Here is a 228415-nt window from a genome sequence, read left to right as displayed (position 1 = left end):
GTCCCCGCTCCCGCGCCCAGACAATCGCTTCGCTGCGGCTGTGTACATCGAGCTTGGAATACACCGCCGCCACATGGTTGCGCACGGTGTTCGGCGCGAGTTTCAGGCGCGCAGCGATTTCCTTGTCGGCCCGGCCATCGCATATCAGGCCCAGCACATCGCGCTCACGGGCGGTCAGGTCGGTGAAGGACACACTGGACAACTTCGGTGAATTGATGTTCTTCACGTTGGTCAGTTTTTCGATCAGCGTGCGGCTGAACCATGAGGCGTCCTTCATTGCTTCCTCAATGGCCGACACCAGCTCCAGCTCGGTGCGCCTGCGCTCGGTGATGTCCATCAGCACCAGCAGATAGCAGGGGTTGCCTTGAATGTTCACGATGTCCGCCGACACGGTGCAATCGATCAGCCCGGCGTCTTTTCGGCGCAAGCGCACATCGATGCGGTCCAGGCTGCCGGTTTTCTCCAGCGCGGCGAACAGCCAGATGCGCGCGTTTTTGTCATCGATGAAATCGATCTGCGCAATGTTGATGCCAAGCACGTCCTCACGGGGATAACCCAAGGTATCGAGGAACGCTTCGTTAACGTCCAGCACCCGTTGATCACCCGCGCCGCACAGCAGAATCGGCACCGGCGACAGGCGAAACGCTGTGGCGAAGCGCTGCTCGGCGCAGGCCCGGTCGGTGACATCGTCCATGATCAACACCAGCGACTCCGGCTCGCCACGGCTATCGGCCAATACCAGGCTGCGCACGCGATGGACCCAGGTACGCTCTTCGTCCGCCGTCGACGTCACGTCCACCAGCACATCGCTGAACGTTTCGCCCCGCGCCACCCGGTTGATCGGGTAGCTGTCGGCAGGCACGACCTGATTGTTGCGATCACGCAGGGCAAAGCGTTTGGCATACGCCTTGGCGCTGGTACCCAGGTCGCTGATCTGCGAGGCACCGTGCATGGCCAGCGCCGCCTCGTTGGCCCACAGGATGCTCTGGTCGGGATCGAGCAGAATCACCCCATCGGACAAGCCGGCGATGATTTGCTGCAACTGGCGGCGATTGGCTTGCGTGGTCAAGACGTCCTGGCTCATTTCGACTCCACAAGTAGAGTGACCCTGTGAAGACTACGACCGCCGGAGTTCTGGTTAGTGCAATGAACCTTGTGGGATCTCCATCATTTTCTGTCGGCGAAAAGCTTGAAGGGCCGGTGGTCCTTTGACTAGTGCACGTTAAAGGACGCACCCAGCCCTGCCAGCTTGTCCGGATTACGCATGATGAAAACCCGATTCACCCGCCCCATTTCATCGAAACCAAACGTCATCGACGCGGTGATGACACCGTCGGCTTTGATGATGACGCCTTGGGCACCATTGATTTCAATGGGCAGCCATTCATATGTTTGCCAATAGGCGTGCAACGACAGGCCAATGAAATCCAGTACGCTTTCGATGCCAAACAGCGTTTCACGGATCGCCGAAGCCTTGCCGCCGCTGTCGGCGCAGAGTTCGACGTCTTCGCTCAGCATCGCGCTCAAGTTCGCCGTGGAGCCACTGGCAATGGCGTTGTGGAAGGCGCTCAGCAACTGGTTTTGCCGCACAGGTTCCGGTTGATAGCGGGTTTGGGCACTGCCAAGACTCGCCTTGGCCCGAGACACCAGTTTGCGGCAAGCGGCCTCCTGCACCCCGACCGCATCAGCGACCTGCGGGTAATCCATGTCGAAGATTTCGTACAGCAGGTACGCGGCACGCTCCTTGGGTGTCAGCCGCTCCAGCAACAACACGAATGCGGTGGACAGCGACGAAGCCAGTTCATGCATCTGCTCGGGTGAGTCCTGATGGGCCGTGTGAATCGGCTCCGGCAGCCAGGTACCGATGTAATCCACCCGCGACTTGTGCGCCGACCGTAGCAGGTCAATACAATGGCGGGTGCATGCGGTGGTGAGCCAGGCGGCTGGCGTGGCGATGGAGGCCCGGTCGGCCTCCAGCCACTTGATGAACAACTCTTGCACCGCATCCTCGGCTTCGGCGCGCGAGCCAAGAATGCGATAGGCCAGACCGAGCAAAAAGGGCCGGCGCTGCTCGAACACAGTGGCGGCGTTTTCAGCGCAGTTCATCAATCAGTGCCTCGACACCTGTAAGCGGTTCCACAGGTTGATCATGCCGATCTCGGCCGTCAAGGCGCCGATCTGTTGGTCATTGAAATGCGCCCTCAGCTCACCGCGCAGGCTGGCGTAATCGGTTTTTTCATCCAGTACGGTCAAGGCTTCGGTCCACGCCAGCGCGGCGCGCTCCGCAGGGCTGAAGTCACTGACGTGACGCCAGACGATCAGGCGATCCAGACGCTCGTTGGTTTCATTGGCTTCCCGGGCTTCGCGGGTGTGCATCTTTACGCAGAACCCGCATTGGTTGATCTGCGAGGCGCGCAGGTGGATCAAGTGCTTGAGGGCGGGATCGAGATCATGCTGATCGAGCGCAACATGGACCTGGGTCAGGCTTTCGAAAACCTGCGGGATCGATTGCAGCAGGTTGACCGCTTGGGTGTTGGACGACATCGTGTTGCTCCACTGATTGAGGGATTCAACAGGATGACGATTGAGGATTGCGCGTTGTGACGTGCGCTGAAAATTTCAGCGCACGTCACTCGGCTCAGGCTGCCAGCTCGCCCTTCGCCACCGCCGCCGAAGCCGCCAGCATCGCTCGCAACAGCACCGCACAGCCGGCCGCCAGGTCATCCGGCGCGGCGTTTTCGATTTCGTTGTGGCTGATGCCGCCTTCGCATGGCACGAAGATCATTCCGGCCGGGCCGAGTTCGGCGAGGAAGATCGCGTCGTGGCCTGCGCCACTGACGATGTCCATGTGCGACAGGCCCAGGCTTTGGGCGGCGCCGCGCACAGCTTCGACGCAGCCTTTGTCGAAGTACAGCGGCGGGAAGTCGGCCGTTGGCGTCAGCTCGAAGGTCAGGCCGTGTTCGTCGCAGGTGGTTTCGATGACTTCGCGCACTTCGGCGATCATCGAGTCCAGGCGCGCCGGTTCCAGGTGCCGGAAGTCCAGGGTCATGCGCACTTCGCCGGGGATGACGTTGCGCGAGCCGGGATAGGCTTGCAGGCAACCGACGGTGCCGCAGGCATGGGGTTGATGGCTGAGGGCCGCGCGGTTGAGCGCACCGACGACCACCGCGGCGCCGACCAGGGCATCCTTGCGCAGGTGCATCGGGGTCGGGCCGGCGTGGGCTTCGACGCCGCGCAGTTTGAGGTCAAACCATTTCTGCCCCAGGGCGCCCATGACCACGCCTATGGTCTTGCGCTCGTCTTCCAGGATCGGGCCTTGCTCGATGTGGGCTTCGAAATAAGCGCCCACGGCATGGCCGGTGACCTGACGCGGGCCCGCGTAACCGATGGCGTTCAACGCTTGCCCCACGGTGACGCCCTCGGCATCGACCTTGGCCAGGGTTTCCTCGAGGGTGAATTTTTCCGCGAACACGCCGGAACCCATCATGCACGGAGCAAAGCGCGAACCTTCTTCGTTGGTCCAGACCACCACTTCCAGCGGCGCTTCGGTTTCGATGTTGAGGTCATTGAGGGTGCGCAACACTTCGACGCCCGCCAGCACACCGAAGCAACCATCGAACTTGCCGCCGGTGGGCTGGGTGTCGATGTGGCTGCCGGTCATCACCGGTGGCAGGTCGGGATTGCGCCCGGGACGACGGGCGAAGATATTGCCGACGGCGTCGATGCTGACGGTGCAGCCGGCATCGATACACCATTTGACGAAGATGTCCCGGGCCTGGCGGTCGAGATCGGTCAGGGCCAGGCGACACACGCCGCCCTTGACCGTGGCGCCGAGCCTGGCCAGTTCCATGAGCGATTGCCACAGGCGGTCGCGGTTGATGTGCTGATGGCTGGACTGCAGAACGTCTATGGCCGCGTTCATGATGATCTCCTCAGGCTGTTCTTGTGTGTTTCTTCAGGCAATTTGTTGGTGAACTTGAGGCCGCCATCGCGGGCAAGCCCGCGATGAGGCCCTCCCTTACACCGCAGATTTCGCGACAGATGGGCTAGGTCTCATCACACTCAACCCATAATAAATAACCCCACCCAGCGCCGAGCCGGTAAACCAGCCATAGCTGTAGAACCAGCTAAACGCATCGCTGCCCAGGGACAACAGGGTCAACACCACCGGCACGCCGAAAGCAATGAAGCCGCTCCAGTTCCACGCCGGGTACACGTCATCCCTGTACAAACCCGCGAGGTCCAGTTGCTGTTTCTTGATCAGGAAATAGTCCACCACCATGATCCCGGCGATCGGCCCCAGCAAGCTGGAATAACCGAGCAACCAGTTGGAATAGACGGTTTCGAGACTGACGTCCGAGATGATCAGGCCGAGTTTTTTCAGCAGCTCATGGGCCATCAATGCCAACCCGACAAACCCGGTGAGCAATACTGCCTTGGTGCGGTTGATCGCCTTGGGCGCGATGTTCTGGAAGTCATTGGTCGGCGACACGATGTTGGCCGCCGTGTTGGTCGACAGCGTGGCGATGATGATCAGCGCCATAGCCAGTGCGACCCAAACCGGGCTCTGGATATGACCGATCAGGGTCACCGGATCGGAAACCGTCACCCCCACCAGTTTCACCGAGGCCGCGGTCATCACCACGCCGAGGGATGCGAACAGGAACATGGTCAACGGCAGGCCGATGATCTGCCCGACGATCTGATCCTTCTGGCTTTTTGCGTAGCGACTGAAGTCCGGAATGTTCAGTGACAGTGTGGCCCAAAAGCCGACCATCGCCGTCAGCCCGGCGGCGAAGTAGCTGGCCACGCCGGCGCCTTCGGGACGCTTGGCCGGAATTGCCAGCAATTCGCTCATCGACACGTTGGGCATGGCCCAGACCAGCAGGCCTACGCCCACCAGCACCAACAACGGCGCCGACAGGGTTTCCAGCCATTTGATCGACTCGGCGCCGCGAATCACCACCCACAGGTTCAGCGCCCAGAACACCATGAAGCCGATGACTTCGCCGGTGCCGCCCAGGGATTTCCAGCCCTCGAACACCGAGCCGAGGAACAGGTGAATCGCCAGCCCGCCGAACATGGTCTGGATGCCGAACCAGCCACACGCCACCAGAGCGCGGATCAGGCACGGAATGTTGGAACCGAGCACGCCGAAGGACGAGCGCAGCAACACCGGAAAGGGAATCCCGTACTTGGTGCCGGGAAAGGCGTTCAGGGTCAGGGGAATCAGCACGATGATGTTGGCGAACAGAATCGCCAGCAGCGCTTCACCGACGGTCAGGCCGAAGTACGCGGTCAGCACGCCGCCGAGGGTGTAGGTCGGCACGCAGATCGCCATACCCACCCACAGCGCGGTGATGTGCCATTTGTTCCAGGTGCGTTCGCGCACCTTGGTCGGTGCAATGTCGTGGTTGTAACGGGGACTGTCGAGGACATCGCTGCCGGCTTCGAGCTCGAACAAGCCGTCGCGCTCGGTCACTTGCGATCTGATCTGTTGCATGGCCGCTCCACTGTTCTTTTGATTATTGTTGCTCATCAGGGGCTGGCGGCATCAATAAACGTGCCGTGTGCCCCGATCAAGCATCGGGCAGTTCCATAAACACATTGCAACCAACTGATGTTTATCAGTTTTATTCGCTGACTCGACTATTTGTCAGGCCACTCAGGCCGAATGCCAGGCAAGTTGTCCGGACAGTCAGGACTCAAACTGGTGCGTTGATCTTTTTTTCAATGGCTGCACATCAACCATAGACCATACTCAAACAGCTGATTTCACATAGGAAATCTTGACTATTTTTCGATCCTGTCAAGTGCGTCAAAATGGTGAGCGGCCTCACCATTTTGGTGACTCTTGAATTTAATCGTTAAATATCAATTAGTTAACAACATAATAAGCTTATAAAAAATATTCTTGCCGATTCGGATAACTGCAGCTAGCGTTTAATCCTGACAGCACTGACAGGAATCGATCTGTCTTGACTGTTTTTGTATAGAACATCTAGAACCGGCATAAACCGGTCATTGCCTGCGAGGAACTCGGAATGTCTCTGTTGATCCGTGGCGCCACCGTTATTACCCATGATGAAAGTTATCGCGCCGATGTGTATTGCGCAGACGGCGTAATCAAGGCCATCGGCGAAAATCTCGATGTTCCGGCCGGCGCCGAAGTGCTCGATGGCAGCGGCCAATACCTGATGCCCGGCGGCATCGACCCGCACACCCACATGCAACTGCCCTTCATGGGCACCGTGGCCAGCGAAGACTTCTACAGCGGCACGGCGGCAGGACTGGCCGGCGGCACCACCTCGATCATCGACTTCGTGATTCCCAACCCTCAGCAATCCTTGCTCGAAGCCTTCCATCAGTGGCGCGGCTGGGCCGAGAAGTCGGCGTCGGACTACGGTTTTCACGTCGCCATCACCTGGTGGAGCGAGCAGGTCCGCGAGGAAATGGCCGAGTTGGTCAGCCAGCACGGCGTCAACAGCTTCAAGCATTTCATGGCCTACAAGAACGCAATCATGGCCGCCGATGACACCCTGGTGGCGAGTTTCGAACGCTGCCTGGAACTGGGCGCGGTGCCCACCGTTCACGCGGAAAACGGTGAACTGGTGTATCACCTGCAACGCAAGCTGATGGCCCAGGGCATCACCGGGCCGGAAGCGCATCCCCTGTCGCGCCCTTCCCAGGTTGAAGGCGAGGCCGCAAGCCGGGCTATCCGCATCGCCGAAACCCTGGGTACGCCGCTGTACCTGGTTCACGTCTCTACCAAGGAAGCGCTGGACGAAATCACCTACGCACGGGGCAAGGGCCAGCCGGTCTACGGCGAAGTGCTGGCCGGGCACCTGCTGCTGGACGACAGCGTCTATCGCGATCCGGACTGGCAAACCGCCGCCGGTTACGTGATGAGCCCGCCGTTCCGTCCTCGCGGCCATCAAGAGGCGCTCTGGCATGGCCTGCAATCGGGCAACCTGCACACCACCGCCACTGACCACTGCTGCTTCTGCGCCGAGCAGAAAGCCGCTGGCCGCGACGACTTCAGCAAGATCCCCAACGGCACCGCCGGCATCGAAGACCGCATGGCGGTGTTGTGGGATGAAGGGGTGAACAGCGGACGCTTTTCGATGCAGCAATTCGTCGCGCTGACGTCCACCAACACGGCGAAGATCTTCAACCTCTACCCACGTAAAGGCGCGATTCGCGTGGGCGCCGATGCCGACCTGGTGCTGTGGGACCCGCAAGGCACGCGGACCATTTCCGCCAAGACCCACCATCAGCAGGTGGACTTCAACATCTTCGAAGGCAAGACCGTGCGCGGCGTGCCCAGCCACACCATCAGCCAGGGCCGCGTAGTCTGGGCCGACGGCGACCTGCGGGCCGAACGCGGGGCCGGGCGCTACATCGAACGGCCGGCGTACCCGGCGGTGTTTGATTTGCTGAGCAAGCGGGCTGAGTTGCACAAGCCGACGGCAGTGAAACGCTGACCTGATTCTCTGTGGCGAGGGAGCTTGCTCCCGCTGGACTGCGCAGCAGGCCCAGAACCAAACCACCCGGTGTATCAGAACAAACCGGTTGAGCGGATTTGGGGCGGCTTCGCCACCCAACGGGAGCAAGCTCCCTCGCCACAGGGTGAAGCAAAAACATGCCCATAAGAGGCAGCACCTCAAATAACCGTGAGGCCAAAACCGTGATCAAGACCCTGGACCACCTCCCGCATCCCCAAGAGAATGCGGCCGCCCTCGCCGGCCACTTCACCGACCTGGCGCCGCCGCTCAACGAGCGCCAGGCGCAACTGGAAGCCTCGCGCTGCCTGTATTGCTACGATGCGCCCTGCGTCAATGCCTGTCCGAGCGAGATCGACATCCCCTCGTTCATCCGCAACATTGCGCAGGACAACGTGCAAGGCGCCGCGCAGAAAATCCTCTCGGCCAACATCCTCGGCGGCAGTTGCGCCCGGGTGTGTCCGACGGAAATTCTTTGCCAGCAAGCCTGTGTACGTAACAAACCCCACGAATGTGCGCCGGTCATGATCGGCCTGTTACAACGCTACGCCGTGGACAATGCCCACTTCAGCACACACCCCTTCCAGCGCGCTGCCGCCACCGGCAAACGCATCGCCGTGGTGGGTGCCGGTCCGGCCGGTTTGTCCTGCGCCCACCGCAGCGCCATGCACGGGCATGACGTGGTGATCTTCGAGGCGAGGGAAAAGGCTGGCGGCCTCAATGAATACGGGATCGCCAAATACAAACTGGTGGATGACTACGCGCAAAAGGAGCTTGAGTTCCTCTTGGAAATTGGCGGCATCGAAATCCGCCACGGGCAGAAACTCGGGGACAACCTGACCCTCAGCGAACTGCACCAACAGTTCGATGCGGTGTTCCTCGGCCTCGGGCTCAATGCCAGCAAACAGCTGGGTCTGGCCCACGAAGACGCGCCCGGCCTGCTCGCCGCCACCGACTACATCCGCGAACTGCGCCAGGCCGATGACCTGAGCCAGTTGCCCCTGGCCGACCACTGCATTGTCCTCGGCGCGGGCAACACCGCCATCGACATGGCGGTGCAAATGGCCCGCCTCGGCGCCCACGACGTGAATCTGGTGTACCGCCGTGGTGTCAAGGACATGGGTGCCACCCATCACGAACGGGAGATTGCCAAGGCCAATCAGGTGCGGCTGATGACCTGGGCACAACCGGAAGAAGTGCTGCTCGATGACCAGGGCCGCGTGCGCGGAATGCGTTTCGCCCGCACCTGTCTGGTGGAAGGTCGCCTGCAAACCACCGGTGAAACCTTCGAACTGGCTGCCGACGCGATCTTCAAGGCCATCGGCCAGGCCTTCGACGGCAGTGCCCTCAGCGATCCGCTGGCCCGTGAGCTCAAGCGCCAGGGCGAGCGGATCGAAGTCGATGAAAACCTGCGCACCAGCATCCCCGGCGTGTATGCCGGCGGCGACTGCACCAGCCTCGATCAAGACCTCACCGTGCAAGCCGTGCAGCATGGCAAGCGCGCCGCCGAGGCGATCAATGCTCAACTGATGCTCAACGTGGAGGCTGCGTAAATGGCCGATCTGTCGATTGTGTTCGCCGGCATCAAAGCACCCAATCCATTCTGGCTGGCCTCCGCGCCGCCGACCGACAAGGCCTACAACGTGGTCCGCGCCTTCGAGGCCGGCTGGGGCGGCGTGGTCTGGAAAACCCTGGGGGAGGACCCGGCGGCGGTGAACGTGTCGTCGCGCTACTCGGCGCACTTCGGGGCGAACCGGGAGGTACTGGGCTTTAACAACATCGAGCTGATTACTGACCGCTCGCTGGAGATCAACCTGCGGGAAATCACCCAGGTCAAAAAGGACTGGCCGGACCGTGCGCTGATCGTGTCCTTGATGGTGCCTTGCGTCGAAGAGTCCTGGAAAAACATCCTGCCGCTGGTGGAGGCCACCGGCGCCGATGGCATCGAGCTGAACTTCGGTTGCCCCCACGGCATGCCGGAACGGGGCATGGGTGCGGCGGTCGGCCAGGTGCCGGAGTACGTGGAACAGGTCACCCGCTGGTGCAAGACGTATTGCTCGTTGCCGGTGATCGTCAAGCTCACGCCGAACATCACCGACATCCGCGTCGCCGCCCGTGCCGCCCACCGTGGCGGGGCCGATGCGGTGTCGTTGATCAACACCATCAACTCGATCACCAGCGTCAACCTCGAACGCATGGTCGCCAACCCCATGGTCGGCAGCCAAAGCACCCACGGCGGTTACTGTGGCTCGGCGGTCAAGCCGATTGCCTTGAACATGGTCGCCGAAATCGCCCGCGACCCGCAGACCCAGGGCCTGCCGATCAGCGGGATCGGCGGCATTGGCAACTGGCGCGATGCTGCGGAATTCATCGCGCTCGGCAGTGGCTCGGTGCAGGTATGCACGGCGGCGATGCTGCATGGCTTCCGGATTGTCGAAGACATGAAGGACGGTTTGTCACGCTGGATGGACAGTCAGGGCTACGCCAGCATTTCGGCGTTTTCCGGCCGCGCGGTGGGCAACACCACGGACTGGAAGTACCTGGACATCAACTACCAGGTGATCGCGAAGATTGATCAGGAGGCGTGTATTGGTTGCGGTCGTTGCCATATCGCGTGTGAGGACACCTCGCACCAGGCGGTGGCCAGCCTCAAGCAAGCGGATGGCACTCACAAGTATCAAGTGATCGATGAGGAGTGCGTAGGCTGCAACCTGTGCCAGATCACCTGCCCGGTGCAGGACTGCATCGAGATGGTGCCGGTGGAAACTGGCAAGCCGTTCCTGGACTGGAATCATGATCCGAGGAATCCGTATCATGTCAGCCCTTGAGGTCAGCGGCGTTTGAGCTGACGCCATCGTCGGAGCACCGCCCGGAGCAGGCTCGCTCCCACATTGGATTGCATTTCAATGTGGGAGCGAGCCTGCTCGCGATGAGGCCCGCAGCAACAACAAAAATCTCAAGGCTCCAGCCCAATCCCCCGCAATATCACACTGGTCACCGTCTGCACCGCTCTCTCGAACTGCATGTCCGACAACGGCTGATGATCGTTGAGAATATTCACCTGATGATCGAAGTCGGCATAGTGCTGGGTCGAAGCCCAGATCATGTACAGCAAGCTCGATGGCTCCACCGGCAGGATGCGTTTGTCGTCCACCCACTGGCGGATTTTCGCTTCCTTCATCTTGGCCCAGTCGTACAGGCTCGCATCCAGCGCTTCGCCGAGGGTCGGCGCGCCATGGATGATTTCGTTGGCCCAGACTTTCGAGCCATATGGCCGGCTGCGGGAATGGTTCATCTTGGCGCGGATGTAGCTGCTGAGTACCACACGCGGGTCATCGAACATCTCGAAGCACAGCGCGTCCTGCTTCCAGACTTCCAGCAAGTCGAAGAGCACGGCGCTGTACAACTCGGTCTTGGTGCTGAAGTAGTAATGCAGGTTGGAGCGCGGCAGTTGCACTTCAGCGGCGATGTCGGCCATGGCGGTGCTGCCGAAGCCCTTTTCGGCGAAGACCTTTTCCGCCCCCAGCAGGATTTTTTCGACGTTACTGCGACGAATCTCGATCTTGTGATTGCCCATGCGGATCCCCGACAACAACGTTGAGCAAGACTAGCATCCGCTCTGGACTGCGGCGACAGGGGAAAACGAAACTTCGTACAGCCGCTGTCGTAAAGCTAAACTCTGCGCACTTGGAAACTGCCTGAGGTCCCCACGATGCTGCTCAAGAAAACCCTGACCGTCACTGCCCTGCTCGGCTCGCTGTTCGCCGCTTCTTCGGTGTTTGCCCACGCCCACCTGAAAAGCCAGACACCGGCCGCCGACAGCACCGTGGCCGCGCCGGCGCAATTGCGCCTGGAGTTCTCCGAGGGTATCGAGGCCAGTTTCACCAAAGTCACGCTGACCCGGGATGGCGCACCGGTGTCGGTCAAAGCGCTGACCACCGAAGGCAGCGACACAAAGACCCTGATCGTCACCCCGGCCGCGCCGTTGACCGCCGGCACCTACAAAGTCGAATGGCACGCCGTGTCCGTCGACACCCACAAAAGCGAAGGTGCCTACGCCTTCAAGGTTGGCCAGTAATTCATGGCGAGCGCGTTGGTGCTTTGCCGCTTCCTGCATTTCATCGTGGTGCTGATGCTGTTCGGGGGCTGGTTGTTCAGGCCCTTGCTGGCAAATGGCGAAACCGCACTGGATCAGCGCCTGGCACGGACCTGCCGTTGGCTGGCCGTGGTGGCGCTGGCCAGCGGGGTCTGCTGGTTGTTGCTGATTACCGCGAGCATGGCCGGCGCCTGGGACGCGGCCTTCGATCCGCCGACCCTGGGCCTGGTGCTGGGCAATACCTTTTTCGGTCAGGTCTGGCGCTGGCATCTGCTGGTCAACCTGCTGTTGCTGGTGGTGTTGCTGACACCACTGCGCGCCAGCCTTGCGCTGCGCCTGATCCTCAGCGGCCTGCTGCTGGCCACCCTGGCCCCGGTCGGCCACGGCGCCATGCTCGATGGCACCGCAGGCCAGTTGCTGATCCTCAATCAACTCATCCACTTGATCTGCGTGGGTGCCTGGCTCGGCGGATTGATGCTGCTGGTGATGATTCTGCGTCAACCCGATGGGCATTCGATCCGCAGGATGTTGCAGCGCTTCAGTGGCATCGGTTACGGCCTGGTCGCGGGGTTGCTGATCACCGGGCTGATCAATGTGCGGGTGCTCACCGGGGCGTTCTGGCCGACGCCATTGTTCACCGGGTTCGCCTTGATCCTCTTGATCAAGGCGTTGTTGGTGGCCTCGATGCTGGGCCTGGCGCTGTTCAATCGGTTGCGGATCAATGATTGCGAGCAGCGTCTGCAGACATTGCGCGCCAGCGTGATGCTGGAGTGGATGCTGGGGCTTGGCGCAGTGGCGGCAGTCTCGCTACTGGGCACCCTGCCCCCGATGATTTCCAGCTGACAATCCGCTCCCACAGGTTCCTCGGATATCCCGAAATCTGCGCCAGGTCATCGTATAACTTCCGATTGACAACCCACAAAAATCCCGCAAATATCGCCTCCCAATGTTGTACGACGACGTATAACAATAATAAAAACAAGAAACAAGGGAGCGTCACAGTGAGCAAGCTCGTCCGCAATTCCTCCGCCCGTTCTTCGCGTCCAGACTTAAACCGTCGTCACACCCTGAGCCTGATCGGCTGCAGCGGCCTGGCCCTCGTCCTGCCCATCACCTGCCAGGCCGAAGGTTTCACCGACGACGCCAAGGCCACGCTGAACCTGCGCAACGCCTACATCAACCGCAACTACACCAACCCGGCCTACCCCCAGGGCAAGGCGGAAGAGTGGACGCAAAACTTCATTCTCGATGCCCGGTCCGGGTTCACCCAGGGCATCGTGGGCTTCGGTGTCGATGTGCTGGGCCTGTACTCGCAGAAGCTCGATGGCGGCAAAGGCACCGGTGGCACGCAGTTGTTGCCGATCCACGATGACGGCCGCCCCGCCGACAATTTCGGCCGGCTCGGCGTGGCGCTCAAAGGCAAGGTCTCGAAAACCGAATTGAAGGTCGGCGAATGGGTGCCGGTGCTGCCGATCCTGCGTTCCGACGATGGCCGCTCGCTGCCGCAGACCTTCCAGGGCGCTCAGGTGACCTCCAGCGAAATCAGCGGCCTGACGCTCTATGGCGGTCAATTCCAGAAAAACAGCCCACGTAACGACGCGAGCATGGAAGACATGTTCATGAACGGCAAAGCGGCGCTCACTTCGGACCGTTTCAACTTCGGCGGCGGTGAATATGCGTTCAATGAAAAGCACACGCAGGTCGGCGTCTGGTACTCGGAACTCAGTGACATCTACCAGCAGCAATACATCAACCTGATCCACAGCCAGCCCGCCGGCGACTGGACCCTGGGCGCCAACCTCGGCTACTTCATCGGCAAGGAAGACGGCAGCGCCAAGGCCGGTGATCTCGACAACAAGACCGCGTTCGCCCTGCTCTCGGCCAAGTATGGCGGCAACACCTTCTACGTTGGCCTGCAAAAACTCACCGGTGACGACGTCTGGATGCGGGTCAACGGCACCAGCGGCGGCACCCTGGCCAACGACAGCTACAACTCCAGCTATGACAACGCCCGGGAAAAGTCCTGGCAAGTACGTCACGACTACAACTTCGTCGCCCTCGGCATTCCCGGCCTGACCCTGATGAACCGCTACATCAGCGGTGACAATGTGCACACCGGGAAAATTACCGACGGCGAGGAATGGGGTCGCGAATCGGAGCTGGCCTACACCGTACAGAGTGGTGCGCTGAAAAACCTCAACGTGAAATGGCGTAATGCAACTATTCGCAAGAGCTTCAGCACCAACGAATTCGATGAGAACCGGGTGTTCATTAGCTATCCGATTTCGTTGTTGTAAGGCTGAAGTCTTGGCCGACGACTTAAACCTTGTGGCGAGGGGGCTCGTCGGATCGCCGCACCGCCCCGTTGGGTTGCGAAGCAGCCCCAAAAAATGAGCCCCGGTTTTGGCAGGATCATCGAGTTCACCGGGTTTACGACTGCTTCGCAGTCGAACGGGGGCAAGCCCCCTCACCACAGGTACAGCGTTCGCAACTGAGAGACGACCCTCCGTCAATTTCCACCAATGTCGCGTTGACAAGAGCCGGAAACCCTAACGATACTCCCGCACAGTCATACGACAACCTACAACAAATCAATAACAACAACCGCGTGTCCAGGATTCCCATGACGACCACTGCAACCGCCCGCCCCCCTTTCAATCGCCTGCTGCTGACCGGCGCCGCCGGTGGCCTCGGGAAAGTCCTGCGCGAAAGCCTGCGCCCCTACGCCAATGTGATTCGCCTGTCGGACATCGCCGACATCGCGCCGGCCATCGATGATCGCGAAGAAGTGATGCCGTGCGACCTCGCCGACAAACAGGCGGTGCATCAACTGGTCGAAGGCGTGGACGCGATCCTGCACTTCGGCGGCGTATCGACCGAGCGCTCGTTCGAAGAGATCCTCGGCGCCAACATCTGCGGCGTGTTCCACATCTACGAAGCCGCGCGCCGCCACGGTGTGAAGCGGGTGATCTTCGCCAGTTCCAACCATGTGATCGGCTTCTACAGGCAGGACGAAGTGATCGACGCCCACTCTCCTCGCCGCCCGGACAGTTACTACGGCTTGTCCAAGTCCTACGGCGAAGACATGGCCACCTTCTACTTCGACCGCTATGGCATCGAGACCGTCAGCGTGCGCATCGGCTCGTCGTTCCCGGAGCCGCACAACCGCCGGATGATGAGTACCTGGCTGAGCTTCGGCGACCTGACCCAACTGCTCGAGCGCGCCTTGTATACCCCGAATGTCGGCCACACCGTGGTCTATGGCATGTCCGACAACAAGGACATCTGGTGGGACAACCGTTATGCCACGGCCCTGGGTTTTTCCCCCCAGGACAGCTCCGAAGTGTTCCGCGAAAAAGTCGAAGCCCAGCCGATGCCCGCCGCCGATGATCCGGCGCGGCTCTATCAGGGCGGCGCCTTCTGCGCAGCCGGGCCGTTCGGTGACTGAGCCTTCGCGCGTTGCTTGATCCCCACAACAAAAACCAAGGGAATGAGTTGCCATGCAAGCTGAATTGATTGTCGACGCCCGCAACGCGGTCGGTGAAAGCCCGGTCTGGGTGCCTGAGGAAAACGCCCTGTACTGGGTCGATATTCCCGCTGGCGGTTTACAGCGCTGGAGTGCCGACACCGGTCAGGTGAATGCCTGGAAAACCCTGGAGATGCTCGCTTGCATCGCACGTCATCGTGATGGCGGCTGGGTCGCCGGTATGGAGAGCGGGTTCTTCCGCCTGCATCCGCGCACCGACGGCAGCCTCGACAGTGAACGGCTGGCCCAGGTCGAGCATGCCCGCGCCGACATGCGATTGAACGATGGTCGCTGCGACCGTCAGGGGCGTTTCTGGGCCGGCAGCATGGTGTTGAACATGAGCGCCAACGCCGCCGATGGTACGTTGTATCGCTACAGCGTCGGACAACGCGGACCGCTCGATTCCAGACTGAGCGGGTTCATCGTGCCCAATGGCCTGGGCTTCAGCCCGGACGGACGCACGATGTACCTGTCCGACTCTCATCCGCAGGTCCAGCAGATCTGGGCCTTCGACTACGACATCGAAACCGGCACACCGTCGAATCGCCACGTGTTCGTGGACATGAACCAGTACGACGGTCGCCCTGACGGCGCGGCGATCGACGCCGATGGCTGCTACTGGACCTGCGCCAACGACGCCGGGTTGATCCACCGTTTCACACCCGACGGCCGACTCGACCGTTCCCTCGTCGTACCGGTGAAAAAACCCACCATGTGCGCCTTCGGTGGCCCTCGACTGGACACGCTGTTCGTGACCTCGATCCGCCCCGGCGACGACCATGACCCGCAATCACTGGCCGGTGGCGTGTTCGCCCTCGACCCCGGCGTCAAAGGTTTACCCGAACCCCGTTTCAACGACTGAGCAACCTCAAAAGAAAAGCGCCCCTGCTGCATCGCTGTGCCTTGAATAAAAAAAAACAATAAAACTGGAGACACCCCCCATGGACTTCAAACGCACCTTGCTCGCCGCTGCACTTCCATTCGCCTTCTCCCTCAGCAGTGCCACCCAGGCACTGGAAATCAAATTCGCCGACATCCACCCCGCCGGTTATCCGACCGTGGTGGCTGAAGAGCAACTGGGCAAAACCCTGGTGGCCGACAGCAATGGCGCGCTGACCTTCAAGATGTTCGCCGGTGGCGTGCTCGGCTCGGAAAAAGAAGTGGTCGAACAGGCCCAGGTCGGTGCCGTGCAGATGGCCCGGGTCAGCCTCGGCATCGTCGGGCCGGTGGTGCCGGACGTGAACGTGTTCAACATGCCCTTCGTGTTCCGTGACCAGGCGCATATGCGCAAGGTCATCGACGGTGCGGTCGGCGACGAAATCCTCGACAAGATCACCAATTCCGAATTCAACCTGGTCGCCCTGGCCTGGATGGACGGCGGCACGCGCAACCTCTACACCAAGAAACCGGTACGCAGCCTGGAAGACCTCAAGGGCATGAAGATCCGCGTGCAAGGCAACCCGATGTTCATCGAGACCATCAACGCCATGGGCGGCAACGGCATCGCGATGGACACCGGCGAAATCTTCAGCGCCTTGCAGACCGGCGTGATCGACGGCGCGGAAAACAACCCGCCGACCATGCTTGAACACAACCACTTCCAGAACGCCAAGTACTACAGCCTGACCGGTCACCTGATCCTGCCCGAGCCGATCGTGATGTCGAAAATCACCTGGGAAAAGCTCACCCCGGAACAGCAAGCCCTGGTGAAGAAAACCGCCAAGGCGGCCCAGGCCCAGGAACGCACCCTGTGGGATGCGAAATCGGCCAGCAGTGAAGAAAAACTCAAGGCCGCCGGCGTCGAGTTCATCACTGTCGACAAGAAACCTTTCTACGAAGCAACCGCCTCGATCCGCGAGAAATACGGCGCGCCCTACGCCGACCTGATCAAGCGCATCGAAGCCGTTCAGTAACCCTCCCTGCATTCAAGAAAGGCCCGGCGCCGCTGACGTTGGTGTACGTCAGTGCGCGCCCGGTTACGGTGGAACCCGATGAAGAATCTGCTGCTAGGCATCAATGACAAGCTCTACATGACCTGTATCTGGGTCGCCGGGCTCTCCGTCCTGGCCATAGCGTTAATCATTCCCTGGGGCGTGTTCGCCCGTTACGTACTCGGCACCGGCTCCAGCTGGCCGGAGCCCACGGCGATTCTGCTGATGATGGTGTTCACCTTCATCGGCGCCGCCGCCAGCTACCGCTCCGGCTCGCACATGGCGGTGGCCATGCTCACCGACCGCATGCCCCCGCACCTGCGCAAGGCCGCGTCGGTTCTGGCGCAACTGTTGATGGCGACCATCTGCCTGTTCATGGCCATCTGGGGCAGCAAGCTGTGCCTGTCGACCTGGAACCAGTTCATGAGCGCCCTGCCGACCCTGCGCGTGGGCATCACGTACATGCCGATTCCGGTGGGCGGCGTGCTGACGCTGGTGTTTGTCCTGGAAAAACTCTTGCTCGGTGACCAGAGCAACCGTCGGGTCGTGCGCTTCGACCTCGTTGAAGAAAACGAAGGTGCCGCTTAATGGACGCTCTGATACTGCTCGGCAGTTTTATCGCTTTGATCCTGATCGGCATGCCGGTCGCCTACGCCCTGGGGTTTACCGCACTGATCGGCGCGTGGTGGATCGATATCCCGTTCCAGGCGCTGATGATTCAGGTGGCCGGGGGCGTGAACAAGTTCTCCCTGTTGGCCATCCCGTTCTTCGTACTGGCCGGCGCGATCATGGCCGAGGGCGGCATGTCCCGGCGCCTGGTGGCGTTCGCCGGGGTGCTGGTGGGCTTCGTGCGTGGTGGCTTGTCGCTGGTCAACATCATGGCCTCGACCTTCTTTGGCGCGATCTCTGGCTCCTCGGTGGCGGACACCGCCTCGGTCGGTTCGGTGCTGATTCCGGAAATGGAGCGTCGCGGCTATCCTCGGGAATTCGCCACGGCGGTGACCGTCAGCGGTTCGGTGCAAGCGCTGCTGACACCACCCAGCCACAACTCGGTGCTCTACTCGCTGGCCGCCGGCGGCACGGTGTCGATTGCCTCGCTGTTCATGGCCGGCGTGGTGCCGGGCCTGTTGATGAGCGCGTGTCTGATGGTGCTGTGCCTGATCTTCGCCAAGAAGCGTGACTACCCGAAAGGCGAAGTCATTCCGATGCGCGAGGCGCTAAAGATCTGCGGCGAAGCGCTGTGGGGCCTGATGGCGATGGTGATCATCCTCGGCGGCATTCTGTCGGGCATTTTCACCGCGACCGAATCGGCGGCGATTGCCGTGCTGTGGTCGTTCTTCGTGACCATGTTCATCTACCGCGACTACAAGTGGAGCGAACTGCCCAAACTGATGCACCGCACGGTGCGGACGATCTCGATCGTGATGATCCTGATCGGCTTCGCCGCCAGCTTCGGCTACATCATGACCCTGATGCAGATCCCGGCGAAGATCACCACGCTGTTCCTGACCCTGTCGGACAACCGCTACGTGATCCTGATGTGCATCAACGTCATGCTGCTTTTGCTCGGCACCGTGATGGACATGGCGCCGCTGATCCTGATCCTCACGCCGATCCTGATGCCGGTGATCCTCGGCATAGGCGTGGACCCGGTGCAGTTCGGCATGATCATGCTGGTGAACCTGGGTATCGGTTTGATCACACCGCCGGTGGGCGCGGTACTCTTTGTGGGGTCAGCCGTGGGTAAAGTCAGCATTGAATCCACCGTGAAAGCCCTGCTGCCGTTCTATGGCGTGTTGTTCCTGGTGCTGTTGGCCGTGACCTACATTCCGGCACTGTCGCTGTGGTTGCCGCATTTGGTGTTGTAAAAATCGCTGGTGAGCAAGCCCAAGGGGCTTTTGTGGCGAGGGGGCGTGCCCCCGTTGGGTCGCGCAGCGGCCCTAAAACCTGCATTCGCGGTGTGTCAGTTACACCGAGTGCAAAGTTTTACGACTGCTTCGCAGCCGAACGGGGGCAAGCCCCCTCGCCACAGGGAACGGTACAAGCCTCAAAAATCACATGGCAGGTCAATATGTCGCTAACACTGATCGAACTCGAAGACGAACTCACCCGCCTCACCCTCGCCCCGGAACTCGGTGCCAGCATCGTCAACTGGACCGTGCGCAGCACTGCCCAACCCTTGTTGCGCCACGCCGATGCTCATGCCCTCAACACCGGCCTGCCCGGCAAACTCGGCTGCTTTCCCTTGATCCCTTGGTCCAACCGCATCGCCGATGGCGGTTTCGACTGCCCCGATGGCTGGCTGGCATTGACGCCCAACAGCCTCACCGATCCCCTGCCGATTCACGGCAGCGCCTGGCAGCAGCCGTGGGAAGTGGTTTCCCGGTCGCAAAATGAAGTGGTGCTGCAACTCGACAGCACAACCCCCTTCGCTTATCGCGCCCGGCAACGTTTCCATTTGAGCGCGGGCAAGCTGAGCATCGAACTGCTCGTCACGCACCTGGCTGAACACGCTGCATGGCATGGCTTGGGACTGCATCCTTATCTGCCGCGCACCGCGAACACCCGACTACAGGCACCCGCCCGGCACGTGTGGATGTGCGACGGGGCAAAACTGCCGGCCGGACTCAGCGCATTGCCGGTCGAGTGGGATTTCCAGCAACTGAAGTCATTGCCCGAATCGCTGGTGGACAACGGTTTCTGCGAATGGAACGGCCACTGCCTGATCGAGCAAGCGGATCTTGGGTACACGCTCGACTGCCAGGCCACCGGCAGCGATTACTACCTGCTCTACTGCCCCGTGGGCCTCGGGTTTTTCTGCATCGAACCGGTGAGCCACCCGGTCAACGCGCACCACCTGCCCGGTCGGCCGGGGTTGCGATTGCTGGAGCAGGGTCAAGCCACCGAACTGGGCTTCACCCTGCAGTATCGGCCGCTTCAGGCAGATGCCCCCAACAGTTGACTCAACACCGCTCGCAACTTACCGGGCTTCACCGGTTTGTTCAGCAAGGGTGCGTTGAGCCGCTGCAACGCACGCCGACAATGATCGGTGCGGTCGGCGGTAATGATCACCGCGGGAATGTCCTGGTGGAAATGCTCGCGCAAATGTCGCACCACATCACAGCCGACCACCCCGTGATCGAGGTGATAGTCGGCGAGAATCAGTTCCGGCGCCTGCCCGCGTAGCGCCGCCAGCGCAGCCGCTTCATCGGTGGCGACCAGAACCTCGCAGCCCCACTGCCCGAGCAACGCGCTCATGCTTTCGAGAATGCTCACTTCGTTGTCGATCACCAGTAAACGGCGGCCCGGCAGCGGGTTGCCGGTGCCCGGTTGTGGCACCACCTGGCTCACGGGTAACGGAACCTCGTCGGATATCGGCACCTCGATGCTGAACATCGAACCCCGCCCCGGCAACGAGTACACGCCGATCTTATAACCAAGGATCTTGGCGATGCGCTCGACAATCGCCAGCCCCAGACCCACGCCCTTGCGGTCGGCGGCGCGGCCGACGTCCAGTTGGTTGAACTCGAGGAAGATCGAATCGAGCCGGTCGGCGGCGATGCCACGCCCGGTGTCCCAGACCTCCAGGCGCAACATCTCGCCCCGACGCCTTGCCCCCAGCAGGATGCTGCCTTCATCGGTGTAGCGGCAGGCATTGCTGAGGAAGTTGCGCAGGATCCGCGTCATCAGGCGCAAGTCGGTGCTGATGGCGCAATCGGCCATGCGCACCCGCAGGTTCAAGCCGGCCGCCTGGGCGACGGACTGGAACTCCGACACCAGCGGCCCGAGCAGTTCGTCGAGGCGGTACGAGGCGATGTCCGGCTTGACCGCGGCCTGATCGAGCCGGGAAATGTCGAGCAGATCCGTCAGCAGGTCTTCGGCCCCTTCCAGGGCCTGGTGAGTGCGTTCCACCAGCAGCTGTTCGGCTTCCGGCAGTTTGCGTTCGCGCAAGGTCGAAATCAGCAGCCGCGCGGCGTTCAGCGGTTGCAGCAGGTCGTGGCTGGCGGCGGCGAGGTATTTGTCCTTGCTGTGATTGGCGGCCTCGGCAGCATCGCGGGCGTCGCGCAAGGCCCGGGCGATCTGTTTACGCTGGGTGATCTGCTGCTGAAGGTTACGGTTGGCCTCGAGCAACTCATCGGTGCGCGCGACGACGCGCTGCTCCAGTTCGTCATTGAGTTGCTGCAGGCGCCGCTGGGCCAGTTTGCGCTCGGTGATATCGGAGACGAACCCTTCCACCAGGCCTTCCTGGCCGGGCTTGAGCAGCAGGTTCATCAATACATCCAGGTGACTGCCGTCCTTGCGCCGCAAGCGGGTTTCATAGCCGTGCAGGCTGCGCTGGTGCCGGAGGATTTCGCCGATGGTTTCCAGCTCCTGCGCGCCGTCGACGAACAGGGTGCTGGCCAGGTCAGTCAGGGAGAACAGCACCTCCTGCGGGTCCTGATACCCGAGCATGCGTGCCAGCGCCGGGTTGGCGGCGCGCATGCCATCGTGCAGGCTGGCCTGGAAGATCCCGTGCACCGCGTTCTCGAACAACCACTTGTAGCGGTTACGCTCGGCTTCCAGATCATCCAGGCGCGCGGCCAGCTCCGGGTAATGACTCTTGCGCGCCGAATGGCTGCCCAGCCCCAGCAGCCCGGCCAGGGCCCGTTGTTGCTCGTCAGAGGGCTTCGCCATAGACGACCTCGACATCACGCTGGCTGGATTCGCGCGGGTTGGTCAGGATGCAAGGATCGTGCATCGCATGCTGCGACAGGAACGGAATGTCCGAGGTCCTGACGCCATGCAAACCGAGGGTTTCGTGAAAGCCGATGGCGTGCTTGAGGGCGATCAGGTGTTCGACCAGCCGCCCGCAGATCTGCCGGTGATTCAGGCCTCGGCAATCGATGCCGAAAGTCTCGGCGATCACCTTGAAGCGCTCCGGTGCCGAGTTGTAATTGAAGGCCACCACGTGTTCGACGAGTACCGCGTTGCACAGGCCGTGGGGCAGATCGAGAAAGCCGCCGAGGCTGTGGGACATGGCATGCACCGCACCGAGGATGGCGTTGGAAAACGCCAGCCCGGCCTGCATGCTGCCCAGCATGATTTTTTCGCGCAGGGCGATGTCGGTCGGGTTGGCGATCATTTGCACCAGGTTGCCATTGATCAGGCGCATCGCCTCCAGCGCATGGGGATCGGTCAGCGGCCCGTGGCCGGTGGACACGAAGGCTTCGATGGCATGCACCAACGCGTCGATGCCGGTACAGGCCGACAGGAACGGGTCCATGCTCAAGGTGGTTTCCGGGTCGATCAGCGAAACGTCCGGCACCACCGCCTTGCTGACGATGGAGAACTTCATGCGTTCCTGCTGGTTGGAAATGATCACGAATTGCGAGACGTCGGCCGAGGTGCCGGCGGTGGTCGGAATCAGGATCAGCGGCGGGCTGGGCACGCGGATGGTGTCCACGCCCTCGAAATCGAGAATGCTGCGGCCATGGGCGACGACGATGCCGATGCCTTTGCCGCAGTCCATCGGACTGCCGCCACCGACGGCGACGATCACGTCGCAGTGGTTTTCCCGGTACAGCTCGGCGCCGAGCATCACCTCTTCGACCCGCGGGTTTGGTGAGACATCGGAGTACAGGCAATACTGGATGCCCAGCGCTTGCAGGCTGGCCTCGACATCGGCGACCCAGCCGGCGGCGATCACACCGGGGTCACTGACCACCAGGACCTTGCGTGCGCCAAAGGTCTTGGCGTAATTGCCGACACTGTGCCGGCTACCGGCACCGAAGATGATTTCAGGTGAAACGAATTTACGCAGCTGGTTGAGACTCTGGCTCATTGGAAAGCCTGTTTTTATTGTTTTGGAAGGTAGAAACCACACTAAACCATCCAGCTGTGAATGCAATCAGACCAAGGTCATTGGCCCAGACATTGAATTCAGCACAGATCACTGTAGGAGCGAGCTTGCTCGCGAAGGTGCGTCGGCAAAGCAGGTGTCAACTGACACACCATCGCGAGCAAGCTCGCTCCTACAGGGGGATTTGTATCGCTAGGGCTAGCCGCGATAGATCAGCTGCGAAGCCTTCGCGTTACGCAGCGTCAGATGCTCCATCCCCAACCCCGGCGCCTCCGCTTCCTCGCGGGCCTTGAGGATCACGCCGTGGTGGGGCGACTTGCTGCACACCGGATCGGCATTGCTAGCATCGCCGGTCAGCATGAAAGCCTGACAGCGGCAGCCGCCCAGGTCCTTGTGTTTTTCATCGCAGGAGCGGCATGGCTCCTTCATCCAGTCATCGCCGCGAAAACGATTGAAGCCGAACGAGTCGTTCCAAATGTGCGAGAGGCTGTGCTCGCGCACGTTGGGAAACTGCACCGGCAATTGCCGGGCGCTGTGGCAAGGCAAGGCCGTGCCGTCGGGAGTGATGTCGAGAAACAGGTTGGCCCAGCCGTTCATGCAGGTCTTGGGACGCTCCTCGTAGTAGTCCGGGGTGACGAAGATCAGCTTGCACGGGTGGCCCTGGGCTTCAAGGCGTTCGCGGTATTCATTGGTGATGCGCTCGGCACGCTGCAATTGCTCGCGGGTGGGCAACAGGCCGACGCGGTTGAGTTCGGCCCAGCCATAGAACTGGCAGGTGGCCAATTCGACGAAATCCGCTTCCAGCTCCAGGCACAACTCGATGATCTGCGCGATCCGGTCGATATTGTGCCGATGGGTGACGAAGTTCAGCACCATCGGATAGCCCTGGGCTTTCACCGCCCGGGCCATGGCGAGTTTCTGCGCAAAGGCCTTGCGCGAACCGGCGAGCATGTTGTTCACCGCTTCGTCGGCGGCCTGGAAGCTGATCTGGATATGGTCCAGCCCGGCCACCTTGAAGTCGCGCACCTTCTGCTCGGTCAGGCCGATGCCGGAGGTGATCAGGTTGGTGTAGTAGCCCATGTCCCGGGCGGCCTTGATCAGTTCGGCGAGGTCCTGGCGCACCAATGGCTCGCCGCCGGAAAACCCCAGTTGTGCCGCGCCCATGTCCCGCGCTTCGCGGAATACGCGAATCCATTCTTCCGTGCTCAGTTCCTCGCCGTGCCGGGCAAAGTCCAATGGATTGGAGCAATAGGGGCATTGCAGCGGGCAGCGGTAGGTCAACTCGGCGAGCAGCCACAACGGCGGTCCGGGCAGCGTCTCACTCAATCCAGAATTGCGCATGGGCCACCTCCAGAAACGCCAGCACGTCTTCGTCGATCCCCGGTACCCCGGGGAAATTCGCGCTCAATCGCTCAATGATCGCCGCCACGCTGCGCTGGCCATCCACCAGGTCGAGAATCTGTCCGGCACTGGCGTTGAGCTTGATCATGCCTTCGGGGTACAGCAGCACATGGCAGTCCTGACGGGGCTCCCATTGCAGACGAAAACCGCGACGCAAGGCCGGTGACTGCTGGCGATTGATCAGGCTCACAGGGCGATCCCCCGGTGCCAGACGTTGTCACCGGTGACCGTGTGATACGGCGGGCGCGCAAGCTCGTAGGCCATGCTCATGGCATCGAGCATGCTCCACAGCACGTCGAGCTTGAACTGCAGGATCTCCAGCATGCGTTGTTGCCCCTCGGCGGTCACGTAGTGTGCCAGGGTGATGCGCAAGCCATGCTCGACATCGCGCCGAGCCTGGCTCAGGCGCGTGCGGAAGTAGTCGTAGCCAGCAGCGTCGATCCACGGGTAATGGGTCGGCCAGGCATCGAGTCGCGACTGATGGATCTGTGGGGCAAAGAGTTCGGTCAGCGAACTGCTGGCCGCTTCCTGCCAGCAGGCGCGACGGGCGAAATTGACGTAGGCGTCCACGGCAAATCGCACGCCGGGCAGCACCAGTTCCTGGGACAGGATCTGCTCGCGATCCAGCCCCACGGCTTCGCCCAGGCGCAGCCAGGCTTCGATGCCGCCCTCGCTGCCGGGGACGCCGTCGTGGTCGAGAATCCGTTGCAGCCACTCCCGGCGCACGTCGCGGTCCGGGCAGTTGGCGAGAATCGCGGCGTCTTTCAGGGGGATGTTGACCTGATAATAGAAGCGATTGGCGACCCAGCCCTGGATCTGTTCGCGGCTGGCGCGGCCGGCGTACATGGCTTGGTGGTAAGGGTGGTGGATGTGGTAGTAGGCACCCTTGGCGCGCAGGGCGGCTTCGAATTCGCTGGGGGACATGGGGGTGTCAGTCATTTTATTCTCCGGGAATTTTTGCGGTGCCCGCGCTGGCCCTATCGCGAGCAGGCTCGCTCCTACATTGAATCGGCGGTGTCCCCTGCTCGCGATAGGGCCATCGGCTACAGCTCAATACTCATGCCGTCATAAGCCACTTCGATCCCCCGCCGTTCCAGCAGCGCCCGCTCGGCCGAGTCTTCATCGAGGATCGGGTTGGTGTTGTTGATGTGGATCAGCACCTTGCGCTGGCGGTTGAAACCCTCCAGCACTTCAAGCATCCCGCCGGGGCCGCTTTGTGGGAGGTGCCCCATTTCGCTGCCCAGGCTCTGGCCGACTTCGCAGATACGCATCTCGTCGTCGCGCCACAGGGTGCCGTCCAGCAGCAGGCAATCGGCACGCTGCATCCAGCCCAGCACTTCTTCGTCGATTCGGCCAAGGCCCGGGGCATAGAACAGCGAGCCGCCGTTGCGCAGGTCTTCAATGAACAAGCCAATGGTGTCGCCCGGTTGCGGTTTGCCGCGATTGGGCGAATACGGCGGCGCGTTGCTCACCAGGGGAATCGCGCGAAATTGCAAATGCCCGCAGGCCGGGATGCTGAATGGCTGGCGATCTAGGCCGACCGGTTGCCAGTGCAATCCGCCGTTCCAGTGTCCGAGCATGTTGAACAAAGGGAAACCGCTGCTCAGGTCCTGATGCACGCGCTCGGTGCACCACACGTCATGCGGGCAACCTTCACGCAGGCTGAGCAAACCGGTGCAATGGTCGATCTGGCTGTCCAGCAGCACGATGCCGGCGATGGCGCTGTCACGCAGGCGCCGCGCCGGTTGCAGTGGCGCAAAACTCTCGAGTTGCGCGCGAATGTCCGGTGAAGCATTGCATAGCACCCACTCCACACCCTCGTCACTCAGGGCAATCGACGACTGCGTACGGCGCTGTGCCCGCACGCTGCCATTGCGCACACCGGCGCACTGGCGGCAATTGCAGTTCCACTGCGGGAAACCACCGCCAGCGGCGGAACCGAGAACGCGGATGTGCATGGCGGATGCTCCAGAAGGCAGGCCCGGCCAACGCAGCGGCTGGCCGGGTGGTCAATCAACGGTTGGCGAAATACATCGTCACTTCGAAGCCAATGCGCAGATCGGTAAACGCGGGTTTAGTCCACATGGGTCATTCCTCTTCTTGTGCCCGGGTGATTCCGGTAGTGCCATTAATGCACGGGGCGATGAGTGCCCGAATGCTACTTTCGAAGGAGTTGGCGGGGTGATTTGGTAGGGGGTGTGCGATCGTCATGCACACACAAATACTGTAGGAGCGAGCTTGCTCGCGATGATCCCGAGAACGCCACGGGGCACCAGGCTTCCCGCGTTATCGTTGACGACCATCGCGAGCAAGCTCGCTCCTACAGGGTGGTTGTCATCAGTGCGAAGTCAGAAGAACCCCAGCGGATTGATGTCGTAGCTCACCAGCAGGTTTTTGGTCTGCTGGTAGTGATCGAGCATCATCTTGTGGTTTTCCCGGCCGACGCCGGACTTCTTGTAACCACCGAACGCGGCGTGTGCCGGGTACAGGTGGTAGCAGTTGGTCCACACGCGCCCGGCCTTGATCGCCCGGCCCATGCGGTAGGCGCGGTTGATGTCGCGGGTCCACAGGCCGGCACCGAGGCCGAACTCGCTGTCGTTGGCAATCGCCAGGGCTTCGGCTTCGTCCTTGAAGGTGGTGATACCCACCACCGGGCCGAAGATTTCTTCCTGGAACACACGCATCTTGTTGTGGCCCTTGAGCAGGGTCGGCTGAATGTAATAGCCGCTGGACAGGTCACCCTCCAGACGCTCGGCCGCGCCGCCGGTGAGCAGCTCGGCGCCCTCCTCCTGGGCAATGGTCAGGTACGAGAGGATCTTGTCGTATTGCTGCTCGGACGCCTGGGCACCGACCATGGTCTCGGTGTCCAGCGGGTTGCCGCGCTTGATCTTGACGATCTTCTTCATCACCTCGGCCATGAACGGCTCGTAGATCGACTCCTGCACCAGCGCCCGGGACGGGCAGGTGCAGACTTCGCCCTGGTTGAAGAACGCCAGCACCAGGCCTTCGGCGGCTTTTTCGATGAATGCCGGTTCAGCGTTCATGATGTCTTCGAAGAAGATGTTCGGCGACTTGCCGCCCAGCTCGACGGTGCTCGGGATGATGTTCTCGGCGGCGCAATGCATGATGTGCGCGCCCACCGGGGTCGAGCCGGTGAAGGCGATCTTGGCGATGCGCTTGCTGGTGGCCAGGGCCTCGCCGGCTTCGCGACCGAAGCCCTGGACGATGTTCAGCACGCCCACCGGCAGCAGGTCGGCGATGAGCTCGGCGAAGACCATGATCGACAGCGGCGTTTGCTCGGCAGGCTTGAGTACGATGCAGTTGCCTGCAGCGAGGGCCGGGGCGAGTTTCCAGGCGGCCATCAGCAGTGGGAAGTTCCACGGAATGATCTGCCCGACCACGCCCAGGGGCTCATGGAAGTGATAGGCCGTGGTCAGCTCGTTGATCTCGGCTGCCCCGCCTTCCTGGGCGCGGATGCAACCAGCGAAGTAACGGAAGTGGTCGGCGGCCAGCGGCACGTCGGCGTTCAGGGTTTCGCGCACGGCCTTGCCATTGTCCCAGGTTTCGGTGACGGCCAGGACTTCAAGGTTCTGCTCGATGCGATCGGCGATTTTCAGCAGCACCAGGGAGCGGTCCTGGGCCGAGGTCTTGCCCCAGGCGTCGGCGGCGGCATGGGCGGCGTCGAGGGCCTTGTCAATGTCGGCGGCGCTGGAGCGCGGGAATTCGGCGATCACTTCACCGTTGACCGGCGAGGTGTTGGTGAAGTACTCGCCATTGATCGGAGCGACAAACTCGCCACCGATGAAGTTGCCATAGCGCGGCTTGAAGGTAATGACGGCGCCTGGGGTTCCGGGTTGTGCGTAGATCATGGTGGGCCTCTGTCTGGGTCGATGCCTGTCGTACTGACAGGCGATGAGCCGATACTAGAGAGCCCCGCGTGCCAGACGAATGCATCGTTGGCAGGAGGGGCTCTCGTTATTTGGTCGTAGATTTCACACAGATCACTGTAGGAGCGAGCCTGCTCGCGATGAACCCGAGAACGCCGCGGGGTATCAGGTTTCAAGCGTTATCGTTGACGACCATCGTCGGAACGCCGCCCGGAGCAGGCTCGCTCCTACAGGGGTTATGCGGTGGATTCGGAATCAGTGCTTGGCGACGAGGTCCTTGGGCAGCTTGAAGGTCCAGAGCATGCCGCCCTGGTTGAAGTCCTTGATGCGCTTGGCCACTTCGCCGCCCCACAAAGGCACAGCGCCGCCCCACCCGGAGAGCACCGAGACGTACTGTTCGCCGTCCATTTCCCAGGTGATGGGCGAGCCGAGCACGCCGGAACCGGTCTGGAATTCCCAGACCTTTTCGCCGGTCTTGGCGTTGAAAGCCTGCAGGAAGCCTTCAGGCGTGCCGGTGAACACCAGGTTGCCCTTGGTGGTCAGCACCCCGCCCCACAGCGGCGCGTAGTTCTTGTGGCGCCACACTTCCTTGCCGGTTTTCGGATCGATGGCCCGCAGCACGCCGATGTAGTCTTCGTTCAACGGCTTGATGGTGAAGCCGGCGCCGAGGAATGCCGCGCCTTTCTTGTAGGCAATGCCTTCGTTCCAGATGTCCATGCCCCATTCGTTGGACGGCACATAGAACAGCCCGGTGTCCTGGTTGTAAGCCATCGGCATCCAGTTTTTCGCGCCGAGGAACGCCGGTGCTACGAAGACCGAACTGCCCTTGACTTCCGAGCCCGGGGCGCCGGGACGGCTGGCTTCGTTGTAGATCGGCCGGCCGTTCTTATCCAGGCCGGTGGCCCAGGTGATCTTGTCCACGAACGGGAAGCCACGGATGAATTTGCCGTTGGTACGATCCAGCACGTAGAAGAAACCGTTACGGTCGGCAGTGGCCGCCGCCTTGATCTCCTTGCCGCCTTCGCTGTAGTTGAACGAGACCAGTTCGTTCACGCCGTCGTAGTCCCAACCGTCGTGGGGCGTGCTCTGGAAGTGCCACTTGATGGTGCCGTCGTCCGGGTTGAGCGCCAGGCGCGATGAGGAGTAGAGGTTGTCGCCAGGGCGCAGGTGCGAGTTCCACGGTGCCGGGTTGCCGGTACCGAACAGCAGCAGGTTGGTTTCCGGGTCGTAATAGCCGCCAAGCCAAGGGGCCGCGCCGCCGGTTTTCCAGAGATCGCCCGGCCAGGTCTTGCCCGCCTCGCCGCCGGAGATGCCGTTTTCCACCGCTTTGCCATCCTTGTAGACGTAGCCCATATGGCCTTCGACCGTCGGCCGGGTCCACAACAGATCACCGTTTTTCGGGTCGTAGGCCTCGATCTTGCCCACCACGCCGAACTCGCCGCCGGCCACGCCGGTAATCAGCTTGCCGTTGATCACCAGCGGCGCGGCGCTGATCGAGTATCCTTCCTTGTGGTCGGCGACTTTCTTGCTCCACACCACCTTGCCGGTGTCCTTGTTCAGCGCCACTAGCTTGGCGTCGAGGGTGCCGAAAATCACCAGGTCGCCATACAGCGCCACGCCACGGTTGATCACGTCGCAGCAAGGGCGGATGTCATCGGGCAGGCGCGCATCGTACTGCCAGAGTTTCTTGCCGGTGCGCGCATCCACGGCGAACACCCGGGAGTAGGAACCGGTCATGTACATCACGCCGTCCTTGACCATCGGCTGCGCTTGCTGGCCCCGCTGTTTTTCACCGCCGAAGGAAAACGCCCAGGCCGGGCGCAGTTCCTTGACGTTGTCGACGTTGAGAATATCCAGCGGGCTGTAGCGCTGCCCCTGAACGCCGAGGCCGTTGGTCACGACCTGTTCCGGGTTCTTCGGGTCCTGGAGAATGTCCTGGTCGGAAACCCCGGCCAATGCCTGGCCGGACAACAGCATGGCACTGAGCAGCAGGCTCAAGACGAAGGGCTGGCGACGTGCGGGTTGGGTCATGACGGCTTCCTCTGCGGATTTTTGTTATGCCCGGGAAATTTTCCCGGTCTGGTGCAGATTCTTGGGCGCCGCCGCCCTGGCAACAATTGCCCGCAATGAGGAGATTGCTAGTTCCTTGGTAGCGGGTCGGATGAGATGGACACGAGATTATGTGAACGGCACCGGCCCCCTGTAGGAGCGAGCCTGCTCGCGAAAAACGTCAGACCACCGCGTTCATCCAGGCAGCTTGCGTTATCGTTAACGTCCATCGCGAGCAGGCTCGCTCCTACAGGGGATTCAGGTCGACTATTTGCTGGCAGAATCCACCCGCGTCATCTGCCCGCGCTCGTATCGCGGGTACAAATGACTGACGCTGCGGATCAGTTCATAACGGCTCAGGTTGATCCCGGCGAAGCGTTCGGGGATGGGGCTGCGGATCATCTCGGCCATGTCGCTGCCATTGGCGGCGCCGTCGCGCATCAGCTGATCGAGCCAGGTCAGGTAATCGCGCATTTGCTCGAAGGGTTGTGGATCGCTCGACACCGGCCCATGGCCCGGCACGACCTGCGTCCAGGGCAAGCCTTGCAGGATCGCGATGTCCGCCAGCCACACTGACAGCCCCGGACTGTTGGGCGTGGTCAGCGCCCGCTGATAAAACACCAGGTCCCCGGCAAACAGCACGCCGGTTTGCTGGTCGAGAATAGCCAGATCCGCGCCCGTATGCCCACCCAGGCTCAGCAAGCGCAGATCGTGATTCCCAAAACTTTTCACGCCGGGTGCCAGCGTCTGAGTCGGCAGCACCACTTCGGTGCCACGCATCCAGTCGCCGACCATCCGGTACATATTCTCGGCCATGGCATCGCCTTGCTGATGCAGCAGCTCGGTGGTGCCGGCCAAGGCGCCGATCGGCACGTCGCTGAAGGCTTGATTGCCCAGCACATGGTCCGGGTGGTGATGGGTCAGCAAGACCTCGATCACCGGCTTGTCGGTAGTGGCGGCAATGGCCTTGCGCATCGCTTCGCCGTAACGCTTCGACGGGCCGGTGTCGATCACCACCACACCGCGTTCAGTGACGATGAACGCGGTGTTGACGATGTTGCCGCCGTTGGCCTTGGCGAAATTATCGGTGCTGCCTTCCAGCAGCCAGGTGTCCTGGGCAATCTGCCGGGGCTTGAGCGAGTATTCGAGATCGGCCAGGACCGGCACACTGACGCTTAACACCATCAACAGGATCCAGCGCATGCCACGCTCCTTGGGGTCAGGGGATCGACGCATCGAACTCATTGCCGCTGTTGTCCCGTAGCAGCAGTCGCGTTTGCCCTGCCCCTTCGATATCGAAGGCCAGGTTGGGGTTTTCGCTGACCGCGGGAAAAAGCTCTAGCCGGGCCAGCACTTGCTCGTTGTGGTCGCGCAACTCGGCATGGTTGATGAAGAATTCCGGAATGCCGCTGACCATGCCGTTGTCCATTGGATGGGCCACCTGCATACGCAAGCGGCTGAACTCTCCCCGGGGATAACGACCGCCCAGCACTTCGCCAATGTGTTCTTCCCAGCCCGGTTGCGTGCGCACCACGCTCGGCGCGGTGCAACCGCCACCCGCGGCGTCGATCAGGGTCGAGCCGACATGCCACACGCCGTCACGGGTCAACACCGCTGCGCGCAAGGGCGTGGCCTGTTCGATGCGAATGCGCAACGACAGCCACGGCAAAACCGAATTCAGCGGCTGGAAGTCGACGATTTTCGGCAACGGGTTCAGCTCTGCCCAGGCGAGGATTTTCACCACCTCGCCCTTGAACGCCCGGGCGTCGATTTCCAGCGGCACCTGCCGGGCATCTTCGGCAAACGGCGGCGCCAGCAGCTTGACCCGCTCATCGAAAACGAACGGCGCATTGCCCAGAAACTGCTGCTGATAGAAGGCCCACATCACCGATGGCACCGGGTCCTTGCCAGGATCGATAGCGCCAGCCTGTGCCGCCAGGCTCAACCAGCAGGCCAACAGACAACTCCCTCGCCATTTCATCGCCTGCTCCTTATTGATACATCTCGGGCACGTCGTATTGCAGGCCGTAATGGCCGTAGATAGTCTTCACCGAACCCTCGCGGATCAGCGCTTCCAGTGCTTCTTCCACGGCATAGGCCAGCTGACGGTTGCTTTCGTGCACCGCCATGCCGATTTCCCACAGCTGCTTGCCCATGTTCGGGTAGGCGTTCTCAGCCAGAGCCACCTGCGGGTCGGCCGCTTCGTGCACTTGCCAGTCGATTTCGCCGCGCATGGCCATCACCGCGTCGACCTCACCGGCCTTCATCGCGGCAAACGCCTGAGGCACGCCGGGATAGTGATGGGTCTTGCCGGCGAGCATGCCGTTGAACACCGAGGTCAGGTAGAAGGACGGCACGCTGTCGACTTCGACACCAATCGGGTGTTGCTCGAACACCGCGACGCTGGCGACCTTGTCCAGCCGCCGACGGTCATAGGCCACCTGCCATTGTTCGTTCTGGTACGGACCGAACATCACCACATGGCCATTTTCCAGCTCGCCGAGTTCGTTACGCTTCTGCGCGTAGTCACGGTCGTACGGCACGCGCATCATCAGGTCGGCCAGTTGCTGGTTGTGCAAGGCACTGGCACGCCAGATGTAATCGCGCAGGTCGTCGTCGAGCTTTTCCCCGGCCGGTGCCCAGATCAGTGTCAGGCGCACGCCGAGCGCCTTGGCCAGGGCCTCGGCGAGTTCGACATCGACACCCTGGGGCTTTCCGGTGCGTTCAAAGCTGTAGGGGGCGAAGTCCTTGTAGACCGCCACCTTCAGCTCCCCGGCGGCGATCATTTCGTCGTAGTTGCGAACCTGCGCCTGCGCCGCCTGGCAGCACAGCCACAGAGCGCTGATCAACACCGCGAGCAGGCGCATGGGTCACTCCTCGACGTGCACAGTGTCCAGATAAGTGCGCACCGCCCACAGGGCCTCCTGGCTCAGGTAGTCGGCCATCTTCGGCATGTACACCCGACCGTCGCGCACCGCGCCATGGCGCACCCGTTCGGCGAACCACTCATCGCCTGCCTCACCGACATCGAGCATGCGCAAGTCAGGGGCGATACCGCCGGACTTGGCTTCCAGGCCATGACAGGCCGCGCAGTTCTGGGTGTAGGCCGAGGCACCGATTTCCACTGCCTTGTCATGTTCCGGGGCGGTGCGATACGGGTTCACCGCGGCCCAGCCGTCGGCATCGAGTTGCACGCCGGCCTCCTTGATCGGGGTCAGCCCCGGGGTGGCCACGGCCTGTGGCACCACGTTGCCGTGGGCCCAGACGGAACCTGCGCTGATCAAACTGGCCAATAGCCCGGTCACGAGCAAGGCGTTGCGTTTTGTTGTCATTGTTATGCCCTCTGGATTGCACGCAAAACCTCTTGGCAGAGGCTATGGCAGCCATCTTAGAAAGCCCTGCGCACAGACCCCATGCTGCTTTGGTGGTCGCCACCTACTCCCTTGGTCGTAAGGCGATCGGTGGACACGGGACACAGGCCGTGGTTGCCCATGCCAGAACCGCGCCGTGCGTGGCGGGCTACTACCTTGGTACTGGCCCTTCGGTACTTTCTGCATATTTTCACTGCACCACAGGCTTCCTATGCTGGCGCTACCTGTAATGGAGTGCCCTATGCGCCAGCTCATCCCTTACGCCCTGATCTACCTGCTGGCGATTGCCTGCGCCGCCGGCCTGGCCACCCAGAGCCAGGCCGCCGATGCGCCCTTGCAGGTGCGGATCGGTTACCTGGGTTATCGCCCAGACCCCGGCCCGTTACTGTCGAACGTCATCCCCGAGCCCACCGATGCCGGGCTGCGCGGCGCCGAACTGGCAATCACCGACAGCAACAGCACCGGGCGTTTTCTCAACCACGGCTACAGCCTGGTCAGCACCAGTGTCGACAGCCCCGAGGCCTTGCTCGACGCGGCAAAGGTGCAGCATGAGCAAGGCCTGCGCCTGTTCGTGGTGAATGCCCCCGCGACCAGCCTGCGCCAATTGAGTGCGGCACTGCCCGACAGTTTGCTGTTCAACGCCGGTAGCCCCGATGACAGCCTGCGCACCACCGATTGCCTGCCGAACGTACTGCACACCTTGCCGAGCCGCGCGATGCTCGCCGATGCACTGGCGCAGTTTCTGGTGCTGCGCAAATGGCAGCGGGCGCTGCTGATTGTCGGCCCGACGCCGGACGATCAAGCCTATGCCGCCGCCCTGCGCCGCGGGGCCAAGCGCTTTGGCTTGCAACTGGTGGCGGACAAACCCTGGAGCTTCGATAACGACCAACGCCGCAGCGCCCAGGCGGATATGCCGCTGTTCACCCAGACCGCCGAGTACGACGTGGTACTGGTGGCCGATGAACGCGGCGACTTCGGTGAATACGTGCCCTACCAGACCTGGTACCCGCGCCCGGTCGCCGGCACCCAGGGCCTGACCCCGGTGGGCTGGCACAAGACCGTGGAAACCTACGGCGCCGCGCAGCTGCAAAAACGCTTCGAAGCCCTGACCGGGCGCTGGATGAATGACCGCGATTTCGCCGCCTGGATGGCCGTGCGCAGTATTGCCAGCGCCGTGAGCAAACTGCGCCAGGCCGAGCCGATGGCGATCCGTACGCTTGAAATCAGCGACCAATTGCCGCTCGACGGCTTCAAGGGCCGCAAGCTCAGCTACCGACCGTGGAACGGCCAGTTGCGCCAGCCGATTCCCATCGTCCAGCCCCGGGCGCTGGTCAGTACGTCACCCCAGGATGGCTTTCTGCACCCGTTCAACGAGATGGACAGCCTGGGCTACGACAAACCCGAGGTCAGCTGCCGTTTTCCCTGATCCGATAATCACAACAACAAGGAACCCGCCATGCGCCGCACCCTGCTCTCTTGCACCTTGCTGCTCGCCGCTGGCCATGCCGTTGCCAGCACTGCCTGGGTCTCCAACGAAAAGGACAACAGCCTGAGCCTGATCGACCTGCAGACCCTGCAAGTCACCGACACCCTGCCCGTCGGCCAGCGCCCCCGCGGCCTGCTGCTGTCCCATGACAATAAGCTGCTGTACATCTGCGCCAGTGACTCGGACCGGGTCCAGGTGATGGACGTGGCCACGCGCAAGATCATCAAGGAACTGCCCTCGGGCAAAGACCCCGAGCAATTCGCCCTGCACCCGAACAATCGCTGGTTGTACGTCTCCAACGAAGACGATGCGCTGGTCACGGTGATCGACACCGAGACCTCCAAGGTGCTCGGCCAGATCAACGTCGGTGTCGAACCCGAAGGCATGGCCGTCAGCCCTGACGGCAAGTGGGCGGTCAACACCAGCGAGACCACCAACATGCTGCACTGGATCGACACAAGCACCCAGACCCTGGCCGACAGCACCCTGGTGGACCAGCGCCCGCGCTTCGTCGAGTTCTCCCCCGATGGCGCCCGGCTCTGGGCCTCGGCGGAAATCGGCGGCACGGTGACCATTCTCGATGTGGCCAGCCGCACCGTGCTCAAGACCCTGAACTTCCAGATCAAGGGCGTGCACCCGGACAAGGTCCAGCCCGTCGGCATCAAGCTCAGCGCCGATGGCAAGTACGGCTTCGTCGCCCTCGGCCCGGCCAACCATGTGGCCGTGATCGATGCCAAGACCTTCGAGATTCTCGATTACCTGCTGGTGGGTCGACGGGTCTGGCAGATGGCATTCACCCCGGATCAGAAGCAATTGCTGGCCACCAACGGCGTCAGCGGCGATGTCTCGGTGATCGATGTCGACAGCCTCAAGGTCAGTAAATCGGTGAAGGTCGGGCGCTATCCCTGGGGCGTGGTGGTGACGCCATGAACGCCCTTGAAGTCAGTGACCTGAGCTTTGCCTACGGCGCCCGAGAGGCCTTGCGCAAAGTGAGTTTCAGCCTGGAGCCCGGGCGCTTCGCCGCGCTGCTGGGACCCAACGGTGCGGGCAAGTCGACCCTGATTGCCCTGCTGACCCGGCTCTATGATCTGCAGCAAGGCGAGATCCGCGTCGGTGGCTGTTCATTGCGTAGCGCGGCACGCCCGGCACTCAGGCAATTGGGCGTGGTGTTCCAGCAAAGCACCCTGGACCTGGACCTCAGCGTCGAACAGAACCTGCGTTATCACGCTGCATTGCATGGTCTGTCCCGGCATCAGACCGACCTTCGGGTCGACGCCGAACTGGCCCGCCAGGCCCTGACCGACCGCCGCCGCGAACGGGTGCGCGAACTCAATGGCGGCCATCGTCGCCGGGTGGAAATTGCCCGCGCCCTGTTGCATGAGCCGCGCCTGTTGCTGCTCGATGAAGCCAGTGTCGGCCTCGACCCGGCGAGTCGCCTGGCGCTCAACCAGCACATCCGCAGCCTGTGTCGCGAGGAGCGCATCAGCGTGCTCTGGACCACTCACCTGCTCGACGAAGTACAGCCCAGGGATGACCTGTTGATCCTGCATCAAGGCCGGCTGGTGGCCAGCGGACAGGCCGATGCCCTGAGCCTGGAACACGGCGGCGATCTCGGCTCGGCATTCACCCGCCTGACAACCACAGGAGCCATGCAATGACAGCTTACTGGCAATGCTTTAGCGGTATCGTGCTGCGTGAATGGCTGCGCTTTGTGCTGCAACGCACGCGGTTTCTCAGCGCCCTGGTGCGGCCGCTGCTGTGGCTGCTGGTGTTTGCCGCCGGTTTTCGCGCAGCGCTGGGGATCGCGATCATCGAGCCCTACGACACCTACATTCCCTATGAGGTCTACATCATTCCCGGGCTGGCCTGCATGATCCTGCTGTTCAACGGCATGCAGGGCTCACTGTCGATGGTCTACGACCGCGAGATGGGTAGCATGCGTGTGCTGCTGACCAGCCCCCTGCCCCGAACTTTTCTGCTGTGCAGCAAACTGTTGGCCACTTCGATCATTTCGCTGTTGCAGGTGTATGCGTTCCTGGCGATTGCCTGGGTTTACGGCGTGCAGCCACCGGCCATGGGCCTGTTGATGGCATTACCGGCCCTGCTGCTGGTGGCGTTGATGCTCAGCGCGCTGGGCCTGCTGCTGTCGAACGCGATCCGCCAGCTGGAGAACTTTGCCGGGGTGATGAATTTCGTGATCTTCCCGCTGTTTTTCCTGTCATCAGCGCTGTATCCGCTGTGGAAGATGCGCGAGGCCAGCGAGTGGCTGTACTGGCTGTGCGCGGTGAATCCGTTTACCCACGCCGTGGAGCTGGTGCGTTTTGCTCTGTATGAACGCTTCAATCCCCTGGCTCTGGCGGTGTGCACGGGGCTGACGCTGTTGTTTGCGCTGCTCGCCGTGCTGACCTTCAACCCGCAGCATGCGGCCTTGCGCAAATCCAGCTGATTACCCCCTCAGGGGATCTTCATTGAACAGGGTGAAATTACTACTTTAGTACTGGTTTCCCTGTCTATCGTCGCATTCCCAACGCCCCCCGACTGGCATGTAATAGGTCCATAACTATAAGGACTTAACCCATGCCACGTGCCCGACGTTGCCTGTTGCGCCCTGCTCTCGCCGCCCTGTCCCTGGGTCTGCTGCTGAGCACCGCGCAGGCTGACACAGCGCTGTTCTCCACCGACGGCTATCGCATCGGCCTGTACCGCAGCCCGACGCCCGACCAGCTGCAAGGCGCAACCATCGTCGACACCCCCGCCCTGCAAACCCTGCTCAACCAAACCCCGCGCCCGGTGCTGATCGACGTCTACCGCCGTCAGTGGCTGCAAGGGCAATTCATCGAAGACCAGCCCCATGAAAACCTGCCCGGCAGCCATTGGCTGGCCAATACCGGGGACGGCGACCTGACGCCGCAATGGCAGGACTACTTCGCCGGCAACCTGAAAAAGCTGACCGCCGGCGACCCGACGCAACCGCTGGTCTTCTACTGCCGCTCCGACTGCTGGTTGAGCTGGAATGCGGTCAAGCGCGCAGCCACCATGGGCTATAAGACTCTGTATTGGTATCGCGATGGCCTGGACGCCTGGCAAGCGGCCAATCTGCCGGTTTCGCCAGCCCGGCCAGACCCCTTTCCCTGAGCTTTACGCGTGCGTGTTGTTGCCACACCATAATCAAAATAATGAGGTGAAAGGCCATGTACAAAATCCTGATTGCCGACGATCACCCGCTGTTTCGCGAAGCCATCCACAACGTCATCAGCGACGGTTTTGCCGGCAGCGAAGTGATGGAAACCGCCGACCTAGACAGCGCCCTGGCCCTGACCCAGGAACACGACGACCTGGACCTGATCCTGCTCGACCTGAACATGCCCGGCATGCACGGGCTCAATGGCCTGATCAACCTGCGTAACGAAGCGCCGACCATTCCGGTGGTGATTGTCTCCGCCGAGCAAGACAAACAGATCGTGCTGCAAGCCATCACCTACGGTGCCGTGGGTTTCATCACCAAGTCCTCACCCCGCGCCCAGATGACCGATGCCATCCAGCAGATTCTCAATGGCAATGTCTACCTGCCCCCGGACATCATCCGCACCGGCAAAAGCAGTACCCACCGGCGGATGAACGACACCCCGAGCTTCCCGCCCGAACTGCTCCAGGCCCTGACCCGCAAGCAACTGCAGGTGCTGGAACGCATGACCAAGGGCGAATCGAACAAGCAGATCGCCTACACCCTGGAAATCGCCGAGACCACGGTCAAGGCCCACGTCTCGGCGATCCTGCGCAAGCTCAACGTGCACAACCGGGTGCAAGCGATCCTGAGTGCCGGGGATATTGATTTCGGGTCTTATCTGCGGCGTTGACTGCCTCAATCCCTGTCTGAAAGACGAACCTGTGACGAGGGAGCTTGCTCCCGCTCGGCCGGTCCGCGTTCGGGCGAAGCAGTCGTAAATCCAGGCGACCCGGTGTATTGGAGTGTTTGCAGGGGGCCGCTTCGCGACCCAGCGGGAGCAAGCTCCCTCGCCACAGGTTCGGTGTTATCTGGATGGGCCAAGCAAATGACTCATCGCCGTCTTCAGCTTCATCGGCCGCACCGGCTTGTGCATCAGGGTGTGGCCCTGTTCGCGGATCTGCTGCTTGAGTTCATTGCTGTAGTTGGCGGTGATCATCATCGCCGGAATCGGTGAGGCACGACGGGCATTGATTCTTGCCACCGCATCGACACCGTTCTGATCGTTATCCAGGTGGTAGTCGGCGATCAGCAGGTCCGCCTCGGCGTGGTAGTTGTCCACTTGCCGCGCCAGGTCCTCCTCCGACAGCGCCGTCACCACCCGACACCCCCACCCCTCGAGCAAGGTGCGCATGCCGGCACAAATGGTCGCGTCATTGTCCAGCACCCATATCCGGGCACCGCGCAGGCGCTCAAGCATCGGCTCGCTCATCTGCAACGCGGGCTGAGGTTTCGGCGCGGTGGCGCTCAACGGTACTTCGACCGAGAACATCGAGCCCCGGCCCGGCCACGAGCGCACATGAATGGGATGCCCGAGGATGCCGGCAATTTTTTCGACAATCGCCAGGCCAAGACCCAGGCCGCGATCCTGATCGGGTCGCTGCACATCACCACGCTTGAACTCCTGGAAGATCTCCTCCAGGCGATGCTCGGCAATGCCCATGCCGCTGTCCCAGACTTCGATCGTCAGGCACTGATGATGCCGCCGGCAACCGAGCACCACGCGGCCACTGTAGGTATAGCGAATCGCATTGCTCAGCAGGTTGCGCAGAATCCGCGCGAGCAACTGGATGTCGCTGCGCACCAGCGCCGAGCAGCCGATGAAGTGCAGTTGCAGGCCTTCACTGCGCGCCACCTGGGTGTATTCGGCGGCCAGGTTGTCCAGCAGTTCACTGAGGGCGAATGGCGCAATGTCGGCCTTGATCACCCCCGCATCGAGCTTGGAAATATCCACCAGGGTGCCAAGCAGGTTCTCCACGTCTTCCAGGGAGTTGCTCACGTTGCGCACCAGAACCTCGCTGGACATCGGCTCGCGCCGTTCAAGCAAGGCACTGGTAAACAGGCGCGCGGCATTCAACGGTTGCAGCAGGTCGTGGCTGACGGCGGCGAGGAATTTGGTTTTCGACAGGTTGGCCTGCTCGGCTTCCTGCTTGGCCTCGCGCAAGCGTGACTCGACCAGGCGACGCTCATCGATCTCGCGCAGCAGCTGGTCGTTGAGGGTGGTCAATTCCGCCGTGCGCTCGCGTACCCGCAGCTCCAGGTTCTGATAAGCCTGATGCAGCGCCTCGGCGGTGCGGCGGCGTTCGGTGATGTCGCGGATCAGCACGAAAATCCCCACCACCTCGCCACTGGCCAGACGGTTGGGCACATAGGAGCGCAGCATGTAGCGCTCCTGGTTGTTGACGTTGGTTTCGGCGAACTCGAAGGTCACGCTCTCTCCGGCCAGGGCCCTGGCCACATAAGATTCCAGCCGCTGGTAATGCTGTTCGCTGTGCACTTCGCGCAGGCTCTGGCCGAGCATCACGCCTCGCGGCCAGCAGTACCATTCTTCGTAGACCTTGTTGGTGAATTCGTAGACCAGATCGGCATTGAGGTAGGCAATCAATGCCGGTACGTGATCGGTGATCAGGCGAATCCAGTGTTCACTTTCACTCAGCGCCTCGGCGTGCTGGTAGCGTTCGGTAATGTCGGTGAAGGTGTTGACGAAACCGCCGGTGGGCAACGGATGGGTGCGGATTTCCAGGACCCGGCCATCGTACAGGCGCTGCTCGCATTCCCTTACCGGTCGTCCGTTGCCATCGCGACTGGCCGGGGTCAGCAGGTTCAGCTCGCTGTCGGCGATCACTTCAGCAAACGGGCGATGGGCCGCCACCGGCGCCAGGCCACTCAACTCCAGGAAGCGCCGGTTCCACAACTCCAGGATGCCCTCGGCGCTGACCATCGCCACCCCTTGGGACAGGTTGTCGACCGCCCGTTGCAACAGATGCGACTTCTGCGCCACCGCCTGCTCACGGCGTACGGTTTCGCTGAGTTTGACGTCGGTAATGTCGGTGAACAGAATCACCCGCCCGCCTTCCTGCGTCGGCCGCTCGCTGACTTGCAGCCAGCGCCCGTTCTGCAGGCGGTACAGCAGGTTTTCGTCGGCATGCCCCCGAGGCTCTTCGGTGAACAGGCCGTTGTTCATCATCAACCGCTTGACCTCGGTCAGACGCATGCCAGCGTTGATCCGCACCCGGCTATTACTCCAGAACGCCCTGAAGCGACTGTTGAACAGCACGATGCGCTGGTCGGCGTCGAACAGCACGAAGGCGTCGGAAATGCTTTCGATGGCATCGATCAGGTGTTGATGCGCCGTTTCCGCGCGCAGGCGGGCTTCGCTGAGCAGATGATTACCGGCCTTGAGTTCGGCCATGGCCTGGTTCAGGGCATCGGTGCGTTCGCGCACTTGCTCGGCCAGCACCACCGAATGCTGGAATGCCGCGTACGGATCGTTGCCGCGGGTTCCCCCGGACTCGACCCGCTCGATCAGCGCGCCATTGATGCGCTGCAGTTTGTGGTTTTCCAGACGCAGCCCGGCCAGTTCGGCCTGCAGCTCAGCGATGTCCTGGGGCACGGCCACGGGCAATGGCAACGCCGGTGAAGGTCTGGTTGATGTGCATGCCATTGAACTGTTCTCCGTAGGTGTTGAAACCCATCACCCGTTGCTCACGCAAAAACCTGCCGATCTGTTCAAGACTGCCGTCGTCTTCGAGTTCCAGACGCCGCAGGAAACAGTCACAACCGATGGTCAGCAGCAAATCGCCCAGGCGTTCCTGCAACCCCTCGAACAGGCTCTGCAGGTTCGGCAGCATCGGCCCCGGGGTCATGGCGGTGAGGACGATGCCGTTTTCCACGGCGCAGTAGAAACTCAGGCTCAGGTCCGGATGCACCTGCTGGATGGCCCGCACGTAGTACTGCTGGTTGATCCGCACCGCCAACGGGTGCGCGGCGAAGACCCGGTGATCGAGCTGCGCCACCGGCACGCCGATGTGCCGGGCGTACTCGGCGGCGGCCGGCTCGGCATTGAGTTCGAAGACCCGGCGCAAGGTGCTGTCGGCCCCGGTGACCACCAGTTTCTCGGCGCGGGGCAGCACGTGGTGGGTGGTGAACACTTCGAAGTCCAGCCAGGTATTGACCAGCACCACCACGGCCGCGCCGCTGTGGAACTCGCCATCGAAGTACACATGGGTATGGGTCAGGTAGTTATCGTCGCCGGCCGAGCCGCCGAAATGCGGAATGTCGCCCAATGCCGCGCTCAAGGCCGCCAGGACCATTTCTTCGCGGCTGGACAGGCCATCGAGCAGGGTCAGGGCAAAGCTGTTGCCCTTGATCGGGGCCAGGGTGTTGCTGCGACAGCCACTGACCAGACGCTCGACCATTTGCTGGGCGTCGATCAGGCTGAAGTGCTCCATCTGGTCGATCAGCTCGATCGCAATGGAAAAGTGCCGGTGATCGAAACCCACCGCTGTCACGCAATTGCGTCCGTAGCCCAGCGGGGTGATTTCCCCGGCGCTGGTGCAGCCCACCAGGCGAATGCCGCCGAAGCTTTGCTGCAAGGCCTGGCCCAGCGCCTGCAAGTCGTACTCGGCGGAACAGAAGAACAGCACGAACCCAAGGTGCGGATGCAACAACTGTCGTGCCAGTTCCTGCGCGACCTGCCGGGCATCGGTGGCCTGGGACATTGCACTGACGACGCCATTGCTCTGCTGCATCCTTACCTCCCGCAGGTGCGTGTGTATGAGGCACGAGTGTACGAAGTCTGTGGGGTGCGACGAATGCTACTTGGGTAGCGGGTAGCCGCTTCGATGGGATGAGACCGGTGGCGGCCCTCGCCGCGATGCGCACGGACAGGGCCACCTCCCGGGGTTACCAGGTCAGCACCGCGCCCACGGCAAAGGTGTCGGTATTTTCGTTCTGCTCGTTGGTGTCGTGGCCGTTGATTTCGAACTGGTTGTACTCGGCCACCAGCTTGAGGTTGTCGTTGACGTCATGGAACAACGCGATGCCGCGGGTCTCGTAGTCCGCGCCGCTGCCGACCACGCCGTTGCCATCGTCATTGGTCTTGCCATAGGACAAGGCCAGGCGGTTCTTGCCCAGTTTGTAGGAGCCCTGCAAAAGGTAGCCGTCGCTGTCGACGTTGCGCAGGGTCGGCTCGCCGGCGTTGTTAGTGAAAAACGGGTTGATGCCCTTGGCCTGGAAACCGGACCCGGTGAGGGACAAGCCGCCCATCTTCGCCTGCACGCCATAACCGACACCCTTGGAGGTGACCGTCTCGACCGTGGAATCAGTGTTGTCCGAGGTCTGGTAGCTGCCGTTGACCCAGCTGTAGATCTTTGCCCCGGCCAGGTCGAACTGATAGGTGACTTCGCTCTCGGTACGCGGGTTTTCCTGATAGGCCTTGCCCGTCGGGCTGCTGTCGTTGGTGTCCACCGGGTCCATGATGCCGACCGCCACGCGCAGACCGTCCATCACCGGGGTGCGATAGGTTATCTGCGAGGTCGGGAACGGATACGGGTAACCGGTGCCAATGTTGCCGAACGACACCCCGCCACCATCCACCAGCCCCAACGTATCGCTGACCTGGCCGTAACCGGCGAGCATTTCGTCGAGCAGGATGTTGGAACGGGCGAACAGCCCGAAGTCTTTGCCGATCAGCACTTCGCCCCACTCCGGGTTGGCCACGGTGCCGAAGAACTGCCGCACATCGATGGCGGTGTCGGTGCCGTTGGTTTGGCTGTCGTTGATGGTGACCCAGAACGAGGCGCGGGCACCGAGCTTGAGATCGTCTACCTGCTTACCCATGTTGAACCCCAGGTAGTTGGGCAAAAAGCCCATCTTCACCCGTGACTGTCGACGGTCGAACTGATCGCCGGCGCGGTCGACATCGCTGTTCACGTAGAAGGCGTTGATGTAGCCGTCGGTGGAGAACGTGGTCTGGTCCTTGTCGTACAGCATGATATCCGCCTCGGCCACCTGGCTCAGGCCAAGGGCAGACAGGCTGGCGATGAAGGCAGGCAGAAAACGATGCGTGACGTTCTTATTGTTGTGCATGGCGCGCTCCGAAACGGGGGACTAAGTGTCGGAGGCGATTATCGAAACCTGACCGGCGGCGCCATACACTGCCTTGGGGGTGGTTTTCAGGTGCTTTGGATGAGCCGGCGGTGCGTGACAACTATGGCGTAAGACCGCGTGTCGGCAGGGCTTGGAACTTAGGGTGTAGGTCTATAGAGCTGATCAGGCGTGGCTTTTCGTAGGAGCCAGGCTTGCCGGCGAAGGCGTGTTTGAGAACGCTTTCGCCGGCAAGCCTGGCTCCTACAGACGCATTCGTCGACGTGCCAGGCGCCCGCAGTTCAGAAGGCCGCTTTCAACAGCATGTAAGCGGCGACCACGACGCAGATGCTGGCGAACCCGACCTGCAACGCCCGCGCCGGCACCCGGGCGCAGAGCTTGCGGCCGATGATCATGCCGACGATGCTGGAGACGATGAAGGCAATGCCCGAATCGTCGATGCGCACCCCGGCATGGAAGGCGCCGATCACGCCGATGGCCGAAATCAGGCTGATCACCATCAGCGAGGTGGCGATGATCCCGCGCATCTGCACATCAGTCAGTTGCTTGAAGGCCGGGACAATCAGAAAACCGCCACCCACCCCCAGCAATCCCGAGACCACGCCGGTTACTGCGCCGAGCGCGGCGAGGGTCGCGGTGCATTTGGCGGTCCAGGAAAAGCGCCCGGTCTGTTGATCGAGCATGCAGTTCTTCTGGCCCCAGTTGGCCTGACCATGATCGCTGGGGCCCTCATCCTTGCGCTCGCGGCGCAACATTCGCCCGGCCACCACGACCATCAGCAGGCTGAACAGGATCATCAGGATTTTTTCCGGCAATTGATGGGCAAAGTAGATGCCCACCGGCGAAAACACCGCGCCTAATGCCGCGATCAGCAGCGCCGCGCGATAACGCACCAGGCCATGGCGCAAACCGTCGATGGCGCCGACCGCTGCCGCACTGCCCACCGCGAACAACGCCACCGGAGCGGCCTGGGTCATGCTCCAGCCCAACCCCAACACCAGCGCCGGGACCGCCAGGATACCGCCGCCGGCGCCCGTCAAGCCGAGCACCAACCCCATCACTACGCCAAACAGACTTGCCAGCAACATAGGAAGTTCTCAGTCCACCCTGGACACACGTGTCAGCCACTCGCGGCCCTTGAGCATACCGTTCCAGTAGAACCACGGTAGCAGTGTCGCCTTCAGCCACCACGCCGAGCGGCGCGGGGTCGTCGGGTCAAGGGGAAAGGTCGGCAGCAACTTGCCCGCATAACCGAACTCGGCAAGGATCACTTTGCCCTTCTCCACCGTCAGCGGACAGGAGCCATAGCCGTCGTACTTCAGCGGCAGCGGCTGTTGCTTGCGCAAGGCCAGCAGGTTTTCGGCCACCACCACGATCTGCTTGCGCACCGCCGCGGCGGTTTTTGCATTGGTGGTGCCGCAGATATCACCCCGCGCGAAGACGCCGGGATAACGCGGATGCTGCAGGCTGTGGGGGTCGACCTCGCACCAGCCGGCGGCGTCGGCCAACGGGCTGCGGGCAACGAAATCCGGGGCCACCTGAGGCGGAACGACATGCAGCAGGTCAAAGGTCTTTGCCTGGCGGGTGACATTGCCATCGGCATCCTTGACGTCGAACCACGCGGTTTTCGCCGGGCCGTCGACCTTGACCAGGTTCGAGTTGAAGGCCAACCGGGCTTTGTACTTCTCGATGTACTTCATCAGCGGCGGGACAAAGGTCGCCACACCGAACAGCGCCGCGCCCGCAAGATTGAACTCGACGTCGATGTTGTTCAGCACACCGGTCTTGCGCCAGTGATCGCAGGACAGGTACAGCGCCTTTTGTGGCGCTCCGGCACATTTGATCGGCATGCCCGGCTGGGTGAACAGCACCTTGCCGCCGCGCAGTTTCTGCACCTGATCCCAGGTGTAGGTCGCGTGCCGATAGCTGTAATTTGAGGTCACGCCGTGCTGGCCGAGGGTGTCCTCCAGGCCTTCGATCTTCTCCCAGGCCAGGCGCAGGCCGGGGCAGACCACCAGGTTTTGATAGCCGACCGTGCGCCCGTCACCGAGGGTGAGTTGGCGCTTGTCGGGATCGATGCCCGTCACGGCAGCCTGCAGCCAATGGGCCCCACGCGGCATCACCGACGCCATCGGCCGCACGGTGTTTTCCACGTTGTAGGCACCACCGCCGACCAGCGTCCAGGCCGGTTGATAGTAGTGCCGGGAGTCGGGTTCGATCACGGTGATGTTCAGATGCGGGCTACGCTTGAGCAGGCTGGCGACAAGGCCGATACCCGCCGTGCCGCCGCCGATGACCACGATATCTGCACTGATGGATGGGCCCCAGTGTTGATCGTTCATTGCTTGTTCCTTTTGCTGCACGCAAGTTTTCTTCCAGCCGCAATACAAAACGACTGTAGGAGCGAGCTTGCTCGCGATGGTCGCTAACGATTACGCGTGTTATCTGTATAAACGCGGTGCCATTACGTCCATCGCGAGCAAGCTCGCTCCTACAGGTTCTGTGTGTTTGCTGGCATTTAAGGTTGAACCCAGCTTTTAAGCACCGCCCCGCAATAAAGCCCGGAGAGGGTTTTCATCACCTGGATCACTTCGTGACTGGCGAGACCGTAAAAAATGTACTTGCCTTCACGACGGGTGGCGACCAGTCCTTCATCGCGCAGGATCCCCAATTGCTGGGACAGGGTCGGTTGGCGCACGCCGGTCATTTTTTCCAGCTCGCCTACGTTGCGCTCGCCCTGGGTCAGCTGGCACAGGATCAACAGGCGATCCTCATTGGCCAGGGCCTTGAGCAGCGCACAGGCCTTGGAGGCCGAGGCGCGCAGTTGAGCGACTTCACATTCGGTCAGACTGGATTGCATTTGCAGGATGCCTTCAACGTCACTTAAGCTGCGAACATTATGTCTTTACATAAAGTGTTGCAACCCATGGCTGACTTTTCGTCGTCCGACTTTTCTACCCTTGCACAGGTTCGTGTCCATGCCCGCACTGATTGAAGCTTTCCTCGACCCCGCCTCCTCGACCTACAGCTACGTGGTCTACGAGGCTGATGGCGGGCAGTGTGCGATTGTCGATCCAGTGCTCGACTACGACGCAGCCGCCGGGCGTACCGCGACCACCCAGGCCGACAGGATCATCGCCTTCGTCCGTGCACATACACTGCAAGTGCAATGGTTGCTGGAAACCCACGCCCATGCCGATCACCTGTCCGCCGCGCCGTATCTGCGCGGGGAGTTGGGCGGCAAGATCGCCATTGGCGAGTCGATCAGCAAGGTCCAGGACGTGTTCAAGGCACTGTTCAATCTGGAGCCATCCTTTCGCATCGACGGTTCCCAGTTCGACCACCTGTTCGCCCCCAACGAATCGTTCATGATCGGCAACCTCAAGGCGACCGCCCTGCACGTGCCCGGCCATACCCCGGCGGACATGGCCTACCTGATCGGCAACGATGTGATCCTGGTCGGCGATACACTGTTCATGCCGGACGTGGGCACCGCGCGCTGCGACTTTCCCGGCGGCGATGCCAACCAGATGTACGCCTCGATCCACAAGCTGCTGGCCTTCCCCGCCGACGTGCGACTCTACATCTGCCACGATTACCCGCCCGAGGGCCGCGCGCCCCAATGCATGACCACGGTGGGCGAACAGCGCAAAAGCAACATCCACGTGCGCGACGGCATCGACGAAGCCGCCTTCGTCGACATGCGCACCCGGCGTGATGCCGGGCTGGGCATGCCGACGCTGCTATTGCCGGCGATTCAGGTCAATGTGCGGGCGGGGGAACTGCCGCCGGCAGAGGACAATGGCGTGACTTACCTGAAGATTCCGCTTAACAAATTTTAAGATCGACGTTTAATTCCCCAGGGTCAGCCCATTCGCCGGCAATGGCAGCGCCGTTTTATAGCGCACCTGCTTGAGCGCAAAGCTCGAACGGATGTTCGCCACCCCCGGCACCTTGGTCAGAAAGTCCATCATGAAACGCTCCAGCGACTGGATGGTCGGCACCAGCACCCGGATCAGATAGTCCGGGTCGCCAGCCATCAGGTAGCACTCCATCACTTCGGGGCGATCGGAAATCGCCTCTTCGAAATGCTGCAACGCCTCCTCCACCTGCTTCTCCAGGCTGACGTGAATGAACACGTTCACATGCAGCCCCAGCAGGTCGGCATCCAGCAGCGTCACTTGCTCGCGAATCACCCCCAGTTCTTCCATGGCCTTGACCCGGTTGAAACACGGGGTCGGCGACAGGTTCACCGAACGCGCCAGGTCGGCGTTGGTGATGCGCGCGTTCTCCTGAAGACTGTTGAGAATGCCGATATCGGTACGGTCCAGTTTGCGCATAAGATAAAACCACCTGTTTTTTGTGTTTATGCAGGTTTTTTATCTGCAAATGATCTTTAGCGCAACGAAACAGAGAGAAATATTCTTCTTGGCCGGGCCTATGATTGTTGTAGGACAAGATTTCTTCTACCGAACGAAATCTGTCAGCTCACTACAAAAAATTCACAAGATCGAGCGTAGAAGCCATGACCCAAGCGTATGAACCGCTGCGCCTGCACGTCCCCGAACCCTCGGGCCGTCCCGGCTGTAAAACCGACTTCTCCTACCTGCATCTGACCGATGCCGGTACGGTGCGCAAACCCCCTATCGACGTTGAACCGGCTGACACGGCTGACCTGGCCCGTGGCCTGATTCGCGTGCTCGACGACCAGGGCAATGCCCTCGGGCCGTGGGCCGAAAACGTGCCGGTGGAGATCCTGCGCAAGGGCATGCGCGCCATGCTCAAGACCCGCATCTACGACAACCGCATGGTGGTCGCCCAGCGTCAGAAAAAGATGTCGTTCTACATGCAGAGCCTTGGCGAAGAAGCCATCGGCAGCGCCCAGGCCCTGGCCCTGAACATCGACGACATGTGTTTCCCGACCTACCGCCAGCAAAGCATCCTGATGGCCCGCGAGGTACCGTTGGTAGACCTGATTTGCCAACTGCTGTCCAACGAGCGCGATCCGCTCAAGGGCCGTCAGTTGCCAATCATGTACTCGGTCAAGGAGTCCGGTTTTTTCACCATCTCCGGCAACCTCGCCACCCAGTTCGTGCAAGCCGTGGGCTGGGGCATGGCCTCGGCGATCAAGGGCGACACCAAAATCGCTTCGGCGTGGATCGGCGACGGCGCCACCGCTGAATCGGACTTCCACACCGCCCTGACGTTCGCCCACGTGTACCGCGCGCCGGTGATCCTCAACGTGGTCAACAACCAGTGGGCGATTTCCACCTTCCAGGCGATTGCCGGTGGTGAAGCGACCACCTTCGCCGGTCGCGGCGTCGGTTGCGGCATTGCCTCCCTGCGGGTCGATGGCAACGATTTCTACGCGGTCTACGCCGCCTCTGCCTGGGCTGCCGAACGTGCCCGCCGCAACCTCGGCCCGACCATGATCGAATGGGTCACCTACCGCGCCGGCCCGCACTCGACCTCCGATGATCCGTCGAAATACCGTCCCGCCGATGACTGGAGCCACTTCCCGCTGGGTGATCCGATTGCGCGCCTCAAGCAGCACCTGATCAAGGTCGGTCAGTGGTCCGAAGAGGAACACACCGCCGTCAGCGCCGAGCTGGAAGCCGAAGTGATCGCCGCACAGAAAGAAGCCGAACAGTACGGCACCCTCGCCGGCGGCCAGATTCCGAGCGCCGCGACCATGTTCGAAGACGTCTACAAAGAGATGCCGGAGCACTTGAAGCGCCAGCGTCAAGAGTTGGGGATCTGACATGAACGATCACAACAACAATATCGAGCTGGAAACCGCCATGACCACGACCACCATGACCATGATCCAGGCCCTGCGCTCGGCCATGGATGTGATGCTTGAACGTGACGACAACGTCGTGGTCTTCGGCCAGGACGTGGGCTATTTCGGCGGCGTGTTCCGCTGCACCGAAGGCCTGCAGAACAAGTACGGCACCTCCCGGGTGTTCGACGCGCCGATCTCCGAAAGCGGCATCGTCGGCGTCGCCGTGGGCATGGGAGCCTACGGCCTGCGTCCGGTGGCCGAGATCCAGTTCGCCGACTACGTGTACCCGGCCTCCGACCAGATCATTTCCGAAGCCGCCCGCCTGCGTTATCGCTCGGCCGGCGAGTTCACCGCACCGATGACCCTGCGCATGCCTTGCGGCGGCGGCATCTACGGCGGACAGACCCACAGCCAGAGCATCGAGGCGATGTTCACCCAGGTCTGCGGCTTGCGCACGGTGATGCCGTCCAACCCGTACGACGCCAAGGGCCTGTTGATTGCCTCCATCGAAAACGATGACCCGGTGATCTTCCTCGAGCCAAAACGCCTGTACAACGGCCCGTTCGACGGCCACCACGACCGCCCGGTAACCCCGTGGTCGAAGCACCCCGCCGCACAAGTGCCGGACGGTTACTACACCGTGCCGCTGGATGTCGCCGCCATCACCCGTCCGGGCAAGGACGTCACCGTGCTGACCTACGGCACCACCGTGTACGTCTCGCAAGTCGCTGCTGAAGAAAGCGGCGTTGACGCCGAAGTCATCGACCTGCGCAGCCTGTGGCCGCTGGACCTGGAAACCATCGTCAAATCGGTGAAAAAGACCGGCCGTTGCGTGGTGGTGCACGAAGCCACCCGTACCTGCGGCTTTGGTGCCGAACTGGTGTCGCTGGTGCAAGAACATTGCTTCCACCACCTGGAAGCGCCGATCGAACGCGTCACCGGTTGGGACACCCCTTACCCGCACGCGCAAGAGTGGGCGTATTTCCCAGGCCCGTCCCGAGTGGGCGCGGCGTTGAAACGGGTCATGGAGGTCTGAATGGGCACGCACGTCATTAAAATGCCGGACATTGGTGAAGGCATTGCAGAAGTTGAATTGTCGGTTTGGCACGTCAAGGTTGGCGACATGGTCGTCGAAGATCAGGTGCTGGCCGATGTGATGACCGACAAGGCGATGGTCGATATCCCGTCGCCGGTGCATGGCAAGGTCATTGCCCTCGGTGGCCAGCCGGGCGAAGTCATGGCGGTTGGCAGTGTGCTGATCAGCATTGAAGTCGAAGGCGCGGGCAACGTTAAGGAGTCAGCGCAACCGGTACCTGTTAAAGAAGCGCCGGTGGCCGCACCTAAAGTTGAAGCCGTGGTTGAAAGCAAACCGGTCGCTGCCCCAGCGCCGAAAGCTGCCGTATGCCAGGGCCCGATGGTTGCTCGCCAGGCCGATGAGCGGCCGCTGGCCTCCCCGGCCGTGCGCAAGCATGCGCTGGACCTCGGCATTCAATTGCGCCTGGTGCGTGGCAGCGGCCCCGCCGGCCGTGTACTGCATGAAGACCTCGACGCCTACCTGGCCCAGGGTCAGTCGAACGCTTCGGCACCGGTGGCGGCGGCTTACGCCCAACGTACCGATGAACAGCAGATCCCGGTCATCGGCATGCGCCGCAAGATCGCCCAGCGCATGCAGGACGCCACCCAGCGTGCCGCCCACTTCAGTTATGTCGAAGAAATCGATGTCACCGCCGTGGAAGAGCTGCGCGCGCACCTCAACGAAAAACACGGCGCCACCCGCGGCAAGCTGACTTTGCTGCCATTCCTGGTCCGCGCCATGGTCGTCGCCTTGCGCGACTTCCCGCAGATGAACGCCCGCTACGACGACGAAGCCCAGGTCATCACCCGCCTCGGCGCGGTGCATGTGGGCGTCGCCACCCAGAGCGACGTTGGCCTGATGGTGCCGGTGGTGCGTCACGCCGAAGCCCGCAGCCTGTGGGACAGCGCAGCGGAAATCGCTCGCCTGGCCACTGCCGCACGCAACGGCAAGGCCAGCCGCGACGAGTTGTCCGGTTCGACCATCACCCTGACCAGCCTCGGTGCTTTGGGCGGCATCGTCAGCACGCCGGTGCTGAACCTGCCGGAAGTGGCGATTGTCGGCGTGAACAAGATCGTCGAACGGCCAATGGTGATCAAAGGCCAGATTGTGATCCGCAAGATGATGAACCTCTCCAGCTCATTCGATCACCGCGTGGTCGACGGCATGGACGCGGCGCTATTCATCCAGGCCATCCGTGGCTTGCTCGAACAACCTGCGACCTTGTTTGTGGAGTAAGCAATGCAAACTTTGAACACCACGTTGCTGATCATCGGCGGCGGCCCCGGCGGTTATGTGACGGCGATCCGTGCCGGTCAGCTGGGCATCCCGACCATTCTGGTGGAAGGTCAATCCCTGGGCGGCACCTGCCTGAACATTGGCTGCATTCCGTCGAAGGCACTGATTCACGTCGCCGAGCAGTTTCACCAGACGCAGCACCACCATCAGCTTTCGGCCCTGGGCATAAGCGTTTCAGCGCCTTCCCTCGATATCACCAAGAGCGTTGAGTGGAAGGACGGCATTGTCGATCGCCTGACCACCGGCGTCGCGGCGCTGCTGAAAAAGAACAAGGTCCAGGTCGTTCAAGGCTGGGCCAAGGTGGTTGACGGTAAAACCATCGATGTTGGCGACACGCGCATCCAGTGCGAGCACCTGGTGCTGGCCACCGGTTCGATAAGTGTGAACCTGCCGATATTGCCGATTGGCGGGCCGATCATCTCGTCCACCGAAGCCCTGGCGCCGACATCGGTACCCAAGCGCTTGATTGTGGTCGGCGGTGGTTACATCGGTCTGGAGCTGGGCATTGCCTATCGCAAGCTCGGCGCCGAGGTCAGCGTGGTGGAAGCGCAGGAGCGCATCCTGCCGGCCTACGACGCCGAACTGACCCAGCCGGTGCACGACGAACTGAGAAAGCTCGGCGTGAAGCTTTACTTGAAGCACAGCGTGCAAGGCTTTGATTCAAAAGCAAATACATTGCAAGTACTGGCCCCGAACGGCGCGACCCTGAACCTGGAGACCGATCAGGTGCTGGTGGCCGTCGGTCGCAAGCCGAACACCCAGGGCTGGAACCTCGAAGCGCTGAACCTGGACATGAACGGTTCGTCGATCAAGATCGACCACCGCTGCCAGACCAGCATGCGCAACGTGTATGCCATCGGTGACCTGAGCGGCGAACCGATGCTCGCCCACCGGGCCATGGCCCAGGGCGAGATGGTCGCCGAGCTGATCAGCGGTAAATCCCGCGAGTTCAACCCGACCGCCATCGCCGCCGTGTGCTTCACCGACCCGGAACTGGTGGTGGTCGGCAAGACCCCGGACGAAGCCAACGCCGCAGGTCTGGACTGCATCGTGTCGAGCTTCCCGTTCGCCGCCAATGGCCGGGCGATGACCCTGGAGTCGAAAAGCGGCTTCGTGCGGGTGGTCGCCCGTCGGGACAATCATGTGATTGTCGGCTGGCAGGCGGTGGGCGTTGGGGTGTCGGAGTTGTCCACGGCGTTTGCCCAGAGCCTGGAGATGGGCGCGCGGCTGGAAGACATCGGCGGCACCATCCATGCGCATCCGACGCTGGGTGAGGCCGTGCAGGAAGCGGCGTTGCGGGCCCTTGGCCACGCATTGCACCTGTAGGAGCGAGCTCGCTCGCGAAAAACGTCAGGACAACGCGGTCATTCAGACGAGACGCGTTATCGTTGACGTCCATCGCGAGCAAGCTCGCTCCTACAAGGAATGCAATCCGGGCTGCGAAATGGGCCCGGAATGAAGTATTGTTGTCCCCATCCAAAAAACGTCAGAAGCCTTGAACCGTTTCGACGGTTGTTAAGTGATAGAGGGTGTCATGGGTAACGAAAGCATCAATTGGGACAAGCTGGGTTTTGACTACATCAAGACCGACAAGCGCTATCTGTCGTACTTTCGCAATGGCGAGTGGGACAAAGGCACCCTGACCGAAGACAACGTGCTGCACATCAGCGAAGGCTCCACTGCCCTTCACTATGGCCAGCAATGCTTCGAAGGGATGAAGGCCTATCGTTGCAAGGACGGCTCGATCAACCTGTTCCGCCCGGACCAGAATGCCCTGCGCATGCAGCGCAGCTGCGCCCGTCTGCTGATGCCGCAGGTGGAAACCGAGCAGTTCATCGAAGCCTGCAAGGAAGTGGTCCGTGCCAACGAGCGTTTCATTCCGCCGTACGGCACCGGCGGCGCGCTGTACCTGCGCCCGTTCGTGATCGGCGTGGGTGACAACATCGGCGTGCGTACCGCCCCCGAGTTCATCTTCTCGATCTTCTGCATTCCGGTTGGCGCCTACTTCAAGGGCGGCCTGACCCCGCACAACTTCCTGATCTCCAGCTACGACCGCGCCGCGCCACAAGGCACCGGTGCCGCCAAGGTCGGTGGCAACTACGCCGCCAGCCTGATGCCGGGCTCCCAGGCCAAGAAGGCGCATTTCGCCGACTGCATCTACCTGGACCCACTGACCCACACCAAGATCGAGGAAGTCGGTTCGGCCAACTTCTTCGGGATCACCCACGACAACAAGTTCGTGACCCCGAACTCGCCATCGGTACTGCCGGGCATCACCCGCCTGTCGCTGATCGAGCTGGCCAGGTCCCGCCTGGGTCTGGATGTGGTCGAAGGCGACGTGTTCATCGACAAGCTCTCCGACTTCAAGGAAGCCGGCGCTTGCGGTACCGCTGCGGTGATCACGCCGATTGGCGGCATCAACTACAACGACCACCTGCACGTGTTCCACAGCGAAACCGAAGTCGGCCCGATCACCCAGAAGCTCTACAAAGAGCTGACCGGAGTGCAAACCGGCGACATCGAAGCGCCAGCGGGCTGGATCGTCAAGGTTTGACCTGACGCCAGACGCACAAAAGCCCCCCATCGGGTGACCGATGGGGGGCTTTTTCATGGTTGCGATTCAGCGACTGAACGCTGCCCCCGCAGGAGCGGCCACAGGCTGCGATCGTTTGCTGTCACGTTCGAGCGGCAACTCAACCCCAAACCGCCCCGCTACCTCCTTGCGCCCCAACGCCGTCAACGCCAACGCCCGACTGTCCAGATCCTGGGTCACCCACTTGCGCTTGAGCGCCGTTTGCAGCAACGCCGCGCCCAGCGACCCGCCCAGATGTGGCCGGCGCATGCTCCAGTCCAGGCACGGGCAGGCAAAGCGGCGGCGCAAGGTGCTCAAGTCCTTTACCTCGATCCCGAGCCCTTGAAACATTGCCGTACCACTGTCGCTCAAGCGATAGGCCTGTTCGTCGGTTTCCTCAAGCCAGCCCGCTTCAAGCATCCGGTCATGCAACAGCACGGCCAGGGTTCCCGCCATGTGGTCGTAGCAGGTGCGGGCAAATTGCAGGCGATCCGGGGTCCGCGCCCGGAAGCCCGGCGCGGTGTTCTGGCCGATCACCATCAGTGCCTCCAGGGCCTGGGCCACGCGTTTGTCCGCCAGGCTGTAATAGCGGTGACGCCCCTGGACGTGCAGCCGCACCAGCGCTAGCTCTTTGAGTTTGGCCAGGTGGGCACTGGCGGTCGACGCGCTGACTTCGGCCACCGCCGCCAGTTCGGTGCTGGTGCGGGCGTGGCCGTCCATCAGCGAACAGAGGATTTTCGTCCGCGCAGGTTCAGCGATGGCTGCCGCCACCTGCGAGACGCCGACGTCGTGTTGTTCTGCGCTCATATTTCGCTCCCGGACGAATCAATGCCCTTTCGGACTGGAGATAGTAGCAACACTTTCCAACAACAAAAGGCTGTGACCCATGGACCCGATCATCGCTGCGACCCATGCCGATCCTTATCCCTACTACGCACAACTGCGTGCCGAAGGTGGGCTGGCTTTTCATCCGGAGCTGAACATGTGGGTGGCCAGCAGCGCCCGGGCGGTGGCCGCCGTACTGGCACATCCCGATTGCCACGTTCGACCGGCGCAGGAGCCAGTCCCCAAGGCGATCGCCGACGGCATGGCCGGCCAGGTGTTCGGCCAATTGATGCGCATGAATGAAGGTGAACGCCAGCGTTGCCCACGGTCGGCGATTGCGCCGGGGCTGGAGTTGATCGATGCGCAGGAAGTGGAGGCCCTGGTCAGCGCCCGGTTGATCACCGCCGATGCCACTGGCCTGTACAACGCCATGTTCCGTGGGCCGGTGTGCGTGGTGGCGGCGTTGCTGGGGTTCACCCCGGCCCAGGGCCGCGCCATCAGCGAGTTGACGGCGGACTTCGTCGCCTGCCTGTCGCCCTTGAGTGACGCGGCACAATTGACCGCCGCCCACGCTGCCGCCGAACAGTTGAGCGGTTACTTCATCGAATTGCTCGACGATCCGCACAACCACAGCCCTTTGCTTGCAGGCATCCGCCAACGTTTCGCAACCGGCGCGCCGCAAACCCTGATCGCCAACCTGATCGGCCTGTTCTCCCAGACCTTCGAGGCCACTGCCGGGTTGATCGGCAACGCCGTGCTGGCATTGATTCAACACCCGTCGTTGCGCAGCGAATCAACCCCTGTCGAAGACCTGCTGGCCGAAGTGCAGCGCTTCGACCCGCCGGTACAGAACACCCGCCGCTTCGTCGCCGCCCCCTGCGAGATTGACGGCGTGAGGCTGAACGCCGCCGACGTGATCCTGGTGCTGCTGGCCTCGGCCAATCGCGACCCGCTGCTCAACGACAACCCCGACACCTTCCTGCTCGACCGCTCGAATCGGCATAGCTTCACCTTTGGTGCGGGGCGCCATCAATGTCCGGGGCAACAACTGGCGTTGAGCATTGCAGGCGCCACGCTCAAGCAGTTCCTGGCGATGAGGCCGGCACTGGAGCAACTGAAACGGCAATACCGCCCATCCACGAATGGACGGATTCCGTTATTCAGTGATTGAGCGAAAGCCGTTCAAGCCGTGCGGTATTCGACGGTCAGGTGAGACAGTTCATGGACCGGCGCCAGGCGTTCGCGAATGGTGTCGGCACTGACATTGGCCGCGGCGACAACGCTGACAATCGCGGCCCGCGCCTGGGGGCCGACCTGCCAGACATGCAGATCGCTGATGCGCACATCGTCCGATGACTCCAGCAGCTCACGGATTTCATCGGCAACGTGCTCATCCGTGACATCGAGCAACACCGCAGCGCTGTCACGCATCAATCCAATGGCCCATTTCGCGATCACGATGGCGCCTACGATGCCCATCACCGGGTCCAGCCACACCCACCCCAGATAGCGCCCGGCCAGTAATGCGGCAATCGCCAGCACCGAGGTCAGGGCGTCGGCCAACACATGGACATAGGCCGAGCGCAGGTTGTTGTCGTGATGGTGATGATGGCCATGGCTGTAATCGTGGCCATGATCGTGACCATGATCGCCCGCCAGCAAAAAGGCACTGGCGATGTTCACCGCCAGCCCCACCACCGCAATCACCGTCGCTTCGGTGAATGCCACGGTCGTTGGCTGAAACAGGCGATACACGGATTCACCGGCAATGCCGATCGCCACCAGCCCCAGCACCATGGCCGAGGCAAAACCGGCGAGATCCCCGACCTTGCCGGTGCCGAAGCTGTAACGCGCGTTATTGGCATTGCGCCGTGCGAATCCATAGGCCGCCGCCGCGATGCCCAAGGCCCCGGCATGGGTGGCCATGTGAAAACCATCGGCCAGCAGCGCCATGGAACCGGTGATGTAACCGGCGGCAATTTCGCCAATCATCATCACAAACGTCAGCGCCACCACCCATAAGGTGCGTCGGGCGTTTTCATCATGGGAGGCGCCGAGAAACACATGGTCGTGAGAAAAGCGCGAAGCCTGGGGTGTCTGTGTCATGTGATTCAGGCCTCTATTTGGCATAACGACGGATGGCCAGCAACAAGTCTTCCACGCCCTGGGCGCGCTCTTCATCGCTCAGGTCCGGATGGGCCACGTGCTCGCGGGCATGGGCGTCGATGAACTGCTCCAGCAGACCATTGACCGCACCCCGGATCGCGGCGACCAGATGCAGGGTCTTGGCGCAATCGGCGTCGGACTCCAGCGCTCGCTCCACGGCCTCCACTTGCCCGGCAATCCGCCTCACCCGCTTGATCAAGTCATCTTTATGTTCGTGAATGTGTGACATACCTATACCCCCTACCCCTATATAGCGCGTATGTTCGCCGATAGAGCGGAGCCTGGCAAGGCACAACCCGATGACAGGTCGGCCTGACATCGATTTTCGTCAGCCAGCCGGCCGCTAAAGGTTTTGGCTCAACCCTCTAACTGCCCGACCCGCTCTGCATCCGGCCAGAACAACGCCGCCTGCCCCACCCGCAAACCGTGTTGATCGATGAGCGTCCACACCTTGCCTTCATGAATCATGAAGGCATTACCCAGCCGATCCACCCGATAGCCACTGTAGCCGTGGGCAATGCCATGGGTCGTGACCTGCTCCAGCAGGGTCTGGCGCACGGCGCGGTCCAGTGGCGAGGCGCTGAACCGTGACGGCATGCCCAGAAACTCCGGGCGCGGGTACTTGAAGCAGGCCAGCGCCTGTTCATTGGCGTAAAAGAACAGAGGGTCGTCTTCAGTGCCGTGGGCCAGCAGACTGTAAGGCGCGTGGGCGTGCAGCCAGTGCAGGCGCTCAGGCCCGGTCAGCGACCTCGGTGCTGGCAGGTGTTCACCGGTCCAGTGCCGATAAGACTCGTCCAGCAGTTCGATGGCCGTGGTGTATTCGTTGATTGGCAACCCGCCTTCTCCTCTTCAGATCGTGGTTTCAAGCCCGGCCCAGCCTATCCAAAGCGGCCCGGAAAGTCCTGCTGCCCGGCCGATTAGTTACACCGGGTTAAAACAGTCATGACGGGCAGTGCGTTTATCCCGCAGGCGTTTCTCCATAGAGTCACCTTTACCATGCTGAACAACGAGGCTCGATTGATGCAGACCCAACTGGACAAGTCCCTGAGTGTTTTTGCGCGGGCAGACCTGCTGCAAGGTCCCACCCCCATCCAGCGGGCTGCGCGACTCGAACAGCTGCTGGGCCTGGACAAGCAGGGCATCGTCCTGTTTCTCAAACGCGACGACCATATGTTGATCGGCGCCGGTGGCAACAAGCTGCGTAAACTTGAATTCCATATCGGCGCGGCGCTGCAAGCCGGGGTCGATACGATCATTACCGTGGGCGGCATCCAGTCCAATCATGCGCGCCTGACCGCCGCGGTGTGCGCCCGGCTGGACATCGCCTGCGAGCTGTTCCTGACCCGGGCCGTGGCCAAAGCCGAGGTGGATTACGAACTCAACGGCAACGTGCTGCTCGACCAGTTGTTCGGCGCACAGATGCAGGTGTTTGCCGGCGGTACCGACTCACTGGCCAAGGCCGAGACCAGGGCCACGCAGCTTCGGGATTCCGGGCGCAAGGTCATGGTGCTGCCGACCGGTGGCTCGACCCCCTTGGGCAGCCTCGGCTATGCCCGCTGTGCAGCGGAAATCGCCCGGCAAGAGGCGGAGCTGGATCTGACGTTCAATCAGGTGGTGGTACCCAACGGCAGCGCCGGGACCCATGCCGGGCTCGCGGCGGGGTTCCATTTGCTGGGCCGGGGTACCTCTCTGGTCAAGTCGTTCTCGGTGTTGTCCGACCAGGACTCATCAGCGGCAAGAACCCTGCAATTGACCCGCGAGACTTTGGCGCTACTGGGCAGTAACGCCGAGGTGCAAGCTGCCGGGATTGCGATTGACGGCAGCCAGTTGGGTGCCGGCTACGGTCTGCCAACCGTCGCCATGCAAGACGCGGTACGCCTGATGGCGCGTGCCGAAGGCCTGCTGGTCGACCCGGTGTACTCCGGCAAAGCCTTTGCGGGTTTGCTGGCCGACTTGCAGCAAGGGCGCTTCGCCCCCAGGGACAACGTGCTGTTCGTCATGACCGGCGGCACACCCGGCCTGTATGCCTATCGGGAAACCTTTCAGGCCTGAGGGTCAATCATCCCGCGTCAGCACTTCCAGCAATTCAATTTCGAAGATCAGGTTCGAATTCGGCGTGATCTTGCCCATGGTGCGCTCGCCATAGGCCAGGTGCGCCGGCACCAGCAACTTGCGCTTGCCACCGACCTGCATGCCCATGATGCCCTGGTCCCAGCCCTTGATAACCCGCCCGGTGCCGATCACGCACTGGAAGGGTTTGCCACGGCTGTAGGAAGAATCGAATTCGGTGCCATCCTCCAGCCAGCCACGGTACTGAGTGGTGATCAGTGCGCCTTTGATGGCGGCTTTTCCGTCACCCACCTGTAGATCGATTACCTGAAGCTCGTCATTCATTGATTTCACTCGTATGCTCTCTCGCCCTCAAGGGCCTGATGGGCGCCGTTTTCCCAGATTTGCCCTCGATTGGCAACCATTGCCACCTCCCGCGCGACGTTTAAAGCTGTTTGCTGAACTAAAATAATCAACAATTACCCGTACGGTTCACCGCCCTGATGGCCATCCCCGAATGATCCTGCTCTGGACCAGCGTCATCCTTGGTTCAACGACGCTCACCCTGATCGTCGCGCTGGTCTGGCGCGAACGTTCGCTGCAAAAGCAACTGGCGGAATATCGCGCGATCATCAACAACCTGCCCGAAAGCCAGAGCATCCACCAGGATGGCGACGCCGAACGCTTCAAACGCAGCCAGTACTTTGCCCGCATCGGCACCTGGGATTGGGATGTCGACACCGACCGGTTGTACTGGTCAGATGCAATTTTCGGCATGTTCGGCTTCAAGATCGGCGAAGTGACGCCCTCTTACGCCCTGTTCTGCTCCTGCGTGCATCCGGACGATCGGCCCAGGGTTCGGGCCGGCGAACTGCGTTGCCTGGAAACCGGTGAAAACCATGACGAGGAATACCGCGTGGTCTGGCCCGACGGAACAATCCGCTGGCTGCGCGAAACCGGCAACGTAGTCAAGAATGACCACGACGAAACGGTCAAAATGATGGGCGTGGTACGCGACATCACCGAAGAAAAGGCCTCGGCCAACTACCTCAAGCACCTGGCCCATTACGACCCATTGACCGGCCTGCCCAATCGCCTGGTGCTCGAAGAGCGCCTGTCCGAAGCCCTGGAACAGGCGCGCACCAGTGCCACGCGGGTGGCACTGGTGTTTGTCGACCTCAATGGTTTCAAGGCCATCAACGACCGCTATGGTCATGCGGCCGGCGACCGCGTGCTGGTCACGACCGCCACGCGGCTCAAGCGCATCCTGCGCGGCACCGACACTGTCGCGCGGATCGGTGGCGACGAATTCGTGGTCATCCTCCAGGGCCTGCCCCAGGGCAAAAGCCTGCAAGACGAAGCACGCACCATCTGCCAGAAAATCTTCGTCGAACTCTCCCCGCCCGTCACCATCGGCAACGACCAGCGCCACATTGGCACCAGCCTCGGCGTCGCCGTGTTTCCCGATCATGCGCCGAGCATCGACCGCCTGCTGCACATTGCCGACCTGGCGATGTATGAGGCCAAGCGCAGTGGGAACAATCAGTATCGGTTGGGCACCGAGAGCGTGGTGCGGGCGCATAGCGAATAGCGAATAGCGAATAGCGCTTCGTCGACGGGTGCCGGGGCGCGTTACATGACTGTTATCATAATAATGTTTCGAACTGTACCGGCACCATCGAGTTGCACCCGGGTAGGCTGCTCAAAAACCCCACCGGAATTCGCCATGCACATCGCCATTCTGACCTTTGACGGTTTCAACGAACTGGACTCGCTGATCGCCTACGGCATGCTCAGCAGGGTTTCCCTGCTCGGGGACAAGGACTGGCGCGTGAGCATCGCGTCGCCGACGCTGCGGGTCACTTCGATGAATGGTTTGACCATCGATGCCCATATCGACCTCGCCGAGGCCTGTCAGGCGGATGCAGTGCTGGTGGGCAGTGGCCGCAAGACCCGCGAAGTCGCCGCGACCCCAGAGATCATGAGCCAACTGCAATTCGATCCCGCACGCCAACTGCTGGCGGCCCAGTGTTCCGGCACTTACCTGCTGGCCAGACTCGGCCTGCTCGGCGATGCCCCGGCCTGCACCGATGCCATCAGCAAGCCCTGGGTGGTGGAAGCCGGGGTCAATGTCATCAACCAGGCCTTCTACGCCAACGGCAACATTGCCACCGCGGGTGGCTGCCTGGCGTCGCCGTACCTCGCGGCCTGGCTACTGGCCCGGTTGAAAGGCCGCGAAACCGCCCGGGAAGTGCTGAACAATTTTGCCCCGGTGGGTGAGAAGGATGAGTATGTGGCCCGGGGGATGGCTCACATCGAGGCGTTTATCTGACACCCAGGTTACCGACGCTGCCACCATCGCGAGCAGGCTCGCTCCCACAATGTTTCTTGGTCGTATGCATCTCGGTGTATGGCACAAATCACTGTGGGAGCGAGCCTGCTCGCGAAGGCGGCGGCCCAACTGTAAAGATCTAACTGACAACCCACGGTGGATCTTCGGCGAGCCCAGCCTTTATCCTTGACGCCCCCGCTGTGTCGAGTTCTGGAGTTTCGCCCATGCCCCATGAAGGCAACCTGCTACAAGCCGCTGTCGTATTTCTGATGGCGGCCGTGCTCATCGTTCCCTTGGCCAAGCGCCTGCAACTGGGGGCGGTTCTGGGCTATCTGTTTGCCGGGGTGATCATCGGCCCGTCGGTGCTGGGCCTGATCGACAATCCGCAAAGCGTTGCGAACATTTCCGAACTCGGCGTGGTGTTGCTGCTGTTCATCATCGGCCTGGAACTGTCGCCGCGACGTTTGTGGGTGATGCGCAAATCAGTTTTCGGCGTGGGTCTGGCGCAAGTGTTGCTCACTGGCACGGTGATTGGCGTGGTGGCACTGTGGCTGTTTGGCCAGCCATTGAACACCGCGATCGTCCTGGGCCTGGGCCTGGCGCTGTCGTCCACGGCGTTCGGCCTGCAAAGCCTGGCTGAACGCAAGGAACTGACCAGCCCCCACGGGCGGCTGGCGTTCGCGATCCTGTTGTTTCAGGACATCGCCGCAATCCCCTTGATCGCCATGGTGCCGTTGCTTGCCGGTGGCGATCACAGCACCACCGCCAGCGAAAACCTGAACCACGGCCTGCAAGTGCTGGCCAGCATCGCCGTGGTGGTGATCGGCGGGCGTTATCTGCTGCGACCGGTGTTTCGCGTGGTGACCAAAACCGCGCTGCCAGAAGTCTCCACCGCCACGGCGTTGCTGGTGGTGATCGGCACGGCATGGCTGATGGAACTGGTCGGAATTTCCATGGCCCTGGGCGCTTTCCTCGCCGGCCTGCTGCTGGCGGACTCCGAGTATCGCCATGAACTGGAAGCCCAGATCGAACCTTTCAAGGGCCTGTTGCTGGGGCTGTTTTTCATCAGCGTCGGCATGGGCGCGAACCTGAGCCTGTTACTGAGCATGCCGGTGGCGGTGCTGGGCCTGACCCTGCTGCTGATCGCGATCAAACTGCCGCTGCTGTTTATTGTCGGTCGCCTGGCCGGGGGCTTGAAAAAGGTCAGTGCGATCCGCCTGGGAATCGTGTTGGCGGCCGGTGGTGAATTTGCCTTTGTGGTGTTCAAAATCGGTCGCGACCACGGGCTGTTCGCCGCAGAACTGTATGACTTGCTGGTGCTGACCATCACCCTGTCCATGGCCGTGACACCGCTGTTGCTGCTGCTTTGCGCACGGTTGGTCAGCCCGAAAGTGCAACCGGTGGAAGTGCCGGAGAAGTTCCGCGAAATCGACGCCGACGCGCCACGGGTGGTGATCGCCGGCATGGGGCGCATGGGCCAGATCGTTGCGCGGATATTGCGTGCGCAGAACATCAAGTTCGTGGCCCTCGACACCTCGGTGGAAACCATCGAACTGTCCCGCAGCTTTGGTGGCGTACCGGTGTTCTACGGCGACCCGATGCGCCCGGAAATCCTCAGCGCGGCCAAGGTCGGGGAAGCCGAGTATTTCGTGATCGCCACCGACGACCCGGACACCAACATCAAGACCGCCGAACTGGTGCGCAAACTCTACCCGCACATGAAAATCATCGCCCGTGCCCGTAACCGCCAGCATGTGCACCGGCTGATGGACGTCGGCGCTCACGCCGTGCGCGAAACCTTCCATTCAAGTCTGGAAATGAGCCGGCAAACCCTGATCGGCCTGGGATTGACCCAAGCCCAGGCGGATGCGCGGATCAAACGTTTCAAACAGCACGACGAAGAGGTGCTTGAAGCCCAGCATGCGGTGTATGACGACGCCGTGAAAGTGATGCAGACGGCGCAGGAAGCGCGGGTCGAACTGGGCAGGTTATTCGAGTCGGATCAACTGCAGGAGCAAGCGGGCACCAAATGAGGTGGATTTGAGGGCCCCTTCGTCGGAACGATAACGCGGTGTGATGGAACAACCACAACTTCAAAGGAACCACCATGACTGACCGCCCTGCTCCCGCCCTCAAGGAAATCTTCAACACCGAGCGCCTCCAGCACATCGCCAGCGAAATGACCGCAGTCTATCCGCCATTCGAGGCCAGGCGCTTCCTGAAGCTGGCCCAATCCGGCCTGGCAGAGCTCAGCGTCATGCAGCGCATGGCCCGGGTCAGCGAATGCCTGCACGCAGTGCTACCCCTGGACTACGAGGCATCGCTGCAAGTGCTGCGTGCCCTCGCCCCGCGCCTGAACAGCGGCTTCGTCAGCATGTGCCTGCCGCACTATGTCGCCAGCTACGGCGCCCATGCGTTCGATCAGTCGATGGACGCGCTGAAGTACTTCACCGCTTTTGGCTCTTCGGAATTCGCAATCCGTCACTTTCTGCGCAGTGACCTCGAACGCTCGCTCAAGCTTATGCACGACTGGTCCCTGGACGACAACGAGCATGTGCGGCGCCTGGCCAGCGAAGGATGCCGGCCACGCCTGCCCTGGTCATTCCGGCTGGAGCCCATTCAGGCCGATCCGCAGCTCGCTGCGAAAATCCTCGACAACCTCAAGGCCGACACGAGCCTGTACGTGCGCAAGTCCGTGGCCAACCACCTCAACGACATCACCAAGGAGCATCCCGACTGGGTGCTGGATCTGATCGAAGGCTGGTCGCTGGACAACCGGCACACCGCATGGATCGCCAAACACGCCCTGCGCAGCCTGATCAAACAGGGCAACCAGCGAGCACTGGCGATCATCGGCGCGGGCGGCAAGCCCGAAGTCGAGATCGTTGATGTGAAAGTCGAACCACCGGTGATTGGCCTGGGAGAAAGGATCACCCTGTCGTTTGCCGTCAAATCCACGGTAGAAAGCAGCCAGCGCCTGGTGATCGACTATGCCATCGATTACGTCAAGGCCAACGGCAGCACCTCGGCGAAGGTGTTCAAGCTCAAGGCACTGACGCTGCCCGGTAATGCCGTCGAAGCCGTCAGCCGCGGTCAGCAGATCAAGGAACTCACCACCCGCCGGCATTATGCGGGGCGCCATGCGGTGCATATCATGGTCAATGGCGAAAGGCTGGCCAGCACGGCGTTCGAGATTGTTGCTTGAACCTCAAGTTGGATATTGGATGTGCCGCCGCCATCGCGAGCAGGCTCGCGAAGGCGCCAGTTCAGGTACCGCCCAACAACAACCCCTGCTCCCGCTCACACAACTCCACCACATAATCCCACAACACCCGCAACCGCACCGATTTGTGCAACTCCCGGCGGGTGCTGATCCAGTAGCTGCGCTGGATGCTTTCGTCCGGCAACAATGGCACCAGACCGGGATCGGCACTGGCCATGTAGCACGGCAGCACGGCAATCCCCAGGCCTGAGCGCGCCGCCTGTTGCTGGGCGATCACGCTGGTGCTGTGAAACACCACCTGCGGGTTGCGGCAGAAGCTGTTGAGGAACATCAGTTCCTGACTGAACAGCAAATCATCGACGTAACCAATCCACGCATGGCGCCCGAGGTCCTCACGACTGCGCAACGGCGGTGAGCGGGCGAGGTAGTCCTGGCTGGCATAGAGCGCCAGGCGATAGTCGGTGAGTTTGCGCGTGACCAGCATGTCCGCGGCCGGACGTTCGAGGTGGATGCTGATTTCCGCCTCGCGGTTGAGGATGCTGACAAAACGCGGCACCGCCACCAGTTCCACCTCCAGCCCCGGATAGCGCTCGAACAAGCCGTTCATGCGACTGGCCAGGAACATGATGCCCAGCCCTTCCGTCACCCCGACGCGGATCTTGCCCAGCGGCGCGGTGGACTGGGTGATTTCCTCCTGGGCCAGCAGCGCCACGTTCTCCATCGCCTCGGCGTGTTTAAGCAACGCCTCGCCTGCCGGGGTCATCTCGTAACCCTGGGCATGCTGGACGAACAATGCCGTACCGAGGCTCTTTTCGATGGCCTCGATGTGCCGCGCCACGGTGGCGTGGGTGGTGTTCAAGCGACGGGCAGCGGTGAGCAGACGCCCACTGCGCTGCAATTCGAGAAAAAACCGCAGGTCATTCCAGTCGAACATGAATCGTCCTTGTTCTTTGCCGTTCGGGATGCTGTTTAAAAACGCACAGCGGCTGCGCAAAAACTAACATTCTTTTGACGAAAGCGAACAACTAGGATGACAGACAACAAGAACAACAACGCGAGGTCAGGGATGCAGACTTCCCTGGATGAATACGATTACATCGTGGTCGGGGCCGGGCCGGCCGGGTGTCTGCTGGCCAATCGTTTGTCGGCCAATGCGCAACATCGCGTGCTGCTGCTCGAGGCCGGCGGCCGCGATAACTATGCGTGGATTCACATCCCCGTGGGTTACCTCTACTGCATCGGCAACCCGCGCACCGACTGGTGCTTCAAGACCGAAGCGCAACCCGGCCTGCAAGGCCGCGCCCTGAACTACCCCCGCGGCAAGGTGCTGGGCGGCTGTTCCTCGATCAACGGCATGATCTACATGCGCGGCCAGGCCGGCGACTACGACCGCTGGGCCGCCGACGGCAACCCTGGCTGGAGCTGGCAAGACGTGTTGCCGTTGTTCAAGCAGAGTGAAAACCATTTTGCTGGCGCCGCCGAATTTCACGGCGCCGCGGGCGAATGGCGAGTCGAGCGCCAGCGCCTGTCATGGCCAATTCTCGATGCCTTCCGCAGTGCCGCCGAACAAAGCGGCATCGCCAGCATCGATGACTTCAACCAGGGCGACAACGAAGGTTGCGGCTATTTCCAGGTCAATCAGAAGGCCGGCATCCGCTGGAACGCGTCCAAGGCCTTTCTCAAACCCATTCGCCAGCGTCCCAATCTCACCGTGCTGACCGGTGTCGAAGTCGACCGCGTGTTGCTGGACAATGGCCGTGCATCGGCGGTCAGCGCCCGCTGGCAAAGCCAGGCGAAAACCTTCAAGGCGCGCAAGGAGATCGTCCTGTGTGCCGGCTCCGTCGGTTCGCCCAGCATCCTGCAACGCTCCGGCATCGGCCCGCGTCCGCTGCTGGAACGGCTGGGCATTGGCGTCGTCCATGAGCTACCCGGCGTCGGTGGCAACCTGCAGGATCACCTGCAACTGCGGCTGATCTACAAGCTGGAAAATGCCCGCACCCTGAACCAGATTGCCGGCAGCCTGTGGGGCAAGATGGGCATGGGCCTGCGCTACCTGTATGACCGCAGCGGCCCGCTGTCCATGGCGCCGAGCCAGTTGGGCGCCTTTGCCCGCTCGGGGCCGGAGCAGACTTCCGCCAACCTCGAATACCACGTGCAACCGCTGTCGCTGGAGCGCTTTGGCGAACCACTGCATGCGTTCCCGGCGTTCACCGCATCGGTCTGCGATCTGCGTCCGCAAAGCCGTGGCCGGGTGGAAATCCGCTCCGCCGATCCGCAGGAAGCCCCGCTGATCCAACCCAATTACCTGAGCCATCCGGAGGACCTGCGGGTCGCCGCCGACGCCATTCGCCTGACCCGCCGCATCGTGGCCGCCCCGGCCCTGCACGCCTTCAATCCGGTGGAATACCTGCCCGGCGACAGCCTGCAAAGCGAAGAACAACTGCACGAAGCCGCCGCGCGGATCGGCACCACGATTTTCCATCCGGTGGGCACCTGCCGCATGGGCAATGACGCCGAGGCCGTGGTCGATGCGCAACTCAAGGTCCATGGCATCCCCGGCCTGCGCATTGCCGATGCCTCGATCATGCCGCGCATCACCTCGGGCAACACCTGCTCGCCGACGCTGATGATTGCCGAGAAGGCTGCGCAGATGATCCTCAACTCCGCTGCAAACACAATCCCTGTAGGAGCGAGCCTGCTCGCGAAAGCGGTGGATCATTCACATTGATGTTGAATGACACGACGCCTTCGTCGGAACGCCGCCCGGAGCAAGCTCGCTCCTACAGCATTACCCCTGAAATGGAACACGCAACACCAGTGGAACAACAAAAACAATCACTGTGAGGGATACCGGTATGTCAGAGAACGTTCAAACCCTGGAAGCCGTGCGCAGCGCGGGCACCAGCCAGGAAACCCAGAAAGTCATCTTCGCCTCGTCCCTCGGGACGGTCTTCGAGTGGTACGACTTTTTCCTCTATGGCGCCCTCGCGGCGGTGATCAGCAAGCAGTTCTTCGCCGGGGTCAACGACACCACGGCGTTTATCTTTGCGTTGATGGCCTTCGCCGCCGGCTTCATCGTCCGGCCGTTCGGCGCGCTGGTGTTCGGGCGGTTGGGGGACATGATCGGGCGCAAGTACACCTTCCTCGCCACCATCGTCCTCATGGGCCTGGCGACGTTCTGCGTCGGGTTGCTGCCGACCTACGCCAGCATCGGCATCGCCGCGCCGATCATCCTGGTGGTACTGCGCATGCTCCAGGGCCTGGCCCTGGGCGGTGAGTACGGCGGCGCCGCGACCTATGTCGCCGAGCACGCGCCCGTCGGCAAGCGGGGCTTCCACACCAGCTGGATTCAGTCCACCGCGACTCTGGGCCTGCTGCTGTCGCTGCTGGTGGTGTTGGGCTGCCGCTACTTCACCGGCGATCAGTTCGAAGTCTGGGGCTGGCGCATTCCGTTCCTGTTTTCCATCGTGCTGCTGGGCATCTCGACCTGGATTCGTATGAGCCTGCACGAGTCGCCAGCCTTCGTGAAAATGAAAGAAGAAGGCAAGCTGTGCAAACAGCCGATTCGCGACTCCTTCGGCAAATGGGAAAACCTCAAGGTGGTGTTGATCGCGCTGTTCAGCATCAATGCCGGGCAAGCGGTGACCTTCTACGCCGCGCAATTCTATGTGCTGTTCTTCCTCACCCAGTTCCTGAAAATGGACCCGGCAGTGGCCAACGGGTTGCTGATTGTCAGCGTGACCATTGGCGCCCCTTTCTTCATCTTCTTTGGCTGGCTGTCGGACAAGGTCGGGCGTAAGCCGGTGCTGATGATCGGCCTGCTGCTGGCCACCGCGCTGTACTTCCCGATCTTCAAGACCCTGGCCCACTACGCCAACCCGGCCATCGACCAGGCCAGTCGCCAGGCACCGATCACCGTAATGGCCGACCCGGCCACCTGCACCTTCCAGTTCGACCCGGTGGGCAAGGCGAAATTCGACAGCCCGTGCGACAAGGTCAAGACCTTCCTGGTCAAGCAGGGCCTGCCGTACCAGAGCGCAGCGGCCCCGGCCGGCAGCGGCGTGCAGGTGAGCGTCGGTGACGTGAAGATCGATGGTTTCGACGAAGCCGCCCTGCGCGGTGCCGTAACCCTCGCCGGCTACCCGCAACAGGCGGACATGCAGCAGATCAACAAACCGATGATCGTGGCGCTGATCGTCGCGCTGATCATCATCTCCGCGATGTGCTACGGCCCGCTGGCGGCGTTGATGGTCGAACTGTTCCCGACCCGCATCCGCTACACCTCGATGTCACTGCCCTACCACATCGGCAACGGCTGGTTCGGCGGTTTCCTGCCGACCGTGTCGTTCGCGTTGGTGGTGTACACCGGGGACATCTTCTACGGGCTGTGGTACCCGGTGGTGATCACCGGGGTGAGCCTGGTGGTGGGGATGATTTGCCTGCGTGAGACGCGCAACGTAGATCTCGACAAGAACTGAGGTCATTGCTCGCGACGAGGGAGCGGCTCCCTCGTCGCGACGATCAACCTCGATCAGACCTCGGCATCAAGCAACTCGAACTTCACTTGATCCGGATAGAACGCCAGATACCCGCGGATTTGCTCCACCGACACCTTGGGGTCTTCGTAACTCCACACCGCGTTTGCGCTTTCATGCCCCGGCACCTGCAGGCTGAAATAGCTGGCATCGCCCTTGTACGGGCAATAGCTGGTGTGGTCGGTGCGGGCGAAATACTTCTCGTCGATATCCTCTCGCGGCACGTAGTACACCGGCGGGTAGTTGGCCTCCAGCAACACCAGGGCTCGCGCCGAGGCCGCCACTTGAATGCCGTGAAATCTCACCAGCAGACAGCCAGGCTGCTCGGCGATGGTGATGACAGGACTAGGACCGGAGCTTTTCATGGAAAACGTTCCTCATGACGGTGATGGACCTGCAAATCGATTGTGGGAGCGTGGCTTGCCCGCGATGGGCTGCGCAGCAGCCCCAAAACCTGGACCACGATTTATCAGGTATAACCCAAGTTTTACCCTCGCGACGGCTTCGCAGCCGAACGGGAGCGACACACCAAGCTGTACATCCATACAGATAAAGATTGCTCCATCGTCCATCAAGCGCCATTCTGTGCACCCTTGGCACATTGATCGACGATGGTGGTTATGCGGCTGTACCTCTGTGAAAAACCTTCCCAGGCCAAAGACATTGCGGCAGTCCTCGGCGCCCGGCGCCGGGGCGATGGCTGCTGGCTGGGAACGGACGTCACGGTGACCTGGTGCATCGGCCACCTGCTGGAAACCGCACCGCCGGATGCCTACGACGCGCGCTACAAGCGCTGGGTGCTGGCCGACCTGCCGATCATTCCCGAAAAATGGAAAATGACCGTCAAGCCGCGCACCGCCAGCCAGTACAAGGCGGTCAAGCGCCTGCTCGGTGAAGCGTCCGAACTGATCATTGCCACGGACGCCGACCGCGAGGGCGAGATGATCGCCCGGGAACTGGTGGAGCATTGCCGCTATCGCGGGCCGATCCGCCGCCTCTGGTTGTCGGCACTGGACGATGCGTCCATCCGCAAGGCCCTCGCGGCGCTTAAACCGGGGAACGAGACCTTCAGCCTCTATCACTCGGCCCTGGGGCGTTCCCGGGCCGACTGGCTGATCGGCATGAACATGAGCCGGCTGTTCACCCTGCTGGGGCGCCAATCCGGCTATCAAGGCGTGTTGCCGGTCGGCCGGGTGCAAACACCGACCTTGCGCCTGGTGGTGGATCGCGATCGCAGCATCGCCGACTTTGTGCCCGTCCCCTATTGGGCCATCGACGTGCAACTGCTGCACAACGGCACCGCGTTCACTGCACAATGGCGCGCGCCATCGGAGCTTTGCGACGATCAGGACCGCTGCCTGAACCAGGCGCTGGCGCAACAGGCGGCGGCCGCCATGAGCGGCGCAGCCAGTGCGCGGGTGATCAAGCTGCGCACCGAGCGGATGCGCGAAGTGGCCCCGCTGCCGTTCGACCTGGGCACCCTGCAGGAGGTCTGCTCAAAGAAACTCGGCCTCGGCGCCCAGGAAACCCTCGACATCGCCCAGGCGCTGTACGAAACCCACAAGGTCATCACCTATCCGCGCAGTGATTGCGGCTACTTGCCTCTCAGTCAGCACAGCGAGGCACCGGCCATTCTGGCGGCGTTGCGCCAGGCCGATCCGGCGTTGAACGCCTTGCACGACCACCTCGATCCGCAACGGCGCTCACGGGCCTGGAACGATGCCAAGGTCAGCGCTCACCACGGCATCATCCCCACGGCTGCCGCGAAGAATCTCGACCGCCTGGCGGGCAAACAGCGTGCGGTCTACACCCTGATCCGCGCGCGATACCTGGCGCAGTTCCTGCCCAATCACGAATACGATCGCACCCAGGCCGACTTCGACTGCGCCGGTGAAGCCCTGCGCGCTGTCGGCAAGCAGATCATCGAGCCGGGCTGGAAACGCGCCCTGCCCGAAGCACTGGCTCCGGCCAAGGGGCGCGAAGCCCCGGTGCCGCAGACACTGCCCAACCTGGCCGAAGGCATCGATTGCGCGGTGGCCGGCGTGCAACTCAAGGACCTGTGGACGCAACCGCCAAAGCCGTTCACGGAAGGCGATCTGATCAAGGCCATGAAGAATGTCGCCAAACTGGTGCAAGACCCGTTGCTCAAGCAAAAGCTCAAGGACACTACCGGCATCGGCACCGAAGCGACCCGTGCGTCGATCATCCAGGGCCTGCTCGACCGTGGTTACCTGGTCAAGAACGGCAAGGCCCTGGCCGCCACGCCGGCCGCGTTCAGCCTGATCGACGCCGTACCACGGGCCATCGCCGATCCGGGCACCACGGCGATCTGGGAACAGGCCCTGGACATGGTGCAAAGCGGGGAAATGAGCCTGGAAGAGTTCGTCACCAAACAGGCGGCGTGGATGAGCAAACAGGTCAGTCGCTGTGCCGGGCTGAGCCTGACCATCAGCGGTCCACCGCCCGGCGGCTCCGCCGCAGCCCCCTGGAAGAAAAAACGTAAAGGCACCCCGCGCAAAGCTGCGAACGGCACCAAGCGCAGGGCAAAACCCGCAAGCAACACGTAAACCTGACACCGAACCCTGTGGCGAGGGAGCAAGCTCCCTCGCCACGGATCGTGCGACGCCGGCCATAATCAATGGTGTCCCTTGGCCGATCAGGAGCCACTTCGAATGTCTTCGATTGAACTGCACGCCGCCCAACGCGATGAACTGGAAACCATCGAGAACCTGATGCAGTTCTACACCTACGACTTCAGCGAATGGTTGCCGCTGAAACTGGGCGAATACGGTTTGTTCAACATCCTGCCCATGCCCGATTACTGGCGAAACCCGGCCACCCGGCCATTCCTGATCAAGGTCGACGGTGAACTGGCCGGCTTCGTGACCGTGGATAACCAGGTCCATCTACCCGGTGCCGACTACAACATCGGCTATCTGTTTGTCAGCCGACGCTTCCGTGGCCGGGGTGTCGCGCGATTTGTCGTTTCCACCCTCTTGAGTCAATTCCCCGGTCAATGGCAGATTTTCCACATCGAGGCGAATCAGCCGGCACGCCTGTTCTGGGCCGCCGTAATGCCGGGGCTCAACGTTGGCGGGTTCACCTTGCATCAGCAGCTGGTAGACGGTCATCCCTGCACTTTTTACCGCTTTGAGTGTCCGCCTTTGTCGTCCTAAACGACACGACCTCGCCCCCCGCACTAATTCCCAACAGCTTTGTCCGACAATATGTAGTGACTGAAAATATTCACTACAAAACCGTTGACGCCTCCGATTTGCCCTTGCATGATGCAGACGTCTCCCCGATCGGGAGTACAGGCAACACGTTTGAGCAAGCTCGTCTGACCGCCGAGCTGTTTTTCCCGGATACACGCTGCCCACAAGGCAGATTGAAGAAGCTGACCTGGCCTGAACGTCCAGTACAAGGGCGAGAAGACTTGGCGAGCAATCCTCATGAAGCTTGTGGCCGACCCTGAAAACGTCGGCAGTGGCCTTAAGGTTTTCGCCGCTTCTCTTCGTTGTGACGCTATTGCGTAGCAGTTATTCAACACGACTACATGCAACAGACGCAGGACCCCGCCCGATAAGGCGGTCGAACGCTGACGTCCTGGTTTCGGTGCCAGGGATCAACTAACCGATGGGCTACCTGTATTAGCGAACCAACTTTGAAAGATCACCAATTGGTCAAGGGGCTTTATGATGAATCTGAACAATCAACCAACTATCGATGAACTGGCTCGTATTTTCGCTGCAAAGAAAGACAGCCACGACAACCATATTCTCTGGATCAGCAAGTGTGGCCAGGTTCATATCGACTGCCTGTCGCCGCACGCCCATGAAGCAGAGTTCGACCAGAACAACCAGAACCTGCTGGCCCGACTGAAGATGTACCGTCGCGGCCAGGGCTATGTCGGCAAGAAAGCCGCAGCCGACAAGGACTTCATCGGTAATGTTCTGCAAACCCTGAAGCAGGCCTGGGCCTCGATGCAGAATCAGAACGAAGTTCGGGTGATTGACCGGTTCTACTAATTGAATGAGTCATTACTGACTTATTGATAAACAAGGCCTGCTCCCGATAAGGAGCAGGCTTTTTTTATGCTGGAACGAAAACCAAATGTGGGAGCGGGCTTGCTCCCACAGGGTTCAGCGTTTGACGCCCAGATCGACTTGGGTCATGCGGCTGCGAATGGTGAACACACCATCACCGGAGAGAATCGCACTGCGAGCAAACAGGCGACCGCTCTCCCAGTTCGAAAGTCCCAGTTCCGGCTTGTTCAACGCGTACTGGCCGTCGACCCAACGGGTGATGCCATTGCCGACAAAAGGTGCGTTGACCGCGTTGTAGAAACGCTCCTGGGCCTCGGCATTTTCACTGATCAATGACACGGTGAATTGCGGGCTGTAGCGATTGAACAAGGCAATGGCATCGTCCAGGTCGTCGACGATTTTCAGGCTGACTTCCGGGGTTTCTTCCCACTCCCATTCACGGCCCAATTGATCTTCGGGCAACGGCTCGGCCTGCGCCTCGGTCTGATAGCCTTCGGCGCGGTACACCTCGACCGTTGCCGTCAGCCAATCTTGTGGCAGATGCGACTCGCTGCCTTCGACGATGTGCAGCTTGCAACCCTGGCCCCGTGCGGTGCCGGCCTGCTTGAGTGCGTCGAGGAACAGCGGCACCAGTTCAGCGGCGCGGTCGTGGTGAATCAGGCAGACGTTCAGGGTGTTGCAGACCTTGCGGTCCAGGGAGTTGCGCACCACGGCGGCAAAACGCTTGGCGTCGGCATCGGCATTGGCGATCAGCCACGCACCACCGGTGCCGTGCAGGCTGACCGCCGTGCCGGCCTGCTGCGCAATGCTGCCCAACTGGCTGACGGCGCGACCCGAACCACGGGCCACCGCCAATGACAGGCGCCGGTCGGCGAACATCGCCCAACCGGCGGCGTGGTTGACACTTTCCACCAGCGACACGGCACCGGCCGGTAAGCCGGCGTCGCTCAGCGCAGGGTTCAGTGCATGGGTGACGATCGCCTGGGCCGTGCCCAACGCATCACTGCCGATGCGCAGCACGGCGGTGTTGCCGGTGCGCAACACACCGGCTGCGTCGGCAAACACATTCGGCCGGCCTTCGAAGACGAACGCGACGATGCCCAGCGGCGAGACCACTTGCTCGACTTTCCAGCCATCGTGCTCGACGCAACTGATCACCTTGCCACGACTGGCCGAGGCATCACGCCAGGCGCGCAGGCCGGCAATCATGTCGCGACGCATGCGTTCATCGGCCAGCAACCGGGTGGTCGAGCGACCGCGCGCCTTGGCCCGTTCGATGTCGGCCAGGTTGGCGGCTTCGATCAAGGTCCAGCATTCCGGGGTTTCCAGGCGTTGGGCGAACAGGTCGAAGAAGGCGCTGATGGCTTGATCAGACACCGCCGACAGCGCGGTAAATGCCGCCTGGGCACGCTCGATCGCGACGTTGGCCGCTTGCTGGTCCGCCACGGGGATCAGCAGCAACTCACCACTGACCTGCTCCACCAGCAGGTGGTCACCGGGCTGGAAGCGTTGCGCCAGTTCGGGGCTGACGACAGTGACACGATTACCGGCGAAAGGGATTGGCGTGCCAGCGACTAGACGTTCGAGCGCGAGAGACATGAAGCGGTTTCACCATGCAGGGGGCGGCCGGAAAATGTATAGCAATTTCCCTGTGGGAGCGAGCCTGCTCGCGAAGAGGCCATTCCATCCAACATCAATAGCGCCTGACACTCCGCCATCGTCGGATCGCCGCCCGGAGCAGGCTCGCTCCCACAGGGGTGCCAGGTTACGTATCTCAATGTATACAGCCCCGCCCCAGACACACCCCGCACGCAAAACCCCGCCGCAACGACACACCGCAGATACACCCCATTGATGAAATGCGCCTGTCGATTGGCCACGCCGATCAAAGCGCTCAACTCACGGGGCATGCCGTTGCCCCGCCGCCCTGACCTGAAAGAGAGCAACGTCCATGAGCACCTCCATTTCTTCGGCCGTCAAAGGCCTGCACCTGAACCTCGACCGTGCCAGCGACTGGGTTGCCCCCCTGGCGCTGCGAGTGTTCCTCGCCTGGGAATTCCTCGAGTCCGGCCTGGAAAAATTCAACGGCCAGAACTGGTTCGCCGATATCCAGGCGCGCTTCCCGTTTCCGTTCGACCATATTCCAGCGACACTGAACTGGGAACTGTCGATGTGGGCCGAACTGATCTTTTCCATGACCTTGCTGCTGGGCCTGGGCACGCGTTTTTCGGCATTGAGTCTGATGGTGGTTACCCTCGTCGCAACCGCCGCCATCCATTGGCCTGCCGACTGGCACACCCTGAGTGAACTTGCCCAGGGTTATGCCATCAGCAACAAGGGTTACGGCAACTTCAAGCTGCCTTTGATCTACCTTGTGGCCTTTACACCGCTGTTGCTGTCAGGTGGCGGCAAGCTCAGCATCGATGCGCTGCTGGCTCGTTTGTTCTGGCGTCGCTGAAACGCAATCTGCAACGCGGACAAACAAAAGGGGACTTCCATGAAGTCCCCTGTTTTTTTGCCCGGAACTAACCCATCACTTCTTCCAGACCGGACTGCTCGGCCAGTTTCGGATGCGCACTGCGCTCATGCACATGGGATTGCGGGGTGCGGTCGATCAGCAGGCTCAGCAGTTCCGGGCGGCTGTAGTGGCCGCGGGAATCCATCATGCGTTTGCGCTTGTCGATCTGGCTCATGTCGAGATCAACAATCACCTCGCCCTCACCTTCCTGCAACGAACCCAGCACCACACCGTCCGGGCCGACGATCGCCGTGTAACAGCCACCCGAGATCGGGCCGATAGCACAACCGGTGTCGGCCATGATCTGCGCTTGTTGTTCGGGGTACAGCCACGCCGTGGAGTTGACCACAAAGCACGCGGCCTCCAGGGCATGCTGGCGAATGCTGACTTCCATTTGCGAGGCGAACAACGGACCTGCAAACGACCCCGGGTACATCGCCGCATGGATCTGTTCGCCATCGGCCATCAAGGCATAACGGGCCAGCGGGTTGAAATGCTCCCAGCAGGCCAGTTGCCCGATGCGCCCGACCGCGCTGTCGACGGCCCGCAGGCCGGAGCCGTCGCCCATACCCCAGATCATGCGCTCGTGGTAGGTCGGGGAAATCTTGCGGCGACGCTGGATCAGCGAGCTGTCGGCATCGAACAGCAACTGCGTGTTGTACAGCGTGCCGCCATCGCGCTCGTTGACGCCGATGGACACGACCATGCCCGCTTGCCTGGCCGCAGCGCCGATGGCATCGGTGGCGTCAGAAGGCACGGTGACCGCCTGGTCCAGCAGCTTGAGGTGTTCGGCGGCCATTTCGAACGGCGACTGCACGTAGGAAAAGTACGGGTAGTACGGCACGACGGTTTCCGGGAACACGGCGAATTGCACACCCTGTTCGCCGAGTTCGAGAATCTTCTGCACCACTTTATCGACGGTGCCTTCACGGCTGTAAAGAACAGGGCTGATTTGTACGGCGGCGGCTTTGACGAGGGTCATGGCGGTGATCTCATTGAGGGAAAAGTTTCAACGAGACAAAGATTACACCTATAATATAAAGACCTGAATGTCGTATACACCACCTTTCAGGACATCATGATTCAGCCCCGACTGGCACGCTGGATCACCTGCGGCGGCTGCCCGAAAGCCCGAATAAATGCGCGGCGCATACGCTCCCGATCCCCAAAACCAGTGTCCGTCGCCACCACATCGATGGAGTGCCGTCCGGTTTCCATCATCAGCCGGGCCGACTCGACCCGCAGGTTTTCGATGGCCTTGGCCGGAGACTGGCCGGTTTCGGCATGAAACACCCGGCTGAATTGCCGAGGGCTGAGATTGGCCGCGCTGGCCAGTTCCTCGACCGACAGCGCGGACTTGAGATTCTGCTTGGCGTAGTTCAGCGCGGCCTGTATGCGATCGGTCTTGGGGGCCAGTTCCAACATCACCGAAAACTGCGACTGTCCGCCGGAACGCCGGTGGTACACCACCAATTGCCGCGCTACCTTGCGCGCAACGTCGACGCCCAGATCGTTCTCCACCAGCGCCAAAGCCAGGTCCACACACGCGCTCATGCCGGCAGCCGTCCACAGGTGGCCGTCGTTGATGAAGATCCGGTCTTCCTCGACCTTCACCTTCGGGTACGCCTTGCGAAAGGCCGGCACATGCGCCCAGTGGGTGGTCGCCCGCCGCCCATCGAGCAAACCGGCCTCCGCCAAGGCAATCGCCCCCGTGCAAATCGAGCCCAGACGCCGGGTGCCCTGACTGGCGCGACGCAAAAACGCCAGCATGCCCGGCGTGGTCGGGCGGATCAGGTTGTCGCCCAGGACCAGCAGCGTATCGAACCCACGCTGGTCGAATGCTTCGGTCTGCACAGCAAAACCGGCGGACGTTTGCACCAGACCACCCGGCTCGGACAGCAAGGCAATGCGGTACAACGGCTCGTCACCGGCGCTGTTGGCCAACTCGAAGGCGGCACACATGGCCAGGCCCAGAACCTGGAAACCGGGGTAAACAATGAGTCCGATCTGGTGCATGGCGATATGACCCTAAACGTGGCATGCCTGAAGTTCAGGCCAGAAGACCTGTACTCTAACCCGAACAGCAGGCGCCGGACATCAGGCTGGAGCGCCTCGCGTATTGGCGGATGGCGACGGATAATCAAGCGGTTTCCATCTCACCGAGGAATTGAAGGATGTCACTGACTCTTTATTTCCATCCACTCTCGTCGTTCTGCCACAAAGCGCTGATCGCTCTCTATGAACTGGAAATCGAGTTTGAAAAAAGGATCATTGATCTGAGCAGCGAGGCTGAACGGGCTGAGCTTCAAGCGCTGTGGCCGATCGGCAAGTTTCCGGTGCTGCGCGATCACGCCCGGCAAAAGGATGTGCCGGAGTCGAGTGTGATCATTGAGTACCTGGACCGGCTCCATCCCCGCCAGGCACGCCTGATTCCGGACGATTGGCAAGCCGCGCTGGAAGTCCGCCTGTGGGACCGTTTTTTCGACCTGCATGTCCAGGTGCCCATGCAGAAGATCGTCGCTGACCGAATCAATGCCGCCAACAGCGACCTGACCCGCGAACGCGCCGCGTTGATGACGGCGTACGGCATGCTTGAACGTCAGCTGACGGCAAGAACCTGGGCAGCCAGCCCCGCATTCAGCATGGCCGATTGCGCCGCCGCTCCGGCGCTGTTCTACGCCAGCACCCTCGTAGCCTTTCCCGACGATCATCGCCACTTGAGTGCTTATTTCGACAGGTTGACCCAAAGGCCCTCGGTCAAGCGGGTGATCGACGAGGCAAGGCCGTATTTTTCCTGGTATCCGTTTGCCGAGGCCATCCCGGAGCGCTTTCGGTAATGATGATCGAAAGGCCAAAACGAAAAATCCCCGTGAACCATCAGGACATGGATCACGGGGATCAATAAAGAATGCTTGCGTCTGATCAGGCCGGAACGCCCAGGATGATATGGGAAGCCTTGATCACTGCGGTGGCGCTGACGCCGGTTGCCAGCCCCAGCTCTGCCACGGCATCGCGGGTCACGATCGAATAGACCTTCGAACCGCCTGCCAGCTCGATGACCACTTCTGCGTTGACTGCGCCATCGATAACGCTCAGTACCTTGCCCTCAAGGCAGTTACGCGCCGACAGGCGAATGTCGCTCGATTCGGTCATCAACATCACCCAAGGCGCCTTGATCAGCGCGACGGCTTCTTTGCCGACGGCAATGCCCAGGTTCTTGATGCTTTCCATGGTGACGACGGCAACCAGTTGTTCGCCGCCCGTCAGGGTCAGAACCACTTCAGCGTTGACCGCACCGGCCTGGACCTGGCTGACTTTGCCTTTGAATACGTTACGTGCACTGACTTTCATGTGAGGCGTCCTTTTCTTGACTTTAAAGTTAGGAAACGGCGGGCATCATCAGTGTAAGCGCTATGTAGAAACAACTACAGCGCTGCTCTGGATCAGTGACGGACGGCCAGATCAACTCAGAAAATCTTTATCAAGCGCGCCAAAAAACGCCCGCGAGCCTTGGCTGGAGTCTGGTTGGCAAGGGAACATCCGGGATAGGGATAACGAACGAAAAACATCAACGAATCGACGAATAATAACCGCAGGTCGAGTGTTATCTGATTACGCAGGAATAAAAAAATGGCAGGGGCGGCTGGATTCGAACCAACGCATGGCAGGATCAAAACCTGCTGCCTTACCGCTTGGCGACGCCCCTGTATCTGTTGCGATGAGTGCCTGGCACTCGCTTTCTTGAGTGGCAACAGGACCTGTTGCCTGCTCTCGCGACTGGTTCCCTGAGGGCCGGTGCAAGAGTGGGCGCAAATTTACCAACCTTTTCCTCATATGGGAAGCCCAAACAAAAAAAATTGTTCATTAAAACAGGCGCTTAGTGTCGAGCCGAATCTCGGGTGAGTGTCGGCACACATTCACCCCGAACAGCTCTGCTACGCTTTTCCTAACTCGAATTGAATCGGGAATCGTTTGCGCAACACCCTTCCCTTGCCATTTGAGGGCGCCAAAAATGAAAGCCAAATTAACGGGGGCCGCTGCAACCCTTCTGGTACTCGGGACCGCGATTTATGGGTTGAACACCTGGGAACACATCCAGGACCAGCGACAGGAAGCGGTCTGCAAGGCCGCCCGGGAGCATCTCAATGGCCTGGAAACCCAGGCGCGAGCCTTGGCCTCCGGGTTGACGGTCGAAGCCTATGCCGAAGCCGAAAAAGCCGAGGCCGGCCAGTTGGTTTTAGCGCTCGATACGGCCAAAAATGAAGCCGAGGTCGATGCCGTCATCGACAAGCACGCTGCTGCCATCGAGGCGCAGATAACGGCCGAGAACGCTGAGGTCCAGTCCCGAGGCGAACAACCCTTCCTCGGTCAGGAACTGAAAAAGCAACGCATCCCCACCGACGTCAAACAGGAATTCAAACGCGCTGAAAAGGCCGTTGCCGACACCTGTGGATAGTGTCGACCGCCAGCTCCAGGTTTGTCGCCAGCGTCCAGACTTCAGCAAAAGCAGGTTTCAAGCCGGAACAGGTGAGCGCGCCGTTGCGACGCACTCACCGGTTACTCAGTGCGGCGCGCGCGGGATGGTCTTGAGCAGGTCTTCGGGGCTGATGTGACCGACCACGCTGCCCGGTTGCGGCAGGTTGAGGATGTGGCCTTTCATCTTGCCGATGATGTGCATTTCACAAGGCTTGCAATCGAACTTCAACGTCAGCACTTCATCGCCGTGGATCAGCTGCATCGGCGCGACCTTGGTGCGCACGCCAGTCACGCCCTTGGCCTGTTTCGGGCACAGGTTGAAGGAGAAACGCAGGCAGTGCTTGGTGATCATCACCGGTACTTCACCCGTTTCCTCGTGGGCCTCGTAGGCCGCATCGATCAGCTTGACGCCATGGCGGTGATAGAAGTCCCGGGCCTTCTGGTTGTAAACGTTGGCCAGGAACGACAGGTGCGAATCCGGGTACACCGGCGGCGGCGTGGTTTCGGCCTTGCGGCTGCCACGCGGGTGGGCGGCGATCCGCGCTTCGGTCAAGGCTTCAATCACTTCACGGCGCAAGGCCTTGAGCTGCGAGTTAGGGATGAAGTACGCCTGTGGCGCGTCCAGCTTGATGTCGATAGCGTGGTACTGCGTTGTACCCAGTTGACCGAGCAGATCCTGCAATTGCTCCAGCGCCTGTTCCGGCTTGTTGGCGGCACCGAACGGGCCAGCCAGGGTGACGCTGGCGCTGATGCCCTCTTCGCTGGTAGCGGTCAGTTCCAGCTGCTCTTCACGCAGGCGAGCGACCCAGTTCAGGGCGATGCGACGCTCGGCAGAGGTCTTTTGCAGCGCCTGTTGCCAGTTGTGATCGAGATTGCGATTCAGCGGGTGGTTGGGGCGCAGCTTGTACATCCCCTCCGGCATCTCGTTGGGCTCGACGCGATAGCGATAACGCTTCTCGCCGTCCTCCTCGAACTCGCCTTTGGGTTCGGCGATGTTGGCGCGGAAACCCACCACTTCACGCTTGACCAGCACGTTGAGGCCGTCGCCGTTGGACAGCGGCTCGTGCGTCACGACCTGCATGTCACGCTTGGCGACTTTCTCGACCACACCCACCGGCAGACCGGTGAAGGTCGGCGAGTCAAAGGCGCCGATATCGATCTTGCGGTCAGTGACGAAGTAATCGGTGCTGCCACGGTGGAAGGTTTTTTCCGGGTCGGGCAGGAAGAAGTGCGCGGTGCGGCCGCTGGAGGCACGGGCCAGGTCCGGGCGGTCTTCGAGCACGGCGTCGAGGCGCTGACGGTAGTAGGCGGTGATGTTTTTCACATAGCCCATGTCCTTGTAGCGGCCCTCGATCTTGAACGAACGCACGCCGGCCTCGACCAGGGCGCGGATGTTGGCGCTCTGGTTGTTGTCCTTCATCGACAGCAGGTGCTTTTCGTAAGCGATCACCCCACCCTTCTCGTCCTTGAGGGTGTACGGCAGACGGCAGGCCTGGGAGCAGTCGCCACGGTTGGCGCTGCGCCCGGTTTGCGCGTGGGAAATGTTGCACTGACCGGAAAACGCCACGCACAACGCACCATGGATAAAGAACTCGATGGCCGCGTCGGTTTCGTCGGCGATGGCGCGGATCTCCTGGAGATTCAGCTCGCGGGCCAGCACCAGTTGTGAGAAACCGGCCTGATCGAGGAACTTCGCCCGCTCCAGGGTGCGGATGTCAGTCTGGGTACTGGCGTGCAGTTCAATCGGCGGAATGTCCAGTTCCATCACCCCCAGGTCCTGGACGATCAGCGCATCGACGCCGGCGTCGTACAACTGGTGGATCAGCTTGCGCGCCGGCTCCAGTTCGTTGTCGTGCAGGATGGTATTGATGGTGGTGAACACCCGGGCGTGGTAGCGACGGGCGAATTCCACCAATTGGGCGATATCGCTCACTTCGTTGCAGGCATTGTGGCGGGCGCCGAAGCTCGGGCCACCGATGTAGATAGCATCGGCGCCATGCAGGATGGCCTCGCGGGCGATGGCGACATCGCGGGCAGGGCTGAGCAATTCCAGGTGATGTTTGGGCAAAGACATAATTTTTTTAGTCAGGCTTGTCACGGTCGAGGCGTGCATTGTAGCGGCGAAACGCCTGACCGGCACCCGTATGCTGTCGGGTGGTGGCCTTGGGCAGATCTGCCCTGCCTGGATCCTTGTAGGAGCGAGCTTGCTCGCGATGGACGTTAACGATGACGCGGGCATTCTGTATGCACGCATCGCCCTTATGTTCATCGTCGGAACGCCGCCCGGAGCAAGCTCGCTCCTACAGTATTGAGTGTGTTGCTTCGATCAGGCCTTGGCCGCCATCGCAGTCACTTCCACGCGCATGCCTTCAACCGCCAACGAGGCAACCCCGACAGCGGCGCGCACCGGCCATGGCTTGGCGAAGTAGCGCTTGTAGACCTCGTTGAACGCGGCGCGGTCGGCCATGTCGGTGAGGTAGATAGTCAGGTGCATCACGCGGTCCATGGAACTGCCGGCACGCTCCAGCGCGACCTTTAGCGCTTGCAGGGTGCATTCGCTTTGCAGGGTGATGTCGCCCAGTTCCAGGCTGCCGTCGGCGCGGGTGGGGATCTGGGTGGAGACCAGCACACCGCCGAAACCGACGACGTCGGAGGAAATCGAATCCGCATCGGGATCGGGGGTAAAGGTCAGGTCGTGGTTTGCCATGAGGACTCTCTTGCTTGAAGTGATGAGGCTGGCGCCTTTTGCGCGGCCAGTTTACAGGGCCATTGACGGCCCGTCGCTAATCCAGGCCGGATGGCTGCCCGTGACCGGTGGCCTGGCGGTACTGGCGTGGGGTGAATCCGGTCAATGCCTTGAACTGCCGGGTGAACGCACTGTGGTCGGTATAGCCGCATTGCAGGGCGACCTCGGTGATCGGCAGATCGGTGTGGAGCAGTCGATGGGCGTGCTCCAGACGCACTTTCTGGATCATTTGCCGTGGCGTCAGGTGGAACACGCGCTTGCAGTAGCGTTCGAGCTGCGCCACGGAAATGCCGGCGATGCGCGTCAACTCGCCCAGGGTAACGCGCTGGTTGAAATGCGCGCGAATGTGTTCGTCCACCGCCGCCAGGCGCTGGTACGCCGGGTGCGTGTCACTGGCCGATTGCAGGTCGACCGAGATACCCACCAAGCCGATGATTTCATTGCGGCGGTTATACAAGGGTCGCTTATGGGTCAGGCACCAGCCAGGTTCGCGGCTGCTGTACAGATGCAGTTCCAGCTGGTCTTCCAGCACCAGACCTTGCTCCAGCACACACCGGTCCTGCTCGGTGTAACCGGGCCCCAATTGCTCTGGAAATACCTCGGCGCTGGTTTTCCCCAGCAGCGGCTTTAGCTGCTTCAAACCACAGCGCTGCACCAGCGTGCGGTTGGCCATGACATAGCGCGCCTGCACATCCTTGATGAAGATCGCCGCATTCGGAATGACATCCAGCATGGGCAATAACAGCGCAACGCCTGCCAGCAATTGCTCGATGGATTCGGGGCAATTCGAGTCGTCGCCCTGGCACAACAGCGCAAACGCATCCTGAGTCATCTACCTGTCTCTCCCAATGATCGGCATCTGCCCATTGTGCTGATTTCGTCATCGACACCCAAGCAAAACATCAATCGCGAGCAAGCCGCCAAGTTCACTCTATGGCCACCGCCCTCCTCGGCAAAACCGACCGGGGCGTCTTGAAGTGCACACCTGCCTATCCAATAACTCACAAGAAGGCGATGCCATGTCAGGCCAAGGCAAGTTCAAAAAACAACTTTCGTTGATAGACCTTACGTTTATCGGACTGGGGGCCATCTTCGGTTCCGGCTGGTTGTTCGCAGCCAGTCACGTGTCCGCCATCGCGGGGCCGGCGGGGATCTTTTCCTGGCTGCTGGGCGGTTTTGCGGTGCTGCTTTTGGGCATCGTCTACTGTGAACTCGGCGCGGCGCTGCCCCGAGCCGGCGGTGTGATTCGCTACCCGGTTTACTCCCACGGCCCGCTGCTGGGTTACCTGATGGGCTTCATCACGCTGATCGCGTTTTCCAGCCTGGTGGCCATCGAGGTGGTCGCCGCGCGCCAGTATGCCGCGGCGTGGTTTCCCGCATTGACCCAGGCCGGTTCCAGCAATCCAACGGCGCTTGGCTGGCTGCTTCAGTTCGGCCTGTTGTGCCTGTTCTTCATGCTCAATTACTACAGCGTGAAAACGTTCGCCAAGGCCAACAACCTGATCAGCCTGTTCAAGTTCATCGTGCCGTTGCTGGTGATCGGCGTACTGTTCACCTTCTTCAAACCGGAGAACTTCCAGTCCCAGGGTTTCATGCCGTTCGGGCTGTCAGGTGTCGAGATGGCGGTGTCCGCCGGCGGCATTATCTTCGCCTACCTGGGGCTGACACCGATCATCTCGGTGGCCAGCGAAGTGAAGAATCCGCAACGTACCATCCCGATTGCACTGATCCTCTCCGTACTGCTCTCCACCGCCATCTATGTGCTGTTGCAAGTGGCGTTCCTCGGAGGTGTGCCCACCGAAATGCTCGCCAACGGTTGGGCCGGCGTCGCCAAGGAACTGGCCCTGCCATACCGCGACATCGCCCTGGCATTGGGTGTGGGCTGGTTGGCTTATCTGGTGGTGGCCGACGCGGTGATCTCCCCCAGCGGTTGCGGCAACATCTACATGAACGCGACCCCGCGGGTGATCTACGGCTGGGCGCAGACCGGCACCTTCTTCAAGGTCTTCACCCGTATCGATGAAAAGTCCGGCATCCCGCGTCCGGCGCTATGGCTAACCTTTGCCCTGTCGGTGTTCTGGACCCTGCCCTTCCCTTCGTGGGAAGCCCTGATCAACGTGGTCTCCGCCGCGCTGGTACTGAGCTACGCCGTGGCCCCGGTGTCGGTGGCCGCACTGCGTCGCAATGCGCCGGACATGCCGCGCCCGTTCAAGGTCAAGCGCATGGGTGTCCTGGGCCCGGTGTCGTTCATCATCGCCGCGCTGATCGTCTACTGGTCCGGCTGGAGCACCGTGTCCTGGCTGCTCGGCCTGCAGATCCTGATGTTCGTGGTGTACCTGCTGTGCGGACGTTTCGTGCCGACCCAACACCTGAGCCTGGCCCAGCAAGTGCGCTCTTCGGCATGGCTGATCGGCTTCTATGCCGTGACCATCGTGCTGTCCTGGCTCGGCAGCTTCGGCGGCATGGGCGTACTCACCCATCCTTTCGACACCCTGGTCGTAGCGGCCTGCGCAATGGGCATCTACTACTGGGGCGCGGCCACCGGCGTGCCGGCGCATCTGGTTCGCCTGGAAGACGAGGACGGTGAAGACGAAGCCGATCCCGTTTACAGCGGCCGGCGCCCGATTGGTGCCTCTGTCCAGACTTCACGCTGAGATTCAGGCCAGCAAAACCTCTGAGTTTTTCCAATGGAAAGGTTTATGAAAAAAGTACATGTCATCGATTCCCACACCGGCGGCGAACCGACTCGCCTGGTGATGTCGGGCCTGCCCCAGTTGTCCGGCCGGACCATGGCCGAGAAGCGCGATGTCCTGCGCGAGCAGCATGACCAATGGCGTCGCGCCTGCCTGCTGGAGCCCCGTGGCAACGATGTGCTGGTGGGTGCGCTGTACTGCGAACCGGTGTCGCCGGATGCCACCTGCGGCGTGATTTTCTTCAACAACGCCGGCTACCTCGGCATGTGCGGTCACGGCACCATCGGCCTGGTCAACTCGCTGCATCACCTGGGGCATATCCAGCCCGGCGAGCACAAGATCGATACGCCGGTCGGCCCGGTCAGCGCCACGCTGCATGAGGACGGCAACGTCACCCTGCGCAACGTGCCCGCCTACCGCTACCGCCAACAGGTGCCAGTCGAAGTGCCGGGACATGGCCGCGTGTACGGCGACATCGCCTGGGGCGGCAACTGGTTTTTCCTGGTGTCTGATCACGGTCAGGCGTTGCAGATGGACAACGTCGAGTTCCTCACCGAGTACACCTGGGCAATGCTCAAGGCCCTTGAAGCCCAGGGCATCCACGGTGAAGACGGCGCCCTGATCGATCACATCGAACTGTTTGCCGACGACGATCACGCCGACAGCCGCAACTTCGTCATGTGCCCCGGCAAGGCCTACGACCGCTCGCCCTGCGGGACCGGCACCAGCGCAAAACTGGCGTGCCTGGCAGCCGACGGAAAACTGGCCGCGGGTGAACGCTGGGTCCAGGCCAGCATCACCGCCAGCCAATTCGTCGGCAGCTATGAATGGGAAGGCGAACGCATCATCCCTTTCATCACCGGCCGTGCCTACATGACCGCCGACAGCACCTTGCTGATCGACGAACAGGACCCCTTTGCGTGGGGCATCTGAGCCCCACGCCTCTTCCCTCACTAAATCTGAATGAATGCTTCAAGGAGTGACAACAAAATGAGCGACAACATCTTCACTGGCTGCATCCCTGCACTGATGACCCCATGCACCGCCGAGCGCAAGCCGGACTTCGACGCACTGGTGGCCAAGGGGCGCGAACTGATCGACATCGGCATGAGCGCGGTGGTGTATTGCGGTTCCATGGGTGACTGGCCGCTGCTGACCGAAGCCGAGCGTCAGGAAGGCGTGGCGCGCCTGGTGGCCGCCGGCGTTCCGACCATCGTCGGCACCGGTGCCGTCAACAGCCGCGAAGCGGTGTCCCATGCGGCACACGCGGCCAAAGTCGGCGCCCAAGGCTTGATGGTCATCCCTCGCGTGCTGTCTCGCGGCGCTTCGGCCACCGCGCAAAAAGCCCACTTCGCCGCGATCCTCCAGGCCGCTCCAGGCCTGCCGGCGGTGATCTACAACAGCCCTTACTACGGCTTCGCCACCCGCGCCGACCTGTTCTTCGAACTGCGCCGCGAGTACCCGAACCTCATCGGCTTCAAGGAGTTCGGCGGTGCCGCCGACCTGCGCTACGCCGCCGAACACATCACCTCCAAGGACGATGACGTGACCCTGATGGTCGGTGTCGACACCCAGGTGGTCCACGGTTTCGTCAACTGCAACGCCACCGGCGCCATCACCGGCATCGGCAACGCACTGCCGCGTGAAGTGTTGCGCCTGGTGGCCCTGAGCAAACAAGCGGCCAAGGGCGATGCCAAGGCGCGTCGTCAGGCGCGGGAGCTGGAATCGGCAATGGCGGTGCTGTCGTCCTTCGATGAGGGCTGCGACCTGGTGCTCTATTACAAGCACCTGATGGTGCTCAATGGCGACAAGGAATACACCCTGCACTTCAACGAGACCGATGCGCTCAGCGATGCCCAGCGTCGATATGCCGAGAACCAGTACGCGCTGTTCCGCCAGTGGTACGAGCAGTGGTCGGCCGAGCAGAACTTCGCCTGACATTCAGCCTGTACAGCGGCGTGCCAATGCGCGCCGCTTTTATTTTCGCCCACGGCGGTACGGCGTTTTTTTCGCAAACGCCCCCCCTCTTTTTTTCAGGAACGACCATGACTCTGACAGGCAACATGTTGATCGGCCAGCAGGCCATCGCCGGCAACCGCGAAACGATCCGCGGCATCGATCCCGCCACTGATCTACCCCTTGAGCCGGCCTATCGCGGTGGCAGCGGCGAACACGTCGAACAGGCCTGCGCCCTGGCCTGGAGTGCCCTGGACAGCTACCGCGCAACGTCCCTGGAGGCCCGCGCCGAATTCCTCGAAACCATCGCCAGCGAAATCGAAGCCCTCGGCGATGAATTGATCGACCGCGCCGTGGCCGAGACCAGCCTGCCACGCCCGCGTATCCAGGGTGAACGGGGCCGCACTTGCCAGCAGCTGCGCACCTTTGCCCGCACCGTGCGTGCTGGTGAGTGGCTGGATGTACGGGTCGACTCCGCGCAACCGGAACGCCAGCCCCTGCCCCGCCCGGACCTGCGTCAGCGTCAGGTGCCGCTCGGCCCGGTGGCGGTGTTCGGTGCCAGCAACTTTCCCCTGGCCTTCTCGGTTGCTGGCGGTGACACCGCGTCGGCACTCGCCGCTGGTTGCCCGGTGATCGTCAAGGCCCATGGCGCGCACCCCGGCACCAGTGAACTGGTGGGCCGAGCCGTGGCCCGTGCGGTCAAACTTCGCGGGTTGCACGAAGGCGTGTTTTCGCTGTTGTTCGGCTCCGGCCGCGAAGTGGGCATCGCCCTGGTCACCGATCCGCGCATCAAGGCCGTGGGTTTCACCGGCTCGCGCAGCGGCGGCATCGCCTTGTGCAACGCGGCCCAGGCGCGGCCCGAGCCGATCCCAGTGTATGCGGAAATGAGTTCGATCAATCCAGTATTGCTGTTCCCGGCAGCCCTGCAATCGCGAGCCGAAGCCCTGGCGCAAGGCTTCGTCGCGTCCCTCACCCAAGGCGCTGGCCAGTTCTGCACCAATCCAGGTCTGGTGATTGCCCGCCAAGGCCCGGCCCTTGAGTGCTTCATCCAGTCAGCTGCGCAACTGCTACAGCGCAGCCCGGCGCAGACCATGCTCACCCCCGGCATTTTCAAGGCCTACGAGGCCGGCGTCGGCGCGCTGGCCGAGCATGCCCACGCTGACACTGTGGCCGTCGGCCTGAAGGGCGAAACCCCGAACCAGTGCCAGGCCCACCTGTTCGTCACCCAGGCCAGTGAGTTTCTCGCCGACCCGGCATTGCAGGCAGAAATGTTCGGCGCCGCGTCGCTGGTCGTGCAATGCGCCAGCGACGAGCAAATCCGCCAGGTCATCGAACACCTGGAAGGCCAGTTGACCGCCACCCTGCACCTGGACGATGCCGACGTGGAGAGCGCCAGGGCCTTGCTGCCAACCCTGGAGCGCAAGGCCGGGCGCCTGCTGGTCAATGGCTGGCCGACCGGGGTCGAGGTGTGCGACGCCATGGTCCATGGCGGCCCGTTCCCGGCGACGTCCGATGCGCGCACCACCTCGGTCGGCACCGCCGCCATCCTGCGTTTCCTGCGCCCGGTCTGCTATCAGGACTTCCCCGACGCCCTGTTGCCGGCCGCGCTCAAGCACAGCAACCCGTTGCAGTTGCGTCGCCTGCTCGACGGCCAGAGAGAAGCCTAGGCCATGTCCAACGACTCCCTTTTCAACAGACCCAACGCAGTGGCGGACGTTGCCGTGATCGGCGCCGGGATCATCGGCGTCGCCTGCGCCCTGCGCCTGGCACGCCAGGGCCGGCGGGTGGTGGTCATCGATCAACAGGAGCCCGGCCGTGGCGCCTCGTTCGGCAATGCCGGGCACCTGGCCACCGAGCAGGTGTTCCCGATCGCCGACCTGTCGATCCTCAAACGCCTGCCCGCCATGCTCATGGACCCGATGGGCCCGCTGCGCCTGGACTGGAAATACATGCCCCGGGCCCTGCCCTGGTTCGCACGCCTGTTGCTCAACCTGCGCCCGGCGCCGTTCCAGCGCACCGTGGCTGGTATCCGCGCGCTCAATGAAGGCAGCCTGGGTGCCTGGCACCGGTTGCTGGAGACCATCGAGCGCCCCGGGTTGCTCAAGGAAGACGGCTCGTTGCTGGTGTTCGAGCGCGCCGACTCACAACAGGCCATCGAAGCGCTACAGGCGCGCATGCGCCAGCAGCAAGTGCCGGTGGATTTCTGGCAGGCCAAGGCGGTACGCGATGCGGCACCGCAACTCAGCGAGCAGATCCAGGGCGGCTTGTTCTTCCCACGCACCGGGCATTTTCTCGATCCCTTCCGGGTGGTCGGCGAACTGGTCCACGCCGCCAAAAGCAGCGGCGTGCAGTTCCTCAAGCAGCGGGTCGAGGGTGGGCAGTTGAATGAAAGCGGCGTGTCGTTGATCACCGATCAAGGCCGCGTCAGCAGTCGACAAGTGCTGATTGCCTGTGGCGCCCATTCCGCCAGGCTCACCGCCGCGCTGACCGGCAAGAAGGTGCCGCTGGACACCGAGCGTGGCTATCACCTGATGCTGCCTCACGAGCACGAACGCTTGCCGTTTGCCGTCACCTCGCTCGAACGCAAGTTCATCATGACGCCGATGGCAGACGGGCTGCGCCTGGCTGGCACCGTCGAATTCGCCGGTCTCGACTGCCCACCGACCATGGAGCGCGCCTGGCAGTTGCACCGCCTGAGCAAAGGCCTGTTCAAACGCGACCTGAGCGCCGAAGCCGCCACGCCGTGGATGGGTTTCCGGCCGTCCCTGCCCGACTCCCTGCCGATTATCGACCGGGTGTGCGACGGCAAGGTGCTGCTCGCCTTCGGCCATCAGCATCTGGGATTGACCCAGGCGGCGGTCACGGCGGAAATGATTGCGCAAATGGCCTCGCCTTTGACCGACGCCCAGCCTCACGGCTTGCCGACGACCGCGCCGTACCGGCTGGATCGTTTCTGAGGTCCCGGTCGAGCCGAGCCCTCGTCATTGCAAGGGCGAGAACTTCGCGGGCAGGTAGATGGTCGAGCGCATGTCGCGCAGTTGCGGGCCGGAGTTTTCCGGCGGCCAGACGCCGTCGGCGACCGCTTGGGTGCGCACTTGCAGGCGCTGTTCCAGGGTGGTCCATGGCCAGATGTGCAGATAGCGTGGCAGCGCGCCGTCGGTGGCGTAGAACGCCGCGTACACCGGCGAATACTGTTCAGCGGTTCGCGCTTCGATGGCTTTGCTCCAGCCGTCGAGGGTGGGCTGCAACCCGCTGCTGAACAGGTCATAGACGCGCAGTTCGTAGAATGGACCGTGCGGCCCCGTGCTCATGGGTTCGAGGAAGGGAAACAGCGTGTAGTTTTCGATGCGCAGATCGGTGATCAATTCGTTGATGCCAAACGCCCCGCCCCCCAGCAGGAAACGCTCGCGCTCCACTTGTCGAAGGCTTTCGTCGTCAAAGCCGCGCAGCACGGTGATCTGGTTCAACTGGCCGATTTCCGAGGCCCAGCAGCCCATCAACACCCCGCCGACTTCCGGCTTCGCCAACTCGGCCTCGATGCGTACCAGCGCATCGGCCACCGTGCGCACGCGCACGGTAAAAGTGATCAGTTCAAAAAAACGCATAGCGACTCCGCCCACCGGTTTACCAAAAGCACACAGCCTAGGGCAGCCCCCGCCGGCGGGATATTGAGACAAACCCCATCGGCAACGGCATTTTCCGCAGTGTTGTAGGTAGTTTCTTTATTGGGATTAAAGCGAAGCATCAGCCACCGGCCGTTATCGGCCCAGCCGATTCAAACCTGCGAATTATCGATTTGTGCAGTAGTCCGTGGACCGCGAGCATGGCGTCACTTCCAACAACAAAAACCAAGGACCCGCCATGACCGCCCGATTTCACAATCCAGTGGATACCCGCTTCGGCTGGGGCAGCCTGCAAGAGCTTGCCGCCATCACCGAACACCAGACCGTTGCCGTCGTGACCTTTCCCGAAGCCCGTGGCCTGGGGCTGGTGGATCGCCTTCAAGCGTTGCTGGGCAAACGCTTGGTCTACGTGATCGAAGATGTCCAGCCCAATCCCGATGTCGCGCAACTTCGCGCGACCTATGAACGCTTCTGGCAACAGGCCGGCGATTGCCATGCGGTGATTGCCGTCGGTGGCGGCAGTGCGATCGACACCGCCAAGGCGCTGATTGTCGGCACTGAGTCAGGCCGCTTCGATGAGCTGCTGGCCTTGCTGGCAAGCGGTAAACCCTTCGTTCCGGCACGCAGTAAACAGCTGATAGCAGCACCGACCACGGCGGGCACCGGCAGTGAAGTCACGCCCTGGGCGACGATCTGGGATGCTGCCAACCACAAGAAGTACTCGCTGCACCTGGACTGCACCTGGCCAAGTGTCGCCATCATCGATCCGCAATTGATGCTCACGGTGCCGGCCAGCGTAACCGTTTCCACCGGGCTGGATGCACTGTCCCACGCGCTGGAGTCGATCTGGAACATCAACGCCAACCCGCTTTCCGATACGTTCGCCATCTCTGCCATCGAGGACATCCTCGAATGCCTGCCCTTGCTGCGGCGTGACCTGTCCAGCCAGGAACTGCGTTCACGGATGGCCCTCGCCGCACTCAAGGCCGGCATGGCGTTCTCCAACACCAAGACCGCGCTGGCCCACTCCATTTCCTATGAGATGACCTTGCACTACGGCTTGCCCCATGGCATTGCCTGTTCCTTCACCCTGCCACTGGTTCTGGGCCTTGCCTGGGGCCACGACGCGACGCGCGACAAGACCCTGCAACGGGTTTTCGGGCCAGACCTGGATAAAGCCCAGGCCCGATTGCGCGCATTCCTGCACAGCCTGGATGTGAAAACCGAGTTCGCCGACTACGGCGTGACGGCCGAAGAGGCCCAAACCATGATCGATTTCGCCCTGCAGGGTGCACGCGGCAAGAACTTCATCGGCTCACGAGCGGCCTAGGGCTCGCCGGCCCCCCAAAGACACTACACTGCCAGCGGCGTAACGAGCCGCGACGATTTCCTGCTGCACCTGAAAAAGAGTGCACCCTGCGATGCAACTCGCAGGGAACGAACAAGAATAAGGAAAAGATCATGAATCGTGCCCAAACCATGCCAGGTCTCGCCGTACACAACGCATCGTTTCGCGTCGCCCAGTGGCGCATGCTGCTGGCAGCCATGTTTTGCTATCTGTTTTTCTACACCGGCCGCCAGACCTTCGGTTTCGCCATCCCGGGTATCCAGGCCGAATTCGGCCTGACCAAGGAAACCCTCGGCTGGGCCTCGGCTGCCATGCTCTGGGCCTACGCCATTGGCCAGGCCATCAACGGCAACCTCGCCGACAAATTCGGTGGCCGACGCATCATGACCATGGGCGCCGTGCTGTCCTGTGGCGCCAACTGGGTGACCAGTTTCGCCAGCGGTTTCGCCGGGCTGATCCTGCCCTGGGGCATCAATGGCTACTTCCAGGCATTGGGCTGGGCACCGGGCAGTCGGCTGATCTCCAACTGGTGGAGCGCGGGCGAACGCGGCAAGGTCTACGGCTTCTATGTGTTCGCGGCCGGCTGCGCGTCGGTGCTTTCCTACGTGACCTCAATCGTCGTGCTTGAGGTGATGCATCTGGAGTGGCGCTGGATCTTCCGCCTGCCCGTGTTGCTCATGCTGGCGGGCGGCATCATCTTCTACCTGGTGGCCCGCGAGCGTCCGCAAGACCTGGGTTTCGAACCGCCTGCCGACACCGGTGTGGCCAACGCCGAGGACAAAAGCCATGAAGTGGCCCATGGCGAAGTCGAAACTTCCACGCAGCGCTACAAAGCTGTTCTGAAAAACTTTCGCCTGATCATCGCCGCCGTGTCCCTGGGTTTCCAGAACGCCGCCCGCTACGGTTTGATCGTCTGGGTGCCGGTGCACTTCCTGGGCGCCAACTGGAAGACCGGCGACAGCATGATCGATCCGAAGTGGATCACCGTGGCCCTACCGGTCGGCATGGCCATCGGCGCGCTGAGTAACGGCTGGATCTCGGACAAGCTGTTCGGCTCCAAACGCTACCTGGCGATCATGCTCTACATGTTCCTCGGTGCGGCGACCAGTTTGTGGATGTGGACCCTTGCACCCCACAGCGCGACCGGCCTTGTGGCGTTGTTCCTCTGCGGTTTCTTCGTGTACGGCCCCGCTTCCAGCTTCTGGGCGCTGTGCCCGGACCTGGTGGGCGCCAAGCGCGCTGGCACCGCAACCGGGGTGATGAACTTCTCGTCCTACCTGTTCGCCGGCCTGGCGGAACCGCTGATCGGCAGTATGCTCGACAGTACCGGCAACACCTCGCTGATCTTCATCGTGGTCACCAGCGCCTGCCTGTGCAGTGCCTCGGTTGCGTTGTTCATCAGGCGTTGATCGCCCAACCCGGCAGGTTGAATCGAAGGCAGCGGCTCAGGAACAGGATCGTCTATGTACCAGTATCACAAGTGGCTACGTTCGTTTCATGCGGTGGCCAAGACCGGCAGCTTCACCCTTGCCGCCGAGTACCTGAGCGTTGGCCAGCCCACGGTCAGTGAGCAGGTCAATGCCCTGGAGAAGAAGTTTTCCGTGGAGCTGTTCCATCGCCGCGGTCGCTTTATCGAAATGAGTGCCGCCGGGCACCAGCTCTATGCGATTACCCAGGGCCTGTTCGGCCAGGAGGATGAAGCCGTGCAACTGCTGCAGAGTTTCAAGCAACGCAAGTCCGGTATGTTGCGCCTGGGCGCAGTGTCCCCACCCATTGCGATGAACCTGACCTACGAACTGATGCAGCGGCACCCGGACATCGAACTGGAAACCTCGTTCTCTGCGGAAAAAGAGACCCTGGATCGCCTGTTCAACTTCGATATCGATGTGGCGATCCTGGCCCTGTCCGAGTTCGACCAGCGTTTTGACACGCAGCTTTACCGGCGTTACCCGATTATTGCCGTGGTGCGTGACGACCATCCATGGGCCCGGCAGCAAGAAGTGCATGTCGAGCAGATCAGCGAAGAGAAATGGGTGCTGCGGGAAAAAAGCTCCCGTACTCGTCAACTGGTGGAGGAAAGCTGCAAGCACCTGGGCGTCGCGCTGAACTGCGTCATGCAGTTGAACAGCCGCGAGGCCATCGTGCATGCCATCGCCAAGGGCATCGGCATCGGTTTCGTCTCGGCCGTCGAGTACGCCGAAACCCCGGGCACCAAACCGATCACCTTCGTCAATCACCCGTTTTCCATCGACTACCACCTGTGCTGCCTGGGCATTCGCCGAAATCGGCCAATGATCGCGGAGCTGTTCGACTCGAGCCCAACGCCGGCCACCTGATTTCGTCTCACCCTTGAGCAATCCATAGGCCTACTTCCTGGCGACAGGAGGGACGGCCTGCCCACAACAAAAAATGGAGAAATACCATGAACTACCAACAACCGACCCAACTGCAAGCCGTGGTCCTGGACTGGGCCGGCACCGTCGTCGATTTCGGCTCCTTTGCCCCCACGCAGATTTTCGTCGAAGCCTTCGCCGAATTCGGCGTCGCCGTTTCGCTGGAAGAAGCGCGGGGCCCGATGGGCATGGGCAAGTGGGATCACATCCGCACCCTGTGCAATCAACCGCAGATCGCCGAACGCTACCGTGCGGCGTTTGATCGCCTGCCGACCGATGACGATGTCACCGCATTGTACGAACGGTTCATGCCACTGCAGATCGAGAAAATCGCCCTGCACTCGGCCCTGATTCCCGGAGCACTGAACACCATCGATGCCTTGCGCGACAAGGGCCTGAAAATCGGTTCCTGCTCCGGTTACCCGGCCGTGGTCATGGAAAAAGTGGTCGAGCTGGCGCGGCACAATGGCTACGTCGCCGACCATGTGGTCGCCACCGACGAGGTGCCGAACGGCCGCCCCTACCCGGCCCAGGCCTTGGCCAACGTGATTGCCCTGGGGATCAGCGACGTCGCCGCCTGCGTCAAGGTCGACGACACCTGGCCCGGCATTCTCGAAGGCCGGGCCGCCGGGATGTGGACGGTGGCGCTGACCTGCTCCGGCAATGCCCTGGGCTTGACCTACGAACAATACAAGGCCCTGCCCTCCGACAGGCTGGACAGTGAGCGGGCGCGCATCGTCAGGATGTTCGAAGGCTCCCGTCCGCACTACCTGATCGACACCATCGTCGATCTGCCGGCGGTCATCGAAGACATCAATGCCCGACTGGCGCGAGGTGAAACACCGCAAGGATCCTGACCTGATTCAGGCGTCAAGCGGCCGTCCCACGGGCGGCCGCCTCACTTGAAAAAATCACTCGGCGTCTTGCCGAACTGCTTTTTGAACATGGTCGTGAACGCGCTCGGGCTGTCGTATCCCAGCTCCCCGGCGATGTCGATGATCTTCTCCCCGACGGCTATTCGTTCCAGCGCCAGCAGCAGTCGCGCTTGCTGGCGCCATTGGCCGAAGGTCATGCCGGTTTCCTTGCGGAACCTGCGCTGGATGGTTTTGGCGTCGAGGCTCAACCGGGCGCTCCAGTCCGACAAGGTCGAGCCATCCCCGGGATCAAGCTGCAACGCACTACAGATCAGGTTGATACGTTGATCGGCGGGCTGCGGCAGGTTCAACGGCAAGGTCGGCAGGATCGTCAGTTCATCCAGGATCAGCCGCAGCACCCGGGCTTCCCGCGAGTCCGGTTCACAGGCAAAGTCGAAATCGACCGAGACCTTGATCAGCTCGCTCAACAACGCGGAAACACTCACCGCCCGGGTTTCGGCGGGCAGATCCAGGCTCGGGTCAGGGCGCACGAATACGCTGCGCATCTTGATCGCCCCCACACAGCGAATCGAGTGCACCTCACCACTAGGCATCCAGATGCCACGGCTCGGCGGCACCATCCATTGGCTGGTGGCGGTGTGCACCACCATCACGCCTTCGATGGCATAGATCAGTTGATGCTTTTCATGGGAGTGCGGCGCGATGAACCAGTTTTCCGGGTAGTCGGTCGCACTGCTGCGTACGCTCCAGCCGCCCTGGTCGATTTCCGCAAGAAATGCCTGCAATGGTTTGATCATGACGCCCTTTTTGCGATGGTCAACGCCCGAATTGCGCGAGACGGGCGCCTTTGAGGCCCCTAGGATAACGCCGAACCCTGAAATTGGCTGCGCCTTGCGTTCGCAGTTCGCGTTATTTATCCGGAAGATCGCCCATGTCGACCACCACCCTCAGTTCACCCTCACCCACCGCTTCGGTGGCCGGCCAGGCCAGCCCCCTTGTCATGCGCGTCATCGGCGCCTGTGCGCTGGCGCACCTGATCAACGACCTGATCCAGGCCGTGCTGCCGTCGATCTACCCGATGCTCAAGGCCAGCTATGGCCTGAGCTTCACCCAGGTCGGGCTGATAACCCTGACCTTCCAGCTCACGGCTTCATTGCTGCAACCGTGGATCGGTTTCTACACCGACCGGAATCCCAAGCCCTGGCTGTTGCCGGCCGGCATGGTCTGCACCCTGATCGGTATTCTCATGCTGTCGATGGTCGGCACCTTCCCGGCGATTCTCGTGGCCTCGGCGCTGGTGGGTGTAGGCTCGTCGACCTTTCACCCGGAGACCTCGCGGGTTGCGCGCCTGGCCTCGGGCGGTCGCTACGGCCTGGCGCAGTCGACCTTTCAGGTCGGTGGCAACGCCGGTAGCGCCTTCGGCCCATTGCTGGCCGCCGCGATCATCATTCCCTATGGCCAGGGTAACGTCGCCTGGTTCGGCCTGTTCGCGGTGTTTGCCATCCTCGTGCAGTACGGCCTGAGCCGCTGGTACCGCAATCACCTGAACCTGTTCAAGCTCAAGCAAGGCAGCAAGGCCACCCACGGCCTGTCGAAACGGCGGGTGACCTTCGCCCTGGTGGTGCTGGCGTTGCTGGTGTTCTCCAAATACTTCTACATGGCCAGCTTCACCAGCTACTTCACCTTCTACCTGATCGAGAAATTCGACCTGTCGGTGGCCAGTTCGCAGCTGTACCTGTTCCTGTTTCTTGGCGCCGTCGCCGCGGGCACGTTCTTTGGGGGCCCGATCGGCGACCGGATCGGCCGCAAGCAGGTGATCTGGTTCTCGATTCTCGGCGCCGCGCCCTTCACCCTCGCCCTGCCCTACGTCGACCTGTTCTGGACGGGCGTGTTGAGCATGATCATCGGCTTCATCCTCGCCTCGGCGTTCTCCGCCATCGTGGTCTTCGCCCAGGAACTGGTGCCCGGCAACGTCGGCATGATCGCCGGGGTGTTCTTCGGCCTGATGTTCGGTTTCGGCGGGATCGGTGCCGCGCTGCTCGGGCACCTGGCGGATATTCATGGCATCGAATATGTCTACACGTTGTGTTCGTTCCTGCCGTTGCTGGGAGTTCTGACCATACTGTTGCCGTCTACTGGACAACGCTCGTCGGGAGCGTGAATAGCCATCAGGAGGACCCCCCCATGAAAATCGTAGTCACCAGCGTGCTCGTCGATGATCAGGCCAAGGCGCTTGCCTTCTACCGGGATGTGCTCGGTTTTGAACTCAAGCACGATATCCCCATGGGCGAACACCGCTGGCTGACGCTGACATCCCCCGGCGATCCCGATGGCGTCGAGCTGCTGCTGGAGCCCAATGCCCACAGCGCGGCAAAGACGTTCCAGAGCGCGATCAAGCAGGACGGCATTCCCTGTACGTTTTTCGGCGTCGACGACGTGCAAGCCGAATATGCCCGGCTCAGCGCCGCCGGCGTGCAATTCACCCGCCCGCCGACAGTGATGGGACCAGTCACCCTCGCGGTACTGGACGACACCTGCGGCAATCTCATCCAGATCGTCCAGCACAACTCAACCGCCGTCGGTGCCTGAGCGCTGATTGCGGTTGCGACAATGAAAGGCGCCCCCGAAGGTGCGCCAGCCACAGCTACCCCGCCAGAAACTCACCGATCACTGCGAGCACCGCATCCGGTTGCTCGCGGTGAGGCACATGCCCGCAGTTCTCGAAAATATGCAGGTTCACCGGGCAGCGCGCCCGTTCGGCAAGGTACCGAGGGTGATGCAACGAACCGTATTCGTCCTGATCACCGTGCAAGACCAGCAACGGACAGTGAACCCGCAGTAGCCGGGCATCCAGATTCCATTGGCTGAAGGCCTCGGACAACCAGGTATCCACCCACGCCCGCAAAACCCAATGAGCCTTCTCACCGTGGTACTTCTGCAAGCGCTCTAACTGGTCAGGTTCGGCGAACTGCCGATCAGCCGTACGAATCGACTCCAGCGTCACCCCATCGACAAAGGCCTGTGCAGACTCGGTAATCAGCCCCTGGCAAGCCTGGGAGTGCGCCGCGGCACAGGCAACGGCCATGCCCCCACCCACGCTGTGACCCAGCACCACGAAATCACTCAGGTCGAGCTGCTCGCACAGGGCCTGAAAACCGCCTGTGGCTTCGTCCTCGACAAACCCGGGCGCCAGTGCGCCTGGGTGAGCCGCAGAACGCCCGAAGCCGAGCCGGTCATAGGCGATGACCCGACGCCCGCTTGCCTGGGCCAGAAGTTCGGGAAAATCGCGCCACAAGGCCACGCAGCCCAACGAATCGTGCAGCAGCACAATGGGTGCGCCGTGAACTTCGACCGGGTTCCAGCACTGCGCGTACAGGTCGCCGTGCGGGGTCGAAATCCAGTGTTGCCGGGTAGAAATCGGCTGCATAGGCTGGCGGTGCTCCATGTCCATGATCAATGCTCGTCAACTGCCACCGGGGCAACGAGCAACACCTTAACATTGCTCGTCGAAACCCGTGCCGCGGCTGACGGGAAACAGCAGGCAAGACAACATTCCCTAGACGACCACCCGATCAATTTTGCTACCAACCCTGTAGCACTCGGTAACACCCGGCCCCAATGCAGTGCGTCTTTTAAACGCCTTGCCGTGCGCCACCCCACTCCACACGGGGCCACCCGCCATGGCGTACTTTGTGCATCCAATGGCCATCCTCTTCTGCCTGTAGCCGCCATGCGCCCCAAGGAACTGAAACTCTGGACCACCGGTGTCGCCCACCTGCTCGACCTGCCTGCCGGGCATGGGCGGCTGTCGGGGTTGAGTCATTGGCTTCGGCAAATCTGCCCGGTCGATCATTTCGTGTTGTTTGTCTACGAAGGCAATCACCGGCCATTGGCGTTGTTCGATACGTTCTCGGCGGACAAGCGTGCGGTGTATGTCGACGACTATCAGTGCGGGCCTTACCTGCTCGATCCGTTCTACCTGGCTTGTACTCGCGGGCAGGCACCGGGGCTGTGGCGTCTGCGCCAGTTCGCCCCCGACCACTTCTACCTCGGCGAGTACTTCCTGACCTATTACCAGCAAACCGGACTGGCTGAGGAAGTGGCGTTTTTCGTCGACCTCGGTGGTGGTGCCACGGCGGTGTTGTCGCTGATGCGATCCAGCGCCAGCTGTGCGTTCAGCCGAGACGAAATGCAACTGGTCGAGTGCGCGCAAGCGGTGGTCGAGCAGGTCATCAATGAAGCCTGGCGCTTGCGTCAGGCTCAGGAACCGCGACCGGCGCAGGACCTGGACTTCAAGATCCGCGAAGCCTTCGACCAGTTCGGCGCGCACATCCTCACCGGGCGCGAGCAAGAAATCGTTCAACTGTTGCTACGCGGTCACTCAAGTGCCTCGGTGGCTGAGCAACTGAACATCAGCCCCGGCACGGTGAAGATTCACCGCAAGAACATCTACGCCAAGCTGGGCATTGGCAGCCAGTCGGAATTGCTGGGGTTGTTTATTCGGGAGTTGACGGAAGATCCGTTGCAGGCCCCCGGCCTCAAGCTGCAAGCCTGATACCTGTCGGTAAGCAGAAAACCCTGTGGGAGCGGGCTTGCCCGCGATAGCGGCAGCACATTCAACATTGATGTGTCTGACATACCGCCATCGCGGGCAAGCCCACTCCCACAGGTCTACTGGTGATCTGAAGATTGTGGTCAGGGCGGATCAAGCTGATCCAGTGCCCGGTTCACCGCCAGTTCACCCAGCATGATCACCTGCGCAATCCCCAACAGCGCATTGCGGCTCGTCCCTTCCAGATGATCCACCAGATCGGTCGCCATGACATTGGCCGAGGCCAGCGACTCACAGGCGTGCACCAGCAAGGTTTCGGCACTGAGTTCGGGATTGACGATGAACATCGTGCTGGGTGCGCGCGGGGTGGCCATGATCGCAGGGCCGGGGTTGAGGTAATGATCGAGGGCGCGCTCGGCGGCTTCGTGGAGTTTGTTTGAATCGAGGCTTTCGTACGGGGATGCCGGATCGGTGTCCGGCGGGTTGGGTGTGACTTTGAACATAGTGAAACTCCTAGTTAGAAAGAGGAGCCTTCACCTCGCTACCAAACGAGGGGGTGGCGACCATACGCGGGTTGGTAGACCGGTAACTAGGCCCCGGCGCTCCCGAAGGAGCCCTGCGCATGGCCACCATAAAACAGACGCCTGAAAAGGCCTGTAGACGGCAAAACCAATACGCCTAGTTACCGGGCTACCAAACCCGATCACTGTTGTTATTCAGCGACCGGCAAACGATAAAACCCAGCCCCAAGGCGCACAAGCCGGCGGATTCTGGCGTACCTGTAGGCAACGACGCAAGGTGGTGTAGCCTTCGCGAAGTAACTCCGGGTGTCTTTAAACACGCATCTGCATTTTGTAGGAGCGAGCTTGCTCGCGATGGTCGTTAACGAATACGCGTGATGACTGGCTGAACGCAGTGCTCTTGAGCCCATCGCGAGCAAGCTCGCTCCTACAACAAGCCGCTCCTATCCCCCAAGGGATATATACACCGCAAAACCCCGATTGCTAGTTTGGCCCCCGACGCACTGATTCATCACTGCAAGGGAGCCCACCTCGTGAACAACACCCCGCCAAGCGATATCGAATTCTGCAATGTGGTCAAACGCTATGGCGAGGTGCAGGCCGTCAGTGGTCTGGATTTCGCGGTGCGGCGTGGCTCGTTTCATTCCTTTCTCGGCGGCTCGGGCTGTGGCAAGACCACCACCCTGCGCATGATCGCCGGCTTCGAACAGCCCACCAGCGGCGAGGTTCGTCTGGCCGGCAAGAGCGTGGCCGGTGTGCCGGCCTTCGAGCGGCCGGTGAACATGGTGTTCCAGCATTACGCGTTGTTCCCGCATCTGACCGTGGCGCAGAACATTGCCTACGGCCTGCGTTATCGCAATCCACGCCCGGACAAAAAACAGCAACTGCGCATGGCCGATGAGGCGCTGGAGATGGTGCGCCTGAGCGGCTTCGGCCAGCGCAAGCCGAGTGAACTGTCCGGCGGCCAGCAACAGCGTGTCGCCCTCGCCCGTGCCTTGGTCAACAAGCCGACCGTGTTGCTGCTCGACGAACCGCTGGCCGCGCTGGACCGCAAGCTGCGCAAGGAGATGCAATCGGAACTGCTGCGTTTGCAGCGCGAGGTCGGTATCACTTTCGTGCTGGTCACCCACGACCAGGAAGAAGCCCTGTCGATGAGCGACAGCATCAGCGTGATGCACAACGGTTCGATCATCCAGACCGCCACCCCGGAACAACTCTACGAAGCCCCGGCCAGCCGTTACGTGGCTGACTTTATCGGCGAGTCCAACCTGTTCGACGGCACCGTGCGCCAGCTCAACGGCAACTCGGTGGTGCTGCGTACCGAACAGGGTCTGGAGCTGACCAGTCCCCTCACCCCCACTGGCAAAGGCCTGAGCGCCAACACCGCCGGTTGCATTGCGGTGCGCCCGGAGCTGATCAGCATCGCCAGCGCCAACGCCGAAATGACCCGTGAAGTGAAGCTGCAAGGCTGCGTCGAGGACCGTATCTACCTGGGCAATTCCACCGAATACCGCGTGCGCACCCAGGCCTTCGGCGTGGTCTGCGTGCGGGTGCCGCGCCAGCAGGATCACGGCGCCAATGCATTCGAACACGGCGCGCCAGTGCGCGTCGGCTGGGATCACGCCAATGGCCTGGCCATGGCGTTGTAAATCATCGATTCGTTTCATCAACCGGATGTGGAGCGTGCTATGGACCAGAAGACTTTTATAAAAAATCTGCGCAGCTGGCAGAACGGCTCGATCAGTCGCCGCGAGTTCCTTGGCCGCACGGGCCTTGGGATCGCCGCCGCCGTGGTCGCGACCAACATGCCCGGCCTGCTGACCTCCACCGCCGAGGCCGCCGAGCAAGCCAAGCTGGGTGATCGCCTGTCGCTGGCGACCTGGCCGAACTACCACAGCCAGGAAAACCTCGACACCTTCGGCAAGACCACCGGCGCCCGGGTGTCGATGAGCGTGTTTGGTTCCAACGAAGAAATGCTCGCCAAACTGCAGGCCGGCGGCAGTGGCTGGGACGTATTGGTGCCAACCAACTACACCATCAGCACCTACGTCGGGCTGGGGCTGATCGAGCCGCTGGACCTGTCGCGCATTCCCAACTTCGATGCCTCGGCGTTCCAGCAGAAGTTCATGGCCCAGGGCACGGTGGACGGCAAGGTCTACGCAGTGCCGAAAAACTGGGGCACCACCGGCATGCTCTACGACGCCGGCAAGCTGAAAAACGGCCCCGCCAGCTGGAAGGAATTCTGGGCCGCCGCCCAAGGCCCGGCCAGTGGTCGGACGATGGTCCACGACTACCAGTTGACCGCCATCGGCAACGCGCTGAAAAGCTTCGGCTACAGCTTCAACTCCCTGGACCCGAAAGAACTGGCCGACGCGGAAAAGCTGCTGATCGAGGTCAAGCCGCACCTGTTCGCGATCAACTCCGACATTCAGCCATCGATGCGCAGCGGCGATGCCTGGCTGGCGATGTCCTGGACCGGCGACGCCTCGCAACTGCACCGCGACAACGCGCAAATGCAGTTCGAACTGGGCAAGGAAGGTGGCGAGCTGTGGAGCGACTTTTTCGCAATTCCGAAAAGCTCAGAGCACAAGGACGCCGCCTACGCCTTCATCAACTACCTGCTCGATCCGCAGCACAACAAGCTCGAAGTGCTGAGCCACGGCTACCCGAGCGGTGACAAGCGTGTCGACGCGCTGCTGCCGGTGGCGATGCTCGACGATCCGATCATGTACCCGGCCGCCGAGGCCCTGAGCCCGCTGGAGTTCGGTGCTGCCGCGACGCTGACCAGCCCGGCGCGCGCCGAACTGATGGCGCGTTTCAAGTCCGCCTGATCGCTTGACCATGGCCAATGAGGAGTCACCCATGAATGCCGCCGCCCACCCGCAAACGGTGCAGCCGGGCCATGCCCTGTCGGTCGAGGTTCGCCAACGGCGCAGCCTCGGCCGGCGCATCACCCTGCTGATGCTCTTGCCTTCGACCCTGTGGTTCCTGCTGCTGTTGTTGATGCCGCTGGTGATCATCCTGGTCTTCAGTTTCGGCGAGCGCAGCGCCGTGGGCGGTTACGCCGGTGGCTTCACCCTGGCCAACTACCTGAACCTCGGTTCTCGCGGCGCGGCGTTCAGCAATACGCTGATGCTGGCGCCGCTGGGCACCCTGGTGTGCCTGGTGGCGGCGTATCCATTGGCGTACTTCCTCGCGGTCAAGGTCACCAGGAACCGCTCGCTGTTGCTGACCCTGGTGATCGTGCCGTTCTGGACCAGTTTCCTGATCCGCACCTACGCCTGGATTTTCATCCTCAGCGGTAAGGGCATCCCGGCGCTGCTGGCCAGCCTGGGGCTTGAGGATGTGCGGCTGATCAACACGCCGTGGGCGGTGCTGATCGGCATCGTCTACGGCTACCTGCCGCTGATGGTGTTCCCGATCTACGTCAGCCTGGAAAAACTCGACAAGCGCCTGCTCGAAGCCTCGGCGGACCTGGGCGCCAGCGCCTTCGAAAGCTTCCGCCGGATCACCCTGCCACTGTCCGCGCCGGGGATCATCACCGGGGTGATGCTGGTGTTCATCCTGCTGATGGGCGAGTTCCTGATCCCGGCCATTCTCGGCGGCGGCAAGGTGTTCTTTGTCGGCAACGCGCTGGTCGACCTGTTCCTGCAATCGCGCAACTGGCCGTTCGGCAGTGCGCTGGCCATGACGCTGGTGGCGATGATGCTGTTGATCATCGGCGTGTACTTGAAACTGGTGGCGCGCTACGGCGGACGCCCTGCCGACGGAGGCCTGTGACATGTGGCTGCGCAGCTATTCCACTTCGCTGTACCTGTTCCTCTACGCGCCGATTGCCCTGATCGTGCTGTTCAGCTTCAACGCCGGGCGCAGTGGCCTGGCGTTCCAGTGCTGCTCGGTGCAATGGTTCGGCACCGCGTTCGGCAACCCGTTCATCATGGAAGCCCTGGGCAACAGCGCGCTGATCGCCTTCAGTTCAGCGGTGATCGCCACGCTGTTCGGCACCCTGGCGGTGTTCGGCTTGCAGCGCTGCGGCGCCAAAGTGCGCATGCTGTTCGATGCGCTGACCTACTGCGCGATCATCGTGCCAGGCATCGTCATCGGCATCTCGACGCTGATTGCGTTCATCAGCCTGTTCGACCTGATCAACCCGCTGCTGGCGAGCTGGCTGCCGACTGTGCCGAAGCTGAACATGGGGTTCTTCACCGTGATCGCCGCGCATTCGCTGTTCACCATGGCCCTGGTGATGGTGATCGTGCGCAGCCGCGTCGACTCGCTGGACAAGGCCTTGCTGGAAGCCTCGGCGGATCTGTACGCGCCACCGATGGACACCTTCTGGCGGGTGACCCTGCCGCAGATCAGCCCGGCGATCATGGCCGGGTTCCTGCTGGCGTTCACCTTCAGCTTCGACGATTTCATCATCGCGTTCTTCGTTGCGGGCTCGGAAACGACGCTGCCGATCTACATCTTTTCCTCCATCCGCCGCGGCGTGACGCCGGAGATCAACGCGATTTCCACGGTGATCATCTGCGTGTCGCTGGCCCTGCTGTTCACTTCCCGCCATCTGCAAAACCGCCGTACCGGCGTCCAGGAGTCACACCATGCGTGATCAGCTCTACATCAACGGCGAATGGGTCAGCCCGGATCTGGGCGGCTATCTGGACGTGATTGATCCGGCCACCGAGCAAGTCTTCCACCGCGTGGCGGCGGGCACTGAAGAGGATGTCGACCATGCCGTGCGTGCGGCCCGTCGCTCCTTCGACAATGGCTGGGGACAAACCAGCGGCGCCGAGCGCGGGCAATGGCTGGAGGCGCTGGCCGATGAACTGGAAAGTGGCCAGCAGGCGCTGGCGGAACTGGAAGTTCGCGACAACGGCAAACCCTTGCCCGAAGCGCAGTGGGATATTGGTGACGCCATCGCCTGCTTCCGTTACTACGCCGGTTTGGCCCGTGAACTGGATCAGCAACAGGACCAACCGCTGGCCCTACCGGATGAGCGCTTTCGCTGCCGCATCCGCTATGAGCCGATTGGCGTCGCCGGGCAAATCACTCCCTGGAACTACCCGCTGCTGATGGCCGCGTGGAAAGTCGCTCCAGCCTTGGCTGCCGGGGCCACGGTGGTGTTGAAACCGTCCGAACTGACGCCACTGACCGCCCTGGAACTCGCGGCCGCCGCCGACCGTATCGGCTTGCCCGCCGGGGTGTTGAACCTGGTCACCGGCCTCGGCGCCGACGCCGGCAGCCCGCTCACCGAGCATCCGGGGGTGGACAAACTGGCCTTCACCGGCAGCGTGCCCACCGGCGCGAAAATCATGTCGGCGGCGGCGCGGGACATCAAGAACATCAGCCTGGAACTGGGGGGCAAGTCTGCGTTCATCGTGTTCGACGACGCCGATGTCGAGGCGGCGGTGGAGTGGATTCTGTTCGGGATTTTCTGGAACCAGGGTCAGGTGTGCAGCGCCACGTCACGCCTGCTGGTGCAGGAAACCATCGCCCCGCGCCTGATCGAACGGCTGGTGGAAGAAACCCGCAAGATCACCATCGGCCCGGGAATGCAGTCAGGCGTGCTGCTCGGGCCGCTGGTCAGCCAGGGCCAGTACGACAAGGTGCTTGGTTTCATCGACCAGGGCCTGGCCAGTGGCGCCCGCTTGCTCACCGGCGGACGGCGACCGGCGCATCTGGCCGAAGGGTATTTCATTGAGCCGGCGATCTTCGACGAGCCGGGGCACAGCAGCATCTTGTGGCGCGAAGAAGTGTTCGGCCCGGTGCTGTGCATCAAGCGCTTCAAGACCGAAGAGCAAGCGCTGCAAATGGCCAACGCCAGCCGCTTCGGCCTGGCCGCTGCCGTGATGAGCGCCGACTTGCAGCGTACCGCCCGGGTCGCCAACCAACTGCGCGCCGGGATCGTCTGGGTCAACTGCTCGCAACCGACCTTCGTCGAAGCGCCCTGGGGCGGCATGAAACACAGCGGCATCGGCCGGGAACTGGGGCAATGGGGGCTGCACAATTATCTTGAGGTCAAGCAGGTGACCGAGTACGTAAGCGACCAGCCGTGGGGGTGGTACTTGAAGTAAACGGGTCGACCTCTTCACGAGCAGGCCGCCTCGCTTTTGCTTTTGCGGTGTACGCCCCCTCGTGAGGCCGAGCGCAGGTTCTGCGCAGTGGGCAACCCGGCATGGATGGCCGATGGCGGCGGGCCCACGGAGCAGGACCGGAGCGAGGGCACCCTGAGCCTAAGCGAAGGGCCGAACGTCAAGGGCAAAGCGTTTTGGTTACTTTGGCGCTCTTCCAAAGTGACCCGCTGTAAGAGCCAGCCCTTTCAAGGTGTTTTCCCTTTATGGGCCTTAAGCACCCGATCCGTCGACACATGAGCGTGCGCAGCTTTGCCGTCCAGCCACTCCTTGGGTTTGGCGATTTTGGGACCACGTATGCTTTTGGCCACTTGCTTGGGCTTGATATTCCTGGCGAGCGCCAACAGTCGCGTTGCCAGCGTTTCTAAGGTCGTTTGAAGTGTCAGGTAATCTGAGGGCAGTGCGATCTGCATGCCCTCGTATCCGCTACGCACTTGTACCGTCAGGTGGAAGATCGAAGCTTCCCAGCCTTCGGGCAATGTCTCGCGATGAGCCTGTTCCACGCTGCGCTTGAGCACTGCCAGGACGTTGTAGGCCAGGATCGCCGAGGCAAAACCCAGCAACGCCGCCCGCGGAGCGCCAAGGCTTTCGATTTCACTGTCCAGCACCGATTCCAGGCGCTGGAACATCCCTTCGATACTCCAGCGACGACGGTATAACTCGGCGATCTGCCCGGCGCTGACGGTGTCTGGCAAGTTGCTCCAGAACCACATCACAGTGTCGCCTGAGTCAGTAGGTGTCTGTAGGTTCAGTTCAACTCGACGCCAGCGGTGACCACCTTTGAGTTCGATGATTTGCTCGCGCACCGTTCCGGATTCGATGGCCACAGATTCTTGCCAGCCGCCTTCCTCAATCAACCGTGGATGTTTGCTTTGCTGGCGAATAATGAACGAAGCCCCCGCTTCCTCGCAGGCTTGCATGACGGGCAGCGTGCAGTACAGCCGATCGGCCATCCATAGCTGGCCCTTAGTGGCGTGGGCCAACAGCGGCAGCACGCTGACGCGCTCACTGGCGTAGGCATCCTCGCATGGCTGCAAGTCGACGATCTGATCGAGGTCCGGGTCGTAGACCACTACTGAAAACCCTGGTCGCGCCGCACCTCGCTCACGCCGCAAAGCCCCCAAGCGTTTTTCAGTAGAAGGCAGGTGGTTGCCGTCGACAATGCGCAGCTGCCAGCCGGGCAAAATGGCTGAGCAGCCCAACTCTTTTATCGTCGGAGCCAGGCGCTCGGCGCTTCCTGTAACCAACGCCCGCAGCAACGCGGGCTCTGTGCGGCTGACCTTGTCATAGAGCGCCGCCAACGTAACCGGCAGCCCCTCCATTTGCCGGGCAGCGGCATGCAAAGAAGGGCGCAAACCTAATGAAACAAGGGACATCAGCTCAACGATGGTCGAAAACAAAAGCTCACGCGGGTACTGGCGTTGACGGTGTTCTTCAAACACCTGATCAACCCATTCGGCAGGAACAGCCTGCTCCAGTATCAATTTCGTCATGACACTGGCCGGTGTCTTTTTTTCAAACCGCGCTAGAACTTCTGCCCACATCGTTTTCGTCACCCTGACTGGTTTTTAGGGGATTCTAAACGAAGATCTTGAAAGGGCTGGCTGTAAGAGCGGAACCAATAACCGCCGTTACCGAAGAAACGGATATGTACCGGCTGTGAGCACCGCATTGGCGTACACCCGCTCCCTCATTTGTTTTGCTGACCAGAAGGCTTGTGGCATCGGGTTATCAACGCGTAACTTGAATGACCTGCCCTTCAAGACACGCCGGAGTTGATCCATGCGCATCGCCTTGCTGTCCGACATGCACCTGTCCGTCAACGCGATCCCTTTTCCCGCCGTGGATGCCGATATTGTCGTGCTCGCCGGGGACATCGCCCGACCGGCCAAGGCCATCGAGTGGGCCAGAGTGTGCCCGGTTCCACTGTTGTATGTGGCGGGCAATCACGAGTTCTATGGCAGTGACCTGGCCTCCACCTACGAGCAATTGAACAGCTTGTCGCAAGGTACACAGATCCACGTACTGGAACGTTCGGAGTACGTCCACGACGGCGTGCGTTTTCTCGGTTGCACGCTGTGGTCTGACTATCGCCTGCTCGACAGCCCCGAGGATCGGGCGCTGGGCATCGATCTGGCAACCCAGCTGATCCGTGACTTCAGCCACATCAAAATTGCCCCCGACTTTCCAGACCTGTTCACGCCGGCCATTTCCCAGTTGGTTTTTCTGCAGACCGTCGCCTGGCTGGAAGACTGCTTCACCCGCGACAACAGCACGCCCACGGTGGTGGTTTCGCATTTCGCCCCGACCCGGTCGAGCATCAGCCCGACCTTTGCCAGTTCGCCAATCAACTCAAGCTTTGTCTCGGACCTTGAAGCACGGATCAAACACTGGCAGCCGGCACTGTGGCTGCATGGCCATACCCATGGCAGCTTTGATTATCGGGTGGGCAACACCCGCGTGGTCTGCAACCCACGGGGCTATGCCAAGAATGGCATCAATGAAAATCCTGATTTCGATGAGGCTTTCGTGATCGATCTGCAGATCTGAGGTAACGCTGAAATCAATAGTCTCCAGGGTCGCGCCCGATGGAACGCCGGCAACCCGCTACACTTTCCTCGCTCCGCCGCGGCACCGAAGCGGCCAAGACCCCTGACTTCTGATCTGGAGGTATCCCATGAGCGACAGCAGCGAACTCACCACCTTTACCGGCTGGGCCGCCACCGCAGCCGGAGCGCCACTGGAACGCTACAGCTACGATCCCGGTCCGTTGGGCAACGATGAGGTGGAAGTCGCCGTGGAATATTGCGGCGTCTGCCACTCCGACCAGTCATTGATCGACAACGATTGGGGCATCAGCCACTACCCGTTCATTCCCGGCCATGAGGTGGTCGGCCGCATCGTGCGGCTGGGCGACCAGGTGCGCGGCCTGGAAATGGGGCAACGGGTGGGCATCGGTTGGTACAAGGGCAGTTGCATGCATTGCACGTCGTGCATCGAAGGCTCGCATAACCTGTGTCGCACCGTGCAACCGACCATCATCGGCAGCAACGGTGGCTTTGCCGACCGCATTCGTTCGCACTGGGCCTGGGCCCTGCCGATCCCGGCCGGGCTCGATCCGGCGATGGCCGGGCCACTGTTCTGTGCCGGTTCGACCGTGTTCAACCCGCTAGTGGAATTCGGCATCAAGCCCACCGACCGGGTCGGCGTGGTGGGCATCGGCGGCCTCGGCCACCTGGCGCTGCGCTTCCTCAACGCCTGGGGCTGCGAAGTCACGGCGTTCACCTCATCGCTGGGCAAGCAGGACGAAGCCAAGCGCCTGGGTGCGCACAAGGTGGTCGCCTCGACCGACACCGATGCGCTCAATGCCATTGCCGGAACCCTGGATTTTCTCCTGGTCACCGCCAACGCCAACCTCGACTGGACGGCCATGCTCGCCACCCTGCGCGGCAAGGGTCGCCTGCACTTTGTCGGTGTCGTGCCCGATGCCATACCGGTGCACGTGTTCAACCTGATTCCCCAGCAAAAAGTCTTGTCCGCCTCACCGGTCGGCTCACCGGCCAACACAGCGACCATGCTGGAGTTCTGCGCCCGCCATCAGATCCTGCCGCAGGTCGAGATGTTTCCCATGAGCCGGATCAATGAAGCCATCGATCATTTGCGCAGCGGCAAGGCACGCTACCGCGTGGTGCTGGATGCCAGTCAGTGACAGGCGACAAACGAAGAGAAAGGGCCGCTTATTCAAGCGGCCCTTTTTTTGCCCTCAGGGATTAGCCACCTGCGCAGGCAACGCTGGCATATGCGGGTCATTCCAGGTGAACCGATAGGCTTTGCCAGCCTCTTGCGGCAGGCATTTGCCGTTATCGGCATCCACGCCCACGATCGACCAGTTCGCCCGGGAGTTTTCCCCCAGTTCACGGGCCGCTTCGGGCTTGAAGCACTGGTTCAGTACGTCATCCGGCACCAAAGCGTAGGCCTTGGGGTGTTCGCGCAGATACTGCGCAGCCTTCTCGATGGAGGAGTAATCCATGCCGAAATGCACGATCGGTTGACGGGCAAACAACCAGTGCCCTTCCTCCCAGTTGACCAGCACCAGATCTGCGCCTTGGGTCATGGTCGCAGCCTGCGCCATGAGCACCTGATCAATATTGGTGCCTTCCTTGAGCGGTTCGATGAAACCACGGGCGAACCACAACGCGAACCAGGTTGCCACCAGTACCGGGAACACCCGACGCAAACGCGGGTGCCGTTTGAACCAGCGCTTGAGCAGCCACGGGATCAACGGCGCGGCGACCAGCACCAGCCCAGGCAGCGCCGGGTAGATGTACAACTTGCGCTTGCCAGTGCTGATGCAGAAAAACAGCACAACCAGCACCACCCAACCGAGCAATACCAACACCCGGCCATCGCGTTTTTGCAACTGACGACGCCAGGCCGGCACCAGCCATGGCAGCACCAGCACCAACGGCAGCCAGTACTGCGGAATCACGTTGGTGAAGAAATACCAGAACGGTTCGCGGTGATGCCACGCAGCGGCATAGCGGCCTGCGGTCTGGTGCAGGAGGATCTCCCGCGCATAGGCAATTTCGTCGGCGCTGCCATTGACGATGATGGACAAGGCCAGGGGCAACAGCCAGATCGCGATGGCGCCAAGCATCAGCGCAAACCCGAGCAACCACTTGCGCGCATCGCCGGGCATGGCCACCACGCCGGGCCAGCCTTTGCGCACCCCATAGGCGTAAGGAATCAGCAACAACGCCGGCAGGAAACCCACGCCTTTGGTGATCACGCCAATGCCCATGGCCGCGCAGCCCACGTAAAACCAGCGCCACGCAGGTCCCAGCAGCAGGTGTCGCGCCAGACCGTACAGGCCCAGGGAGGTGAACAGAATCAAAAGGCTGTCGATCTGCCCGGTGCGCAGGATGCTGTAGGTCTGGTACGTCGCCAGGTACAACAGCGCGGCGTTGCGCCCGGTACGCTGGGTCCAAAGGCGACGGCCCAGGTCATAGACCATCGCCGTGACCGTCACCGCCGAAAACAGCCCCGGGATATAAAGCGCGATGTTGGGTTTGCCGGTCAGCCAGGTGAAGAACGCCACCGTCCACATGAAAATCGGCGGCTTGTCGCCATAGATTTCCGCGGCCCGGTGCGGGATCAGCCACGAGCCGTTTTGCAGCATCTCCAGTGCGACGCCGAGGAAACGCTCTTCGTCCACATTCTGTGCCTGGCGCAGCCCCATTCCCGCGCCGATCAGCAACAGGGCAAGCAGCATCAGGCCCAGGCATTCGACCCTGGGCGACAACGATCTACGCATGGTTTATTCCTTCACGCTTCTGCTTTTGGCAATCAATTGCAGGTTGCGGAAATAGACGATGGAGCCAAACGCCTGACCAGCGATGAACACCGGGTCCTGGCGGTAGATGGCGTAGGCGAGCAACAAGGTACTGCCGACGATGCTCAGGTACCAGAAGTTGGTCGGGATCACGCTGCGTTTCTTGTACTCGCTGTACAACCACTGCAGGACAAACCGTCCGGTAAAGGCCACCTGCCCCGCAAAGCCGACGATCAGCCACAGGGTTTCACGAGACAACATCATCCTTCGATCTCCTGGGCAATGGTGTTCAGCCGCGTGCGCTTGATCAGCCACCAGACACCGAACAAATCGAGAATGCCGACCAGCGCGCGGTCGATGTTGCCGTATTTCGACACCCCGGCCGTGCGCGGCCGGTGGTTGACCGGATGGACGATCATGCGGCCGTTATGGCGCTGGATCAGCGCTGGAATATAGCGATGCATGTGATCGAAGTACGGCAGGCGCAAGAACGCCGCGCGCTCGATCAGCTTCAGGCCGCAACCGGTGTCCGGGGTGGCGTCCTTGAGCAAGCGACGGCGCAGGTTGTTGGCGAAACGCGAGGCGTAACGTTTGCTCGCCGTGTCGCGGCGATTGACCCGATGCCCGGCGACCAGTTGCACGTCAACTTTGCCCGGTTCGCCGCGCACCAGCGCCAGCATGCCGGGGATGTCCGCCGGGTCGTTCTGCCCGTCGCCATCGAGGGTCGCCAGCCACTGCCCGCGGGCCTCACGGGCGGCGTGGTACAGCGAGGTGCTCTGCCCCAGCGAACGTTCGTGATGCAGGATGCGCAGGGTGTTCAGGCCGTTCTGGCGGATCTGCCGCAATTCCTGCAGGGTCGCATCGGTGCTGCCATCGTCGACGACGATGATTTCGTACGATTCATCGGCCAATGCGACGCGGATTTCCTCAAGCAGCGGCTTGAGGTTGTTCGCTTCGTTCTTGGCGGGAATCAGTACGGATACAAAAATGTCTTGGCTCATGGGGTCTCTCTCGCCCTTTTGATTTTTTCGAGATCAGAGGCGAACGCTTCAAATCTGATAGAACTGCCGATACCACTTCACAAACTCGCCGACGCCGGTTTCGAGCGTCATCTGCGGGCTGAAGCCCACCCACTCGGCCAGTGCCGAGATATCGGCCCAGGTCTTGACCACATCACCGGCCTGCATCGGCATATAGTTGCGCCGGGCCTGCAGGCCCAGGGCGGATTCCAGGCAGTCGACGAAATCCAGCAACGCCACCGGCATGCCACGCCCGATGTTGAAGAGCCTGTTTACCCCGGCGGCGGAGCCTTCCGGCACCGGTGGCTTGGGGCGTAGTCGGGCGATACCTTCGACAATGTCGTCGACGTAGGTAAAGTCGCGCGACATCTGCCCCTCGTTGTAAATGTCGATGGGCAGGTCTTTGAGGATGGCTTCGGTAAACTTGAACAGCGCCATGTCCGGGCGGCCCCACGGACCGTAGACGGTAAAAAAGCGCAGGCCACTGGCTTTCAAGCCATACAAATGGCAATAACTTTCGGCCAGCAGTTCATTGGCGCGCTTGGTGGCGGCGTACAACGAAACGGGATGTTCGACAGGATCCTCGACACTGAACGGCATTTTGCTGTTGGTGCCGTACACCGAACTGCTCGAGGCGTAGATCAGATGCTCGGGGCGATGGTGCCGACAGGCTTCCAGCACATTGAGGAAACCCACCAGGTTCGATTGCGCATAGATATCCGGGTTGTCCAGCGAGTAGCGTACCCCGGCTTGAGCAGCCAGATGCACCACTTCGGTAAAACGGTGTTCTTGAAACAGGCTCATCAGGGCCGGTTTATCGACGATGTCCATTTTCCGGAAACGAAAACCCGGCAAAGTCTCCAGCACCTTGAGGCGTGCGTGCTTGAGTTCCACGTCGTAGTAGTCGTTGAGGTTGTCGATTCCGACAACTTCCTGACCCTCGCGGCACAAGCGCTGGACCGTATGAAAACCGATGAAACCGGCCGCACCGGTGACCAGAACGGTCATTGGACGCATCCCTGCGACTGCGCCGCGATCGGCGCGAGATTACTGATCCAGACCCTCGTCAGCTTCATATGTAGCTCCTGCTTATGGCGTCATTCGCGCACGGTTTCGTTATGAAGCTTATAAAACAGAAACATTTCAGTTTCGATAACGCCGTGCGCAACCTCAGCAAAAAAAACAATATCTGGCCGAAACAGCCGCTATTATTTGGCCGAATCGTCATGTGGCTTGTAAAACCGGAACAAACCGATATCCACGGTCTTGATGTATTGCGTGGCCCAATCCGGTTTGACGGTACGATCATGGAAATACAGGGCACCCTGGGTGCGATCCGGCAGTTCCTTGTTCAGGGCCTTGCGCGCGATTTCCTTGGCCATCGCGTAAGGCACCTCTTCCTGCACCGAATCGGATTTGCCGTCACACCACCAGGAAAACTGGCAGCTCTTGGTCTCTGAACCCTGTTTGACCACTTTGCACACCGTGTCCGGAAAGCCCTCATGCCCCAGACGATTCATGACCACGTTGGCCACTGCCTCCATGTCGGCGATGTCCTTGCCCCTGGCTTCCCAGTAAATGGACCGGGCCAGGCACGTGATCGCGTCGTCCAGCGGCGCGACACCCGCCGGGTCGACGGCCTGGACTTCGGACGGGGTAATGGCTTCAGCCTTGGGCACCGGTGCGGGGTTGTTGTTCTCGGCGGCTTTGTGTTCCAGCACCTCGGCCTTGTTCTCGGCCGCTTGCTGTTTTTGCGCTTGATCCGCAGCGGACACCGGGCCGGCAAGCAACGTGAAGGCGAGGCAAGTGGCGATCCAGTCGAGGCGCATGGTCGGTGTCACTCGGTGAGCGATTCGATTCAGTCTAGTAGTGAAATGATTTCGCCCACCCCACTACACTCTGGATAAATCCGTTGTCCTGGATGGACCAACTTCGCGCATCATGGGCGCAATCTGCTCAAGGGGATATTCATGGGTTTCATCTCATCCGCAATGCGTTTGACCGGTTTGTCTCTGGGCCTGGTATTCGCCGCCCACGCCGTGGCGGCGGACGAAGCGCAATTGGTCGAATCGATCAACGTCTACCGCAGCCAACTGCAGCGCTGTGCGGGCCAGGTTTCATCGGAGCTTCCGCCGTTGTCGGCCGACCCACGCCTGGTGCTGACCGCCTCGAGCATCGGTAATCTGCAGCAGGCCATGGCCACTGCGGGTTATCCCATGAAGAATGTGCAGGCCATCAGCCTGTCCGGGCCTCGCGATGCGGCCTCGGCGATGAAGGCGATTCAGGAGAGTTTTTGCCAGATCGTCCTCGACCCGCAATTCGTCGATGTCGGCGTCAGCCGCCAGGACAATCAGTGGCGCATCGTCGTGGCGCGGCCACTGCTCAGTTCACGCTTGGGCGACTCGCAGACCGAGGGCCAGAAGCTGCTCATCGAACTCAACGCCGCACGGGCCAAGCAGCGTCAATGCGGCACCCAGTCTTTCAATGCGACCGCGCCGCTGGCCTGGAACGCCACGCTGGCCACCGCCGCCGAAGGCAACTCGCGCTCCATGGCCAACAACAACTACTTCGATCACAAGGACCGCGATGGCCGCACCCCGGGTGACCGCGCAGAACTGGCCGGCTACGACTTCCAGCAGATCGGCGAAAACATCGCCGCCGGGCAGGACAGCGTCCGCAAGGTGGTCGAAGGCTGGCTAGTCAGCCCTGGCCACTGCGCCAACCTGATGAACCCGCAGTTCCGCGAACTTGGCGCGGCGTATGCGACCGATCCGAAGAGCGATGCGGGGATTTACTGGACGGCGATGTTTGGGGCTCAGTGAGTGCCATAGCCCCCGAAGCGATTGCATTGGGGGCTATTTGTGGTCGACGAACACGTCGAAGAGCGGAGTAACTTTACAAAAAGAAAGATCCTTCTGAAGGAAATTTCTGAAATATGAAAAACCACACATGAAGTCTTGAAATTTCAAAGCTCAATAAATATACCTACCCCTTACGACACCATTTCGAATAACAATTTCGACTTCAAAGAAAGGGCCCTATGAAAAACGCAATATCACCTACAAGAAATGAAAACTTTTCTGACTGGTATCAACAAGTGATTACCCAGTCGGAAATGGCTGAGAACTCTCCAGTTCGAGGCTGCATGGTTATCCGTCCTTGGGGGTATGGCATATGGGAGCAGATTCAACGAGAACTTGATAAGAAAATCAAAGACACAGGACACTCAAACGCATATTTTCCACTTTTGATACCGTTATCCTTTCTTCAAAAAGAAGCCGAGCATGTTGAAGGCTTTGCCAAAGAGTGCGCAGTTGTAACCCATCACCGTCTCGAAAAATCAACGGATGGAGCGCTTACTCCCGCAGGAACACTAGAAGAACCGTTGATCATCAGGCCCACCAGTGAAACGGTCATCGGTGCATCCTTTTCACGATGGGTACAAAGCCATCGGGATCTGCCTCTACTTATCAATCAATGGGCGAACGTACTGCGCTGGGAAATGCGTCCCCGGATTTTCCTGCGCTCATCGGAGTTCCTATGGCAGGAAGGTCACACCGTTCACGCAACTCATGATGAGGCCTTGGTCGAAACGCTAAAGATGTTGGATATCTATGAGCGCTTTACTACCGAGCACCTGGCCATACCAGTAATCAAGGGCGAAAAGTGCTCTTGGGAACGTTTTCCGGGCGCCGTCAGCACCTACACCATTGAAGCGATGATGCAAGACGGCAAGGCCCTGCAAGCAGGTACTTCTCATTTTTTAGGCCAGAACTTCGCACAGAGTTCAGACATCCGCTTCGTGAACAAAGAAGGGATAAAAGAACTGGCATGGACCACGTCTTGGGGAGTATCCACGCGACTGATCGGCGCGATGATAATGGCCCATGGTGACGATGATGGACTAGTACTCCCGCCCCTCGTGGCACCGACGCAGGTCGTCATTATCCCGATCGTGCGCAACGAACAGAATGCAGATGCCATTCATGACTACTGCAAAAAACTGCAAAAGCAGATTTGTCGGAAAAAACTGAAGGGGCAAAACCTTCGGGCCAGTGTTGATTGGCGGGACATGAACAGTGGCGAAAAAAAGTGGTACCACATCAAGCGTGGCGTCCCTGTCCGGGTCGAGATTGGCATAAAGGAACTGGAGCAAAATGGGGTGTCCTATTCCTGTCGAAACAACTGCAAAAACCTTCTGAAACTTGACACTGAAGATTTCGTTAATAACATCTCGAAAACACTGGCCACCCTTCAAAAAGACATGTTAGTGGTGGCACAGAAGAAATTGTCCGATAACACCAAAACGGTCACTACCCTGGACGAATTCAAAAAACACTTCAAACAGAACGCAAAACTTAACGCCTTTGTTCTCGCCCCCTTCAGCGAGGACAAGAAAGTTGAAAAAGCTATCGGAGAGCTTGGAGTAACCGTTCGCTGTATTCCGCTAAAACAACCTGGAATCTCCGCGACCTGTTTATTCACCGGCCGAAAAACGAACATGTGGGCACTTTATGCAAAGTCATATTGATCCCTGATCACCTACAGCCCCGCTATTGCGGGGCTGTATTGTTTCCAGAGAAGCCAACTTTCCGCCTGCGTTGTAGAAAATCACACCGCCTACAATCAGCAATACCAATAGATACAACAAAAAATACAAGGGACTTAAGTCAACGAGGATATAACCGCAGACCACCGGCGTGGATGCCGCTCCAAGATAGGTAAGGTTTTGAGAACTGTAGTACGCCCCTGCCATTCGGGCAGGAGCAATACGCGTGATGTAAAGAAACTCAAGAGGCTGAATGATGATCTCCCCCACCGTAAACAAGGCAGTGAAGACAGCCCAGGTAAATACCGTGCTGGAGAATGCAAATCCCAACAGCCCGCCGGCGAAGGCCAAAACACACCCGCACGTCCAAAGCCTGAAGCGTTCAGCCGTTACTTTGCGACCGATCAGGTACTGCAACAGAATTGATGTCAGCGCGTTGGTGACGAATACCACATTGATGATTTCGTACATTTGCTCAGTGGAGTACGTCGTGAGCAAGTATTGGCCTACATACAGGTGAAACTGCCCGAATACGCCGGCCAACAGGACACTGGCCACTGTGAACTTCAGCAACTTGTGATCCTTGGCCATGTTCACCAGAGAGCCAAGTACTCCTTCACTGTTGTCACGTGTGTGTTCGCGCTCCTGCGTATCTGCGAAAGGACGGAACGCAGCCAAGGCAAATGCAATCGCGGCTGCGCTGCAAAATAACATTGGCGAAACACCATGTTTGTTCAACCAGAGGCCGGCCAATGGGCCTATTGCATAAGCTGTATTGGTAAGGGTGTATTTAATCGAGAGCACGGATGCGGTTTCTGCTGAGGAAAACCAACGAGCGATACACATGCGTATGGCCGTTTCGAGTAACAGGTACGCCAGGTTGAGTACCAGGCATAGGATGAACACGAGCACCAGCGAATCGGACCACAACAGGCCGGCGTACACAGCAGACTGCAGGACCGACGAACTGAGCATCAATGTTCTGATACTCATTCTGTCGAGCAACGCGCCAGACACCAGACTACCGACAGAACTCAGGAGGATGAATCCTCCTACAAAAAGACCGATCCGATCCACTGATAGCACAAACCGCTCACTCAGGAAAATCAGGAAATAGGAAAGAAATGCAGCCCGCGCTAACGTAGGGAAAAATGATAGTGGCACCACCCAAGCGGCTCCGCGCAACAGCTGACTCTCGTTCAACCGTTCAAAGACGTCCATAGACCACTCGCGTTTTATAGATCATGGAAACAACATCATTTTGCCGGTATTGCTGATGCAGAGCGTTCAAGGCGCGACTGGCCGAATCATGTTCTGGTGTTCCGACCAGCATGGCATAAGAACAGGACATGGTTCTTTCTAGCAGTCCCGATGCGCTCAACTGCTGGCTATTGACGAACGTGCGCTCCTCATACGGCCCCTCAAAAAACTGGCGGAGACGATCTTCCAGACACTGATCAATTTGTAGCGTTTCCTCATAACGTTCGAACTGGTTCAGCAGCAGTTGCTCGTAATCACGGTGAAATCCGTCGCAATCGGGACTACGAATATTCCAGACAAGAAATACCGGGTTTTCTGTGGCCAGTACACGTCTGAACTCAGCCTGGGTCTTACCCGGATCAAACCAGTGGAAAGACTGACCACATACCACGGCCGACACGGAGCCGGAGGCAAATCCCGTTTGCTCGGCGGTGGCATTTCGAAAACTTGCATTGGGCGCCTCGGTGCCCGCTCGGGCCTTCGCGAGCATCTGCACATCAGGTTCCACGCCAACAACTGGCATGCCGGTCAGCGCCAGTTGCCGGGTAAGTATTCCGGTACCCGCACCGACGTCCAACACCGGTAAGCCCGAGGACAAATCGAGCTGATTGTGGATGAACTCGATTGCCGGCAGCGGATAGGACGGTCTAGCGCTGTCATAAATAGCGGATTTGTTCTGGTAGCTCTCAGCCAGTGAACAGACCATATCAAGAATCCTTCGAAGGTGACTGGAGCTTGCTGAAGTCGTCCAGCAAGCGAAAGAACAGGGCAATGAAATCCCTGGCGTGAGCAAAGGCCGGTCGCGGCTCCTCCATCCGGTGCAGGTCATCGACAATGAACGAAAAGACCATCCGCACCGAGCCATCACGAACCAAATAGCCGACGTTGTTGTAATTGCGATAGCCAACGCCCTGCTTGTCGCCTATGTGACCCACTTCATCCATCCAGCTCCTCACTGCAGTGGTGTCCTGTTGGGCAAGCATTGCGTCAAGGCCGAACCGGCAAAGTCGCTGGCCAATGAAGGCACCGCCCTGCGGTAGTCGACCTTCTGCGCCATCGACCAAAAATGACAGCGCTGTTGCCAGATCCCACGCCGTCGTGGTGTTGACGGCGTCCAAGGAGTGATCCGCAGTCAACGCTTGACTTGGCACCGACGACAGATGCCGGGTTTGGCGCAGTCCAAGATCCGTTGAAAGTGCATTCAGACGTTGCAGTCCAATCCGCTCAACCAGATAAAACGTTGCGACATTGTCACTCAGCCCCATCATCAACTTGAGTAGTTCGCCGATGGTGAATGTTCGAGGACTGTCCAACAACCAGAGGCCACCACAGGTCTGGTTCCCTGCCCTGGAGTTATCCACCACTAGGGTTTCCTCTAGGGCAAGCTCTGCGCGCTCAACCAACAGCAGCGTAGTCACAAGGATGTACAGCTTGCGGGTGCTCGAAGCAGGACCTGCCATGTGTTCATTGAACACATGGCGGGTACCCTGCCTCACATCACGAACACACCAACGGTAGGCACAAGAAGGCTCTTGTTTGGCGAGCTCGATCATTCGTTGACCGATGGTGTGCAAGGGCCAGCCGCCACCGCCCAACCAATCCTGTATCTGCAGTTCATTCCTCACGCGGCACAACCTCCTGCAACTGTTCCCTGACGAGCATGGCAACCGGGTTCGTCTGGGAACGGACAAAAAAATGGTCCCCTTCGAAAAGGGATACCTGACACCCTCGGGAGGTATGACGCCGCCAACCGGGATAGTCTTCAAACAGACAAGTGACTTTGTCCTGATTGCCCAGTAACAGATGGATGGGTGATGCAACGGACATGGCGGCACTTTTGGAGAGGTCGATCGCCAACTCAAAATCAGCTCGGATAATTGGCAGTGCTGTCTGCATCAAGAACGGGTTGTCAAGCAGCTCCGGCGGTGTACCGCCCATTCCGGCCAGTACCCGCAATAATGCCGAATCGCTCAGATCCCGCTCGTGAACAGCCACGGCACGAGTAAAGCGCTCCGGCGACAGACAACCACTGATAAACAGCCGCGAGGCTTGCAACCCAAAGTCACACTGCAGCACCGACTGCAACTCAAACGCGATGCGCGCTCCAAGGCTATGCCCGAACAATGCGAATGGCGGTACACACCGACGCAGGTAATGTTCGAGCAGGTAGTCAATGACATCGTTTCGGGTCACCAACGTCTCTAGGTCCCGAGCAGTGCCCCGCCCCGGCATGTCGACTGGGATGACCTTGATATGGGGCAATACACTGCGCCAACGTGCGTAGAATCCGGCACTGCCACCGGCATAAGAAAAGCAAAGCAGTGTCGCTGGATCACGATTCATTTAATGCCCTCGCCAGGTCCAGCAGCTCATTGACGTTACGCACCATGAGATCGCCCCAACCTTTCACCTCGGTGTTGGTAAAACGCTGGGTGTGGAACCAGAAATTGAAGCGCAAGTCATCACCGTTGATTTCAACCACCAGATGCAGTCCGGGCACCCTTCGCATGTCTTCGACGTTGGCCCCCGACAGAACCCCCTCGCCGACAGGACCAAGTATTTCTACCCCTTCGATCCATACCTTGCCCGGACTTGCAGTGGTGTGACGGTAGTTGAGGAAATTAATACCGAGATCGGAAAAGTAGGTGTCATGGGCCATCCCCGAAAATGCCGATACTTCATCGATCAACATCGTCGGGTGCATCAACGGATAGGCGTGCATGGCCTCCAGTGTGCGCGCAACCATTGCGATTCCGGTCAACCATTCGTGATGCACAATAATCGGTACCGGTAACGGAGACGTGAACGGGCCGATCACATCGTTGAACTCACTCAATCCGCGGCCGCTGTTGATGGCACTGATAATCAGCTGACCACAGTCAATCACCTCGGCCATGGTCGAGGCGTAGGCATACAAAATGGCGTTGAACACACTAAATCCGTTCTGCGCGGCCATTTCGCTCAATGTGCAGTGCGCACCGGCAACGTCAACACTGTGTCGCGACGACGAACACACCGTGGTGGAGTGGAACCCTGGATGTCCAGGAAGCACCGTAGGTCTTTCGAATGCGTTGTACAGCCCTTTGAAAAAACCTTTATCTCTAAGCCAGTCGCCACTGAGGTACTGCTGTTGACGGCGTGCGTAGTCGATATAGTCGATGGCATGTTCAATCCTGGTCAGCGGCTGTTCCCTGGCCATTCGATCAAGGCACTCACCAAAACGGTCGAACATTAAGGTCAGTGACTTGCCATCGAATTCCAGGTGCTGGACACCCAGTAGGGCAATGAACCAAGGGCCTGCGATGTCGATAAAGTGAATGGCCCACGTCACATTATCCTCGGGCTTTGGCAACCCCTGCGTCATTGAACGTACAAGAGTCGTGATCTGACGTGTCTGCTGCGCTTCGGATTGCCCACCGAGTTTGGTGAACAAAGTCCCGAAGCCTTCGACCACCTGTGCCGCCGTCTTGACCACGGGCTGCCCCTGTGGAAAAAACGTGCGTAACAATCGATGCTCGTCGATTACCTGCAGCAGCGCCTTGCGACAATGCTCGGCATCGAAGGAGCAGTAAATCCGATACGGAATGATGCGCAGACCGTAATCCTGCCCGATAAGCGAAATCCATCGAGCCTGTTGCAAGGAAACAACCATGTCCTGCACGTTGTTTTCCACGGTGTCTTTGTTCGGTTGATTCGCTGCACGCCAGGCCGGCTGACTGACATGAACAAGCATTTCAGCGTGCAACTCGCTCAGTGCCTCGATGGCGTGGAAACGTTTGAGGCTCCACTGCAACCCCAACTGTGAGCCCAAGGCGTTCTTCAGCTGTACTAACGCCAGAGAGTCGAACCCCAACGACTGGAAACCGCACGACTTGATGGCGTCATAATTTCCCTGGCTTGCCGCCTCCAGCCCGACGAGCGCATCGGTGGTCGATACCAGCCAGCTCTCTAGCAGTTGGCCGATTTCCCGCTCATCTGTACATCCGAGCAGACGCGTCGACACACTGTCCGGGTGCTTGCTTTCGCGAGGACGGGGCTCGGCTGTCAAACGTTCGAGAAACCTTTGACTGACTCGGGATCTGTCCGCCAGTATCTGAGCGTCGATGTTCATGTAGGCAACGTGGCGGGACGGACCGCCCAAGAGCCTGCGGAGGAATAGGTATCCCTGCTCGCTGTTGTGGCTGTTCAAGCCGCCGGCCTTGAGTACCTGCAAGCGCTGACGTGCATCACGCAACTTTCCAGCATCACCCCACACGCCCCAATTGACCGTCAGCACTTGGCCCGCCTCAGGAAACAGGAAGGCGTGGGCCGCATCGAGGAAAGCACTGGCGGCCCCGTAAGCCAACTGTCCGCCGTTGCCCAGAATCGAAGTGGCGGAAGAAAAATTAAAAACACATTCGATCACCGTGCCCTGCTCACGAAGCAAGTGATACAGGCTCAGGACACTACTGCATTTGGCGTCGAAAGATTGCTGCAGGTCCGCAATCCCTATCTCGCTCCATAATTTATCGTTGAGATCGACAGCCAGATTGAAGATTGTTGCCCGATGCACGACGGTCTGCCGCAAATGCTTCGCACAATCGTCCCGCCCTTGATCGGTCGACAAGTCGAAACCCAGATAGCGGACGGTCGGATGAAGCGTCATCAGCCTGCGTAATGCGTCACTCGGCTGAGGTGCGCGGCCGATGACGGAAATGGAGCCGCACTGATCGGCACAAAGGCGTTCGATCAGTTGTTGGCCGATGCCGCCCCCACCCCCGAGAAGGAGATAGTGCGAGTCGCGATCCACTTCACCCTCCAGCAAGTCGTCAACCAACACCCGCTCCAGGCGCGGAACTTTGACCAGTCCTTGTTCTATTGTGACGACGAGCTCTTCAGTGAACGGCAACAGTACGATCGGCCCTGCCTCTTCGGCACAATGAAACTGCGGGCTTCTGAGAAAGTTGAGGACGGTCACCTGTCGGTCAGGTTCCTCAAGCAACAAAGAACGCAGCATGCCCACGACACTATTGGCCACCGGCCCAGGTGCCTCGTCACCATCGCTGCAAACCTGTACGGCAAACAACAAGCAGATCTGCGGGTAAGTGCTCGTCATGCTACGCATCAGGTCCAAGGTCTGAGCACAGGCACTGACTGCTGTAGAGACATGTGCGTCCGATAGGTGCCGAAGGTCGAGATAAACCCGGTCAACACCGTCGCCATACTCTCGCCACAATTCGTCGAACGATGGCTTAGCAGTTTCCGTTCCGGCGCCTGCACCGCGATCAAGAGCAATACAGTGAAACTGTTTGAAAGCATCTGCCAAATAACGGATCTCATCCTGTGCAGGTGTTTCGTCAGCAGTAAAAAACAGCACCTTCATGTTCGCTGCCACTTGCACGTCCATTGACGCTGTCGTCAGCGGTTGCCAGACCGTCTGATATACCGGTTCGGTCAGGACAGACTCCAGTGGCGAAGCTTCGACCCAACAACGAACTCGCTGAAAAGGATAAGTCGGCAATCCCGAAAGTATCGGAGCCCGTACCGGCAGTTCCGGGAAACGGACATCTATGCCAACCCGTAACAACTCGCCCAAGACGGTCAAATATTGCCGGTGATCTTTTCTACCCCCCTTGACCAACGGCAACACGCTCAGTTGATCGCCCCAGTCACCCAGAACCAAGCCCGAGAGTGTTGCTTTCGGCCCAATCTCGACAAGGTGAGTGCAGCCGTATTCGCAAGCCGACGCCACACTCGCACTGAAGCTCACTGTTTCACGCAATTGCCGACGCCAGTATTGCGAGGTGGCCACTTCACTTCCTGCCAGTTCACCCCTCAACGTGGAAATGAAGGGGCCGACCGGGGAGCGCATTTCGACAGTATCCAGGTAGGCTTCGAAGCTCTCCAGCAATGGGTCGAGCAAGCTGGAATGCCCGGGGCGTGAAATCTTCAGTCGCGTCGCGTTGACGCCAGCGTCTTGCGCGTTGGACAGGAGTTGTTCAATTGCCTCCCGTGTTCCGGAAACCACCGTATTGCTCCTACCGTTCAATGCGGCAATAGACAAGTCACCGAATTCTGTGTCCATCAGTCTCGATGCACACGCGTGATCGCCTTCCAGCACGGCCATCGCTCCGATATCACCGAGCGAATCCAGCAGTCGACCACGCTGCACAAGTATTCTGAATCCTTGCTCCGGGCTGAACACACCTGCGATGCAGGCGGCGGCATATTCCCCAAGACTATGTCCGAACAGAGCGACGGGGGTTATCCCATGACTTAGAAGCAGTCGCGCCATTGCCACTTGCAACGCAAACGTTAGTGGCTGCGACAGTGCAATATCCTGCTCGATCTGTACGTCGGACAATAGGTCGACAGCGCGCGCGCCAAAGGCTTCCTGACAAACCGGATCAAACGCATCCAGCTCAGTCTTGAACAACGCTTCCTGAGCATACAGCCCGAGTCCCATCTCCCTATGCTCTGCGCCCTGACCGCTGAACATCACCCCCACCGCTGGGGTACGTCCGTTCGATGAGCGATTGTCGAAGGACAGCGCAGTCAGGGCTTCAATAGCTTCCGTACGCCGGCTGGCAATGATGTAAGCGCGGTACCCGAACAGCGATCTGGAAAATCTCAAGTTGGAGACAAATGCTGGGAAACAGCTATCCGTCTGAGTTTCTAGAAACTTCCGATAGGCAATGCAGAGGTCACGCAGTCCGTTGGGGTCTTTGGCCGAAACGGGGATCAGGGAGGCCTGGTCATGACCGATGGAAAAGTGAGTCATCAATACTTTCGGTGCGGTCTCGAGTATCAAGTGCGAATTGTTGCCACCCAGCCCGAAACTGCTGACGCCAACGATGACATGAGGCTGGTTGATTACAACCGATTCACGGTTGATCTCAAAAGGTGTTTCTTCGATGTTCAAGTACGGGTTGTAATGCTGGAAGTTAAGGGTCGGAGGTATCACTTTGTGCTTGGCGATCAGGACAGCTTTGATCAATCCAGCCATGCCCGCGGCCCACCCCAGATGCCCGATGTTGCCTTTGACGCTCCCTAGATAGCAGGTGTCTGCGCAATCACGACCGGCAAAGGCATTGGCCAGCGCCTTTATCTCGATCGGGTCACCGATGGGGGTGGCAGTGCCATGAGCTTCGACATAGCTGATATCTGCTGGAGCGACACCTGCCAGCTCAAGTGCTTCACAGATAACTCGAGCCTGACCGGCAACCGATGGCGCCGACATACCTGCCCGGTGCGCACCGTCATTGTTGGTTGCCACCGAACGAATCACAGCATGAATCTGATCGCCGTCAGCAAGCGCATCACTTAGCCTCCTCAACCCGACCACTGCCGCTCCGGAACCGAAAACCGTTCCACTCGCCAGAGCATCAAACGGACGACAATGACCATCGGCGCTAAATGGCATCCCTGGTTCAAAATAGTAGGGAATCGATTGCGGAACAGAGATGGCAGCCGCGCCCACCAATGCGGCCCCACATTCGCCCAGTAACAGGGCATGAATCGCCGCATGAATGCCGAACATCGACGTCGCACATGCAGCTTGAACATTGACCGCTGGGCCACAGCAATTGAGTTTGTAGGCGATCCGACTGGCTAGAAACTCTTTGTCAGTCGCCATGAACTGCGCCAGTGACTCAGAGGACTGATACAAACCACAAGCAGTTTCGTGTGCTTGCAGACCATAGACATTGTTGATGAAGTAGGAACTGGGCCCGGCACCGCAGAACACTCCGATGGAGCCGCCTCGCTCATTCAGCGATGCGTCCTCCAACACCTCCCATGCACATTCGAGCAACACTCTTTGTTGGGGGTCAAGTAGCTGGGCTTCCTTGAAGCTGAATCCAAAAAAATCGTAATCAAAATCTTCAATGCCCGACAGTTCAGCGCGGGCACGCACCCGCCCGTCCACGTCCGATTTCACCTGAATGCTTTCGAGGCTGGCCAATAGGTTTTGCCAGTATTGATCCACAGAATCCGCCCCCGGAAACCGACAAGACATCCCGACGATGGCAATGCTGTTCTCATCCAGTACGGCGCAGTTGTCCTCATGGGTGCGCATGTCAGCTTCTCCTTTTTTCATGAACACTGTGAATGGCAGCCGATCTCAGTTTCCGCTGGGTTACAGAGACAACCGGGACTTTCGGCTCAGGCACTTGCATCGAGCTCTGAACGATCCCGCACAGCAATCTGGGTGTCGGGTACTCGAACAGATCGGTCTGCCGAAAGCTGTGGCCCAATACATGGCGCAACTCGGCTAACAAGGACATCAGTGTGAAAGAGTTCGCTCCCGCCGCCATGAAGTTGTCATCAACGCCGAGTCGATCGATCCCGAAACATTCCGCTGCCAATTCACAAACCAGTGTTTGAAGCGGCCCCTTCGGCGCTACATAACTAGACGACAACTGCGATCTCAGCCCGCTGATAGGTGGCAGCTTCGCAGTGTCGGCTTTGCCGTTAAGGGTCAACGGAATGGCTGCAATTTTTTTATAGAAGGACGGCAGCATATATTCCGGTAATGTTGCAGCAAGATGCGCATGCAAACTCAAACTTAGATCTTGATCGGACTCATGTGCTGCAAAATAGAGGACCAGCGAGGTGATCAAATTCGTTTGCAACGCTACGACAAGGCAATCATCTACCAATCCGGAATTCGTAACTGCCGCCTCGATTTCTTTCAACTCGACTCGATACCCACGAACCTTGTACTGCCGGTCACGCCGTCCCTTGTATTCGTATTGAGCCTGCTCGTTGAGAACACACATATCGCCTGTGTTGTACATCCGCTCTAGAGTGAGGGGATGGATGATGAATTTCTCCTCTGTTTGCTCCGGCATACGGTAATAACCTAACGCCAATGAGCGACCCGAAATGTGCAGTTGACCGCAGTCCCCTTGTGCCACCGGTTGTAACTGCTCATCAAACAGCCAGGCGTCACTACCTGGCGTGACCTGACCGATCGGCGGCAGATCCGGCCATCCATCCGGTTCATCTTCGAGTTGGCAGGTCATCACCACATGTGTTTCTGATGGTCCGTAATGATTGATCAATCGACAATGAGGATGAGCCTTGAACCACTGCCTGACGGCCGGCGTGACCTTCAGCTGCTCTCCTGCCACAATCACCTGTTTCAAATCGACCAGTGTCCTCCCTTCTTGAAGAGCGAATTTCACCAGTGGGATCAGCATCGAGGTTGGCAGGAATAAACGTGTCACCTTTCCCGCAGATAAATGTTCGATCAAGGCACGCAAATCTTTCTTATGCGCATCCGTGGCAATCAGTAAGCGGTCCCCACAGCACAACGTTGCGTAGATCTCTTGAAATGAAACATCAAACCCCTGTGCCGCGTACAACAATGTGGTGCCTTGCGACCCTGATGTTTTAGCCATCCAGTCGATCAAGGTGCTAAGTGATCGATAAGGCACTAGAACCGGTTTTGGCACACCGGTGGTGCCAGACGTGAACACGACATACGCCGGTGTATCATCCCCTACAGTGACCACGAGTTCAGTTTCCTCAGTCGCACTCCCTATTGAGCCTTCGATATGTAAAAGGTGCGTGCATTCCTGCAACATGCCAGTCAATTCAATCCCATGCTGATGGCTGACTAAGCAAAAAGACAAATCAAGAGACGTAATCATCTGCTTCAATCGGCTAACTGGGTAATTACCGTCCAGCGGGACAACCGTTCGACCCAATAAATGTATTGCAAGTACCGTAACGATGTACTCGACACTCTTACTCACTACAACACCAATCATCCTTGCCGAACTTTCCCCAGCAAGTATCCCAGCCAATCGACGCGCTCGACAATACAACTCCTTATATGAAACCTCCGACATTTCACAAGCGACAGCCGGAATCTGAGGAGTTTCATGGACTTGATTAACATACCTATTAATAAACAACATAAACTAGCACTCCCAACGACTACCAATCCGCACTACGAAGTTTCCCACGGGCTCACGATTCTCAAACATAATCTGATGAGCCTCAGGTAAATCCTCAAGAAGAAAAGTTCGGGTCAGGCATGGCTGCACATGGCCTTCATCAATCAGTCTATTAAATTCACGACATTGGTTTAGATTGGCAAAATGTGAACCTTGCAATCTTTTTTGGCGCATCCACAGATATCGGACATCGAACGTTCCCTTATAACCAGTGGTGCCTGCACAAATGACTACCATCCCACCAGGAGCACAGACGAAAGATGAAGTCGGAAAGGTATCTTCACCTGGATGTTCAATCACAATTCGAGGGCATTTTCTCTCCCCAACCAGACGCCAGATCTCCTGCTGGAACCGCTTGGCCTCACCTAACCAACGGGCGTACTTAGTTGGATCTTCAATATCTTCAAGCCCCCCCCAATGCCCATAATTCTGTCGATTGATCGTGCCTTTTGCGCCAATTTCGCGACAATACGCGGCTTTTTCTTCGCTACTGACCACGGCTATAGGTATCGCCCCCGCAGCGTTAACCAATTGGATTGCCATAGATCCCATTCCACCACTGCCGCCCCATATCAGTACTACGTCCCCCTGTTTCACCGTATGAGGTGCAAAGCCGTGCAGCATTCGGTACGCCGTTGCCCCGCAAAGCATGTAGGACGCCGCTTGCTCCCAACTCAATCGCGCGGGCTTAGGCAGAATTGCCTGGCGCTTGACCCGGGTGTACTCAGCGAAGGCTCCAAAATTGATTTCATAACCCCAGATCTTTGCCGACTTGTCCATGATTTCGTCGGACAACGCATCGCAATCCCACCAACCGCAGTGCAGTACCACTTCATCGCCAATAGCGATATCGTCAACATCCTTCCCCACGGCAACAACTATTCCAGAAGCATCAGATCCTGCTATATGAAACTCACATTTTTCGCCGCGACTTCTTTGGAGTTCAATGACATCTATTGGAAATCCGCGTGCAGCCCAAACGCCATTATGATTTATACCAGCGGCCATGACCTTGACTAAGCATTCATCGGATTGAATGTCTGGTACAGGGACGGTTTCAAGAGCAAATGCGGTTGAAGGTGGGCCGTACCTTTCAGACCTAATAGTTTGTGCCAACATTTTCTCAGGAACACCGATTTTTTTGAACCAAGCATCACGCCTACTTCATCCATATCTTGAACTCCTTGAGCTTGAAACCCTGAAATTTAATTAAAACTCTCTTTCTTCCCCCGCGACCTCACAGAACCAACATCAAGAAGCTGTAAAAATAAAAACTAGCCACCAGACAAACCAACCTCGACCAACCAGCAACTAAAACTTAATACAACCTGGAAGCCCGCGTAAAGAGAAAACCATAATTTCAGACACTACCTACAACTAGCGAACTACCAATCCCATTTTAACAACAGAAGCATCCCAAAATAATGCCATCTTCCTCCTACAAGCTTTTAAACATATAAAACACACCATATTGATACCTTGTAAAATGCACGGGAACGATCTGAATTTTTCCATTAAAAATCAACTTCTTATTAAAGCCCGGCATTTCAAGGGGCATTTTCCAAAGGTAATGCCCTCAACTTACAGTTTCGCAACCCAATAAAAAAACCCGGAGCCCTGTCATGGGCTCCGGGTTTCATTTTTCGCAGTGAACCTCAGTGGCTACTCATCCCCGCCGCATGCATCAACATCCGCAATGCCCCCGCCACCACACCCAAGGCAACCACGCTGCCCAGCCAGATCACCACCAGCCATCCCAGGCGCTTGTACCAGCGCGCGGGTGCCGTTTGATTCGTATCAATGGTAGCCATCGCCAATCCTCACTTTGCCGCGGAATACGTAGTAGCTCCAGACCGTGTACATCAGGATGATCGGCAGGATGAACAGCGCGCCGATCAGGATGAACAACTGGCTGGTCGGCGGTGACGCCGCCGCCCACAGGCTGATCGACGGCGGCACGATGTTCGGCCAGATGCTGAACGCCAGGCCGATGTAACCGAGGAACACCAGCATCAGGGTGAAGGCGAACGGCCAATGGGTGTGGCGTTGGCGCAGGGTCTTGAGCAAGCCGAACATCGCCAGCAGGGCCAGCACCGCCAGGCCACCGAACACCGCCAGGTGCGCATGGGCAAACCAGCGGGTGGCGATTTCCGGATGCAGGATTGGCGTCCACACACAGATCACCCCGATCACCGCCAACAGCAGCCAGGCCAGGGGCCGGGTGAACAGGCGCATCCGCGATTCGAGCATGCCTTCGGTCTTGACCAGCAACCAGGTGCTGCCGAGCAGCGCATAAGCGACGATCAGGCCGACTCCGCAGAACAGCGGAAACGGTGCCAGCCAGTCCAGCGAACCACCGGCGAACTGGCGGTCGATCACCGGGATGCCGGCAATGTAAGTGCCAATCACCACACCCTGGGAGAAGGTCGCCAGCAGCGAACCGCCGATGAATGCCATGTCCCAGACATGACGCTTTTCGGGGCTGGCCTTGAAACGGAACTCGAACGCCACACCGCGGAAGATCAAGCCGCACAACATCAGGATCAGCGGCAGGTACAACGCTTCCAGAATCACCGAATAGGCCAGCGGGAACGCGCCATACAGCGCCGCACCGCCCAGCACCAGCCAGGTCTCGTTGCCGTCCCAGACCGGTGCCACGGTGTTCATCATCACATCGCGCTCCTTCGCATCCGGGATCAGCGGAAACAGAATGCCCAGCCCCAGGTCGAAGCCGTCCATGATCACGTACATCATCACGCCGAAGGCGATGATCACGCCCCAGATCAGCGATAAATCGATACCTTGAATACCCATGACTCAACTCCCTTCCTTCAATTGACGCGGGCGTCGGTTTCGAGGATTTCAGCGTCGGCGGACAGCGGCCGGCGCGGTGTGATGACCTGATCGGCATGCCCGTCGACGGGATTCCCGTGATGCGGCTGCGGCCCTTTGCCGACCAGTTTCATCATGTAGCCGATGCCCACCGTGAACACCGAGAAATAGATCACCACGAACAGCGCCAGCGAGATGCTCAACTGCGCGACACTGTGATTGGACGCGGCATCGGCGGTACGCAGCAGGCCATACACCACCCACGGCTGACGCCCGACTTCGGTGGTGATCCACCCGGCCAGCATGGCGATCAGGCCACTTGGCCCCATCCACAACATCAGGCGCAGGAACCAGCGATTGCGGTAAATGGCACCACTGCGACGCAGCGCCAGGCCGAGCACACCGGCCAGCACCATCAACATGCCCAGCCCGGCCATGACGCGGAAGCTCCAGAAGATGACCGTTGCATTTGGGCGATCCTCTTTCGGGAAGCTCTTGAGCGCGGGGATCTGCTTGTCGAGGCTGTGGGTCAGGATCAGGCTGCCCAGATACGGAATCTCGATGGCATATTTGGTCTTCTCGGCCTGCATATCGGGAATGCCGAACAGCACCAGCGGCGTGGCTTCGCTGCCGTTGTTTTCCCAGTGCCCTTCGATGGCCGCGATCTTCGCCGGTTGATGTTCCAGGGTATTCAAGCCGTGGGCGTCACCGACCACCGCCTGGATCGGCGCGACGATCAAGGCCATCCACAACGCCATCGACAGCATCTTGCGCACTTGTTTGGTGTCGTTGCCGCGCAGCAGGTGCCACGCCGCCGATGAGCCGACAAAGAACGCCGTGGCCACGAACGCGGCGATCGCCATGTGCGCCAGGCGGTACGGGAACGACGGGTTGAACACGATGGCCAGCCAGTCCAGCGGCATCACCCGACCGTCGACGATCTCGAAGCCCTGGGGCGTTTGCATCCAGCTGTTGGAGGCGAGAATCCAGAAGGTCGAAATCAGGGTGCCGATGGCGACCATGACCGTCGAGAAGAAGTGCAGACCGCGCCCTACCCGGTTCCAGCCGAACAGCATGACCCCGAGGAAACCGGCCTCGAGGAAGAACGCCGTGAGCACTTCATAGGTCAGCAAGGGCCCGGTGATGCTGCCGGCGAAATCGGAAAAGCGGCTCCAGTTGGTGCCGAACTCGTAGGCCATGACCAGCCCCGAGACCACGCCCATGCCGAAATTGACGGCGAAGATCTTCGACCAGAAATGGTAGAGATCGCGGTAGGTATCGTTGTGGGTCTTCAGCCAAAGCCCTTCGAGCACCGCCAGGAAACTGGCCAGCCCGATGGTGATGGCGGGAAAGATGATGTGGAACGAAACCGTGAACGCGAATTGCATGCGCGCCAGGTCCAGTGCCTCCAGGTTAAACATGTCGATATCCTCATCGCGGCTGAAAAACGGCGGCACACGGCCGGGCCACCGTCAGGCCTGGGAGCCTGCAGCCAATACAAGTCGAAAGGGTCAGGTGAGCGGCATCGGGCCGCCCCCGGTGCTAAGCGGCGGAAGTCGAAATCAGGTTGCTGGCCTTGGCCTGCTCCAGCCGGATGGCGACGAACTTGGAAGTCGGGGTGAAGGTGCGGTCACCATAACTTTCCAGCGGCACCAGCGGGTTGGTCTCGGGGTAGTAGGCCGCTGCCTGACCGGCCGGAATGTCGTAGGCGATCAGGGTGAAACCGCTGACCCGACGCTCGCGTTCGTCGTCCCACAGCGCCACCAGGTCGACCTTCTGCCCCGGTTCAAAACCCAGCCGGCGAATGTCCTGCTCGTTGGCGAACACCACGTCGCGCATGCCGTACACCCCGCGATAACGGTCATCCAGGCCGTACAGCGTGGTGTTGTACTGATCGTGGGAGCGCATGGTCTGCAGAATCAGGTGCGGCTTGACCGCCAGGTTGCGCACGCCCTCGCTGATCAGGTGCTCCGGCAGCACGCTCGGGGTGAACTGAGCCTTGCCGCTGGCGGTTTTCCAGATGCGCTTGGCCGCATCATTCGGCATGTGAAAACCGCCCGGATGCAGCAAGCGCCGGTTGAAATCCTCGAAGCCGGGAATGGTGTCGGCAATCATGTTACGGATGCGGCCGTAGTCGCCGATGGCCCAGTTCCAGTCGATCGGGTGCTTGCCCAGGGTCGCGGCGGCGATGCCGGCAATGATCGCAGGCTCGGAGCGCAGGTGTTTCGACTTCGGTTTCAGTTGACCGTGGGAGATGTGGATCATGCTGAAGGTGTCTTCCACCGTGACGCCTTGCGGGCCTTCGGCCTGGATGTCGATGTCGGTGCGGCCCAGGCACGGCAGGATCAGCGCTTCTCGACCGGTGACCAGATGGCTGCGGTTAAGCTTGGTGGCGATGTGCACGGTGAGGTCGCATTTGCGCAACGCGGCGTGGGTGCGCGGCGTGTCGGGGGTGGCCTGGGCGAAGTTGCCGCCCAGGGCGATAAACACTTTCGAACGCCCCTGCTCCATCGCGCCAATCGCCATCACAGTGTTGTGACCGTGCTCGCGCGGCGGCTTGAAGGAGAAGCGTTTTTCCAGGGCATCGAGCAAATCCGCAGGCGCCAACTCGTTGATGCCCATGGTGCGGTCGCCCTGCACATTACTGTGACCACGCACCGGCGACAGCCCCGCGCCCGGACGGCCGACGTTGCCGCGCAGCAGCATCAGGTTGATGACTTCCTGCAGCGTCGGCACCGAGTGCGTGTGCTGGGTCAGGCCCATCGCCCAGCACATGATCACGCGCTTGGACCGGGCGTAAATGCGGGCGGCGAGTTCGATATCAGCCAAAGTCATGCCCGACTGCTGCTCGATGTGCTCCCAGCTGGTTGCGTCGACTTCCCCCAGGTAAACGCCCATTCCCGAGGTGTGTTCGGCGATGAACTCATGGTCGAACACCGGCTCGCCACCGCTGACCTGTGCTTCGCGCTCCCACTGCAGCAGGAACTTGACCATGCCGCGCATGACCGCCATGTCGCCGCCCAGTGCCGGGCGGAAGTACGCGGTGTTGGTGGGCTCGGAGCCGTTCAGCAACATTTCGATCGGGTGCTGTGGATGCTGGAAGCGCTCCAATCCGCGCTCCTTGAGTGGATTGATGCAGATCACCTGTGCGCCGCGCTTGACCGCTTCGCGCAACGGCTCGAGCATCCGCGGGTGGTTGGTGCCGGGGTTCTGGCCAATGACGAAGATCGCATCGGCATGCTCCAGGTCGTCAAACACCACGGTGCCTTTGCCCACGCCGAGGCTTTCGATCATGCTCACCGCGCTGGCTTCGTGGCACATGTTCGAGCAGTCCGGAAAGTTGTTGGTGCCGTAGGCCCGGACAAACAGTTGATAGAGATAGGCGGCCTCGTTGCTGGCCCGGCCCGAGGTGTAGAACTCGGCCTGATCCGGCGACTCCAGCGCATTGAGGTGCCGGGCGATCGTCGCGAACGCTTCGTCCCAGGTGGTTTCCACGTAACGGTCGGTGGCCGCGTCATAACGCATCGGGTGGGTCAGGCGGCCCTGATACTCCAGCCAGTAATCGCTCTGCTCAGCCAGCGCCGAAACGCTGTATTTGTTGAAGAAGGCCGGGTCGACCAAACGGCCCGTGGCTTCCCAGTTAACCGCCTTGGCGCCGTTTTCGCAGAACTTGACCATGCCGTTTTCCGGCGACTCGCCCCAGGCGCAACCGGGGCAGTCGAACCCGCCGTTCTGGTTGGTCTTGAGCATGGCGCGAATGTTCTTCAGCGCGTTTTCACTGCCCAGCCAGTTCTTGGTAACAGCGATCAGCGCGCCCCAACCAGCGGCGGCACCTTTATAGGGTTTGTATCGGTCGACTTGAGACATGGTACTTCTCCGTGACAATGCACACAGGCTTCGACCTGATTCAGGTCATTGTTCGATTTGCGGAGAAAGCATATGAATGGCGTTTAAATATTGTCTAATCGCTATTTATGACCACATTATCGAAACGCTCTATCACTGATTTTTATCCTTTATTTTCAACGACCTGAAATCACTTAAAGCTCTTTTAATCACAAAATAAAGTTCATCATAGAGCCGGTCGATCACCCGGTCATCAATAGTGATTGGACGCCCGTTGAAGTTGCTCTTAGCCTGCGCTCAACAAATCCGTTATTAACGGAATTCGTAACTGTAGGAGCGAGCTCGCTCGCGATGGACCCAAGAGCACCGCGTGTAACCAGAAAGCACGCGTAATCGTTAACGACCATCGCGAGCAGAGCTCGCTCCTACAAGTTTTTCGGTGCCAGGAGAGGAAGTCATGTCAGAACGAGTCCTGATCGATGGGTTCGCAAGGCGCGTGGACTATCTGCGGATGTCGGTCACCGACCGCTGCGATTTCCGTTGCGTGTATTGCATGGCCGAGGACATGCAGTTTCTGCCGCGCCAACGGGTGCTGACCCTGGAAGAGATTTATCAACTGGCTGAAAGCTTCGTGGCGCTGGGCACCCGCAAGATCCGCCTGACCGGAGGCGAGCCGCTGATCCGCCCGGGGGTGGTGCAACTGTGCGAGAAGATCGCCGCCCTGCCCGGCCTGCGTGAACTGTGCATGACCACCAACGGTTCGCAGCTGGCCAAACTGGCCGGACCGTTGTTCGACGCCGGGGTCAAACGCCTCAACATCAGCCTCGATTGCCTGGACCCGCAACGTTTTCGCGAACTGACCCGCACCGGTGACCTGGCGCAGGTGATCAAGGGCATCGACGCGGCCAACAAGGCCGGATTTCGCAACACCAAGCTCAATTGCGTGGTGATGAAGGGCCGCAACGACCATGAGATCAATGATCTGGTGAGCTTTGCCATCGACCGTAACCTCGACATCTCTTTCATCGAGGAAATGCCGTTGGGCACCATCGATGAACACAGCCGCGCCGAATCGTTTTTCGCAAGCAGCCAGGTCCGCGAACGCATCGCCGAACGCTACACTTTGATTGATTCCGCCGAGTCGACCCAGGGTCCGTCGCGCTACTGGCGCCTGGCCGAGGCGCCACAGATTCGACTGGGGTTCATCTCACCCCACAGCCACAACTTTTGCGGCACCTGCAATCGGGTGCGGCTGACCGTGGAAGGACGTCTGCTGCTGTGCCTGGGCAATGAGCACTCAGTGGATCTCAAGGCTGTCTTGCGCAGCCACCCTGGACAGCCCGAGCGCCTGGAAAAGGCCATTATCGAGGCGATGAAACTCAAGCCTTATCGACACAACTTCGAAGTGAACGACGACGTTCAGGTTGTTCGCTTCATGAACATGACGGGCGGCTGAAACCCATGATCGTGAGACCCAAACCCAACCTGATCGGCGTGCTGACGTCGCTCAAGGGTTCGATTGCCAAGCGCATCGCCTGGCGCAGCCTGATGGTGACGCTGCTCGCCTCGGCCATCGTACTCATCGAAACCTTGCACCCCAGCTACTTTTCCAAGGTCAGCGCCACGCCCTTCACGCTGCTGGGTTTGTCGCTGTCGATCTTCATGAGTTTTCGCAACAACGCTTGCTACGACCGCTGGTATGAAGCGCGCAAGGCCTGGGGCGATGTGATCGTGGAGATCCGCTCGATGATTCGTGAAACCCTGGTGATCAAGGACACGGCAGAGCGACACATGATCCTCAGCAACCTTTGCGGCTTCGCCCATGCCCTCAACGCGCGTCTGCGCCAGGAAAACGAAATGGCCGCCAGTGGCGACTGGCTGCACCCGATGCCCAAGGGCAACTCCACAGACATCAGCGGGCAGATACTGATGCAGGTCGGTCAACAGTGCTCGACACTCAACGAGTCCGGGGCGATCAACGATTGGCGCTACACGCTCATGGCCAACCACCTGGCCAGCCTGACCCATGCCCAGGCCGTCTGTGAACGAATCAAGAACACCCCACTGCCGTTCCCCTACACCCTGCTGTTGCACCGCACCATCTACCTGTTCTGCATCCTCCTGCCGTTTGCCATGGCCGAACCCCTGGGCTGGCTGACACCGATCTTCACCGCGATTGTCAGCTACACCTTTTTCGGCCTGGATGCGATTGCCGACGAACTGGAAGACCCCTTCGGCCGCGATGAAAACGACCTGCCCACCGACGCCATCGTGCGCAACATCGAACGCGATGTGCTGGCGGCCCTGGGGGTGACGGAACTGCCGCCACAGCTGGAGCCGGTGGATTTTGTGTTGAACTGATATTCAGGACAAACGCAAAACCTGTGGGAGCGGGCTTGCTCCGGGCGGCGATCCGACGATAGCGGTCTGTCTGCGAACATCTCTGTTGGATTTGCCGGCCTCTTCGCGGGCAAGCCCGCTCCCACAGTATGTTTGCGGTATTCAGAACAACTCGCTGAAGGGTATGAACCGTGCCGTGTCACCCATTTCCAGCGTGCAGCCTTCCGGCACTTCCACCAGTCCATCCGCCCAGGAGGCGCCGAGCAATACGCCTGAGCTCTGGTTCGGATACAGCACCGCGCGACCGGCTTCGAGTTTCGCCCGCAGGTACTCGCGGCGGCTGCCGGGTTTGGGCCAGGCAAAGCCGACACTCACCAGGAAGCTCAAAGGCTCGACGTCTTCGACGCCCTGAATCCGCAACAGATAAGCCCGGGCCAACAGGCCGAAAGTGACCAGCGCCGATGTCGGATTGCCCGGCAGGCCAATCACCGGCACGCGGCCGAAGTGGCCCACGGTCAATGGCTTGCCGGGTTTGATCGAGAGTTTCCACAGCAACGGCTTGCCGCACTCGCGCAGCACCTGGCCGAGGCAGTCGGCGTCACCGGCGGACACGCCGCCCGTGCTGAGCATCAGGTCCGCCGTGTGTTGTAGCTGTTCGAGCTTGAGCCGCGTCTGGCGTGGCTCGTCGGGGAGAATGCCGGCATCGATGACCTCGCAACCCAACGCACTCAACCAATGGCTCAACAACGTGCGGTTGCTGTTGTAGATGCTGCCGGGCTTGAGTGGCGTGCCCGGGTCGACCAGTTCATCGCCGGTGGACAACAACGCCACCCGTGGTCGCCGCACGACCTGCACATGGGTGCAACCCTGCGCCGCCGCGACCGCCAGTTCGAACGGACCGAGGCGTTTGCCGGCGCGCAGCAGCACATCGCCGGCGCGGTTCTCCTGGCCTTGCGGGCGAATGTTGCTGCCGGCGCTCAAGGGCTGCTTGAAGCGGATACGCCCGTCATCCAGTACCTCGGTGTTCTCCTGCATCTCCACGCAGTTGGCACCCGGCGGAACCGGGGCGCCGGTGAAGATGCGCGCGCAGGTTCCCGGTGCCAGGGCTTCGGAGGCGTGACCGGCAAACACCTGCTGCGACACGCTCAGCGGTTCGCCGCCCCAACCGTCGACATTCAGGGCATAGCCGTCCATGGCACTGTTCGGCCACGGCGGCAGATCAAGGGTCGCCATCAGGTCACTGGCCAACACCCGTTGCCTGGCGCCACTCAGCGGTACCGCTTCACTGTCTTCAATCCACTGCGCCTCGGCCATTGTCAGCAGCCGGTCGATGGCTTGCTCCACCGACATCAGCGGTGAAGTGCTCATCCCCGCGTCCCGCAGGCTTGTACCGGCTTGAGGTGCGGAACGAAATTGCACGGCCGGTGGCGCGCGTCGAGTTGCTCGGCGAGGATGCCTTCCCAGGCGGTGCGGCAGGCGCCCGTGGAGCCCGGCAGGCAGCAGACCAGCGTGCCATTGGCCAGCCCGGCCAGGGCCCGGCTCTGCACCGTGGAGGTGCCGATGTCGAGGATCGAAATCGCCCGGAACAGCTCACCGAAGCCATCGATCTGCTTATCCAGCAAGCAGGCCACGGCCTCGGGAGTGCTGTCGCGACCGGTGAACCCGGTGCCGCCCGTGATCAGCACCACCTGGATGCCGTCGTCGGCAATCCAGTTCGCCACCTGCGCGCGGATCTTGTACAGGTCATCCTTGAGCAGGTTGCGCTCGCTGAGGGTGTGGCCGGCTTCCAGCAAGCGACTGACGAGTAACTGGCCGGAGGTGTCATTGGCATATTCACGGGTATCGCTAACGGTCAGCACGGCAATATTCAGGGGTATAAACAATGCATCCGGTTTGACGCTCATGGAGTTCTCCGGCAGATAAAAGTTAAATGACTTCCGGAGACTAATTCGATCAATCAAGCCGTGTCTAATCACTCTAACCAACCAGACTATCGAGCCGATCTATCAATATAAAAAGACCAGAAACAACATCAATGATAGAGCCCGTCGATAACCCCTTAGATAGCAGTGATTGGACGCACACTAAAGACAATGAGATCGTCCGCACCTCACGATTTCTGCCTCGCCTTGTGTCTTGCACACCTGAGTCAATACTTACCCCTTCACTCCCCCGCCAGCAGGTGCCGTCATGGACATCAAACAACTCAAGTTCCTGATCGCCCTGGAGCAGACCCGCCACTTCGGCCAGGCGGCCGCGCGCTGCCACATCACCCAGCCGACGCTGTCGATGCGCCTGCGCAACCTGGAGGATGAACTGGACCTGGTGCTGGTCACCCGGGGCCAGCGCTTCGAAGGTTTTACCGAGGCCGGCGAACGCGTGCTGGCGTGGGCCAGGACCCTGCTTGCCGCCCACGACGGGCTCTTCGCCGAGGCCGCCGCGTGCCGGGGCCAGCTCGTCGGCAACTTGCGCCTGGGGCTGGTGCCGCTGAGCAGCTTCAACCCGGTCACCTACATTCAGGGCCTGTCCCGCAGCTTTCCCGAGCTCAAGTACAGCCTGTCGTCCTTGAGTTCCGACCAGATCATCGAGGGCCTCGGCAACAATCAGCTGGACCTTGGCGTGTGCTACCTCGATCACGTCAACCCGAGCTATTTCGAGTTTTTCGAGATCGGCGAGACCCGCGTCGGCCTGCTGTACGACAACCGTCACTTCCATTTCGACGGCACGCAAATGAGCTGGGAGGACGCCGCCGAACTGCCGCTGGGGATGCTCAGCAACGGCATGCACTACCGCAAATCCATCGACCTGAGTTTTCGCAGCCGCGGACTGGACCCGCAGCCGATCCTGGAAAGCGACTCGACCTACCAGTTGCTGCAGGCGATTCACGAAGGTTTCTGCTGCGCGATCATGCCGCTGGACAGTGGCCTGGAAGAGCCCATCGAACACCTGTCGTTCATCGAATTGCCGGATGCCAGCGTGCTCGCGCCCCTGGGCCTGGTGATGCGCAAGACTGAACCGCGCTCGGCGATTGCCGAGAAGTGTTTCGCCGAAGCACGAACGTTATTCAGCCGGACCAACTGATCAAGTTACGGCTTTATATAAAACCGAACCGGACATGTTTGCCCAGCTTGATAGACATCACCAATCGGCGCATCGGAACAAGCGATTGGACGCGTTGAAAAGTTACCCGTAGCCTGAACTTAATTCAGCGCTTCGAGGTTCTTTTCATGTTGTGCCAAGTTGAACAAGCCGATGTTCGAAGCGACACTAACGCCCCCGCACCAAAACCGCTGAATGTGAACTTTCGCGAGTACGACAATGCCGCATCAGTTTGTCAGGCGGCGCTGGCATCAGAGATTGCCCTGGCAATCACCTACAACGGTTTGAGTCAGGCCGTGATGATGGTGTCGCCGGGCAACCTCGAAGATTTCATCCGTGGTTTCAGCGTCAGCAACGACATCGTTGCGCACCAGAGCGAAATCTACGACTTGCGCCTCACCCACTTCGACCAGGCCGTTCAAGCAGACGTACAGATCTCCAGCCGCGCGTTCTGGGCGTTGAAAAACCATCGCCGGCAAATGGCCGGCACCAGTGGCTGCGGGCTGTGCGGTGTGGAAGCCTTGGAGCAGGCCCTGCCGAAAATGGACATTCTCGACCCGGTGCCCCTGCCGCCCGCCGCGCATTTCATCGACATCCGCAACCGCATCGAACAGGCACAACAAATGGCCCGCAGCAGCGGCGCACTGCACGCGGCGCTGTACTTCGACAGCGAAGGCAACGCTCTGATCTGCCGCGAAGACATCGGCCGCCACAACGCCCTGGACAAGTTGATCGGAGCCCTGCAACACGCCGGTATCGACAGCCGTAGCGGCTTCACCGTGGTCACCAGCCGTTGCAGCCTGGAACTGATCCACAAGGCCGTCAGGGCCAGGCTCGGCACGCTGGTCAGCCTGTCGGCGCCCACCGCCCTGACCGTGCAATGGGCGATCAAACATCGCCTCAACCTGATTCACGTCCCCCACCGCAACGCACCACGCATTTACAGCCCGGCATGATGCCTTCACCTGATCACCGCGCTGGCAAGCGCAGGAACCTCCCATGACAGACATTGCAGATGCAGCGCCCGATGGCCTGACCCACCTCGACCGCCAGGGTCGCGCCAACATGGTCGATGTCAGCGAAAAAGCCCCGACACAGCGCGAAGCCCAGGCCCAGGCCTGGGTGCGGATGCGCCCGGAAACCTTGAAGCTGATTCAAAGCGACGGCCACCCCAAGGGCGATGTATTTGCCGTGGCGCGGATCGCCGGAATCATGGCAGCGAAGAAAACCCATGAGCTGATCCCGCTGTGCCACACCCTGCTGCTCAGTTCGATCCACGTCGAACTCAAGGCCTGCACACCGGACAGCGTGAAAATCCTCGGCACCTGCCGCGTCGAGGGCCAGACCGGGGTCGAACTCGAAGCCCTCACCGCCGTGAGCGTGGCGGCGTTGACCCTCTACGACATGTGCAAGGCAGTGGACCGAGGCATGGTCATCGATAACATCCGACTGCTCAGTAAACAAGGTGGCCGCTCCGGTCATTTCAAGTTCGAGGACGCACAATGATCCTGATCAACTACTTCGCCCGTTACCGCGAGCAGCTCAACCTGGGCGGCGAAAAACTGCCCCTGACCGACAGCCTCAAGACCATCGAAGACGTGCGCCGACTGCTGATGGCTCGCGGTGAACTGTGGAGCCATGTGCTGGGTGAGAACAACCTGATGTGTGCGCTGAACCAGGAGCTGTGCCATCCGCACCGGGTGATCGAGGACTATGACGAGATCGCCTTTTTTCCACCGGTCACCGGGGGTTGAGGCATGACGGTACGGGTCCAGCGTGAAGTGTTCGACGTCGGCCGCTTGATCGACAGCCTGCAGGCGAACGATCCGGGGGTGGGTGCAGTGGTCAACTTCGTCGGCTACGTGCGCGACATCAATCAGGGTGAGGCGGTCACAGGGTTGTTTCTGGAGCACTACCCGGGCATGACCGAACGCTCGCTGCAAAAAATCATCGACAACGCCAGGGCCCGATGGCCACTGAGGGCCGTGGAGATCGTGCATCGGATCGGCCCCTTGTCGATCAGCGAGCCGATCGTGTTTGTCGGCGTCAGCAGCCCCCATCGTCAAGCCGCTTTCGAAGCCTGTGTGTTCATCATGGACTACCTGAAAACTGATGCACCGTTCTGGAAACGCGAAGACGTGGCGAGCGGCGCGCGCTGGGTCGATGCCCGTGACAGCGACCGCTCAGCCGTCGAGCGCTGGGCAGAAACGCAACATCAGGCGGCTATGCAACGCGCGCCGGCGTAGCTACAGTCATTGGCTCAAAGCTTTTCTGCACAAGGAATTTTCGCTTGAGCCCCACGCCCTCCCCGAACACGCAACAGGATGTGCCGCAGCCCCGGTCCATCAGCCTGCGCGAAGCCTTCCTGTTCTGGCTCAAGCTTGGCTTCATCAGTTTCGGCGGGCCGGCGGGGCAGATTTCGATCATGCACCAGGAGCTGGTCGAGCGCCGGCGCTGGATCTCCGAGCGGCGCTTTCTGCATGCCCTCAACTATTGCATGTTGCTGCCCGGGCCCGAGGCTCAGCAGTTGGCAACCTACATCGGCTGGCTGATGCACCGGACCTGGGGCGGTGTGATCGCTGGCGTGCTGTTTGTGTTGCCGTCGCTGTTCATCCTGATTGCGCTGTCCTGGGTGTACATCGCCTTTGGCGAAGTGCCCGTGGTCGCCGGATTGTTCTATGGGATCAAGCCTGCGGTCACGGCAATCGTGGTGCAGGCGGCTCACCGGATCGGCTCGCGGGCGCTGAAGAACGGCTGGTTATGGGGCATTGCCGCCGCGTCCTTCGTGGCCATCTTCGTGCTCAATATGCCGTTTCCGCTGATCGTGCTCGGCGCGGCGGTCATCGGCTTTTTCGGCGGGCGTCTGGCACCGGAAAAATTCAGGACCGGTGGCCACAGTGCGGCGAAAAAGTCCTTCGGCCAGGCCGTGATCGACGATGACACCCCAACCCCTGAACACGCCCGCTTCAGTGCCTGGAAACTGGCGCGCCTCGCCGTGATCGGTGCAATCTTGTGGACGTTGCCCATGGCCATGCTCACCGCACTGTTCGGCTGGGAAGGCACGCTGACGCAGATGGCCTGGTTCTTCACCAAGGCCGCGCTGCTGACCTTTGGCGGCGCCTACGCGGTGCTGCCGTATGTCTACCAGGGCGCGGTCGGTCACTACGCATGGCTGACGCCGACGCAGATGATCGACGGCCTGGCGCTCGGTGAAACCACTCCAGGTCCGCTGATCATGGTCGTCGCCTTCGTCGGGTTCATCGGCGCCTACGTGCATCAGGTCTTCGGGCCGGATCAAGCGTTTGTCGCTGGTGCCGTGGCCGCCACGCTGGTGACCTGGTTCACCTTCCTGCCTTCGTTCCTGTTCATCCTCGCCGGCGGGCCGCTGGTGGAGTCGACGCACAACGAACTCAAGTTCACCGCGCCGCTGACGGCCATTACGGCCGCCGTGGTGGGCGTGATTCTCAATCTGGCCTGTTTCTTTGGCTACCACGTGCTGTGGCCCAAAGGCTTCGAAGGACCACTGGACTGGCCTTCGCTGCTGATCGCGATGGTGGCGGGCATTGCATTGCTTCGGTTCAAGCGCGGGGTGATCGAGGTGCTGATCGGTTGCGGGTTGATCGGCCTCGGTGTGCACCTGATGTCCTGAATCAAACATTTACACGCGCCCCAATCCTCCCTAGTATCCAGCCATCCCCGGATGGCTTGTCCTGCTCGCCACCGACGATTTCCGCCGCCGGAAACCTGCGCCATGCGTACTTTGCCGTCAGAACAGCACCTGCTGAACCTCTCGAACCTGGCCACCTCGCTGCTGGCCGTGGACGGCATTGCATGAAGCGCATCGTCAACCTGCCCATGGCCCTGCGCCGCTCCAAACTGCGTCACTCCGCACGTCCGCCGGATAGCGCCCTGCTCGCCTGATCGGCGAGCCCCCTCCTTCGCTATCCCTGCGTTTGCTCAGCGTATGCAATCCCTGTGGGAGCGAGCCTGCTCGCCCCCACAGGTTGCGCACTTCGACTGGCTGGCATTGGGTTCTCCCAAATTTGCTAGGACACCGACATGACTCAACGTTGCAATTCCTACTACACCGCCACCCTCAACCAGGACACCGATTACCCGACTCTGCAAGGCCGGCACCGGGTTGACGTGCTGATCATCGGCGGCGGTTTCACCGGCGTGGCCACCGCCGTCGAGCTGGCGGAAAAAGGCCTGAAGGTCGCCATCGTCGAAAGCCACAAGATCGGCTGGGGCGCCACCGGGCGCAACGGTGGCCAGGTCACCGGCAGCCTGTCGGGCGACGAGGCCATGCGCAAACAGATGCGCCGTACCATCGGTGATGAAGTCGACGATTTCATCTGGAACCTGCGCTGGCGCGGGCACCAGATCATCCAGCAGCGCGTGGAAAAGTACGGCATCGCCTGCGACCTCAAGCAAGGCCACCTGCACGCTGCGTACAAACCCGCGCACATGCTCGGCTTGCGCAAGGATTACGACGAGGCGGTGCACCGTGGCATGGGCGACGAGGTCAGCCTGCTCGACCGCAGCCAGGTGCGCGACCTGCTGCAAAGCGACCTCTACCACGGCGCGATCAAGAACACCCGCAACCTGCACCTGCATCCGCTCAATCTGTGCATCGGCGAGGCTCGCGCAGCCGAGAGCCTGGGTGCGTTGATCTTCGAGAACAGCGAAGTGCTGGAGATCATCCACGGCGATGGCCTTCACAAGAGCCCGGGCGTACGCACCGCCCACGGGCAGATCGACGCCAACCAGGTACTGCTGGCCGGCGACGTCTACCACAAGCTGGAACCTGGCAAGCTCAAGGGCAAGATTTTCCCGGCCATGGGCGGCATCGTCACCACCGCGCCGCTGGGCGATCTGGCCAGGCAGATCAACCCCGAAGACCTGGCGGTCTACGACTGCCGTTTCGTGCTCGACTACTACCGCCTCACCGCCGACGGTCGCCTGTTGTTCGGTGGCGGCGCCAACTACAGCGGCAAGGATTCGCGGGACATCGCCGCCGAACTGCGCCCGTGCATCGAACAGACCTTCCCGGCGCTTAAAGGCGTGGCCATCGACTACCAGTGGAGCTGCGCGATGGGCATCGTGATCAACCGCATCCCGCAACTGGGCAAGCTGTCGGACAACGTCTGGTATTGCCAGGGCTACTCCGGCCACGGCATCGCCACCACCCACATCATGGGAGAAATCATGGGCCGGGCGATCACAGGAAAACTGGAACAGTTCGACACCTTCGCCGCCTGCCAGCACATCCGCGTGCCCATGGGCGACCTGCTCGGCAACCCGATGCTCGCCGCCGGCATGTGGTACTACCAGATGCTTGAGCGATTGCGCTGAGGTTGTTGGCCGGCACATTCAGCATGGATGCTGCCTGAGCGGGCCTCTTCGCGAGCAGGCTCGCTCCCACAGAGACCCACTCAAGCCTGCACCACCTCTATCCCCAGCGCCCGGTAGTCCTCGACATTGCCAGACGCCACATGCCGTTCGGTGATCAGCGTGTGCACGCGGTTGCAGGGCGCGACGACAAAGGGTTCCACCGCGCCGAGTTTGTCCGCCGTGGTGACGGCAATCACATGGGAGGCGCAGTCGAGCATCGCCTGTTTCACCGGCACTTCATCAAAATGCAGTGAGCTCAAGCCCACCTGCGGGTGAATCGCGCAGACTCCGGTAAACAGCAGATCGGCCTTGATGCCCGCCAGCAGCCGCAGGGTTTCGTGGCCGCTGGCCGACATCGTCGCCGGGTTGAGCTGGCCGCCCGCCAGGATCACCTTGATGCCTTTGTATTCGGACAAGGTGATGGCCGTCATCGGCGACGCGGTGATCGCGGTAATGGCGATCTGCGCTGGTAGCGAACGCGCGATCTGCAAGGTGGTGGTGCCGGAATCGAACACCACGATCTGACCGTCCTGCACCCGTAGCGCAGCCAATTGCGCCAGATGGGTTTTCACCTCGTCGGTTTCGCTGATCCGGGTGAAATAGTCCTTGCCAGTGTCTTTGGGCCGCGGCAACGCCCCGCCATGCACCCGCTGCACCAGGCCGGCACTGGCCAGCTCCGCCAGATCGCGGCGGATGGTGTCTTCGGACACCGCGAAATGCTGGCTCAACTCCGAGGCCATGACCTTGCCATCACGTTCGAGGATCAACAGGATTTTTTGCCGGCGTACTGAAGGAAGTTCGGCAGCAGAATGGTTGTCGTGCATGTTTTTGCTCGTTTATGCGTGTAACTGCGCGTTTCAGCGAGATTAGCCAAAACACGGGACAAACACAAACGGGCGGCCGGGCAAACACCTCCAGGTATCATTTTTTTCGATCTTTCAAATCATTACGCCGAATTTTTCATTTTCCTGTGACCTGTTCAAGATGGCGCCGTCACTCATGCTTTGGATGAAAACTTCATGAATATCAATTTTGCTTTTGCGTGCATGATCGTGGTCTCGTTCACCATTGCGCTGGTTCACGCCTGACCGACAGGTCGTGAGGCGTCAAGATGTGCAAGGTCGCGGTAAAAGCCTGACAGATCAGGAATATGCTCTATAAACAGTGGTGACACGATTTCCGATCAGGGGGAACTGGAAGGCTCCCCCGGAAGTTGATCTCTAAAAAAGCTGCGGACAATTGAGTGCCCGCCAGGAGACACCACCGATGAAAGCCCTGAAAATCGCCGCCAGTGAAGGCGCATCCGCATGTTTCCTGAACGCCCGGGAGGTGGTCCCGCTCGGTCACACAGACTTCACCGACGTCGCCGTGGCCGTGGTGTCGGTCAATGACGTGTTGGCCGGATCCCTCGACGCCATTCAGCGCACCGGTTTTGATATCCCGATTTTCCTGGTGGCGTCCCCCGGCACCAGCACCCACCCCCGGGAAGTCTACAAACACCTCAATGACGTGCTGCTGCAAGTGAACGGCATCTTCGACCTGGCCCCCAGCAACGTCGAATACCATGGCAACCAACTGGAAACAGCGGCTAAGGCCTACGAAGAAAGCCTGCTGCCACCCTTCTTCGACTCGCTCAAACACTACACCGAAGCGGCCAACGCCACCTTTGCCTGCCCCGGTCACCAGGGCGGCCAGTTCTTTCGCAAGCACCCGGCCGGTCGGCAGTTTTTCGACTTCTTCGGCGAGACGCTGTTTCGCGCCGACATGTGCAACGCCGACGTCAAGCTCGGCGACCTGCTGATCCACGAAGGCCCGGCGCTGCTGGCGCAGAAACACGCCGCGCAAGTGTTCAATGCGGACAAGACCTACTTCGTGCTCAACGGCACCTCGGCCTCGAACAAGGTGGTGACCAACGCCCTGTTGACCCCCGGCGACCTGGTGCTGTTCGACCGCAACAACCACAAGTCCAATCACCAGGGCGCGTTGCTGCAGGCCGGTGCCACGCCGGTCTATCTGGAAACCGCGCGCAACCCGTACGGCTTTATCGGCGGTATCGACGCCCACTGTTTCGAAGAAGACTACCTGCGCGAACTGATTGCCGAGGTCGCCCCGGACAAGGCGCAACAGCCGCGGCCATTCCGCCTGGCGATCATTCAACTGGGCACCTACGACGGCACCATCTACAACGCCCGCCAGGTGGTCGACCGCATCGGCAAGCTGTGTGACTACATCCTGTTCGACTCGGCGTGGGTCGGCTACGAACAGTTCATTCCGATGATGAAAGACTGCTCGCCGCTGTTGCTCGACCTCAACGAGAACGACCCGGGCATCTTCGTCACCCAGTCGGTGCACAAACAGCAGGCCGGTTTTTCCCAGGCCTCCCAGGTGCACAAGAAGGACCGCCACATCAAAGGCCAGGCGCGCTATTGCAATCATCACCGGCTCAACAACGCGTTCATGGCCCAGGCGTCCACCAGCCCGTTCTACCCGTTGTTCGCCTCGCTGGATGTGAATGCGCGCATTCACTCAGGCCGCAGCGGCCTGCGCCTGTGGGAAGACTGCGTGAAGTTCGGCATCGAAGCGCGCAAGTTGATCCTCGAAGCCTGCACCATGGTCCGCCCATTCGTGCCCCACACCATTGAAGGGCGTGCGTGGGAAGACTATCCGACGGAAGAAATCGCCAACGACATCCGCTTCTTCGAGTTCCATCCCAAGGACCGCTGGCACGCCTTTGCCGGCTACGCCGAGAAGCAGTACTTCATCGACCCGTGCAAATTGCTGTTCACCACGCCGGGCATCGACCCGGTGGACGGCAGCTACACCGACTTCGGCATTCACGCCGGCATCCTGGCCAACTTCCTGCGCGAGAACGGCATCGTCCCGGAAAAGTGCGACCTCAACTCGATCCTGTTCCTGCTCACGCCGGCCGAAGACTGGGCGAAGATGACCCACCTGGCCGCGCAAATCGCCCGCTTCGAACGCTTCATCAGCGATGACGCACCGATGAGCCGGGTGCTGCCGGCCATCTACGCGCAGCATCAGGAACGCTATCGCAACTACACCATTCGCCAGCTCTGCCAGGAAATGCACGACCTGTATCGCAGCCACAATGTGCAGCAGTTGCAGAGGGACATGTTCCGCAAGGAACACTTCCCGAAAAAGGCCATGAACCCGCAGCAAGCGCAAATCGAGTACATCCGCGGCAACGTCGAACTGGTGGCCCTGGCGGAGGCCGACGGGCGCATTGCCGCCGAGGGTGCGTTGCCTTATCCGCCGGGGGTGCTGTGCGTGGTACCGGGGGAGATCTGGGGTGGCGCGGTGCTCAAGTACTTCCTGGCCCTGGAAGAAGGCATCAACCGCTTGCCCGGTTTCACGCCGGAGTTGCAAGGGGTGTACCTGAAGCAGGAAGGCGGTCGTACCCGGGCGTATGGGTACGTGATCAAGGCCTGATGGCATGTGGCAGGAGCCAGGAGCCAGGAGCCAGGAGCCAGGAGCCAGCGTGGGCCGGCTCCTGCCCAATGCATCGTTCTAGAATTTCTCCGCGATGAACTTGAACGGATAGTTCGGATCCCGATAGTTACCAGGACTTTGGCGCTTGGGCAGCTTCACTTTCGCCCGCGGTACTTCTTCATAAGGAATACTGTTCAGCACATCGCTGATGATGTTCAGTCGCGCCCGTCGCTTGTCATTGGAGTTGGCGACCCGCCACGGGGCGAATTCGGTGTCGGTGGCCTCGAACATGTCGTCCCGGGCACGGGAGTAGTCGTACCAGCGGTTATAGGACTTGAGGTCCATGGGTGACAGCTTCCAAATCTTGCGCCCGTCGGTGATACGCTCCTTGAGGCGTCGGGTCTGTTCTTCCTGGCTCACTTCAAGCCAGTACTTGATCAGGATGATTCCCGACTCGACCAGTGCATGCTCGACGCGCGGCACCACGCTGAGAAAATTGCGCACCTGTTCTTCGCTGCAAAACCCCATGACCCGCTCAACACCGGCGCGGTTGTACCAGCTGCGATCGAAGATCACCACTTCACCAGCCGCCGGCAGGTGCGGCAGATAACGCTGCACATACATCTGGCTTTTTTCCCGCTCGGTCGGCGCCGGCAGCGCCATTACCCGGAACACCCGCGGACTGACCCGTTCGGTGAGCGCCTTGATGGTCCCGCCCTTGCCGGCGCCGTCACGGCCCTCGAAGATGATGCAGATCTTCGCGCCCGTGTGCTGCACCCACTCCTGCAGCTTGACCATCTCGACATGTAGCTGTGCCAGCTCCTCGAGATACACCTTGTTCTTGAGCTTGTCGCTTTCAACAGGTTTGCTTTTGGTTGCCGCCTTCTTCTTCGCCATGCCCGTTAACTCCTTCAATGCGTCACATAGCGTCCGGAGTGCCCCCGGCCGCGTTCATTCAGCGTCGAATGCGCTGGTAATGTTCAACCGCCAGTTCCAGGTTCAGGAACATGCGCGCCTCGCCCAGCGCCTGGCCCAGGGGTGCCTTGATGACCATGTCCCATACGCCCGGGCTCATGCCCACCAGCCACAATGAAATGCCTTTTTCCTGCAGTCGCTGTTCCGCCCCGGTGAGCATTTTCAGGGCGGTGTACTCCAGGTCGAACACGCTGCGCAGGTCGAGAATCACCACGGCGGGCCTTGCTTCTTCGATCAGGGATCGCATCTTCATGCCAATGCGCTGGGCGTTGGCGAAAAAAATCCGGCCTTCAGGCCGAAGCAACAGCAGCCCGTCAAAGTGTTCGTCATCGATGTGCTCGGCGGACTGCGGCCGGTACACATTGGTTCCAGGCTTGCGCCCGAGGATGTGCACGGGCGGGTCCGAAACTTGATAGGCCAGGGCCAGCAACGAGACGATAATCGCCACGACGATCCCTTGCAGCGTGCCCAGCAGCATCACGCCGATCATGGCCACCACGGCCCAGCCAAATTCGGTACGGCGAACCGACAGGATCTCGCGAAACTCCGCCGGTTCGATCAGGCCCACCGAATACACGATCACCACGGCGGCGAGCGTGGCGTTGGGCATCAGGCCAATCAGCGGTGCCAACAACACGCAAGTGCCCAGTGCCAGTGCTGCGGTGACCAGTGCGGCCAGTTGCGAACGGGCGCCGGCCAGGCGGTTCACCGCCGTCTGGGTGGTCCCGCCACCGGCGACCATGGCCCCGAGAAACGCGCCACCGATGTTGGCAACGCCCGTGGCCAGCAGCTCCCGATTCGGTTGTGGCGCGGGCTCGTCACTGCGGGCGAAAGCGCGCCCCGCCGCAATGGTTTCGGTGAAACTCATCAGCGCGATACCCATCGCCGAAGGCCACAGAGCTTCGGCCAACGACCATACTGGCAGGGTCGGCGCGGGCAATCCGATTGGCACCACGCCCACGGCGGACACACCAAAGCGCTCCAGGCCAAACAGGCTCATGCCGATGATGCCAAGCGCCACCGCAATCAACGGTGCGGGCAGCCGCGGGGTAAATCGTTTCATGCCCACCAGCAGCAGGACCATGAACACACCGACCGCCACGGTCGGCAGCGAGGCATGACCGATGCTCTGAACCGTGGCCAGCAGATTGTGCAGGAAGCCGCCTTTGTCGATGTGCGTGCCCAGCAGTTTGGGCAGCTGGTCGAGCACGATGACCACGCCGATGCCGGCCTTGAAACCTACCAGCACCGGTTCGGAAATGAAATTGGCGACGAAGCCCAGGCGCAACAGCCCGGCGACGATCAGGATCGCGCCCACCATCAGGGCCAGCGTGGCGGAAGCCGCGAGCAAAGTCGCCGCATCGCCACCGGGGCTGATCTGGCCCAACGCGGAGCCGGCGAGAATGGCCAGGGTGGTCGTGGTACTGACGCTAAGCGGGCGCGACGTGCCGAGCACGGCATAGATCACCATCGGCACCAGCACCGTGTACAGCCCGACCTGCACCGGCAGGCCGGCAATGGTGGCGTACGCCAGCGCCTTGGGAATGACCACGGCCGCTGCCGTCAGCCCGGCGACCACATCGCCTCGCAGCCAGTCTGGCCGGTAGCTGCCGAGCCACTCAGGGATCAACAGGCTGCGCAAGGTTCCCCGCTGTGGAGTGCCTGGAATCCGCTCTTGCGGATGGCTGCCTTGTTGATTCATCAGTCACTCCAGTGGCAAATCGTCCCGTGCGGATGATGAGTGGGCTCAGCTGACCGCACAATCCTTTAACTGCACGCGTAACCATTGCAAACCTTCATCGGCATCGAAGCGCGTGTGCCGGCAGGCAATCCACGCAGATTCGACCAGTTACAAATGTAGCCGGTTTGCACGGCTACGCCGCCACATGGCTGGCGAAGGAGACAGACGCCCCATCATCACCACTAAAAAAATGGAAAGCCTTATATGGATGGCGTCATGAAAGCGATAAATGAGCTATACCCGCTAATTCTCCCCATTGCAGTTCTTCAACTCAGGAGTTTGGCAATGAAGCTCAAAACCTCACTGGCAGCACTCATGGTTGCGGCAAGCCTTTTCGGCTGCACCACTTCATCGACCCACGGCGTGAACGTTAACCTGGTCGCCACCCGGCAAAACGCCGGTCAGATCGGCACCGTCACGCTGACGGACTGGGACAAGAAAACCGGGCTCAGTTTCTTCGTCAGCGGTGTTCCAACCGGGGTTGTCCTGCCCTTGCGTCTTTACTCTTTCATCAATAACGGCAGCTGCCAGCAACCCGGGTCAGTCGCCTACGCGATGAACGACACCGTCAACACCGAACGCCAACCCGTACGCGGCTGGACTTTTTCCAGAACCGCACCTGTGCCATTGCAAACCCTGGTTGACGGCAAGTATTCGGTGGTCGTGCGAACGGCTTCGACCGATGGCAACGTCGATATCTTTTGCGGGGATATCAAGGCAACAGAGCCGGTGAAATAGCCGCTGCCGATTCAGGTCGGCCCACGCCCCGGTACCGCTCGTGCCACCCGTTGTCCAGTGCGAGCGGTGGCGTCGGGAGAACGGAAACGGGGTCGGCGACAACAGCGGCAACAACCGGTCACAAACCTGTCATTACTCACTGATAACGTCCAAGCGCTTTCCCGAACCGCATCCGCTCGATCTCCGATCGCCAGCTCCCTGCACCAGGGCTTTGCCCATCCGCTCAAGGTGACACTTCCGGTGTACGCAAGCACGACGCGCAAGCAAATCATCATCAGGTCCAACGACATGAGCTGCGACGACTTTGGCGCGTTGTTCTCGAACCTGTTCGGCAACCTCTATGCTGACTCTGCGCCGCCGCCGAAAAACATCATCATCGGCGGGGTCTACGGCCGGCACGAAGGTGTCAGTTTTCGTCGCATGCACTATCGCGGTGACTTCACGGTGGCTTTTCCCGCCCCCCTTGATGAAATCACCTTCGTCATTCCCACCGCCGGCAAGATCATCTTCAACCACGTCACCGAGTCGGTCGGCTTCGCCCGGATCGGCCTGGCGATCGACAAGGCCGAGGTCCGCTCGGCGCGCTTTGTCGATAACCACGCACAGCACGGGATTTCGATCAGCCGGGCGCTGATCACCGAGCGCCTGTCGACGCTGCTGGGCAAACCTATCCTGCAAAAGGTCCATTTCGAGCCGGTGGTGGATCTGAATGTATCGGCCTTGCAGGGCATCCGGGCATTGATTGAACTGGCCACGGGCACCGAGTTCGACCTGCTGATCAACACCGGTTCGCTGATGCCTTCGCGCCTTCGCGAAATGCTGGTCGATGCGGTGCTGGAAGCCTGGCCGCACAACTTCACCGAAGCCCTCCGGCGCCCTTCCCCACTGATAGCGCCGCGGCATGTGAAGCTGGCCGTCGAGTACATTCAGGAGCACCCCGACCACCTGGCCAGCGGCACCGAGCTGGCGCAATTGACCAATGTCAGCCTGCGCGCATTACAGGAAGGTTTTCAGCGTTTCATGGGCACCTCGATCGTTGCCTATCAACGCCAGGTACGCCTGGAGCGCGCCTTTGCCGCGCTGTCCCAGGGGGTGTCGCCGTCGGTGACAGACGTGGCCTTGCAACACGGCTTCAGCAATGTCGGGCGGTTTTGCCAGTATTTCCAGAGTGCCTACGGCATCAGTCCCGCAGACGTGAGAAAGGGCCGGAGAACCCGGCCAATGGCGTCCAATTGAGAAATTGTGGGAGCGGGTGGAAGATTCACCATCAACATTGCCTGTCAGATCACTATCGCGAGCCAGCTCCCACAGATTGCCTTTACTGATCGTCAGAACAGATAACTGGCCTTCAGCCCGCCATTGAAGCCGTGGCTGTCGCCGCCACCGCTGGCGCCGACTTCTGCCCCTACGCTCCACGGCCCAAGGTTGGCCATGACGTTGACGCCACCGGTGAACTGGTCACGGTTGTCGAAGGCGGCTTGCTGTTCAATGTCCAGGCCCAGCAGTTGCCCTTCGCTGTCGACTTCATGGTCGCCCAATACATGCTCGTAGCCCACTTGCACACCCGGCACCACTTGCCAGGCACCGAGGCCGACAGGTGCAAAGGATGCGTTGAGGTTGGCCACCGCGCTCTTGCGGGTCTGGTGGATGCCGTCGACGTCCAGGGCCAGTTCGCTGCCTTTTTCCTGGAAGCCCGACAGGTTGACGTGGCTGATCCGCACGCCGAGGCTCGGCTCGAGGGTCACGCCGTTCACCGGCACACGGTAACCCAGGGCCAGGGTCGCACCGGAGAGGTTGCCATGGCTGTCGCCCTTGGCCGTGCCCAGACCGCCGCCGAGTTCGCGCTTGCTCTCGTAATCGAGATAGCCGGCGCTGGCATCGGCATCCACAAACAGGCCGCGCTCCAGACCGTTCGGTGCAAAGCGAGTACCCACGCTGAAGAAGGTCAGGTCGGTATCGGCCTCGCCACCTGCGCCACCGACATTGCCGCTGCTGTAGCCGAAGCCGGCATGGGCGCTGAGCTGTTCGGAAAAACGCTGGGTCAGGCCAATCATCATGCCCTGGCTATGCTCGTTGCTGCTGGAGGCCTGGGACGAACCATCGGTGCCCAGATACCCCGCCAGGGCGGTGCTCCACAGGCGATATTGCCCGGCCTTGAGGTCGATGCCGCTGGTGAACGGCGCGCTGGCCTGTTCGATCATCGCGCCCTGGCGCAGCAAGTAGCTCGCGGCGTCGGCATGCACCTGACCGCCGACGGTGGACTCCACGCCTCCGAGGCTGCGGGCATCGATGGCCGACTGCAGGTAGTAGTTATAGGCGCTGTAGGTGCCCGACAGGTTGCTGTTCTGCAGTTGTTGCAACAACCGCGCACCGGCCGCAGCGTTGCCAGCCAGGTCTGCGGCGCCAGGCAGGCTGTTGTAGATCACCATCTTGCCGCGCAGCACGTAGATGGTTTCCTGGGACAGGCCCAGGCCTTGCTTGAGGTAGTTGTCCATCGTGCCGTATTGCGCGGTCACCTGGTCCAGGCCGGCTTGCAGGTAACCGGCCTCCACACCGATCAGCGGCCCATAGATGGTCGCCAGGCTCGGTGGCAACGCCGCCAGGGTCGCCTTGATGCGCGCGGCGGTGTAGTCGTTGGTCGCCAGGTAGTTGCTCATGATGGTGGCATCGTCGACCCCGGCGATGCTTTGCAGCACAGCGGCGGTCCAGCCCGTGCGGTCCTTGCCGGCGGTGCAATGGAACAGCGCCGCGCCGTCGACCGCGGCCAGCTCATTGAACAGCTGGTTGAACTCGCTGCGCATCCCCGGGTTCCTGACGAAATCACGGTTGGTGTCCTGCATCATGGCGGTGGCTTCAGCGGCGCTGTGGAACGCGATGTTGGTGACGTTCGCGCCCGACGTGGAGCCGCCGATGATGTCGATGTTGGTGTACGTCGCGCCCGTGGGCATCTTGTCAGGCGTGGCGGCGATTTCGCTGGGCGTGCGCAGGTCGTAGACAGCCTTGATGCCCAGGCCGTTGAGGGTCGCCAGATCCGCCGCCGACGGCGTCAGCGCGTTGGAGCGGTAAAACACCCCGCCACGCATGGTGCCGTCATTGGCGGTGGTGTACGCGGTGGTGAGACCGGCGACATCACGGAAGTTATCGATGCTCTTCAAGCGAGGAGTGTTGAGGGGAACAGTCTCGGCAGCCTGGGCGGCAGCGATGGACAGGCTCAAAACAGACAGCGAACACACAAGTCGTTGGAACACAGTGCAGCCTCATTGGAATACCGTTGGGCTGACTAATATCTACATTGAAATGGCGCTGAACATGACAAATCGCCCGCGAACGCAAATCACTGCGCGATGTGTCCAGGCGGCTCGTTTTCTGTCCGTGTAATGCCCGGCGATCAAATTCCAATTGCAAAAAACCCGCCTTTCCAGGCTGTGTGAAAACCTAGCAATCTGCGCGGCACTCAAAGAAAATGCTTCGTATCGAAAGATACGGAGCATTTTTCGTTATGGCCTACATCCAGGGACAGTCCCGCAGTCAGACCAGCCTATTTCCGGTCTCGCTGGAAGAGTTGATCCCCGAGGATCACCTCGTTCGCGTTATCGACCTTTACGTCGCCAAGCTGGATCTGGCGCGACTGGGCTTTGATAAAGCACTTCCTAAAAGTACCGGCCGGCCCTCTTACGATCCAGCCGATCAGCTAAAACTCTACCTCTACGGTTATTTCCAGCGGATCCGTTCATCACGGCGCCTCGAAGCCGAGTGTCAGCGCAATATCGAAGTGATGTGGCTGATCAATCGACTCAAGCCCGATTTCAAGACCATCGCCGACTTTCGTAAAGACAACAAACCCGCTTTCATCGCGACGTGCCGGGCCTTCGTCCAGTTTTGCCGCACGGCGGGTTTGATAACCGGCGAGTTGGTGGCCATTGATGGCAGCAAGTTTCAGGCGGTCGCCTCTTCACGGCGTCATACGAATTTGAAGCGGCTCCAACATCAAGAGCAGAAGCTGGAGAAGCGCATCGCCCAATATTTGGCAGAGCTGGACGAGGCAGATAAAACCGAAGCCGGCGAAAAGATTAACCGTAGTGCGATCAGAACGACTTTGACGCAACTTGAAGTCAGGCATTCCAATAACTTGACGTGCCAGGCGCTGATGAAATCGATGGAGCTTGAGCAATTCAATACCCACGAAAGCGATGCGCGAATGCTGCGAACGCACAAAGGGCCTCGGGTCGGGTACAACGTACAGACAGCCGTGGACGCTGAGAACTGCATGATCGTGCACCATGAAGTGACTCAGGACAGCGATGATCGCAAGCAACTTGAACCGATGGCCAAGGCCGCCAAGGAACAACTTTCGCAAGATGAACTGACGGTCACTGCAGATGCGGGCTACTCCAATGGCAAGCAGTTCCAGGCATGTGAGGATGAGAACATCACCGCTTATGTGCCTGTGGCGCGATCACTCAACTCCTGCGGCAAGGAACAGGCACTTTTCGATCGAACAGCATTTGCCTACGATGCGTCGCAAGATCGATATCAATGCCCTGCCGGAAAATGGCTGATCTTTAAACAGATCAGCAACAAAGGCCGGATCTACCAGTCGGCGCTCAGCGACTGTGCAAGCTGCCCGTTAAAAGCGCAATGCACCGAAGCCCAGCGCCGATACCTCTCACGCCATCTGCACGAAAAGGCATTCGAGCGAATGGAGCAGCGAATGCAGGCGCATCCCGACATGATGGTCAACCGCAGATCCATCGTCGAACATCCCTTCGGCAACCTTAAACAGTGGTTATTTGGTAATGCTCGCTTCTTGCTGCGACAGCTTGAAGGCGCGAGAGCTGAAATGGCCTTGGCAGTGAACGCCTACAACCTGAAAAGAGCGATTAACGTGTTAGGCGTGCGCCAGATGATGGCGTTGATGGGCTGAAAGGCCTTTTTTCGTCTGCTGTGAGCACAAAAGCAAACGCCCCGAACAAGTCGGGGCGTTTGTTGGAACCGTCATCAGCGTGTTTTCACACAGCCTGTTTCAGCGGGTTTTTGGCTTTTCAGAAACTGATGTCTACAACCGCGAACTCAATGGGTTTTTTTCGAGGTCGACAGCCCGGCTTTACTCAAGCCTTTGGTGTTGTGCTCACCCGGCGTCGAGGCCGAAATGGCCCTGGCCTTGGAGATGCCGCGAGTATCCTTGGAATGGGCGATGCCTGAGGTCGTGGTGCCATGACCGTTATCATCATTGCGCTCACTACCGTAGTGGTTCCCGCTCAGGCCATGGTCGCGAACGGATTTGCCAGCATGGTCGCTGTCCAGCCCGTTGCCGCGGCCGTTACTGCCGGAGTGGCCTGTGCCGGCGTGTCCGCCACCCATACCACCGCCGTGGCCTGCGCCGTTTCCACCACCGTTTCCGCCGCCGTTCCCACCGCCATTTCCACCGCCGCCACCGCCACCGCCACCGCCGCCGCCACCGCCGTCTTTCGCGTATGCGGAACCCATGATCGACAGGCCATCAGGGAGTAACGGGGCGGCTGCAAGCATCATGGCGCATGACATTACAGCAACGAGACTCTTGTTTTTAAAAAGCATGATTGCTTCCGTAGGAGGTTGATATCGCGTGACGTATGACGCGATATCCCTCAGACAGTTCACGCACCACGACAAACGGCTGGAAGGCTGCCATTCACACGTCAATCAAACGCACCGTCGAGAATTTCATAGACAAGCCCGGTGGCCAGCGCAACCAGGATCAGATCCGTGCCGACTTGCTGCCATTCGTAGCCATCATAGTGGGGCAGCCTGCCAACCAGTCGGCCATCGAGTTTTTTGGCGATACCGGGTGGAAGCGGCTTGCCTCGGGCAAGGTTCTTTTGGATACCCGGTGGCAAATCAGGCCCGGGGCTCCAGTAGCCCGTATTCACGCCAATGATCTCGAGCACGCTGCCACGGTTGATGCTCGGGCCATTGCTCCAGTCCCCGCCACCGGAGTTTTTGTTCTTGTTGCCATGACCGCCCTGGTTGCCATGGTTGACCTTCCCGTTGCCCTGGCCGTTACCGGGATCGGCCAGCGCCGTCACCGAGCCGCTGATCAGGGTCAAACAGGTGATTGCTGCAATCAATGATCGAGACTTGTACATGAGTCGTTCCTTCGTGGTGGGGAAGATTCTCTGAAATTTAGACGCTATTGACGGTGTTGGTTCCATCGAGTCACCAACCGCCAAACCGTCTACGCTCATCCGATCGAAGCCTTGCAGGCGTTTGCCGAAGGATGGGGCTTAGGGAGCTTGCTCCCGCCGGGCTGCGAAGCGGCCCTTGAGACCCGGCCGGTCCTCACCATTCCCACTCGAAACGCTCCACCAGACCCCGCTGGCCAGTACCAGCGTGGCCGCCACTGCACTCATCACTTCTTCGATGTGAATCCACGCTTGATACGTCGCAGATACTTCAATGCGTGGCGCTGTTTCCCGATTGTTACCTCAGCGCCGCAGTTGTCACTTCTGCGCCGCCGAACTGGCCAATAGAGTATGGCCGTCGGTGTGGAACAGGGTCGTCGACTTGTCGGCCCGCGTTGGCACCCATCCCCCCATCACGGAAGAGGTGAGTCATGAGTTTCGTCAAAGTGGAAAAAAACCAGAGCAGCGCCCCGTCGGATGTCGACATGAAAAAAGCCATGGTCGAGTCGGGCGGCAAGCCGGGCGAGGTCACCGGGACCAATGCCGCCCGCACCCTGACCTACACCGGCGTGGTCAATCACACGGTGTACGAGAACAAGCTGATCGAGATCGCCAAGGGCAAACGCACCAGCTGGAACTTCGTCTGGGCCGATGCCCGGGCCGCCTGAGATCAAGGCGGGGCGGCCGATTGGCTGCCCCGCTGACTCAGCCCCTGATACAACCCCGATACCCGCTTGTAACACCAAGACACTTAGCCGCCCTGCCCCTCGACCCTAGAGTGAAGCCGTCAATGGACTGCAGCGCCAAGCGCCAGCAGCCCACTGTTTGCCCAACACACCACCAAGGAAGAGGGAAACCATGAGCAAATCAATCGCTGTCAGCCAACAGAGCCAGCAGCTTCACAATGATGTGCAAGAAGCCGTCAAGTCGATCATGGGTGCAACGCAACTGAAGGCGTCAGATTACGGCCGGGTACTGAGGTCGGCCCTGGCGGCTTCGCAAAAAACCGTCACCATCGAAATCGCCGCCGGCGACCTGACGCTGCTGAAGAAGTCCGGCTACAAGCTGTGCTTTGCCAAGAAGGTGGGTGACGCCGACTACAACGTGGTCTGGCAGTCCTATGACGCTTACCTGAGCAACAACGAGTTCAGCTGGACGCCGCAGTATCAGCTGTTCGCCTCCAACGTGTTCAAGGACAACGTGCAAGTCAAAGTCTCGACCAACGTCGTCAACATTGGCCTGGGGCAAACCTCGACACTTGATGAAAGCGGCCTGCTGAGCCCGGCGGTAACCGGTGGCCCGGACATTTCCCTGACTTTCGTGAACGACTACGCGCCGATTCATCCGGGGGTCAACCAGTTGTCCACCGGCATCAATGGCAATCAGGTCAGTACGCCAATCTACGTGGCCGTAAACCAGGTCGTCACCGGCAATACCGTGCTGACGCCGGTGGAAACCATCCTCGTGTGGTTCGAACAGAACGTACAGACCAGCACCATGTTCAGTACCTCACGCTCCAAGGCGATCGAAATCGACCTGACGTTCGATAACACCGCAGATCGCCTTTACGAAGGCGGTCAGTGGAAAACCGTGTAACCGTCATGCCGGGGCAACCTTGCGGTTGCCCTTTCACTCATCTTTGCCCGCCGTGGCGAAGTAGCCCGTCAGCGAGCGACAGATCGACTGCGCGAGGTCCTCCTGGGTGGCGATGCCATAGGGTCGATCACGATCGAACTGCGCCGACCAGCGAATCCGCCCCTGCGCCACATCCACCAGGCGCAATGACGCTCTCACCCGCGAAGGCTCGACCCGCACGCTGCCCTCCAGGCAATAGCTGTAACGCCCGCCACGCTTGAAGTCCGGTACCGGCGCGCTGTTGCGTGCCACCCGCATCAACACATGATTGGTCCCGGTCTGCGCCTGCTCGAACGACTCGAACAGTCGGCAGCTCAACTCCTCGCACAAGCCCCGGGTAAAGTCATTGCCATCGCGGGTGAGGCAGGTAAACGGCTGGATCTGGACCACAGGATGGCGAGTGCCGACGCCCTTGGGCCGCAGCCGCTGATAGGTCAAGCGATAACACCCGGGTGGAATGCACAAACGCACCGGGTCCTGCTGGCCGTTGCCGGCGTAATGCGCTGCGAGCTTGCGCCGCAAGCGCCCCACCTGCACTCGCACCACCGGATCGTCGCCCGTGCAATACACTGCCGGGTCACGACGAAACACCGCTATGCCGATGGCGTGTTCGGTCAGCGGCGTTTTGCAAGCCTGAAGGTCGTACTCGACCAGAAAGCGCAACAGACTGCCCATGCGCCTGGACTTGGCAAACAACGGGCTGACCAGCAACAGCGCCAGCACCCGCTCGATTTCTTCCCGATCGAGCGGCTCGGGAACCCCCGCCGCAGTCGAATCGGCCATGCTTTTGATCACCATCGCCTGCCTCCGTGCAGGTTGCCGACAGGAATGGATGTCGCACTCCGTGATAACCCTTGCAGCGTGAGCAGGAATGGGGCTCGGGCACTGCAACGACCAAGCGTAGCAGCCGTGTTGATATCGGCAGGCAATTGCGATGGTAGCAACCCGCCATCCGACGAACGTTCAATCTTGACGTCTGAAAAATTTGTAGGACTTGTTCCTTTGTGGCGAGGATGCTTGTCGGATCGCCGCACCGTCCCGCTGGGCTGCGAAACGGCCCCTCTCCCTTGCGACCCATTTCCTCAGACACACCGCAAGGCCCGGTTCTACGGCGGCAGAGCCGCCGAACGGGAGCAAGCTCCCTCGCCACAGAGAGCATCTGGCGTCCTACAGGCCGGTTGCAGCACTGGTAATCGATGCCTAATGTTCGCCCGTCGCTGACTTGAATTGGTGACAGGGTTTCGCAGCCCTATAGGTACGAGTAGCTCTTCTTACAGATACGAGGAAGTTTTACCTATGACTGCTAATAATCCGCATCGCCGCTTCACCCCCATGAGACAAATCGCCACCAGCTACCCCGTCCTCATCATCGACAGCGACGCCCCGCTGCGCGAACTCCACAACTGCGCCGCCGAACGCCTCAACGCCGTCCTCCAATACCTCAACCTCATGGCCTGCACCAGCCTCCCCGACTACGCCGAAAACGACATCAACACCGTCACCAACATTTCGCGGATTCTGCTGCAGGATGTGCGGGATGTGTTTGGGGTGATTGAGCAGCGGGGGTTTGAGGTGTCCAAAGGGTAGTAAGGACTCTCAACCATGAAAACCGCTTCGGCGGTTTTTTCCTACTCAGGCTCGTATTTTCGAAGCGGCTACCGATAGATTTACTGAAGAGACCTAAGCTCGAAAATTAAAATAAAACACACTTCGACCCGGGATCCCGAAAAGTTAATCGTGGCTGGCCGATTTCGGTTAGGAGCGGAGCTTCCAATTTGTCTATAGAATCAGGGTCCATTGAGCGGAACACGTTATGAAAACTGATTTCATGCACCTGACCTCAAAGTTTTCTGGGCGGGGATACAGTGACTGAGGAAAGCTGAGGATTGGCGATGAAAATTGAATACCTCGAGATCAAAGGCTTCAAGAGCGCGGCAAACGTTATCCTGAGGGATGTGCCAGCCTTTACAGCTCTAGCCGGCTCCAATGGTGCAGGTAAAAGCAATATCACTGATGCGCTCGCTTTTCTGGGAGCAGTAGTAAAACGTGGGGCTGCACAAGCGATCCGCGACTTTGGAGGGTTCCAGCAGATTCACTGCTTCAAGCACCGAAAGGAAAGCCGCACGACAATCTCGTTTGCCATCAGAATCAATCTCAATGGAGAAGTATTCGACTACAACCTGAAAATATCCGGAATAGATCGGGTACCTCAGGTACTTGAAAGTCTAAAAATCAATGGCAATCAGATCATAGATCGCAAGAGCAGTGATGAGACACGGATTACCTTAAGTGATACGCATGGCTTGCAGCTCCTACCTGAGTATGCGCAAGACATGACCGCGCTAATGCTACTCAGCCATTCGCCACTGTATCGAATGCTTACCAATATCCAAGTATTTCGAATCGACCCGCTAGAAGCTAAGGAGCCTGACAGCTCAACAGCAGACGCTACGACGCTAGATAGTCATGGCAGGAACGTGGCAACGATGTTGTCAATTTTGGAGAGAAATGAGCGCTTTCGTGATCAGGTTCTGGAATGGATAGAACTGATCGTACCTGGCATGGAAAGCGTGTCCACCGAAAAACAGAGGCTAGATGGCTCTACGGTGATCACGTTCAAGGAAGAAGGAACAAAAGCTCGTTTCCCAGCACGTTTGATTTCCGATGGGACAATTTATGCGCTCTGCATTATGACTGCGGTGTTCAGTCGGGCAGGGAAATCAGGCATGACAATCATAGAGGAGCCTGAGCGCGGCATTCATCCGAAGGCGATCGGCGAACTGGTACAGCTGATGCGTGAAAATGCTTCGGTAGAGCACCCCATTTTCATAACTACCCATAGCGAATCTGTCGTACGTAACCTCGACCTTGAAGAACTTTGGTTGGTAAATAAAGAGGATGGCAAAACCAAGGTCAAGTGTGCTTTAGAATCGGCAGTAAATAAAAAGGAAATACCGCTGGATACAGCGTGGCTGACCAATCTTTTTGATGGGGGTCTGCCATGGTAAAAGTTGGATTCATTGTTGAGGGTGATAGCGAAAAAATCGTTATCGAATCTTCCGACTTCAAAGCTTTTTTGCAGGAAAACGATTTTGAGTTGGTCAATCCCGTAGTCAATGCCAAAGGTGGCGGTAACCTATTGCCGCAAAATATCGATGCCTATCTGGGACGTCTAGATCAGCAAGCGGTAGACATCATCGTTGTGTTGACTGATCTTGAGGACGAAGTCTCTGTTGACTTTGTCAGAGAACGCATCGAAAACGCACGAATAAATAGCATTTTCGTCGCTGTAAAAGCATTAGAGGGGTGGTTCCTAGCTGATTCAGTTGCCATGAACAAATGGCTCGGAATTGACGACTTCAATGAGCAACAGCCCGAGCAGACGCAGAACAAACCATGGGATCGTTTAAAAGAAATATCCAATTCATTGGGCAAACGTGGGCCGGGCAACAAAACTGCATTTGCAAAGAAGATGACGAAACACTTTGGTTTCAGCATTCGCCAAGCAGCCTTGCACCCACAGTGTCCAAGTGCGCTAGAGCTTGTTCGCTATTTTGCTGAGCAGAACCGACCTAATAATGGTTGATGGAGGAGCTGATTAGGGTAGCCTCGCGTTGTGACTGAGCAATTGTATAGAAAAAGGCCCTGATCATTCAGGGCCTTGTCGTTTCTGGCATATTCAACTTCCCTTTTTCCTTTAGAAGTTCGCCGGCGTATTCGCGCTGATAATCTCCGCCTCATCCGCCCCGATATTGCGAAACCGGTGCGGCAAGGTCGTCGGGAAGTAGTAGCCATCCCCGGCGTTCAGCACACTCACCTGGCCATCCACGGTCAATTCCACGGTACCCCGAGTCACCAACCCACACTCCTCGCCTTCGGAATGCACGATCGGCTCTTCACCAGAACTGGCGCCCGGCGCGTATTGCTCGCGCAGCAAGCGCATCTGCCGGCTTGGCACGGAGGCACCGATCAGCAGCAGGCGCAGGCCGTGGCGGCCGAGGTCGGGCTGTTCGTTGGCGCGGAAGACGTATTGGTGTTCGCGCGGTGGCTGATCGAAGGTGAAGAAGTCGGCCAGGGACATGGGGATGCCCTCCAGCAATTTCTTCAGGGAGCTGACGGAAGGACTGACCCGATTCTGTTCGATCAGGGAGATGGTTGCATTGGTGACGCCGCTACGCCGGGCCAGCTCGCGCTGGGACATTTTGTAGCTTTCGCGTACTAATTTGAGTCGTGAGCCCGTGTCCATGACAGCCTTATGTGCCAACCCGTAGGAGCGAGCTTGCTCGCGATTGCGATTTTAGCCGCAACATTGATGTTGATTGAATCGGCGCTATCGCGAGCAAGCTCGCTCCTACGGGGATAATGGAGGGGTGGAGTACAGGCGCGGATCACGCCGTTTTCCGGTCCCGGAAACGTGAAAGGCGGCTATTAAATCACGTTTGTTCGTAATGCTCAGCAGGTTCGATAAACGGCTGGAAAAAACGACCTGTGGGAGCGAGCCTGCTCGCGAAAGCGGTGTGTCAGGCGACATCGATTTTGGCTGATATGGCCTCTTCGCGAGCAGGCTCGCTCCTACAGGGGACAGTGGTGGTTCAGGTGTTAAAAAGCCGGCGGTACCCTTTGGGGAGATGCCGCCGGCGAGGTAAAGCTTAGATGCCGAAACGGTCGCGCAGCGAGTAGTACACGGCGCCGAGGGCGGTCAATGGGGCCGAGAAGGTGCGCCCGCCGATCATTGGCATGTGCGGCAGCGAGGCAAACGCGTCGAAGCGCTCGGCGTCGCCACGGATCATTTCCGAGATCAGTTTGCCGGCCAGGTGTGAACAGGTAACGCCGTGGCCACTGTAGCCCTGCATGTAGTAGGCGTTTTTCTCGATACGGCCGAATTGCGGCATGCGCGACATGGTCAGCAGGAAGTTGCCGGTCCAGCGGTAATCGATCTTCACGTCCTTCAATTGCGGGAAGGTCTTGAGGATCTTCGGGCGGATCAGTTGTTCGATGTCGTCCGGCTCGCGTGCACCGTAGACCACGCCACCGCCGTACAGCAGGCGGTTGTCGGCGGTCAGGCGGTAGTAGTCGAGCAGGTAGTTGCAGTCTTCGACGCAGTAGTTGTTCTTGATCAGGCTGCGGGCCTGCTTCTCCGACAACGGCTCGGTGACGACGATCTGCGAACCGCACGGCATGCTCTTGCTGGTCACGCGGTTGTCCAGACCCTGCGGCAGGTAGGCATTACCGGCGATCAGCAGGTACTTGGCCTTCACCACGCCTTTTGCAGTGCGCACGGTGATCGGTTCGCCGTAGGTGATTTCCACCGCCGCCGATTGCTCGTAGATCTTGCCGCCCAGGCCGATGATGGCCGAAGCCTCGCCGAGTGCCAGGTTCAGCGGGTGAATGTGGCCGCCCTGCATGTCCAGCAGGCCGCCGACGTAGGCATCGGAACCCACTTCGCGTTTGATGTCGGCCGCGTCGAGCATTTTCAGGTTCTTGTTGCCGTAGCGTTCCCAGCTCTTCTTCTGCTCGGCCAGGCCATTGAGTTGTTTCTTGTTCATCGCCGCGAAGATGCCGCCGGGGCGGTAATCGCACTGGATGTCGTAGTGCTGTATGCGCTGACGAATGATGTCGGCGCCTTCGAAAATCATGCTGCCGAGGATTTCGGCGGTCTTGTCGCCGTAGCGCTCTTCGATGACATCGACGTCGCGGCTATAGGAGTTGACCAGTTGGCCGCCGTTGCGACCGCTGGCGCCGAAGCCGACTTTGGCCGCTTCGAGCACGGTCACGCTGTAGCCCGCTTCGGCGAGGAACAGGGCCGAGGACAGGCCGGTGTAGCCGGCGCCGATCACGCAGACGTCGCAGTCCACCGCCCCTTCCAGCACCGGGAAATCGCCGGTGAAGTTGCGGGTGGCGGCGTAGTAGCTGTTTACATGCTGTTGGTTAAAAGAGTCTTGTTTCATACATTTCTCCGAGGGTCGCCGACAGCGTGTCGGCGGCCGTCGCTTTAAAGGTGTTAGAGCTTGATCCAGGTCGCCTTGAGTTCGGTGTACTTGTCGAACGCATGCAGCGATTTGTCCCGACCGTTACCCGACTGCTTGAACCCGCCGAACGGCGCGGTCATGTCGCCGCCGTCGTACTGGTTGACCCAGACGCTGCCGGCACGCAGGCCACGGGCGAAGGTGTGGGCCTTGCTCAGGTTGCTGGTCCATACGCCGGCGGCCAGGCCGAAGATGCTGTCGTTGGCAATCGCCAGGGCTTCATCGAAGGTGTCGAAGGTGATGACCGACAGCACCGGGCCGAAGATTTCTTCCTGGGCGATGGTCATGGCGTTGGTCACGCCGTCGAAAATCGTCGGTTCCACGTACTGGCCACCGGTGTCTTCGAGGGTGCGGCTGCCGCCCGCGATCAGTTGGGCGCCCTGCTCTTTGCCGATGCCGATGTAGCGCAGCACGTTGTCCAATTGACGCTGGTCGACGACTGCGCCGACGGTGGTTGCAGGATCGAGGGCGTGGCCTGGTTTCCAGGCTTGCAGGGCTTGCACCAACAATGGAATGAACTGCTCGCGAATCGAACGCTCCACCAGCAGACGCGAACCGGCGGTGCAGACTTCGCCCTGGTTGAAGGCGATGCCACTGGCCGCCGCCTGTGCTGCCGCGCGCAGATCCGGCGCGTCGGCGAACACCACGTTCGGGCTCTTGCCACCGGCTTCGGCCCAAACGCGCTTCATGTTGCTCTGCCCGGCGTAGATCATCAGTTGCTTGGCAATCGCCGTGGAGCCGGTGAAGGCCAGCACGTCGACGTCCATGTGCAACGCCAGCGCCTTGCCAACGGTGTGGCCGTAGCCCGGGAGGACGTTGAACACGCCTTTCGGGATACCGGCATCCAGCGCCAGCTGCGCGATGCGGATCGCGGTCAGCGGGGATTTTTCCGAAGGCTTGAGGATGAACGAGTTGCCCATCGCCAGGGCCGGGGCGAATTTCCAGCTGGCCATGATCAGCGGGAAGTTCCACGGCACGATGGCGGCGACAACGCCGACCGCTTCGCGCGTCACCAGACCAAGCTGATCGTGGGGTGTGGCGGCGACTTCGTCGTAGATCTTGTCGATGGCTTCGGCGGTCCAGCGGATCGCGTTGGCGGTCGCCGGAATGTCGATGCTCATGGAGTCGCTGATCGGCTTGCCCATGTCGAGGGTTTCGAGCAGGGCCAGTTCTTCCTGGTTCGCCAGGATCAGGTCGGCGAAGCGGATCAGGATACGCTTGCGCTCGGCCGGGGCCAGGTTGGCCCAAACGCCGGATTCGAAGGTACGGCGCGCCACGGCGACCGCTGCATTGGCGTCGGCTTCGTCGGTGCTGGCGACGTTCGCCAGGAAACGACCGTCCACGGGGCTGATGCATTCGAACGTCGCACCGCTGGCGGCTGCGCAGTACTGGCCGTCAATGAATGCGCGACCTTCGATGGTTAGGGACTGGAAGCGCTGCTCCCAATCGCTGCGAGTATTTGTCATGGTTGTGACTCGACGCAGTGGAATAGGTGATCGTGTAAATCAGACGGAGCTTTTAGTGAGTAACTTGTGGCGAGGGAGCTTGCTCCCGCTGGACTGCGCAGCAGTCCCTTTTTTGGGGCCGCTGCGCGACCCAGCGGGAGCAAGCTCCCTCGCCACAGGTTAGGTGTCAGCCCAATCAGACGGTATGCAAGTACCAGTTGTACTCAAGGTCGGAGATGGAGTTCTCGAACTCGGCCAGCTCGCTTTCCTTGCACGCCACGAACACGTCGATGTACATCGGGTCGATGTAGCGCGCCATGACTTCGCTGTCGTCCAGCTCGCGCAGTGCGTCACGCAGGTTGTTCGGCAGGCTCTGCTCGTTCTGCTCGTAGCTGTTGCCTTCCACCGGGGCGCCCGGTTCGATCTGGTTGGTCAAGCCGTGGTGAATACCGGCCAACACCGATGCCATCAGCAGGTACGGGTTGGCGTCGGCGCCGGCTACACGATGCTCGATGCGCACCGAATCCGGCGAACCGGTCGGTACACGCACGGCCACGGTGCGGTTGTCGATGCCCCAGCTCGGCGAGTTCGGTACATAGAACTGCGCGCCGAAACGACGGTACGAGTTGACGTTCGGGCAGAGGAACGCCATCTGCGCCGGCAGGGTCTCGAGCACACCGCCGATCGCGTGACGCAGCGCGGCGTTCTGCTCGGGATCCTCGCTGGCAAAGATGTTGTTGCCTTCTTTGTCGAGAATCGAAATGTGCACGTGCAGACCGTTACCTGCCTGGCCCGGATACGGCTTGGCCATGAAGGTGGTGTCCATCTCGTGGTCGTAGGCGATGTTCTTCACCAGACGCTTGAGCAGGACGGCGTAGTCGCACGCCTTGATCGGGTCAGCCACGTGATGCAGGTTGACTTCGAATTGCGCCGGGGCGCTTTCCTTGACGATGGCGTCAGCCGGGATACCCTGCTCTTTCGCGCCTTCGAGGATGTCTTGCAGGCAGTCGACGTATTCGTCGAGGTCGTCGATCAGGTACACCTGGGTCGACATCGGACGCTTGCCGGACACCGGCGAACGTGGCGATTGCGGACGACCGTTCACGTTGTCCTGGTCGATCAGGTAGAACTCCAGTTCGAACGCGGCGCAGATGGTCAGGCCCATGTCGTCGAACTTGCGCACGATATTGGCCAGCACTTCACGCGGGTCGGCGAAGAATGGTTCGCCTTCGATTTCGTGCATGGTCATCAACAGTTGCGCGGTCGGGCGCTTCTGCCAAGGCTCGATGCTGAGGGTTCCGGGGATCGGGTAGCAGATCCGGTCGGCATCGCCGATGTCCAGACCCAGGCCGGTGCTTTCCACCGTGGAACCATTGATGTCCAGAGCAAACAGAGAGGCCGGCAGGTTAATGCCTTTCTCGTAAACCTTATGAAGACTGGTGCGTTCGATGCGCTTACCGCGCACCACACCGTTCATATCCGCAATCAGAAGGTCGACGTACAAAACCTCAGGATATTTCTTAAGGAATGCGTTTGCTTCGTTGAGTTGAACGGTACGCAGAGGGACCGACATGATGCACCTATTTTTTACTGTTAATTATTATGTTCACCGCCCTTTCACGAGCCCAGTCAATCCGAAAGGCAAAGTGAAGTCAATAGCGAACACCTGGCCTTTCAACCTTTATTTTCTGGCCTTTCAGAAGGACCAGAGTGCCATATACGCCCTCAAACACGCGTAAATCCTGAAGATCGGACGTGCGGCGTTTAGAATTTTTTACATGAGAGTTGTTAATTAAAATCAACAAGGCTAAGCTCCAGAAAAGCTCGTTCAAGTGTGAAACTTCGAGGTGATAAAAATGGCATTCAAGCCATTGATCGGCGTTACTGCGTGCGTCAAACAGATTGGCCTGCACCCCTACCACATCAGCGGTGACAAGTACTTGCGTGCTGTCAGCGTTGCCGCGCTGGGGCTGCCTGTCGTTATTCCTTCCTTAGGCGACCTGACCGAAATCGAGGACCTGCTGCCGCAGCTCGACGGTCTGTTGCTGACCGGCTCACCTTCGAACGTGGAACCCTTCCACTATCAAGGCCCCGACAGCGCCCCCGGCACGGATCATGATCCGGCGCGGGATGCCACCACCCTTCCCCTGATCCGCGCCGCTATTGCAGCGGGCGTTCCGGTGCTCGGCATCTGCCGTGGCTTCCAGGAGATGAACGTGGCGTTCGGTGGCAGCCTGCATCAGAAGGTCCATGAACTGCCTGGTTTCCTCGACCATCGCGAGGCCGACCATCCGGACCTGGCCGTGCAATACGCTCCCGCTCACGGGGTGAATGTGCAGCCCGGTGGTGTGTTCGAAGCGCTGAACCTGCCTGCGGTGTTCCAGGTCAACTCGATTCACAGCCAGGGCATCGACCGCCTCGCGCCCGGCCTGCGCGCCGAAGCCGTCGCGCCCGATGGCCTGATCGAGGCGATCTCGGTCGAACACAGCCAGGCCTTCGCCCTCGGCGTGCAATGGCACCCGGAATGGCGAGTGCTGAACAACCCTCCTTATTTGAGTATTTTCCAGGCGTTCGGCGAAGCCTGCCGGCAACGGGCGGCGCTACGTCACTCGAGCTGACGAACTGATACCCACATTCAACGATTGACTGCCCAACGCGAGCGGGCAGGCGCTTTTGCGTGCCCCGCTCGCGAAAACAACACACTGCGATAACAACAAGTACGACCAGGCAGCCAGGATGGCGACGCCGAATAAACCCGCCGATACGGGTTTGCAATCCACTATTAAGCCGGGCCGTGTTGGCCTGGCGACTGAAACCTGTTGGGAGTTTCACATGGCAAACGCCTCCAGCATCTACAGGAAGGCTCTTGAGGGTCACCAGGCACCGAAAAAGGTGTTGGTGAAAATCGATCGCGTCACCAAGAAGTTCGACGAAACCACCGCCGTGGACGATGTGTCCCTGGAAATCCACCAGGGTGAAATCTTTGCCCTGCTTGGTGGTTCCGGTTCCGGCAAATCGACCCTGCTGCGCATGCTCGCCGGTTTCGAGCGCCCGACCGAAGGCCGGATTCTGCTCGACGGCGTCGACATCACCGACATGCCGCCGTACGAACGACCGATCAACATGATGTTCCAGTCCTACGCACTGTTCCCGCACATGACGGTGGCGCAGAACATCGCCTTCGGCCTCAAGCAGGACCGTTTGCCAGCGGCCGAAATCGAAGCCCGGGTGCAGGAGATGCTGCGCCTGGTGCACATGACCCAGTACGCCAAGCGCAAGCCGCACCAACTGTCCGGCGGCCAGCGTCAGCGCGTGGCCCTGGCCCGTTCCCTGGCCAAGCGTCCGAAGCTGCTGTTGCTCGACGAACCGATGGGCGCACTGGATAAAAAGCTGCGCTCGCAAATGCAGCTTGAACTTGTCGAGATCATCGAGCGCGTCGGCGTGACCTGCGTGATGGTGACCCACGACCAGGAAGAGGCCATGACCATGGCCCAGCGCATCGCGATCATGCACCTGGGCTGGATCGCCCAGATCGGCAGCCCGGTGGACATCTATGAAGCACCGGTCAGCCGCATGGTCTGTGAATTCATCGGCAACGTGAACGCCTTCGACGGCACCGTGGTCGAGGACCTGGAAGGTCACGCGATCATCCACAGCCCGGATCTTGCGCAGAAGATCTACGTCGGTCACGGCGTCAGCACTTCGGTGCAGGACAAGTCGATCACCTACGCGATCCGCCCGGAAAAACTGCTGGTCAGCACCGTCAAGCCGGAGAACCGCTACAACTGGTCCGCCGGCAAGGTGCATGACATCGCCTACCTCGGTGGCCACTCGGTGTTCTACGTCGAGCTGCCTGGGGGCAAGATCGTCCAGTCGTTCATGGCCAACGCCGAACGCCGTGGTGCGCGTCCGACCTGGGACGATCAGGTCTACGTGTGGTGGGAAGACGACAGCGGCGTGGTACTGCGCGCATGAAAACCTTCAATCAGCAATTCCTGAGGTGGGTCCCCAGCGGGCGCAAGTTCGTCATCGGGATTCCGTTCATCTGGCTGTTCCTGTTCTTCATGCTGCCGTTCTTTTTGGTGATGAAGATCAGTTTCTCGGAAGCGGCCCTGGCCATTCCGCCCTACTCGGAGATCTACACCTTCGCCGAGCAGAAATTCCAGCTGATGCTCAACATCGGCAACTACTCCCTGCTGGGCCAGGATGAGCTGTACCTGTCCGCCTACCTGGGTTCGTTGAAGGTGGCGTTTTTCAGCACCGTGATGTGCCTGGTGACCGGTTTCCCGATGGCCTACGCGATCACCAAGGCCAGCAAAGAAGCGCAGAACGTCCTGATGCTGCTGATCATGATGCCGACCTGGACCGCGATCCTGATCCGCGTTTACGCGTGGATGGGCATCCTCAGCAACAACGGCCTGCTCAACGCGTTCCTGATGTGGACCGGGCTGACGTCGCAGCCGATCGAGATCCTCAACACCAACATCGCCGTCTACATCGGCGTGGTGTATGCGTATCTGCCGTTCATGGTGCTGCCGCTGTACGCCAACCTGGTCAAGCATGACCAAAGCCTGCTGGAGGCCGCATCGGACCTGGGTTCGAGTACCTTCAACAGCTTCTGGAAAATCACTGTGCCTTTGGCCAAGAACGGCATCATCGCAGGCTGCATGCTGGTGTTCATTCCGGTGGTCGGTGAGTTCGTGATTCCGGAACTGCTGGGCGGCCCGGAAACCCTGATGATCGGCCGTGTGTTGTGGCAAGAGTTCTTCAACAACCGCGACTGGCCGGTGGCGTCTGCCCTGGCGGTGGTGATGCTGTTGATCCTGATTGTGCCGATTCTGCTGTTCAACCGCAGCCAGGCCAAAGAGATGGAGGCACGGGGATGAAACGCTTCGGATTTTCAAAGTTCATGCTGATTTTCGGCCTGTCGTTTATCTACCTGCCGATGCTGATCCTGGTGATCTACTCGTTCAACGCCTCCAAGCTGGTGACGGTGTGGGGCGGCTGGTCGATCAAGTGGTACGCCGGTTTGCTCGACAACAGCCAGCTGATGGGTTCGGTGTTGCGCTCGCTGGAAATCGCCTGCTACACCGCCATCGCGGCAGTCGCACTAGGGACGTTAGCCGCGTTCGTGCTGACGCGCGTTACGCGCTTCAAGGGTCGCACGCTGTTCGGTGGCCTGGTCACCGCGCCGCTGGTAATGCCTGAAGTGATCACCGGTCTGTCGCTGTTGCTGCTGTTCGTGGCCATGGCGCAGTTGATCGGCTGGCCGATGGAGCGTGGCATCGTCACCATCTGGATCGCCCACACCACGTTTTGTGCCGCTTATGTTGCGGTGGTAGTCTCCGCCCGCCTTCGCGAGCTGGACCTGTCCATCGAAGAAGCGGCCATGGACCTGGGTGCGAAACCGTTCAAGGTGTTTTTCCTGATCACCATTCCGATGATCGCGCCATCACTGGCGGCTGGCGGCATGATGTCGTTCGCCCTGTCGCTGGATGACCTGGTGTTGGCGAGCTTTGTGTCCGGCCCGGGTTCCACGACCCTGCCGATGGAAGTGTTCTCGGCGGTGCGCCTTGGGGTCAAGCCCGAGATCAACGCCGTGGCCAGCCTGATCCTGTTGGCCGTGTCGATCGTGACCTTCATGGTCTGGTACTTCAGCCGTCGTGCCGAAGCCACCCGCAAGCGCGCGATCCAGGAAGCCATGGACCAGACCGCCAGCGAATCCTGGCAGCAACCTGAAAAGCAAATGGCGGGAGCCACCGCCTAATGCCGCCCCCTGTAGGAGCGAGCTTGCTCCGGGCGGCGATCCGACGATGGACGTAAACGATGACGTGGGCTGTCTGAAATAACGCGCCGTCCTTATGTTTTTCGTCGGAACGCCGCCCGGAGCAAGCTCGCTCCTACAAAGGAGCGCTCTCGCCACAAATGTTTGCTATGTGATTTTGAATAAAAAAGAAATGGAGTTGTACCGATGAAAATGTTTGGCAGGACTCTGCTGACACTGTCCTTATTGGGCGCAATCGCCACTGGCGCCCAGGCCAATGACAAGGTTCTGCGCGTCTATAACTGGTCGGATTACATTGGCCCGGATACCGTCAAGAAGTTCGAGGACGAGACTGGCATCCAGGTGACCTACGATGTCTTCGACAGCAACGAAACCCTTGAGGCACGCCTGCTGGCGGGCAAATCCGGCTACGACATCGTCGTGCCGTCCAACAGCTTCCTGGCCAAGCAGATCAAGGCCGGCGTCTATCAGGAACTGGACAAGTCGAAGCTGTCGAACTGGAAAAACCTCAACCCGGTGCTGTTGAAAAACGCCTCCGCGAGCGATCCCGATAACGCCCACGCCATCCCGTACATGTGGGGCTCGATCGGCATCGGCTTCAACCCGCAGAAGGTCAAGGAAGTGCTCGGCGCCAATGCCCCGACCAACTCCTGGGACCTGCTGTTCAAACCGGAAAACGCCGAGAAGCTCAAAGCCTGCGGCATCAGTTTCCTCGACTCGCCGACTGAAATGATCCCGACCGCCCTGCACTACCTGGGCTACCCGGTGAACGATCAGAACAAACAGCACATCGCCGAAGCCGAGGCGCTGTTCATGAAGATTCGCCCGAACGTGGCGTACTTCCATTCGTCGAAATACATCTCGGACCTGGCCAACGGCAACATCTGCGTGGCCGTCGGTTACTCCGGCGACGTGCTGCAGGCCAAGGCCCGCGCCCAGGAAGCCGGGGACAAGGTGAAGATCGACTACAGCATCCCGAAAGAAGGCGCCGCCAGTTTCTACGACATGCTCGCCATCCCCCGCGATGCCGCCAACGTCGAGAACGCGTACCTGTTCATGAACTTCCTGATGCGCCCCGACGTGATTGCCGACATCACCAACAACATCGGCTACAGCAACGCCAACGCGGCGGCCACGCCACTGGTCGATGAGGCAATCCGCAACGATCCGGGCTCCTACCCGCCGGAAGCGGTGATGGCCACGCTCTATGCCGTGCCGGACCAGCCGATTGCCGTCCAAAGGATCATGACCCGTGGCTGGACCAAGGTGAAACTCGGCCAGTAATTCACTCGCAAATGCCTTCGCGAGCAGGCTCGCTCCCACATTGGTCCGTGTTGAACCAGTGATGTGCGAACGACGCTACCCCCTGTGGGAGCGAGCCTGCTCGCGATGAGGCCCTGACATCCAGCACAAATTTCAGTTTTACCCTTTTCCGTTCACGCAGCGCCTTACCACCGCTGCCTCTCCTGCAAGTAGAACGGCCTCACCTGGCTTCCTCGGTTCAGGTGAATTTTGGCGCCTTCGGGCGCCTTTTTTATCGGCGGTCAAAATCATGCAGCGGCCATTCGGCCAGCGCCCGATAGCGGCCCTTGTGGGATTCGAACAGGGTGAACCGGTCGGCACGCAGGAAGAATTCCGGTGCCGTTGCGGACTCCGGCACCTGCGCCCGATACTGCCGTGCCAGGGTCAGGTGCGGACGGTATTCCCTTGGTGCTTCCTCCAGCCCGAAGGGCAACATCGCCTGTTCCAAGGCATACACCAGGCGCAGCAATGCCGGGGAGGCCTGCTGCGGCGCGAGCACCAACGCCCCTGCCCTGCGCCACACGTCCAGCCGGTCCAGCACCACCGTCAAGCCCTCGCCCGGTGTACGGATCGACGCCGCAGCAGTGCAGATCTCGGCAATCTGCGCCACGCCCACCGCCCCCAAAAACTTCAGCGTCAGGTGAAGGTTTTCCGCCGGCACCGGCCGTCCGTTGCGCAGTTGCAACGCACTGCGCCACTGCGCTATCTCCCGGCGCAGGGCCGGGGCGCAGTTCAGCGCAAAGAACAGACGCTTGAACGGATCGCGGGATTCGTCGTTCATGCCGGACACCTCCAGGGGAAGACTGCCTGAGTGTACTCAACACCCGCGTTCCGGCCAGCGCATGTGTGGCGCCGTGGGGCAGGCGCGTTATAGTTCCAGGGGGCGTTCTCAATTAGTTTTCCCGCCGCGCCGGGTCTGCTGTTGTGCAGGGCAAGGCGCGAGAAGCGTGGTTTGGTCATTCCAAATAAGCTTCGAGCAACGCAGCCCTGCACAACAGCAGGCCCGGCCCTTCGGGTTGTGCCTTAAAGCGGGCCAGGCTGCGTTGCAGGCCTTGGAAAGGGAACAACCATTCCCAGCGGCCTGCGCCTTGCCTGGCCCGTTTTAAGGCGACAACGCGACGGGAAAACTAATTGAGAACGCCCCCTAGCATCCCGAAAAACCGGAGGGGGCCATGCGACAGATCATCAGCAAAGAGCCATGGTGGGCCAGCCCACCCGAGCCCGGCCAGGATGAACTCAAGCTGGAATGGGGCTGGCTGGTGCATTACAGCGAAGGCGAGCCGCGCTTCGAGTTCATCCGCGAGCGACCGACAGACGACGAGATCCGCCAGCGCAAGAGTTGCAGGATCACCCCGACGCCGGAGTGATCCCGCGTTCGGCGTCAGGCCTGGAGGAGTACTTCGAACCCGCCGTACACCATGCGCTGGCCGTCGAAGGGCATCGGATTGACGTCCGGCTTCATGCGCGGGTCCTGCATCATCCTGTCCATTCCGGCATTGCGGGTGGCCTTGTCCGGCCAGATGATCCAGCCAAAGGCAACGGTTTCGCCGTCCTTGAGCTTCACCGACATCGGAAACGAGGTGACCTTGCCTTCGGGGACATCCTCGCCCCAGCATTCGACCACGCTCAAGGCACCGTTTTCCTTGAAGACCGAGGCGGCGATTTTGGCGTGCTTGATGTATTGCTCACGGTTGGCGGTGGGTACGGCAGCGATAAAACCATCGACATAAGACATGAGTGTTTCTCCTTGGGTCATGGGGTGTGCTGCAGGTTAGTCGGTTGCGCTGGCGTCCGATCGACAGTGCCGGCGCCCAAACCGACCGGCGGTGCAGTGCGTTCCGCCAGGCTGCCTTCGATCTGCGCCGCCATGTAAAGCGTGCAGGCCATGACGCCGCTGGTCGGGTTCTGCACCAATTTGGTCCAGGCCTTGTCGAAGGTATTGCCCAGGCTACGGCGAATCAGCGCCTCGCTATCGGGCCGGTCAAAGGCCTGGATGAATGCGCGAATGCCAGCCACCCCTAGCGTGATCAAGCCACCGGCCAGTTTCCCGGTCGCTGCGGCCACGGCGCTGGCGGCCCCGCGCGGGGCCATCTCGGCTTCCATCCGCCGGCTGGCGCGCCTGGCCACCGGCGCCATCGCGGTGTCGGTCGAGCCCACCCCCTTGTCGCCACCGGCCTTATGGACTTTGTCGATCAGCGCGGCGAAGGCCGGCAAGGAGTTCAGCGGTTCGGTGTGCACGACTTGGTACAACGAGGCGTCCCTCGTCGGCGGAGGCCCGAGGGCGATGGCCGGGACTTTCTGGATGCGCCCGTTGAGTTGGGCCATCGGCACGCCGTGGCGGTTGGAGATTTTCTGCAGCTCTTCCTTGAGGATGTCGACATAGAACGCCGCTGCCAGGCTGAGAATCGCATCGGGATCGACTTCCACGGCCGCCGGGGCCAGGACCTTCTCCTGATAGGCTTCGAGCAGGTACGCCGCCAGGCGTTTTTCCACGGCGTCCTGCTCACCCTTGGCGCTGAGGGTGTACCAGCTGACCTTCATCGACAGCCATTCCTGGGTCCAGTAACTGCTGAACCACGGAATGAAATTCTGTTCGGTCAATTCATAGACCCGTGTGCGCCAGTAATCCATGGCGCCGCGGGCGTAGATTTTGGCCTGCTCGGTGGCAGCCTGCGACGCGGTGACGATCTCCCGGTCCACTTGTTGCCAGGTGCTGGCAGGAACGGTGACCGGTGCCACTTCCACCGGTGCGCGCACAGGCGTGACACACCCCGCCAACACCACCAGCACGGCAATGATCAGCGAACGCAGGTTCAAGATAGCGGTTTCCTGCAGTTGGTACCGGGCGAAATGCCTGACACACGAAACTTTCGGTTTAAGTATAGGTGGCAGTCTCCCGGAGCCCGCGAAAGGGCCCGCATCAACAGCGAAAAAACCACCATCACTTGCGTCGATATTCACCATCGCCGCGATTGCCTTCCGCTTGAACGCCGTCAGCGTAGGATCGATCCCAAGCCAACACGAAACCCCGAATCGGAGGGGAACCTCATGCTGATCCATCTGCTGACCTGCCTGGCCCTGACGGCGTTCACATTGGGTGTGTTTGCCTGGTACGTCCTGAGCGAGGAGCAAACATCATGATTCACATCGTCACCCTCGCCGTGGGCTTCCCGGTGTTCGGCAACAATTTCTACGCTCAGAAATTCGAGTCACGTAAAGAGTTGACTCTGCTGTTCGACGAGAAGTTCGAGGCGTTGCTGATCCCGGCAGCCGATCATCACTTCAGCAACGAAGTGGTCGGGCTCAATGATCAGTTCCGTTTTTTGAATGACGTGCTGGTCGAGCATCTGCTGGATGTCGAACTGGCAAAAGGCGCGGCCCGTTCGTTCGGGTTCTGACAGCGACCGCCGGTCGCCCGGGTTCGGACAGCAACCGCTCACAACGTTCGCTGGCTATTGCCAATCCCCTTGGCAATATCAATCCCCCAATCCATTGCCGCCTCCATGTCCAGCATGTGCGGCCGTGGATCGTGGTTTTCATCGATGGCTGTGCCGTCCGGCCAATAGACACCGATGAACATACCCAACGAACCGTCCTTCAATATCTCGGCTTTGACTTTGATGCTGCATCCGTTCGATAGCGTTTCCTTGTGCTCCAGGTGGCGCTCGGTCATGACTGCATTCCTCCCCTGACTGAATTCAAACCCTACTGGCCATGCTAGCTCAGCCCCCGGAACTGCGCCGACCCGCTGGACCGGAGGGCCTGCCCTGACAGCGGCGCAATGCCACCTATACTGAAAACGACCTCCCCCACAAGGGGTCTGCACGTCCAACAATAAAAAGCAGAGGTGGAACATGGTCTGGCAGCAAGTCTACGATCCGTTCGGTAACCCGGTGCTTTCAACGCTCATGGCCGCCGTACCGGTGGTGGTGATGCTGGCGTCCCTCGCGTTTTTCCATGTCAAGGCGCACCTGGCGGCGTTGCTCGCCCTGACCTCGGCCCTGTTGATCGCGATCTTCGCCTTCGGCATGCCGGCGAACATGGCCGGTTCCGCGGCGCTGTTCGGTGCGGCCAACGGTCTGCTGCCGATTGGCTGGATTGTGTTGAACATCATTTTCCTGCACCGCCTGACCACCGAGAACGGCTCGTTCAAGGTGCTGCAAGATTCCCTGGCGCGCATCACCGATGACCGGCGCCTGCAATTGCTGCTGATCGCCTTCTGCTTCGGTGCGTTTTTCGAAGGCGCGGCCGGTTTCGGTACGCCGGTGGCGGTGACCGGGGCGATTCTGATCGGACTGGGCTTCTCGCCTCTCGCCGCTTCAGGGCTGGCGCTGATCGCCAACACTGCCCCCGTGGCGTTCGGCGCCCTCGGCACGCCGATCATCACCCTGGCCAAGGTCACCGGGCTGGATGAAATGGAGCTGTCGATGATGGTCGGCCGACAGTTGCCCTTCTTCTCGGTGCTGGTGCCGTTCTGGCTGATCTGGGCCTTTGCCGGCTGGCGCAAGATGCTGGAAATCTGGCCGGCGATCCTGGTGGCCGGGGTCAGTTTTGCCGTGCCGCAGTTCCTGGTGTCCAACTATCACGGGCCGATGCTGGTGGACGTGATCGCTGCACTGATTTCCATGGCCTGCCTGACCGGCTTCCTCAAGGTGTGGAAACCGGCCACCGTGCACACGTCCGCCGCCCTGTCCGGCCGGGTCGACAACTCGAAGATCGACGTCGAGCACGACGAAAAGCCTGTACCTACTGCGACCTTTGCCAATGAGGCAAAACCGGCAGTGATGCGGGCGTGGATGCCGTGGATCATCCTCACGGTCTTCGTGTTCATCTGGGGCACCCAGGGCTTCAAGAACACCTTCGACACCCGCCCTGCCATTGACCCGCAAACCAGTGCCGCCAAGCTCGATCCGCAGGGCAAGCCGATGCGCGAGGCGAACCCGCTGTTTGCTCCGATCGTGACCTTCACCACCCTGCACTTGCAGGTCGAGAAAGTCCCGCCCGTGGTGGCCGCACCGAAAACCGAAGAAGCGGTGTACAAGTTCACCTGGTTCACCGCCACCGGCAGCGGCATTCTGCTGGCGGCGATTGTCGGCGGCTTGCTGATGGGTTACTCGATCCCGCAACTGATTCGCCAATACCTGCGCACCCTGTGGGTGGTGCGTTATTCGCTGATCACCATTGCGGCGATGCTCGCGCTGGGCTTCCTCACACGCTACTCGGGCCTGGATGCGACCATGGGCCTGGCCTTCGCCGCGACGGGCATTTTCTATCCGATGTTCGGCACCCTGCTCGGCTGGCTTGGCGTGGCGTTGACCGGCTCGGACACGGCGTCCAACGTGCTGTTCGGCGGCTTGCAACGGGTAACGTCCGAGCAGTTGGGCATCAGCCCGGTGTTGATGGCCGCCGCCAACAGTTCCGGCGGGGTCATGGGCAAGATGGTCGATGCCCAGTCGATCGTGGTCGCCTCCACCGCCACCCGCTGGTACGGCCATGAAGGGGAAATCCTGCGCTACGTGTTCTTCCACTCGATTGTGCTGGCGATTCTGGTCGGCGGGCTGGTGTCGTTGCAGGCCTACGTCGCGCCGTTCAGCCATATGGTGGTGGGCGGGCATTGAGTCTGCGCACCCTGCTCCCAACGCTTGCAACGCCCGGGTTCCTTCACCCGGGCGTTGGCATTTTCTGCGCAAACTTATTGAATGAGTGCCCACTTCAGGCTGACAAACAACCCATGGACAGTCGGCCGTTGCAGGCCAATGATGTACATCAGTGGCCTCCAGCGGGAGTCATGAACCGATGAACATTCTCTACGATGAACGCGTTGACGGCGCCCTGCCCGACGTCGACAAACAGGCGCTGTTGCAGGCCCTGCAAACCCGCTTGCCGAATCTGGAAATCCTGCATCAGCAGGAGGAACTCAAGCCCTACGAATGCGACGGACTGTCGGCCTATCGCACCACGCCGATGCTGGTGGTGCTGCCCCGATACATCGACGAAGTCCAGGGGGTGCTTCAGGTCTGCCATGAGCTGCACGTCCCCGTCGTGGCCCGAGGCGCGGGCACCGGTTTGTCCGGTGGTGCGTTGCCCCTGGAGAAAGGCGTGCTGCTGGTGATGGCGCGCTTCAACAACATCCTGCACATCGATCCCGCCGCCCGCACTGCACGGGTTCAGCCCGGCGTACGCAATCTGGCGATCTCCCAGGCGGCGGCACCCTTCGGCCTGTATTACGCGCCGGACCCATCCTCGCAAATCGCCTGCTCCATCGGCGGCAACGTCGCGGAAAATGCCGGTGGCGTGCACTGCCTGAAGTACGGCCTGACCGTGCACAACGTGCTCAAGGTCGACATCCTCACCGTCGACGGCGAGCACCTGAGCCTGGGCTCCAACGCCCTCGACGCCCCCGGTTTCGACCTGCTGGCGCTGTTCACCGGGTCCGAAGGCCTGCTCGGGGTGATCACCGAGGTCACGGTCAAGCTGCTGCCCAAGCCGCAGACCGCCAAAGTGCTGCTGGCGGCGTTCGATTCCGTGGAAAAAGCCGGGCGCGCCGTCGGCGACATCATTGCCGCCGGCATCATCCCCGGTGGCCTGGAAATGATGGACAACCTGGCCATCCGCGCCGCCGAGGACTTCATCCACGCCGGTTATCCGGTGGATGCCCAGGCCATTCTGCTGTGCGAACTCGATGGTGTTGAAGCCGATGTCTGCGATGACTGCGACCGGGTGCGCCAGGTGCTGCAACAGGCCGGCGCCATCGAGGTGCGCCAGGCCAGGGACGAAGCCGAGCGCGTGCGTTTCTGGGCCGGGCGCAAGAATGCCTTCCCGGCGGTGGGCCGCCTCTCGCCGGACTACTACTGCATGGACGGCACCATTCCCCGTCGCGAACTGCCCGGTGTGCTGCGCGCCATCGCCGAGCTCTCGACCGAATACGGCCTGCGGGTGGCCAACGTGTTCCATGCCGGCGACGGCAACATGCATCCGTTGATCCTGTTCGATGCCAATCAACCCGGTGAGCTTGATCGAGCCGAAGCCCTTGGTGGCAGGATTCTGGAGTTGTGCGTGAAAGTCGGCGGCAGCATCACCGGTGAACACGGCGTGGGCCGCGAGAAGATCAACCAGATGTGCGCACAGTTCAACAGCGATGAACTGACCCTGTTCCATGCCATCAAGGCCGCCTTCGACCCGAGCGGCCTGCTCAACCCCGGCAAGAACGTTCCGACCCTGCATCGCTGCGCCGAATTCGGTGCCATGCACATACATGGCGGTCAATTGCCCTTCCCTGAGCTGGAGCGTTTCTGATGCGCGGCCCTGAAGATTTCGATGACAGCCAGTCACTGCTGGAACAGGTCAATCAGGCGCTGGAAAACGCCACGCCATTGCGCATCCAGGGTTCCAACAGCAAGGGCTTCCTCGGGCGTACCACGGCCGGGGAAATTCTCGATACCCGCTCGCACCGGGGCATCGTCAGTTACGACCCGACTGAACTTGTGATCACCGCCCGTTGCGGCACACCGTTGTCGCAGCTGGCGCAGGTACTGGACGCTGCGCAACAGATGCTGCCCTGCGAGCCACCGTCCTTTGGCGACGACGCCACCGTCGGCGGCATGATCGCCTGCGGGCTGTCCGGACCACGGCGCCCGTGGGTCGGTTCGGTGCGGGACTTCATTCTTGGCACGCGGGTCATCACCGGCCAGGGCAAGCTGTTGCGCTTCGGTGGCGAGGTGATGAAAAACGTCGCCGGCTACGACCTGTCGCGCCTGATGGCCGGCAGTTATGGCAGCCTCGGGCTGATCACCGAAGTTTCCCTCAAAGTGCTGCCAAAACCCCGGCAGTGCCTCAGCATCAGCCTGGAAATCGACGCCGAACGGGCCTTGTTGCGCCTGGCGGAATGGGGCCAGCAGCCGTTGCCGATCAGCGCGGCCTGTCACGACGGTTCACGCCTGCACCTGCGGCTGGAGGGCGGTGAAGGTTCGGTGGCGGCGGCCCATGAGCGCCTCGGGGGCGAGCGGCTGGAGGCTTGCTGGTGGGACGATCTCAACGAGCAGCGCTTGAGTTTCTTCGATGAAGACCAGCCGCTTTGGCGCCTGTCACTGCCACACAACACGCCGCTTCTGTCGCTGCCGGGGGGCCAGTTGATCGACTGGGGCGGCGCCCAACGCTGGCTGAAATCCGATGCCGAAGCGGCGTTCATCCGCCAGGTCGTCGACGAGGTCGGTGGCCATGCCACCTGCTTCAGTCACGGCCTGACCGACAGCCCCTTCCATCCCCTGCCCCCGGCGCTGATGCGTTATCACCGCAACCTGAAACAACAGCTCGATCCACGGGGCATCTTCAACCCCGGACGCCTGTACGCGGAGCTTTGAACCATGCAGACGACCTTGAGTGAACGCGCCAGCCATTTGCCCCGCGCCGCAGAAGCCGAAAGCATCCTGCGCACCTGCGTGCACTGCGGCTTCTGCAATGCCACCTGCCCGACCTATCAATTGCTCGGCGATGAACTGGACGGACCACGGGGTCGTATCTACCTGATCAAGCAAGTGCTGGAAGGCAACGACGTCACGCAAAAGACCCAGCAGCACCTGGATCGCTGCCTGTCGTGCCGCAATTGCGAAACCACCTGCCCGTCGGGGGTCGATTACCACAACCTGCTGGACATCGGGCGGGCGGTGGTCGATGCGGCGGTACCGCGCCCGCTCGGTCAGCGCCTGTTGCGCGAGGGGTTGCGGCAGACCGTGCCCCATCCAGAGCTGTTCAAGAGTCTGGTCAATAGCGGTCAGGTGTTCCGCGCGCTGCTGCCCGGCACCCTGCAAAGCAAGTTGCCGCGCAATGTCTACCCAGCCAAGCCGCGGCCCACGACCCTGCGTGAGCGTCAGGTGCTGATGCTCGAAGGTTGCGTGCAGCCCAGCCTGTCGCCCAACACCAATGCCGCGGCGGCGCGGGTGCTGGACCGGTTGGGGATCAGTGTCATCGCGAGCCGCGAAGCCGGTTGCTGCGGCGCCGTGGACTATCACCTGGACGCCCAGGCCGCGGGCCTCGATCGTGCCCGGCGCAACATCGACGCGTGGTGGCCGAGCCTGGAAAAAGGCGCCGAGGCGATTGTGCAGACGGCCAGCGGTTGCGGCGCCTTCATCAAGGACTACGGCCATCTGCTCGCCAGTGACCCGGCCTATGCCGACAAGGCGAAAAAGGTCAGTGCGCTGGCCCGGGACCTGGTAGAGGTGTTACGCGACGAACCGCTGGAAAAACTCGGCATCCACGCCTCGCAACGCCTGGCCTTCCATTGCCCCTGCACCTTGCAGCACGGGCAGAAACTCGGCGGTGCCGTGGAGGCGCTGCTGACCGGACTCGGTTTCAACTTGACCTCCGTCCCCGACGGACACCTGTGCTGCGGCTCGGCGGGCACCTATTCGCTGACCCAGCCCGAACTGTCGCGACAACTGCGCGACAACAAGCTCAACGCCCTGGAAAGCGGCCATCCCGAGGTGATTGTCACGGCCAACATCGGCTGCCAGACGCACCTCGACGGCGCGGGCCGAACCCCGGTGCGGCACTGGATCGAACTGGTCGAAGCCGCCTTGCCTTAACCGAACCCTGGAGATGCCCATGAACAGCAAAGCCGTCCTGAGCCAGACCGAAGTCGGCCAGATCATCAAAGCCGCCCGCGCCCAAGCACAGGCCAATCAATGGGCCGTGACCATAGTGGTGGTCGATGACGGTGGCCACCCGCTGGCCCTCGAACGCCTCGACGGCTGCGCGCCGAGCAGCGCGTATATCGCCACCGAAAAGGCCCGGACCTCGGCCCTCGGGCGGCGTGAATCGAAAAGCTATGAGGAAATGGTCAACGGTGGGCGTTACGCTTTTCTGTCAGCACCGCTGCTGACTTCGCTGGAGGGTGGCGTGCCGATTGTCTTCGATGGTCAGGTGATTGGTGCTGTCGGGGTGTCGGGCGTCAAACCCGAACAGGATGCGCAAGTGGCCAAGGCCGGGGCGCAGTGCCTGAAATGAAATTGTGGCATCACCATTTCCACCCTGTAGGAGCGAGCCTGCTCGCGATCGCGTAGTGTCATTCAACGTAGGTTTCGCCTGATATGGCGCTATCGCGAGCAGGCTCGTTCCTACAGGGGTCCGTGTTAGACCAGCCGAGAGGAACCGCACCGATGACCCGACTCACTGCCAAAGACTTCGCCCCGGAACTACTTGAGTTATACGACTACTACGCCCACGGCAAGATCAACCGCCGGGAGTTTCTTGACCGCGCGGCGTTGTTTACCTTCGGTGGTTTGACCGCGGGTGCCCTGCTCGCCGCGCTAAGCCCCGACTATGCGCTGGCCGAGCAGGTCGAGTTCACCGATCCGGACATTGTTGCCGAGTACATCACCTACCCGTCACCCAAGGGCCACGGCCAGGTTCGCGGATATCTGGTGCGTCCGGCCAAGGCCAGCGGCAAGGTGCCGGCGGTGGTGGTCGTGCACGAAAACCGCGGGCTCAACCCGTATATCGAAGACGTGGCCCGGCGTCTGGCCAAGGCCGGTTTCATCGCCCTGGCCCCGGATGGCCTGAGTTCGGTCGGCGGTTATCCCGGCAATGACGACAAGGGCCGCGAGCTTCAGGCCACGGTCAACCCGGAAAAGCTCATGAACGACTTTTTCGCCGCCGTCGAGTGGATGATGAAACACCCTGCCGCTACGGGAAAAGTCGGCATCACCGGGTTCTGCTACGGCGGTGGCGTGACCAACGCCGCCGCCGTGGCCTATCCGGAACTGGGGGCCGCCGTGTCGTTTTATGGCCGTCAGCCAACGGCCGAGGAAGTACCCCGGATCAAGGCCCCGGTGATGCTGCACTACGGCGAACTGGATACGCGGATCAACGAAGGCTGGCCCGCCTATGAGAAAGCGTTGAAGGCCGGGGGCAAGACCTATGAGGCCTACATTTATCCGGGCTGCAATCATGGTTTCCACAACGACTCCACGCCGCGCTACGACGAAGCGGCGGCCAAGCTGGCGTGGGAGCGGACGTTGGGGTGGTTTAAAAAGTATCTGGTTTGACCAGAGGTTGAGGGCAGCAGGGCTGGCCCCTTCGCGAGCAGGCTCGCTCCTACATTGGGCTTCTGTCGAACACAGATTTTGTGTTCACTGAAGTTCCCTGTAGGAGCGAGCCTGCTCGCGATGGCGGTATCACTGCAGGTGACTACTTCGGCTGAGCCACAGTCCGCAGATACGGCTTCAAGGTCTTGAAGCCATCCGGGTATTTCTTCTTCGCGTCTTCATCAGACACCGACGTCGGGATGATCACGTCTTCACCCGGCCGCCAGTTCACTGGCGTGGCAACGGTGTGCTTGGCATTCAATTGCAGGGAATCGAGCAGGCGCAGCACTTCATCGAAGTTGCGCCCGGCGCTCATCGGGTAGATCAGCATGGCCTTGACCTTCTTGTCCGGGCCGACGATGAACACCGAACGCACCGTGGCGTTGTCCACCGCCGTGCGCGCGCCGCCGCTGGCATTGGGGTGGATCATGTCGTAGAGCTTGGCCACCACCAGGTTTTCGTCGCCGATCAGTGGATAGTTGACCGCCGTGCCCTGGGTCTCGGCGATGTCGCCGACCCAGCGGTTATGGTCGCTGACCGGGTCGACGCTGAGGCCGAGGACCTTGGTGTTGCGCTTGTCGAATTCCGGCTTGAGTTTGGCCAGGTAACCCAGTTCGGTGGTACACACCGGAGTGAAATCCTTGGGGTGGGAAAACAGGATGGCCCAGCCATCGCCGATCCATTGGTGAAAACTGAGGGTGCCTTCGGTGGTGTCGGCGGTGAAATCCGGTGCTTCGTCGCCAATACGGATAGCCATGTTCGATCTCCTTGCAGTGATGGACAGGGACGCCGTCAGGGCAACGAATGCGCTTTAAACGGCATGGACGCGAGACAGTATAGGAGAGGTTCGACGACTCGCCGCAACGCTTGGAGCAAGTCGCTAGCCCACCAGCGCAATCAGTTGCTGACGCTGGGCATCGGTCAGCATCGGGCCGAAACCGGCCCGGGCATTTTCCGCCATGTAGCGCGGATTGCCTGTGCCGGGAATCACGCAGGTCACCGCCGAATGCGACAGCAAGAACTTCAGCGCCAATTGCGGCCAGCTCTTGACCCCGACTTGCGCCGCCCAGCCTGGCAGCGGCTTATCCTTGAGTTTGGCCAGTAAGCCGCCACCGCCAAACGGCCGGTTGCAGATCACCGCCACCCCCCGCTCGCGGCACAACGGCAGCAGGCGTTTCTCTGCGCCGCGATCATCCAGGGCGTAGTTGATCTGCAAGAAATCCAGGGGCTCGGCCTTGAGTACCGCTTCCACTTCTTCATAGGCCGACGCCGTGTAATGGGTGATGCCGATATAGCGGATGCGCCCTGCTTCCTTCCAGTGGCGCAGGGTCGGCAGGTGCGTCTGCCAGTCCAGCAGGTTGTGGATCTGCATCAGGTCGATCCGGTCGGTTTGCAACAGGGCGAAGGATTGTTCCATCTGCGCGATGCCTTCTTCGCGGCCCCGGGTCCACACCTTGGTGGCCAGGAAGGCCGGCGAGCTCGGCTCATGGATCGACAGCAGTTCGCCGATGGTCTGTTCGGCGCGACCGTACATCGGTGAGCTGTCGATCAGCTTGCCACCCTTGTCGAACAACGCATCCAGCACCGCGGGCAAGTCCTTGTAGGCCGGTTGCGAAGGCTCGACATCGAATCCGCGATAAGTGCCCAACCCTACGATCGGCAAGGACTCGTTGCTGGAAGGAATGGCGCGGGTCTGCATGGTCTTGCCTCCTGTTCCCGTCGACGGCTCGGGTTGTGCACCCACCGGACCGAACGTGAAGACCGCCGAAGCACCGGCAGCCAGCGTGAGTACTTCTCTACGGGTGTAACCCTCAGGATGGCTCATAAAACGCTTCTCACCAGTCGCTCGGGTTCGGCCCGTTGCGCCGACAACCCGGATAACCCGCGTCAAAGGTCGATTGACTACACTCAGGAAGCCTTGCGCTAGCCACTTTCAAACCCCGAGCAGTCAATGCCGCCCACTAACGTTAGTCGAATGTCGCGCACCCTGGTGTTACTCGTCGTCATCGCCGCTGCGTTGTACCTGGCGCTGTGCGTGGCGCTGTTCGTGTTCCAGCGGGCGCTGATCTACTACCCGCAACCGCGCGCCGTCGGGACCGCCGGGACGCTGCTCACCCTGCCGGTCGCCGACGCACAGGTGCTGGTGTCCGTCCGGCCTCACGAGGGTCCCAACGCGCTGATTTATTTCGGCGGCAATGCCGAAGACGTCTCGCGCAACCTGCCCGAGTTCACCCAAGCGTTCCCTGACTACGCCCTGTACCTGCTGCATTACCGTGGTTATGGCGGCAGTTCCGGCTCGCCTTCCGAAGAGGCCATTGCCCGCGACGCCATCACCTTATTCGACCAGGTGTATGCCTGCCATCCGCATGTAGCGGTGGTCGGCCGCAGCCTGGGCTCCGGGGTTGCCGTGCGCCTGGCCAGCGAACGCCCGGCCGCGCGACTGGTGCTGATCACGCCCTATAACAGCCTCGAAGGGCTCGCCGCCCGTCAGTTCCGCTGGTTTCCGGTGCGCTGGTTGTTGAAGGACAAATACCCGTCCTGGCAGTACGCCGCCCGCATCACGGTGCCGACATTGTTGATCGCGGCCGAGCATGACGAAGTGATTCCGCGCCCAAGCACAGAACGTTTGTATACACACTTCGCCAAAGGCGTGGCGTCGCTGCAGGTGATACCGGGGACGGGGCACAACTCGATCAGCGAAAGCCCTGAATACCTCAAGGCGCTGGGGGGTGGGTTGTAGCAAGCGAGGGCTGGGTTGGCGGAAAAAACGGTCCGGGCAAGCGCGACCTCGCTTGCCCGGACCAAAGGACCCTACACGCAATCAAAAACGCGGTTTGACCGCCTTCCACTCCGGTTTGTATCGCTGCATCTGCTTCACGTCATCGCGTTGGCGAATGCCGCACGTCAGGTATTGGTCATGCAGCTTGCCCAACTGGTCGTGGTCAAGTTCCAGCCCCAGGCCCGGGGCGCGGGTGATTTTCACGCAGCCATCGACAATCGGCAGCTTGCCGCCCTTGATCACCTCTTCGTCAGGCTCCTGCCAGGGGTAATGGGTGTCGCAGGCGAAATCCAGATTCGGCACCGCAGCGGCGACATGCGCCATGGCCATCAGGCTGATGCCAAGGTGTGAATTGGAATGCATCGACACCCCAAGACCAAAGGTTTCGCACATTTTCGCCAACGCCTGCGTGTCACGCAGGCCACCCCAATAATGGTGGTCGGCGAGGACAATCTGCACACTGTTCTGCGCCACGCTGCGGCGAAACTCGTCGAAATCGGTGACCACCATATTGGTCGCCAGGGGCAAACCGGTGCGCTTGTGCAGTTCGGCCATGCCCTCCAGGCCCGGCGTTGGGTCTTCGTAATACTGCAGGTCATCACCGAGCAATTCGGCCATGCGGATCGAGGTTTCCAGCGACCAGTTGCCGTTCGGATCGATGCGCAGCGGGTAACCGGGGAAGGCCTTTTTCAGCGCCTTGATACACGACACCTCATGCTCCGGCGGCAAGGTGCCGGCCTTGAGCTTGATGCTCTTGAAGCCGTAGGCCTCGATCATCCGCCGTGCCTGGGCAACGATCTGCTCTTCGTTCAGGGCCTCGCCCCAGTTGTCGGGCTTGTAGGGTGAATCGACGTGCTGCGCGTACTTGAAAAACAGGTAGGCGCTGAACGGAATCTCCTCGCGGATGGCCCCGCCCAGCAAGTCCACCAAGGGCACATTCAACGAGTGTGCCTGCAAATCCAGGAAGGCGACTTCGAAAGCCGAATAAGCATTGCTGACGGCTTTGCTGGCATGGGAGCCCGGTGCCAGTTCGGCACCGGCAATACTCGCCGGTTTGTTCGCCGCCACCGTGGCCTGGACGATGGCTCGCAACTGATTGAGATTGAACGGATCAAGACCAATCAATTGCGTTTGCAGTTGCTGCTGGATCGCCAGCGCCGGAGCGTCGCCATAACTTTCACCCAGGCCGATGTAGCCGTTGTCGCTCTCGATCTCGATTATCGAGCGCAACGCGAAGGGTTCGTGGATGCCGCTGGCGTTGAGCAAGGGCGGATCACGGAAGGCGATGGGCGTGACAGTGACTCGTTTGATTTTCAAGAGGCGGCTCCCGTTGGATCAGTTTTCAGGGCTGGATGACTGCTGGGCTTTTTTGCTGGCGTGCCTTCGGCCGGTTCGCCGGCCAGCGCACGGAGGGCATCGCCACGCGGGGCGGTGCGGGCGAAAAAGATCACGATGGCGGCGACCAGCGAGGTAGCGGCCAGGCCGTAGAGCCCGCCTTCGATGGAGCCGGTGGTCTGCTCCAGGAAACCGAAGGTGGTCGGCGCGACGAAGCCGCCGAGGTTACCGATGGAGTTGATCAGGGCTATCACCGCCGCGGCGATCCGGGCATCGAGATAGCCTTGGGGAATCGGCCAGAACAATGCCGAGGCTGCCTTGAAACCAATCGCGGCAAAACAGATGGCGACGAAGGCAAAGACCGGACCGCCGGTGGTGGACATGAACATGCCGAAGGCGGCGATCACCAGCGTCACCGCTACCCAGGCCTGCTGGTACTTCCATTTACTGGCCATGGCCGCAAAGCCATACATCGCGATGATGGAAATGATCCACGGAATCGAGTTGAACAGGCCGACCTGGAAATCGCCGAGGTTGCCCATCTTCTTGATCATGCTCGGCAGCCAGAACGTGGCGCCGTAGATGGTCAGGGCGATGGAAAAGTAGATGAAGCAGAACAGCAGGATCTGCCGATCGGCCAACAGTTTGAAGATCGAGGGTTTGACGCTCTGCGAAGCTTCGCGAGCCTGTTGTTCCTCGGCGATAGCGCCAACCAGCGCAGTTTTTTCTTCGTCACTCAGCCACTTGGCTTCCCGCGGGTGGGACTGCAGCCAGAACCAGACGAACCCGCAGAGCACGATGGACGCAAAGCCTTCGATCAGGAACATCCACTGCCAACCGTGCAGGCTCAAGCCGCTGACGTTGAGCAGTGCACCGGACACCGGACCGGAGATCACCGAGGCAATGGCCGAACCACTGAGGAAAATCGCCATCGCCTTGCCGCGTTCGGTCGACGGTAGCCATTGGGTGAAGTAGTAGATGATGCCGGGGAAAAAACCCGCTTCGGCGGCGCCGAGTATGAAGCGCAGAACGTAGAAACTGGTTTCGCCACGGACAAACGCCATGGCCATCGCGGCGGCGCCCCAGGTAAACATGATCCGCGTCAGCCAGGCGCGGGCACCGTAGCGTTGCAACAGCATGTTGGACGGCACTTCGAAGATCGCGTAGCCGATGAAGAACAGCCCTGCACCCAGGCCATAGGCGGCGGCGCCAATGCCCAGGTCGGTTTCCAGGTGGCTGCGCACGAAGCCGATATTGACCCGGTCGATGTAGTTGACGATGAACATCACCACGAACAGCGGCAGTACATGGCGCTTGACCTTGGCGGCGGCGCGGGCGAGCACATTCGGGTCTGGCGGACTCTGGAGGGTTTTCAAGGGGCGACTCCCGATCATTGTTTTTTTAGGGGGATTGCTTGAGGCGTGGCTCGATCATGGACGCGAGCATTGATCCCGTCTAATCTAACTTGGCATTCGATTGATACCTGGATTAGATCAATGTTCGAACTGACTCAACTGCGATGTTTCACCACCGTGGCAACCGAACTGAATTTTCGCCGCGCCGCCGAACGGCTGAACATGACCCAACCGCCTCTCAGCCGACAGATTCAGCTGCTGGAACATCACTTGGGCGTCGAACTGTTTACCCGCAGTACCCGCAGCGTCGCGCTCACCGCCGCCGGCCGGGCTTTCTTTATCGAAGCCCAGAACCTGCTGGAGCGCGCCCAGCAAGCGGCAGTGACGGCCCGGCGATTCGCCGAGGGCGACATCGGCTCGGTCAACATCAGTTTCGTTGGCAGCGCGGTGTACGAGTTCCTGCCCAAGGTCATCGCCGAAGCGCGACTCAAACAGCCCCACGTCAAAATCGACCTGTCGGAGATGAACACCTACCAGCAACACGAGGCCCTGCGCGCACGCCGCATCGACCTCGGCATTGCCCGTGCGCCGTTGCTGGAACCGGGCTACTCCACCGAATGTCTGGTGCGCGAGCCGTTCGTGCTGGCGGTGCCGAGTACGCACCGCCTGGCCAGTGCCGAATCGGTATCCGTCCAGGACCTCGATGGGCAACCGTTCCTGATGTACTCCCACGCGGCTTACCCGCCGTTCAATGAACTGCTGACCGGCATGCTGCGCTCGGCCCGCGTCGCCCCGGATTACGTGCAATGGCTCGGTTCGTCATTGACCATCCTGGCACTGGTCAACGCCGCCATGGGCCTGGCCCTGGTGCCGCGTTGCGCGACCAGCGTGGTGTTCAAGAACGTGGTGTTCCGCGATATCGATTTGGGCGAAGGCGTGCAGAGCGAGTTGCACCTGATCTGGCGCGAGAACAATGACAACCCGGCGTTTGCGATGTTGCTGGAGGGGATTCGGCGGGCGGTGCGGCAGGGATGGGGGGTGTAACCAAAATTGGTTTGATCATCCGCCTATGGCCCCTCCCCTACGCTGCGACTATTCGACCGAGACGGCGGCTCACCAGACACGCCGAACTGAATCAGAAGCGTTGGCGGTAGTAACTGATCGAGGTTACTTAAAAAGCAAAGAAGCACTGGCTGTCACGATGCAGACATCACCACCTAAGAGCACCTGACGTTTATGCAGAGTTTTAAGTTATATGCCTGGTTTTATTTTTCAGTGAAAGCAGGCACTGGACTCAAGCAACACTTCTAAATTTTACTTTCCGCAGTTGTGTAATCTGCTCGTTTAAAGCGATCGACTTGCAGCAACAGCAACAACAAGCCCATGCCGGAGACAATCGCAGCTGCCACTCCTGTGTAGGAAATTCCTACGGTACTGATGGTGACCCCTCCGAGCAACGAGCCGAGTGCAATGCCCGAGTTGAACCCGGCGATGTTCAACCCGGCTGCTACGCTGTGCGCACCCGGAGCATGAACTTCGGCGATGCCAAGTAGACGGGCTTGTAACGCCGGTACAGCGGCGAAACTCAACAGACCCAGTAGTGCGACCAGAATAGCCATGCTGATGGGTGACCCAACCAGCAGCCATATCGCCAACAGTACAATCACAATTGCGGCGACTATTATCTGACTCGCTTGATCCACGCCGAGTCGATCAGCCATTTTTCCGCCGAGGATGTTGCCAATCGCCGCGGCCACACCGTAGATCATCATGAAGATACTAACTGTATACAGGCTGACTTCAGTCAGCTGGAGCAGGATCGGAGTGATATAGGTGTACAGGATGAAGGTGCCTCCGTAAGCCATGACCGTGACCAGGGTACCGGCCAGCAACTTTGCATTGAACAGGGCGCGCAACCCCTGCTGCGCACTATTGGCAGGATATTGATCAGGCTCTCGGGGCGGCTCTTTCATGCCCAATAGAAGGCCGAAAAAACCGAGCGTACCAAACGCTGCGATAGACATGAAAAGGGGCCGCCAGGAAACAAAACTCCCCAAGTAAGTACTGATAGGGACACCGATAGCCATCGCCAGGGTGAAACCACCAAAAACCAGAGCGACCGCGCTGCCCGCCCGATGTGCACCGGCCAACCGCGCAGCGGTACTCGATGCGACAGCGAGAAACAAACCGTGTCCAATTCCCGCAATGAAACGAGCACCGAGCAATGTCGTAATATCGCTCGATAGCGCAGCGGCCAGGCTACCCAGGCTGAAGATGACGCCCGTCACCAACATGACATTCTTGCGCGACCAACTTGCGGTCAGCGCACTCAAAATCGGGGCAGAGAAAGTGGCGCCCAGGGCATAAGCCGTAACCGCCTTACCCACCTGCCCCACGTCAACATTCAAACTGCCCGCCATGACGTCGGTCAGACCAATCGGTACAAACTCGGCAAGCCCAAGCGCGAACGCACTAAGGGCGAATATGTAGATGACAAAAGGCAATTCGGAAACTCCTTATTCGATGCCGGGCAACGTGCTCGGCAATGGATAAGGTCGAATCCTATTCACTCTTCAAGCATCAAAAAAATCAACAAAACAGCCATCATGCATAAATAATTTTATACATGATGCTATCCCTCCCCCTCAAACAGCCGTCCCAAGCCACAGTTTTGTGTTGTACAAAGCTTTACTAATCGGGATTCGAGGCAAACACACCTTGCTCAACGAGCTCAGCTAAATAATCACGAATAAAACCAATACGGGGATTACGAAGCGCTCCTTTGCTCCACGCCAGGTAAAAAGAGTTCTCAGGTGGTGGCAATGGAAAAGTGACCGGTACTAACGTCCCGGCGGCCAGGCTGGCGTGACAAAGATACTCCGGGATAACCGACCAACCGTGCCCTGCGCGCACGAGTGATTCGACGATACGCATATCAGGGACCGTGATTGCTGCCTGTAAGGATGGCTGCGTTTTGAAAGCGCCCAGCCAAAAGCTTCGAATCAATGGAAGCTGTTCGTCATAAGCAATCAGTGGAAAGCTTTCAAGGGCCTGAGCAGTGACACATTGTGCTTCGATCTGCTGAGCAACCGCTGGGGCGGCAACCAATAGCAAACGCTCGGTTGCCAAATGGATGTACCCATGACTGACATCATCGGGAATTGATGCCGTCACTGCCAAGTCCGCCGTGCCGTCATTGAGCAAGGCATAAATACGCTCGCGGTTTCCCGTATGGAAGCGCAACTGCACGCCTTGCGTGATCAAGGGCGCGAGCGCCAAAGCCATATGCGTATACAAAAAATCGGACGGTCCAACGATGTGGATAGTCCAGCCTAGAGGCTTCGACTGGTTTCTCAAAGAGGTGACTTTTGCCTCCAGGCCATCCAGGTGCGGCGCGATCGAGCGAGCCAAATCATCTGCAGCAGGTGTTGCCACAACGCCCCGTGCACGTCGAACGAATAGCGGTTTTCCAACCAGCGACTCCAGTGCCTGGATGTGCATTGAAGCAGCAGGCTGGGTGATACCCAGATGATCGGCTGCTTTGGAAAAAGACCCGGTTCTGTAGGCCTCCAAAAAGGTGCGCAAGTAGTTTAGATGACTCATGGTCACTATCGCCTATAGGAGCTCATGCCCAAGGAGCCGAACACCTGGATTCATTTAATGCCGCCATTGGCTTCAGCAAAGTATGGGGGCGAAATGTGCATTGCTCCAGGCATCTCGAGCCCCCTAAACGGCAACCCGAGGCTTGGAACTTCAGTATCGTGGCAGACCACAACGAACGATTGCGTACCTATTGGCACATCGCTCCATGCAAGGTGAGGGTTGCGGTTTGACGATAACGCGATGTGCGAAGCTGACTACAGCGATGTGCCCGCTGCGGCGCGCGACATCGCAGCTGTGAATGCCCTGCCAGGAATTTCCTCAGTGAAGCCCCATCCCACGCGATGCAGCGGCGGCGGCACGAACGGCCATCCCACGCGGGATGATACGGGTCAGCCATGAGGTGATGCGCACGCTGGACCGCCCCGGATACACGACCGGCAGCTGACGATCAAAAGCTTCCAGAGTCCTTTTGACGACGACCTCTGCGGTGTCCATTTTTATACCGGGCTGGCTAGCCGATGTTGCATCGAAGAATTTGGTTGCGGTGGGGCCGGGACAGGTCGCCATCACATGTACATTGCTCTGGGACAGCTCATAACCCAGCGCTTCAGTGAAATGCAGAACAAAGGCCTTGCTCGCGGCGTATGTCGCCATGTATGGAATGGGTTGGAAAGATGCGTTGGAGGCCACGTTGATGATGCCGCCCTTTTTCCGCGCCGCCATTGCCGTTCCAAACTTGTGAGAAAGGCTTATCAAGGCCTGGATGTTTACCTGGATCAGGTCCTCCTCCTTGGTCAGCGGGTTCGATAGAAAGTCGCCGGTGAGCCCAAACCCCGCATTGTTGATGAGCAGGTCCACCGCGATATTCTGCCGTTCAAGCTCTTCGCTGATACGCATTGCGGCATCGCGCTCGGCCAGGTCGGTCGCCAAAACGATGGCCTGAACGCCGTACTGATCCTTCAGTCGTTTCGCCAGGGCATTCAACGCATCGAATGAACGCGCCACGAGAACGAGGTTGGTGCCGCGTGCAGCGAGCGCTTCGGCGAACGCTTCACCAAGTCCCATGGACGCTCCCGTGACGAGAGCAAACGCATTGCGATAAGTAAACATGATGTGCACCTTGATAATGGAAATGCGTTGAATGGGTTGGCCAACTCCCGGTGAGCTGGCCAAACTTCAGTGCATCGTCCAGCCTCGAGTCAAGGCCAGCGATACACGCGGACTACCGTGTATTACGCGAGAGTGGCATTCATTGATTTAGCGGTCGGCCATGCCGGATAGTCCGAATAACCCTGCTCATCCCCGCCAAACAGCGTGTCACCGGCAAACTCGGCCAGAGGCAGATCTTCTGCCAAACGCTTTGGCAGATCGGGGTTGGCGACGAAGGGACGTCCAAACGCGACCAAGTCGGCATAGCCCTTATCAATCACCCAGTTGGCACGATCCAGATCGTACTTGCCGGCAACGATGATAGGCCGTTGGAAGCGTGCTCGAATGTCGGCCCGGAACGCCTCCGTGAACTGCGGGGCGTCGTCCCAATCAGCTTCGACCAGATGCAGATACGCAATGCCAAGCGTTTGCAGGAATGAGGTAGCCTCGAGAATCGTCGGCAAAATATCGGGGCAGGCCATACCGCGGGCGGTCAGAAACGGTGCCAGGCGAATGGCTGTGCGCTTGGCACCCACTTCATCGGCGACAGCACCGACCACTTCCTTGAGGAACCTCAAGCGATTTTCACGCGAGCCGCCGTATTCATCGGTACGAGTGTTCGCGGTAGAACGCAGAAACTGATCCACAAGGTAGCCGTTCGCACCGTGGATTTCGACACCGTCGAATCCTGCCTCTATTGCGTTGCGCGCCCCCATCCGGAAATCGTTAACGATGCTGTGGATTTCCGATTTACCCAGTGCGCGCGGCGTCGGGCAATCCACCATCTCACCTTGACCGGTCGCTGGGTTCACTTTCCAGATTTGTGCTTCGAATGGAACCGCCGAAGGCGCGACCGGCAACTCCCCGTTGTGGAAGTCAGGATGAGACATCCGACCGACATGCCACAGCTGAAGAAAGATGCGCCCACCGGCGGCGTGCACCGCATCGGTAATGAGTCGCCACCCTGCGATTTGCTCATCGCTATGAATACCCGGGGTAAAGGAGTATCCCTTGCCCTGCGGTGAAATTTGCGTCGCCTCCGAAACGATCAGAGCAGCCGAAGCACGTTGCGCATAGTAATGGGCGTTCATCGAGTTGGGCACATCACCGGGCTGGGTGCTACGAGCGCGAGTCATCGGCGCCATTACCACACGGTGAGGAACGTTTTGTTCGGCAACAATGGTCGATGTGAACAGGGGGGAAGAGGCTGTCATGGCAAGACTCCAGAAGCTGACTGTAGTCGAACAGAAGTTTCTGATCGGGTACGGACAGTGTTATCTCTTGCCTTGCGCATTAGAATACGGCTATCAGTAGATAGATTATTGAACAAGGGTTGATAATATGCTGGACGATCTCACCGAGCTTCGTACCTTCCAGCGAATCCTGGTTTGCGGCAGCCTTTCAGCGGCCGCGCGCGATTTAGGCGTGGGACTTGCCGTGGTCAGCAAACGACTCATGTCACTGGAGCGGCGAGCCGGACAGCGGCTGATCAATCGGACCACTCGCACACTGTCAGCCACCGACGAGGGTCTGGCCCTGATCGCTTATGTCGAGCGGATACTTGAAGAACTGGACGCTGCGGAGTCCCGAATGGCCGTAGGCGGTGAAGAGCCGTTCGGCCTATTGCGGGTCAGTTCGCCCGTTTCGTTTGGACGCATTCACCTGGTGCCGTTGGTGGCTGAACTGGTCGAGCGCCATCCAAAGCTTGATATCGAACTCAGACTTGACGACCGACTGGTCGATCTAACGCATGAGCGGATCGATGTCGCGGTGCGAATTGGCCAACCTCGGGACAGCAGTGCCATCCTGCGCAAGCTTGCTGACAATCACCGAATCCTCGTTGCCGCACCCGCTTATCTGGAACTTCACGGTGAGCCCGAATGCATACACGACCTTGATCGTCATTGGTGTCTTCGCTACGACGATCCCTCACTGCCTTGGCGCCTGGAGGGACCTCAAAACGAGGCTATCGAATTTCAACCACGCTCCCGGCTTCAGGCCAATAGCGGCGATGCCGTGCGGGATTGGGCGATCGGTGGCCACGGGGTAATGCTCAAATCCAAAGTCGACGTGGCGACCGATCTTGCCACCGGCCGCCTGAAACATATCCTGCCTGACTGGCACAGTGCGTACGCGCCTATCTATGCATTGCTGCCATCAAGACGGCACATTCCGACAAAGACAAGCACGTTTCTCGAAGCCATCAGTTCCCGACTTGCAGACCTTTAATTGCGCACTGCGCCGACATTACGTCTTGGCTCTATCGCTGCGTAAGGATGTCCAGGAATGCAGTGATCACTCGCCCGGGCGCGTTTGGCGCATCCGGACTCCCGGCTGGCTGCTGGAGGGTCAGGCCATGGGCCATCGCCGTCATCGTGGCCGCCAGAGTGAGTGCGTCGATGGGTAAAGCAACTGACAATGCATCGAAATAGGCCTGCAAAATGCGGGCGAGCGCTTGGGTCTGCTGTTCCTGATAAACGGAGTACTGCGATGCAAACTCTGGACTCCTGCACGCATGTAGTTGCAGCTCGGTCGCCAGGAACGGGCAGTCACTGTCGACAAATGCTGTATTGAGCCAATCGCTCACAGCCCCCTGCATTTCGTCTGGTTTGAGACTGAGTATTTTTTCAAGCTCGGCCATGTCGCGCTCCATATTGAGGCGCAACAACTCCAGAAGAATTGCTTCCTTGTTCGGAAAATTGGAATAGATCGCGCCTTTGGAGTAGCCAGCCTCAGCGGCTATCAAATCAACCGAAGCTCCCCCATATCCCTGCCGGGAAAATACCTCTTGGGCGGCCGCAAGCAACCGCTCGCGGGTGATCGCTTGCTGCTGGGTGCGAGATAAACGAGTACGTGTCAAAGATACCTCTTGCGATTGCCGGACGATCTGGATTCCGGATTGATCCTATGGGAGCTCAGGTTACGTGTCTAGCGCTGCACCGCCGACCTGAAACGATGGAATATCGCCAATAAAATACCATCTATACTTCGAATACCGATTGGTATCTAATAGGTTTCCAGCTGCACGAGACGAACCTCACCAGCCCCTGAACGGGTAGCCATCGACATTGGCCTCCCAACAATGCGGAGTTTATGCCCCATGCCTATTGAACCCGTCCGGACTGCCGCCAATGCGACACCTGATGCTGCAGATATTTTGAATACTCCGCTGACGCTGCCCTGCGGCGTCACGCTCCCAAACCGTTTAGCCAAAGGTGCAATGTCGGAGCTACTCGCCGACTCAAGCAACCGAGCGACGGAAAAACACAAAATCTTGTACCGCACCTTCGCCCAGGAAGGTCCTGGAATGTTGCTAACCGGCAATGTCCAGATAGATCGCCTCCATCTGGAGCACGGTGGAAACGTGGTCATCCAGGGTCCACAATCACCGGCACAATTGAGCGCGTTAAAGGCTTGGTCCAGTGCAGCCAAAATCGCCGGTGGACATATATGGATGCAACTCTCGCATTCTGGCCGCCAGACCCAGAAATCCATCAATCCCACACCTAAGGCTCCGTCAGGCGTTCAAGTCACCCTCCCTGGCAACAAGTTCGGCACCCCGGTCGCCCTGTCACACACGGAGATACTCGACCTGATCGAGCGGTTTGCCTTTGCTGCGAGTATCGCGCGCCAGACCGGTTTTGACGGCGTCCAGTTGCACGCCGCACACGGCTACCTGATTTCACAGTTCCTGTCGCCACGAACGAATCAACGGGAGGATGCGTGGGGCGGCGATCTACCCAATCGGGCGCGCTTCCTGTTGTCTGCAGTCGCCGCCATTCGCGAAAAGGTCGGGCCTGACTACCCGATTGCAGTGAAGCTGAACTCTGCTGATTTCCAGCGAGGTGGCTTTAGCTTCGAAGATAGCCAGACCGTCGCGGGTTGGCTTGACGAGGCAGGCATCGACCTTATTGAAATCTCGGGCGGCACCTACGAGCAGCCGAAAATGGCCAATATTGAAGGGCTTGAACCGGTTTTCGACCCCACCATCAGCAAATCGACTCGCGAACGCGAAGCTTTTTTTGCCCGCTTCGCTCCGGAAATCCGTCGCCACGTCAAACGCGCAAAGTTGATGGTAACCGGTGGCTTCCGCACCGCTACGGGCATGGCCGATGCGATTACCAATGACGGCGTCGATCTGATTGGCATTGGCCGGCCGCTTTGCGTATATCCGGGCGCACCCGCGGCGCTGCTAAATGGCAAGCTGTCAGGCTTTGAATCCCTGGAACACCGTCTGCGCCTGGGGCCTGGCCTGCTCGGCCCACAATCCTCTATCAGCCTCATCAAGGCGATCAACGGGTTTGGATCAGTGACCTGGTACAACGAACAACTGCTTCGCATGGCAGATGGTTTGGCGCCCGATCCGAAGATGAACTTCTTTATGGCGGTCGTGCGTGGCATATCACGCGAAAGCCGGGTGGCGCGTGAATTGGTCCGTGACTGATTGTCCCTGAAAAGCCCTGCCACGCCGCTTCGCAGAATATTTCCGCTGGCGGCGTTCTCGTGACAGGAAATAAGGAAAAGCAGTTGGTTATGACTTGATCACGTCTTGCGATTTGAACAAAGAGGGATAACTCATCATGCTCCATACGGGTAACAACGTCTCACCTTTGCGCACTACCGTACGTATCCCCACAGCCTCTGGCGATGAATTGGAAGCCTGGATTTATCACCCGGAAGGTGAAGGCCCGCACCCGGCAGTCGTACTGGCTCATGGGCTAGGCGCCGTCAAAACGGGCGGGCTCGCGCCATTCGCTAATCGGTTTTGCCGCGAAGGCTTCGTCGCGATCGTATTCGATTACAGGCAATGGGGCGGCTCTAGCGGACTGCCACGTGACGTACTCTCAGTCCCACGTCAACGCGAGGATTACGGCACTGTCATTGGCTGGGCCGCCGCGCACCCCGGCATCGACAAAAATCGGATCTTTGCGTGGGGCACGTCGTTCGCCGGCATGCACATCGTATCGCTCGCCGCATCGGATACCCGACTTGCCGGTGCGATTGCCCAATGCCCCCTCGTCGATGGGCTTGCCGGAGCAGCAATGGTTCCGCTGGTACAATCGCTGCGACTAATGGGCGCGGCCCTCCTGGACGGTATTGGCTCGTTCTTTGGGCTTTCCCCACGATATCTACCCATCAGCGTAGCGCCAGGGAAGTTTGGTATATCGGCAACCGAAGACGCCCTCTACGGAAAATCGCTCATCCAGCCCAACGATTCGACTACATGGCATAACCGCCTCGCCGCCCGCTCACTCCTCAGCATATCCACACACCGGCCGGTACGAAAAGCTGCCGCCATTCGCTGCCCTATTTTGCTCATCGTCGCCGAACACGACACGATGGCGCCGGTGGGCCCAGCGCTACGCGTCGCTGATCGAGCCCCCCGAGCGGAACTCCATCGCAGTCGCGGCGGCCACTATGATGTCTACAAGGGTGGAATGGATTACGAGAACACGTTGGACCTTGAGGTAGAGTTCCTCCGCCGACATGCTGGATTGCCAGTGTGAAGTGATCAGCAAGGGGCCTGCAGATTTGGCGATCCAGATCACTATCGACAGTGCTCATGACATATTGGTATCGCTGATCTGCTGGACCGCCAGTTCGCTATATCTCAGTCAGCAGCTAGCCGTTCTGACAGCCAAAACCACGCATTTGAAAGTGTTGAGCGATGCCCTTCAAGCGCTAGTCCTGATACTCAATCCCGATAGAGTTTTCGTCTCGGTATGAGTCTTCCCCGAAGAGGATGCAGGGAACAGGCGTGCCTGTTCACGCCTTTTTAGTCATGTCGGCCACTGCCTGCGGATGCGCCGTTATTGGTTCAGGCAGGGCTTGCCTCTTGCGCCTCACAAGCAGGGAAATTCAGCTCGATGATCACGCCAGATGGGTCCTCTATGAATACCTGATGCAGTCCGAGGCCAGGGACAGTGCGATCGCGCCAGGCAATCCCTTCAGCCTTTAGAAGGTTCCAAAAATCAACCAATCCGGTAACCAGAAAAGCGATATGGTCAACCGTGCCGGTGCCAGTCAGCAGCATGTCTTTATCCCCCAAATATTGCTTCAGGCCCTCTGGGTTGGAGGGGTCAACGCCAATGATGTGTACTGTGCCAAAATCGGCTTCATCCCCACCCATGTACAACCAGGCTCCGGGAAAATCGAAGGGGGGACGGTAACCACGCACGAAGCCGAGCACTCGCTCGTAGAAATGGCAGGACTTTTCGAGGTCCAGTGAGCGAATAGAATAATGCGCGAGTTTCTTGACGTGCATAGTGCCTCCAGGTTGCTTTCATAGGTACGGGCGATGGCCGTTGCAGTTGTTCATCGCTCTCTCGAAAAGATGGCCAGCCTCTGCTGAACATCCACCTCATTGTGCAAAACCGCAGTCGTCGAAGTTCGAACCTGTGACAATGGTCGTTGTAGTACCATGCCCATCTTCACACCATGGCAGCCGACCGCAGGAACGAAATGAAACAGTGGAGCGCAGACAACCCCAAAGCCTCGCTGATGGAGCGTAAACGCGCCCTCATCGTGGATGCTGCACAGCAGGCGTTTCTAGACAAAGGCTACGCGGAGTCGTCCATGGGCCGCATCGCCGAGGCGGCTGGCGTTTCGATCAAGACCGTCTATCGCCACTTTGAGAACAAGGACGATTTGTTCAGTGCCGTCATGCATGCGGCGTGCAATCCAAACAGCCTGAACGAAACTGACGAACAAACCCCACCGGTCCTCGAACGCCCCTGGTTTTCCAAAGAACCTGAACAAGCCCTCCCCCTTGCCGGTATCGATTACCTCACCGATGTTCTCGGTACCCAGCAATTGGCGCTCTATCGGGTCGTCACACGCGATGCTTATCGATTTCCCGAGTTAGGTCAGCGATACCGAGCCGAAGTGACTGATCGTCGTACTGCACTTTTCGCTGATTACTTGCGCCACTGGGCACCATTAGTGCAATGGAAAATCAAGGATCTCGAAGAAGCATCACGGACATTTCTGGCGTTACTGCGAGTCGATCTGATCGACAATGTCCTCTTTGGCACCCATCAGCCAAACGCCGAGGAAATAAGCAGTAGAGCCCATAGCGCAGCGGACAACATGCTGCACTTGCTACAGGCCTCCCGCTTCTAAGCTCTACTGGATGGCGCTACCGGGACCGTAGCGTCATCAAACACTGCGGGCGCCGAGGAAGTCTTCCACCAGCGATGGGCGGCTCGGTGACCAGCCCAGTCGACGTGCGTTGACTGCACTCACGAGACTGTTGGACGCTGCTCCATAACGCGCCGCCTCACCCAGATTGCTCGTGACGTACTCCACATCCAGGCTCTGGGTTTTTCCGCCAAACCCCAGCGAATCACTGATCAATCGAGCGATTTCAAGAAACGACGCGTGACCGTTTTCGGCAAAGTAAAACGAGCCACCAGGAGCCTTCTCCAGAACCAGCAGATACAGATCAACCAGATCGTCGATGTGAACATTCGAGTAGTGGTTCAGTCCCTTGCCCACATAAATACCCGCGCCCACCTGTGCCGAAATGGCGGTCATTCGCGGAATCTGTTCACTCTCTTGCTTGAGCCCGGCACCTACGCCATAGATCATCGAAGGACAGATCACGACACCCCGAACACCTTTGTCGATGGCAGCCTCGCGCACGTGTCGATTCATCTCGACGCGCTGGCGACGAAACGGGACCGGTTCAAAGTAATCATCGTCGCTGAAAACTTTCTCACCGGCATACTCACCACAGGCATCGTCGGCCACGATGGCGGAGCCACTGGTGTGAATCAGCAGCTTACCGCTGCGTTCAAGTGCAGCTACCAGGGTATGAACGGATGGTTCGTGATCGGCACTGGCAGCATGTATCACTGCATCAGCTTCCTGAGCGGCCTTGGTCAATACCGCCGCATCATCGAGCGTACCAATGATGGGTTCGATACCGCGCTGACGCAGCAACTGTGCAGTGGCCTCAGTGCGTGTCAGGCCGGTTACACTGTGCCCCAATTGCAGCAACCGATGAGCAACGGCGCCGCCTATGTAACCAGACGCGCCTGTAACAAAAATATTCATGCACAATTCCTCGATGGGAAAACGATAGGGGGATCAGGACTCAACCGCTGCTCGATACTCGAGCAGCTTGCGCATTGCGCGCTCTTCAATAGCCATGAATTCGGCGACTGCAACCTCCCCCGCCAGCGTCAGATCCGGCTCGGCACCGTCAGCCAAACGCTCAATCTGAACGTTGAACCATGGCAACAAGTGGAATGGGTTGATTGCCGCTTCTGGCGTCAAAGAAGTGGTCCATTCGCCAGCCAGCAACCGTGCAGGGGTAACCGGATCAGAGATCAATGGACGGCCCAGGCCAACCATATCGACATCACCACGTTCGAACGCTGAAAGCATGCCTTCAACGCTTCGGAAGTTCCCCGTCACCATCACCGGCATGTTCGCCACGTTGCGAACTGCTCCGGCAAATTCGACAAAATAAGCTTCACGTTGAATCGTGCTCGCGCGCGGCGCATCCTCGCCCTCATCTTTGACTACCAGCCCTACCACTTTCGGCTGCTCCAGCGAACCACCCGATAGCTCCAGCAGGTCCAGACTGGTGTTGTTGAGTAACCCAACCAGCTCAACGCATTCGGCATTAGTGAATCCGCCCTTCTGGAAGTCAGATGAGTTCAGCTTGATGCCAATCGGGAAGTCGTCGCCAACCTCAGCTCGTACGGCAGCGATGACCTCAATCAATAGGCGCGCACGATTTTCCAGCGATCCCCCCCAACGATCTGTGCGCTGGTTGGACAACGGGCTAAGGAACTGAGACAGCAGGTAGCCATGAGCAGCATGCAGTTGCACGCCAGTGAAACCCGCAGCCCGTGCCTGAGTTGCAGCGAAAGCGAATTGATCGATGACGGTGGCAATCTCATCCTCGGTCATGGCCCGTGCCAACCCAAACTCCAGACCCAATCCCGGTGGAACCTGAATCGCTACCGGCGAAGGTGCCAGGGGTTGCGGATTGATCACCTGAAGTACCTGACGCCCGGTATGGCTCAACTGCACCCAGAATTCGGAGCCACCCGCGGTTCCGGCAGCAGCCATCGCCCGCAAGGTACTCAAGTCTGTTTCGGCATCAAGCACGATGTTCCCGGGGCGCTCCAAATGCTGACGGTCCACTTGCATGTTCCCGGATAACAGCAAACCTGCGCCGGACGAAGCCCAACGCCGGTAAAGGTTGACATGACGCTCAGTGGCGTCATTTTTTTGGTCCGCCAGGCCTTCACTCATGGCCGCCTTGCACAGCCGATTTGCCAAAACAGCACCGCAAGGTAATGGCAACGGACTAGAAATCTGATCAGTCATAAACACTCTCAGCTACATGACAGGGCTGCTTGTGCGGCTCAGTTGAGCCGCGTGCAGAACGCCGGGAAAGAAAGTACAACGATCATTGTCGTACGTGCGACAATGATAATTGTTGTTTGATGAGTGTCAAGCTAAACCTCAGGTACGAAGGGCGCCGTTTCATGCCTTCCCCAACACCACCTGCACCTCCTGCGCGCCCTCCTTTTGCCGCGCAGGTAAAAGCAGACAAGCGAGCGCCGGCATCATCAACAGGGCGCCAACCATGTTCCAAAGGAACATGAACAGCAGCAGTAGTCCCATGTCGCCCTGAAACTTGATGGATGAAAACATCCAGGTAGAGACCCCCAACGCCAGCGTAATCCCGGTGAGGATGACAGCGGTGCCGGTGGTTTTCAGGGTTTCGTAGTACGCATGCTTGAAGCTCAAACCGCGCTTCATGAAATGTTCGATCCGGTTGTAGATATAGATGCCGTAATCGACTCCGATACCAACGCCCAGCGCGATGACGGGCAATGTGGCGACTTTCACCCCCATACCCAGTTGGGCCATGAGCGCCTCACAAATCACCGAAGTGATATAAAGCGGAATCATGATGCTGATCGCCACTCGCCAGGATTTAAACTCCCACCACACCAACAGCGCGACGATGCTGTAAACCAGCATTAGAATCCTGGGTTCGGATTGCTTGATCACTATGTTGGTGGCAGCCTCGATACCGGCATTACCGGCGGCCAGCAAAAAGGTCGTGTGCTCATCGTTGTTCGCCTTCGCGAACGTCTCTGCCGCAGCGACCACCTTGGCCAGGGTTTCAGCCTTGTGATCGGTCAGATACACCATGACCGGTGCCATTGAGCAGTCGCTGTTGTAAAGCTCGTTGGGAATTGTCTTGAACGCCGCATTGGCGATGTAGCGATTGCGAGTGATGACATACCAGCGCAAGTCGCCACCGTTTGAACCCGCGGAGAACTTCTTCAGTTCGTCCACCAGGGAGTGGGTCGACTCCACTCCCGGCACGCCCTCCATCATCCACTTCAAACGTTCGATCGCACTGCTGACCGGGTACGAACCGCACTCTCCTGCCTGGGTTTTGACCATCACCACGAACACGTCCGGGCTGCTGGTGTAATGGTGGGCGAGAAAATCATTATCCTGGTTGTAACGACTGTCCGGGCGCAGTTCTGGCGCACCGCGATCCAGGTCACCGATCTTCAGATCCTGCTTCAAATACCAGGCGCCGCCGAACAGCATTGCAGAGAGCAACAAGCCGATCAGCGCCGGCTTCGGTTCGGCAGCCTGCGATAACCAACGCGCCAGGCGATGCTCGCTGTTAGCCTTACGGGCCTGATAGCGCACGGCAGCGGGTGCTACCCCGCACCAGGACATCAGCACCGGCAGCAAGAACATTTTGCTGAAAATGATCACCGCCACCCCCACGCTAGCGCTGATAGCCAGTTCGCGGATCATGTCGATATCGATCATCATGGTCGAAAAACCGACCGCGTCGCACAGCAGCGCAATCGACCCCGGAATGAACAGCATGCGAAAGGTTCGCCGTGCTGCCTGCATGGGGCTGTAACCGGCAGCGCAGTCGGCACTCATGGTGTTGATATTCTGCACCGCATGGCTGACGCCGATGGCGAACGTCAGGAATGGCACCAGGATCGAATACGGGTTAAGCCCGAAACCCAGCAAGTTGACGATACCCAACTGCCACAGCACCGCGAGAGAGCAACACAACAGTGTGACGCAAGTACTTCGCCAGCAACGCGAATACGCCAGAAGCAGCAGCGCTGTCAGGACGAAAGTAATCGCAAAGAACTCGAGAATATCGTGCGCCCCTTCAATCAGGTCACCGGCAATTTTGGCAAAGCCCGTGATATGAATGGTGTATCGATCGCTGTTGTACTTGTCGCGTACAAGTGTTTCCAAACGCTGGGAGAACTGACCGTAATCAAGCTTTTCGCCAGTGAGCGGGTCGCGCTCAAGCAATGGCACAAGCACCACCGAGGACTTCTGATCCGCCGCCACCAGACTTCCGATACGCCCGGAACGCTGAACGTTGAGTTGCACTTGGGCCAGAGTATTGGCTGAGCCGTCGAAGCCATCGGGAATGATGCGGCCGACGGCAAAACCGTCTTCGGTGACCTCTTGCCACAAGACGTTGGGGGTCCACAGTGATTTCAAATTCCCGCGATCAACGCCCGGGATGAAGAACACCTCGTCCGTGACGTTCTTCAGTGTTTCGAGATAGTCCTTGTCATAGATGTTGCCCTGCCGTGCTTCAAGTGCAATACGCACCACATTGCCCAGCGGACGCAGTTCGCTTTCATACTGTTGGTAGTTGACGATATACGGATGATGGCCGGGCACCATTTTCTGCAGGCTGACATCGAGCCCAAGCTTACCGGCCTGATTGGCCAGAAACACCGATACCATCAAGAACAGCAGGACCACCGCGATGCGATGGTTGAACAGCAGCGGCTCTATCCGAGTCTGCAAAAAACCCGGCTTAACCGGAGCGGCGGTTAGATTGTCTTGTTTCGCGCTCATGGGGTGAGTCTCCGTGAGATTCATTTAGCGTCTAGTGCGATCAGATGTGCACCCGCAATACCAGCGGTCAGCACCACCCCTTCGGGTAGTTCAACCATCGAGGCAACCCGCAAGCCGGGACTGGCTTCGGTCATCTGAAAATGCTGACCACCATCGACGCTGTGCAACAGGCTGGCGTCCTGACCCAACAGAAGGATCTCCCCGTTATCACGCACAATGCCGGCCACCAGAGTCGGTGCCTTGGCGTCCGCGCCAACCTGCTCCCAAGAAATACCCTGATCAATCGAGCGAAAAATATGCCCGCCGAAGCCATAGGCCAGCAGTACGTCCTCGTTGGCCTGACGCACCCGTAGCACACCATAGAGAGCACCTTTGTATCCGACATCGAGTGTCGCCCAAATGCCGCCCCCAGCGCTGACGTATACCTTGCCCGCCTCGCCGGCGATGACTTGCCGCCCAGACTTGTCGCCGACAATCGAGTTGTAATGCAGCGCGTCAGGATTGCTGAGCAAGCGCGACTGGGATGTCCAATGGACTCCGCCGTCGGCGGTGCCAAATATCTGACCATTCGAGCCCACCACGTATCCTGTGGTATCGCTGGTGAACCAGACACCAAGCAACGGGCGGGAGGGCCCGAACTGAGCACCCGCGTTAACATCATCGAGCTCAAACTGCGTCTGCTCGACCTCGCTTTGTAACGCTGGGTCATCAGGTGCGCCCTGCAGAGCCGTCTTAGCGTGCTCCAGCCGTGCTTCGGCTTCGATCCTCAGCAATTCGTTAAGCCGATTGCCGTCGGCCTGTTTGATCCAGGTCGCACCACCATCGAAGCTGTGAAGGATCACACCATCATGACCGACCGCCCAGCCACTGGAGGAGTTGACGAAGTACAGCGCTGTCAATGTGACCGACACCGGCACTGCGCTCTGGTGCCATAGTCGTCCACCATCGTCCGAATACAGGATGATGCCGCGCTCCCCCACCAACACCACGCGATTACCCGCAAGTGCAGTGGCCATCATGGTCGCTGTGGCGGCGTTTGCTGACTGCATCGCTGGCATGTCCAGAAGATCGGGCGCAGCCAAAGCCAGCGGCGGCATCAAAACCGCCGCGCCCGCCAGAATCAGAACGACACCCACACTGCTACGGCGCCGTATGTTGCGATAGGTCTTCACCATGTCTTCACCACGAGAAAAAACTGACGACAGCCGTAGGCACAACCTTCTCCGGGAGGGCTATGCCAACGGTGATTTACACGATCAGTTGCTGGATCGTCGCAAGTTGTCCACCGAGTAATAGGCGGCATTTCTCTTGACGTTGTACTCAGCAGGTTTTTCTTCGTTCGACAGGAACATCACGAAAGCACGACGCGATTGCAGGTCGTAATCGACCTGGCCTGCCGTGGTGGCGGTCAGGACGTCGTAAAGGTTGACCGAGTGGCTTTCCTGAACTCGCCAAAGATTGTCACGAGTGTCATACAAGTCGCCGTGCAGGATTTCCCAGCTGTCCTCGTCAACGTAAAGCATGCGTCGGCCATAGATGCTGCGAACGCCAGGTTTGACTTGCGCTTCTACCACCCATACCCGGTGTTTCTCGTAGCGAGGCAGATCCTGATTCAAGTGATTCTGCTGCACGATGTCGCGGTACTTGAGTGCCTTCGAAGTAAGGTCGTAGTTGTTGTACGACACGAGCATTTCTTTCTTGCCAACCAACTTCCAGTCGTAGCGATCCTGACCGCCACCGAACATGTCGTAACTGTCGATTGTGCCCAGGCCATCGCTGTTGAATTGTGGTGTGTCGTACGCCACGTCTGGCGCGCGCAACACGCGGCGCTGACCCGGGTTGTAGGTCCAGGTCTTGCGCGCACCAACCGTACGGTCCGAGACGTCGACCAGCAGAACAGCCTCGCCGGCAACGTTGGATGGGCTCAACGTGCGCTGCATGTAATAGGTGATCTGGTTAGCAGGGCTATCAGGAATTGCCTTGCCCGTGGTTCGTGATTCGGCCCATTTGATGGGGGTGAAATTGCCATTGCTCTGTACCGGAAAAATGACGAAATCACGCTCCGTACTCAAGCCGTAGTACCGATATTCATGGTTGTAGATCACCTCTGAACCGTCTTTCGGTACAGGGAAAGGTACGGATGAGGCGAAGACATTGGTTACCCCCATACCGCCTGCAACCGTCTTGGCCTTCGCGGCCTCGGTCTTGATATCGCTGTATTCCTGTGGAGGTAATGCGGCCGTCCGGTGGGTGGGATAGACCTTCATTTTGTAGTCCGGGTAACGCTTGAGCATTTCGATCTGCCCCGGCGCCAGCAGGTTCTGGTATTGCCCCAGATTGGCGGCGGTGACCGTGTAAAGCGGTTTCTCCGCCGCGTAGGGGTTGGCATACCCCTTGGTTTTATCGAATCCCGCCACAGGCTGGGTCAAACCGCCATCCCAAGGTGGAATCGAACCATCCGCATTACCTGCTTTTTGCGCACCGACAGGCGTCAGGTCCTTGCCCAGTCGGGCAAGGTCTTGCGCTGAAGTTTCGGCTTGCGCGCCAAGGGTCACCCCGACAAGCGCGCCCGCCGCCAAGATACCCAGCACGCCTTTTATTCTTTTGTTGTCCATGCTTTTGCCTGCTTTGGTTAAAAGTTGATGCCCGCGACCAGAGAGAAGAAGTCACGATCGTGGAATTCGTCATACTTCGCGTCGTGGTTGAAACGCGAATAGCTGAAGTCGACGTAATACTTGCCGCTGTAGTCCAGGCGCACTCCCGGCGCTACCACCAGTCGCCCCTCACTGAACAAACCATCTCCGGAGTAGCCGCTGATGTCGTCCGACACGAAGACGCGCGGCTTGACATTCACCCCGGCGAATACGTCCGGGTAGCTGACCTCAAGTTGGGCACGTACGCCCCAGACGTTGGAGGTGGCAAAGCCTTTGTTTTGGCAATACTTCGGATCGGGGTTGAGTGCCGCGCATGGCACGCCTGCGACCGGGCCTGATCCGAACACAAAGGCACGTCCGTAACGTGTCGAGTCATCTGGATCGCCGATTCCATCCCAGTGCTGATAAACCGCTTCCGCCGCCAGAGTGGCGGCCTCGGCACCGAGGATCCGTGGCAACACCTGGATGGTCGACAACTGAGCCTGGGTTTTGGATTTGCGGTCATAGCCGCTCACGAAGGAACCATTCGCAATGGATGCCAGGTTGGCCTGCGGGCCAATGCCATTGGTAAGCCCGTTGATCAGGTCGACGCCATTGATCTGCACGGGCAGGCCAGATGTATGGCTGATTTCACCAAACACTGACCAACCACCGATGACGGTAGAAGCACTCAGGCCAACAACATGGATACCGTCCGCGCTGTAGTCGAGGGTCTGCTGCGCGGGGCGTACGCCTAGTGGTGGGTCGGCAGACCAGATCGAACCAGGCACAGTGGTGGGTACCAACGTCGCACTGACGTTAGGAACGCGGGTGTGATAACGCGCGTAGTAGAGCCCGAAATCAGTGTCCAGCGACTCGACCCGGTGACGCAGCGCGATGCCGTACTGACCGCTGTCTGGCGGCTCTCGATCATGCGTCAACTGCATCTGGAAGTTGGCTCCGCCCAGCGCAGGAATTCCGGCAAAGGCTTCGCGATCGGAAAACGGCCCCGCCGCCACCAGAGTTCCACTGTTCGAACAGTTGGCGACACTGGACGGAGACCAGTAGGTGCCACAGCCATCCAGAACGGTTTTTTCCCAACGCAACTGGTAGAACGCTTCCACACTGGTACCGTCTACTATGCCAAGGCTGGCGAACAACTGTGGCAACGGGAGAAGGATTTCTTTGACCTGAGCGCCGGGCCGATGAGCTGCGGTGATATCGAACGCACCGTATTCGTTGATACCGGGTACAAACAGACTTTCCCCCCAGTTCACAACCTGGTTGCCAAACTTGACGGTCAGAGGATGATCGCCACTCAGCTGAAATGTGTCGTAAACATAGGCGTCGAGTAGTGCGACACCGGAGAACTTGGACAAGTGATCGAAATCGGAGTCGTTCAGCCGCGCACCAGGCTCATAACCGTTGGCGAAGCTGCCATGGGGCACGCCACTGTTGTTGAGTGTGAAGTCGTCCCAGGCCTTGGCGCGTACAAACACGCCAAGATCGTCCTTACTGACATCGATGTCCCCCAGGATATTCACCACGGTCGAGTAGCGGTCACCCTTACCAAAGTTCAGATCGCCGTTATCGTTGCCACTACTGGCTTTACCACCGTTCCCTACGGAAATCAGATGTGGATCGGCGCTACTCGCTCGCCAACTGGTACCCAGTGATGTACCGAGCGACCAGCGAACATTGGCCCCCTCATCAGTGGTAAACGAACCAGCTTCAGCGCTGCTCGCGGCCAGACCTGCAAGACACAAAGCGACACTCAGCCTGCCGGCGCCCATGGCGCCGGAATGGTCTTTGTTCTTCATAGTTTCACTCGTATTTTTGTTTTTGGAAGTTGCGAGGAAATTCGTAGATCAGTGCCAGACTCCGCAGCTGGCAACTGATTGTTTCTCAGGACACTGGGGCGCTTACTTTGGTACCTCGGGCTTGCGGACAGGGCCGGCTGTCACACCACCATCGATCACCAGCTCGGCGCCATTGACGTACTCGGAATCATCGGATGCCAGATAGACCACAGCGTTGGCGACGTCACTGGGCAAACCCAAGCGCCCTGAAGGGATCAGCGCGCTGAACATCTCCTCAACACCCAGCCCGGCACCAAAACCGTAATGGCTCTGCGTCATCGGCGTATGGATCACACCCGGCAGTAAGGAGTTGCAGCGAATTGCCAGCCCCTCACTGGCAGCTTCAATTGCGGCGCATCGGGTCAATGCCCTGACGGCGCTCTTGGAAGCGCAATAGGCCATCTGGTTGGTTGCACCTATCAACCCACCGATCGAGGACATGTTGATGATCGAACCGCCGTGCCCTGCCATGGCGACAAAGGCCGCCTTGATCCCCAGGAACACGCCGTCGATATTGATCGAGGTGACTTGCCGGAATTGTTCGAGGCTCGTGTCGGAAATCGGCTGTACCGCCAGCACTCCGGCGTTGTTGACCAATACATCAAGCTTGCCGAAGCGTTGCTGAACCTGGACCATCACCGCATCCCAACTCACGGAATCGCTGACATCATGACGAAAGGCTTCTGCGGTCAAGCCCCGATCACGCAAACCTGCTGCCACCTTTTCAGCGGTGGCCAGATCGATATCGGTCAAGGCCACGTGGGCGTAATGACTTGCCAATGTCGCAGCGATTTCCGCACCAATGCCGCGAGCGGCGCCCGTAATCAGTACTACTTTGCCATCCAGTCTTTTCATTGCATCGCCCTGAATAATGCCGAGTGCACCAGATCGCCATGAGGTTTTGGCAATTCTGAATTCTTATTGGTATTTGGATTCCGCAAAGAATTTCTACACCTTTATTGGTGTATCAGCCAGATTTTTTTTATTTTTTTTCGAGGTGCTCTGTCTTTGGTAAAAAGGAATTTCCAGCGAGCCAGTCATAGTGGCTTGAGAGAGAACCAGGGCGGACTCAAAGCGAAGGTTGGATGGGCGAAATCGCAGGCTTGCTGCTATATTCCCGCGTTAACTACAGGAGAGCCCAATTCGCCCATGCGCCCTACCCGCCTAACTCGCCCTCAACAGCAGGCCCAGACACGTGAATATCTCCTGACAGCAGCTGAGAACGTCTTCTCTCGTCTCGGTTATGGTGGCGCCTCACTAGAGCTGATAGCCGCCGAGGCAGGCTTTTCCAAGGGCGCGATCTACTCCAACTTTCCGAACAAGGAAACGCTCCTGCTGACCTTGCTGGATAGGTACATGGAGCGCGACATGGCTGGACTGGCAGAGCTCGCGGCTCAAGATCCGGACAGAATGTTCGAGGGGGTGACCGAGTGGCTGATGAGCATGAATTCCGATAGCGAATGCCCGCTGTTGGCGGTCGAGTTACAACTTCATGCAAGCCGCAATCCTGAGTTCGCAGAAGTATACGATGCGCGGCATAAGCGTCAGACTGAAGGGGTGGCTAATCTCCTCGACCTGTATTTCAAAGCCACCGGCACGAAAAGCCCTCTACCTACGACTGATCTTGCCGTGGCGCTGACAGCCATGGTGCATGGCATCAGTCTCCAGCGACGCAACACCCAGGATACAGACCCCGTTGAAGCGGGTCGTATCGTCAACCAGATATTGACTAGCCTGGTCTTCCGACAGAAAGAGGCGTAGGCCTCTCTGCGTTCGGGCTTTTCGCCGACGCCCTTCCAGTCACTGATTACACATCTGGATACGCCATTACCCAGTCCTGGCAAGAAGTGGAGATGCCCTCCCACCAGCGCCCACTCCAGGCACAGAAACCGGCAGCTGGTATGTTCACTGATGGTTGGGCTGGCCGTTAGAGTCGCAATCCACCGTCGACCAAAATCTCGGCGCCATTGACATAACTGGCCGCATCGGATGCCAGGAACGCGACGACCTCGGCTACCTCCTTCGGATCAGCAATCCGGTTGAGCGGTATCATGGCCTGATACTTCGCATTTGCTTCCGGCGGATTGCCTGCGATCATCGGCGTCTGGATCATGCCTGGATAGACCGAGTTGACACGAATACCGACACGTCCCAATTCGGCGGCAGCACAACCGCTCATCCCGCGTACCGCCCACTTGGACGCGGCATAGGCGAACTGCCCCGGAATATTGCGAATAGCCGAAAGCGAGGAGATGTTAATGATTGAGCCACTGCCCGTACTTTGCATCGCCTCGGTCACTGCCTGCATGCCCAGCATCACACCCAATACATTGACCTGGAAATACCGCTCCAACTCAGCCGGCGTGGTCCCCTGCATATAATTGGGGCTGTAGATTCCCGCGTTGTTGACGAGGATGTCGATCCGGCCGAACCGTTCCAGTGTCTCGGCGACCACCACAGCCCAACCCTCGGCACTCGAAACATCATGCTTGATGAAGAATGCAGCCTCTCCGATTTCTGCCGCGACCTGTTCACCATTGTCTTGAACATCAGTCAAAACAACTTTGGCGCCTTCGGCGGCGAAGAGCCGGGCCTCTGACTCACCCTGCCCGCTTGCCGCACCTGTGATGATTGCAACCTTGCCACTTAACCGTCCCATGCCATTTCCTCTTTATTGGATTTATTGGATGTAGCGCTGCGCCTTGACGTTCGGAGGCACCTCCGAAAGCAGATGGTTTTCTGGCGCAGATCAGATTAAATACTTATTAGTATCTGAAAATCAATCGGTATTTAATTTGAAAGAAAGGGAATGGAAAGGCTGGGGGCTTGCGCAGGGCTCGTTTCGCGTAATCTCAAACGAAGAGCCCCAAGATCGCTACTATCCGGGCATTTTTATAGGGTCTCGGCCTCGCGCAGAGTTTGCGGACTGCTGAGGGCGTAGCGCGCAATTTCATCCTTGCGCATGAACGCAACACCCGGCCGGCTCTTGGCATAACGCAGAAATTCGTCCCACACGCGCACCATCTGAGGCGAACCACTGATGCGATCATGCGCACTGACCGACATCATGCGCCGACGTGTTCCGGCCTCTTCGTAGAGCTGATCGAAGTCTAATTTGATCTGTTCCAGGAACTGGGACGGCGAATAGTTGCGGCCTTCGATCAGCAGAATGTCGTTGTTGCGCAGCGTATACGGCACAACGACGAAGTCCTTGCCATTGACCTGTTCGATGAAAGGCTCATCGCGGCTCAGATCGTCGATATGGTAGGCGTAGCCCAATTCCTGTAGCAGCGACAACGTGTTCGGACCACGCCGCAGCCAGTTGCAGTTGTAGCCAATCGGCCGTTGCCCTGTAACCTCCTCGACCATGGTGGCTGCCTGAACGAGGAACTGCTTCTCCTCCTCGCGGCTCATCGCAAACTGGGAACTCCAGCGAGGACCGTGCCCGGCCGCTTCATGGCCGCGTGTCACGATCTCTTTTGCCAGTTCAGGATGCCGCTGGGCGGCCTCGCCGATCATGTGCGAGGTGACCTTGACCTGGTGGCGATCCCACAGATCGAGCATGCGTGGAATTCCCTCCCGATACCCATAGGCGAACCAGGTATTGGCTGCCAGATCCGCTGGAACCTCGGCTGGAAAATCTACTTTGGGGAAAGGACTGTCCGTCCCCTTGGCCGGCTGTCCACCCGCCTCAAATTGCATGGATATGGAAACGACCAGACGAATGTCACCAGGCCAGAATTTACCACCGCGTGGCGCAGCCGAAGTCTTTGGCGTGGGTGCTGCGGTTTGCGTGGCTGCGACGGCTGGGAGCATTGCGCTCGCAGCCAGGACGCCAGCTGCTGCACCGGCGCGATTGAGAAACGTCCGGCGACTGACTTGCTCCGATGCCTGTGACTCATCAGCAATGGACTCGTGATCATTATTCATCAGTGTGATCTCCTTACTTCGCAATGCCGAGCTGTTGCAGCAGGGCCAGGTTATCTTCGAGATGCCAGTTCTCTGCGATACGACCGTCGACGACGCGGTAGATATCAGTCGCTATGAAATCGATCGCCTGCCCTTCGCCCTGGACGTTCTTGAACTGGCCGGTGAAGTGACCTGTGAAACGCAAATGAACGACGACTCGGTCGCCAACGACCAACATCTGTTCCACTTCACAGTGAATATCGGGAATTGCCGAATGCATCGTTTTCGATGCCGCGAGTGGGCCGGGGATGCCTTGTGGGCGGCCTGGCGGCAGCGTGGAATCCTTGAAGTCGGAAGTCAGAGCGGCGCGCGCGAGCGCTTCCTCACCCGTGGTCCAAAACGTGTCATAGCGTCGTGCGGCCAGGATTTGCGCATCAACCTGGGCCTTTGGAAGGCTATGGTCGATGATCACGGTGCGAGGCTGAATGAGTGGATCGGTCGCCGCGAAGACGGGGGTCACCGCGACGGAGATCAGAAAAGTAAGAAGCCAGCAACGTGCGCGAGTCAGGCGCACAACAGGTACATGCGACATAAGGATTCTCCAATCGGTAATGAGGGATACACAGGTCGAACTGCAACTCGCAGGCAGTTCGATAAAGGCTCGATTGCTCAGGGGATGACGGGGTGCTGATCGCTGACCAGCTCGATGACAACGCCGGATGCCAACGCGACGAACAACTGGCGCTCACCCGTTAGTGGGACTTCATTGAGCCCATAGTGAATGCCGCTCAGTCGTAGCCGATCGAGCAACTGCGACCATTCCTGCCCGCTGCTGATTCGTAACCCGATATGGTCAATACGAGAGGACGCAGGTTTCACCGACGAGGTGGTGGCCGCTTCGATCAAGTGAATGACCGGTTGCCCGTTTGCATAAAGCCAATAACCACCTATGCCAAATGGCGGACGGGGGCCGTCGTGAAAACCAACCACAGAGCAAAGAAAGCGCCTTGCACCCTCGAGGTCTTCGGTGACGATCGTTGCATGGTCAAGTTTCATGACGAGACTCTGGCTGTTTGTTCATGTCGCCATTCTGCGCAGGCCCCGCCGACTTGATAATTGGCGTATTGTTTGAATAACTTTCAAATGATTTCGAAATATCATGGACTACCTTGGCGACATCAGGCTGTTTGTCGAAGCAGCAAACCTGGGCGGATTGTCGGCCGCAGGCCGCAAGCTCGGACTATCTCCCGCGGCAGCAAGTGCGCGCCTCGTTAAACTCGAATCGGTGTTGCATACGCGCCTGTTCGAGCGCACGACACGTCACCTGCGCTTGACGGATGAGGGGCGAACGTACTTGTCCTATTGCCAGCAGGCACTCCAGGCACTCGACGATGGCAACGCCTTTCTACAAGCTGGAAAAAGCGTGGTGGGTGGCAAGGTGCGAATTTCCGCAACTTCGGATTTCGGCCGTAACGTACTCAAGAACTGGCTTGACCAGTTCAACAGGCAATACCCCGAAGTGACGTTTGCATTAGTGCTATCGGACTCGCTGTCGAATTTGTTGCGCGACGATATTGATCTCGCCATCCGATTCGGTGTGCCGCCAGACAGTTCTTTCGTAGCCCGACCCTTGGCGCCGAACCGGCGTGTGTTATGCGCATCCCCCCAATTTCTTGCAAAGCACGGCAGCCCGGACCACCCACGAGATTTGGAACGTTTCGACTGCATCGTTCTCAACTCTGTTGCCGGGCCTGCGAATGACTGGCGCTTCACCCGTAATGGCAGAGTCGAAAATCATAGGGTTGCGCTTGCAAACGCTCGCGAGACGAATGACGGAGCGGTCGCTCGAGAGTGGGCGGTTCACGGATACGGCATTGCAATGAAATCGGTGTGGGATATTGGCGCAGACCTGAGAGCGGGACGCTTGAAGATTCTACTGCCTGAATGGAGAACTGCGGACGCGCCGGTAAACGCCCTGTATCAACGCAACCGGTACATGGCACCTCGCGTACGCGCCCTTCTCGAATTTTTGATCGAGCGCTTTGCAGAAGAATCCAGCAGTCTGGAAGAATATTTGAGGTAGATGCTTCATCTGCAACACTCCTCCTGCCTACACAGAATCTAGTGTGTTGCATCGACCAGTTGAATCCACAGTCGCGACAGGCAGTAATCGGCCGAGAGTGTGTAAAAACGAAAGCCATCAAAATCGGAAGCGAACAAATTAACATTGCTGCCGCAGGTAACTAGTAGTACCCAAGCGTTTGCAACGTTCTGGCAAGATTCAGTACAGGTTGTAATTTTTCATCAAGTAACGTCCACCACTCGTGCTCAACCCATTCACCAGTCTCTATCTGGTGCATGGGTGGCATCCAATCTTTATGTCGATCGCAAACATCCGGGATGGCTCGCGCTAGGGCCCCCAAAAGAAGGCCTGCTGTGCCCGAGCGCGGACCGGTCCAACGGGAGCAAGCTCCCTCGCCACAGACAAGCGCCCTTTCACAGCTGAACAGACGTGCAAGGTTATATGACCGTTAATCCGAGAATTCGCCAACGCCCAATAAAAACATATTTTTATGCCTATATTGATATTGTCGAACGTTTCCACTCTCAGAGGGTGCCGTCATGAATATCAAAACCCTGGCTTTGCTCCTGCTGGCTTTGTGTGCGCAACCGGTCTGGAGCCAGACGCCTGCCGCCTCTCCCGCCGCTGCCGACAGCCCCGCGCTGACCACGCGCCTGGCCGAGCGTGACCTTTGGGTCGAACACATTTTCTGGATCAGAAACTACGCGCTGGCCAATCAATCCGCCGACAAAAAGCAAGCCAAAGTCGCGGCGGATCAGGTGGTCGACAACGCCACCAAAATCGCCAACAGCATCGCCCCGCTCTACGGCCAACCGGCGGCGGATCAACTGCTCAAGCTGCTTGCCGGCCATTGGGGCGCGGTGAAACACTACAGTGACGCCACGGTCGCCAAAGATGCGAAAGGCAAGCAGGCCGCCATCACCGAGTTGACCAGCAATGCCAAGGCGATTGCGGCATTTCTGGCTACGGCCAACCCCAATCTGCCTGAGGCGACACTGGTGACGATGTTGTCAGCCCATGGCGGTCACCACATCGCCCAGATCGATGAGTTTGCCGCGCACGATTACGCCGGCGAAGCCCGCACCTGGGCGATGATGCGTACGCACATCCTGGCCCTGGCCGACGCGTTGACCGGCGCGCTGGTCAAGCAATTCCCGGACAAGTTCTGATATCGCGCGAGGGCACACCATGCTGGAAGGACTGGGCCGAACACAGCAGGACCTGCTCAATGCACTGCTGCACCATGGGGGCGGCATGAGCATTGACGAGTTGGCCGAACACCTGGCCGTCACGCGCACGGCGATCCGCCAACACCTGGCGGCGCTGGAGCGTGACGGCCTGGTGCTGCGCGGCGACACCCGGCCGACGGGTCGTCGTCCGGAACAGCTGTATCGGCTCACCGACCACGCGCGGGAGCAGTTCCCTCGCCACTATCAGCTACTGGCCAGCGTATTGATCGATGAAGTGGCGGGCATCATCGGTCCTGAAGCCCTGACTTCACTGATGCGCAGCATGGGCCGCAAACTGGCTTTGGACCGTGAGCAACAGGTCGTGGATGAAGCCAGGATCGTCCAGCACATGAACCAGGCGGGCTACGAAGCCGAGGTGTTTTTTCGCTCAGGAGACACCCCGGAAATCGTCGCGCATAACTGCGTGTTCCATCGCCTGGCCGCCGAGCACCCAGTGGTCTGCGAACTCGACCTGGCTTTGATCGGCGCGTTGGGCGGCGGCGAAGTCGAGCACAGCGAATGCATGGTGCGCGGCGGGCATGTCTGTCGCTTCAGACTGCGACCGAGCGAAACCCCGGACGTCGCGACTGACGCTGCTCCAGCCGATACCGATCAGCCAGCCTAGCGCTTGCGTGACAGCCGTTGCTGCCAGTTTCCAGCGTTGTCCTGCTGACAGGCTTCTTCAGAATCGAACAGCACATGGGCCGCGACCGGGCTGAGTTGAACGTGCGCCTCACCCAAGGCCATCGCGGTGAATTCGACCATGCGTTCGCCCTGCCCTTTGGCCAGCGCCTGCCCCCTGTTGGCCTGGGTATCGAAGACCCAAACCACCTTGAGGCTGGCCGGAAACCGGGCGTAGTCGACGATATGGGTCAACCACTGAAACCCGACGATTTCCGCTTTGGCCGTCTCGCACGCTTCGGTCAGGGTGACGACCAGACGCCGTTCGATATGCGCCTGATCGCGTTTGCTCAAACCCATGGATTGATCCTTGTCTGGGGCGAAAAAAACCCATCATACAGACCCGCCGACACCCTTCGTCGGACTCATGGCTACGCCCGCAAATAGGCAGCTGTCCGCCGTGAACCTTGTTTCAAGGCACCAGTCATAGCCCAGCGCTTTTCCCCACTTTCTTCGTTGTCATCTCATCAGAGTTGTCCGTCCATGCGCCAAACTGTCGTTGCCTTGCGCTTTTCTTCGCTGTGCCTGTTTTCCCTGCTCCCGGTTCTTGCCAGCCCCGCCCATGCCGATGGGCAACGGCAACTGGTAGACGCCATCAACGACTATCGCGCCCACCCGCAACGCTGCGACCGGCGGCCGACGCAACGCTTATCACCCCTGACGCTCAAGTCGAACCTGGCCCTGCCCGTTGGTTATGGCGGTGGGTTGCGGGACCGGTTAAAGGCTTCCGGCTATCAGGCCACCATGGTGCGGTCCATCCGCGTGGTGGGTGCGCGGGATGCCGAAGAAGCCTTCGATATGTTCCAGGACGAGCACTGCGCCGCACTGCTCGACAACCAATACGCCGACATCGGCGTCAGCCGCGCCGGGAGTGAGTGGCAAGTGGTGCTGGCACGGCCGGTACTCGACGGACAAACCGGCGATCCACGCAGCGCCGCACAGGCGTTGCTGGCGCAGGTCAACGCAGCCCGGGCCAAGCCGCGCCTGTGTGGTCGCCAGCGTTTCGCCGCCGCGCGGCCGCTGTCCTGGAGTGCTGCCCTCGGCGCCGCCGCCCAGGGCCATAGCAAGGCCATGGCCTACGGCAACTATTTCGCCCACCAGGACCCCGACGGTGACATGCCCTATGACCGTGCCAAGGCCGCCGGCTACCGTGGCCGGCAGATCGGTGAAAACATCGCCGCCGGGCAAGGTTCACCCAGCAAGGCCATGGCCGGCTGGCTCGCCAGCCCCGGGCACTGCGCCAACCTGATGAACCCGATGTTCACCCAGGTCGGTGCCGCGTACGCCGCCAACGCGCGCAGCGACAACGGTGTTTACTGGACGATGCTGTTTGGCGCGCCTTGAGCCGCTGACCGGACCCACCTTGCGGGCATTAAAAAGCCCGCACTGAGCGGGCTTCGTGGGTGAATGTAATAAGTAGGTGGCCGGCGCTGGTCTCCGGCTTACAAGGTTTATCAGGCCTCCCACAAAAGAGTCGTGAAACTGTAATGGAACTCTTCTGCTTCACACGGCATAAGGGCTGGATCCCAGCGCGGGGATCTTTCTAACCGTGTACCCTTCGGAACGCGCCCCACGTCTCCTTGCTATCCTTTTGCGCATCAGTCTGCGTCTTCACCTACATGGTTGAGGATAGCAAAACAGACACAATTTCCAACCGGGCTTTTAGACCGATTTCGACCAGCAGAAAACATGGCTGGACGGAAAAAAACTAAGCCCGCAGCGCGGTTCAAAAGGGGCTGCACATCCAACATTGATAGTGCCTGACACGCCGCCTTCGCTGTAGGAGCGGGCTTGCCCGCGAAGGGGCCGTTAGCTTCAACATCAATGCTGACTGATACTCCGCTTTCGCGAGCAAGCTCGCTCCTACACAGCGAAGGGGCCGGCACATCCAACATCGGTGCCTCATGCAGGCCGACGCACCACCCTCACCTTGCCGCTATCGCCGCCACCGCAGAACAACCGCTCGCCGCCATCGGACTCCAGCCCCGACACGCCGACGCCTTCCGGCATCTTGAGGCTTTCCAGCACTTCACCGGTTTGCGAGTCGATGCGCCGCAGTTCACTTTCGTCGCCCTCCCAGGTGCCATGCCACAGCGCACCGTCCACCCAGGTCACGCCGGTGACGAAACGGTTGGATTCGATGGTGCGCAGGATCTTGCCGGTCTCGGGGTCGATCTGGTGAATCTTGCGTTCGCGGTACTGGCCCACCCACAACGTCCCTTCGGCCCAGGTCAGCCCCGAATCGGTGCCTGCGCCGGGGGCAGGAATCGTCGAGAGGATGCGGCCGGTGCGGGGGTCGATTTTGTGGATGCGGTCTTCGGCGATCTGGAACAGATGCTCTCCGTCAAACGCGGTGCCGGCATGGGCCGCGACATCGATCGAGCTCAGTACCTTGCCGCTTTCCGGGTCCAGGGCGTTGATTTTGCTGTTGCTTGCGAACCAGACCTTTTCGCCGTCCCAGGTGACGCCGCACACGTGGTCGACATCGGCAAACGGGCCATATTCACGAATGATTTCAGCAGTTGCGTGTTTCATCTGGCATTCCTCGATGGGGGTTGGTGGCGTTCATCCTAGCCACCGGGCAGCGGTGCCGGGAGTAACAAGGTCGTCGCGAATCCCGGCACGGGCGGCGTCATCCAGCGCCGCGCGCGGCCACGGCCAAACCACTGCACCTTGCCCTGCTCCGCCAGTGTATCGAGCGCCCGTTGCACCGTGCGCTGGCTGGTACCCAGCGCCAGTGCCAGGGCGGAACTGGACCACGACTCGCCATCGGCGAGGCAGGCAAATACCGCGGCAAATTTCTCCTCGACCGGTTGCGCCAGTGTCACCACCTGCGTACACACCGGCGATTGCAGGGCATAACCGCGTGCCGTCGCGATGACGCCGGCCAACGGCTTGAGTGCCTTACGCAGCCTGCCGATTTCCACCCGAAGCCGGGCGCGATGGGATTCATCCGAGAGCCTCAGACGGAACGCCCGGGCGATCAGCGTTTCCCGCGCAACGTCGGCGGGCCAGGCCTCGGCCAATGCGCGGGCGAGCACGAACAGGATCGGCCGCGTCGCGAGCGACACCGACATGCCACAGCCGCGCACAACATACCGGCAGGCATCCACCACCAGTGACGTTGAACAGAACAACGCTTCAACGTCATCGAGCAACAGCGGCCGTGCTTCACCCCGGGTAATCAGGCGTGCTGCGGGGGTGTCGAGCAGGCGCGCAGCGTGTTCGACCTCAGCCATCAGCGCGGCGATCCCGGTTTGACTAGCTGCCTGCCAGGCCCTGTTCAACGCCTCCCGCGCCGCGTGCGATTGCAGGCGTCGAATGGCGATTCCCGCCAGCAGCAGTTCATGGGTTGCCCGCAAGGTCGGCGGCAATGGGCCGGGATCGAGTTCGGCCAGTAACTGCTGCGCCTCATCGAGCTGACCGATCAACAGCAAACGGCGGATTTGCAGATAACGCGCATGGGCGGCATTTACCCGGTCACCGTGGTGTTCAAGGGTGACCCGCGCCGTTTCGAGCGCCTTGACCGGCCACCCGAGTTCCCGCGACGCCAGGGCTATTTCCGCCTCGGCCACCACACAGCGCGCCCGGGCCAGCACTTCCTTGGGCGCAAAGGCCCGTTGCGCACGCTTGACCAGCGCCCTGGCCCGCACCAGATCGCCCAGTTGCGCCATGGCGATACCGCGCAGGGCCAGCGCCGGGGCATCGTCGCGCAAGGCCACGCGGTCCAGTGCGCCCAGCGGATTGCCCGCCGCCAACGCCTGTGCGGCGGCCGCGATCATCGAGTCCATGGAAATCCCGCCACGCTTGTCACTCCCATCATTCGATACCCGGGTTTAGTCTAAATCACGACCTTTCACCAGGAGCGTAGAACGATGAACACCCACAAAACCGCGTCCCGGGACCAATGGCTGGCGGCACGCCTGCAACTGCTTGAAGCGGAAAAGGCCCTGACCCGACGCAGCGATGAAGTGGCCAGGCAACGCCAGGCATTGCCATGGGTTCGCCTCGACAAGGCGTACCGCTTCGATACCGACACCGGCAGCGCCACCCTGGCCGAACTCTTTCAAGGGCGCTCGCAACTGCTGGTCTACCACTTCATGTTCGGCCCCGACTACACCGCCGGCTGCCCGTCCTGCTCAGCCATCGCCGATGGCTTCGACCCCGTCGTCGTCCACCTGGCGAACCACGACGTGACCCTGATGGCCATATCCCGCGCGCCGTTGGCGAAACTGCAGGCCTACAAGCGCCGAATGGGCTGGACCTTCCCCTGGGCCTCGGCCGCCGACAGCGACTTCACCGCCGACTTCAATGTCTACTTCACCGAAGAGCAGCAGCGTGAAGGCTTGGTCGAATACAACTACCAGCGCGGCGGGCATGCCATGGACGCCAGTGAAATACCGGAACCGGTGAAACAGTTCGCCGCGACCTGTGGCACCGATGCGCCGACCTATACCCGCGACAGGCCAGGGCTGAGTACGTTCGTGTTGGAAGACAGCGAGATCTATCACACCTACTCCACCTACGCGCGGGGCCTGGACGGATTGTGGGGAATGTACCAATGGCTCGACCGCTCGCCCAAGGGGCGTAATGAAACGGGACCCTGGTGGCGCCGGCATGATGAGTACCAATGAGCGACAGCGGTGTCACTGACCGCCGATGAAGACATCCGCCAGTTTGTCCACCAGCGCCGGCTTGGTCTGCGAGACCCAGCGTCGGGTCGCCCACTCCTGCCACTCCTCGGCACGGTCCAGGGTGTAGCGCGGCACAAAGTCGCCGAGGAACCGGCCGAGGTTGTGCAGCGTGACTTCATGGCCGGCGTTGGCCATCTGCTCCAGCAGGTCCCTCAGGGCCACTTCGAATTCGGGCGGCCACTGTTCGCCGGCCAACACCTGCTCGACCGTAGAATGTCGATCAAAGCCAAGCGAATTGCACACTGGCATTGGCATATTCCTCGGTAGGCGTTGTGGATGAAGTCAGCCAAAGATGCTGCACAGCTCAATGCTGCGCAACCACTTCACTTGACGGGCCCCGGAATGACGATCGCTTCCCGAGACCAATGAAAGGTGTTCGCCGAGCTCCGTCTGCCCGTGCGAATGTTGTCGATACACCACCAGCACCGCATCGCCCACGTCGGTATTGATCAGTTCGTTCCAACTGAACAACGCGACGTAGCCGTCACTGGCACGCGCCACCACATAGGCGCGTTTCCAGCCTTTGGGGTCGTCGCTCTTCAACCCGGCCTTGAGGACAATTTCCCGCAGCAGCACCCCGCGATAGCCCTTTATCTGTGCTTTTTGCGCATTGCCCTCGCAGGTATTGCTGGTCAGTCTCACCCAGTCGTAACCCGGCATGGCTTGCAGGTCGGCCACGCTCAGGCACAACGGGTTCTGCACTTGCCCGACCACCTCCAGTGTCTGTTCAGCCACATTGATGGTCGGGCGTGACAACAACGCGGGGTTGGCGCGGGGGCGAACAAGGCTTCGCACAGTCGAAAAAATTGAACGCATGGCGATACTCCTGTCGGGGGTTGACCAATCACCTGGCGGTCCTGGGCTGCCCACCGGCAGGCCAGGACCGGTCCCGTGCTTAAAGCAGCGGCAGGCTGTAGCTGAGGATCAGGCGGTTTTCATCCAGGTCGCTGCTGGCATTGCCACGCAAGCTGGCGTTACGCCAGGAAATGCCCACCCCCTTGAGTGGACCGCTTTGCAGCGCATAGTCGATCCGCAGGTCACGCTCCCACTCTTTGCGGTCACCGGCGGCGGAGTCGATATTGTCGCCACTCAAATAAGTGACCACGGTCTTGAGCCCCGGCACGCCAAGCGCGACGAAGTCATACCCGTACTCGGCCAGCCAGGTGCGCTCGCCGGCACTGAGGAACTTGCCGATCTGCCGGTCGGTGATCAGGTATGCAGTGGCGCCGTCGCCCTGGTTGACGAACGGGAACGCGCTGTCGCCGGAGACTTGCTGGTAGCCGGCGCTGAAGGCATGGCCACTCAGACTGTAGGTGAACAG

Annotated in this window: 208 protein-coding genes and 1 tRNA gene (2 of these 209 running past the window's edge); 102 read left to right on the top strand and 107 right to left on the bottom strand. The window is 60.2% G+C overall.

Translation table 11 applies throughout. The features are described 5' to 3' along the window. The 5 genes from AC3ITY_RS12965 to AC3ITY_RS12945 all read right to left on the bottom strand — a co-directional run. Positions 1 to 1084 carry the 5' portion of a helix-turn-helix transcriptional regulator gene (locus AC3ITY_RS12965; protein ID WP_489309634.1) on the bottom strand. The gene continues 38 nt to the left of window position 1, outside the view, so only the first 1084 of its 1122 coding nucleotides appear in the window; the start codon lies at positions 1082 to 1084; its stop codon lies off the left edge, out of view. 128 nt (positions 1085 to 1212) lie between these two features. Further along, positions 1213 to 2106 (bottom strand): RNA polymerase sigma factor SigJ, encoded by an 894-nt coding sequence (sigJ, locus tag AC3ITY_RS12960; protein ID WP_489309632.1) that lies wholly within the window; start codon positions 2104 to 2106, stop codon positions 1213 to 1215. A gap of 3 nt (positions 2107 to 2109) precedes the next feature. Beyond that, positions 2110 to 2544, bottom strand: coding sequence for a carboxymuconolactone decarboxylase family protein (locus tag AC3ITY_RS12955; protein WP_489309630.1), 435 nt, complete (start codon positions 2542 to 2544; stop codon positions 2110 to 2112). A 94-nt stretch (positions 2545 to 2638) separates the two neighbouring features. Further along, entirely contained in the window at positions 2639 to 3922 is a 1284-nt protein-coding gene (locus AC3ITY_RS12950; protein WP_489309628.1) for a Zn-dependent hydrolase, read from the bottom strand. A 96-nt stretch (positions 3923 to 4018) separates the two neighbouring features. Then, complete coding sequence (locus AC3ITY_RS12945; protein WP_223458150.1) at positions 4019 to 5503, bottom strand: NCS1 family nucleobase:cation symporter-1; 1485 nt, start codon at positions 5501 to 5503, stop codon at positions 4019 to 4021. Positions 5504 to 6044: 541 nt separating this feature from the next. On the opposite strand from AC3ITY_RS12945, the gene hydA reads away from it, so the two are divergent. The 3 genes from hydA (at position 6045) to preA (ending at position 10330) form a co-directional block, all read left to right on the top strand. After that, positions 6045 to 7484 (top strand): dihydropyrimidinase, encoded by a 1440-nt coding sequence (gene hydA / locus AC3ITY_RS12940; RefSeq protein ID WP_223441910.1) that lies wholly within the window; start codon positions 6045 to 6047, stop codon positions 7482 to 7484. Between the two features lie 203 nt (positions 7485 to 7687). Beyond that, positions 7688 to 9055 (top strand): NAD(P)-dependent oxidoreductase, encoded by a 1368-nt coding sequence (locus AC3ITY_RS12935; protein ID WP_489310854.1) that lies wholly within the window; start codon positions 7688 to 7690, stop codon positions 9053 to 9055. Then, complete coding sequence (preA, locus tag AC3ITY_RS12930; RefSeq protein ID WP_489309625.1) at positions 9056 to 10330, top strand: NAD-dependent dihydropyrimidine dehydrogenase subunit PreA; 1275 nt, start codon at positions 9056 to 9058, stop codon at positions 10328 to 10330. 128 nt (positions 10331 to 10458) lie between these two features. On the opposite strand, the gene AC3ITY_RS12925 is transcribed toward preA, so the two are convergent. Then, positions 10459 to 11079, bottom strand: coding sequence for a TetR/AcrR family transcriptional regulator (locus AC3ITY_RS12925; protein ID WP_150770373.1), 621 nt, complete (start codon positions 11077 to 11079; stop codon positions 10459 to 10461). Between the two features lie 135 nt (positions 11080 to 11214). On the opposite strand from AC3ITY_RS12925, the gene copC reads away from it, so the two are divergent. The 9 genes from copC (at position 11215) to AC3ITY_RS12880 (ending at position 20017) form a co-directional block, all read left to right on the top strand. After that, on the top strand, positions 11215 to 11580 hold the full coding sequence (gene copC / locus AC3ITY_RS12920; protein WP_489309622.1) for a copper homeostasis periplasmic binding protein CopC: 366 nt from the start codon (positions 11215 to 11217) through the stop codon (positions 11578 to 11580). 3 nt (positions 11581 to 11583) lie between these two features. Beyond that, on the top strand, positions 11584 to 12441 hold the full coding sequence (copD, locus tag AC3ITY_RS12915) for a copper homeostasis membrane protein CopD (protein WP_489309620.1): 858 nt from the start codon (positions 11584 to 11586) through the stop codon (positions 12439 to 12441). A 158-nt stretch (positions 12442 to 12599) separates the two neighbouring features. Then, complete coding sequence (locus AC3ITY_RS12910) at positions 12600 to 13895, top strand: OprD family porin (RefSeq protein WP_489309618.1); 1296 nt, start codon at positions 12600 to 12602, stop codon at positions 13893 to 13895. 326 nt (positions 13896 to 14221) lie between these two features. Continuing rightward, entirely contained in the window at positions 14222 to 15046 is an 825-nt protein-coding gene (locus AC3ITY_RS12905) for an NAD-dependent epimerase/dehydratase family protein (RefSeq protein ID WP_489309616.1), read from the top strand. A 52-nt stretch (positions 15047 to 15098) separates the two neighbouring features. Further along, a complete protein-coding gene (locus tag AC3ITY_RS12900) occupies positions 15099 to 15986 on the top strand; it encodes an SMP-30/gluconolactonase/LRE family protein (RefSeq protein WP_489309614.1) in 888 nt (295 codons plus the stop codon). A 79-nt stretch (positions 15987 to 16065) separates the two neighbouring features. After that, positions 16066 to 17037 (top strand): TRAP transporter substrate-binding protein, encoded by a 972-nt coding sequence (locus AC3ITY_RS12895; protein WP_489309612.1) that lies wholly within the window; start codon positions 16066 to 16068, stop codon positions 17035 to 17037. A gap of 78 nt (positions 17038 to 17115) precedes the next feature. Then, positions 17116 to 17643 (top strand): TRAP transporter small permease, encoded by a 528-nt coding sequence (locus tag AC3ITY_RS12890; protein WP_489309610.1) that lies wholly within the window; start codon positions 17116 to 17118, stop codon positions 17641 to 17643. Further along, on the top strand, positions 17643 to 18923 hold the full coding sequence (locus AC3ITY_RS12885) for a TRAP transporter large permease (RefSeq protein WP_489309608.1): 1281 nt from the start codon (positions 17643 to 17645) through the stop codon (positions 18921 to 18923). The genes AC3ITY_RS12890 and AC3ITY_RS12885 overlap by 1 nt, the downstream gene beginning before the upstream one ends. A 203-nt stretch (positions 18924 to 19126) precedes the next feature. After that, a complete protein-coding gene (locus AC3ITY_RS12880; RefSeq protein WP_489309606.1) occupies positions 19127 to 20017 on the top strand; it encodes an aldose 1-epimerase in 891 nt (296 codons plus the stop codon). Here the strand turns inward: AC3ITY_RS12880 and AC3ITY_RS12875 are convergent. From AC3ITY_RS12875 to pedF, 13 genes are all read right to left on the bottom strand, one after another. Beyond that, a complete protein-coding gene (locus AC3ITY_RS12875) occupies positions 19993 to 21729 on the bottom strand; it encodes a PAS domain-containing hybrid sensor histidine kinase/response regulator (protein ID WP_223461811.1) in 1737 nt (578 codons plus the stop codon). The genes AC3ITY_RS12880 and AC3ITY_RS12875 overlap by 25 nt on opposite strands. After that, positions 21713 to 22876 (bottom strand): alcohol dehydrogenase-like regulatory protein ErcA, encoded by a 1164-nt coding sequence (gene ercA, locus AC3ITY_RS12870; protein WP_489309604.1) that lies wholly within the window; start codon positions 22874 to 22876, stop codon positions 21713 to 21715. The genes AC3ITY_RS12875 and ercA overlap by 17 nt, the downstream gene beginning before the upstream one ends. A 216-nt stretch (positions 22877 to 23092) precedes the next feature. After that, complete coding sequence (gene pqqE / locus AC3ITY_RS12865; protein ID WP_489309602.1) at positions 23093 to 24235, bottom strand: pyrroloquinoline quinone biosynthesis protein PqqE; 1143 nt, start codon at positions 24233 to 24235, stop codon at positions 23093 to 23095. After that, the gene (pqqD, locus tag AC3ITY_RS12860) at positions 24213 to 24485 is read right to left on the bottom strand and encodes a pyrroloquinoline quinone biosynthesis peptide chaperone PqqD (protein WP_056727783.1); all 273 of its coding nucleotides are present in this window, start codon (positions 24483 to 24485) and stop codon (positions 24213 to 24215) included. The genes pqqE and pqqD overlap by 23 nt, the downstream gene beginning before the upstream one ends. After that, the gene (pqqC, locus tag AC3ITY_RS12855) at positions 24482 to 25234 is read right to left on the bottom strand and encodes a pyrroloquinoline-quinone synthase PqqC (RefSeq protein ID WP_489309599.1); all 753 of its coding nucleotides are present in this window, start codon (positions 25232 to 25234) and stop codon (positions 24482 to 24484) included. The genes pqqD and pqqC overlap by 4 nt, the downstream gene beginning before the upstream one ends. 104 nt (positions 25235 to 25338) lie before the next feature. Next, positions 25339 to 26253: a pyrroloquinoline quinone biosynthesis protein PqqB gene (gene pqqB, locus AC3ITY_RS12850; protein WP_489309597.1), complete on the bottom strand. Its 915-nt coding sequence runs from the start codon at positions 26251 to 26253 to the stop codon at positions 25339 to 25341. Positions 26254 to 26308: 55 nt separating this feature from the next. After that, positions 26309 to 26380: a pyrroloquinoline quinone precursor peptide PqqA gene (gene pqqA, locus AC3ITY_RS12845; RefSeq protein WP_003253598.1), complete on the bottom strand. Its 72-nt coding sequence runs from the start codon at positions 26378 to 26380 to the stop codon at positions 26309 to 26311. A gap of 263 nt (positions 26381 to 26643) precedes the next feature. Further along, complete coding sequence (gene exaC / locus AC3ITY_RS12840) at positions 26644 to 28164, bottom strand: acetaldehyde dehydrogenase ExaC (RefSeq protein WP_489309595.1); 1521 nt, start codon at positions 28162 to 28164, stop codon at positions 26644 to 26646. 273 nt (positions 28165 to 28437) lie between these two features. Then, on the bottom strand, positions 28438 to 30213 hold the full coding sequence (locus tag AC3ITY_RS12835; protein ID WP_110661132.1) for a PQQ-dependent methanol/ethanol family dehydrogenase: 1776 nt from the start codon (positions 30211 to 30213) through the stop codon (positions 28438 to 28440). A 285-nt stretch (positions 30214 to 30498) separates the two neighbouring features. Next, positions 30499 to 31434, bottom strand: a complete 936-nt coding sequence (locus AC3ITY_RS12830) for a quinoprotein relay system zinc metallohydrolase 1 (RefSeq protein ID WP_489309593.1) — start codon at positions 31432 to 31434, stop codon at positions 30499 to 30501. 16 nt (positions 31435 to 31450) lie between these two features. Next, a complete protein-coding gene (locus AC3ITY_RS12825) occupies positions 31451 to 32212 on the bottom strand; it encodes a quinoprotein dehydrogenase-associated SoxYZ-like carrier (protein ID WP_489309591.1) in 762 nt (253 codons plus the stop codon). Between the two features lie 10 nt (positions 32213 to 32222). Then, entirely contained in the window at positions 32223 to 33098 is an 876-nt protein-coding gene (locus tag AC3ITY_RS12820) for a substrate-binding periplasmic protein (protein ID WP_489309589.1), read from the bottom strand. 3 nt (positions 33099 to 33101) lie between these two features. Further along, positions 33102 to 33563, bottom strand: coding sequence for a cytochrome c-550 PedF (gene pedF / locus AC3ITY_RS12815; protein WP_489309587.1), 462 nt, complete (start codon positions 33561 to 33563; stop codon positions 33102 to 33104). Between the two features lie 280 nt (positions 33564 to 33843). On the opposite strand from pedF, the gene AC3ITY_RS12810 reads away from it, so the two are divergent. The 6 genes from AC3ITY_RS12810 to AC3ITY_RS12785 all read left to right on the top strand — a co-directional run bounded on the left by AC3ITY_RS12810 (position 33844) and on the right by AC3ITY_RS12785 (position 38945). Beyond that, the gene (locus AC3ITY_RS12810; protein ID WP_489309585.1) at positions 33844 to 35028 is read left to right on the top strand and encodes an ABC transporter substrate-binding protein; all 1185 of its coding nucleotides are present in this window, start codon (positions 33844 to 33846) and stop codon (positions 35026 to 35028) included. Between the two features lie 30 nt (positions 35029 to 35058). Next, positions 35059 to 36018 carry a YVTN family beta-propeller repeat protein gene (locus AC3ITY_RS12805; RefSeq protein ID WP_489309583.1) on the top strand — a complete coding sequence of 320 codons (960 nt, stop codon included), beginning with the start codon at positions 35059 to 35061 and terminating at the stop codon, positions 36016 to 36018. Continuing rightward, the gene (locus tag AC3ITY_RS12800; RefSeq protein WP_489309581.1) at positions 36015 to 36746 is read left to right on the top strand and encodes an ABC transporter ATP-binding protein; all 732 of its coding nucleotides are present in this window, start codon (positions 36015 to 36017) and stop codon (positions 36744 to 36746) included. The genes AC3ITY_RS12805 and AC3ITY_RS12800 overlap by 4 nt, the downstream gene beginning before the upstream one ends. Further along, on the top strand, positions 36743 to 37534 hold the full coding sequence (locus AC3ITY_RS12795; RefSeq protein ID WP_489309579.1) for an ABC transporter permease: 792 nt from the start codon (positions 36743 to 36745) through the stop codon (positions 37532 to 37534). Before AC3ITY_RS12800 ends, AC3ITY_RS12795 begins: the two co-directional genes overlap by 4 nt. Positions 37535 to 37665: 131 nt before the next feature. After that, positions 37666 to 38223 (top strand): PQQ-dependent catabolism-associated CXXCW motif protein, encoded by a 558-nt coding sequence (locus AC3ITY_RS12790; RefSeq protein WP_489309577.1) that lies wholly within the window; start codon positions 37666 to 37668, stop codon positions 38221 to 38223. Positions 38224 to 38279: 56 nt separating this feature from the next. After that, a complete protein-coding gene (locus AC3ITY_RS12785; protein ID WP_046037303.1) occupies positions 38280 to 38945 on the top strand; it encodes a response regulator transcription factor in 666 nt (221 codons plus the stop codon). Between the two features lie 174 nt (positions 38946 to 39119). On the opposite strand, the gene nahK is transcribed toward AC3ITY_RS12785, so the two are convergent. The 6 genes from nahK to AC3ITY_RS12755 form a co-directional block, all read right to left on the bottom strand. After that, the gene (nahK, locus tag AC3ITY_RS12780; protein ID WP_489309574.1) at positions 39120 to 41756 is read right to left on the bottom strand and encodes a hybrid sensor histidine kinase/response regulator NahK/ErcS'; all 2637 of its coding nucleotides are present in this window, start codon (positions 41754 to 41756) and stop codon (positions 39120 to 39122) included. After that, a complete protein-coding gene (gene nosP, locus AC3ITY_RS12775) occupies positions 41686 to 42843 on the bottom strand; it encodes a nitric oxide-sensing protein NosP (protein ID WP_489309572.1) in 1158 nt (385 codons plus the stop codon). Before nosP ends, nahK begins: the two co-directional genes overlap by 71 nt. 154 nt (positions 42844 to 42997) lie before the next feature. Continuing rightward, complete coding sequence (locus tag AC3ITY_RS12770) at positions 42998 to 44182, bottom strand: porin (RefSeq protein WP_489309570.1); 1185 nt, start codon at positions 44180 to 44182, stop codon at positions 42998 to 43000. 299 nt (positions 44183 to 44481) lie between these two features. After that, complete coding sequence (locus tag AC3ITY_RS12765; protein ID WP_489309568.1) at positions 44482 to 45288, bottom strand: sulfite exporter TauE/SafE family protein; 807 nt, start codon at positions 45286 to 45288, stop codon at positions 44482 to 44484. Between the two features lie 9 nt (positions 45289 to 45297). Next, positions 45298 to 46542: an NAD(P)/FAD-dependent oxidoreductase gene (locus tag AC3ITY_RS12760; RefSeq protein WP_489309566.1), complete on the bottom strand. Its 1245-nt coding sequence runs from the start codon at positions 46540 to 46542 to the stop codon at positions 45298 to 45300. A 176-nt stretch (positions 46543 to 46718) separates the two neighbouring features. Beyond that, positions 46719 to 47060, bottom strand: a complete 342-nt coding sequence (locus AC3ITY_RS12755; protein ID WP_007976596.1) for an ArsR/SmtB family transcription factor — start codon at positions 47058 to 47060, stop codon at positions 46719 to 46721. A gap of 118 nt (positions 47061 to 47178) precedes the next feature. Between AC3ITY_RS12755 and AC3ITY_RS12750 the strand changes: the two genes are divergently transcribed. After that, entirely contained in the window at positions 47179 to 48042 is an 864-nt protein-coding gene (locus AC3ITY_RS12750; protein WP_489309563.1) for an MBL fold metallo-hydrolase, read from the top strand. Positions 48043 to 48051: 9 nt separating this feature from the next. Here the strand turns inward: AC3ITY_RS12750 and bkdR are convergent, their stop codons facing one another. After that, positions 48052 to 48540: a Bkd operon transcriptional regulator BkdR gene (gene bkdR, locus AC3ITY_RS12745; RefSeq protein WP_007976593.1), complete on the bottom strand. Its 489-nt coding sequence runs from the start codon at positions 48538 to 48540 to the stop codon at positions 48052 to 48054. Between the two features lie 185 nt (positions 48541 to 48725). Between bkdR and AC3ITY_RS12740 the strand changes: the two genes are divergently transcribed. From AC3ITY_RS12740 to AC3ITY_RS12720, 5 genes are all read left to right on the top strand, one after another. Beyond that, positions 48726 to 49961 (top strand): 3-methyl-2-oxobutanoate dehydrogenase (2-methylpropanoyl-transferring) subunit alpha, encoded by a 1236-nt coding sequence (locus tag AC3ITY_RS12740; RefSeq protein ID WP_223455983.1) that lies wholly within the window; start codon positions 48726 to 48728, stop codon positions 49959 to 49961. Position 49962: 1 nt separating this feature from the next. Then, positions 49963 to 51021: an alpha-ketoacid dehydrogenase subunit beta gene (locus AC3ITY_RS12735; RefSeq protein WP_015095444.1), complete on the top strand. Its 1059-nt coding sequence runs from the start codon at positions 49963 to 49965 to the stop codon at positions 51019 to 51021. Then, positions 51022 to 52296, top strand: coding sequence for a dihydrolipoamide acetyltransferase family protein (locus AC3ITY_RS12730; RefSeq protein WP_489309560.1), 1275 nt, complete (start codon positions 51022 to 51024; stop codon positions 52294 to 52296). A gap of 3 nt (positions 52297 to 52299) precedes the next feature. After that, the gene (gene lpdA / locus AC3ITY_RS12725) at positions 52300 to 53682 is read left to right on the top strand and encodes a dihydrolipoyl dehydrogenase (RefSeq protein WP_489309558.1); all 1383 of its coding nucleotides are present in this window, start codon (positions 52300 to 52302) and stop codon (positions 53680 to 53682) included. Between the two features lie 208 nt (positions 53683 to 53890). Beyond that, positions 53891 to 54910, top strand: coding sequence for a branched-chain amino acid aminotransferase (locus AC3ITY_RS12720; RefSeq protein ID WP_046037319.1), 1020 nt, complete (start codon positions 53891 to 53893; stop codon positions 54908 to 54910). A gap of 66 nt (positions 54911 to 54976) precedes the next feature. Here AC3ITY_RS12720 and AC3ITY_RS12715 read toward each other — a convergent pair whose 3' ends face one another. Further along, complete coding sequence (locus tag AC3ITY_RS12715) at positions 54977 to 55735, bottom strand: ArsR/SmtB family transcription factor (protein ID WP_489309555.1); 759 nt, start codon at positions 55733 to 55735, stop codon at positions 54977 to 54979. Between the two features lie 79 nt (positions 55736 to 55814). Between AC3ITY_RS12715 and AC3ITY_RS12710 the strand changes: the two genes are divergently transcribed. Further along, a complete protein-coding gene (locus tag AC3ITY_RS12710; protein ID WP_489309553.1) occupies positions 55815 to 56924 on the top strand; it encodes a cytochrome P450 in 1110 nt (369 codons plus the stop codon). Between the two features lie 11 nt (positions 56925 to 56935). On the opposite strand, the gene dmeF is transcribed toward AC3ITY_RS12710, so the two are convergent. The 3 genes from dmeF to AC3ITY_RS12695 all read right to left on the bottom strand — a co-directional run bounded on the left by dmeF (position 56936) and on the right by AC3ITY_RS12695 (position 58753). After that, positions 56936 to 57859 carry a CDF family Co(II)/Ni(II) efflux transporter DmeF gene (gene dmeF / locus AC3ITY_RS12705; RefSeq protein ID WP_489309551.1) on the bottom strand — a complete coding sequence of 308 codons (924 nt, stop codon included), beginning with the start codon at positions 57857 to 57859 and terminating at the stop codon, positions 56936 to 56938. A gap of 13 nt (positions 57860 to 57872) precedes the next feature. Continuing rightward, a complete protein-coding gene (locus tag AC3ITY_RS12700; RefSeq protein WP_046037323.1) occupies positions 57873 to 58148 on the bottom strand; it encodes a metal/formaldehyde-sensitive transcriptional repressor in 276 nt (91 codons plus the stop codon). 128 nt (positions 58149 to 58276) lie between these two features. After that, the gene (locus tag AC3ITY_RS12695) at positions 58277 to 58753 is read right to left on the bottom strand and encodes an MEKHLA domain-containing protein (RefSeq protein ID WP_489309548.1); all 477 of its coding nucleotides are present in this window, start codon (positions 58751 to 58753) and stop codon (positions 58277 to 58279) included. 186 nt (positions 58754 to 58939) lie between these two features. Here AC3ITY_RS12695 and AC3ITY_RS12690 point away from each other — a divergent pair, with 186 nt between their 5' ends. Next, the gene (locus tag AC3ITY_RS12690; RefSeq protein WP_489310852.1) at positions 58940 to 59971 is read left to right on the top strand and encodes a D-cysteine desulfhydrase family protein; all 1032 of its coding nucleotides are present in this window, start codon (positions 58940 to 58942) and stop codon (positions 59969 to 59971) included. Between the two features lie 3 nt (positions 59972 to 59974). On the opposite strand, the gene AC3ITY_RS12685 is transcribed toward AC3ITY_RS12690, so the two are convergent. Continuing rightward, positions 59975 to 60313: an FKBP-type peptidyl-prolyl cis-trans isomerase gene (locus AC3ITY_RS12685; RefSeq protein ID WP_007999592.1), complete on the bottom strand. Its 339-nt coding sequence runs from the start codon at positions 60311 to 60313 to the stop codon at positions 59975 to 59977. Positions 60314 to 60485: 172 nt separating this feature from the next. Here AC3ITY_RS12685 and AC3ITY_RS12680 point away from each other — a divergent pair, with 172 nt between their 5' ends. The 4 genes from AC3ITY_RS12680 (at position 60486) to AC3ITY_RS12665 (ending at position 65505) form a co-directional block, all read left to right on the top strand. Then, entirely contained in the window at positions 60486 to 61559 is a 1074-nt protein-coding gene (locus AC3ITY_RS12680; RefSeq protein ID WP_223455993.1) for a sensor domain-containing diguanylate cyclase, read from the top strand. A gap of 135 nt (positions 61560 to 61694) precedes the next feature. Further along, positions 61695 to 62300, top strand: a complete 606-nt coding sequence (locus AC3ITY_RS12675; RefSeq protein ID WP_489309545.1) for a DJ-1/PfpI family protein — start codon at positions 61695 to 61697, stop codon at positions 62298 to 62300. 224 nt (positions 62301 to 62524) lie between these two features. Then, a complete protein-coding gene (locus AC3ITY_RS12670; protein ID WP_489309543.1) occupies positions 62525 to 64333 on the top strand; it encodes a monovalent cation:proton antiporter-2 (CPA2) family protein in 1809 nt (602 codons plus the stop codon). 74 nt (positions 64334 to 64407) lie between these two features. Further along, entirely contained in the window at positions 64408 to 65505 is a 1098-nt protein-coding gene (locus AC3ITY_RS12665) for a DNA alkylation repair protein (RefSeq protein WP_489309541.1), read from the top strand. 61 nt (positions 65506 to 65566) lie between these two features. Here the strand turns inward: AC3ITY_RS12665 and AC3ITY_RS12660 are convergent, their stop codons facing one another. Further along, positions 65567 to 66457: a LysR family transcriptional regulator gene (locus tag AC3ITY_RS12660; protein ID WP_489309539.1), complete on the bottom strand. Its 891-nt coding sequence runs from the start codon at positions 66455 to 66457 to the stop codon at positions 65567 to 65569. Between the two features lie 132 nt (positions 66458 to 66589). Between AC3ITY_RS12660 and AC3ITY_RS12655 the strand changes: the two genes are divergently transcribed. Together AC3ITY_RS12655 and AC3ITY_RS12650 are read left to right on the top strand one after the other, a co-directional pair. Then, positions 66590 to 68251 carry a GMC family oxidoreductase gene (locus tag AC3ITY_RS12655; RefSeq protein ID WP_489309537.1) on the top strand — a complete coding sequence of 554 codons (1662 nt, stop codon included), beginning with the start codon at positions 66590 to 66592 and terminating at the stop codon, positions 68249 to 68251. A 127-nt stretch (positions 68252 to 68378) separates the two neighbouring features. After that, positions 68379 to 70001: an MFS transporter gene (locus tag AC3ITY_RS12650; protein WP_489309535.1), complete on the top strand. Its 1623-nt coding sequence runs from the start codon at positions 68379 to 68381 to the stop codon at positions 69999 to 70001. 53 nt (positions 70002 to 70054) lie between these two features. Here AC3ITY_RS12650 and AC3ITY_RS12645 read toward each other — a convergent pair whose 3' ends face one another. Next, the gene (locus AC3ITY_RS12645; protein WP_008046975.1) at positions 70055 to 70423 is read right to left on the bottom strand and encodes a DUF427 domain-containing protein; all 369 of its coding nucleotides are present in this window, start codon (positions 70421 to 70423) and stop codon (positions 70055 to 70057) included. 255 nt (positions 70424 to 70678) lie between these two features. Here AC3ITY_RS12645 and AC3ITY_RS12640 point away from each other — a divergent pair, with 255 nt between their 5' ends. The 3 genes from AC3ITY_RS12640 (at position 70679) to AC3ITY_RS12630 (ending at position 74086) form a co-directional block, all read left to right on the top strand. Continuing rightward, on the top strand, positions 70679 to 72625 hold the full coding sequence (locus tag AC3ITY_RS12640) for a DNA topoisomerase III (protein ID WP_489309533.1): 1947 nt from the start codon (positions 70679 to 70681) through the stop codon (positions 72623 to 72625). 105 nt (positions 72626 to 72730) lie between these two features. Continuing rightward, positions 72731 to 73234, top strand: coding sequence for a GNAT family N-acetyltransferase (locus AC3ITY_RS12635; protein ID WP_489309531.1), 504 nt, complete (start codon positions 72731 to 72733; stop codon positions 73232 to 73234). Positions 73235 to 73756: 522 nt separating this feature from the next. Continuing rightward, a complete protein-coding gene (locus AC3ITY_RS12630; RefSeq protein ID WP_032829393.1) occupies positions 73757 to 74086 on the top strand; it encodes a hypothetical protein in 330 nt (109 codons plus the stop codon). 114 nt (positions 74087 to 74200) lie between these two features. Here AC3ITY_RS12630 and AC3ITY_RS12625 read toward each other — a convergent pair whose 3' ends face one another. After that, positions 74201 to 75703 (bottom strand): aldehyde dehydrogenase family protein, encoded by a 1503-nt coding sequence (locus AC3ITY_RS12625; RefSeq protein WP_489309529.1) that lies wholly within the window; start codon positions 75701 to 75703, stop codon positions 74201 to 74203. Positions 75704 to 76055: 352 nt separating this feature from the next. Between AC3ITY_RS12625 and AC3ITY_RS12620 the strand changes: the two genes are divergently transcribed. Continuing rightward, positions 76056 to 76562 carry an HvfX family Cu-binding RiPP maturation protein gene (locus AC3ITY_RS12620; RefSeq protein WP_489309527.1) on the top strand — a complete coding sequence of 169 codons (507 nt, stop codon included), beginning with the start codon at positions 76056 to 76058 and terminating at the stop codon, positions 76560 to 76562. 67 nt (positions 76563 to 76629) lie between these two features. Here AC3ITY_RS12620 and AC3ITY_RS12615 read toward each other — a convergent pair whose 3' ends face one another. Beyond that, on the bottom strand, positions 76630 to 77604 hold the full coding sequence (locus tag AC3ITY_RS12615; RefSeq protein WP_489309525.1) for a nitrilase-related carbon-nitrogen hydrolase: 975 nt from the start codon (positions 77602 to 77604) through the stop codon (positions 76630 to 76632). 101 nt (positions 77605 to 77705) lie between these two features. Beyond that, entirely contained in the window at positions 77706 to 78638 is a 933-nt protein-coding gene (locus AC3ITY_RS12610) for a GlxA family transcriptional regulator (RefSeq protein WP_489309523.1), read from the bottom strand. A 158-nt stretch (positions 78639 to 78796) separates the two neighbouring features. Here AC3ITY_RS12610 and AC3ITY_RS12605 point away from each other — a divergent pair, with 158 nt between their 5' ends. After that, positions 78797 to 79459, top strand: coding sequence for a glutathione S-transferase family protein (locus AC3ITY_RS12605; protein ID WP_489309521.1), 663 nt, complete (start codon positions 78797 to 78799; stop codon positions 79457 to 79459). 85 nt (positions 79460 to 79544) lie between these two features. On the opposite strand, the gene AC3ITY_RS12600 is transcribed toward AC3ITY_RS12605, so the two are convergent. Continuing rightward, entirely contained in the window at positions 79545 to 79973 is a 429-nt protein-coding gene (locus AC3ITY_RS12600; protein ID WP_489309519.1) for a TOBE domain-containing protein, read from the bottom strand. A gap of 280 nt (positions 79974 to 80253) precedes the next feature. Beyond that, positions 80254 to 80328, bottom strand: a tRNA-Gln gene (locus AC3ITY_RS12595). Between the two features lie 306 nt (positions 80329 to 80634). On the opposite strand from AC3ITY_RS12595, the gene AC3ITY_RS12590 reads away from it, so the two are divergent. Then, entirely contained in the window at positions 80635 to 81078 is a 444-nt protein-coding gene (locus AC3ITY_RS12590) for a hypothetical protein (protein WP_489309517.1), read from the top strand. 105 nt (positions 81079 to 81183) lie between these two features. Here AC3ITY_RS12590 and AC3ITY_RS12585 read toward each other — a convergent pair whose 3' ends face one another. The 3 genes from AC3ITY_RS12585 to AC3ITY_RS12575 all read right to left on the bottom strand — a co-directional run bounded on the left by AC3ITY_RS12585 (position 81184) and on the right by AC3ITY_RS12575 (position 84676). Beyond that, a complete protein-coding gene (locus tag AC3ITY_RS12585) occupies positions 81184 to 83172 on the bottom strand; it encodes a peptidase U32 family protein (RefSeq protein ID WP_489309515.1) in 1989 nt (662 codons plus the stop codon). A 252-nt stretch (positions 83173 to 83424) separates the two neighbouring features. After that, positions 83425 to 83805, bottom strand: a complete 381-nt coding sequence (locus AC3ITY_RS12580; protein ID WP_008021538.1) for a RidA family protein — start codon at positions 83803 to 83805, stop codon at positions 83425 to 83427. Positions 83806 to 83881: 76 nt separating this feature from the next. Further along, positions 83882 to 84676 carry a PAS domain-containing protein gene (locus tag AC3ITY_RS12575; protein WP_489309512.1) on the bottom strand — a complete coding sequence of 265 codons (795 nt, stop codon included), beginning with the start codon at positions 84674 to 84676 and terminating at the stop codon, positions 83882 to 83884. Positions 84677 to 84863: 187 nt separating this feature from the next. On the opposite strand from AC3ITY_RS12575, the gene AC3ITY_RS12570 reads away from it, so the two are divergent. The 5 genes from AC3ITY_RS12570 (at position 84864) to AC3ITY_RS12550 (ending at position 91450) form a co-directional block, all read left to right on the top strand. Next, positions 84864 to 86498: an APC family permease gene (locus tag AC3ITY_RS12570; protein ID WP_489309510.1), complete on the top strand. Its 1635-nt coding sequence runs from the start codon at positions 84864 to 84866 to the stop codon at positions 86496 to 86498. 45 nt (positions 86499 to 86543) lie between these two features. Beyond that, complete coding sequence (locus AC3ITY_RS12565) at positions 86544 to 87470, top strand: 4-hydroxyproline epimerase (protein WP_489309508.1); 927 nt, start codon at positions 86544 to 86546, stop codon at positions 87468 to 87470. Positions 87471 to 87527: 57 nt separating this feature from the next. Continuing rightward, positions 87528 to 88475, top strand: coding sequence for a dihydrodipicolinate synthase family protein (locus AC3ITY_RS12560; protein WP_489309506.1), 948 nt, complete (start codon positions 87528 to 87530; stop codon positions 88473 to 88475). Between the two features lie 107 nt (positions 88476 to 88582). Then, positions 88583 to 90160 carry an aldehyde dehydrogenase (NADP(+)) gene (locus tag AC3ITY_RS12555; RefSeq protein WP_489309504.1) on the top strand — a complete coding sequence of 526 codons (1578 nt, stop codon included), beginning with the start codon at positions 88583 to 88585 and terminating at the stop codon, positions 90158 to 90160. A gap of 3 nt (positions 90161 to 90163) precedes the next feature. Further along, positions 90164 to 91450: an NAD(P)/FAD-dependent oxidoreductase gene (locus AC3ITY_RS12550; protein WP_489309502.1), complete on the top strand. Its 1287-nt coding sequence runs from the start codon at positions 90164 to 90166 to the stop codon at positions 91448 to 91450. Between the two features lie 24 nt (positions 91451 to 91474). On the opposite strand, the gene AC3ITY_RS12545 is transcribed toward AC3ITY_RS12550, so the two are convergent. Next, the gene (locus tag AC3ITY_RS12545) at positions 91475 to 92098 is read right to left on the bottom strand and encodes an NIPSNAP family protein (RefSeq protein ID WP_489309500.1); all 624 of its coding nucleotides are present in this window, start codon (positions 92096 to 92098) and stop codon (positions 91475 to 91477) included. A gap of 256 nt (positions 92099 to 92354) precedes the next feature. On the opposite strand from AC3ITY_RS12545, the gene psrA reads away from it, so the two are divergent. From psrA to phnX, 4 genes are all read left to right on the top strand, one after another. Further along, positions 92355 to 93446, top strand: coding sequence for an iron-containing alcohol dehydrogenase PsrA (psrA, locus tag AC3ITY_RS12540; protein ID WP_489309498.1), 1092 nt, complete (start codon positions 92355 to 92357; stop codon positions 93444 to 93446). A 131-nt stretch (positions 93447 to 93577) separates the two neighbouring features. Next, the gene (locus tag AC3ITY_RS12535) at positions 93578 to 94873 is read left to right on the top strand and encodes an MFS transporter (RefSeq protein ID WP_489309496.1); all 1296 of its coding nucleotides are present in this window, start codon (positions 93578 to 93580) and stop codon (positions 94871 to 94873) included. A 54-nt stretch (positions 94874 to 94927) separates the two neighbouring features. After that, positions 94928 to 95800 carry a LysR substrate-binding domain-containing protein gene (locus tag AC3ITY_RS12530; RefSeq protein WP_489309494.1) on the top strand — a complete coding sequence of 291 codons (873 nt, stop codon included), beginning with the start codon at positions 94928 to 94930 and terminating at the stop codon, positions 95798 to 95800. 86 nt (positions 95801 to 95886) lie between these two features. After that, the gene (gene phnX / locus AC3ITY_RS12525) at positions 95887 to 96714 is read left to right on the top strand and encodes a phosphonoacetaldehyde hydrolase (protein WP_489309492.1); all 828 of its coding nucleotides are present in this window, start codon (positions 95887 to 95889) and stop codon (positions 96712 to 96714) included. Positions 96715 to 96755: 41 nt separating this feature from the next. Here the strand turns inward: phnX and AC3ITY_RS12520 are convergent, their stop codons facing one another. Next, entirely contained in the window at positions 96756 to 97529 is a 774-nt protein-coding gene (locus tag AC3ITY_RS12520) for an AraC family transcriptional regulator (protein WP_489309490.1), read from the bottom strand. A gap of 134 nt (positions 97530 to 97663) precedes the next feature. Here AC3ITY_RS12520 and AC3ITY_RS12515 point away from each other — a divergent pair, with 134 nt between their 5' ends. Then, positions 97664 to 98893: an MFS transporter gene (locus AC3ITY_RS12515; protein ID WP_489309488.1), complete on the top strand. Its 1230-nt coding sequence runs from the start codon at positions 97664 to 97666 to the stop codon at positions 98891 to 98893. A 23-nt stretch (positions 98894 to 98916) separates the two neighbouring features. Further along, positions 98917 to 99321: a VOC family protein gene (locus AC3ITY_RS12510; RefSeq protein ID WP_489309486.1), complete on the top strand. Its 405-nt coding sequence runs from the start codon at positions 98917 to 98919 to the stop codon at positions 99319 to 99321. Positions 99322 to 99376: 55 nt separating this feature from the next. Here the strand turns inward: AC3ITY_RS12510 and AC3ITY_RS12505 are convergent, their stop codons facing one another. After that, positions 99377 to 100159 carry an alpha/beta fold hydrolase gene (locus tag AC3ITY_RS12505; protein WP_489310850.1) on the bottom strand — a complete coding sequence of 261 codons (783 nt, stop codon included), beginning with the start codon at positions 100157 to 100159 and terminating at the stop codon, positions 99377 to 99379. Between the two features lie 303 nt (positions 100160 to 100462). Between AC3ITY_RS12505 and AC3ITY_RS12500 the strand changes: the two genes are divergently transcribed. Continuing rightward, positions 100463 to 101287: a response regulator transcription factor gene (locus AC3ITY_RS12500; protein ID WP_489309484.1), complete on the top strand. Its 825-nt coding sequence runs from the start codon at positions 100463 to 100465 to the stop codon at positions 101285 to 101287. 140 nt (positions 101288 to 101427) lie between these two features. Here AC3ITY_RS12500 and AC3ITY_RS12495 read toward each other — a convergent pair whose 3' ends face one another. Continuing rightward, positions 101428 to 101787: a DUF6124 family protein gene (locus AC3ITY_RS12495; RefSeq protein WP_489309482.1), complete on the bottom strand. Its 360-nt coding sequence runs from the start codon at positions 101785 to 101787 to the stop codon at positions 101428 to 101430. A 551-nt stretch (positions 101788 to 102338) separates the two neighbouring features. Between AC3ITY_RS12495 and AC3ITY_RS12490 the strand changes: the two genes are divergently transcribed. Genes AC3ITY_RS12490 through AC3ITY_RS12470 form a run of 5 tightly spaced genes read left to right on the top strand, consistent with a single transcriptional unit; the run spans position 102339 to position 107879 of the window. Next, entirely contained in the window at positions 102339 to 103454 is a 1116-nt protein-coding gene (locus AC3ITY_RS12490; RefSeq protein WP_489309480.1) for an ABC transporter ATP-binding protein, read from the top strand. A 39-nt stretch (positions 103455 to 103493) separates the two neighbouring features. Beyond that, positions 103494 to 104636, top strand: coding sequence for an ABC transporter substrate-binding protein (locus AC3ITY_RS12485; protein ID WP_489309478.1), 1143 nt, complete (start codon positions 103494 to 103496; stop codon positions 104634 to 104636). Between the two features lie 31 nt (positions 104637 to 104667). Further along, complete coding sequence (locus tag AC3ITY_RS12480; RefSeq protein ID WP_057715264.1) at positions 104668 to 105585, top strand: ABC transporter permease; 918 nt, start codon at positions 104668 to 104670, stop codon at positions 105583 to 105585. A gap of 1 nt (position 105586) precedes the next feature. After that, positions 105587 to 106414, top strand: coding sequence for an ABC transporter permease (locus tag AC3ITY_RS12475; RefSeq protein WP_057715265.1), 828 nt, complete (start codon positions 105587 to 105589; stop codon positions 106412 to 106414). Further along, a complete protein-coding gene (locus tag AC3ITY_RS12470; protein ID WP_489309475.1) occupies positions 106407 to 107879 on the top strand; it encodes an aldehyde dehydrogenase family protein in 1473 nt (490 codons plus the stop codon). Before AC3ITY_RS12475 ends, AC3ITY_RS12470 begins: the two co-directional genes overlap by 8 nt. 245 nt (positions 107880 to 108124) lie before the next feature. Here AC3ITY_RS12470 and AC3ITY_RS12465 read toward each other — a convergent pair whose 3' ends face one another. Further along, a complete protein-coding gene (locus tag AC3ITY_RS12465; protein WP_489308355.1) occupies positions 108125 to 109429 on the bottom strand; it encodes an IS4 family transposase in 1305 nt (434 codons plus the stop codon). 289 nt (positions 109430 to 109718) lie between these two features. On the opposite strand from AC3ITY_RS12465, the gene AC3ITY_RS12460 reads away from it, so the two are divergent. Continuing rightward, positions 109719 to 110486, top strand: a complete 768-nt coding sequence (locus tag AC3ITY_RS12460) for a metallophosphoesterase (RefSeq protein ID WP_489309473.1) — start codon at positions 109719 to 109721, stop codon at positions 110484 to 110486. A 127-nt stretch (positions 110487 to 110613) separates the two neighbouring features. Beyond that, positions 110614 to 111645, top strand: a complete 1032-nt coding sequence (gene ahr, locus AC3ITY_RS12455) for an NADPH-dependent aldehyde reductase Ahr (protein ID WP_489309471.1) — start codon at positions 110614 to 110616, stop codon at positions 111643 to 111645. Between the two features lie 54 nt (positions 111646 to 111699). Here ahr and AC3ITY_RS12450 read toward each other — a convergent pair whose 3' ends face one another. From AC3ITY_RS12450 to AC3ITY_RS12430, 5 genes are all read right to left on the bottom strand, one after another. After that, on the bottom strand, positions 111700 to 113250 hold the full coding sequence (locus tag AC3ITY_RS12450) for an ArnT family glycosyltransferase (RefSeq protein ID WP_489309469.1): 1551 nt from the start codon (positions 113248 to 113250) through the stop codon (positions 111700 to 111702). Positions 113251 to 113253: 3 nt separating this feature from the next. Then, positions 113254 to 113532, bottom strand: coding sequence for a lipid-A-disaccharide synthase N-terminal domain-containing protein (locus tag AC3ITY_RS12445; protein ID WP_223456783.1), 279 nt, complete (start codon positions 113530 to 113532; stop codon positions 113254 to 113256). After that, positions 113529 to 114269 carry a glycosyltransferase family 2 protein gene (locus AC3ITY_RS12440; RefSeq protein ID WP_489305124.1) on the bottom strand — a complete coding sequence of 247 codons (741 nt, stop codon included), beginning with the start codon at positions 114267 to 114269 and terminating at the stop codon, positions 113529 to 113531. Before AC3ITY_RS12440 ends, AC3ITY_RS12445 begins: the two co-directional genes overlap by 4 nt. Before the next feature lie 48 nt (positions 114270 to 114317). Further along, a complete protein-coding gene (locus AC3ITY_RS12435; protein WP_489309467.1) occupies positions 114318 to 115295 on the bottom strand; it encodes an NAD-dependent epimerase in 978 nt (325 codons plus the stop codon). 200 nt (positions 115296 to 115495) lie between these two features. Then, positions 115496 to 116116, bottom strand: coding sequence for a cell wall hydrolase (locus AC3ITY_RS12430; protein ID WP_489309465.1), 621 nt, complete (start codon positions 116114 to 116116; stop codon positions 115496 to 115498). Positions 116117 to 116257: 141 nt separating this feature from the next. Between AC3ITY_RS12430 and AC3ITY_RS12425 the strand changes: the two genes are divergently transcribed. Together AC3ITY_RS12425 and proS are read left to right on the top strand one after the other, a co-directional pair. Continuing rightward, a complete protein-coding gene (locus AC3ITY_RS12425; protein WP_489309463.1) occupies positions 116258 to 117109 on the top strand; it encodes a CAP domain-containing protein in 852 nt (283 codons plus the stop codon). A gap of 218 nt (positions 117110 to 117327) precedes the next feature. Next, positions 117328 to 118818, top strand: a complete 1491-nt coding sequence (gene proS, locus AC3ITY_RS12420) for a proline--tRNA ligase (RefSeq protein ID WP_489309461.1) — start codon at positions 117328 to 117330, stop codon at positions 118816 to 118818. On the opposite strand, the gene AC3ITY_RS12415 is transcribed toward proS, so the two are convergent. From AC3ITY_RS12415 to AC3ITY_RS12365, 11 genes are all read right to left on the bottom strand, one after another. Next, positions 118810 to 120057, bottom strand: coding sequence for an MFS transporter (locus AC3ITY_RS12415; protein ID WP_489309459.1), 1248 nt, complete (start codon positions 120055 to 120057; stop codon positions 118810 to 118812). The genes proS and AC3ITY_RS12415 overlap by 9 nt on opposite strands. Continuing rightward, a complete protein-coding gene (locus tag AC3ITY_RS12410; protein WP_489309457.1) occupies positions 120044 to 120802 on the bottom strand; it encodes a class I SAM-dependent methyltransferase in 759 nt (252 codons plus the stop codon). The genes AC3ITY_RS12415 and AC3ITY_RS12410 overlap by 14 nt, the downstream gene beginning before the upstream one ends. 1 nt (position 120803) lies before the next feature. After that, a complete protein-coding gene (locus tag AC3ITY_RS12405; RefSeq protein ID WP_489309455.1) occupies positions 120804 to 121721 on the bottom strand; it encodes a serine hydrolase in 918 nt (305 codons plus the stop codon). Beyond that, on the bottom strand, positions 121711 to 122439 hold the full coding sequence (locus tag AC3ITY_RS12400; protein WP_489309453.1) for a thioesterase II family protein: 729 nt from the start codon (positions 122437 to 122439) through the stop codon (positions 121711 to 121713). Before AC3ITY_RS12400 ends, AC3ITY_RS12405 begins: the two co-directional genes overlap by 11 nt. After that, complete coding sequence (locus AC3ITY_RS12395) at positions 122429 to 128152, bottom strand: beta-ketoacyl synthase N-terminal-like domain-containing protein (RefSeq protein ID WP_489309451.1); 5724 nt, start codon at positions 128150 to 128152, stop codon at positions 122429 to 122431. Before AC3ITY_RS12395 ends, AC3ITY_RS12400 begins: the two co-directional genes overlap by 11 nt. A 1-nt stretch (position 128153) precedes the next feature. After that, on the bottom strand, positions 128154 to 130001 hold the full coding sequence (locus AC3ITY_RS12390; protein ID WP_489309449.1) for a non-ribosomal peptide synthetase: 1848 nt from the start codon (positions 129999 to 130001) through the stop codon (positions 128154 to 128156). Between the two features lie 3 nt (positions 130002 to 130004). Further along, complete coding sequence (gene ccrA / locus AC3ITY_RS12385; RefSeq protein WP_489309447.1) at positions 130005 to 131159, bottom strand: crotonyl-CoA carboxylase/reductase; 1155 nt, start codon at positions 131157 to 131159, stop codon at positions 130005 to 130007. 536 nt (positions 131160 to 131695) lie between these two features. Continuing rightward, positions 131696 to 131851 (bottom strand): DUF2474 domain-containing protein, encoded by a 156-nt coding sequence (locus AC3ITY_RS12380; protein ID WP_082563029.1) that lies wholly within the window; start codon positions 131849 to 131851, stop codon positions 131696 to 131698. After that, the gene (cydB, locus tag AC3ITY_RS12375; RefSeq protein WP_489309446.1) at positions 131838 to 132854 is read right to left on the bottom strand and encodes a cytochrome d ubiquinol oxidase subunit II; all 1017 of its coding nucleotides are present in this window, start codon (positions 132852 to 132854) and stop codon (positions 131838 to 131840) included. The genes AC3ITY_RS12380 and cydB overlap by 14 nt, the downstream gene beginning before the upstream one ends. Positions 132855 to 132871: 17 nt before the next feature. Further along, on the bottom strand, positions 132872 to 134293 hold the full coding sequence (locus tag AC3ITY_RS12370) for a cytochrome ubiquinol oxidase subunit I (RefSeq protein ID WP_489309444.1): 1422 nt from the start codon (positions 134291 to 134293) through the stop codon (positions 132872 to 132874). Positions 134294 to 134414: 121 nt separating this feature from the next. Continuing rightward, positions 134415 to 136739, bottom strand: a complete 2325-nt coding sequence (locus AC3ITY_RS12365) for an FdhF/YdeP family oxidoreductase (protein WP_489309442.1) — start codon at positions 136737 to 136739, stop codon at positions 134415 to 134417. Positions 136740 to 137175: 436 nt separating this feature from the next. On the opposite strand from AC3ITY_RS12365, the gene moaA reads away from it, so the two are divergent. Continuing rightward, on the top strand, positions 137176 to 138174 hold the full coding sequence (moaA, locus tag AC3ITY_RS12360) for a GTP 3',8-cyclase MoaA (protein ID WP_489309440.1): 999 nt from the start codon (positions 137176 to 137178) through the stop codon (positions 138172 to 138174). A 5-nt stretch (positions 138175 to 138179) separates the two neighbouring features. After that, positions 138180 to 139079, top strand: coding sequence for a bestrophin family protein (locus tag AC3ITY_RS12355; protein ID WP_489309438.1), 900 nt, complete (start codon positions 138180 to 138182; stop codon positions 139077 to 139079). A 141-nt stretch (positions 139080 to 139220) separates the two neighbouring features. Here the strand turns inward: AC3ITY_RS12355 and AC3ITY_RS12350 are convergent, their stop codons facing one another. Both AC3ITY_RS12350 and moaB read right to left on the bottom strand, forming a co-directional pair. Next, positions 139221 to 140426 (bottom strand): molybdopterin molybdotransferase MoeA, encoded by a 1206-nt coding sequence (locus AC3ITY_RS12350; RefSeq protein WP_489309436.1) that lies wholly within the window; start codon positions 140424 to 140426, stop codon positions 139221 to 139223. Then, positions 140423 to 140962, bottom strand: a complete 540-nt coding sequence (gene moaB, locus AC3ITY_RS12345; protein WP_007976036.1) for a molybdenum cofactor biosynthesis protein B — start codon at positions 140960 to 140962, stop codon at positions 140423 to 140425. The genes AC3ITY_RS12350 and moaB overlap by 4 nt, the downstream gene beginning before the upstream one ends. A gap of 286 nt (positions 140963 to 141248) precedes the next feature. On the opposite strand from moaB, the gene AC3ITY_RS12340 reads away from it, so the two are divergent. From AC3ITY_RS12340 to AC3ITY_RS12310, 7 genes are all read left to right on the top strand, one after another. Then, positions 141249 to 142139, top strand: a complete 891-nt coding sequence (locus tag AC3ITY_RS12340) for a LysR family transcriptional regulator (RefSeq protein WP_489309434.1) — start codon at positions 141249 to 141251, stop codon at positions 142137 to 142139. Between the two features lie 146 nt (positions 142140 to 142285). Next, positions 142286 to 143113 (top strand): formate dehydrogenase accessory sulfurtransferase FdhD, encoded by an 828-nt coding sequence (gene fdhD, locus AC3ITY_RS12335; protein WP_489309432.1) that lies wholly within the window; start codon positions 142286 to 142288, stop codon positions 143111 to 143113. A gap of 43 nt (positions 143114 to 143156) precedes the next feature. Then, entirely contained in the window at positions 143157 to 143663 is a 507-nt protein-coding gene (gene moaC, locus AC3ITY_RS12330; protein WP_489309430.1) for a cyclic pyranopterin monophosphate synthase MoaC, read from the top strand. Beyond that, complete coding sequence (gene moaD, locus AC3ITY_RS12325; protein ID WP_489309428.1) at positions 143660 to 143911, top strand: molybdopterin converting factor subunit 1; 252 nt, start codon at positions 143660 to 143662, stop codon at positions 143909 to 143911. The genes moaC and moaD overlap by 4 nt, the downstream gene beginning before the upstream one ends. 3 nt (positions 143912 to 143914) lie before the next feature. Continuing rightward, on the top strand, positions 143915 to 144403 hold the full coding sequence (moaE, locus tag AC3ITY_RS12320) for a molybdopterin synthase catalytic subunit MoaE (protein WP_489309426.1): 489 nt from the start codon (positions 143915 to 143917) through the stop codon (positions 144401 to 144403). Between the two features lie 44 nt (positions 144404 to 144447). Continuing rightward, positions 144448 to 145806 carry a chromate efflux transporter gene (gene chrA / locus AC3ITY_RS12315; RefSeq protein ID WP_489309424.1) on the top strand — a complete coding sequence of 453 codons (1359 nt, stop codon included), beginning with the start codon at positions 144448 to 144450 and terminating at the stop codon, positions 145804 to 145806. Between the two features lie 410 nt (positions 145807 to 146216). Then, positions 146217 to 147512 carry an NAD(P)/FAD-dependent oxidoreductase gene (locus AC3ITY_RS12310; protein ID WP_489309422.1) on the top strand — a complete coding sequence of 432 codons (1296 nt, stop codon included), beginning with the start codon at positions 146217 to 146219 and terminating at the stop codon, positions 147510 to 147512. Positions 147513 to 147592: 80 nt separating this feature from the next. On the opposite strand, the gene AC3ITY_RS12305 is transcribed toward AC3ITY_RS12310, so the two are convergent. Beyond that, the gene (locus tag AC3ITY_RS12305; protein WP_489309420.1) at positions 147593 to 148375 is read right to left on the bottom strand and encodes a DeoR/GlpR family DNA-binding transcription regulator; all 783 of its coding nucleotides are present in this window, start codon (positions 148373 to 148375) and stop codon (positions 147593 to 147595) included. Positions 148376 to 148817: 442 nt separating this feature from the next. Between AC3ITY_RS12305 and speF the strand changes: the two genes are divergently transcribed. Then, positions 148818 to 151001, top strand: coding sequence for an ornithine decarboxylase SpeF (gene speF / locus AC3ITY_RS12300; RefSeq protein WP_489309418.1), 2184 nt, complete (start codon positions 148818 to 148820; stop codon positions 150999 to 151001). 78 nt (positions 151002 to 151079) lie between these two features. Here speF and ppk2 read toward each other — a convergent pair whose 3' ends face one another. Both ppk2 and AC3ITY_RS12290 read right to left on the bottom strand, forming a co-directional pair. Next, positions 151080 to 151898: a polyphosphate kinase 2 gene (ppk2, locus tag AC3ITY_RS12295; RefSeq protein ID WP_489309416.1), complete on the bottom strand. Its 819-nt coding sequence runs from the start codon at positions 151896 to 151898 to the stop codon at positions 151080 to 151082. A gap of 58 nt (positions 151899 to 151956) precedes the next feature. Next, entirely contained in the window at positions 151957 to 153678 is a 1722-nt protein-coding gene (locus tag AC3ITY_RS12290) for a SulP family inorganic anion transporter (RefSeq protein ID WP_489309414.1), read from the bottom strand. A gap of 324 nt (positions 153679 to 154002) precedes the next feature. Here AC3ITY_RS12290 and AC3ITY_RS12285 point away from each other — a divergent pair, with 324 nt between their 5' ends. Further along, entirely contained in the window at positions 154003 to 154455 is a 453-nt protein-coding gene (locus AC3ITY_RS12285) for a hypothetical protein (protein ID WP_489309412.1), read from the top strand. Positions 154456 to 154743: 288 nt separating this feature from the next. Continuing rightward, positions 154744 to 155691: a helix-turn-helix transcriptional regulator gene (locus tag AC3ITY_RS12280; protein ID WP_489309410.1), complete on the top strand. Its 948-nt coding sequence runs from the start codon at positions 154744 to 154746 to the stop codon at positions 155689 to 155691. Between the two features lie 92 nt (positions 155692 to 155783). On the opposite strand, the gene AC3ITY_RS12275 is transcribed toward AC3ITY_RS12280, so the two are convergent. Beyond that, complete coding sequence (locus AC3ITY_RS12275) at positions 155784 to 157703, bottom strand: tyrosine-protein phosphatase (RefSeq protein ID WP_489309408.1); 1920 nt, start codon at positions 157701 to 157703, stop codon at positions 155784 to 155786. A 251-nt stretch (positions 157704 to 157954) separates the two neighbouring features. Between AC3ITY_RS12275 and AC3ITY_RS12270 the strand changes: the two genes are divergently transcribed. After that, positions 157955 to 159379 (top strand): IS1182 family transposase, encoded by a 1425-nt coding sequence (locus tag AC3ITY_RS12270; RefSeq protein WP_489305654.1) that lies wholly within the window; start codon positions 157955 to 157957, stop codon positions 159377 to 159379. Between the two features lie 146 nt (positions 159380 to 159525). Here AC3ITY_RS12270 and AC3ITY_RS12265 read toward each other — a convergent pair whose 3' ends face one another. Together AC3ITY_RS12265 and AC3ITY_RS12260 are read right to left on the bottom strand one after the other, a co-directional pair. Next, positions 159526 to 160032: a hypothetical protein gene (locus tag AC3ITY_RS12265; protein ID WP_489309406.1), complete on the bottom strand. Its 507-nt coding sequence runs from the start codon at positions 160030 to 160032 to the stop codon at positions 159526 to 159528. 101 nt (positions 160033 to 160133) lie between these two features. Beyond that, complete coding sequence (locus AC3ITY_RS12260; RefSeq protein WP_108232172.1) at positions 160134 to 160580, bottom strand: anti-virulence regulator CigR family protein; 447 nt, start codon at positions 160578 to 160580, stop codon at positions 160134 to 160136. Between the two features lie 467 nt (positions 160581 to 161047). On the opposite strand from AC3ITY_RS12260, the gene AC3ITY_RS12255 reads away from it, so the two are divergent. Together AC3ITY_RS12255 and AC3ITY_RS12250 are read left to right on the top strand one after the other, a co-directional pair. Beyond that, the gene (locus tag AC3ITY_RS12255) at positions 161048 to 161284 is read left to right on the top strand and encodes a hypothetical protein (RefSeq protein ID WP_489309404.1); all 237 of its coding nucleotides are present in this window, start codon (positions 161048 to 161050) and stop codon (positions 161282 to 161284) included. Positions 161285 to 161474: 190 nt separating this feature from the next. Then, on the top strand, positions 161475 to 162212 hold the full coding sequence (locus tag AC3ITY_RS12250; protein ID WP_489309402.1) for a hypothetical protein: 738 nt from the start codon (positions 161475 to 161477) through the stop codon (positions 162210 to 162212). Positions 162213 to 162245: 33 nt separating this feature from the next. On the opposite strand, the gene AC3ITY_RS12245 is transcribed toward AC3ITY_RS12250, so the two are convergent. Further along, positions 162246 to 163049, bottom strand: a complete 804-nt coding sequence (locus tag AC3ITY_RS12245) for a hypothetical protein (RefSeq protein WP_489309400.1) — start codon at positions 163047 to 163049, stop codon at positions 162246 to 162248. 498 nt (positions 163050 to 163547) lie between these two features. On the opposite strand from AC3ITY_RS12245, the gene AC3ITY_RS12240 reads away from it, so the two are divergent. The 3 genes from AC3ITY_RS12240 (at position 163548) to AC3ITY_RS12230 (ending at position 165837) form a co-directional block, all read left to right on the top strand. Beyond that, complete coding sequence (locus AC3ITY_RS12240) at positions 163548 to 163838, top strand: fructose-bisphosphate aldolase (protein ID WP_489309398.1); 291 nt, start codon at positions 163548 to 163550, stop codon at positions 163836 to 163838. A 305-nt stretch (positions 163839 to 164143) separates the two neighbouring features. After that, complete coding sequence (locus tag AC3ITY_RS12235; protein ID WP_489309396.1) at positions 164144 to 165259, top strand: AAA family ATPase; 1116 nt, start codon at positions 164144 to 164146, stop codon at positions 165257 to 165259. Next, positions 165253 to 165837 carry a DUF4276 family protein gene (locus AC3ITY_RS12230; protein ID WP_489309394.1) on the top strand — a complete coding sequence of 195 codons (585 nt, stop codon included), beginning with the start codon at positions 165253 to 165255 and terminating at the stop codon, positions 165835 to 165837. The genes AC3ITY_RS12235 and AC3ITY_RS12230 overlap by 7 nt, the downstream gene beginning before the upstream one ends. Before the next feature lie 111 nt (positions 165838 to 165948). Here the strand turns inward: AC3ITY_RS12230 and AC3ITY_RS12225 are convergent, their stop codons facing one another. From AC3ITY_RS12225 to AC3ITY_RS12210, 4 genes are all read right to left on the bottom strand, one after another. After that, positions 165949 to 166497 carry a cupin domain-containing protein gene (locus AC3ITY_RS12225; protein ID WP_046042404.1) on the bottom strand — a complete coding sequence of 183 codons (549 nt, stop codon included), beginning with the start codon at positions 166495 to 166497 and terminating at the stop codon, positions 165949 to 165951. 403 nt (positions 166498 to 166900) lie between these two features. Continuing rightward, positions 166901 to 168199 carry an NAD(P)/FAD-dependent oxidoreductase gene (locus AC3ITY_RS12220; protein ID WP_489309392.1) on the bottom strand — a complete coding sequence of 433 codons (1299 nt, stop codon included), beginning with the start codon at positions 168197 to 168199 and terminating at the stop codon, positions 166901 to 166903. A 53-nt stretch (positions 168200 to 168252) separates the two neighbouring features. Next, positions 168253 to 169743: an aldehyde dehydrogenase gene (locus tag AC3ITY_RS12215; protein WP_489309390.1), complete on the bottom strand. Its 1491-nt coding sequence runs from the start codon at positions 169741 to 169743 to the stop codon at positions 168253 to 168255. Between the two features lie 175 nt (positions 169744 to 169918). Beyond that, positions 169919 to 171295 (bottom strand): glutamine synthetase family protein, encoded by a 1377-nt coding sequence (locus tag AC3ITY_RS12210; RefSeq protein WP_489309388.1) that lies wholly within the window; start codon positions 171293 to 171295, stop codon positions 169919 to 169921. Positions 171296 to 171578: 283 nt separating this feature from the next. Between AC3ITY_RS12210 and AC3ITY_RS12205 the strand changes: the two genes are divergently transcribed. The 5 genes from AC3ITY_RS12205 to AC3ITY_RS12185 all read left to right on the top strand — a co-directional run bounded on the left by AC3ITY_RS12205 (position 171579) and on the right by AC3ITY_RS12185 (position 176791). Further along, positions 171579 to 172340, top strand: coding sequence for a gamma-glutamyl-gamma-aminobutyrate hydrolase family protein (locus AC3ITY_RS12205; RefSeq protein WP_489309386.1), 762 nt, complete (start codon positions 171579 to 171581; stop codon positions 172338 to 172340). A 214-nt stretch (positions 172341 to 172554) separates the two neighbouring features. Next, complete coding sequence (potA, locus tag AC3ITY_RS12200) at positions 172555 to 173697, top strand: polyamine ABC transporter ATP-binding protein (RefSeq protein ID WP_489309384.1); 1143 nt, start codon at positions 172555 to 172557, stop codon at positions 173695 to 173697. Next, on the top strand, positions 173694 to 174608 hold the full coding sequence (locus AC3ITY_RS12195; protein ID WP_489309382.1) for an ABC transporter permease subunit: 915 nt from the start codon (positions 173694 to 173696) through the stop codon (positions 174606 to 174608). Before potA ends, AC3ITY_RS12195 begins: the two co-directional genes overlap by 4 nt. Next, a complete protein-coding gene (locus AC3ITY_RS12190) occupies positions 174605 to 175489 on the top strand; it encodes an ABC transporter permease subunit (protein ID WP_489309380.1) in 885 nt (294 codons plus the stop codon). The genes AC3ITY_RS12195 and AC3ITY_RS12190 overlap by 4 nt, the downstream gene beginning before the upstream one ends. A 204-nt stretch (positions 175490 to 175693) precedes the next feature. Next, entirely contained in the window at positions 175694 to 176791 is a 1098-nt protein-coding gene (locus AC3ITY_RS12185; protein ID WP_489309378.1) for a polyamine ABC transporter substrate-binding protein, read from the top strand. Positions 176792 to 177041: 250 nt separating this feature from the next. Here the strand turns inward: AC3ITY_RS12185 and thpR are convergent, their stop codons facing one another. Further along, positions 177042 to 177590, bottom strand: a complete 549-nt coding sequence (gene thpR / locus AC3ITY_RS12180; RefSeq protein ID WP_489309376.1) for an RNA 2',3'-cyclic phosphodiesterase — start codon at positions 177588 to 177590, stop codon at positions 177042 to 177044. Between the two features lie 391 nt (positions 177591 to 177981). On the opposite strand from thpR, the gene AC3ITY_RS12175 reads away from it, so the two are divergent. After that, positions 177982 to 178176, top strand: coding sequence for a hypothetical protein (locus tag AC3ITY_RS12175; protein WP_046042414.1), 195 nt, complete (start codon positions 177982 to 177984; stop codon positions 178174 to 178176). Between the two features lie 14 nt (positions 178177 to 178190). Here AC3ITY_RS12175 and AC3ITY_RS12170 read toward each other — a convergent pair whose 3' ends face one another. Then, positions 178191 to 178544 (bottom strand): DUF1428 domain-containing protein, encoded by a 354-nt coding sequence (locus AC3ITY_RS12170; RefSeq protein WP_046042415.1) that lies wholly within the window; start codon positions 178542 to 178544, stop codon positions 178191 to 178193. A 17-nt stretch (positions 178545 to 178561) separates the two neighbouring features. Beyond that, on the bottom strand, positions 178562 to 179626 hold the full coding sequence (locus tag AC3ITY_RS12165; protein ID WP_489309373.1) for a hypothetical protein: 1065 nt from the start codon (positions 179624 to 179626) through the stop codon (positions 178562 to 178564). 320 nt (positions 179627 to 179946) lie between these two features. Here AC3ITY_RS12165 and AC3ITY_RS12160 point away from each other — a divergent pair, with 320 nt between their 5' ends. Next, a complete protein-coding gene (locus AC3ITY_RS12160; protein WP_489309371.1) occupies positions 179947 to 180207 on the top strand; it encodes a hypothetical protein in 261 nt (86 codons plus the stop codon). 38 nt (positions 180208 to 180245) lie between these two features. On the opposite strand, the gene AC3ITY_RS12155 is transcribed toward AC3ITY_RS12160, so the two are convergent. After that, complete coding sequence (locus AC3ITY_RS12155) at positions 180246 to 180482, bottom strand: hypothetical protein (protein WP_489309369.1); 237 nt, start codon at positions 180480 to 180482, stop codon at positions 180246 to 180248. Between the two features lie 181 nt (positions 180483 to 180663). On the opposite strand from AC3ITY_RS12155, the gene AC3ITY_RS12150 reads away from it, so the two are divergent. The 6 genes from AC3ITY_RS12150 (at position 180664) to yghX (ending at position 187851) form a co-directional block, all read left to right on the top strand. Further along, the gene (locus AC3ITY_RS12150; protein WP_489309367.1) at positions 180664 to 182427 is read left to right on the top strand and encodes an L-lactate permease; all 1764 of its coding nucleotides are present in this window, start codon (positions 180664 to 180666) and stop codon (positions 182425 to 182427) included. Between the two features lie 178 nt (positions 182428 to 182605). Beyond that, complete coding sequence (gene glcD, locus AC3ITY_RS12145) at positions 182606 to 184105, top strand: glycolate oxidase subunit GlcD (RefSeq protein WP_489309365.1); 1500 nt, start codon at positions 182606 to 182608, stop codon at positions 184103 to 184105. Next, positions 184105 to 185169: a glycolate oxidase subunit GlcE gene (gene glcE / locus AC3ITY_RS12140; RefSeq protein ID WP_489309363.1), complete on the top strand. Its 1065-nt coding sequence runs from the start codon at positions 184105 to 184107 to the stop codon at positions 185167 to 185169. Before glcD ends, glcE begins: the two co-directional genes overlap by 1 nt. Positions 185170 to 185172: 3 nt before the next feature. Beyond that, the gene (gene glcF, locus AC3ITY_RS12135) at positions 185173 to 186390 is read left to right on the top strand and encodes a glycolate oxidase subunit GlcF (protein ID WP_489309361.1); all 1218 of its coding nucleotides are present in this window, start codon (positions 185173 to 185175) and stop codon (positions 186388 to 186390) included. Positions 186391 to 186409: 19 nt separating this feature from the next. Further along, complete coding sequence (locus tag AC3ITY_RS12130) at positions 186410 to 186811, top strand: heme-binding protein (RefSeq protein ID WP_489309359.1); 402 nt, start codon at positions 186410 to 186412, stop codon at positions 186809 to 186811. A gap of 152 nt (positions 186812 to 186963) precedes the next feature. After that, positions 186964 to 187851 carry a YghX family hydrolase gene (gene yghX, locus AC3ITY_RS12125; RefSeq protein WP_489309357.1) on the top strand — a complete coding sequence of 296 codons (888 nt, stop codon included), beginning with the start codon at positions 186964 to 186966 and terminating at the stop codon, positions 187849 to 187851. A 142-nt stretch (positions 187852 to 187993) separates the two neighbouring features. On the opposite strand, the gene AC3ITY_RS12120 is transcribed toward yghX, so the two are convergent. Continuing rightward, on the bottom strand, positions 187994 to 188647 hold the full coding sequence (locus AC3ITY_RS12120; protein WP_489309355.1) for a peroxiredoxin: 654 nt from the start codon (positions 188645 to 188647) through the stop codon (positions 187994 to 187996). A gap of 123 nt (positions 188648 to 188770) precedes the next feature. After that, positions 188771 to 189715 carry an aldo/keto reductase gene (locus tag AC3ITY_RS12115; RefSeq protein ID WP_489309353.1) on the bottom strand — a complete coding sequence of 315 codons (945 nt, stop codon included), beginning with the start codon at positions 189713 to 189715 and terminating at the stop codon, positions 188771 to 188773. Between the two features lie 126 nt (positions 189716 to 189841). Between AC3ITY_RS12115 and AC3ITY_RS12110 the strand changes: the two genes are divergently transcribed. Beyond that, entirely contained in the window at positions 189842 to 190630 is a 789-nt protein-coding gene (locus tag AC3ITY_RS12110; RefSeq protein ID WP_489309351.1) for an alpha/beta hydrolase, read from the top strand. Positions 190631 to 190711: 81 nt separating this feature from the next. On the opposite strand, the gene AC3ITY_RS12105 is transcribed toward AC3ITY_RS12110, so the two are convergent. Both AC3ITY_RS12105 and AC3ITY_RS12100 read right to left on the bottom strand, forming a co-directional pair. After that, positions 190712 to 191986: a glucarate dehydratase family protein gene (locus tag AC3ITY_RS12105; protein WP_489309349.1), complete on the bottom strand. Its 1275-nt coding sequence runs from the start codon at positions 191984 to 191986 to the stop codon at positions 190712 to 190714. Then, positions 191983 to 193380, bottom strand: coding sequence for an MFS transporter (locus AC3ITY_RS12100; RefSeq protein WP_489309347.1), 1398 nt, complete (start codon positions 193378 to 193380; stop codon positions 191983 to 191985). Before AC3ITY_RS12100 ends, AC3ITY_RS12105 begins: the two co-directional genes overlap by 4 nt. A gap of 120 nt (positions 193381 to 193500) precedes the next feature. Between AC3ITY_RS12100 and AC3ITY_RS12095 the strand changes: the two genes are divergently transcribed. Then, complete coding sequence (locus AC3ITY_RS12095; protein WP_223456596.1) at positions 193501 to 194403, top strand: LysR family transcriptional regulator; 903 nt, start codon at positions 193501 to 193503, stop codon at positions 194401 to 194403. 263 nt (positions 194404 to 194666) lie between these two features. Here the strand turns inward: AC3ITY_RS12095 and AC3ITY_RS12090 are convergent, their stop codons facing one another. The 5 genes from AC3ITY_RS12090 to AC3ITY_RS12070 form a co-directional block, all read right to left on the bottom strand. After that, positions 194667 to 195863, bottom strand: a complete 1197-nt coding sequence (locus tag AC3ITY_RS12090) for an MFS transporter (RefSeq protein WP_489309345.1) — start codon at positions 195861 to 195863, stop codon at positions 194667 to 194669. A 187-nt stretch (positions 195864 to 196050) separates the two neighbouring features. After that, the gene (locus tag AC3ITY_RS12085) at positions 196051 to 196962 is read right to left on the bottom strand and encodes a LysR family transcriptional regulator (RefSeq protein ID WP_489309343.1); all 912 of its coding nucleotides are present in this window, start codon (positions 196960 to 196962) and stop codon (positions 196051 to 196053) included. A 50-nt stretch (positions 196963 to 197012) separates the two neighbouring features. After that, positions 197013 to 197204 carry a hypothetical protein gene (locus AC3ITY_RS12080; RefSeq protein WP_489310848.1) on the bottom strand — a complete coding sequence of 64 codons (192 nt, stop codon included), beginning with the start codon at positions 197202 to 197204 and terminating at the stop codon, positions 197013 to 197015. A 76-nt stretch (positions 197205 to 197280) separates the two neighbouring features. After that, the gene (locus AC3ITY_RS12075) at positions 197281 to 198072 is read right to left on the bottom strand and encodes an SDR family NAD(P)-dependent oxidoreductase (protein WP_489309341.1); all 792 of its coding nucleotides are present in this window, start codon (positions 198070 to 198072) and stop codon (positions 197281 to 197283) included. A gap of 122 nt (positions 198073 to 198194) precedes the next feature. Then, the gene (locus tag AC3ITY_RS12070) at positions 198195 to 199325 is read right to left on the bottom strand and encodes an alkene reductase (RefSeq protein ID WP_489309339.1); all 1131 of its coding nucleotides are present in this window, start codon (positions 199323 to 199325) and stop codon (positions 198195 to 198197) included. A 127-nt stretch (positions 199326 to 199452) separates the two neighbouring features. On the opposite strand from AC3ITY_RS12070, the gene AC3ITY_RS12065 reads away from it, so the two are divergent. After that, a complete protein-coding gene (locus tag AC3ITY_RS12065) occupies positions 199453 to 200340 on the top strand; it encodes a LysR family transcriptional regulator (protein ID WP_489309337.1) in 888 nt (295 codons plus the stop codon). 31 nt (positions 200341 to 200371) lie between these two features. Here AC3ITY_RS12065 and AC3ITY_RS12060 read toward each other — a convergent pair whose 3' ends face one another. Further along, positions 200372 to 200971: a TetR/AcrR family transcriptional regulator gene (locus AC3ITY_RS12060; RefSeq protein WP_489309335.1), complete on the bottom strand. Its 600-nt coding sequence runs from the start codon at positions 200969 to 200971 to the stop codon at positions 200372 to 200374. A gap of 240 nt (positions 200972 to 201211) precedes the next feature. Here AC3ITY_RS12060 and AC3ITY_RS12055 point away from each other — a divergent pair, with 240 nt between their 5' ends. Both AC3ITY_RS12055 and AC3ITY_RS12050 read left to right on the top strand, forming a co-directional pair. Continuing rightward, positions 201212 to 202555, top strand: coding sequence for an NADH:flavin oxidoreductase/NADH oxidase family protein (locus tag AC3ITY_RS12055; RefSeq protein ID WP_489309333.1), 1344 nt, complete (start codon positions 201212 to 201214; stop codon positions 202553 to 202555). 136 nt (positions 202556 to 202691) lie between these two features. Next, positions 202692 to 203618 (top strand): alpha/beta hydrolase, encoded by a 927-nt coding sequence (locus tag AC3ITY_RS12050; RefSeq protein ID WP_489309331.1) that lies wholly within the window; start codon positions 202692 to 202694, stop codon positions 203616 to 203618. 311 nt (positions 203619 to 203929) lie between these two features. On the opposite strand, the gene AC3ITY_RS12045 is transcribed toward AC3ITY_RS12050, so the two are convergent. Beyond that, positions 203930 to 204376 carry a VOC family protein gene (locus tag AC3ITY_RS12045; protein WP_489309329.1) on the bottom strand — a complete coding sequence of 149 codons (447 nt, stop codon included), beginning with the start codon at positions 204374 to 204376 and terminating at the stop codon, positions 203930 to 203932. Positions 204377 to 204573: 197 nt separating this feature from the next. On the opposite strand from AC3ITY_RS12045, the gene AC3ITY_RS12040 reads away from it, so the two are divergent. Continuing rightward, complete coding sequence (locus AC3ITY_RS12040; RefSeq protein ID WP_489309327.1) at positions 204574 to 205233, top strand: TetR/AcrR family transcriptional regulator; 660 nt, start codon at positions 204574 to 204576, stop codon at positions 205231 to 205233. A 36-nt stretch (positions 205234 to 205269) separates the two neighbouring features. Here the strand turns inward: AC3ITY_RS12040 and AC3ITY_RS12035 are convergent, their stop codons facing one another. The 7 genes from AC3ITY_RS12035 to AC3ITY_RS12005 all read right to left on the bottom strand — a co-directional run bounded on the left by AC3ITY_RS12035 (position 205270) and on the right by AC3ITY_RS12005 (position 215353). Further along, complete coding sequence (locus AC3ITY_RS12035; protein WP_489309325.1) at positions 205270 to 206169, bottom strand: NAD-dependent epimerase/dehydratase family protein; 900 nt, start codon at positions 206167 to 206169, stop codon at positions 205270 to 205272. Positions 206170 to 206202: 33 nt separating this feature from the next. After that, entirely contained in the window at positions 206203 to 207456 is a 1254-nt protein-coding gene (locus tag AC3ITY_RS12030; protein WP_489309323.1) for an NADH:flavin oxidoreductase/NADH oxidase family protein, read from the bottom strand. Between the two features lie 159 nt (positions 207457 to 207615). After that, the gene (locus tag AC3ITY_RS12025; RefSeq protein ID WP_489309321.1) at positions 207616 to 210006 is read right to left on the bottom strand and encodes an efflux RND transporter permease subunit; all 2391 of its coding nucleotides are present in this window, start codon (positions 210004 to 210006) and stop codon (positions 207616 to 207618) included. Positions 210007 to 210026: 20 nt separating this feature from the next. Further along, positions 210027 to 211181, bottom strand: a complete 1155-nt coding sequence (locus AC3ITY_RS12020) for a WD40/YVTN/BNR-like repeat-containing protein (RefSeq protein WP_489309319.1) — start codon at positions 211179 to 211181, stop codon at positions 210027 to 210029. An 81-nt stretch (positions 211182 to 211262) separates the two neighbouring features. Beyond that, positions 211263 to 212621: a DUF1329 domain-containing protein gene (locus AC3ITY_RS12015; protein WP_489309317.1), complete on the bottom strand. Its 1359-nt coding sequence runs from the start codon at positions 212619 to 212621 to the stop codon at positions 211263 to 211265. A 17-nt stretch (positions 212622 to 212638) separates the two neighbouring features. Continuing rightward, complete coding sequence (locus tag AC3ITY_RS12010; protein ID WP_489309315.1) at positions 212639 to 214459, bottom strand: DUF1302 domain-containing protein; 1821 nt, start codon at positions 214457 to 214459, stop codon at positions 212639 to 212641. Between the two features lie 102 nt (positions 214460 to 214561). Continuing rightward, the gene (locus tag AC3ITY_RS12005; protein WP_489309313.1) at positions 214562 to 215353 is read right to left on the bottom strand and encodes an SDR family NAD(P)-dependent oxidoreductase; all 792 of its coding nucleotides are present in this window, start codon (positions 215351 to 215353) and stop codon (positions 214562 to 214564) included. Positions 215354 to 215647: 294 nt separating this feature from the next. Here AC3ITY_RS12005 and AC3ITY_RS12000 point away from each other — a divergent pair, with 294 nt between their 5' ends. After that, positions 215648 to 216259: a TetR/AcrR family transcriptional regulator gene (locus AC3ITY_RS12000; RefSeq protein ID WP_489309311.1), complete on the top strand. Its 612-nt coding sequence runs from the start codon at positions 215648 to 215650 to the stop codon at positions 216257 to 216259. A gap of 166 nt (positions 216260 to 216425) precedes the next feature. On the opposite strand, the gene AC3ITY_RS11995 is transcribed toward AC3ITY_RS12000, so the two are convergent. The 4 genes from AC3ITY_RS11995 to AC3ITY_RS11980 all read right to left on the bottom strand — a co-directional run bounded on the left by AC3ITY_RS11995 (position 216426) and on the right by AC3ITY_RS11980 (position 219463). Next, positions 216426 to 217157: an SDR family NAD(P)-dependent oxidoreductase gene (locus AC3ITY_RS11995; RefSeq protein ID WP_489309309.1), complete on the bottom strand. Its 732-nt coding sequence runs from the start codon at positions 217155 to 217157 to the stop codon at positions 216426 to 216428. A 233-nt stretch (positions 217158 to 217390) separates the two neighbouring features. Further along, entirely contained in the window at positions 217391 to 218428 is a 1038-nt protein-coding gene (locus AC3ITY_RS11990; protein WP_489309307.1) for a polysaccharide deacetylase family protein, read from the bottom strand. 13 nt (positions 218429 to 218441) lie between these two features. Further along, complete coding sequence (locus AC3ITY_RS11985) at positions 218442 to 218999, bottom strand: ester cyclase (protein ID WP_489309305.1); 558 nt, start codon at positions 218997 to 218999, stop codon at positions 218442 to 218444. Between the two features lie 77 nt (positions 219000 to 219076). Next, entirely contained in the window at positions 219077 to 219463 is a 387-nt protein-coding gene (locus AC3ITY_RS11980; protein ID WP_489309303.1) for a VOC family protein, read from the bottom strand. A 103-nt stretch (positions 219464 to 219566) separates the two neighbouring features. Between AC3ITY_RS11980 and AC3ITY_RS11975 the strand changes: the two genes are divergently transcribed. From AC3ITY_RS11975 to AC3ITY_RS11965, 3 genes are all read left to right on the top strand, one after another. After that, positions 219567 to 220490 (top strand): LysR family transcriptional regulator, encoded by a 924-nt coding sequence (locus AC3ITY_RS11975; protein WP_489309301.1) that lies wholly within the window; start codon positions 219567 to 219569, stop codon positions 220488 to 220490. 539 nt (positions 220491 to 221029) lie between these two features. Further along, positions 221030 to 221659 carry a hypothetical protein gene (locus tag AC3ITY_RS11970; RefSeq protein ID WP_489309299.1) on the top strand — a complete coding sequence of 210 codons (630 nt, stop codon included), beginning with the start codon at positions 221030 to 221032 and terminating at the stop codon, positions 221657 to 221659. Between the two features lie 19 nt (positions 221660 to 221678). Then, complete coding sequence (locus AC3ITY_RS11965; RefSeq protein ID WP_489309298.1) at positions 221679 to 222344, top strand: helix-turn-helix transcriptional regulator; 666 nt, start codon at positions 221679 to 221681, stop codon at positions 222342 to 222344. On the opposite strand, the gene AC3ITY_RS11960 is transcribed toward AC3ITY_RS11965, so the two are convergent. Then, on the bottom strand, positions 222341 to 222700 hold the full coding sequence (locus AC3ITY_RS11960; protein ID WP_489309296.1) for a hypothetical protein: 360 nt from the start codon (positions 222698 to 222700) through the stop codon (positions 222341 to 222343). The two genes, AC3ITY_RS11965 and AC3ITY_RS11960, sit on opposite strands and share 4 nt — an antisense overlap. Positions 222701 to 222883: 183 nt before the next feature. On the opposite strand from AC3ITY_RS11960, the gene AC3ITY_RS11955 reads away from it, so the two are divergent. Beyond that, positions 222884 to 223744: a CAP domain-containing protein gene (locus AC3ITY_RS11955; RefSeq protein ID WP_489309294.1), complete on the top strand. Its 861-nt coding sequence runs from the start codon at positions 222884 to 222886 to the stop codon at positions 223742 to 223744. A gap of 558 nt (positions 223745 to 224302) precedes the next feature. On the opposite strand, the gene AC3ITY_RS11950 is transcribed toward AC3ITY_RS11955, so the two are convergent. After that, the gene (locus tag AC3ITY_RS11950; protein ID WP_223456587.1) at positions 224303 to 224935 is read right to left on the bottom strand and encodes a Vgb family protein; all 633 of its coding nucleotides are present in this window, start codon (positions 224933 to 224935) and stop codon (positions 224303 to 224305) included. Between the two features lie 35 nt (positions 224936 to 224970). Then, positions 224971 to 226191: a helix-turn-helix domain-containing protein gene (locus tag AC3ITY_RS11945; protein ID WP_489309291.1), complete on the bottom strand. Its 1221-nt coding sequence runs from the start codon at positions 226189 to 226191 to the stop codon at positions 224971 to 224973. A gap of 84 nt (positions 226192 to 226275) precedes the next feature. Between AC3ITY_RS11945 and AC3ITY_RS11940 the strand changes: the two genes are divergently transcribed. Then, positions 226276 to 227034 (top strand): DUF899 domain-containing protein, encoded by a 759-nt coding sequence (locus AC3ITY_RS11940; protein ID WP_489309289.1) that lies wholly within the window; start codon positions 226276 to 226278, stop codon positions 227032 to 227034. Between the two features lie 12 nt (positions 227035 to 227046). Here AC3ITY_RS11940 and AC3ITY_RS11935 read toward each other — a convergent pair whose 3' ends face one another. The 3 genes from AC3ITY_RS11935 to AC3ITY_RS11925 all read right to left on the bottom strand — a co-directional run. Next, positions 227047 to 227343 (bottom strand): hypothetical protein, encoded by a 297-nt coding sequence (locus AC3ITY_RS11935; protein WP_489309287.1) that lies wholly within the window; start codon positions 227341 to 227343, stop codon positions 227047 to 227049. A gap of 33 nt (positions 227344 to 227376) precedes the next feature. Next, positions 227377 to 227910, bottom strand: coding sequence for a molybdopterin-dependent oxidoreductase (locus tag AC3ITY_RS11930; RefSeq protein WP_489309285.1), 534 nt, complete (start codon positions 227908 to 227910; stop codon positions 227377 to 227379). A 79-nt stretch (positions 227911 to 227989) separates the two neighbouring features. After that, on the bottom strand, positions 227990 to 228415 hold the 3' end of the coding sequence (locus AC3ITY_RS11925) for an OprD family porin (RefSeq protein ID WP_489309283.1). 939 nt of this gene lie beyond the right edge of the window; 426 of the gene's 1365 nt are visible here — the last part of the coding sequence; its start codon lies beyond the right edge, outside the window — the gene reads right to left on this strand; its stop codon occupies positions 227990 to 227992.

This window comes from Pseudomonas sp. GL_091, assembly GCF_057837725.1.
This window is presented reverse-complemented; position numbering and strand designations above follow the sequence as displayed.

What these genes read in the sequence shown, in the direction of transcription:
- AC3ITY_RS12885 (WP_489309608.1), top strand. Translation starts at nt 17,643, where the DNA reads ATGGACGCTCTGATACTGCTCGGCAGTTTTATCGCTTTGATCCTGATC.
- AC3ITY_RS12430 (WP_489309465.1), bottom strand. Translation starts at nt 116,116, where the DNA reads ATGCGCCTCGACTGGATCGCCACTTGCCTCGCCTTCACGTTGCTTGCC.
- AC3ITY_RS12075 (WP_489309341.1), bottom strand. Translation starts at nt 198,072, where the DNA reads ATGTTTACTTATCGCAATGCGTTTGCTCTCGTCACGGGAGCGTCCATG.
- AC3ITY_RS12245 (WP_489309400.1), bottom strand. Translation starts at nt 163,049, where the DNA reads ATGGTGATCAAAAGCATGGCCGATTCGACTGCGGCGGGGGTTCCCGAG.
- AC3ITY_RS12305 (WP_489309420.1), bottom strand. Translation starts at nt 148,375, where the DNA reads ATGCACGACAACCATTCTGCTGCCGAACTTCCTTCAGTACGCCGGCAA.
- AC3ITY_RS12190 (WP_489309380.1), top strand. Translation starts at nt 174,605, where the DNA reads ATGAAACGCTTCGGATTTTCAAAGTTCATGCTGATTTTCGGCCTGTCG.
- AC3ITY_RS12355 (WP_489309438.1), top strand. Translation starts at nt 138,180, where the DNA reads ATGATCGTGAGACCCAAACCCAACCTGATCGGCGTGCTGACGTCGCTC.
- AC3ITY_RS11965 (WP_489309298.1), top strand. Translation starts at nt 221,679, where the DNA reads ATGCTGGAAGGACTGGGCCGAACACAGCAGGACCTGCTCAATGCACTG.
- AC3ITY_RS12955 (WP_489309630.1), bottom strand. Translation starts at nt 2,544, where the DNA reads ATGTCGTCCAACACCCAAGCGGTCAACCTGCTGCAATCGATCCCGCAG.
- AC3ITY_RS12820 (WP_489309589.1), bottom strand. Translation starts at nt 33,098, where the DNA reads ATGCGCCTGCTCGCGGTGTTGATCAGCGCTCTGTGGCTGTGCTGCCAG.
- AC3ITY_RS12155 (WP_489309369.1), bottom strand. Translation starts at nt 180,482, where the DNA reads ATGACCGAGCGCCACCTGGAGCACAAGGAAACGCTATCGAACGGATGC.
- AC3ITY_RS12550 (WP_489309502.1), top strand. Translation starts at nt 90,164, where the DNA reads ATGTCCAACGACTCCCTTTTCAACAGACCCAACGCAGTGGCGGACGTT.
- ppk2 (WP_489309416.1), bottom strand. Translation starts at nt 151,898, where the DNA reads ATGGCGAAGAAGAAGGCGGCAACCAAAAGCAAACCTGTTGAAAGCGAC.
- AC3ITY_RS12170 (WP_046042415.1), bottom strand. Translation starts at nt 178,544, where the DNA reads ATGTCTTATGTCGATGGTTTTATCGCTGCCGTACCCACCGCCAACCGT.
- AC3ITY_RS12415 (WP_489309459.1), bottom strand. Translation starts at nt 120,057, where the DNA reads ATGGACGTCTTTGAACGGTTGAACGAGAGTCAGCTGTTGCGCGGAGCC.
- AC3ITY_RS12670 (WP_489309543.1), top strand. Translation starts at nt 62,525, where the DNA reads ATGCCCCATGAAGGCAACCTGCTACAAGCCGCTGTCGTATTTCTGATG.
- AC3ITY_RS12195 (WP_489309382.1), top strand. Translation starts at nt 173,694, where the DNA reads ATGAAAACCTTCAATCAGCAATTCCTGAGGTGGGTCCCCAGCGGGCGC.
- AC3ITY_RS12380 (WP_082563029.1), bottom strand. Translation starts at nt 131,851, where the DNA reads ATGGCTACCATTGATACGAATCAAACGGCACCCGCGCGCTGGTACAAG.
- AC3ITY_RS12210 (WP_489309388.1), bottom strand. Translation starts at nt 171,295, where the DNA reads ATGTCGGTCCCTCTGCGTACCGTTCAACTCAACGAAGCAAACGCATTC.
- AC3ITY_RS12735 (WP_015095444.1), top strand. Translation starts at nt 49,963, where the DNA reads ATGAACGATCACAACAACAATATCGAGCTGGAAACCGCCATGACCACG.
- speF (WP_489309418.1), top strand. Translation starts at nt 148,818, where the DNA reads ATGAAAGCCCTGAAAATCGCCGCCAGTGAAGGCGCATCCGCATGTTTC.
- AC3ITY_RS12260 (WP_108232172.1), bottom strand. Translation starts at nt 160,580, where the DNA reads ATGTACAAGTCTCGATCATTGATTGCAGCAATCACCTGTTTGACCCTG.
- AC3ITY_RS12445 (WP_223456783.1), bottom strand. Translation starts at nt 113,532, where the DNA reads ATGATGTTGTCTCGTGAAACCCTGTGGCTGATCGTCGGCTTTGCGGGG.
- ccrA (WP_489309447.1), bottom strand. Translation starts at nt 131,159, where the DNA reads ATGTTGGCACAAACTATTAGGTCTGAAAGGTACGGCCCACCTTCAACC.
- AC3ITY_RS12160 (WP_489309371.1), top strand. Translation starts at nt 179,947, where the DNA reads ATGATTCACATCGTCACCCTCGCCGTGGGCTTCCCGGTGTTCGGCAAC.
- copC (WP_489309622.1), top strand. Translation starts at nt 11,215, where the DNA reads ATGCTGCTCAAGAAAACCCTGACCGTCACTGCCCTGCTCGGCTCGCTG.
- AC3ITY_RS12740 (WP_223455983.1), top strand. Translation starts at nt 48,726, where the DNA reads ATGACCCAAGCGTATGAACCGCTGCGCCTGCACGTCCCCGAACCCTCG.
- AC3ITY_RS12570 (WP_489309510.1), top strand. Translation starts at nt 84,864, where the DNA reads ATGTCAGGCCAAGGCAAGTTCAAAAAACAACTTTCGTTGATAGACCTT.
- AC3ITY_RS12950 (WP_489309628.1), bottom strand. Translation starts at nt 3,922, where the DNA reads ATGAACGCGGCCATAGACGTTCTGCAGTCCAGCCATCAGCACATCAAC.
- AC3ITY_RS12255 (WP_489309404.1), top strand. Translation starts at nt 161,048, where the DNA reads ATGAGTTTCGTCAAAGTGGAAAAAAACCAGAGCAGCGCCCCGTCGGAT.
- AC3ITY_RS12365 (WP_489309442.1), bottom strand. Translation starts at nt 136,739, where the DNA reads ATGTCTCAAGTCGACCGATACAAACCCTATAAAGGTGCCGCCGCTGGT.
- AC3ITY_RS12515 (WP_489309488.1), top strand. Translation starts at nt 97,664, where the DNA reads ATGTCGACCACCACCCTCAGTTCACCCTCACCCACCGCTTCGGTGGCC.
- moaD (WP_489309428.1), top strand. Translation starts at nt 143,660, where the DNA reads ATGATCCTGATCAACTACTTCGCCCGTTACCGCGAGCAGCTCAACCTG.
- AC3ITY_RS12610 (WP_489309523.1), bottom strand. Translation starts at nt 78,638, where the DNA reads ATGCACCAGATCGGACTCATTGTTTACCCCGGTTTCCAGGTTCTGGGC.
- moaA (WP_489309440.1), top strand. Translation starts at nt 137,176, where the DNA reads ATGTCAGAACGAGTCCTGATCGATGGGTTCGCAAGGCGCGTGGACTAT.
- AC3ITY_RS12035 (WP_489309325.1), bottom strand. Translation starts at nt 206,169, where the DNA reads ATGAATATTTTTGTTACAGGCGCGTCTGGTTACATAGGCGGCGCCGTT.
- AC3ITY_RS12785 (WP_046037303.1), top strand. Translation starts at nt 38,280, where the DNA reads ATGTACAAAATCCTGATTGCCGACGATCACCCGCTGTTTCGCGAAGCC.
- AC3ITY_RS12545 (WP_489309500.1), bottom strand. Translation starts at nt 92,098, where the DNA reads ATGCGTTTTTTTGAACTGATCACTTTTACCGTGCGCGTGCGCACGGTG.
- dmeF (WP_489309551.1), bottom strand. Translation starts at nt 57,859, where the DNA reads ATGACACAGACACCCCAGGCTTCGCGCTTTTCTCACGACCATGTGTTT.
- glcD (WP_489309365.1), top strand. Translation starts at nt 182,606, where the DNA reads ATGAACATTCTCTACGATGAACGCGTTGACGGCGCCCTGCCCGACGTC.
- bkdR (WP_007976593.1), bottom strand. Translation starts at nt 48,540, where the DNA reads ATGCGCAAACTGGACCGTACCGATATCGGCATTCTCAACAGTCTTCAG.
- AC3ITY_RS12185 (WP_489309378.1), top strand. Translation starts at nt 175,694, where the DNA reads ATGAAAATGTTTGGCAGGACTCTGCTGACACTGTCCTTATTGGGCGCA.
- AC3ITY_RS12285 (WP_489309412.1), top strand. Translation starts at nt 154,003, where the DNA reads ATGAAGCTCAAAACCTCACTGGCAGCACTCATGGTTGCGGCAAGCCTT.
- AC3ITY_RS11980 (WP_489309303.1), bottom strand. Translation starts at nt 219,463, where the DNA reads ATGAAACTTGACCATGCAACGATCGTCACCGAAGACCTCGAGGGTGCA.
- AC3ITY_RS12810 (WP_489309585.1), top strand. Translation starts at nt 33,844, where the DNA reads ATGCGCCAGCTCATCCCTTACGCCCTGATCTACCTGCTGGCGATTGCC.
- AC3ITY_RS12605 (WP_489309521.1), top strand. Translation starts at nt 78,797, where the DNA reads ATGTCACTGACTCTTTATTTCCATCCACTCTCGTCGTTCTGCCACAAA.
- AC3ITY_RS12110 (WP_489309351.1), top strand. Translation starts at nt 189,842, where the DNA reads ATGCCGCCCACTAACGTTAGTCGAATGTCGCGCACCCTGGTGTTACTC.
- AC3ITY_RS12795 (WP_489309579.1), top strand. Translation starts at nt 36,743, where the DNA reads ATGACAGCTTACTGGCAATGCTTTAGCGGTATCGTGCTGCGTGAATGG.
- AC3ITY_RS11945 (WP_489309291.1), bottom strand. Translation starts at nt 226,191, where the DNA reads ATGGACTCGATGATCGCGGCCGCCGCACAGGCGTTGGCGGCGGGCAAT.
- glcF (WP_489309361.1), top strand. Translation starts at nt 185,173, where the DNA reads ATGCAGACGACCTTGAGTGAACGCGCCAGCCATTTGCCCCGCGCCGCA.
- AC3ITY_RS11995 (WP_489309309.1), bottom strand. Translation starts at nt 217,157, where the DNA reads ATGGGACGGTTAAGTGGCAAGGTTGCAATCATCACAGGTGCGGCAAGC.
- pqqC (WP_489309599.1), bottom strand. Translation starts at nt 25,234, where the DNA reads ATGACTGACACCCCCATGTCCCCCAGCGAATTCGAAGCCGCCCTGCGC.
- AC3ITY_RS12175 (WP_046042414.1), top strand. Translation starts at nt 177,982, where the DNA reads ATGCGACAGATCATCAGCAAAGAGCCATGGTGGGCCAGCCCACCCGAG.
- AC3ITY_RS12065 (WP_489309337.1), top strand. Translation starts at nt 199,453, where the DNA reads ATGCTGGACGATCTCACCGAGCTTCGTACCTTCCAGCGAATCCTGGTT.
- AC3ITY_RS12800 (WP_489309581.1), top strand. Translation starts at nt 36,015, where the DNA reads ATGAACGCCCTTGAAGTCAGTGACCTGAGCTTTGCCTACGGCGCCCGA.
- AC3ITY_RS12925 (WP_150770373.1), bottom strand. Translation starts at nt 11,079, where the DNA reads ATGGGCAATCACAAGATCGAGATTCGTCGCAGTAACGTCGAAAAAATC.
- AC3ITY_RS12945 (WP_223458150.1), bottom strand. Translation starts at nt 5,503, where the DNA reads ATGCAACAGATCAGATCGCAAGTGACCGAGCGCGACGGCTTGTTCGAG.
- AC3ITY_RS11930 (WP_489309285.1), bottom strand. Translation starts at nt 227,910, where the DNA reads ATGCGTTCAATTTTTTCGACTGTGCGAAGCCTTGTTCGCCCCCGCGCC.
- AC3ITY_RS12460 (WP_489309473.1), top strand. Translation starts at nt 109,719, where the DNA reads ATGCGCATCGCCTTGCTGTCCGACATGCACCTGTCCGTCAACGCGATC.
- AC3ITY_RS12425 (WP_489309463.1), top strand. Translation starts at nt 116,258, where the DNA reads ATGGGTTTCATCTCATCCGCAATGCGTTTGACCGGTTTGTCTCTGGGC.
- AC3ITY_RS12600 (WP_489309519.1), bottom strand. Translation starts at nt 79,973, where the DNA reads ATGAAAGTCAGTGCACGTAACGTATTCAAAGGCAAAGTCAGCCAGGTC.
- glcE (WP_489309363.1), top strand. Translation starts at nt 184,105, where the DNA reads ATGCGCGGCCCTGAAGATTTCGATGACAGCCAGTCACTGCTGGAACAG.
- AC3ITY_RS12770 (WP_489309570.1), bottom strand. Translation starts at nt 44,182, where the DNA reads ATGCACAACAATAAGAACGTCACGCATCGTTTTCTGCCTGCCTTCATC.
- AC3ITY_RS12680 (WP_223455993.1), top strand. Translation starts at nt 60,486, where the DNA reads ATGATCCTGCTCTGGACCAGCGTCATCCTTGGTTCAACGACGCTCACC.
- AC3ITY_RS12760 (WP_489309566.1), bottom strand. Translation starts at nt 46,542, where the DNA reads ATGAACGATCAACACTGGGGCCCATCCATCAGTGCAGATATCGTGGTC.
- AC3ITY_RS12115 (WP_489309353.1), bottom strand. Translation starts at nt 189,715, where the DNA reads ATGAGCCATCCTGAGGGTTACACCCGTAGAGAAGTACTCACGCTGGCT.
- AC3ITY_RS12120 (WP_489309355.1), bottom strand. Translation starts at nt 188,647, where the DNA reads ATGGCTATCCGTATTGGCGACGAAGCACCGGATTTCACCGCCGACACC.
- AC3ITY_RS12410 (WP_489309457.1), bottom strand. Translation starts at nt 120,802, where the DNA reads ATGGTCTGTTCACTGGCTGAGAGCTACCAGAACAAATCCGCTATTTAT.
- AC3ITY_RS12480 (WP_057715264.1), top strand. Translation starts at nt 104,668, where the DNA reads ATGAATGCCGCCGCCCACCCGCAAACGGTGCAGCCGGGCCATGCCCTG.
- AC3ITY_RS12755 (WP_007976596.1), bottom strand. Translation starts at nt 47,060, where the DNA reads ATGCAATCCAGTCTGACCGAATGTGAAGTCGCTCAACTGCGCGCCTCG.
- AC3ITY_RS12655 (WP_489309537.1), top strand. Translation starts at nt 66,590, where the DNA reads ATGCAGACTTCCCTGGATGAATACGATTACATCGTGGTCGGGGCCGGG.
- AC3ITY_RS12765 (WP_489309568.1), bottom strand. Translation starts at nt 45,288, where the DNA reads ATGTTGCTGGCAAGTCTGTTTGGCGTAGTGATGGGGTTGGTGCTCGGC.
- AC3ITY_RS12520 (WP_489309490.1), bottom strand. Translation starts at nt 97,529, where the DNA reads ATGATCAAACCATTGCAGGCATTTCTTGCGGAAATCGACCAGGGCGGC.
- AC3ITY_RS12230 (WP_489309394.1), top strand. Translation starts at nt 165,253, where the DNA reads ATGGTAAAAGTTGGATTCATTGTTGAGGGTGATAGCGAAAAAATCGTT.
- AC3ITY_RS12825 (WP_489309591.1), bottom strand. Translation starts at nt 32,212, where the DNA reads ATGAAATGGCGAGGGAGTTGTCTGTTGGCCTGCTGGTTGAGCCTGGCG.
- AC3ITY_RS12010 (WP_489309315.1), bottom strand. Translation starts at nt 214,459, where the DNA reads ATGAAGAACAAAGACCATTCCGGCGCCATGGGCGCCGGCAGGCTGAGT.
- AC3ITY_RS12310 (WP_489309422.1), top strand. Translation starts at nt 146,217, where the DNA reads ATGACTCAACGTTGCAATTCCTACTACACCGCCACCCTCAACCAGGAC.
- AC3ITY_RS12690 (WP_489310852.1), top strand. Translation starts at nt 58,940, where the DNA reads ATGCAGACCCAACTGGACAAGTCCCTGAGTGTTTTTGCGCGGGCAGAC.
- AC3ITY_RS12620 (WP_489309527.1), top strand. Translation starts at nt 76,056, where the DNA reads ATGAGCACCTCCATTTCTTCGGCCGTCAAAGGCCTGCACCTGAACCTC.
- AC3ITY_RS12555 (WP_489309504.1), top strand. Translation starts at nt 88,583, where the DNA reads ATGACTCTGACAGGCAACATGTTGATCGGCCAGCAGGCCATCGCCGGC.
- AC3ITY_RS12130 (WP_489309359.1), top strand. Translation starts at nt 186,410, where the DNA reads ATGAACAGCAAAGCCGTCCTGAGCCAGACCGAAGTCGGCCAGATCATC.
- exaC (WP_489309595.1), bottom strand. Translation starts at nt 28,164, where the DNA reads ATGATCTACGCACAACCCGGAACCCCAGGCGCCGTCATTACCTTCAAG.
- AC3ITY_RS12250 (WP_489309402.1), top strand. Translation starts at nt 161,475, where the DNA reads ATGAGCAAATCAATCGCTGTCAGCCAACAGAGCCAGCAGCTTCACAAT.
- AC3ITY_RS12710 (WP_489309553.1), top strand. Translation starts at nt 55,815, where the DNA reads ATGGACCCGATCATCGCTGCGACCCATGCCGATCCTTATCCCTACTAC.
- psrA (WP_489309498.1), top strand. Translation starts at nt 92,355, where the DNA reads ATGACCGCCCGATTTCACAATCCAGTGGATACCCGCTTCGGCTGGGGC.
- AC3ITY_RS12055 (WP_489309333.1), top strand. Translation starts at nt 201,212, where the DNA reads ATGCCTATTGAACCCGTCCGGACTGCCGCCAATGCGACACCTGATGCT.
- nahK (WP_489309574.1), bottom strand. Translation starts at nt 41,756, where the DNA reads ATGGCATGCACATCAACCAGACCTTCACCGGCGTTGCCATTGCCCGTG.
- AC3ITY_RS11960 (WP_489309296.1), bottom strand. Translation starts at nt 222,700, where the DNA reads ATGGGTTTGAGCAAACGCGATCAGGCGCATATCGAACGGCGTCTGGTC.
- AC3ITY_RS12590 (WP_489309517.1), top strand. Translation starts at nt 80,635, where the DNA reads ATGAAAGCCAAATTAACGGGGGCCGCTGCAACCCTTCTGGTACTCGGG.
- AC3ITY_RS12505 (WP_489310850.1), bottom strand. Translation starts at nt 100,159, where the DNA reads ATGCAGCCGATTTCTACCCGGCAACACTGGATTTCGACCCCGCACGGC.
- AC3ITY_RS12000 (WP_489309311.1), top strand. Translation starts at nt 215,648, where the DNA reads ATGCGCCCTACCCGCCTAACTCGCCCTCAACAGCAGGCCCAGACACGT.
- fdhD (WP_489309432.1), top strand. Translation starts at nt 142,286, where the DNA reads ATGTTGTGCCAAGTTGAACAAGCCGATGTTCGAAGCGACACTAACGCC.
- AC3ITY_RS12685 (WP_007999592.1), bottom strand. Translation starts at nt 60,313, where the DNA reads ATGAATGACGAGCTTCAGGTAATCGATCTACAGGTGGGTGACGGAAAA.
- cydB (WP_489309446.1), bottom strand. Translation starts at nt 132,854, where the DNA reads ATGGGTATTCAAGGTATCGATTTATCGCTGATCTGGGGCGTGATCATC.
- AC3ITY_RS12040 (WP_489309327.1), top strand. Translation starts at nt 204,574, where the DNA reads ATGAAACAGTGGAGCGCAGACAACCCCAAAGCCTCGCTGATGGAGCGT.
- AC3ITY_RS12280 (WP_489309410.1), top strand. Translation starts at nt 154,744, where the DNA reads ATGAGCTGCGACGACTTTGGCGCGTTGTTCTCGAACCTGTTCGGCAAC.
- AC3ITY_RS12535 (WP_489309496.1), top strand. Translation starts at nt 93,578, where the DNA reads ATGAATCGTGCCCAAACCATGCCAGGTCTCGCCGTACACAACGCATCG.
- AC3ITY_RS12880 (WP_489309606.1), top strand. Translation starts at nt 19,127, where the DNA reads ATGTCGCTAACACTGATCGAACTCGAAGACGAACTCACCCGCCTCACC.
- hydA (WP_223441910.1), top strand. Translation starts at nt 6,045, where the DNA reads ATGTCTCTGTTGATCCGTGGCGCCACCGTTATTACCCATGATGAAAGT.
- AC3ITY_RS12730 (WP_489309560.1), top strand. Translation starts at nt 51,022, where the DNA reads ATGGGCACGCACGTCATTAAAATGCCGGACATTGGTGAAGGCATTGCA.
- AC3ITY_RS12395 (WP_489309451.1), bottom strand. Translation starts at nt 128,152, where the DNA reads ATGCGCACCCATGAGGACAACTGCGCCGTACTGGATGAGAACAGCATT.
- ercA (WP_489309604.1), bottom strand. Translation starts at nt 22,876, where the DNA reads ATGAGCCAGAGTCTCAACCAGCTGCGTAAATTCGTTTCACCTGAAATC.
- pqqB (WP_489309597.1), bottom strand. Translation starts at nt 26,253, where the DNA reads ATGCACATCCGCGTTCTCGGTTCCGCCGCTGGCGGTGGTTTCCCGCAG.
- AC3ITY_RS12095 (WP_223456596.1), top strand. Translation starts at nt 193,501, where the DNA reads ATGTTCGAACTGACTCAACTGCGATGTTTCACCACCGTGGCAACCGAA.
- AC3ITY_RS12580 (WP_008021538.1), bottom strand. Translation starts at nt 83,805, where the DNA reads ATGGCAAACCACGACCTGACCTTTACCCCCGATCCCGATGCGGATTCG.
- pqqE (WP_489309602.1), bottom strand. Translation starts at nt 24,235, where the DNA reads ATGCGCAATTCTGGATTGAGTGAGACGCTGCCCGGACCGCCGTTGTGG.
- AC3ITY_RS12470 (WP_489309475.1), top strand. Translation starts at nt 106,407, where the DNA reads ATGCGTGATCAGCTCTACATCAACGGCGAATGGGTCAGCCCGGATCTG.
- AC3ITY_RS12435 (WP_489309467.1), bottom strand. Translation starts at nt 115,295, where the DNA reads ATGACCGTTCTGGTCACCGGTGCGGCCGGTTTCATCGGTTTTCATACG.
- AC3ITY_RS12645 (WP_008046975.1), bottom strand. Translation starts at nt 70,423, where the DNA reads ATGAAAAGCTCCGGTCCTAGTCCTGTCATCACCATCGCCGAGCAGCCT.
- AC3ITY_RS12750 (WP_489309563.1), top strand. Translation starts at nt 47,179, where the DNA reads ATGCCCGCACTGATTGAAGCTTTCCTCGACCCCGCCTCCTCGACCTAC.
- proS (WP_489309461.1), top strand. Translation starts at nt 117,328, where the DNA reads ATGAAAAACGCAATATCACCTACAAGAAATGAAAACTTTTCTGACTGG.
- AC3ITY_RS11970 (WP_489309299.1), top strand. Translation starts at nt 221,030, where the DNA reads ATGAATATCAAAACCCTGGCTTTGCTCCTGCTGGCTTTGTGTGCGCAA.
- AC3ITY_RS12485 (WP_489309478.1), top strand. Translation starts at nt 103,494, where the DNA reads ATGGACCAGAAGACTTTTATAAAAAATCTGCGCAGCTGGCAGAACGGC.
- AC3ITY_RS12835 (WP_110661132.1), bottom strand. Translation starts at nt 30,213, where the DNA reads ATGACCCAACCCGCACGTCGCCAGCCCTTCGTCTTGAGCCTGCTGCTC.
- yghX (WP_489309357.1), top strand. Translation starts at nt 186,964, where the DNA reads ATGACCCGACTCACTGCCAAAGACTTCGCCCCGGAACTACTTGAGTTA.
- thpR (WP_489309376.1), bottom strand. Translation starts at nt 177,590, where the DNA reads ATGAACGACGAATCCCGCGATCCGTTCAAGCGTCTGTTCTTTGCGCTG.
- AC3ITY_RS12050 (WP_489309331.1), top strand. Translation starts at nt 202,692, where the DNA reads ATGCTCCATACGGGTAACAACGTCTCACCTTTGCGCACTACCGTACGT.
- AC3ITY_RS11990 (WP_489309307.1), bottom strand. Translation starts at nt 218,428, where the DNA reads ATGAATAATGATCACGAGTCCATTGCTGATGAGTCACAGGCATCGGAG.
- AC3ITY_RS12045 (WP_489309329.1), bottom strand. Translation starts at nt 204,376, where the DNA reads ATGCACGTCAAGAAACTCGCGCATTATTCTATTCGCTCACTGGACCTC.
- AC3ITY_RS11940 (WP_489309289.1), top strand. Translation starts at nt 226,276, where the DNA reads ATGAACACCCACAAAACCGCGTCCCGGGACCAATGGCTGGCGGCACGC.
- AC3ITY_RS12240 (WP_489309398.1), top strand. Translation starts at nt 163,548, where the DNA reads ATGACTGCTAATAATCCGCATCGCCGCTTCACCCCCATGAGACAAATC.
- AC3ITY_RS12665 (WP_489309541.1), top strand. Translation starts at nt 64,408, where the DNA reads ATGACTGACCGCCCTGCTCCCGCCCTCAAGGAAATCTTCAACACCGAG.
- AC3ITY_RS12640 (WP_489309533.1), top strand. Translation starts at nt 70,679, where the DNA reads ATGCGGCTGTACCTCTGTGAAAAACCTTCCCAGGCCAAAGACATTGCG.
- AC3ITY_RS12220 (WP_489309392.1), bottom strand. Translation starts at nt 168,199, where the DNA reads ATGAAACAAGACTCTTTTAACCAACAGCATGTAAACAGCTACTACGCC.
- AC3ITY_RS12500 (WP_489309484.1), top strand. Translation starts at nt 100,463, where the DNA reads ATGCGCCCCAAGGAACTGAAACTCTGGACCACCGGTGTCGCCCACCTG.
- AC3ITY_RS12510 (WP_489309486.1), top strand. Translation starts at nt 98,917, where the DNA reads ATGAAAATCGTAGTCACCAGCGTGCTCGTCGATGATCAGGCCAAGGCG.
- AC3ITY_RS12370 (WP_489309444.1), bottom strand. Translation starts at nt 134,293, where the DNA reads ATGTTTAACCTGGAGGCACTGGACCTGGCGCGCATGCAATTCGCGTTC.
- AC3ITY_RS12025 (WP_489309321.1), bottom strand. Translation starts at nt 210,006, where the DNA reads ATGAGCGCGAAACAAGACAATCTAACCGCCGCTCCGGTTAAGCCGGGT.
- lpdA (WP_489309558.1), top strand. Translation starts at nt 52,300, where the DNA reads ATGCAAACTTTGAACACCACGTTGCTGATCATCGGCGGCGGCCCCGGC.
- copD (WP_489309620.1), top strand. Translation starts at nt 11,584, where the DNA reads ATGGCGAGCGCGTTGGTGCTTTGCCGCTTCCTGCATTTCATCGTGGTG.
- AC3ITY_RS12530 (WP_489309494.1), top strand. Translation starts at nt 94,928, where the DNA reads ATGTACCAGTATCACAAGTGGCTACGTTCGTTTCATGCGGTGGCCAAG.
- AC3ITY_RS12265 (WP_489309406.1), bottom strand. Translation starts at nt 160,032, where the DNA reads ATGCTTTTTAAAAACAAGAGTCTCGTTGCTGTAATGTCATGCGCCATG.
- nosP (WP_489309572.1), bottom strand. Translation starts at nt 42,843, where the DNA reads ATGCAGCAGAGCAATGGCGTCGTCAGTGCAATGTCCCAGGCCACCGAT.
- AC3ITY_RS12215 (WP_489309390.1), bottom strand. Translation starts at nt 169,743, where the DNA reads ATGACAAATACTCGCAGCGATTGGGAGCAGCGCTTCCAGTCCCTAACC.
- AC3ITY_RS12715 (WP_489309555.1), bottom strand. Translation starts at nt 55,735, where the DNA reads ATGAGCGCAGAACAACACGACGTCGGCGTCTCGCAGGTGGCGGCAGCC.
- AC3ITY_RS12150 (WP_489309367.1), top strand. Translation starts at nt 180,664, where the DNA reads ATGGTCTGGCAGCAAGTCTACGATCCGTTCGGTAACCCGGTGCTTTCA.
- moaE (WP_489309426.1), top strand. Translation starts at nt 143,915, where the DNA reads ATGACGGTACGGGTCCAGCGTGAAGTGTTCGACGTCGGCCGCTTGATC.
- AC3ITY_RS12585 (WP_489309515.1), bottom strand. Translation starts at nt 83,172, where the DNA reads ATGTCTTTGCCCAAACATCACCTGGAATTGCTCAGCCCTGCCCGCGAT.
- AC3ITY_RS12070 (WP_489309339.1), bottom strand. Translation starts at nt 199,325, where the DNA reads ATGACAGCCTCTTCCCCCCTGTTCACATCGACCATTGTTGCCGAACAA.
- AC3ITY_RS12560 (WP_489309506.1), top strand. Translation starts at nt 87,528, where the DNA reads ATGAGCGACAACATCTTCACTGGCTGCATCCCTGCACTGATGACCCCA.
- AC3ITY_RS12020 (WP_489309319.1), bottom strand. Translation starts at nt 211,181, where the DNA reads ATGGTGAAGACCTATCGCAACATACGGCGCCGTAGCAGTGTGGGTGTC.
- phnX (WP_489309492.1), top strand. Translation starts at nt 95,887, where the DNA reads ATGAACTACCAACAACCGACCCAACTGCAAGCCGTGGTCCTGGACTGG.
- potA (WP_489309384.1), top strand. Translation starts at nt 172,555, where the DNA reads ATGGCAAACGCCTCCAGCATCTACAGGAAGGCTCTTGAGGGTCACCAG.
- sigJ (WP_489309632.1), bottom strand. Translation starts at nt 2,106, where the DNA reads ATGAACTGCGCTGAAAACGCCGCCACTGTGTTCGAGCAGCGCCGGCCC.
- AC3ITY_RS12875 (WP_223461811.1), bottom strand. Translation starts at nt 21,729, where the DNA reads ATGGCGAAGCCCTCTGACGAGCAACAACGGGCCCTGGCCGGGCTGCTG.
- AC3ITY_RS12475 (WP_057715265.1), top strand. Translation starts at nt 105,587, where the DNA reads ATGTGGCTGCGCAGCTATTCCACTTCGCTGTACCTGTTCCTCTACGCG.
- AC3ITY_RS12270 (WP_489305654.1), top strand. Translation starts at nt 157,955, where the DNA reads ATGGCCTACATCCAGGGACAGTCCCGCAGTCAGACCAGCCTATTTCCG.
- AC3ITY_RS12905 (WP_489309616.1), top strand. Translation starts at nt 14,222, where the DNA reads ATGACGACCACTGCAACCGCCCGCCCCCCTTTCAATCGCCTGCTGCTG.
- AC3ITY_RS12625 (WP_489309529.1), bottom strand. Translation starts at nt 75,703, where the DNA reads ATGTCTCTCGCGCTCGAACGTCTAGTCGCTGGCACGCCAATCCCTTTC.
- AC3ITY_RS12390 (WP_489309449.1), bottom strand. Translation starts at nt 130,001, where the DNA reads ATGTTGTTTATTAATAGGTATGTTAATCAAGTCCATGAAACTCCTCAG.
- AC3ITY_RS12630 (WP_032829393.1), top strand. Translation starts at nt 73,757, where the DNA reads ATGAATCTGAACAATCAACCAACTATCGATGAACTGGCTCGTATTTTC.
- AC3ITY_RS12225 (WP_046042404.1), bottom strand. Translation starts at nt 166,497, where the DNA reads ATGGACACGGGCTCACGACTCAAATTAGTACGCGAAAGCTACAAAATG.
- AC3ITY_RS12235 (WP_489309396.1), top strand. Translation starts at nt 164,144, where the DNA reads ATGAAAATTGAATACCTCGAGATCAAAGGCTTCAAGAGCGCGGCAAAC.
- AC3ITY_RS11975 (WP_489309301.1), top strand. Translation starts at nt 219,567, where the DNA reads ATGGACTACCTTGGCGACATCAGGCTGTTTGTCGAAGCAGCAAACCTG.
- AC3ITY_RS12675 (WP_489309545.1), top strand. Translation starts at nt 61,695, where the DNA reads ATGCACATCGCCATTCTGACCTTTGACGGTTTCAACGAACTGGACTCG.
- AC3ITY_RS12575 (WP_489309512.1), bottom strand. Translation starts at nt 84,676, where the DNA reads ATGACTCAGGATGCGTTTGCGCTGTTGTGCCAGGGCGACGACTCGAAT.
- AC3ITY_RS12900 (WP_489309614.1), top strand. Translation starts at nt 15,099, where the DNA reads ATGCAAGCTGAATTGATTGTCGACGCCCGCAACGCGGTCGGTGAAAGC.
- AC3ITY_RS12790 (WP_489309577.1), top strand. Translation starts at nt 37,666, where the DNA reads ATGCCACGTGCCCGACGTTGCCTGTTGCGCCCTGCTCTCGCCGCCCTG.
- AC3ITY_RS12660 (WP_489309539.1), bottom strand. Translation starts at nt 66,457, where the DNA reads ATGTTCGACTGGAATGACCTGCGGTTTTTTCTCGAATTGCAGCGCAGT.
- AC3ITY_RS12400 (WP_489309453.1), bottom strand. Translation starts at nt 122,439, where the DNA reads ATGAATCGTGATCCAGCGACACTGCTTTGCTTTTCTTATGCCGGTGGC.
- AC3ITY_RS12650 (WP_489309535.1), top strand. Translation starts at nt 68,379, where the DNA reads ATGTCAGAGAACGTTCAAACCCTGGAAGCCGTGCGCAGCGCGGGCACC.
- moaC (WP_489309430.1), top strand. Translation starts at nt 143,157, where the DNA reads ATGACAGACATTGCAGATGCAGCGCCCGATGGCCTGACCCACCTCGAC.
- ahr (WP_489309471.1), top strand. Translation starts at nt 110,614, where the DNA reads ATGAGCGACAGCAGCGAACTCACCACCTTTACCGGCTGGGCCGCCACC.
- AC3ITY_RS12340 (WP_489309434.1), top strand. Translation starts at nt 141,249, where the DNA reads ATGGACATCAAACAACTCAAGTTCCTGATCGCCCTGGAGCAGACCCGC.
- AC3ITY_RS12465 (WP_489308355.1), bottom strand. Translation starts at nt 109,429, where the DNA reads ATGACGAAATTGATACTGGAGCAGGCTGTTCCTGCCGAATGGGTTGAT.
- preA (WP_489309625.1), top strand. Translation starts at nt 9,056, where the DNA reads ATGGCCGATCTGTCGATTGTGTTCGCCGGCATCAAAGCACCCAATCCA.
- AC3ITY_RS12015 (WP_489309317.1), bottom strand. Translation starts at nt 212,621, where the DNA reads ATGGACAACAAAAGAATAAAAGGCGTGCTGGGTATCTTGGCGGCGGGC.
- AC3ITY_RS12615 (WP_489309525.1), bottom strand. Translation starts at nt 77,604, where the DNA reads ATGACCCTCGTCAAAGCCGCCGCCGTACAAATCAGCCCTGTTCTTTAC.
- moaB (WP_007976036.1), bottom strand. Translation starts at nt 140,962, where the DNA reads ATGAGCGTCAAACCGGATGCATTGTTTATACCCCTGAATATTGCCGTG.
- AC3ITY_RS12895 (WP_489309612.1), top strand. Translation starts at nt 16,066, where the DNA reads ATGGACTTCAAACGCACCTTGCTCGCCGCTGCACTTCCATTCGCCTTC.
- AC3ITY_RS12700 (WP_046037323.1), bottom strand. Translation starts at nt 58,148, where the DNA reads ATGTCACACATTCACGAACATAAAGATGACTTGATCAAGCGGGTGAGG.
- AC3ITY_RS12290 (WP_489309414.1), bottom strand. Translation starts at nt 153,678, where the DNA reads ATGAATCAACAAGGCAGCCATCCGCAAGAGCGGATTCCAGGCACTCCA.
- AC3ITY_RS12720 (WP_046037319.1), top strand. Translation starts at nt 53,891, where the DNA reads ATGGGTAACGAAAGCATCAATTGGGACAAGCTGGGTTTTGACTACATC.
- AC3ITY_RS12890 (WP_489309610.1), top strand. Translation starts at nt 17,116, where the DNA reads ATGAAGAATCTGCTGCTAGGCATCAATGACAAGCTCTACATGACCTGT.
- AC3ITY_RS12350 (WP_489309436.1), bottom strand. Translation starts at nt 140,426, where the DNA reads ATGAGCACTTCACCGCTGATGTCGGTGGAGCAAGCCATCGACCGGCTG.
- AC3ITY_RS12830 (WP_489309593.1), bottom strand. Translation starts at nt 31,434, where the DNA reads ATGCGCTGGATCCTGTTGATGGTGTTAAGCGTCAGTGTGCCGGTCCTG.
- AC3ITY_RS12565 (WP_489309508.1), top strand. Translation starts at nt 86,544, where the DNA reads ATGAAAAAAGTACATGTCATCGATTCCCACACCGGCGGCGAACCGACT.
- AC3ITY_RS12030 (WP_489309323.1), bottom strand. Translation starts at nt 207,456, where the DNA reads ATGACTGATCAGATTTCTAGTCCGTTGCCATTACCTTGCGGTGCTGTT.
- AC3ITY_RS11950 (WP_223456587.1), bottom strand. Translation starts at nt 224,935, where the DNA reads ATGAAACACGCAACTGCTGAAATCATTCGTGAATATGGCCCGTTTGCC.
- AC3ITY_RS12085 (WP_489309343.1), bottom strand. Translation starts at nt 196,962, where the DNA reads ATGAGTCATCTAAACTACTTGCGCACCTTTTTGGAGGCCTACAGAACC.
- AC3ITY_RS12495 (WP_489309482.1), bottom strand. Translation starts at nt 101,787, where the DNA reads ATGTTCAAAGTCACACCCAACCCGCCGGACACCGATCCGGCATCCCCG.
- pedF (WP_489309587.1), bottom strand. Translation starts at nt 33,563, where the DNA reads ATGACAACAAAACGCAACGCCTTGCTCGTGACCGGGCTATTGGCCAGT.
- AC3ITY_RS11955 (WP_489309294.1), top strand. Translation starts at nt 222,884, where the DNA reads ATGCGCCAAACTGTCGTTGCCTTGCGCTTTTCTTCGCTGTGCCTGTTT.
- AC3ITY_RS12805 (WP_489309583.1), top strand. Translation starts at nt 35,059, where the DNA reads ATGCGCCGCACCCTGCTCTCTTGCACCTTGCTGCTCGCCGCTGGCCAT.
- AC3ITY_RS12635 (WP_489309531.1), top strand. Translation starts at nt 72,731, where the DNA reads ATGTCTTCGATTGAACTGCACGCCGCCCAACGCGATGAACTGGAAACC.
- AC3ITY_RS12205 (WP_489309386.1), top strand. Translation starts at nt 171,579, where the DNA reads ATGGCATTCAAGCCATTGATCGGCGTTACTGCGTGCGTCAAACAGATT.
- AC3ITY_RS12005 (WP_489309313.1), bottom strand. Translation starts at nt 215,353, where the DNA reads ATGAAAAGACTGGATGGCAAAGTAGTACTGATTACGGGCGCCGCTCGC.
- AC3ITY_RS12450 (WP_489309469.1), bottom strand. Translation starts at nt 113,250, where the DNA reads ATGCGTAGATCGTTGTCGCCCAGGGTCGAATGCCTGGGCCTGATGCTG.
- AC3ITY_RS11985 (WP_489309305.1), bottom strand. Translation starts at nt 218,999, where the DNA reads ATGTCGCATGTACCTGTTGTGCGCCTGACTCGCGCACGTTGCTGGCTT.
- AC3ITY_RS12440 (WP_489305124.1), bottom strand. Translation starts at nt 114,269, where the DNA reads ATGAGCCAAGACATTTTTGTATCCGTACTGATTCCCGCCAAGAACGAA.
- AC3ITY_RS11935 (WP_489309287.1), bottom strand. Translation starts at nt 227,343, where the DNA reads ATGCCAGTGTGCAATTCGCTTGGCTTTGATCGACATTCTACGGTCGAG.